This is a genomic window from Methanohalophilus levihalophilus, from assembly GCF_017874375.1.
Taxonomy (GTDB): Archaea; Halobacteriota; Methanosarcinia; order Methanosarcinales; family Methanosarcinaceae; genus Methanohalophilus; species Methanohalophilus levihalophilus.
Genome location: NZ_JAGGLK010000002.1, coordinates 515,485 through 690,823, shown reverse-complemented (window position 1 = coordinate 690,823; position 175,339 = coordinate 515,485). Strand labels below are relative to the sequence as shown.

Annotated in this window: 169 protein-coding genes, 6 tRNA genes and 2 pseudogenes (1 of these 177 cut by a window edge); 53 read left to right on the top strand and 124 right to left on the bottom strand. The window is 42.9% G+C overall.

The genetic code is table 11. From position 1 onward, the window contains the following. From J2755_RS07280 to J2755_RS07270, 4 genes are all read right to left on the bottom strand, one after another. Nucleotides 1–1,769 (bottom strand): right-handed parallel beta-helix repeat-containing protein (locus tag J2755_RS07280; RefSeq protein ID WP_209681379.1); only part of this gene is annotated, 1,769 nt, incomplete at its 3' end. Nucleotides 1,770–2,021: 252 nt separating this feature from the next. Continuing rightward, nucleotides 2,022–2,153, bottom strand: coding sequence for a hypothetical protein (locus tag J2755_RS11465; protein ID WP_280954389.1), 132 nt, complete (start codon nucleotides 2,151–2,153; stop codon nucleotides 2,022–2,024). A gap of 83 nt (nucleotides 2,154–2,236) precedes the next feature. Then, nucleotides 2,237–2,545, bottom strand: coding sequence for a secondary thiamine-phosphate synthase enzyme YjbQ (locus J2755_RS07275; RefSeq protein ID WP_245312761.1), 309 nt, complete (start codon nucleotides 2,543–2,545; stop codon nucleotides 2,237–2,239). A 25-nt stretch (nucleotides 2,546–2,570) separates the two neighbouring features. Then, nucleotides 2,571–2,840 (bottom strand): ferritin family protein, encoded by a 270-nt coding sequence (locus J2755_RS07270; protein WP_209681369.1) that lies wholly within the window; start codon nucleotides 2,838–2,840, stop codon nucleotides 2,571–2,573. 111 nt (nucleotides 2,841–2,951) lie between these two features. Here J2755_RS07270 and J2755_RS07265 point away from each other — a divergent pair, with 111 nt between their 5' ends. Next, nucleotides 2,952–3,497, top strand: coding sequence for an ACT domain-containing protein (locus J2755_RS07265; protein WP_209681367.1), 546 nt, complete (start codon nucleotides 2,952–2,954; stop codon nucleotides 3,495–3,497). A gap of 145 nt (nucleotides 3,498–3,642) precedes the next feature. Here the strand turns inward: J2755_RS07265 and J2755_RS07260 are convergent, their stop codons facing one another. Continuing rightward, nucleotides 3,643–6,687: an FAD-binding and (Fe-S)-binding domain-containing protein gene (locus J2755_RS07260; RefSeq protein ID WP_209681365.1), complete on the bottom strand. Its 3,045-nt coding sequence runs from the start codon at nucleotides 6,685–6,687 to the stop codon at nucleotides 3,643–3,645. A 214-nt stretch (nucleotides 6,688–6,901) separates the two neighbouring features. Here J2755_RS07260 and J2755_RS07255 point away from each other — a divergent pair, with 214 nt between their 5' ends. The 5 genes from J2755_RS07255 (at nucleotide 6,902) to J2755_RS07235 (ending at nucleotide 12,002) form a co-directional block, all read left to right on the top strand. After that, complete coding sequence (locus tag J2755_RS07255) at nucleotides 6,902–8,107, top strand: ABC transporter substrate-binding protein (RefSeq protein WP_209681364.1); 1,206 nt, start codon at nucleotides 6,902–6,904, stop codon at nucleotides 8,105–8,107. Nucleotides 8,108–8,128: 21 nt separating this feature from the next. Next, nucleotides 8,129–9,205 (top strand): FecCD family ABC transporter permease, encoded by a 1,077-nt coding sequence (locus J2755_RS07250; RefSeq protein ID WP_209681362.1) that lies wholly within the window; start codon nucleotides 8,129–8,131, stop codon nucleotides 9,203–9,205. Then, nucleotides 9,205–9,957: an ABC transporter ATP-binding protein gene (locus tag J2755_RS07245; RefSeq protein ID WP_209681360.1), complete on the top strand. Its 753-nt coding sequence runs from the start codon at nucleotides 9,205–9,207 to the stop codon at nucleotides 9,955–9,957. Before J2755_RS07250 ends, J2755_RS07245 begins: the two co-directional genes overlap by 1 nt. Before the next feature lie 88 nt (nucleotides 9,958–10,045). Continuing rightward, nucleotides 10,046–11,389, top strand: a complete 1,344-nt coding sequence (gene purB, locus J2755_RS07240; protein ID WP_209681358.1) for an adenylosuccinate lyase — start codon at nucleotides 10,046–10,048, stop codon at nucleotides 11,387–11,389. 31 nt (nucleotides 11,390–11,420) lie between these two features. Beyond that, a complete protein-coding gene (locus J2755_RS07235; protein ID WP_209681356.1) occupies nucleotides 11,421–12,002 on the top strand; it encodes an FmdE family protein in 582 nt (193 codons plus the stop codon). A gap of 2 nt (nucleotides 12,003–12,004) precedes the next feature. Here the strand turns inward: J2755_RS07235 and J2755_RS07230 are convergent, their stop codons facing one another. The 3 genes from J2755_RS07230 to J2755_RS07220 all read right to left on the bottom strand — a co-directional run bounded on the left by J2755_RS07230 (nucleotide 12,005) and on the right by J2755_RS07220 (nucleotide 17,284). Beyond that, nucleotides 12,005–12,196 carry a hypothetical protein gene (locus J2755_RS07230; RefSeq protein WP_209681355.1) on the bottom strand — a complete coding sequence of 64 codons (192 nt, stop codon included), beginning with the start codon at nucleotides 12,194–12,196 and terminating at the stop codon, nucleotides 12,005–12,007. Nucleotides 12,197–12,265: 69 nt separating this feature from the next. Further along, entirely contained in the window at nucleotides 12,266–15,094 is a 2,829-nt protein-coding gene (gene uvrA, locus J2755_RS07225) for an excinuclease ABC subunit UvrA (protein ID WP_209681352.1), read from the bottom strand. A gap of 123 nt (nucleotides 15,095–15,217) precedes the next feature. Continuing rightward, nucleotides 15,218–17,284, bottom strand: coding sequence for a hypothetical protein (locus tag J2755_RS07220; RefSeq protein ID WP_209681350.1), 2,067 nt, complete (start codon nucleotides 17,282–17,284; stop codon nucleotides 15,218–15,220). Nucleotides 17,285–17,390: 106 nt separating this feature from the next. Here J2755_RS07220 and J2755_RS07215 point away from each other — a divergent pair, with 106 nt between their 5' ends. Further along, complete coding sequence (locus J2755_RS07215) at nucleotides 17,391–17,855, top strand: desulfoferrodoxin family protein (protein ID WP_209681348.1); 465 nt, start codon at nucleotides 17,391–17,393, stop codon at nucleotides 17,853–17,855. A gap of 29 nt (nucleotides 17,856–17,884) precedes the next feature. Here J2755_RS07215 and J2755_RS07210 read toward each other — a convergent pair whose 3' ends face one another. From J2755_RS07210 to J2755_RS07195, 4 genes are all read right to left on the bottom strand, one after another. Next, nucleotides 17,885–18,181: a carboxymuconolactone decarboxylase family protein gene (locus tag J2755_RS07210; RefSeq protein ID WP_209681346.1), complete on the bottom strand. Its 297-nt coding sequence runs from the start codon at nucleotides 18,179–18,181 to the stop codon at nucleotides 17,885–17,887. 114 nt (nucleotides 18,182–18,295) lie between these two features. Further along, entirely contained in the window at nucleotides 18,296–18,982 is a 687-nt protein-coding gene (locus J2755_RS07205; protein WP_209681344.1) for a hypothetical protein, read from the bottom strand. 105 nt (nucleotides 18,983–19,087) lie between these two features. Then, nucleotides 19,088–19,930 (bottom strand): TatD family hydrolase, encoded by an 843-nt coding sequence (locus J2755_RS07200; RefSeq protein WP_209681342.1) that lies wholly within the window; start codon nucleotides 19,928–19,930, stop codon nucleotides 19,088–19,090. A gap of 61 nt (nucleotides 19,931–19,991) precedes the next feature. After that, the gene (locus J2755_RS07195) at nucleotides 19,992–21,278 is read right to left on the bottom strand and encodes a DUF2254 family protein (RefSeq protein ID WP_209681340.1); all 1,287 of its coding nucleotides are present in this window, start codon (nucleotides 21,276–21,278) and stop codon (nucleotides 19,992–19,994) included. 236 nt (nucleotides 21,279–21,514) lie between these two features. On the opposite strand from J2755_RS07195, the gene J2755_RS07190 reads away from it, so the two are divergent. Further along, nucleotides 21,515–23,740 carry an NADP-dependent isocitrate dehydrogenase gene (locus J2755_RS07190; RefSeq protein WP_209681338.1) on the top strand — a complete coding sequence of 742 codons (2,226 nt, stop codon included), beginning with the start codon at nucleotides 21,515–21,517 and terminating at the stop codon, nucleotides 23,738–23,740. Nucleotides 23,741–23,921: 181 nt separating this feature from the next. On the opposite strand, the gene J2755_RS07185 is transcribed toward J2755_RS07190, so the two are convergent. Continuing rightward, nucleotides 23,922–25,238 (bottom strand): homocitrate synthase/isopropylmalate synthase family protein, encoded by a 1,317-nt coding sequence (locus tag J2755_RS07185; protein WP_209681337.1) that lies wholly within the window; start codon nucleotides 25,236–25,238, stop codon nucleotides 23,922–23,924. A 254-nt stretch (nucleotides 25,239–25,492) separates the two neighbouring features. Here J2755_RS07185 and J2755_RS07180 point away from each other — a divergent pair, with 254 nt between their 5' ends. After that, complete coding sequence (locus tag J2755_RS07180) at nucleotides 25,493–25,996, top strand: amino acid-binding protein (RefSeq protein ID WP_209681335.1); 504 nt, start codon at nucleotides 25,493–25,495, stop codon at nucleotides 25,994–25,996. Between the two features lies 1 nt (nucleotide 25,997). On the opposite strand, the gene J2755_RS07175 is transcribed toward J2755_RS07180, so the two are convergent. Genes J2755_RS07175 through J2755_RS07165 form a run of 3 tightly spaced genes read right to left on the bottom strand, consistent with a single transcriptional unit; the run spans nucleotide 25,998 to nucleotide 29,140 of the window. Beyond that, nucleotides 25,998–27,194: an NAD(P)/FAD-dependent oxidoreductase gene (locus J2755_RS07175; protein WP_209681333.1), complete on the bottom strand. Its 1,197-nt coding sequence runs from the start codon at nucleotides 27,192–27,194 to the stop codon at nucleotides 25,998–26,000. A gap of 9 nt (nucleotides 27,195–27,203) precedes the next feature. Beyond that, a complete protein-coding gene (aroA, locus tag J2755_RS07170) occupies nucleotides 27,204–28,487 on the bottom strand; it encodes a 3-phosphoshikimate 1-carboxyvinyltransferase (protein ID WP_209681331.1) in 1,284 nt (427 codons plus the stop codon). A 2-nt stretch (nucleotides 28,488–28,489) separates the two neighbouring features. Then, the gene (locus J2755_RS07165; RefSeq protein WP_209681329.1) at nucleotides 28,490–29,140 is read right to left on the bottom strand and encodes a thymidylate synthase; all 651 of its coding nucleotides are present in this window, start codon (nucleotides 29,138–29,140) and stop codon (nucleotides 28,490–28,492) included. 164 nt (nucleotides 29,141–29,304) lie between these two features. Between J2755_RS07165 and J2755_RS07160 the strand changes: the two genes are divergently transcribed. Further along, the gene (locus tag J2755_RS07160; protein ID WP_209681327.1) at nucleotides 29,305–29,736 is read left to right on the top strand and encodes a DUF488 domain-containing protein; all 432 of its coding nucleotides are present in this window, start codon (nucleotides 29,305–29,307) and stop codon (nucleotides 29,734–29,736) included. Nucleotide 29,737: 1 nt separating this feature from the next. Here the strand turns inward: J2755_RS07160 and htpX are convergent, their stop codons facing one another. From htpX to J2755_RS07145, 4 genes are all read right to left on the bottom strand, one after another. Then, nucleotides 29,738–30,586: a zinc metalloprotease HtpX gene (gene htpX / locus J2755_RS07155; RefSeq protein WP_209681325.1), complete on the bottom strand. Its 849-nt coding sequence runs from the start codon at nucleotides 30,584–30,586 to the stop codon at nucleotides 29,738–29,740. Nucleotides 30,587–30,680: 94 nt separating this feature from the next. Further along, on the bottom strand, nucleotides 30,681–30,812 hold the full coding sequence (locus tag J2755_RS11460; RefSeq protein WP_280954385.1) for a hypothetical protein: 132 nt from the start codon (nucleotides 30,810–30,812) through the stop codon (nucleotides 30,681–30,683). 71 nt (nucleotides 30,813–30,883) lie between these two features. Beyond that, a complete protein-coding gene (locus tag J2755_RS07150; RefSeq protein WP_209681323.1) occupies nucleotides 30,884–31,156 on the bottom strand; it encodes a hypothetical protein in 273 nt (90 codons plus the stop codon). Nucleotides 31,157–31,161: 5 nt separating this feature from the next. After that, nucleotides 31,162–32,652 carry a hypothetical protein gene (locus J2755_RS07145; protein WP_209681321.1) on the bottom strand — a complete coding sequence of 497 codons (1,491 nt, stop codon included), beginning with the start codon at nucleotides 32,650–32,652 and terminating at the stop codon, nucleotides 31,162–31,164. A 269-nt stretch (nucleotides 32,653–32,921) separates the two neighbouring features. On the opposite strand from J2755_RS07145, the gene J2755_RS07140 reads away from it, so the two are divergent. The 4 genes from J2755_RS07140 to J2755_RS07125 all read left to right on the top strand — a co-directional run bounded on the left by J2755_RS07140 (nucleotide 32,922) and on the right by J2755_RS07125 (nucleotide 37,017). Beyond that, nucleotides 32,922–33,725 carry a helix-turn-helix transcriptional regulator gene (locus J2755_RS07140; protein WP_209681319.1) on the top strand — a complete coding sequence of 268 codons (804 nt, stop codon included), beginning with the start codon at nucleotides 32,922–32,924 and terminating at the stop codon, nucleotides 33,723–33,725. Between the two features lie 84 nt (nucleotides 33,726–33,809). After that, nucleotides 33,810–34,310 carry an amino acid-binding protein gene (locus J2755_RS07135; RefSeq protein WP_209681317.1) on the top strand — a complete coding sequence of 167 codons (501 nt, stop codon included), beginning with the start codon at nucleotides 33,810–33,812 and terminating at the stop codon, nucleotides 34,308–34,310. A gap of 8 nt (nucleotides 34,311–34,318) precedes the next feature. Then, on the top strand, nucleotides 34,319–35,317 hold the full coding sequence (locus tag J2755_RS07130) for a homoserine dehydrogenase (protein WP_209681315.1): 999 nt from the start codon (nucleotides 34,319–34,321) through the stop codon (nucleotides 35,315–35,317). Between the two features lie 14 nt (nucleotides 35,318–35,331). Beyond that, a complete protein-coding gene (locus J2755_RS07125) occupies nucleotides 35,332–37,017 on the top strand; it encodes an ATP-dependent DNA ligase (RefSeq protein WP_209681474.1) in 1,686 nt (561 codons plus the stop codon). Between the two features lie 7 nt (nucleotides 37,018–37,024). On the opposite strand, the gene hmgA is transcribed toward J2755_RS07125, so the two are convergent. Continuing rightward, nucleotides 37,025–38,269 carry a hydroxymethylglutaryl-CoA reductase (NADPH) gene (gene hmgA, locus J2755_RS07120; protein WP_209681313.1) on the bottom strand — a complete coding sequence of 415 codons (1,245 nt, stop codon included), beginning with the start codon at nucleotides 38,267–38,269 and terminating at the stop codon, nucleotides 37,025–37,027. A gap of 268 nt (nucleotides 38,270–38,537) precedes the next feature. Here hmgA and J2755_RS07115 point away from each other — a divergent pair, with 268 nt between their 5' ends. Then, nucleotides 38,538–39,077 (top strand): hypothetical protein, encoded by a 540-nt coding sequence (locus J2755_RS07115; protein ID WP_209681311.1) that lies wholly within the window; start codon nucleotides 38,538–38,540, stop codon nucleotides 39,075–39,077. A gap of 113 nt (nucleotides 39,078–39,190) precedes the next feature. Then, complete coding sequence (locus J2755_RS07110; protein ID WP_209681309.1) at nucleotides 39,191–40,495, top strand: TrpB-like pyridoxal phosphate-dependent enzyme; 1,305 nt, start codon at nucleotides 39,191–39,193, stop codon at nucleotides 40,493–40,495. Between the two features lie 11 nt (nucleotides 40,496–40,506). On the opposite strand, the gene J2755_RS07105 is transcribed toward J2755_RS07110, so the two are convergent. Next, on the bottom strand, nucleotides 40,507–41,457 hold the full coding sequence (locus J2755_RS07105; protein WP_209681307.1) for a mechanosensitive ion channel family protein: 951 nt from the start codon (nucleotides 41,455–41,457) through the stop codon (nucleotides 40,507–40,509). A 183-nt stretch (nucleotides 41,458–41,640) separates the two neighbouring features. On the opposite strand from J2755_RS07105, the gene J2755_RS07100 reads away from it, so the two are divergent. The 8 genes from J2755_RS07100 (at nucleotide 41,641) to J2755_RS07065 (ending at nucleotide 51,047) form a co-directional block, all read left to right on the top strand. Then, nucleotides 41,641–43,833, top strand: a complete 2,193-nt coding sequence (locus J2755_RS07100; protein ID WP_209681305.1) for an ATP-dependent DNA helicase — start codon at nucleotides 41,641–41,643, stop codon at nucleotides 43,831–43,833. 24 nt (nucleotides 43,834–43,857) lie between these two features. After that, the gene (gene hisD / locus J2755_RS07095; protein WP_209681303.1) at nucleotides 43,858–45,138 is read left to right on the top strand and encodes a histidinol dehydrogenase; all 1,281 of its coding nucleotides are present in this window, start codon (nucleotides 43,858–43,860) and stop codon (nucleotides 45,136–45,138) included. A gap of 106 nt (nucleotides 45,139–45,244) precedes the next feature. Next, a complete protein-coding gene (locus J2755_RS07090) occupies nucleotides 45,245–45,643 on the top strand; it encodes a DUF1699 family protein (protein WP_209681301.1) in 399 nt (132 codons plus the stop codon). Between the two features lie 88 nt (nucleotides 45,644–45,731). Further along, nucleotides 45,732–46,487 carry a uroporphyrinogen-III C-methyltransferase gene (gene cobA / locus J2755_RS07085; protein WP_209681299.1) on the top strand — a complete coding sequence of 252 codons (756 nt, stop codon included), beginning with the start codon at nucleotides 45,732–45,734 and terminating at the stop codon, nucleotides 46,485–46,487. Nucleotides 46,488–46,497: 10 nt separating this feature from the next. Then, the gene (locus tag J2755_RS07080) at nucleotides 46,498–47,286 is read left to right on the top strand and encodes a uroporphyrinogen-III synthase (protein WP_209681297.1); all 789 of its coding nucleotides are present in this window, start codon (nucleotides 46,498–46,500) and stop codon (nucleotides 47,284–47,286) included. A gap of 22 nt (nucleotides 47,287–47,308) precedes the next feature. Then, on the top strand, nucleotides 47,309–48,502 hold the full coding sequence (gene ahbC / locus J2755_RS07075) for a 12,18-didecarboxysiroheme deacetylase (RefSeq protein ID WP_209681295.1): 1,194 nt from the start codon (nucleotides 47,309–47,311) through the stop codon (nucleotides 48,500–48,502). Nucleotides 48,503–48,981: 479 nt separating this feature from the next. Then, nucleotides 48,982–50,175, top strand: coding sequence for an S-layer protein domain-containing protein (locus tag J2755_RS07070; protein ID WP_245312759.1), 1,194 nt, complete (start codon nucleotides 48,982–48,984; stop codon nucleotides 50,173–50,175). A 14-nt stretch (nucleotides 50,176–50,189) separates the two neighbouring features. Then, the gene (locus tag J2755_RS07065) at nucleotides 50,190–51,047 is read left to right on the top strand and encodes a class I SAM-dependent methyltransferase (protein ID WP_209681291.1); all 858 of its coding nucleotides are present in this window, start codon (nucleotides 50,190–50,192) and stop codon (nucleotides 51,045–51,047) included. 26 nt (nucleotides 51,048–51,073) lie between these two features. Here J2755_RS07065 and J2755_RS07060 read toward each other — a convergent pair whose 3' ends face one another. The 4 genes from J2755_RS07060 to J2755_RS07045 are packed head-to-tail and all read right to left on the bottom strand — an operon-like array spanning nucleotide 51,074 to nucleotide 52,609. Next, nucleotides 51,074–51,298, bottom strand: coding sequence for a YgaP family membrane protein (locus tag J2755_RS07060; protein ID WP_209681288.1), 225 nt, complete (start codon nucleotides 51,296–51,298; stop codon nucleotides 51,074–51,076). A gap of 52 nt (nucleotides 51,299–51,350) precedes the next feature. Next, nucleotides 51,351–51,713 (bottom strand): carboxymuconolactone decarboxylase family protein, encoded by a 363-nt coding sequence (locus tag J2755_RS07055; protein WP_245312757.1) that lies wholly within the window; start codon nucleotides 51,711–51,713, stop codon nucleotides 51,351–51,353. Between the two features lie 15 nt (nucleotides 51,714–51,728). Further along, nucleotides 51,729–52,076, bottom strand: a complete 348-nt coding sequence (locus J2755_RS07050) for a desulfoferrodoxin family protein (protein ID WP_209681286.1) — start codon at nucleotides 52,074–52,076, stop codon at nucleotides 51,729–51,731. 17 nt (nucleotides 52,077–52,093) lie between these two features. Beyond that, nucleotides 52,094–52,609, bottom strand: coding sequence for a ferritin (locus tag J2755_RS07045; protein WP_209681285.1), 516 nt, complete (start codon nucleotides 52,607–52,609; stop codon nucleotides 52,094–52,096). 253 nt (nucleotides 52,610–52,862) lie between these two features. Between J2755_RS07045 and cca the strand changes: the two genes are divergently transcribed. Beyond that, nucleotides 52,863–54,200, top strand: a complete 1,338-nt coding sequence (cca, locus tag J2755_RS07040; protein ID WP_209681283.1) for a CCA tRNA nucleotidyltransferase — start codon at nucleotides 52,863–52,865, stop codon at nucleotides 54,198–54,200. A 3-nt stretch (nucleotides 54,201–54,203) separates the two neighbouring features. On the opposite strand, the gene J2755_RS07035 is transcribed toward cca, so the two are convergent. Genes J2755_RS07035 through iorA form a run of 3 tightly spaced genes read right to left on the bottom strand, consistent with a single transcriptional unit; the run spans nucleotide 54,204 to nucleotide 57,461 of the window. Then, nucleotides 54,204–55,049: a DNA-3-methyladenine glycosylase family protein gene (locus tag J2755_RS07035; RefSeq protein ID WP_209681281.1), complete on the bottom strand. Its 846-nt coding sequence runs from the start codon at nucleotides 55,047–55,049 to the stop codon at nucleotides 54,204–54,206. A 16-nt stretch (nucleotides 55,050–55,065) separates the two neighbouring features. Then, a complete protein-coding gene (locus tag J2755_RS07030; RefSeq protein WP_209681279.1) occupies nucleotides 55,066–55,659 on the bottom strand; it encodes an indolepyruvate oxidoreductase subunit beta in 594 nt (197 codons plus the stop codon). After that, a complete protein-coding gene (gene iorA / locus J2755_RS07025) occupies nucleotides 55,656–57,461 on the bottom strand; it encodes an indolepyruvate ferredoxin oxidoreductase subunit alpha (protein WP_209681277.1) in 1,806 nt (601 codons plus the stop codon). Before iorA ends, J2755_RS07030 begins: the two co-directional genes overlap by 4 nt. A gap of 153 nt (nucleotides 57,462–57,614) precedes the next feature. Here iorA and J2755_RS07020 point away from each other — a divergent pair, with 153 nt between their 5' ends. Together J2755_RS07020 and J2755_RS07015 are read left to right on the top strand one after the other, a co-directional pair. Then, entirely contained in the window at nucleotides 57,615–57,962 is a 348-nt protein-coding gene (locus J2755_RS07020) for a winged helix-turn-helix transcriptional regulator (protein ID WP_209681275.1), read from the top strand. 2 nt (nucleotides 57,963–57,964) lie between these two features. Continuing rightward, nucleotides 57,965–58,582, top strand: a complete 618-nt coding sequence (locus J2755_RS07015; RefSeq protein ID WP_209681273.1) for a 4Fe-4S binding protein — start codon at nucleotides 57,965–57,967, stop codon at nucleotides 58,580–58,582. Between the two features lie 82 nt (nucleotides 58,583–58,664). Here J2755_RS07015 and J2755_RS07010 read toward each other — a convergent pair whose 3' ends face one another. The 5 genes from J2755_RS07010 to J2755_RS06990 all read right to left on the bottom strand — a co-directional run bounded on the left by J2755_RS07010 (nucleotide 58,665) and on the right by J2755_RS06990 (nucleotide 66,131). Continuing rightward, nucleotides 58,665–59,912: a WD40 repeat domain-containing protein gene (locus tag J2755_RS07010; protein ID WP_209681271.1), complete on the bottom strand. Its 1,248-nt coding sequence runs from the start codon at nucleotides 59,910–59,912 to the stop codon at nucleotides 58,665–58,667. Nucleotides 59,913–60,090: 178 nt separating this feature from the next. Next, nucleotides 60,091–61,389 (bottom strand): WD40 repeat domain-containing protein, encoded by a 1,299-nt coding sequence (locus tag J2755_RS07005; RefSeq protein WP_209681269.1) that lies wholly within the window; start codon nucleotides 61,387–61,389, stop codon nucleotides 60,091–60,093. A gap of 141 nt (nucleotides 61,390–61,530) precedes the next feature. Next, the gene (locus J2755_RS07000; RefSeq protein WP_209681267.1) at nucleotides 61,531–63,564 is read right to left on the bottom strand and encodes a thioredoxin domain-containing protein; all 2,034 of its coding nucleotides are present in this window, start codon (nucleotides 63,562–63,564) and stop codon (nucleotides 61,531–61,533) included. Nucleotides 63,565–63,570: 6 nt separating this feature from the next. After that, nucleotides 63,571–64,425, bottom strand: coding sequence for a 2-oxoacid:ferredoxin oxidoreductase subunit beta (locus J2755_RS06995; protein WP_209681265.1), 855 nt, complete (start codon nucleotides 64,423–64,425; stop codon nucleotides 63,571–63,573). Nucleotides 64,426–64,427: 2 nt separating this feature from the next. Continuing rightward, on the bottom strand, nucleotides 64,428–66,131 hold the full coding sequence (locus J2755_RS06990) for a 2-oxoacid:acceptor oxidoreductase subunit alpha (protein ID WP_342591070.1): 1,704 nt from the start codon (nucleotides 66,129–66,131) through the stop codon (nucleotides 64,428–64,430). 159 nt (nucleotides 66,132–66,290) lie between these two features. Here J2755_RS06990 and J2755_RS06985 point away from each other — a divergent pair, with 159 nt between their 5' ends. Further along, nucleotides 66,291–66,692: a hypothetical protein gene (locus J2755_RS06985; protein ID WP_209681263.1), complete on the top strand. Its 402-nt coding sequence runs from the start codon at nucleotides 66,291–66,293 to the stop codon at nucleotides 66,690–66,692. Nucleotides 66,693–66,712: 20 nt separating this feature from the next. Here the strand turns inward: J2755_RS06985 and J2755_RS06980 are convergent. Then, nucleotides 66,713–66,784: transfer RNA gene (locus J2755_RS06980), tRNA-Arg, on the bottom strand. 142 nt (nucleotides 66,785–66,926) lie between these two features. Between J2755_RS06980 and J2755_RS06975 the strand changes: the two genes are divergently transcribed. Next, entirely contained in the window at nucleotides 66,927–68,507 is a 1,581-nt protein-coding gene (locus tag J2755_RS06975; RefSeq protein WP_209681261.1) for a PAS domain-containing sensor histidine kinase, read from the top strand. A 4-nt stretch (nucleotides 68,508–68,511) separates the two neighbouring features. Here J2755_RS06975 and J2755_RS06970 read toward each other — a convergent pair whose 3' ends face one another. The 18 genes from J2755_RS06970 to J2755_RS06885 form a co-directional block, all read right to left on the bottom strand. Continuing rightward, entirely contained in the window at nucleotides 68,512–68,712 is a 201-nt protein-coding gene (locus J2755_RS06970; RefSeq protein ID WP_209681259.1) for a helix-turn-helix transcriptional regulator, read from the bottom strand. 95 nt (nucleotides 68,713–68,807) lie between these two features. Then, a complete protein-coding gene (gene rpsJ, locus J2755_RS06965) occupies nucleotides 68,808–69,119 on the bottom strand; it encodes a 30S ribosomal protein S10 (RefSeq protein ID WP_209681257.1) in 312 nt (103 codons plus the stop codon). 33 nt (nucleotides 69,120–69,152) lie between these two features. Continuing rightward, nucleotides 69,153–70,418 carry a translation elongation factor EF-1 subunit alpha gene (gene tuf / locus J2755_RS06960; protein ID WP_209681255.1) on the bottom strand — a complete coding sequence of 422 codons (1,266 nt, stop codon included), beginning with the start codon at nucleotides 70,416–70,418 and terminating at the stop codon, nucleotides 69,153–69,155. 111 nt (nucleotides 70,419–70,529) lie between these two features. Then, nucleotides 70,530–72,722 (bottom strand): elongation factor EF-2, encoded by a 2,193-nt coding sequence (locus tag J2755_RS06955; RefSeq protein ID WP_209681253.1) that lies wholly within the window; start codon nucleotides 72,720–72,722, stop codon nucleotides 70,530–70,532. A gap of 33 nt (nucleotides 72,723–72,755) precedes the next feature. Continuing rightward, nucleotides 72,756–73,316, bottom strand: a complete 561-nt coding sequence (locus tag J2755_RS06950; protein ID WP_209681251.1) for a 30S ribosomal protein S7 — start codon at nucleotides 73,314–73,316, stop codon at nucleotides 72,756–72,758. A gap of 3 nt (nucleotides 73,317–73,319) precedes the next feature. After that, nucleotides 73,320–73,748: a 30S ribosomal protein S12 gene (locus J2755_RS06945; protein ID WP_209681249.1), complete on the bottom strand. Its 429-nt coding sequence runs from the start codon at nucleotides 73,746–73,748 to the stop codon at nucleotides 73,320–73,322. Nucleotides 73,749–73,795: 47 nt separating this feature from the next. Then, nucleotides 73,796–74,221, bottom strand: coding sequence for a NusA-like transcription termination signal-binding factor (locus tag J2755_RS06940; RefSeq protein ID WP_209681246.1), 426 nt, complete (start codon nucleotides 74,219–74,221; stop codon nucleotides 73,796–73,798). Between the two features lie 19 nt (nucleotides 74,222–74,240). Beyond that, the gene (locus tag J2755_RS06935) at nucleotides 74,241–74,531 is read right to left on the bottom strand and encodes a 50S ribosomal protein L30e (RefSeq protein WP_209681244.1); all 291 of its coding nucleotides are present in this window, start codon (nucleotides 74,529–74,531) and stop codon (nucleotides 74,241–74,243) included. A 67-nt stretch (nucleotides 74,532–74,598) separates the two neighbouring features. Then, on the bottom strand, nucleotides 74,599–75,726 hold the full coding sequence (gene rpoA2, locus J2755_RS06930; RefSeq protein ID WP_449288781.1) for a DNA-directed RNA polymerase subunit A'': 1,128 nt from the start codon (nucleotides 75,724–75,726) through the stop codon (nucleotides 74,599–74,601). A 29-nt stretch (nucleotides 75,727–75,755) separates the two neighbouring features. After that, a complete protein-coding gene (locus J2755_RS06925; protein ID WP_209681240.1) occupies nucleotides 75,756–78,401 on the bottom strand; it encodes a DNA-directed RNA polymerase subunit A' in 2,646 nt (881 codons plus the stop codon). Between the two features lie 12 nt (nucleotides 78,402–78,413). Then, the gene (gene rpoB, locus J2755_RS06920; protein WP_209681238.1) at nucleotides 78,414–80,228 is read right to left on the bottom strand and encodes a DNA-directed RNA polymerase subunit B; all 1,815 of its coding nucleotides are present in this window, start codon (nucleotides 80,226–80,228) and stop codon (nucleotides 78,414–78,416) included. Next, entirely contained in the window at nucleotides 80,221–81,813 is a 1,593-nt protein-coding gene (locus tag J2755_RS06915; protein ID WP_394357563.1) for a DNA-directed RNA polymerase subunit B'', read from the bottom strand. The genes rpoB and J2755_RS06915 overlap by 8 nt, the downstream gene beginning before the upstream one ends. Before the next feature lie 174 nt (nucleotides 81,814–81,987). Beyond that, nucleotides 81,988–82,224 (bottom strand): DNA-directed RNA polymerase subunit H, encoded by a 237-nt coding sequence (locus J2755_RS06910; protein ID WP_209681234.1) that lies wholly within the window; start codon nucleotides 82,222–82,224, stop codon nucleotides 81,988–81,990. 43 nt (nucleotides 82,225–82,267) lie between these two features. Beyond that, nucleotides 82,268–82,344: transfer RNA gene (locus tag J2755_RS06905), tRNA-Lys, on the bottom strand. A 225-nt stretch (nucleotides 82,345–82,569) separates the two neighbouring features. Continuing rightward, nucleotides 82,570–83,805 (bottom strand): adenosylhomocysteinase, encoded by a 1,236-nt coding sequence (locus J2755_RS06900; RefSeq protein WP_209681233.1) that lies wholly within the window; start codon nucleotides 83,803–83,805, stop codon nucleotides 82,570–82,572. 12 nt (nucleotides 83,806–83,817) lie between these two features. After that, entirely contained in the window at nucleotides 83,818–85,119 is a 1,302-nt protein-coding gene (locus J2755_RS06895) for an amidohydrolase family protein (RefSeq protein ID WP_209681232.1), read from the bottom strand. A gap of 5 nt (nucleotides 85,120–85,124) precedes the next feature. Then, entirely contained in the window at nucleotides 85,125–85,766 is a 642-nt protein-coding gene (locus tag J2755_RS06890; protein WP_342591064.1) for an HD domain-containing protein, read from the bottom strand. Beyond that, nucleotides 85,767–86,525 (bottom strand): 4-phosphopantoate--beta-alanine ligase, encoded by a 759-nt coding sequence (locus J2755_RS06885; RefSeq protein ID WP_209681231.1) that lies wholly within the window; start codon nucleotides 86,523–86,525, stop codon nucleotides 85,767–85,769. Between the two features lie 152 nt (nucleotides 86,526–86,677). On the opposite strand from J2755_RS06885, the gene J2755_RS06880 reads away from it, so the two are divergent. After that, the gene (locus J2755_RS06880; protein WP_245312754.1) at nucleotides 86,678–87,073 is read left to right on the top strand and encodes a DUF3795 domain-containing protein; all 396 of its coding nucleotides are present in this window, start codon (nucleotides 86,678–86,680) and stop codon (nucleotides 87,071–87,073) included. 20 nt (nucleotides 87,074–87,093) lie between these two features. Here J2755_RS06880 and J2755_RS06875 read toward each other — a convergent pair whose 3' ends face one another. From J2755_RS06875 to coaBC, 3 genes are all read right to left on the bottom strand, one after another. Next, nucleotides 87,094–88,062, bottom strand: coding sequence for a prohibitin family protein (locus J2755_RS06875; RefSeq protein ID WP_209681230.1), 969 nt, complete (start codon nucleotides 88,060–88,062; stop codon nucleotides 87,094–87,096). Between the two features lie 85 nt (nucleotides 88,063–88,147). Further along, entirely contained in the window at nucleotides 88,148–89,020 is an 873-nt protein-coding gene (locus J2755_RS06870; RefSeq protein ID WP_209681229.1) for a pantoate kinase, read from the bottom strand. 10 nt (nucleotides 89,021–89,030) lie between these two features. Continuing rightward, complete coding sequence (gene coaBC, locus J2755_RS06865) at nucleotides 89,031–90,239, bottom strand: bifunctional phosphopantothenoylcysteine decarboxylase/phosphopantothenate--cysteine ligase CoaBC (protein ID WP_209681228.1); 1,209 nt, start codon at nucleotides 90,237–90,239, stop codon at nucleotides 89,031–89,033. Nucleotides 90,240–90,311: 72 nt separating this feature from the next. On the opposite strand from coaBC, the gene J2755_RS11555 reads away from it, so the two are divergent. The 4 genes from J2755_RS11555 to J2755_RS06845 all read left to right on the top strand — a co-directional run bounded on the left by J2755_RS11555 (nucleotide 90,312) and on the right by J2755_RS06845 (nucleotide 93,439). Continuing rightward, nucleotides 90,312–91,313, top strand: coding sequence for a Vms1/Ankzf1 family peptidyl-tRNA hydrolase (locus J2755_RS11555; RefSeq protein ID WP_209681227.1), 1,002 nt, complete (start codon nucleotides 90,312–90,314; stop codon nucleotides 91,311–91,313). Nucleotides 91,314–91,318: 5 nt separating this feature from the next. After that, a complete protein-coding gene (locus J2755_RS06855) occupies nucleotides 91,319–91,882 on the top strand; it encodes a DUF7109 family protein (RefSeq protein WP_209681226.1) in 564 nt (187 codons plus the stop codon). A gap of 34 nt (nucleotides 91,883–91,916) precedes the next feature. Beyond that, nucleotides 91,917–92,708, top strand: coding sequence for a 23S rRNA (uridine(2552)-2'-O)-methyltransferase (locus tag J2755_RS06850; RefSeq protein WP_209681224.1), 792 nt, complete (start codon nucleotides 91,917–91,919; stop codon nucleotides 92,706–92,708). Nucleotides 92,709–92,800: 92 nt separating this feature from the next. Then, a complete protein-coding gene (locus J2755_RS06845) occupies nucleotides 92,801–93,439 on the top strand; it encodes a histidinol phosphate phosphatase domain-containing protein (protein ID WP_209681222.1) in 639 nt (212 codons plus the stop codon). A 51-nt stretch (nucleotides 93,440–93,490) separates the two neighbouring features. On the opposite strand, the gene J2755_RS06840 is transcribed toward J2755_RS06845, so the two are convergent. Genes J2755_RS06840 through J2755_RS06830 form a run of 3 tightly spaced genes read right to left on the bottom strand, consistent with a single transcriptional unit; the run spans nucleotide 93,491 to nucleotide 95,596 of the window. Further along, nucleotides 93,491–94,036: an XTP/dITP diphosphatase gene (locus J2755_RS06840; RefSeq protein WP_209681221.1), complete on the bottom strand. Its 546-nt coding sequence runs from the start codon at nucleotides 94,034–94,036 to the stop codon at nucleotides 93,491–93,493. Beyond that, the gene (locus J2755_RS06835; protein ID WP_245312752.1) at nucleotides 94,029–94,613 is read right to left on the bottom strand and encodes a Kae1-associated kinase Bud32; all 585 of its coding nucleotides are present in this window, start codon (nucleotides 94,611–94,613) and stop codon (nucleotides 94,029–94,031) included. The genes J2755_RS06840 and J2755_RS06835 overlap by 8 nt, the downstream gene beginning before the upstream one ends. After that, complete coding sequence (locus J2755_RS06830; RefSeq protein WP_209681220.1) at nucleotides 94,610–95,596, bottom strand: bifunctional N(6)-L-threonylcarbamoyladenine synthase/serine/threonine protein kinase; 987 nt, start codon at nucleotides 95,594–95,596, stop codon at nucleotides 94,610–94,612. The genes J2755_RS06835 and J2755_RS06830 overlap by 4 nt, the downstream gene beginning before the upstream one ends. 111 nt (nucleotides 95,597–95,707) lie before the next feature. Between J2755_RS06830 and J2755_RS06825 the strand changes: the two genes are divergently transcribed. Continuing rightward, the gene (locus tag J2755_RS06825) at nucleotides 95,708–96,343 is read left to right on the top strand and encodes a spondin domain-containing protein (protein ID WP_209681219.1); all 636 of its coding nucleotides are present in this window, start codon (nucleotides 95,708–95,710) and stop codon (nucleotides 96,341–96,343) included. A 143-nt stretch (nucleotides 96,344–96,486) separates the two neighbouring features. Here J2755_RS06825 and J2755_RS11550 read toward each other — a convergent pair whose 3' ends face one another. Together J2755_RS11550 and J2755_RS11545 are read right to left on the bottom strand one after the other, a co-directional pair. Further along, entirely contained in the window at nucleotides 96,487–98,745 is a 2,259-nt protein-coding gene (locus J2755_RS11550; protein WP_209681218.1) for a NosD domain-containing protein, read from the bottom strand. Between the two features lie 75 nt (nucleotides 98,746–98,820). Then, a pseudogene (locus tag J2755_RS11545) lies at nucleotides 98,821–99,312 on the bottom strand (right-handed parallel beta-helix repeat-containing protein); the annotation flags it as partial. A 490-nt stretch (nucleotides 99,313–99,802) separates the two neighbouring features. Here J2755_RS11545 and J2755_RS06805 point away from each other — a divergent pair. Beyond that, complete coding sequence (locus J2755_RS06805) at nucleotides 99,803–100,048, top strand: hypothetical protein (RefSeq protein ID WP_209681216.1); 246 nt, start codon at nucleotides 99,803–99,805, stop codon at nucleotides 100,046–100,048. 5 nt (nucleotides 100,049–100,053) lie between these two features. Here J2755_RS06805 and J2755_RS06800 read toward each other — a convergent pair whose 3' ends face one another. The 6 genes and pseudogenes from J2755_RS06800 to mtbC all read right to left on the bottom strand — a co-directional run bounded on the left by J2755_RS06800 (nucleotide 100,054) and on the right by mtbC (nucleotide 108,374). Next, nucleotides 100,054–101,163, bottom strand: coding sequence for a DNA topoisomerase IV subunit A (locus J2755_RS06800; RefSeq protein ID WP_394357559.1), 1,110 nt, complete (start codon nucleotides 101,161–101,163; stop codon nucleotides 100,054–100,056). Further along, the gene (locus J2755_RS06795; protein ID WP_209681215.1) at nucleotides 101,160–103,010 is read right to left on the bottom strand and encodes a DNA topoisomerase VI subunit B; all 1,851 of its coding nucleotides are present in this window, start codon (nucleotides 103,008–103,010) and stop codon (nucleotides 101,160–101,162) included. Before J2755_RS06795 ends, J2755_RS06800 begins: the two co-directional genes overlap by 4 nt. 93 nt (nucleotides 103,011–103,103) lie before the next feature. Continuing rightward, nucleotides 103,104–104,315, bottom strand: a complete 1,212-nt coding sequence (locus tag J2755_RS06790; RefSeq protein ID WP_245312749.1) for a peptidase U32 family protein — start codon at nucleotides 104,313–104,315, stop codon at nucleotides 103,104–103,106. Nucleotides 104,316–104,765: 450 nt separating this feature from the next. Continuing rightward, nucleotides 104,766–106,256, bottom strand: coding sequence for an APC family permease (locus J2755_RS06785; RefSeq protein WP_209681211.1), 1,491 nt, complete (start codon nucleotides 106,254–106,256; stop codon nucleotides 104,766–104,768). A gap of 91 nt (nucleotides 106,257–106,347) precedes the next feature. Continuing rightward, nucleotides 106,348–107,751: pseudogene (gene mtbB / locus J2755_RS06780) on the bottom strand ([dimethylamine--corrinoid protein] Co-methyltransferase). Between the two features lie 11 nt (nucleotides 107,752–107,762). Further along, on the bottom strand, nucleotides 107,763–108,374 hold the full coding sequence (mtbC, locus tag J2755_RS06775) for a dimethylamine corrinoid protein MtbC (RefSeq protein ID WP_209681209.1): 612 nt from the start codon (nucleotides 108,372–108,374) through the stop codon (nucleotides 107,763–107,765). A 266-nt stretch (nucleotides 108,375–108,640) separates the two neighbouring features. Here mtbC and J2755_RS06770 point away from each other — a divergent pair, with 266 nt between their 5' ends. The 3 genes from J2755_RS06770 to J2755_RS06760 are packed head-to-tail and all read left to right on the top strand — an operon-like array spanning nucleotide 108,641 to nucleotide 112,004. Further along, complete coding sequence (locus tag J2755_RS06770) at nucleotides 108,641–109,423, top strand: helix-turn-helix transcriptional regulator (RefSeq protein WP_209681208.1); 783 nt, start codon at nucleotides 108,641–108,643, stop codon at nucleotides 109,421–109,423. Between the two features lie 23 nt (nucleotides 109,424–109,446). Beyond that, on the top strand, nucleotides 109,447–111,603 hold the full coding sequence (locus J2755_RS06765) for a histidine kinase dimerization/phosphoacceptor domain -containing protein (protein ID WP_209681461.1): 2,157 nt from the start codon (nucleotides 109,447–109,449) through the stop codon (nucleotides 111,601–111,603). Nucleotides 111,604–111,620: 17 nt separating this feature from the next. Then, nucleotides 111,621–112,004: a response regulator gene (locus tag J2755_RS06760; protein ID WP_209681207.1), complete on the top strand. Its 384-nt coding sequence runs from the start codon at nucleotides 111,621–111,623 to the stop codon at nucleotides 112,002–112,004. 21 nt (nucleotides 112,005–112,025) lie between these two features. Here J2755_RS06760 and J2755_RS06755 read toward each other — a convergent pair whose 3' ends face one another. The 13 genes from J2755_RS06755 to J2755_RS06695 all read right to left on the bottom strand — a co-directional run bounded on the left by J2755_RS06755 (nucleotide 112,026) and on the right by J2755_RS06695 (nucleotide 122,714). Next, nucleotides 112,026–112,175 (bottom strand): 30S ribosomal protein S27ae, encoded by a 150-nt coding sequence (locus J2755_RS06755; protein WP_209681206.1) that lies wholly within the window; start codon nucleotides 112,173–112,175, stop codon nucleotides 112,026–112,028. Between the two features lie 11 nt (nucleotides 112,176–112,186). Further along, nucleotides 112,187–112,543, bottom strand: coding sequence for a 30S ribosomal protein S24e (locus tag J2755_RS06750; protein WP_209681196.1), 357 nt, complete (start codon nucleotides 112,541–112,543; stop codon nucleotides 112,187–112,189). After that, nucleotides 112,533–113,072, bottom strand: coding sequence for a GTP-dependent dephospho-CoA kinase family protein (locus J2755_RS06745; protein ID WP_394357562.1), 540 nt, complete (start codon nucleotides 113,070–113,072; stop codon nucleotides 112,533–112,535). Before J2755_RS06745 ends, J2755_RS06750 begins: the two co-directional genes overlap by 11 nt. A gap of 41 nt (nucleotides 113,073–113,113) precedes the next feature. Beyond that, the gene (gene spt4, locus J2755_RS06740; RefSeq protein ID WP_209681192.1) at nucleotides 113,114–113,299 is read right to left on the bottom strand and encodes a transcription elongation factor subunit Spt4; all 186 of its coding nucleotides are present in this window, start codon (nucleotides 113,297–113,299) and stop codon (nucleotides 113,114–113,116) included. 19 nt (nucleotides 113,300–113,318) lie between these two features. Further along, nucleotides 113,319–113,885, bottom strand: coding sequence for a DNA-directed RNA polymerase (locus J2755_RS06735; protein WP_209681190.1), 567 nt, complete (start codon nucleotides 113,883–113,885; stop codon nucleotides 113,319–113,321). A 72-nt stretch (nucleotides 113,886–113,957) separates the two neighbouring features. Beyond that, entirely contained in the window at nucleotides 113,958–114,326 is a 369-nt protein-coding gene (locus tag J2755_RS06730; protein ID WP_209681188.1) for a DNA-binding protein, read from the bottom strand. After that, nucleotides 114,323–115,552, bottom strand: a complete 1,230-nt coding sequence (locus J2755_RS06725) for a translation initiation factor IF-2 subunit gamma (protein ID WP_209681186.1) — start codon at nucleotides 115,550–115,552, stop codon at nucleotides 114,323–114,325. Before J2755_RS06725 ends, J2755_RS06730 begins: the two co-directional genes overlap by 4 nt. Before the next feature lie 141 nt (nucleotides 115,553–115,693). Then, nucleotides 115,694–116,788 carry a COG1361 S-layer family protein gene (locus tag J2755_RS06720; RefSeq protein WP_209681184.1) on the bottom strand — a complete coding sequence of 365 codons (1,095 nt, stop codon included), beginning with the start codon at nucleotides 116,786–116,788 and terminating at the stop codon, nucleotides 115,694–115,696. A 5-nt stretch (nucleotides 116,789–116,793) separates the two neighbouring features. Next, a complete protein-coding gene (locus J2755_RS06715; RefSeq protein ID WP_209681182.1) occupies nucleotides 116,794–117,882 on the bottom strand; it encodes a COG1361 S-layer family protein in 1,089 nt (362 codons plus the stop codon). 16 nt (nucleotides 117,883–117,898) lie between these two features. Further along, nucleotides 117,899–120,283, bottom strand: a complete 2,385-nt coding sequence (locus J2755_RS06710; protein WP_209681180.1) for an efflux RND transporter permease subunit — start codon at nucleotides 120,281–120,283, stop codon at nucleotides 117,899–117,901. A 19-nt stretch (nucleotides 120,284–120,302) separates the two neighbouring features. Then, on the bottom strand, nucleotides 120,303–120,791 hold the full coding sequence (locus J2755_RS06705) for a MarR family winged helix-turn-helix transcriptional regulator (protein ID WP_209681178.1): 489 nt from the start codon (nucleotides 120,789–120,791) through the stop codon (nucleotides 120,303–120,305). Between the two features lie 258 nt (nucleotides 120,792–121,049). After that, nucleotides 121,050–121,229, bottom strand: a complete 180-nt coding sequence (locus tag J2755_RS06700; protein WP_245312748.1) for a PLDc N-terminal domain-containing protein — start codon at nucleotides 121,227–121,229, stop codon at nucleotides 121,050–121,052. Between the two features lie 81 nt (nucleotides 121,230–121,310). Then, nucleotides 121,311–122,714 carry a PAS domain-containing sensor histidine kinase gene (locus J2755_RS06695; RefSeq protein ID WP_209681176.1) on the bottom strand — a complete coding sequence of 468 codons (1,404 nt, stop codon included), beginning with the start codon at nucleotides 122,712–122,714 and terminating at the stop codon, nucleotides 121,311–121,313. A 140-nt stretch (nucleotides 122,715–122,854) separates the two neighbouring features. On the opposite strand from J2755_RS06695, the gene J2755_RS06690 reads away from it, so the two are divergent. Next, nucleotides 122,855–123,439, top strand: a complete 585-nt coding sequence (locus J2755_RS06690; protein ID WP_209681174.1) for a hypothetical protein — start codon at nucleotides 122,855–122,857, stop codon at nucleotides 123,437–123,439. 45 nt (nucleotides 123,440–123,484) lie between these two features. Here the strand turns inward: J2755_RS06690 and J2755_RS06685 are convergent, their stop codons facing one another. From J2755_RS06685 to J2755_RS06665, 5 genes are all read right to left on the bottom strand, one after another. Continuing rightward, nucleotides 123,485–124,267, bottom strand: a complete 783-nt coding sequence (locus tag J2755_RS06685; RefSeq protein WP_209681172.1) for a class I SAM-dependent methyltransferase — start codon at nucleotides 124,265–124,267, stop codon at nucleotides 123,485–123,487. 175 nt (nucleotides 124,268–124,442) lie between these two features. Then, the gene (locus J2755_RS06680) at nucleotides 124,443–125,549 is read right to left on the bottom strand and encodes a COG1361 S-layer family protein (protein ID WP_209681170.1); all 1,107 of its coding nucleotides are present in this window, start codon (nucleotides 125,547–125,549) and stop codon (nucleotides 124,443–124,445) included. 23 nt (nucleotides 125,550–125,572) lie between these two features. Continuing rightward, nucleotides 125,573–126,637, bottom strand: coding sequence for a COG1361 S-layer family protein (locus J2755_RS06675; RefSeq protein ID WP_209681168.1), 1,065 nt, complete (start codon nucleotides 126,635–126,637; stop codon nucleotides 125,573–125,575). Next, nucleotides 126,630–128,966: an RND family transporter gene (locus J2755_RS06670; RefSeq protein ID WP_342591062.1), complete on the bottom strand. Its 2,337-nt coding sequence runs from the start codon at nucleotides 128,964–128,966 to the stop codon at nucleotides 126,630–126,632. Before J2755_RS06670 ends, J2755_RS06675 begins: the two co-directional genes overlap by 8 nt. A gap of 91 nt (nucleotides 128,967–129,057) precedes the next feature. Then, nucleotides 129,058–129,558: a GbsR/MarR family transcriptional regulator gene (locus J2755_RS06665; RefSeq protein WP_209681166.1), complete on the bottom strand. Its 501-nt coding sequence runs from the start codon at nucleotides 129,556–129,558 to the stop codon at nucleotides 129,058–129,060. Between the two features lie 148 nt (nucleotides 129,559–129,706). Between J2755_RS06665 and J2755_RS11595 the strand changes: the two genes are divergently transcribed. Further along, nucleotides 129,707–129,922 (top strand): zinc ribbon domain-containing protein, encoded by a 216-nt coding sequence (locus J2755_RS11595; RefSeq protein WP_209681164.1) that lies wholly within the window; start codon nucleotides 129,707–129,709, stop codon nucleotides 129,920–129,922. A gap of 29 nt (nucleotides 129,923–129,951) precedes the next feature. On the opposite strand, the gene J2755_RS06655 is transcribed toward J2755_RS11595, so the two are convergent. The 5 genes from J2755_RS06655 to J2755_RS06635 form a co-directional block, all read right to left on the bottom strand. After that, complete coding sequence (locus J2755_RS06655; protein WP_209681162.1) at nucleotides 129,952–130,587, bottom strand: iron-sulfur cluster assembly scaffold protein; 636 nt, start codon at nucleotides 130,585–130,587, stop codon at nucleotides 129,952–129,954. A 14-nt stretch (nucleotides 130,588–130,601) separates the two neighbouring features. After that, nucleotides 130,602–131,756: a cysteine desulfurase family protein gene (locus tag J2755_RS06650; RefSeq protein ID WP_209681454.1), complete on the bottom strand. Its 1,155-nt coding sequence runs from the start codon at nucleotides 131,754–131,756 to the stop codon at nucleotides 130,602–130,604. A gap of 25 nt (nucleotides 131,757–131,781) precedes the next feature. Further along, nucleotides 131,782–132,201, bottom strand: coding sequence for a DsrE/DsrF/DrsH-like family protein (locus tag J2755_RS06645; protein WP_209681160.1), 420 nt, complete (start codon nucleotides 132,199–132,201; stop codon nucleotides 131,782–131,784). Between the two features lie 5 nt (nucleotides 132,202–132,206). Continuing rightward, nucleotides 132,207–132,428, bottom strand: coding sequence for a sulfurtransferase TusA family protein (locus tag J2755_RS06640; protein WP_209681158.1), 222 nt, complete (start codon nucleotides 132,426–132,428; stop codon nucleotides 132,207–132,209). A gap of 123 nt (nucleotides 132,429–132,551) precedes the next feature. Continuing rightward, nucleotides 132,552–132,965 carry a hypothetical protein gene (locus J2755_RS06635; RefSeq protein ID WP_245312746.1) on the bottom strand — a complete coding sequence of 138 codons (414 nt, stop codon included), beginning with the start codon at nucleotides 132,963–132,965 and terminating at the stop codon, nucleotides 132,552–132,554. 82 nt (nucleotides 132,966–133,047) lie between these two features. On the opposite strand from J2755_RS06635, the gene J2755_RS06630 reads away from it, so the two are divergent. Beyond that, complete coding sequence (locus J2755_RS06630; protein ID WP_209681156.1) at nucleotides 133,048–133,338, top strand: hypothetical protein; 291 nt, start codon at nucleotides 133,048–133,050, stop codon at nucleotides 133,336–133,338. Nucleotides 133,339–133,356: 18 nt separating this feature from the next. On the opposite strand, the gene J2755_RS06625 is transcribed toward J2755_RS06630, so the two are convergent. Continuing rightward, entirely contained in the window at nucleotides 133,357–133,848 is a 492-nt protein-coding gene (locus J2755_RS06625; RefSeq protein WP_209681154.1) for a gamma carbonic anhydrase family protein, read from the bottom strand. Nucleotides 133,849–134,107: 259 nt separating this feature from the next. Here J2755_RS06625 and J2755_RS06620 point away from each other — a divergent pair, with 259 nt between their 5' ends. Then, entirely contained in the window at nucleotides 134,108–134,245 is a 138-nt protein-coding gene (locus J2755_RS06620; RefSeq protein ID WP_209681152.1) for a hypothetical protein, read from the top strand. Nucleotides 134,246–134,277: 32 nt separating this feature from the next. Here the strand turns inward: J2755_RS06620 and J2755_RS06615 are convergent, their stop codons facing one another. Continuing rightward, on the bottom strand, nucleotides 134,278–134,577 hold the full coding sequence (locus J2755_RS06615) for a carboxymuconolactone decarboxylase family protein (protein ID WP_209681150.1): 300 nt from the start codon (nucleotides 134,575–134,577) through the stop codon (nucleotides 134,278–134,280). A gap of 117 nt (nucleotides 134,578–134,694) precedes the next feature. Continuing rightward, nucleotides 134,695–135,816: a NosD domain-containing protein gene (locus tag J2755_RS06610; RefSeq protein ID WP_209681148.1), complete on the bottom strand. Its 1,122-nt coding sequence runs from the start codon at nucleotides 135,814–135,816 to the stop codon at nucleotides 134,695–134,697. 185 nt (nucleotides 135,817–136,001) lie between these two features. On the opposite strand from J2755_RS06610, the gene J2755_RS06605 reads away from it, so the two are divergent. Further along, nucleotides 136,002–136,634, top strand: a complete 633-nt coding sequence (locus J2755_RS06605) for a hypothetical protein (RefSeq protein ID WP_209681146.1) — start codon at nucleotides 136,002–136,004, stop codon at nucleotides 136,632–136,634. Nucleotides 136,635–136,647: 13 nt separating this feature from the next. On the opposite strand, the gene J2755_RS06600 is transcribed toward J2755_RS06605, so the two are convergent. Continuing rightward, nucleotides 136,648–136,848, bottom strand: coding sequence for a hypothetical protein (locus J2755_RS06600; RefSeq protein ID WP_209681144.1), 201 nt, complete (start codon nucleotides 136,846–136,848; stop codon nucleotides 136,648–136,650). Nucleotides 136,849–136,853: 5 nt separating this feature from the next. Further along, nucleotides 136,854–137,471 carry an NAD(P)H:quinone oxidoreductase gene (gene wrbA / locus J2755_RS06595; RefSeq protein WP_245312744.1) on the bottom strand — a complete coding sequence of 206 codons (618 nt, stop codon included), beginning with the start codon at nucleotides 137,469–137,471 and terminating at the stop codon, nucleotides 136,854–136,856. Between the two features lie 185 nt (nucleotides 137,472–137,656). On the opposite strand from wrbA, the gene J2755_RS06590 reads away from it, so the two are divergent. Then, entirely contained in the window at nucleotides 137,657–138,154 is a 498-nt protein-coding gene (locus J2755_RS06590) for an HD domain-containing protein (RefSeq protein ID WP_209681140.1), read from the top strand. A 2-nt stretch (nucleotides 138,155–138,156) separates the two neighbouring features. Next, nucleotides 138,157–138,639, top strand: a complete 483-nt coding sequence (locus tag J2755_RS06585) for a pyridoxamine 5'-phosphate oxidase family protein (RefSeq protein ID WP_209681138.1) — start codon at nucleotides 138,157–138,159, stop codon at nucleotides 138,637–138,639. A 170-nt stretch (nucleotides 138,640–138,809) separates the two neighbouring features. Here the strand turns inward: J2755_RS06585 and J2755_RS06580 are convergent, their stop codons facing one another. Beyond that, the gene (locus J2755_RS06580) at nucleotides 138,810–139,943 is read right to left on the bottom strand and encodes a hypothetical protein (protein ID WP_209681136.1); all 1,134 of its coding nucleotides are present in this window, start codon (nucleotides 139,941–139,943) and stop codon (nucleotides 138,810–138,812) included. Between the two features lie 268 nt (nucleotides 139,944–140,211). Then, nucleotides 140,212–142,455 (bottom strand): amino acid permease, encoded by a 2,244-nt coding sequence (locus J2755_RS06575; protein ID WP_209681134.1) that lies wholly within the window; start codon nucleotides 142,453–142,455, stop codon nucleotides 140,212–140,214. A gap of 794 nt (nucleotides 142,456–143,249) precedes the next feature. Between J2755_RS06575 and J2755_RS06570 the strand changes: the two genes are divergently transcribed. Continuing rightward, entirely contained in the window at nucleotides 143,250–144,032 is a 783-nt protein-coding gene (locus tag J2755_RS06570; protein WP_209681132.1) for a hypothetical protein, read from the top strand. Nucleotides 144,033–144,145: 113 nt separating this feature from the next. Here J2755_RS06570 and J2755_RS06565 read toward each other — a convergent pair whose 3' ends face one another. Both J2755_RS06565 and J2755_RS06560 read right to left on the bottom strand, forming a co-directional pair. Further along, nucleotides 144,146–145,108 carry a mechanosensitive ion channel family protein gene (locus tag J2755_RS06565; protein WP_209681130.1) on the bottom strand — a complete coding sequence of 321 codons (963 nt, stop codon included), beginning with the start codon at nucleotides 145,106–145,108 and terminating at the stop codon, nucleotides 144,146–144,148. 129 nt (nucleotides 145,109–145,237) lie between these two features. Beyond that, complete coding sequence (locus J2755_RS06560; protein ID WP_209681120.1) at nucleotides 145,238–147,835, bottom strand: S-layer protein domain-containing protein; 2,598 nt, start codon at nucleotides 147,833–147,835, stop codon at nucleotides 145,238–145,240. Between the two features lie 293 nt (nucleotides 147,836–148,128). Between J2755_RS06560 and J2755_RS06555 the strand changes: the two genes are divergently transcribed. Next, nucleotides 148,129–149,052: a mechanosensitive ion channel family protein gene (locus J2755_RS06555; protein WP_209681118.1), complete on the top strand. Its 924-nt coding sequence runs from the start codon at nucleotides 148,129–148,131 to the stop codon at nucleotides 149,050–149,052. Between the two features lie 377 nt (nucleotides 149,053–149,429). Here the strand turns inward: J2755_RS06555 and J2755_RS06550 are convergent, their stop codons facing one another. From J2755_RS06550 to J2755_RS06490, 13 genes are all read right to left on the bottom strand, one after another. Beyond that, nucleotides 149,430–150,209: an epoxyqueuosine reductase gene (locus J2755_RS06550; protein ID WP_209681116.1), complete on the bottom strand. Its 780-nt coding sequence runs from the start codon at nucleotides 150,207–150,209 to the stop codon at nucleotides 149,430–149,432. A 222-nt stretch (nucleotides 150,210–150,431) separates the two neighbouring features. Continuing rightward, nucleotides 150,432–151,694, bottom strand: a complete 1,263-nt coding sequence (locus J2755_RS06545; protein ID WP_209681114.1) for a FecR family protein — start codon at nucleotides 151,692–151,694, stop codon at nucleotides 150,432–150,434. A 109-nt stretch (nucleotides 151,695–151,803) separates the two neighbouring features. Continuing rightward, a tRNA-Leu gene (locus J2755_RS06540) sits at nucleotides 151,804–151,888 on the bottom strand. A 67-nt stretch (nucleotides 151,889–151,955) separates the two neighbouring features. Beyond that, entirely contained in the window at nucleotides 151,956–152,447 is a 492-nt protein-coding gene (locus J2755_RS06535) for a hypothetical protein (RefSeq protein ID WP_209681112.1), read from the bottom strand. A 9-nt stretch (nucleotides 152,448–152,456) separates the two neighbouring features. Continuing rightward, nucleotides 152,457–153,155 carry a DNA alkylation repair protein gene (locus J2755_RS06530; RefSeq protein WP_209681110.1) on the bottom strand — a complete coding sequence of 233 codons (699 nt, stop codon included), beginning with the start codon at nucleotides 153,153–153,155 and terminating at the stop codon, nucleotides 152,457–152,459. Nucleotides 153,156–153,202: 47 nt separating this feature from the next. Then, nucleotides 153,203–154,561, bottom strand: a complete 1,359-nt coding sequence (locus tag J2755_RS06525) for an MATE family efflux transporter (protein WP_209681108.1) — start codon at nucleotides 154,559–154,561, stop codon at nucleotides 153,203–153,205. Then, entirely contained in the window at nucleotides 154,558–154,989 is a 432-nt protein-coding gene (locus J2755_RS06520) for a MarR family winged helix-turn-helix transcriptional regulator (protein WP_209681106.1), read from the bottom strand. The genes J2755_RS06525 and J2755_RS06520 overlap by 4 nt, the downstream gene beginning before the upstream one ends. Before the next feature lie 152 nt (nucleotides 154,990–155,141). Further along, nucleotides 155,142–155,789 (bottom strand): hypothetical protein, encoded by a 648-nt coding sequence (locus J2755_RS06515; RefSeq protein ID WP_209681104.1) that lies wholly within the window; start codon nucleotides 155,787–155,789, stop codon nucleotides 155,142–155,144. A 164-nt stretch (nucleotides 155,790–155,953) separates the two neighbouring features. Beyond that, nucleotides 155,954–156,025, bottom strand: a tRNA-Gly gene (locus tag J2755_RS06510). A gap of 94 nt (nucleotides 156,026–156,119) precedes the next feature. Next, on the bottom strand, nucleotides 156,120–158,096 hold the full coding sequence (uvrB, locus tag J2755_RS06505; protein ID WP_209681102.1) for an excinuclease ABC subunit UvrB: 1,977 nt from the start codon (nucleotides 158,094–158,096) through the stop codon (nucleotides 156,120–156,122). A gap of 45 nt (nucleotides 158,097–158,141) precedes the next feature. Continuing rightward, nucleotides 158,142–158,432 carry a TIGR00304 family membrane protein gene (locus J2755_RS06500; protein WP_209681100.1) on the bottom strand — a complete coding sequence of 97 codons (291 nt, stop codon included), beginning with the start codon at nucleotides 158,430–158,432 and terminating at the stop codon, nucleotides 158,142–158,144. Beyond that, nucleotides 158,429–158,674 carry a TIGR00304 family membrane protein gene (locus tag J2755_RS06495; protein WP_209681098.1) on the bottom strand — a complete coding sequence of 82 codons (246 nt, stop codon included), beginning with the start codon at nucleotides 158,672–158,674 and terminating at the stop codon, nucleotides 158,429–158,431. Before J2755_RS06495 ends, J2755_RS06500 begins: the two co-directional genes overlap by 4 nt. 30 nt (nucleotides 158,675–158,704) lie before the next feature. Then, entirely contained in the window at nucleotides 158,705–159,385 is a 681-nt protein-coding gene (locus J2755_RS06490) for a hypothetical protein (RefSeq protein WP_209681096.1), read from the bottom strand. Between the two features lie 521 nt (nucleotides 159,386–159,906). On the opposite strand from J2755_RS06490, the gene J2755_RS06485 reads away from it, so the two are divergent. The 3 genes from J2755_RS06485 to J2755_RS06475 all read left to right on the top strand — a co-directional run bounded on the left by J2755_RS06485 (nucleotide 159,907) and on the right by J2755_RS06475 (nucleotide 162,319). Beyond that, nucleotides 159,907–161,133 (top strand): proteasome-activating nucleotidase, encoded by a 1,227-nt coding sequence (locus tag J2755_RS06485; protein WP_209681094.1) that lies wholly within the window; start codon nucleotides 159,907–159,909, stop codon nucleotides 161,131–161,133. Between the two features lie 68 nt (nucleotides 161,134–161,201). Continuing rightward, a tRNA-Glu gene (locus tag J2755_RS06480) sits at nucleotides 161,202–161,276 on the top strand. Between the two features lie 677 nt (nucleotides 161,277–161,953). Further along, a complete protein-coding gene (locus tag J2755_RS06475; RefSeq protein ID WP_209681092.1) occupies nucleotides 161,954–162,319 on the top strand; it encodes a dihydroneopterin aldolase family protein in 366 nt (121 codons plus the stop codon). Here the strand turns inward: J2755_RS06475 and hisC are convergent. The 8 genes from hisC to J2755_RS06435 form a co-directional block, all read right to left on the bottom strand. After that, a complete protein-coding gene (gene hisC / locus J2755_RS06470; protein ID WP_209681090.1) occupies nucleotides 162,311–163,393 on the bottom strand; it encodes a histidinol-phosphate transaminase in 1,083 nt (360 codons plus the stop codon). The genes J2755_RS06475 and hisC overlap by 9 nt on opposite strands. Beyond that, nucleotides 163,380–164,531 carry an acetylornithine transaminase gene (locus J2755_RS06465; RefSeq protein WP_209681088.1) on the bottom strand — a complete coding sequence of 384 codons (1,152 nt, stop codon included), beginning with the start codon at nucleotides 164,529–164,531 and terminating at the stop codon, nucleotides 163,380–163,382. The genes hisC and J2755_RS06465 overlap by 14 nt, the downstream gene beginning before the upstream one ends. A gap of 26 nt (nucleotides 164,532–164,557) precedes the next feature. Beyond that, a complete protein-coding gene (locus J2755_RS06460) occupies nucleotides 164,558–165,403 on the bottom strand; it encodes a polymer-forming cytoskeletal protein (RefSeq protein ID WP_209681086.1) in 846 nt (281 codons plus the stop codon). A gap of 125 nt (nucleotides 165,404–165,528) precedes the next feature. Then, nucleotides 165,529–165,999 (bottom strand): PUA domain-containing protein, encoded by a 471-nt coding sequence (locus J2755_RS06455; protein WP_209681084.1) that lies wholly within the window; start codon nucleotides 165,997–165,999, stop codon nucleotides 165,529–165,531. Between the two features lie 204 nt (nucleotides 166,000–166,203). Continuing rightward, entirely contained in the window at nucleotides 166,204–167,664 is a 1,461-nt protein-coding gene (locus tag J2755_RS06450; RefSeq protein WP_209681082.1) for an RtcB family protein, read from the bottom strand. Nucleotides 167,665–167,679: 15 nt separating this feature from the next. Further along, nucleotides 167,680–168,117, bottom strand: a complete 438-nt coding sequence (locus J2755_RS06445) for an archease (RefSeq protein WP_209681075.1) — start codon at nucleotides 168,115–168,117, stop codon at nucleotides 167,680–167,682. 29 nt (nucleotides 168,118–168,146) lie between these two features. Further along, the gene (gene pgsA, locus J2755_RS06440; protein ID WP_209681074.1) at nucleotides 168,147–168,755 is read right to left on the bottom strand and encodes an archaetidylinositol phosphate synthase; all 609 of its coding nucleotides are present in this window, start codon (nucleotides 168,753–168,755) and stop codon (nucleotides 168,147–168,149) included. Between the two features lie 45 nt (nucleotides 168,756–168,800). Then, complete coding sequence (locus tag J2755_RS06435; RefSeq protein ID WP_245312741.1) at nucleotides 168,801–169,379, bottom strand: aldolase; 579 nt, start codon at nucleotides 169,377–169,379, stop codon at nucleotides 168,801–168,803. A gap of 43 nt (nucleotides 169,380–169,422) precedes the next feature. Between J2755_RS06435 and J2755_RS06430 the strand changes: the two genes are divergently transcribed. Further along, nucleotides 169,423–169,496, top strand: a tRNA-Thr gene (locus J2755_RS06430). A 77-nt stretch (nucleotides 169,497–169,573) separates the two neighbouring features. Beyond that, on the top strand, nucleotides 169,574–170,782 hold the full coding sequence (locus tag J2755_RS06425; RefSeq protein ID WP_177188076.1) for a tyrosine-type recombinase/integrase: 1,209 nt from the start codon (nucleotides 169,574–169,576) through the stop codon (nucleotides 170,780–170,782). On the opposite strand, the gene J2755_RS06420 is transcribed toward J2755_RS06425, so the two are convergent. The 4 genes in view from J2755_RS06420 to J2755_RS06405 are tightly spaced (at most 9 nt apart) and all read right to left on the bottom strand, a layout consistent with a single transcriptional unit that may run on beyond the window. Further along, nucleotides 170,765–173,506, bottom strand: a complete 2,742-nt coding sequence (locus J2755_RS06420; RefSeq protein ID WP_209681073.1) for a hypothetical protein — start codon at nucleotides 173,504–173,506, stop codon at nucleotides 170,765–170,767. The two genes, J2755_RS06425 and J2755_RS06420, sit on opposite strands and share 18 nt — an antisense overlap. Nucleotides 173,507–173,514: 8 nt before the next feature. After that, nucleotides 173,515–174,429 (bottom strand): hypothetical protein, encoded by a 915-nt coding sequence (locus J2755_RS06415; protein ID WP_091937812.1) that lies wholly within the window; start codon nucleotides 174,427–174,429, stop codon nucleotides 173,515–173,517. A gap of 9 nt (nucleotides 174,430–174,438) precedes the next feature. Continuing rightward, the gene (locus tag J2755_RS06410; RefSeq protein WP_209681072.1) at nucleotides 174,439–175,338 is read right to left on the bottom strand and encodes a hypothetical protein; all 900 of its coding nucleotides are present in this window, start codon (nucleotides 175,336–175,338) and stop codon (nucleotides 174,439–174,441) included. Continuing rightward, nucleotides 175,338–175,339: a 2-nt sliver of a hypothetical protein gene (locus J2755_RS06405; RefSeq protein WP_209681071.1), read on the bottom strand. Its footprint extends 658 nt past the window's final position; a 2-nt sliver of its 660-nt coding sequence is all that appears in the window; its start codon lies off the right edge, out of view — the gene reads right to left on this strand; only part of the stop codon is in view: it crosses the right edge, with 2 bases visible at nucleotides 175,338–175,339. Before J2755_RS06405 ends, J2755_RS06410 begins: the two co-directional genes overlap by 1 nt.

Sequence of the window (175,339 nt, the reverse complement as noted above, 5' to 3'; positions counted from 1 at the left end):
TACACACCGGTAGTATGCGGGTAATTGATAACAATATCCTGGAGAGTTACATTGTCAGTTGAAGTCAGGGAAAATGCAGTGCCAGTGTTGTTGAACGTATTGCTGGTTGGGAAAGTGAAGTCGGAAAAACCACTGAGATAAAGGCCATTATTGTTGCCGGAAATTATATTGTTGGTCAGGGTAAGCTCGGAACCGGAAGTAGCACTCATATATAAACCGTAATCAGTGCCGTCAATAAAAGTGCTGTTGGAAATGAGTATAGGACCTTTACCCGAATCAAGCTGGAAAGCACGGGCACAGTTGGAAATATGAGAGTCAACAATTGTGGTATTTCCGCTTGATTCATCATTGTTTACAATATAAATTCCAGCACCGGCTGAATTGGAAACGGTAACATCCTCAAGGTAAACATCCTTTGTGAAGATATTGTTGTTATTGTGATCATCAAGGAAAATGCCTCTGGAACCGGGGTTCAGAATAGTAACATTGATTGCATTAAAACCGTCTGTATTAAAATCATTATCACTGTAAATACCATAACGGGGATCGGTAATAAGGCTGTCAGAGATCGTGAAATCAGTTACATGGCCGTAGAACTGGATGCCATCTACAGCAGGGTCTGTAATGGTGAGATCTTCAAATGTAATGTTGAAATTACTACCGCTAACTAAAATGGAATTGTCAGTACTGCCACTAATGCTGATATTCCCAAGTGTGAAATTAGTACATGTAGTGAGAGAAAAACCGCGGTAATGTGAATTATCTATAACAAAATCACGAATGGTAACGTTTTCAAGATTGGCCAGGTTGAAAACATAACCGCCATTATTACTGACTGTATTGCTGGTTGGGAAAGTGAAGTCGGAAAAACCATTGAGATAAAGGCCATTATTGTTGCCGGAAATTATATTGTTGGTCAGGGTAAGCTCGGAACCGGAAGTAGCACTCATATATAAACCGTAATCAGTGCCGTCAATAAAAGTGCTGTTGGAAATGAGTATAGGACCTTTACCCGAATCAAGCTGGAAAGCACGGGCACAGTTGGAAATATGAGAGTCAACAATTGTGGTATTTCCGCTTGATTCATCATTGTTTACAATATAAATTCCAGCACCGGCTGAATTGGAAACGGTAACATCCTCAAGGTAAACATCCTTTGTGAAGATATTGTTGTTATTGTGATCATCAAGGAAAATGCCTCTGGAACCGGGGTTCAGAATAGTAACATTGATTGCATTAAAACCGTCTGTATTAAAATCATTATCACTGTAAATACCATAACGGGGATCGGTAATAAGGCTGTCAGAGATCGTGAAATCAGTTACATGACCATAGAGCTGGATGCCATCCTCTGAAGGATTAGTGATCACAATATTATCAATCGTAAAGTCAGATACAGTTCCGGCAGTTAAAATTGCACTCCTGAAACCGACAATCGTACCATTTCCAATCGTAAATTCATTTTTTGAAGAAATAGTTACACCATTGCTGGAACTTGCGGATCCATCAAGTGTAGACCCTTGTAGATTCAGACGAAGATTATTTTGTGTTACAGAGATGGACTCGCTGTAAGAAGCAGTTTCAACAACTCGAATTGTATCACCACTAGTGGCATTGTTTAATGCCGACTGGATCGGAGTGGGGGATGCATTGAAAGCATTACCTTCTTCCCACCATCCGGTAGTGTTAACATTAATCGTGCTTGCAGCTGCAGTACCAACCAATAGCATAGCTAAAGCTAACGCTAAGAACAACAATCTAAACTTCATATTGCCACCTTACTTTACTGGAATCAGTTTTCAGAACATTTTGTTCGAACCACCGAGTTCTGAACTAAATACCTTTAAAATATTTAAACCTATATTAATCTAAGAATTTAAATAAAATAATAATGAGTTTGGATAAATTAATTAGACTAATCAAGTTGATCAAGTATGTTCAATTTCATACATTCAAAATAACTAATTACAAAAAAAGGAAGATAAAAGGTTGTAAACTTATGCAAACATATCTGCAACGTCTCACTCGCAGGTATCCAATAAATGTCGTTTCTTCCCAACCCTTTCATCGCCAGGATGGACAGGTTCAATGTGGGCAACTTTCTTTGTTTCCTTTTTCTCTACCTTTTCCTTTTTTTCTGTTTCTTCAACCATGGTCTGCCTCTCCGAACTAAATGTTAAATCAATTATCAAGTAAATAGAATCAATTCACTCCGATATAGGTGCCGGGATCACCACTACATCCACATTGCGCTTTCTTGGCCCATCAAGTTCAGCAAGAAAAGCAGTATGCTTCGAAGATGAGAATCTGCATTGTTGTCGATCCTATCATGATTATAACCAGCGTTAGAAGGAACGATTCGCTCCAGCATTCCAATAATATCGGACACCAGACCTGCTTCGTTCTCATTAATCAGGATAGAAGTTGTTGTATGTGCCGTACGAATTACGCACATTCCGTCACCAATTCCGGCACTTTCAACCTCAGATGAAACCATCTCAGTAATATCTATTAATTCGGTTTTCTTCGAAGTGTTAACCTGCAATCAGGAGCCTCCAGCTCAAAAAACCTTAGCGTCTGGCAAGAGAATAATCAGCCATAATATTCAGGAATTCCTCATCATATTCCATAAGAACAGACTGGAACATGGCAACATGGATTTTTTCTTCGCGTGCAATGTCGAGTAGTATCCTGCGGAGATCCTCACTATCTGCCAGGGCTGCCATTTGCTCATAAAGATTTACAGCATCAAGTTCTGCCAGCATTGCCAATCTGAGGACTTCTTTGTTGATGTCTTCCGGATCCATTTGCCCCAAGGATTCAGGTATTTCTGAAAGCATGTTTAAAACCCCATACAGGGTTAGAAATCATGATATAAATACTGAGTGGAAAACCACAAAAGAGATATAGCATCAACAGACCAGAATATATGGTGATTTTCATGCCACAATGTGAGAACTGTGGAGAAGATACGGAAAAACTACTCAATTCTGGAAAACGACAGGTATGCAGGAAGTGTTTCAGGGAACAAGAATACAAATTTGACCCCTCTTCTCTTAACTGCTGCCAGTGCACATAAAGCAGGGAACTTAATAATGAGTGAAGATACTGACAGCGAAATTGCCCTTATTTTGCTCAATGGGGATTTTGGGATTTGTAAAAACGAATCTGAAGCCAAAATTCCAAAATGGGCCCGGGACAAAACTTTTTTTTCCATTACAAAAACAGAGAACGAAGACCCTGCTGCTTCTGCGGAAGAGCTCATACCGGATGGAGTCAAGTCTGAAAAGGGATGGAAATGCCTGAAATTCCAGGGACCTCTGGATTTAACGGTACTAAGTCTGCTTTCAAAAATCAGCTCCACGCTGGAAAGTGTCGGGGTCAGCATTTTTACAGTTTCAACTCATAGCACAGATTATATTTTCATAAAAGAGAATAATTGCAAGAGAGCTATTGAAGAGCTGGAAGCTGAGGAAATCCTGATTCTTCGTGAATAAAGGTGCATTCAAATTAAAACTGTCACCGATTATTCATAATGCAAAATTCACAGCTAAAACGTCAATATTTCAAAAGAAAAGAAAGTGGTAAACTGCATCCCAAAATAAAGGGATGCAGTTTATGGGGTGGTGGGGGTAGTTGTGTTTAGTGTGTTTTGATATATTCAATCATTTTTGGCGTCAACAGTGGGACAATCTGCGGAAGCATGTTTGGCATCAGATTTTCCATTGACTTTGGCATGAGATCAGGCATCTGCTCCCTCAGGTCATCAGACATCTGAACACGCCTTCCAACCGCTTCAAGCATATCCGGCATGACTTTTGGCATCATTCCCGGCAGGAGCCTTGGCATCATGATAGGCATCATTGGCTTCATCATAATGTCCATTCCGGGCACGTATTTTACCATCTTCATCATGGGTTTTAGAGGAGCTGGCATTGCATCCATCATCTGTGGAAGCAACTCAACCATCAGATCAGTCATGTTCTCCGGCCTGAGCAGGTGTATCATCTGATCAAATGTGATCCACGCCGTTAGTGCATCGTTTGTTGTGTCAGGAATGTTGTACCCGAGACTACGTGCAACAGTTGCGGAAAGGTCTTGCACTTCCACTGGACTGCCACTACTTTCAGCAGCAATCCTGAGTTGTACCTGACAACATGGACATGCTGCAACCATCAGGTCAGCACCGGCCTCTTCAGCTTCCTTGAGCCGTATGTTACCAACAACATCTGCAACTTCAGGGTCAGCAACAAGCGTCAACACTGATCCACAACAGTGACCGTTTTCCCTGTTGTGTTCCATCTCACGGAATTCAACTCCGGGAACTGATTTGATAAGGTCCCTGGGCGGTTCGTAAATGCCACCTGCACGTCCCATGTGACATGCGTCATGAATGGTAACTACCCTGTCAAGTGGTTTGACGAATTTGTCAGAAAGAACATCGAGTTTGTCCTGAAGTACCTGTGAATAGTGCTTTGCCTCGAAGTCATATTCGATGCCAAGCTTCTCTGCCCACTGGCGATAGAAAGTATCCCATACCAGCCAGCATGCAGGACAGGAAGTCACTACAGTCTTGACACCTTTCTTCCTCATGTTTTCGATATTCATTCTCATTATTTTCTCGAAAACATCCCACTTACCGGCTGCAAGCATAGGAATTCCACAACATGATTCTTCCTTCCCAAGGTATGTTATATCTATTCCTGCATCCGTCAACAGACGCACTGAAGCCTCAGCAATATCTTTCTCAACAAAAGAAGCAGTACAGCCTGCAAAGTAGGCATATTCGGCCTTATCCTTGATCTTGGGTTTAAGATCCTCCGGCATCCACTCTTCCCTGTTCTTCAGGTACTCTCCCCAGATGTTCCTCTCCTTGAGAAGGCTTGAAGCCATTATTTCAAATGGCGGGATAGTCATCTTACCCTGATTCACTACCAGTTCATTCCTCATGGTCATCCAGGAATCATTGATTGGAAGATCAAGCTGGCATCTGACATCACAGAGCTCACAGGTGGTACATGCGAGGAAAGTATCAACCTGCTCCTGAACCATCTTGTCCCTGCCGGCAAGGTATTCCTTGATAAAGAACCATTTGCCTCTCGGGGACTGGGATTCCCAGCCACGACCATAATATTGGTCACACTGGTTTACACAATAACCACACTGGGCACATGTGTAAGCATGAGAAATAACATCTGCAGGGATATTCTTTTCCGATCTGAATTTGGTATCACCTACTCCAGACATATTGCCTACAATGCGCATCATAGGTTCAAATGTCCTGGACATTGAAATCGCAGCATTAAACGAACCCCGTCCGGTCAGGGTTTCAGGGTTCATTATGTCTTTTGGATCATACTTTTTCTTAAGCTCCATGAGCTTCCTGAAATGATCACCGTAGACTTTAGGAGCATCTTTTGCAAAATACAAACCAGTAGCATACATTCTTCCTCCATTTGCTTCTGCAATACGAAGGATGCTGATGGCCAGCGGGAAGGCCATGTTGAACTTAAAGGATTTCTCTGAATGCGGTATGAAACATAGAAGTATTACTTCATCTCCCTTTGCAACCATCCCTTCCATGAGAACAGGCAATGAAACGGTTTTGTTTATTTCAGAAATTACCTTACCCAGCTTATCTGCCGGAATGACAACTTCTGCAGGAATAAACGATGGGCCAAGCCTCTTGACCTTCATTGACCTGAACCATTCACCGGTTTCATGCTCACCAACTTCCTCGGGAAGGATTGATCCGCCGGCTTTGACAATCGCATCTTCAAGACCATCGACCTTCCTTGATGCCGGGTAGAAGAAATTACAAACATAGGCATCTGGAAGTTCCGGCTTATCTTCGGAAACCGGTTCGCCATGATGCAATCTTGCAGGAGCCTTGTTTTTAAGATCCGAAAATTCAGGATTGATAAATGTAATAGACCAGAGTGGTATTTTTCGCTCACCTACAAGTCTGATGGCTTCCTGCATGGAAGAAGCATCCGGGAAACTTGCAGATACAGCGACTGTGTTTTCATGATTTCTAATTTTGAGTTTTACCTGGGTGATGATACCAAGACTACCGTAGTTAGCAACAATATCGGACAACTCATCGCCCGTAAATTCCTTGATTTCACCATTTGGAAATACAACTCTTGCACTCAGGATTGTGTCCTGTGACCAGCCATACTCATAACTTCCATAACCAACACCGTTCTGCGCAACCCAGCCACCAACTGTAGCTGCAGGAGCACTGGAAGGCATTGAGCAAACCGAAAAACCACGTTTGTTTAATCTCTGCTCAAGAAGCTCCCAGACGATTCCGGCTCCAACAGTTGCTTCCATTGCTTCATTATCTACATCATAGATTCTGTCAAGGAGACCAACATCTGCAATGATACCTCCCTTTGTTGGGATTACACCGCCGTAACCGGAAGTTGCGCCTGCTCTTGGGACTACGGGAATCGAATATTTCGATGCAAATTCGAGCAGTTTTACTACATCATCTTCATCTTTTAGTTTTACAATCGCAGCAGGCTCTGCCTTTCCAAGGAATTTTCGTACCATTGAAGGAAGAGCGCCTACATCATGATTGTAGAAATGACGTTCCCTCTTCGACATATTTACACGATCTGCAAACATAGCCGAAAGCTCATTTTTCTGGCTTTCAGATAATTCGAAAACACTTTGTGACATGGATTAGCTCTCCTGGTAAACTAGCTGTTTATTTTGAATATGGCACAAATGGTATTTAATGGTTTTGGGATAATTGTGCAAAACCTCTTCAAATCGTCTCCCCCTCAGTAATACCCAACAAATATTTATAGAATTTAGTGTTACAGATAGTAAAATTCATAACATTTAATTACACCAAATCACATTCATTTACTATATGAAACCGAGGAATCTTATGAAAAAATTTCCATCAACAATTATGCTTGTAACCGTTTTTGTAATTGTTTTAACTACTTGCGGGTGCCTTTCAAGTGACGAACAAACAGAACACCTGACCCAGACAGAAGAAGCAGAATCAAGAACCATAACCGACGCTTACGGAAGACATGTAGAAGTCCCTGAAAAAATAAACTACACTATTTGCATTGGATCAGGAAGTCTTCGGTATCTTTGTTACCTCGGAGAGCAGGATACTGTTGTCGGAGTGGAAGATATAGAACAAAGACCAGAAGAGATTGAAAATCCATTGCGGCCGTACAGGATAGCAAATCCCCAATTTGGAAACAAAGAGGATTATCCCTACATAGGAGTATTCAGAGGAGACTATGATGCCGAATCAATCCTCATGCTTGATCCTGCACCCGAAGTTATTTTCCTCACATATTCCAACGCCGAGGGAGCTGACAAGCTTTCAAATGACGTAGGAGGAATACCTGTAATCGGTTTGAATTACGGGGATACAGGAGAAGGCTTTGATGATATGAAATTTGCTCTCACGACAATGGGGGACGTGATGAACAACAAGGAAAGGGCAGAAGAAGTTATCGCGTTCTTTGAAGATGAAATTGAAGATATAAACAGCAGGATTGAAGGTGAAGAGACGGTTAACCTCTATGTAGCCGGAGTTGCATACAGGGGTTCACATGGGATACTGTCAACTCAACCCGATTACCCTCCTTTTGAATACATAAACGGAAACAATGTAGCTGCCAGCACTTCACTTACCGGGGACTGGGAAGGTTACCAGATCGGTGATGACGCTCTTTTCCAGTGGGATACTGAACCGGGAATCGAATACATTTTCGTGGACCTTTCAACCTTTGATTTTTCAGAAAACGGAAACTCCCATACCAATGAGAAATACGGGGTTGATGCATTTGGGCCTGAAGGAGTCTATACAAATCTTGAAGCTGCAAAATCTGGCAATCTCTACGGCGTAATGCCATACAACTGGTACACAACCAACCATGGCAATGTTCTGGCAGATGCATGGTATGTCGGCAAGCAGGTCTATCCAGACAAATTTGAAGACATTGACCCTGAAAACAAAGCCAATGAGATATACAGCTTCCTTTATTCCGGGTGCCCTGTAAACGAAGGAATCTATGATACAATGGCAGAAAATTTCGGGCATAATTTCGGCAAGATTGAACTCCAATGAAAATAAAATGAGGAAGAAGCTATGGAATATTGCAACACGTCCTGCAACCATGAAGAAAATACCCTTCATTCCGATTACCATAGGTATATCGGAAAGAAAATAGCTTTCATCGGGATCTCAATCAGTATTCTAATAGCACTCTTCTTCTATTCCCTGTCAGTCGGGAATGCTGATCTCACCATCACGGAAATTATTAATTCAATATTGGGTTTTGAAACTGAAAATATACATACACCGCAGGTAATCTGGGAATTGCGAATCCCCAGGGCTATAGCTGCCATCGTAGCCGGGATTGCACTCTCGGTTTCAGGTGTTGTACTCCAGTCAATCCTGAGGAATCCCCTCGGCTCTCCTTATACACTTGGAATTTCACATGCTGCAGCGTTTGGTGCTACCCTTGCAATTCTGGCATCCGGCAGGGGATGGATGGGATGGCTCTTTGAACTTCCTTATACCGTCACGATATTTGCATTCATATTTTCCCTCATATCCACGCTGACAATTCTTGCCATTGCAAAGTACAGGAATGCAACACCTGAAGTACTCATACTTACCGGAGTCGCACTCAGTTCCCTTCTCACAGCAGCCACCATGCTTCTCCAGTATTTCGCTGATGATACCGAATTGCCGGAAATTGTGTTCTGGACTTTTGGGGATCTTGGGAGAGCATACTGGGAATGCATCTTTATAATGGCAATTATCACGATACTTTCAACCGCATATTTTGTCTACAACCGGTGGAACTATATGGCAATCGATGCAGGGGATGAAACTGCAAAAGGACTGGGAGTTAACGTTGAAAGAATACGCCTATTCGGGATGCTGGTCGCCTCCCTTGCAACAGCGGCAGCAGTCTCTTTCCTCGGAATAATAGGATTCATCGGTCTTGTTTGTCCGCACATTGCCCGCAGGTTTGTGGGGGATGACCAGAGATACCTCATCCCCGCCGCCTGTGTAGTGGGAGCTTTACTCTTACTGGCATCGGATATCGTCTCAAGGATGGTGATAGCTCCGTATGTGCTGCCCGTAGGTATTATTACTGCATTTATGGGAGCGCCCCTTTTCCTCTATCTTCTTGTAAGGGGGTACAGGAATTAATGCTCAAAATAAAAGAGTTAAGGTTTGATTACAGGAAGCGTGAAGTCCTGAGGGAAATCGAATTCGATTTGAAACCCGGGGAAGTCCTGACAATTCTCGGACCAAACGGCGTCGGGAAAACAACACTTCTTCGTTGTATTAATATGATACTCGCTCCAAAATCAGGCACAATAATGGTAGAGGGAGAAAATGTAATAGATCTTCCACGGACAGAAGTGGCTAAACGTCTGGGTTATGTTCCCCAGCATACAACTCCCGGCAGGTTCACCGCTTTTGACGCAATTCTTCTCGGAAGAAAACCCCATATCCAATGGGGATTGAAAGAAAAAGACATCCTGATTGCTAAACGTGTTATCGAAGAAATGGGACTGGAAAAACTGGCACTACGTTATATTGATGAGATGAGCGGTGGGGAATTGCAGAAAGTGAGTCTTGCTCGTGCCCTTGTTCAGGAGCCCCGGATCTTATTGCTGGATGAACCCACAAGCAACCTTGACCTGAAAAACCAGCTTTCCATTCTCAAAACCGTAGTTGAGGTTGCAAAAAAGGAAAATGTTTCAGCCGTCACCACAATGCACGACATCAACCTTGCCCTGCGTTTTTCTGACAGGTATGTCCTCATAAAAGATGGGGAAGTATTTGCTCACGGGAAGGAAGAGGTAATAACACCTGAAAATATCGAAGCGGTTTATGGTGTAAGGGTAACAATCGGAGAAATTGCCGGATGCAAAATAGTTGTACCGTTAGAATAAACGATTACAAAGCTTTTTTATTGGTTGAAATGGTCATAAAAGCTTCAAGAACTACCAACTAAATACTACCATAACCAGGAGATTTACAATGGCAATCCACCCCATAGAATTCCGCTACGGCACCGAGGAAATGAAGCATGTCTGGAGTGAAGACAACAGGCTCAAATGCGTTCTCAAAGCAGAAGCAGCCCTTGCAAAAGCTGAAGCTGATGTTGGGCTTATCCCGCAAGATGCAGCCAAATTGATTGAGGAAGGAATCTCAAAAGTTGAAAACAGCCGTGTTAAGGAAATTGAGGATGAAATTCACCACGATATGATGGCTGTTGTCCTTGCAGTATCCGAGAAATGTGATGAGGAAGCTGCTAAGTGGGTTCACTTCGGAGCTACATCCAACGATATGCTTGATACTGCAACCGGTTTACAGCTAAAGGACGCCATTGAAGTTCTGGAACCTAAGATGAAGGACTTGCTCGCCGTACTTGTCAGGCAGGCTGAAGAGCACAAGGAAACAGTCTGTGCAGGAAGGACACACGGTCAGATTGGCGTCCCGACAACCTACGGACTTCGCTTTGCAATCTGGGCATCCGAAGTCGGAAGGCATATCGAGAGATTGGAGCAACTCAAACCACGTGTAACAGTGGGCCAGATGACAGGTGCAGTGGGAACCCAGGCAGCATTCGGACCAAAGGGAATGGAAATCCAGAAGAAAGCCATGGAATACCTTGGACTTGGAAGTGTCGATGTATCCAACCAGATCATCCAGAGGGACAGGCACGCTGAATTCATTATGTGGATGGCAAACGTGGTTACCACGCTGGATAAAATCGGTGTTGAACTGCGCTCCCTCCAGAGAAGTGAGCTTGCAGAGGTTGAGGAAAGTTTCGGAAAGAAACAGGTCGGATCTTCCACCATGCCTCACAAACGTAATCCAATTAAGTCCGAACAAATCTGCGGCCTCGCAAGGATTGTACGCTCAATGGTTGAACCCGAATTGCTAAATAATACCCTCTGGGATGAGCGCGATCTTACCAATTCATCCTGCGAACGTGTGGTGTTCCCGGAAAGCTGTGTACTTACCGACCACATCATCAAGCTTGGAATTCGCGTATTGGACAACCTGAGATTCTATCCTGAAAACATCAAGCGTAACCTTGAGCTTCTCAAAGGACTCAACATGGGTGAAGCTGTCATGATTGAACTTGCAAAAAGAGGAGTCGGCAGGCAGGATGCACATGAAATAGTAAGAAGTGCTGCAATGCAGGCACACGAAGAAGGGAAACATCTCAAGGAAACACTACTTGAAAATGAAGCTGTGAAGGATGTATTGACAGAAAGCGAAATCGAAGCTCTCGTTGATCCTTACAAATACATTGGCACAGCCGTTGAACAGGTTGAAGCCGTCAACGCTAAACTGAGAAAATTGTACCTTTAAAATTACTTTCAAACAACAGAGTTGAGCACCAATGGAAATTGAAGACGCAGTGAAATTCCACGGCCATATGTGCCCGGGACTTGCAATCGGATTCAGGGTTGCAAAAATTGCAGAGGAAAACTTTGGAACACGATCCAAAGATGAAGAACTTGTTGCAATAGTGGAAAACAAGTCATGTTCTGTGGATGCCATACAGGTGATCAACAGTTGCACTTTCGGAAAAGGAAATCTCGTTTTCAGGGATTACGGGAAACATGTGTACACGTTCTTCAAACGTGGTGACGAAAAGGCACTCCGCATTTCACGAAAACAGGACGTTTTCGAAAGAGGAGGAGGGAATGATCTATTCCAGAAAGTCCGTGCCGGAACTGCCACACCTGAAGAAAAAGCAGAATTCCAGAGAGAGCGAGAAGAGAAAATAAAAATGATCCTTGAAGCTCCTGCAGACGAGCTCTTCAAAATTGAAGAAATTGAAGCTGAGCCACCACAAAAGGCGGTAATTTTCCAGACCCTAACCTGCAGTGAATGTGGCGAAGGCATGATGGAAAGCCGTGCGCGTGTTGCACACGGGAAATATTTCTGCCTGCCTTGCTTTGAGAAATACGACGTCTGAAATCAGGATTGGCTACTCTGCCTTTCCATTTCTTTTTCTTCCCTGATTATTTTACATAGGGTTTTCTTGTATTCCACCTGGGTCTTGAATCTGGCAACATCGGGAGTAGGTTCCTTTCGTCCCTGCTTGTCCATGATATCACCAAGATATTCAAGATCATTCTTGATATTCTTGCAATGAAGTTTTCTTACCATACAATCCACCCAAATAATGGTTTACAATGTAGTTTTTGGAAGGCGTCCACGATAAAGCTTGCGGAAAGATTATTCATGCAACAATCTGTGCAAGAATTCACCGGTGTAGGAACTCTCAACTTTTGCCACTGTCTCAGGAGTGCCTTCGGCAATGATAAGCCCACCACGTTCCCCACCCTCCGGACCCAGATCAATTATCCAGTCTGAAACCTTGATGACATCAAGATTGTGTTCGATAACTATGACGGTGTTCCCGGCGTCAACCAACCGCTGTAGAACCTCAAGTAGTTTATTTACGTCTGCAAAATGCAGTCCTGTAGTAGGTTCATCAAGAATATACACTGTTTTGCCGGTGGATTTTTTGCTGAGTTCAGTGGCAAGTTTAACCCTCTGAGCTTCACCACCTGAAAGGGTTGTGGATGACTGTCCAAGTTTGATGTAACCAAGACCGACATCAAACAATGTCTGCAATTTCCTGCTTATCTTGGGTACGTTTTCAAAGAACTCAAGAGCTTCCTCTACAGTCATGTCAAGTACTTCAGCTATGTTCTTATCCTTGAAAGTGACTTCAAGAGTCTCCCTGTTGTAACGTTTCCCGTGGCAAACTTCACAGGGAACATAAACATCAGGAAGGAAATGCATTTCAATTGTAATTGTCCCGTCACCACTACAGGTTTCACACCTCCCTCCTTTTACATTAAAACTGAACCTTCCGGGTTTGTACCCCCTTGTTTTAGCGAGTTTTGTCTGGGCGAAAAGTTCCCTGATGGGAGTGAACAAATTAGTATAAGTTGCAGGATTGGAACGTGGTGTCCTGCCGATAGGAGACTGGTCGATGGTAATTACCTTATCAACTGATTCGAGTCCTTCAATGGAATGGTATTTCCCGGGACGCTCTCGTGCACGGTTGAGTTTCTGTGCAAGCACTTTGTTCAGGGTTTCATTGATGAGAGTACTCTTGCCTGACCCCGATACCCCGGTTACACACACCATGACACCAATTGGGAAATCCACATCAATTGACTTCAGATTGTTCTCTGCAGCTCCGATAAGACGCATGAATCCCTGTGGAGAACGCCTCATTTCAGGAATTGCAATTTCAACCTTCCGACTGAGATACTGCCCGGTCTCGGAATGAGGATCCGCCATGATATCAAGGGGCGGACCTTCGGCAACAATCTCGCCTCCGTGAATACCGGCACCCGGACCCATGTCCACTACGTGATCCGCATTCATAATGGTTTCTTCATCGTGCTCTACCACGAGAACCGTGTTGCCGATATCCCTCAAATGCTTGAGGGTGTTGATGAGCCGTAAATTGTCACGCTGGTGCAATCCGATGCTGGGTTCGTCAAGAATGTACAGCACACCCATGAGACTTGATCCAATCTGGGTTGCCAGCCTGATACGCTGGGCCTCGCCACCGGAAAGAGTAGCTGCAGACCGGTTCATGGAAAGGTAATCAAGCCCCACATCCACCAAAAAACCCAGACGGGCTTTGATTTCCTTGAGGATCAATCTTGCAATTGTGTATTCCCTGTGCCCGAGATTCTTTTCCAGTTTTTCGAAGAAACGCAGTGCTTCCTCAATGGACATCCGGGTGACTTCAATAATGTTATTATCAGCTATGAGAACCGCAAGACTTGCTGGCTTTAGCCTGTCACCGCCACAGGCAGGACATGGATTTGTGCTAATGTATTTGCGCATCTTGTCTTTGGTGCTCTCGGATTCTGTTTTTTCATAGATGCGTGAAAGATTATGAATAACTCCCTTGAAATGCCCGGTGTGTTTCCAGACACCGCCATTCTTTCCCACGTGGATCAGTGGGATTTTGGCAGAAGTTCCGTGGAGTATCATGTGCTGGTATTCGGGTTTAAGATCCTCGAAAGGATCATCCATTGAAAAACCGAAGTAGTTTGCCATGGATACAAGGGATTGCATGTAATAGCCATCCTGCCTGTCGCCCCAGGGTTCAATAGCACCTTCCCGTAAGCTAAGAGTTGGATCGGGAACAATTAAGTCAGGATCAAATTCCATTGAGGTTCCGAGACCATGGCATTCCTCACATGCGCCCTGTGGGCTGTTGAATGAGAACATGGCAGGTTCGAGTTCCTCAAACCCCGTTCCACAATCCGGGCAGGCGAGTTTTTCGCTGAAAATCAGTTCCTCACCATCAACAACATCCGCAACAACAAGCCCGTCGCTTTTGGCAAGTGCCTGCTCCACAGATTCAGAAAGGCGTTCTGCAATATCCGGTTTGATCTGGACCCTGTCCACAACAATCTCAATGTTGTGCTTTTTATAGCGCTCAAGTTCCACTTCCTGAGCATCCTCAATTCGCATTATTTCCCCGTCAAGCCGGACTCGTGTGAAGCCCTCTGCTTGCAAATCTAGGAGTAGTTTGCGGTATTCTCCTTTCCTCTCCCTGACAAGAGGGGAAAGAATATTCAGCTTTGTCCCTTCAGGAATTTTCAGGATGCTGTCGACAATCTGGTCAACGCTTTGCGGCTCGATAATCCTGCCACAATCCGGACAGTGCCGTACACCAATACGAGCAAAGAGCAACCTGAGATAATCATAAATTTCAGTAACAGTCCCCACAGTGGACCGGGGGTTCTTGCTTGTAGTCTTCTGCTCGATGGAAATGGCAGGAGACAAGCCCTCGATGTACTCAACATCAGGTTTTTCCATCAACCCGAGAAACTGCCGGGCATAGGCTGAGAGGGATTCAACGTACCTTCTCTGGCCTTCCGCATAGATGGTATCAAAAGCAAGGGAAGATTTCCCCGAGCCGCTCAGACCCGTGATTACAATGAGCTTGTCACGTGGCAGCACTACATCAAGGTTCTTGAGATTGTGCTCTTTGGCTCCTTTGACAACGATATTTTTGAGGGACATGGTTTACTGGAAAAGTTTGTTTTCAGGATAAGTGGAGTATGGGTTATTTGAGTAAGAGGATTAAAGGTTTGCTGTTGGGGCAAACATCCAATTTTTTATAAAAAAAGATCGTCACTACATGAATTATGACAACAATTGTTGTAAATGTACCACATATGGAAGCAGAGCACGTATTCCACCAGTTATTTTGGACGAAGTCTCAATTGTCGATTTTACAGTATCAATCCATTTCTTAGCAGAGTCCAAATCTAAGTTTTTGGAAGGCTTCTCAATAATTTCGTCCTTAAAAGCATTTTCCTGATCCAGAAAACTAATGAGACTTGTAATTGCAGGTGGAACTGCTGGATCAAGAATTATGTTTGTTGTTGAGTTGTTTTCTAACGTGATATTAATAGTACCAGAACTAGAGATCGAACCTTCCTTGAATCCCCTCAATTTCTGATTCTCATCATTTAAACGTTTAATTGAATCTCTTAAACGTTTAATATTTTCATCACGTTCTTCAATTCCTAAATTAGACTCAATGATTCTTTCAACTAGATCGTTAATTGATGGATCCGTGAGCATTTGATATGCAACCGAATCAGGTCCTTCGGAACTCTCATATTCTAAAGATTTCTTCAATTCTTCCAAAAGAGGAGACTGCATAAATATTTGCTTTAAAACTTCAGCATTTGTTAAATCTAGACCTAGCTTTTCACTTACCAACTCAGAGTACTCGTCAACTGTCAAATGTATTTGCTTTTTTCGAGTAGAGTATCGCAAAAGAGCCAATGCAACTTCTTCTTTATCTTCATCAGTAAAATCTATAGTGGAATAAGCCAAGAAATAATTCAATAGTGTCCGTGGATGAATAGCATATCCAAATTCATCCTGATCCTGAAATCGCATTGAATTTACTGCTAGCAACAAATTATCATAAGTAAGAAACCATGGACCTAATTTGTTACTCTGAATGGTTTGCTTTAGACTGCCTACGATTGAAATGCATGTCGAATCATGAGCGATCTTATCTTCACCCCTTCGACGTAAAACATAGTTTTTGTCCTTTTTAGATCTTTCTTCAAACTTTATTTGATCAATGACATTAATTGCCATTCGCGCCGTCTCAATAATTTGCCCATCCAAATTCTTTTCAAAATACTCATCAAGAGGCGTTATCGCATACTTCGATTCCAGTATTTGCCCCCAATTTTCTAGATAGACAATGTACGAGGACCATGGAATATTCAACTTTAAACGATCTGAAATAAATTGATTGTCTGCTGGTGATGATGATTTATTGGTCAAACCTCTCATTTCTGACTTTGAAGCAGAAATGAGGCCAATGAACTCATTTTTTGTTAAAGACGAATAATATAAAGGTATTTGCGACTTGTTGCAATGATTCACAAGTGTCGAAGAGAGAGGGTGCAGAGGATCAGAACGACACATTAAAGATACAATAAAATTTGTGTCAATTAATAGTGATTCTACCTCATCACCAAAATTAATAATTGGCATTTCCTGCTCTCTGGTAACTAAATCGATATCAATCATCCCAGAATAACAAGTGAATATGAAATCAAGAAGTTCTTTGTTGGAGGTTGAAAAAAATTCTAAAATCAGTTCAGGCAACTTTCTTTGTGTCAAGTCATCAAAGTAACAACGTTCTAGCTCATTTTTTATAATTGATTCAATGTCAGCAAATGGTAATGACTCCGTTTGAGTAGAAAGGGGTTTAGAAATTGAAAATCTTATCAGCGATTTTAGGAGGATTGAATTAAACACATCTTTTATTTCGCTGTGAATAAAGCTATCATATTGAGGATAATGATCAATCAAAAATTTATTAAATGATGCCCAGACCGGATTTGAAAGCTCTTCAAAATTAGGAATATCTGGCTTAGATATTAGTTTATACCTAAATTCCGTGTCATGTTCAACAATATTTTCATTCTCAAGATCTTCTAAAATTGTAACGATATTGGTATCCTCTAGGCTACATTTGCAAATGTGATGAATCTGTTTTGATAACTCATCCAAATTAAAAGATGCAGATGGTGAAAATTTTGTTAATGCAGCCATTACCAGAGATTTGTGTATGCCACGTCTTCTTTCAAGCAGTTCACCTTTGGTTATCACGGATAATCGCACGAGAAGCTCTGCGTCTAATGTATCTATTTCATTGACAAAATGATCTTCATCCACGATTATTCACCATTAATAACAAAAGAATAACTGTATAATAAAGTATGGGATGGCTTATAAAAGAATTGAAAGATTTATTTTCGACTAAAAAACAATAGGTCATTATATGTATCCTAAGACAAAACACAACAAAGGTGACATAATGGAATCCGGGGACATTATTCAAACCGAAGACAGAAATAAAGGTGACAGCCAGTCCGTGGCAAGGCACCTCCCGACCATCGAAGTACTCCGGAATCATGGTGGCTCCGGGAAAGATTACATCCGCGTTGTTGTAGGAAAAAATGCTAAACATCCAAATGAATCGGAACATCATATCAAATGGATTGAACTCTATGCCCACACGAAAATGCTGAATGTTGTAAAAATCGGCAGGGTAAATTTTACCCCGGGTACCGAGCCAGATGCAATATTCAGGCTTGTTTATTTTGGCAAATACCGGGAATTCTGTGCTGTTTCATACTGCAACGTGCATGGATTGTGGCAAAGCTGCATAGAAATACGCGAGGAACTCAGGCTCACTGCCGGCTGTCGTAGGGAAAAGTGTTTGCAGGAAGGCTTCGGAGTTTAAAAGAATAAGAAAACTGCAATGTGCAGTTTTCAGTCGTTGTTATTTTTCAGGATATCGTTATATTTTTCTGTCCAGTGCAACTGTGAACCGCCGGCAATGAACATTGCAACTCCAATGGCCTCTGCGATTTCATCTTCTGTTGCACCTTTATCCTTTGCCCTCTGTGCGTGGATTTCCATACATTTTTCACACCTCATAAGAACGGCAGAAGAAACCGCAATCAGTTCCTTGGTTTTTACATCAAGCGCACTATCCTTGAAAAGGGAAGCACGCATCTGGCCGAATGCCTCTACAGTTTCCGGAAGCTTTTCGATAAGGGAATTCATAGACTCGTCTCCATAGATACTAGCAAGACTTAATTGATAAAAAGCTACGCTTCAAAAGCTGATCATATAATCCATAAAAGAGAAATAAGCCCATGGAAACCATGAGCTCAAAAATCAGGCAAATATGCTGTAAATCAGCATACCGATGTCAATGATAAATTCCTTGAGAATTGTTCCGGTGGTCAGACCTTCGTATGATATGTTGCCTTCCGCATCAATGGTTAATTCCATGGTAGGTGTGATGCCTTCATCCTTCCAGACATCATAATTACCATCTTCGTCAAAGTCAACCCAGTTACCGCCTTCAACAATCAAACCGGTTTCTGTGATAGCTGCATATTCCTGTTCACTGCCATCGGGCATTGTAGCATAAACATGCATTACCTCATCACCAAGAAGGCTGTGTACGAATCCCGGAAGAACTCCAAGATTCTGGTTGTAGGTTCTCACTGCTTCCAGAAGCAGGTCACGCTCCTCGCCACCCATGGTTTCTTCCGGCAGAGGCTCACCGTCTTTCCAGTAATCACATGCAAGAATCTCGTCATAGATCACATCCCCGTTAGCATCTTTCTCGGTCATGGACTGGATATAGACATATCCGTTACTGGAACCTGATGGCACATGTACACCGATTTCGTTTTCAACCGCATAGTTCACAGCAAGAGTACAGCCTATTAGCTGGTAACCGGTTTCCGGATCTGCGCAATCATCACCACAGGCAAAGTACTTGGCTGCCTGCACTCCCGAAATTGACCCAAGCGCAACTATAAGCAAAACTAAAAGAATTGTTCGTGTCCCCATAATTGTCACCCGGGATTCCCTAAATTGATTCCCAATTAAAATATCAATTTCATTACATTTTATCCTATTGCCAACAACACACAAGCATAATTTGGGTAACAAGTTTCAGAGATTTATCTCCACCTCATAAACCTCTTCTACGTTCTCCTTGTGTATTTTCCAGAAAACTTCCTCTCCGAATTCCTCAACAAGCTTTAGCGTCCGTCGGGGAATTGTTTTCGGACCAAGAACCGCACCCGGCCTATCAGGATCGTCAATGTAGTCAGTTTCCATCATGAAACGACTGCCCTGGGAAAGTGCCTCTTCAATCGCACCTTTACCGGCAAGTACTCCGGGAAAAAGACCTATTTTCTCACAAACATCTACAAGAGGAGGAGCATAGTGTTTCACAACTTTTCCAAGAGGAATTCCTGTTTTTTTTGCAATGGAAGCAATATCAAGAAGTTCAGGCTCGCCCACACTTTCCGTGTGCAACTGGATTGCACAGCCTAAGTCCTTAGCCAGATCAAATCCATGAGACATTATCTCATTGGAAGCTTTCCAGATTTCATCTGAAACGGGATAATGGGGACGGCCGCTCTTAAGTCCCACAGCCAGACCTTCTTCCACATATTTTGCAGCAATATCAAGACCTGCCTTCATCATGGAAGAAGCTTCATCCAGACTCATGCGTTCAGTCAGTTTAGTAATTTCAGCAGGATGTGGTCCCAAAACAGGATATGCACCTACTCCAATCTCGTTAATCTGCTTCACAATATCCACGGTTTCATCAAAAACAAGCCTATAGTCATCTGGTTTGGAAACATTCACACCCAGAGTCCAGCTTGGCTTGGAAACCACTATCATATGGGTTCCGCCTGCGTTCTGGAATTCACGAACTGCCTTTAGCCCCTTTGCTCTTGGATCAATGTGGATGTGCTCATCGGTAATTGGAAATTGTGAGTTCATGACAAAGAGTATGCCAGTTATTATGTAAATTTGTACCTAATGCAGTGTTCCAAATCAAAAATCATGAACAACATGAATCTACAATTGGTTCTAATAAATTCATTTCCTCATTCAAACCTGCGTCTCTACTCTTTTTAATTAGATCACGACACATTCGTTCAGCCATTTTGGATGATTTAACAAAATCTTCTTGATTTCCATCATGAGATTTGTTAAGTTCCTTAAGGTTAGAACAGGTTGTAGAGAGTAATAATATAGATTGATATAAAGTCGCAATCAATTTGGCATCAATTCCAAGCTTCCCAAAGTCCTTAATTCTTGCTATAGAAATAGTTACTTGATCAATTAATGAATGATCTAGTGAAATTTCAATAAGTTGCTTTATTGACTCTAGTGTTAATCGGCCTGCTTCATCATCGTTTTTAGATATAGCCACGTTCAGAAATTTTTCAATGTATTGACGAGTCTTGAAAATTATTATGCTTCTATCAGCATCACTTAGATTTTTGTCTTTCATCAATCTATCAACTTGATCTAAAACAGAATCTAATCCCATGGATAAAGTTTCATAATCATAGTTCATCAAAGATTTAGTTATTATTGAATCAATTGACTGAAACGGAATTTTCTTTTCCGTGAAATCTTCTTTTGTTGTTCGATCTGACAATATGAGAATAATTGTAGAAGGTTTCATCATTTCAATTGTGTTCCACATGTATGGAATAAGAGATAACAAGGCAATAATACTTAGAGAAAATGAAAAATTATAATGAGTTTCCATAGATGATGCATATATGTGTTGAAGCTTTATTCCAGCTCCATCATCTTGAATTTGCTTTAAAACCCAAGTCTGGTAAATAATTGTGCCAACATAGAGGCATAATATGATCCAAAAATCAGGGTTTTGTTTAAAGATATCTATGATTTTTGGAGAGTAAGATGACGATACCTGCTGAATAGCAATTAAAGTTAAAGATATTACAATAGCAATTATTGCTGCTTCACTTTGTATTAAAGCACTAAGCATATAGCGAGCTGTGTTATCATCAGTAACGTGAAAACCAAACACGTCAAGGATCAAAATTGATATTATGTAGATTGAGGAAATGAACAAGAGATAAAACACTATTCTTTTAAGGCATATATTAGCCCACTTAGGAGGCAAAGTTACCGACCAAATCACCATAATTAAAAAAATGGTAGCTAAAATAATTATGAGGAACGGTGTTGCAAAAATAGTGTATGCTAATATTAAAAATATAATTTCAACTATTACAAGACCTATAAATTCAGCTTTATTTCTATTTATTGGATAAAAGCTAGGCCAAAACGTATTTTGAGGTTGCACCGAAAAATAGATGCTATGGAGATAATTATACTTTTTGTCATTGACAAGAAAATTGCCCATGGATTTTAAATTTCTGCAGATTAGTTTGATTTTTACAACTAAAGTATAGCTTATATATATGATTGGGGCATTACAGGGGCCAACTGCTACTATATAAACTTAACAAATTCAAAAAGTGATTAATATAAGTAAAACCCCGGCAGCTATTAATGGCGATGGGATAGGTCCTGATTAACATGTCACAGAAATCGACAATCATTTATACAAAAACCGATGAAGCCCCGGCTTTGGCAACCAGTTCGCTTCTGCCTATTATACAGGCTTATGTGAAAAACGCCGGAATCACTATGGAAACAAGGGATATCTCCCTGGCGGGAAGAATCATTGCCCAGTTTCCCGAAAAACTGACAGAGGACCAGAAGATTTCCGATGCCCTTTCCGAATTGGGAGAGATGGTCTTAACTCCGCAGGCTAACATTATCAAACTACCCAATATCAGTGCTTCAATTCCCCAGATCAAAGCGACAGTCGCAGAACTCCAGGCAAAGGGATACGATATGCCCGATTATCCCGAAGATCCTTCTAATGATGAAGAAAAAGCGATCAAAGCGAAATTCGATATTGTCAAGGGCAGCGCTGTTAACCCGGTACTCAGAGAAGGGAATTCTGACCGCAGAGCTCCTAAAGCTGTAAAGAATTATGCGAAAAAACATCCCCATTCCATGGGAGAATGGAAATCCGATTCCAAATCCCATGTAGCCAGCATGACCGGCGGAGATTTTTACGGCAGTGAGAAATCTGTTGAAATTGAAGAGGCTACCAATTACAGAATTCTCTTTACAGATGACGCTGGTAATAAAACACTATTAAAAGACAAAACCCCTCTTCTGACCGGAGAGATCATTGATGCATCTGTTATGAACAAAAAAGCGCTTCAGGCATTTCTGGCTGAACAGATCGAAGATGCTAACGCTCAAGATGTCTTATTCTCCGTTCATTTGAAAGCGACGATGATGAAGGTTTCCGACCCTATTATCTTCGGTCATGTGGTTAAGGTCTTCTTTAAGGATATATTTAATAAATATGGTGATCTGCTTTCAGAATTGGGTGTAGATCCCAACCAAGGGCTGGGAGATCTCTATACAAAAATCCAGAATCTGCCTGAAGACAAACAGGCTGAAATCAAAGCAGATATAGAAGCTGTGTATGCTAAAAGACCGGCATTGGCTATGGTAAACTCCGATAAGGGAATTACCAATCTTCATGTTCCCAGCGATGTTATCATCGACGCTTCCATGCCTGCAGCAATCCGCTCATCAGGCGGCATGTGGGGACCGGACGGGAAACTGAAAGACATGAAAGCCGTTATTCCGGACCGCTCTTATTCGGGAGTGTATCAGGAAACCATTGAGTTCTGTCAGAAACATGGTGCCTTTGATCCATCAAAAATGGGAAGCGTTTCAAATGTAGGCCTTATGGCACAGCAAGCCGAAGAATACGGTTCACACGACAAGACTTTTGAGATGACCGGCACAGGAAAAGTTCAGGTTATCGATGACAACGATAATGTCCTCCTTGAACAGCCGGTAGAGGGAGGAGACATCTTCCGCATGTGTCAGGTGAAAGACGCACCCGTTCAGGACTGGATCAAGCTGGCCGTTAAACGAGCCAGAGCGACAGGCAATCCTGCAGTCTTCTGGCTCGATGAGAAAAGAGCTCACGATTCACAGCTCATTAAAAAAGTGAATAAATACTTGAAAGATTATGATACTGATGGCCTGGAACTATTGATCAAAGCTCCTGTTGAAGCGACCAGGTTTTCATTGGAGAGAATTAAAGAGGGCAAAGATACAATCTCTGTGACTGGAAATGTTTTGAGAGATTATCTGACAGACCTCTTTCCAATTTTAGAGCTGGGAACCAGTGCGAAAATGCTATCAATCGTTCCCCTAATGAATGGCGGTGGACTTTTCGAGACAGGTGCCGGCGGTTCGGCACCCAAACATGTACAGCAATTTGAATCGGAAGGTCACCTGCGTTGGGACTCTCTGGGAGAATTCCTGGCCTTAGCTGCTTCTCTGGAGCATCTGGGCAACAGTTATGATAATCCTAAAGCTCTGGTTTTAGCAGAAACATTGGATAAAGCGACAGAGCTGGTTCTGGAAAACGGAAAATCACCTTCCCGAAAAGTGAATGAGATTGATAACAGAGGATCTCATTTTTATCTGGCAATGTATTGGGCTCAGGCTCTGGCCGATCAGAAGAAAAATGGCGAATTAAAAGCGATCTTTGAACCTGTAGCTAAATCTCTGATGGAAAATGAAGAGAAGATCGCCAATGAGTTGTTAGAAGTCCAGGGCAAAGCCATGGATATCAAAGGATACTACGCTCCAGATGAGGAGTTGAAATCCCAGGCCATGAGACCTAGTACGACTTTGAATGGGATTATCGATTCTATTTAATTCTATTGTGGAAACAAAAGTAAAGCCCCGGTTTCGGCCGGGGCTTTTTAGTGTCTAAACCGAGAAGGAAAGTATTAACATACGACCTCAGCGGCAGTGTTAAACTCAGCGAATAAAAGATGCTATTGCACTCAAAATTTAAAAAAAATATATTATAAGGCGATAATCGCCTTATAACTCTTCACTTTCCAAGTGGTTTTCGGGGAATTGCTTCACCTGAGTAAGTCGGTTCCCTGCTCATATTCTTTTGTATGACAGGCTCAAACAGGAAGTATTTTTCCACATAGCCCTGAATTTCCTCATCTGAGATACAGGAGACACGTTTCTCTTTGTTGTAGAGCTTCTGTATGTCTTTTTGGATAGATTTCAGGCGAGGATCTGTTTTTTCAACGGATATCTGGACACCAATGAGTTCCTTAAGTGTTTCCTGAACCTTATACCTGATAACTTCAATTCCAGAGGAATCGCCAACAAGGAAAATCCTTTTTCCACCAACTATTTCAGGAGGATATGGTTCATAGGTAAATGGATTTTTGATAGCACCAGCAGCATGAATGCCCGATTCATGAGCAAACACGTTTGATCCTACCACGGATTTATTACGAGGTATACGAATTCCAATTTCTTTTTGCATGAAATTGGCAAAATCAGAGATGGCTTCAATATTGTACTTGTCAAACCCTTCAACCCTGCGACAGAGGAAGAGAAGCAGTTTTTCCATCTCGGCATTCCCGGCACGCTCTCCTATGCCCAAAAATGTAACGTTGGACCAGTTGGCACCGTGCCAGTAGCCGGCAAGGGAATTGGGTACAGCTAACCCGAAATCGTCGTGACAATGGGTTTCAATGTTCTTCACACCAATGTTATCCTTCAGGTATTTTACCATCGATGGGAAACCATAGGGTTCGTCAACACCGTCAAATGGAACACCATAACCAATGGTATCACAAATGCGAATCGTGCATTCTGGATCGATTTCCATTATTTTCTCGATCAGGGGATAAACAAAACCGTAATTGTCGGCACGGGTCATATCCTCAACATGTGCACGCGTCCGTAAGCCATGATCAACAGCATACTGGAGAGCATTAAGGTATTTCTCTTCTGCAGCCTCTCTGTTGGGAAGACCCATTTTTTCCAGTATGTGAACATCAGAAACGGACATTAGAATACCGGTTTCGTTTAAACCGTCCATGTTGAGAACCAGATCAATGTCTTCGGTTTTCGCACGTGCCCAACCTGTTACCTCAGGGAATTCATAACCTCTGTCAAGCATGAGATTGATAGCTTTTTGATCTCTTTCGTTATATACGAAAGCCTCAAGCTTTTCGATACCTATCTCATGCAGGTAATCATAAATAGTTAGTTTATGCCCGCTTTTTAACACAATTCCGGGCATCTGCGCACCATCACGGATGGTACTGTCACTGATAGAAACTTCCTGGCCATGTGGAAGTTTTATCATGGGCAGATCATCATAATCCTTGTATACCTTCACAAAAATACCTCCTTTCTCTGCAGATGCTTTTTAATTCTTTTGAGGGGGTTGTTGAATTAAAATCGTTAGATTAGATAGTGCAATAATCTTATCAAAAAGCATCTTTTAATCGTTATGTCTTTCATAAAAAGGCCTTAATCCATAAATGTGTTTCTTTTTGATCTGAAATAAGCTTATATGAAAGAACACGGCAAACGCTTTCTTCTATTTTTTAACCTTAACTTCTATATACAGGAAAATGTAAGTTGAATGATATGTGGCAAATTCTACTTCAAAAGTTCGAAAAACATCCTGCCCAGCAAAAAGTGTTGAGAATACTTTTTGAAAGAGGATTTCAGGTAAACAATGATGGAAAAGTAGTTTCAGGCAGTATTGAAATCGCTCACACACAACTTGCAAGGGAAGCAGGTGTTGACAGACGTGTTGTCGATGCCACAACAGACACCATCCTTGCTGATGAATTGCTCAAAAACATCTTCCAGAATGTTCGTTCAATCCCCTTCCTGAGAGACGTAGCACCACAACTTGGTCTTGGCGTTCTTATTATCACCCCTGACGATGCAGCAAATGTGGGGATTCTTGCCGACGTCTCGAGAGTTGTCTCTGAAAACGGACTCAGTATTCGTCAGGCAGTCTCTGATGACCCTTATTTCACCGATGAAGCTCGTCTTACAATCATCACCGACTCAAAAATACCTGGGGGAGTAGTTGACAAAATTCTGGAAATTAATAGTGTAAAAGGCGTGAGCATCTACTGACTCAAAATGCTGATTTTACAAAACCTTTGAGTAAACCTGCCACATGCCTGGAATTTAATGGATTAAGGAATTTTTTCAGCAGGATTGAAGGGTGATCCATATCACCATATTCTTCTATGAGGTCAAGAAGTTGAGGCTTATTCAGTGAATTAAGCAGTTCATCCCACTGGGAATCGGAAAGCTTTGCTGCAAAATTATGGGCTTTCATGCCCATTTTCAATTCTTTCTCCAATAAGCTTCTCCACTCCCTGTCATATGCAGAAAGCCGGGAAGATGAATTATCCCCCTCCAATGCAGCCCCGGCAGCCACTTTACCGGCTATTTTCGCACATACTGCTCCGGGATAAATACCTCCCCCGGAAGTTGGTTTTACCTGTCCTGCAGCATCACCGCATACAATAACACCATCTGAAACTGTGGTAGAGGGTAAACCAAGTGGTATTGAACCAATCACGAAATCCATGGAACCAATTGCAATCCTTCCGTATTTGTTTTCGAGAACTGAGAGGAATTTATCAAAATAATTCCTAACAGATTCATCTTGATTTTCAATCGCCATACCCACCCTGCATACGCCTTCTGAAACCGGGACAACCCATGCGAAGAAACCCGGAGCCACTGAACCAGGGAATAACTCAACAAAGTCCGTTTTCTGTGGTTTTATTTTCATTTCAAACTGAATTCCAGGGAGAAGCCTGTCAGAAGATGGAATACCTGCTAATCGAGATATTTGGGATCTGGGGCCATCTGCAGCAATTACAACCTTTGCTTTGAATTCTGCAATGTCGCTTCCCTGAGTTACAAAAAGTGTATTTATTCCATTTTCCAAAACCAAATTGTGAACATGGGATTTCAGGAAAATATCCACTCCCAGATTTGCAGCCATTTCCGCAAGCTTCCTGTCGAATATTTTTCTCAAAACAACATAGGCACGTGTATCCCTGCCATCAATCGATACACAGGTGCCATTCGGCGCATGAACAAAGGAACCACGAACACTATTGACTACAAAAGAGGGATCCGGGGAAATATCGCATTCCCGTAGAGCTTTCACACTTAAGAGCCCGGTACAACCAACCGGAGAACCTATGGAGGAATGCTCTTCGAATAATGCAACTTTTGCACCATGTATGGCCGCGTATCTGGCAGCAATAGAACCGACAGGTCCACCACCAATCACAGCCACATCATAAATCATAGATATACCTTATTCCTGACTCACCAATACATTAGCACCAATTGAGCGCATATCATCAAAGAAATTTGGATAGGAGATGAATATGGATTCAGCAGTATCAATTGTCGTATCCCCTGCAACTAAACCGGCTACAGTCAGAGCCATAACTATCCTGTGATCGTCCCAGCCATGCACATCTGCACCTTTGAGCTCTCCACCCTTTATGATGAGCCTATCCTGCTCCTCAGTAATTTTAATACCCATTTTTGTTAGCTCGACAGCCATTGCATGCAAACGATCGGTTTCCTTGAATCGGACATGCTCTGCGTTCTCAATGATGGTTTCACCTTCCGCAACTGCCGCAAGGACAGCAATTGTTGGTACCAGATCCGGTGTTGAAGCAGCATCCACACGGATGCCTTTCAATTCACCGCCCCTTACTGAAACAAGTCCATTCTCTTTGTCCCAGTCAACCTTTGCACCCATTTCCTGCAAAATTTCAATAATTCTGGAATCACCCTGTTTGGATGGGAATAAGTTCTTTACAGTCACACTGGAATCCGTAACTGCAGCTGCAGCCAGCAAGTAGGAAGCAGAAGAAAAATCAGCAGGAACAAGATAATTCTCAAGATTATAGTGCTGTTTTGCAGGCATTATGAATTTCACATTATGCTGATCATCTTCAAAGATTTCAGCTCCTGCCTTTTCAAGAACCTCAAGGGTCATATCCACATATGGGCGTGATTTGAGTTCACCTTTAATCGAAAGAGTAGTACTCTTGTTTGTAAGCGGACAGGCAATCAGAAGTGCGGATATAAACTGGGAACTGATAGAACCATCTATTTTTACAATCGCGCCGTTTATCCCCCCACGAACAACAAGCGGAGCACATCCATTATTGCGTGTGGAATATACATCGACACTGAGTTCTTTTAGGACATCAAGTAAAGGGCCATTCGGCCTGGTTCGCAGGGAACTGTCTCCTGTAAGGATAGTTACGCCATCTGCAAGGGCAGATATTGCAGTCATGAAACGCAACGTTGTGCCGGAATTGCGCACATCAATCACATCATCCGGAACCTTTGGAGAACCGTTGACACCTTCTATCAAAAGGGAATCTTTTTCACGGGTTATTTTCGCACCAATCATTTCACATGCATGAAGGGTAGCTTCGGTATCTGCCGATAACAGGGGACGTTCAACAACACATTTTTTTGAAAGGGAGCCTATTGCTATTGCTCTATGAGTATAACTTTTTGAAGGTGGGGCAAAGACCTCACCATAAACTTCCGAAACGTCAACTGACACTTTCATAATCAGATCTCCGTCACTATTTTTTCAATTTTGTCCCAATCATGTTCATATACATGGGCAGATACGCTGATAGTCGTAATCGTTCCTGGTTCGTAGCCGCTCTCATCAGCAACATATTTCAGTAATCGTGAAAGCCCATAAAGATTGGCAGGGTAGGCTCCTGCAAAATCATGGCTTCGGAAAAGAGTTGTGAGATGGACTTTCCCGTCTCTTACCTTGAAATCATCAAGGATCATACAAGGAACTTCATCAACCTCTGTATCAACATAAGGAATCCAGGTAACGGCAGTGGCCCTGCGGGTACTCTGGCTTGATTTAAGTTTTCTTATTGCATAGTCAATTTGATCTACCTGATTATCCCAATTGCGTAATCGCTGACCATAAGTATACTCAAAATCCTGGGAATTCTCACCTGTTATCAGCTGTTTGGCATATTCATCAAGTCTTTCCTTGTTCCACGCAATATCAGCAGGAATTTCATCTTTATAGGGATCCTTGATGGTTACCATCAGGTTCATAAATTCCTTTATTTTGCTCCCTCTTTCATCGGTGATTACCTTACCGTGATTCCAGATGATATTCAATCCTCTGTACCAGGCATCGGTAATTGTATTCGCACGGACAATTCGCCCAATAGGTGTTTCCTGCCCCATGGAGATTCCTCAATTTTTAAAGAGAATTACCGGTTCTAAGTATTAAGATATTTCCTAAAAAACGATTGGTGGATATAATGCAAATCGTCATTCGAAAATTAGGAAACTAAATATAGAGAGAGTTGGATAAAATCAGTATAAATTTCTGAAGGATTACGGATAGCATGATTTGCCATACGATTGGATATGGAAACCGGAGTTTTGAGGATTTTTTCAAATTGCTTTGCAAACATGAAATATCACATGTTATTGACGTACGCAGCTACCCTCATTCAGAAAGAGAAGAATTCAATGCTGAATATCTTATGGCAGAACTCCCAAAAAGGGAATTAAAGTACACTTCCTGCCCTCATCTAGGCGGCATTCGCAAAATTCCGTACCATAAATATATGGAATCAAAGGATTTTGAAAAAGCGATTTCTTTGCTGTATTCAATGATCGAAAAAGAAAATCAAGAGAATGCAGGAATTGCCTTAATGTGTGCTGAGAAAAACCCGAGGAATTGCCATCGGCATTTTATAGCACAAGAACTGGAAAAAAGAGGAGTCCGGATGATTCATATTACTGAACCGGGCCAGACATCACTCGAATTTTAACTTACATTTGGTTTAGCCTGTTGATACGTTCCTCGGTAGATGGATGTGTCCTGAAAAGGTTCATCAGAGCACTTCCCTTGAGAGGATTGACAATGAACATATGTGCAGTACTCTCAGAGGCTTTCACATCGGAGGGGCGTTCCCGGTAATTGGCCGAACCGGATTCCAGTTTTGAAAGAGCGTTTGCAAGAGCCCATGGTTTATGAGAAATACGGGCACCTTCAGCATCGGCTGCAAATTCACGGGATCTGGATATTGCAAGCCGGATTATGGTTGCTGCAAGTGGTGCAATTATGGCCAGTGCGATGAAACCGACAATGTTGTTGTCACCGTCTCGGCCACCTATTCCTCCGAAAATTGCTGCCCAGCGAGCCCATATTGCTACCATGGTAATGACACCTGCAATTGTTGCTGCAACTGCGCTTATCAGAGTATCACGGTTTTTTACATGAGCCAGTTCATGGGCAAGCACGCCTTCAAGCTCATCCTCTGTAAGAATGTTTAAAATCCCTGTTGTAACTGCTACTGCCGCATGTTCAGGGTTCCTGCCTGTTGCAAATGCGTTGGGCATTGATGTCTGGACAATATAGACCCTAGGCATTGGAAGTCCTGCAACATGTGCAAGGTTGCGAACAACGCGATAGATTTGAGGAGCTTCAGCTTCAGTAACCTCTTTCGCGTGGTACATCTTAAGGACAATCTTATCACTATACCAGTAGGTACCAAAATTCATCAGGAGAGCAAAAGCAAAAGCTATTACCATCCCGCCGGTACCCCAGTAAGAACCAATGATCACCAGCAGACCTGTAAGTGCTGCCAGCAATACGGTGGTTTTTAGCATATTTTGCATGATTTACCTCATAGTATCAACGATACATGAAATACTAAATTAATTCATGAAATAAGGTTTTGTAATTCTACATAAGTGTTTTGCCCATTTATACTTAGCGTACACCAATGAGACCCACAAAAAGAAGAGCCAGCATGAACAATACGACGATTGCAAAAATAATCATCATTGTCCCTGTTTTGTGCTGAGCATCGCTATTATCCAGAAAATCCCTGAAGCTGGTCATACCATTTCACCAAACTAGAGTTTTTCTGCAAGATATTTATATTTATCCGGTGAAGAAAAAAGGAGGAGGACTTAAAAGTCCTCCACAGTTACATCCGTCCCATTTTCCAGATCCTCCAACATTGCCTCAAGCTCTGCAAGATCCTGTTCAAGTGAATCAACTTCTTCATCCGTTAATGCTACTCCTTCTTCAGCAAGCACTTCATCCGCGTAATCGGATGCGGAGCTTTCAGAAGACACATCTTCAGTTGATTCGCCGGTAGTTCCTTCGTCCCCTCCAATACAGCCGGAAACAAAAATCATGCAGACCAGTAACCCAAGTAAAATATAGCGATTCCGTGCCAAATTACTCACTCCATATCCTCTGTTTCGTTTCCGTCTGAGTCATCTTCATCCCCTTCATCTTCGTCGTCTTCATCGTCCTCGCCATCTTCATCATCTTCAAACAGATCGTCATCCTCGGTTTCATTTTCCATTTCATCCTCGTACTCAGACTCATCTTCCTCTTCGTCATCTTCATCAATGTCGTCGTCATCTGAGGAATTTGCCCACTTAAGGCTCTGGGATGAAACATCGTCTCCCTCAACGTCATAAGTTCCTTCACCTGAGAGAAGGACGCTTCCACTGCCCTCACCCTCAATGGAGATGTCAAATCCATGGACAACAACTGTCAGTCTTGATCCTGATATGGAAGCGTCTCCGGTGAAGTTATGGTATACCTGTGCAGGAGTACCCTGTCCACGTGATTCTCCACCATTGAAAAGATCGTATGCTCCATCCACTTCAATTGTTGCATCACCTGCAAGGTCTTTAATCACAAGAGTTGCATTCGTGGCAGAAATCTCGATATCCATGTTTCCGGATAGTACTGCAGTTCCATTTCCTTCAGCATTCACATTTCCGGAGCCACCAAGTTTAGCATATCCGGGACGGTGATCTTTGATTTCGTCAAGAAGATCCCGAAGAACCATGTTGGCTTCTTTTATGCTGTTTATGGCAAGTTGTACATATGCCGCAGCTTCGGTTGTATCGCTCTGGTAATTGTCTCTGGCAAGATCGAGATATTCACTTGCATCTGCGACAAGAGAATTGTATTCTTCAAGCAACTCCTCAGCTTCAGAAGTGTCTACACCGCTTTCGTTGAGTCTTGTGATTTCAGCACTCAGACGTTCTGATGTCCGATCAGCTTTCACAATGTACTGTTCAAGGCCCTGTACAAGATGGACAGCCCTTGATAAATTGATATCCTTATGCGCTTCCCTCCATGTTTCACGCACGGATTTTGCAATGTCAGCAAGATCTTTTCTATCCTCTGCCTCGTCGAGATCCTCTTTTGCTTCTTCAAGGTCTGCGATATATCCTTCCAGAAGAGAAATCTGATCTTCATCACCATCATTGTCTTCAAGAACCGTTTTTGTTTCGTTCAGGTTGCTAATCATGTAATCAATGGTTGTGTTCAGATAATCCTTAGAAATATTGAAAAGATCCTCTTCTGTCGCACTTCCATTATTGAACATTGTCTTTGCCCTGTTCAGTTCATTCCTTGCTATCTGGTAATCATTTTTGATCTGTTTTGAATACTGGATGCGATCCCTGTCCTGAACCATGGAGCCGTTCATCAAGGCAAGTCCCGATGCGTTCTCAGCACGGATTTGATTAGCATTAACCTGCCTGTTTTCCGCCTGGGCAGGAGCAGGTTTTAATTTCTTATCATTCCCATTGTGGCAATTTGAGCAATCTTCCGAAGAATCCGGATACGCAAATGCTACAGATGGGACCACCGCAGTCAGCACTATAAATGCTGACAAAAATGCGAATAATTTTGTTGTTTTTGAGTTCATTTGTCAAACCTCCCTTATAGATAGAGAATCAATATTAACTACCCAGAGTAAGAAGGGTTTGGATATAAGTATTCTTTTTAATGGATATATTTGTTACAATTTTTGAAGCTTTAATTAGCAATTATTGGACTATTGAAGCTTTATAATCGACTTAATAGTCATATAGACATTCAATTACCCATTTGTTTAATAAAAATCTTTATTTACCGCTTCGAATCCTTCATGAAAAAATGATATATGCTTTGGATATCATTTAAAATGCGGTAATAATGGTTTCCTTAAAAGTCGTTGTAATATCCCTGTTGATGCTAACCGCACTTACGCCAACCATGGCAAGTAGTACAGCGACAGTACATGGAGCTGTATATGAATGGTATAGTTTTGAATTGCTTGACGATGCAATTATTGAGATAAACTCAACACCTCCTCAGACTATTGTCGCAAAATATGGCATTTATTCATTGGACCTCGACAATGGGACTTACAAAATTTCTGCGTACTATTATGAAGGGGAAAATCTGGAGTCATCAACCGAGGAAATAATTACAATAGATGGTGACGGGGACTATGTTGTTGACCTTCTGCTCCAACCTGTTTATGAAAATCCGTTTGAAGAAACAGATAATGAAAACCTAACTGCTTCAATTGAAGAAGAAACCGGATTTTTGGCAGAGGAAACTGAAAATTCCAACTACTTGTATGCGATTCTGATTCTTATCCTGTTATCTGCATTTGTTGCATACGGCGTTTACAGAAAGAAAAAAGAAGCAGATACAAAGCAAGCCAGCGTTGGAAAAGAAACAGTTATTCCAAATGCATTTCCCGAAGCTGAATTTATGGAGACTGCTCCCAACGACTCAAAATCCCCAAACGAGGAAAAGGACTTGCCTGAAGACCTCAAGAAAATAATTGATATTATCAAGTCCAATGGCGGAAGAATTACGCAGAAAGAACTTCGCCAGAAAGTTGATTATTCTGAAGCAAAAGTCAGTCTTATGATTGCAGATCTTGAGAATCGTGGACTTGTACAAAAGTTCAAAAAGGGAAGAGGAAACATCATTGTCCTCTCCTGAAGGCAAATACCAAAACGTATAACTGCTTTTGTGCCTTAGTGATACGAAATCCATTATTTTTTATGAAATCGCACGAGGGAAGGTATGAGAGTTTCAATGGACATTGAGCTAAAGGATACGCCCGGACAACTCCTTAATGCTCTTCAACCTATATCAGAGTTAAAAGGTAATCTGAAATCTATAGTGCATCACCACGAAAAACACACACCCAGGGGAACCATACCCGTTCAACTTGTTTTTGAAGCAGAGCCCAGCAACCTTGAGAAAATTATTAAGAGACTTGAGGAAAACGGAATCGGCGTCATTCGTGTTGATGAAGAACGAATGATGGAACACGGCGCCGTTTTGCTAATTGGGCACATTGTCCACACCGACATACAGGACACAATCGAGAGCATTGATGAAACAGGATATGCAGAAGTTGTGGATATTTCCCTTTCAATGCCACATATAGATACAACCTCATCCGCATCCCTCAAAATCGATGCATTGGGAAGGCAAGAACTGTACAATGCAATAGAACTTCTGAAAAACATAGCCAGCAAGAAAGATTTGCTGGTTATCGAACCTATACAACTTACCTGAGGACCCACATGAAAATAATACGAGCATCAATCATCGGATTTGGTTCGGTTGGAAGGGGAGTTGCTAAAACCCTGTTGCTAAAAAAAGAAGAAATCAGGAAAGCAGGGTTTGAAATAAAGGTTATCGGAATTGCCGACTCCAGAAGCGGTATTGTCGACACTGATGGACTGGATCTTGAAGAAATCCTGAAGCGGAAAGCAGATACAGGAAGGGTTTCCGAAGAGAACCTGTCAGGAATTGATATTATTGAGAATGTTGACCATGAGCTTGTGATTGAAACTACACCTTCTGACATCGACACCGGTGGTGTCGGGCTGGAAAACATGCGCATGGCTTTCAGTAAGGGCAGGGATGTCGTAACATCAAATAAGGGGCCTCTTGCCCTCAAATTCTGTGAACTTACCGATTACGCAAAGGAAAATGGCTCTAAATTCCGTTATGAAGCAACTGTAGGGGGGGCCATGCCTATACTAAATCTTGTTCGTGAAACCCTTGCAGGAAATGAAATCAAGAGTATCCAGGGAATTCTCAACGGAACCTGCAATTACATCCTGAGCCGGATGATGGAAGAAAAGGCTCCTTATGAACAAATGCTCGCCGAGGCACAGGAACTGGGAATTGCGGAAACTGATCCAACTTATGATGTTGAGGGAATTGATGCAGCATCCAAACTTGTAATCATTGCTAACAGCGTCTTTGGTATGGACGTAAATTATCACGACGTTGATGTCACAGGGATTACGAAGATTACTCCGGAAGCACTTATGCTCGCCCATGACGAAGGATATGCAGTGAGACTCATCGGGGAAGTGAAAGAAGGAACCCTGAAAACATCACCGAGACTCGTGCCACTGGACCACCCCCTGGCAGTCGGAGGAACACGAAACGTAGCATACATACAAACTGATCTGTCAGGAGACGTTACTGTAAGCGGGCTTGGAGCAGGTTCTATTGAGACTGCAAGTGCAATCCTGAGTGACATCATATCACTCTACAGGGAACGATAAACCGGGGTGATTTTCTGACTCTTTTCCGCTACTTTGCAGAAATGTGCGAAAAAATAGAGAGTATCCCCGGATCTCTTGAAATGACAGATGTTGTTTCCGGAATGCTGCAGGAAATAGAGGAAGATGAACTCCCTGTTGTTACTAATTTTGTAATGGGAGCTGTTTTTCCCCCATGGAGCACAAAGCTGCTTGGAATAGGAAGTCGTACGCTTTATACCGCGCTTGCGAAATCCGCAGGAACTTCGGAAAAGGAAATTGAGGACATAATCAGGAAGACCGGGGATATCGGGGAAACTGCTGTTGAAGCCCTGAAACAGGACTCTTCAACCCAGCTTACTTTTGATTCCTATATTGAGGAGGAAAAAGAACTCACGATTCTCGAAGTGTACGAAAGATTGAACCATATGGCAAATTCCTCCGGGAAAAATTCACAGGCTACAAAAGTCAAGAATCTGCAATACCTGTTTAATGCGACAAGTGCTGTTGAGGCAAGGTATCTCTCAAGACTCGTCGTTGAAGAAATGCGAATAGGAGTGGGAGAAGGAATTGTAAGGGACGCAATTTCCAGGGCTTTTGATGTGCCTGTAGATATGGTTGAACGTGCCTTTATGTTAACCAATGATCTTGGTATTGTTGCCATGGCTGCCAAGCATGGAGGGAAAGAGGAAGTTGCGAAACTTGATCTCCAGCTAAACAGGCCGATAAAAATGATGCTGGCACAGATAACCCCCAGCGTTGAAAGTGCCATAAATGATCTGGGAAAGATTGCAGTTGAATGGAAATTTGACGGAGCAAGGGTCCAAATCCACAAAAACGGAGACAAAATAAGAATATTTTCCCGCAGGCTTGAAGATGTTACGTCTTCATTGCCGGACATTGTAGCAGCTGTGAAAGATCAGGTAAAATCTGAAACTGTTATTCTCGACGGAGAAGCTGTTGCAGTTGATGAAAATGGCCGGCCCCGCGCATTCCAGGACATACTGAAGCGTTTCAGGCGGAAGTATGACGTGGAAATAGCGGTCAAATCAATCCCTCTGACTCTCAACCTTTTTGATATCCTTTACCTTAATGGGGAAAGCCTGCTGGATATGTCCCTCCGGGACAGAAGAGAATTGCTAACCGGGTGCGTTGACAATGACTACCGCATCCATGTCGACAGCCAGGTAATTACTGATGATGAAACTGAAATCCAGCGTATTTACGAGGAAGCCCTGAATGCGGGTCATGAGGGCATCATGCTGAAAAACCCGGATGCTCCATATTCACCGGGCAAACGGGGAAAGAACTGGCTCAAGAAAAAACCGATTATGGAAACCCTTGATCTGGTTGTAATCGGTGCCGAATGGGGTTACGGAAGACGTGCAAACCTCATAGGATCATATGCATTGGCTGCTTTTGAACCGGAAAGCGGGAAATTTTTACCAATTGGAAAAGTTGCAACCGGCTTTACCGATGAGAAACTTGCCGAGCTTACCGATATGTTTAAAGATCTTATTGTAATGGAATCCGGAACACAGATAGAGGTCCGTCCCGAAATCGTTTTTGAAATTGCATTTGAGGAAATCCAGAAAAGTTCCAATTATGAATCCGGTTATGCGCTTCGGTTCCCCAGACTTGTGGGAGTCAGGGAAGATAAATCCCCTGAGGAAGCAGAAACTCTTGAACGTATTTCCCAGATTTACAAATCACAATGGGAATGAAATGGGATTAGCGCCCAAGTTCTGCATGGGCACGTGCAAGATGGCCTGCCGCCTGTGCTCCAACTAAGGAGATTTCACCGGCAAGAACGGCGGAAGCAATTATTTCAGCCAGTTTTTTTGAATTGTAACCCGGAGACTCGCCTGCACCGGCAACATCCAGTATTCTGAGACATTCATTCTGAGTGGCAATTTTTGTCCCTCCGCCTACGGTTCCAAGCTGGAGAGAAGGCAAAGTCACCGAGCAATAGAGTGAACCGTATTTTGTGACCTCCATAGTTGTGATTGTGTTGCTTCCTTCCACAACATGCGCAGGATCCTGGCCACATGCAAGGAACATGGCAGCAATTGTGTTTGCCGCGTGGGCGTTGAATCCGAGGGAAATGGCCCTTGCAGATCCGAGAAGATTCTTACGATAATTGACTTCTGCCATTGCTTCAGGCGTTGTTTTCAGTTTGTTCTGGACAATCTCAGGAGAAAGTTCAACTTCTGCCACAACTGTCTTACCCCTACCGAGAATACTGTTTATTGCAGCAGGTTTCTTGTCTGTGCACATGTTTCCTGAAAGAGAAATGGGATAGACACCAAATTCATCACCAATAAGATCCACTATTGCCTGGGTTGCAATGGTTACCATATTCATCCCCATGGCATCCTTCGTATCAAAACAAAAACGCAGGTAAACGTTATTTCCCGTAACATAGGGCTCAACAGCGGTCAATTCACCAAAACGGGTAGTTTCAGATGCCTTTTCCTTAAGCCTCATAAAAACTTCGGGAAGGTTAATCCAGTCCACAAATTCCCTTGATCGCCTCACCCCATCCATACAGTAAACAGGAGCTCTTGTCATCTGATCTTTAAATATCCTCACGGTACTGCCACCTGATGCAGTTATCGCAGAACAACCCCTGTTAACGCTTGCTACAAGTGCTCCTTCGGTTGTGGCAAGAGGAAGGTAAAAGCTTCCTTCTGCATATTCCCCGTTGACTTTTATTGGACCTGCAACCCCAACAGGAATCTGGATGGCCCCAATCATATTTTCGACGTTGCGTTTGGAAGCGTCTTCCGAGTCGATTGTGAATTGCCCCAGTGAATTAAGATCCGTTGCAGTCATCTCTTCCAGTGCAGACCTTCTTATTTTGATAGCAGTTTGGATATCGGTTTGTTTCTCGACTTTGTAAAAGGAAATTTCACCTCTTACCAGACTATCCAGAAGCTTTTGCTCATCTGGAGAAAAAGAGAATTTGTCAGCCATTTTAATCACACCGATCTTTTAGAGATTATAAGAGTAATTTTAGTTAATGCTTATTTGAAGATACAAATAGTTCTCGCCTAATAAAAATTAACTGGAAATCATGTCTTATAATGAGTATTACTATCAAAAACAATGCGGAAAGAGTTAAATAAGAACAATCTCAAAGTTGGATCTATATATGTTGGTGGTGCAGCATAAAAAGAATAGTTGCAATAAAACGGAAGTGGTTCTTTCGTCAGTTATTGTGAACAAGATAGCGGTGGTGTAAATGATGGTCAACACAAATGTTCCCTTAAATGAGTATGGAGCCAATTCCTCCAGAAATTTTAACGAATGGAGAAAACAGTGGCTTGTGAACCAGGCCAAAGAAAGACACATTCAGAGCGTACAAGAAATGGAAACCAAGAAAAATAATGGGTTCTGGGACTGGTATGTGGAGAAAAACAAAGAGCTCCAGAAAAAATATAACCATCTTTACTCAGACATCACCGCAAAAGAGCTAAGGGAACATGAGAAAGGATGGCAGGGGATAGACCAGCTTAAAAGCGATATTGATTCAATTCGCCAGCAATTTATACGACATGACCGCGAAACAATAATGACAATTGCTGAAAGCCTGGAAAAAATTGGGATGAAAAAAGAAGCCGAAGAATTTGTGTCTTCAAAACCAATGAATTCTGATACCATCAAAAAGCTCGACCGTTTATTTGACGCTTTACACAGAAACAACTTCAACGATTTGCAGATACAGGAATTCTACCAGACGCTTTCCCCTGAAGAAAAAATCAGTTTGGGTTGTCGCCTCTGATATTTATTTCCCGCTTTTGCACCCCTTTTACATTTCAAAAAATGGCGCAAACTATTTATTACTCATCGCCATACACCAAAGTACTTAAATGTGCATTTAGGATGTGACTTATTTTGGATCGTGTTAAATTTATTCTTGATGAAAATGAAATGCCGGACAAATGGTATAACATATTGGCAGATCTGCCAACACCACTTGCTCCGCCACTGAATCCGGCAACCGAGGAACCCATCAGTCCTGCAGACCTTGAACCTCTTTTCCCAAAGGAACTCATAAAACAGGAAGTTTCAACCGAAAGGTACATTGACATTCCTAAAGAAATTCAAGAAATTTACAAGATCTGGAGACCTGCTCCCCTCTACCGTGCAAAGAGGCTTGAACAGGCACTGGACACTCCAGCACGCATCTACTACAAATACGAAGGAGTTAGCCCTGCAGGAAGCCATAAACCAAACACTTCCATCCCTCAGGCATACTACAATATGAAAGAAGGAACTGAAAGGATTACCACTGAAACCGGTGCCGGACAGTGGGGAAGTGCACTTTCTTTTGCATGTAACTATTTCGACATTGAATGTAAGGTTTACATGGTAAGATCAAGCTATTACCAGAAGCCTTACAGGAAATCCCTGATTAACCTCTGGGGAGCAAACGTTATCCCATCCCCAAGCACTGAGACTGAATTTGGTAAGAAAGTACTTGAGGAATTCCCTGATACTACCGGAAGCCTTGGAATCGCTATTGGTGAAGCTGTAGAAGATGCAGCCACTCATGACAATACCAAATATGCACTCGGAAGCGTTCTTAATCACGTGATGCTTCACCAGACAATCATTGGTCTTGAAGCACAGAAGCAAATGGAGATGGCTGAGGACTATCCTGACATCGTCATCGGATGTTGTGGCGGAGGAAGTAACCTTGCCGGAGTCAGTTTCCCATACATAAAAGATAAGATCGAAGGTAAACACGACCCCAGAATTATTGCTGTTGAACCATCTGCATGCCCAACCCTGAATGAGGGTAAATTTGAGTACGACTATGGTGACACTGGAAAAATGACTCCACTCCTGAAAATGTACACTCTCGGGTATGACTTCATCCCACCAGCCATTCATGCAGGCGGTCTGAGGTACCACGGATGCGCTCCAACTGTCAGTGAACTTGTCGCAGAAAAACTGATGGAAGCAACTTCATATCACCAGCAGGAAGTATTTGAAGCAGGTGTTACATTCGCAAGAACAGAAGGATTCGCACCAGCACCTGAATCCACACATGCAATCAAGTGTGCCATTGATGAAGCCCGTAAGTGCAAGGAAACCGGAGAAGAGAAAACAATCCTGTTCAACCTCAGCGGACACGGCCACTTTGATATGGCATCCTATGACAAATACTTCAGCGGCGAACTTACAAACGAGTAAATGAAAAGGCTTTAAGAAGCCTTTTCTTCACTTCTTTTTTCTTCTTTTTCGAGATCAGTCTTGTAGACGATAGTCCTGTAAGGGAATGGGATCTCGATACCTTCAGCATCAAAACGCTTCTTTATTGATTCCCTTATATCACAACCTGTTGTGTAGGCAAATGAGCGATCTTCCACCCAGAAAAGCAAACGAAGGTTCACTGCAAAATCACCAAGTTCGGTTAAACGGACTGTAACCTCTTCTCCTTCCTGAATGGAATCATCGTGCCTGCGTATCTGGGGGTAAGTCATCACATTATAGTGCTTCTTTGTCACCTCGATCATTATCTTGCGGGCAAGATCAATATCAGAATCATAGCTTATCCCGATGTCAACCGGCCAGGCAACTGTCGGATCTTCAATAGACCAATTGATTATTGCCTCATCGCTTATGATGTGATTGGGTAATATAAGCCGCCTGTTGTCCCATGTTTTTACAACAGTGTGACGCAGGGTGATATCTGTGATCTTTCCATATTCGTCCCGGATGTTCACCCTGTCGCCCACCCTAAACGGACGGAATAAAGCAAGGGAAAGCCCGGAAATAATGTTCGCAAGGGTTGTCTGGGCAGCGAGACCTACCACGATACCTGCAAACCCGGCACCTGCGAATAATGCAAGTGAAAGGTTTTGGAGCGTGGGAATTCTAGCTACAATTACAATGATGCCTAAAAGATAGACGAAAGCAACCGTTATGTGACGGAAAATCCTGTAAATTGTTTCGTCAACATTGAGTTTCAGGCTTATCGCCTTAAACTGGTTTTTAAGCAATCGATCTACGATTTTAGAAACTACTAGCGTGGTTACCAGAACTACAAATATGAAAGCAAAATCTCCAAGCTGAACATAATCAGCAATATTTCCTGAGATTAGATCAGTAAAACCGTTATTGGTTGTGTTTTCTGCCAATTTTGTGATCCTCATTTTGTATATATGGAGTCAGCTATAAAAATGTTGACAATTATTCGCTATGCTTCCCCCTCATTAACAGCTTTCAAAATCTGGCTAGAATTTGTTTGAAACCTTCTAGTATAAATTAAATGATCAATATTAGTTTGTTCAAAGAGGTAAGAACTGAAAATAATCTGCAACTTATTGTGAGCTAAAATGAAGATAGAAGAACTGGACATCGATGAAGGAGCCATCGAGCTTTACAGGGAAATGGGAATCCAGGAACTTTATCCCCCACAGGCAGAGGCAGTGGACGCTGGCTTGCTTAATGGAAAAAACATTGTTGCTGCAATTCCAACCGCCTCCGGAAAAACATTGCTAGCTGAGCTTGCAATGCTAAAAGCCATTAAAAAGGAAGGAAAAGCACTTTATATTGTACCTCTTCGGGCCCTGGCATCCGAAAAATACGAACAGTTCCTGAAAATGTCACCATTGGGTGTTAAAACCGGCATTTCAACCGGTGACTTTGAGTCAAGAGACGAAAGACTTGGTTCAAATGACATAATTGTTGCAACTTCTGAGAAAGTGGATTCTCTTCTGCGAAACGGAGTCCGGTGGCTGGAAGATATTACCTGCATCGTTGTGGATGAAGTTCATTTGCTGGATTCAGCACACCGCGGACCTACACTTGAAGTTGTTATCACCAAATTACGAAAACTCAACTCTGAAGCACAGATTATTGCCCTTTCTGCTACTGTTGGAAACGCTCACGAAATTGCAAAATGGCTTTCGGCAAACCTTATTCTCAGCGAATGGAGACCCACAAAATTGAATGAGGGTGTTTTCTGGGGTGATGCCATCTATTTCCCCGGTGGCCAAAAAGAGATAGAACGACTACACAGTGATGATGCTGTTACTCTTGTTCTTGATACAATTAAGGAAGGCGGCCAATCCCTCGTTTTTGAAAGCAGCCGCAGGAACTGCTCGTCTTTTGCAAAGAAAGCCAGCTTCGAGGTTGCAAAACAACTGGACAAGAGGCAAAGAGAAGAGCTGAAAGCGATTGCTCTTAATGTCAGGGAAACCGGTGAAACCGAAAATGCAGAACTCCTTGCAAAGTGTATAGAAGGGGGAGTTGCTTTCCACCATGCAGGGCTAAATTCAGCCCACAGGAAAATTGTTGAGGATGCATTCAGGGCAAACCGGATCCTGATGATTGCAAGCACACCCACCCTTGCAGCTGGCCTGAACCTGCCTGCAAGACGTGTAATTATCAGAAGCTACAAGCGTTATGACACCAACATGGGAATGCAACCGATTCCGGTGCTTGAGTATAAACAGATGGCAGGCCGTGCAGGAAGACCACATCTTGATCCCTATGGGGAGTCAATACTGATTGCCAAAAGTTTCGATGAAATGGAATCTGTTTTTGAAAATTTCATTTATGCCAGTCCCGAAGACATTTGGTCTAAGCTTGGTACGGAAAATGCACTACGAACCCATGTACTCTCAACCCTTGCAAGTGGCTTTGCTAACAGTTTCAGCGGACTTCTTGAATTCCTCAGCTCAACTTTTTTTGCTTACCAACAAAGGGAATTCGGTCTTGAAAGCGTGGTAATGGAATGTCTGGATTTCCTTGAAGCAAAAGATATGCTTATCGAGCGGGAAAATCACATAGTTGCAAACCAGCTTGGGAAGCTTGTGTCAATGCTCTATATCGATCCTCTTTCCGCAGCGAGAATTATTGATGGCATGAAAAAAGCAGACAACCTAACAGACATCGGTTTATTGCAACTTGTCTGCAGTGCTCCGGACATGCGACTTCTCTATATGCGCAGCCGGGATTACGAAATGATTAACGATTATGTGATATCACACCACGAGAGTTTTATCGAAGTGCCAGATCCTTTCAAGGCAACAGAATACGAATGGTTCCTTTCAGAAGTAAAGACTGCGATGATGCTCCAGAAGTGGGTAGAAGAGATGAGTCTGGATGATATTACAAAACGATTCCAGATTGGGGAAGGTGATGTACACGCAATCACAGAACTTGCAGAGTGGCTTATGCATTCCACTTCAAGGCTCTCCCATCATCTCGAAATTGGATCAAATGCTCCGGATATAATGGAAAAACGTATCCATTATGGTGCCGGTGCAGAGCTTATGGAGCTTGTGAAGGTATCCGGAGTGGGAAGAGTCCGGGCAAGGAAATTATTCAAAAATGGTTTCAAGACAACTGAACAGCTAAGAGCAGCAGATCCCAGAGCCCTTGAAAAACTCGTGGGAACAAAAACTGCCCGGAATATCCTTAAAGCCCTTGGGGTCAATATTGAAACCGACAGTAACGATTATTTAGATAATGTGACATCAAACAACCAGGGCAAACAAAAAACATTCGGAGACTTTAACTGACATCATTAACGGTGGAACAATAACATGCTTTTCAAACACATCAATGATCTGACCGCGGAAGAGAAGGAAGAACTTCTGACCCGAACTTCTGACCTTATGGCAGTACAGGAAACTGTTTCTTCAATACTTGATGAAATAAAGTCAGATGGTGATGCTGCCCTTCGGAAATTCACAAAACAGTTTGATAAAGCTGAAATTGAAGAAATCGAGGTTAGTGAAGATGAGATCAAACAGGCAATTGAAGCAGTAGACACTGATTTCATAGATCACCTTCGCAAGGCTGCTGCTAATATCAGAAAGTTCCACGAAGCCCAGATGCCGGAAAAGCAATGGATGATGGAAGTTGCTCCCGGAGTCATGGCAGGCCAGAAAGTTATTCCACTTAATGCAGTAGGAGCCTATGTTCCCGGAGGCAGGGCATCTTATCCGTCCACCGCACTCATGACAGTGATTCCCGCAAAGGTGGCGGGAGTTCGGAATGTGTCTGTTTGCACACCCCCGGGACCGGATGGGAAAGTTCAGCCGATAACCCTTGCAGCTGCGAGCATCGCCGGTGCAGATCACATCTATAAAATCGGCGGGGTACAGGCTATCGGAGCCCTTGCATATGGAACTAGGAGCGTAAAATCCGTTGACAAAATTGTAGGCCCTGGGAATGTTTACGTCACAGTTGCCAAGATGCTTGTGAGAAACAATGCGGAAATTGATTTCCCTGCCGGACCAAGTGAAGTTTTGATTATTGCCGATGAAACTGCAGAAGCTGCGTTTATAGCTGCAGACATGATTGCACAGGCAGAACACGATCCAAATGCAATATCGGTTCTTATTACAACATCCTCTTCTCTGGCTGAAGATGTTCGAGAGGAAGTAGAAAAGCAAGTTGAAATTACTCAGCGTTCCGAAATTGCAAAGGAATCACTCAAAAACGCTGCTATTCTTATTGCTGACTCGATGGCCGACTGTATTACATTCTCAAATGATTTCGGGCCTGAACACCTTGAAATTGTAACATCTGATGACGATGCAGTGCTGGAAAAAATAACTAGTGCAGGTTCAATATTTGTTGGCAGGTTTTCACCAGTTTCAACTGGAGATTATGCATCCGGAACAAACCATGTTCTTCCAACCTCCGGATACACAAGGATATATTCAGGACTTAACGTTCAGCACTTCCTAAAGTATTCTACTATACAGAAACTCAGCGAAGAAGGACTTCATGGATTAAAAGATACAATTGTTACAATTGCTGAAGAAGAAGGACTGTCTGCCCACGCAGAAGCAGTAAAAATACGTTTTAAAAAATAATTTTTTAAAAAATACCAGAAGGCACAAATCGGTAATTATTTAAAAGGTGTCTTCTATAATTATTTATTAAGTTGTGGGTACTATTTGCAACTTAAGAGGGAGTACTATGAAAATACGAGTCGTTAGCAAACGCGCTGAAATCGAAGATCTCGATCCGGGGGAGAAAGTAATACATCTTGCTTTCAGACCATCAAACAAAGATATCTTCGGTCTGGTAAAACGATGTAAAGACGTAGAAGTCATCCAGATTCCTGCATCATATCGCAAAACAGTTTCAAAATCCATTGAAATGTTTCTTGAAATGCAGGGAGTACAGCTAATTGAAGGCGATGTTTGGGGGCATCGAAAAGACATTAATGAATACTACACAATCTCACCTTCGGTTACTGAGAAAATTAAGGATCTCAGAATTTCCGGAATGAATAATGAAGAGATTGCAAAGAAACTTTCAAAGGAAGGTAAACTCAATAAGGAAATGCTACTCTATATTCTTGGCAGGGAATAACCTGCCTTCTTTTTTCTTTTATTTGGCCGCATATAACCTTTTAAACTATCAGTTCATTACATTCTCCAGCAACCTTCAGAGGATTATTATGAGCAATAGTTATGGAAAGGTTTATCTTGTTGGATCAGGACCTGGTGACCCCGAATTACTTACCCTGAAAGCCCGGAGACTCATCGATAATGCAAAGGTAATAGTCTATGATCAACTTCCCGGCAAAGCTATCCTTGACAGCATGCCGGAGACAGCTGAAAAGATTGATGCCGGAAAATTTGCAGGCGACCATCGATTGACCCAAACAGCAATTAACGAGTTGCTGGTTGCAAAAGCCAAAGAAGGGCATGATGTGGTGAGACTAAAAGGTGGCGACCCATACCTTTTCGGACGTGGAGGGGAAGAAGCCGAAGTCCTCGTAAAAGAAGGTATTGAATTTGAGATCATACCCGGAATCTCTGCAGCTGTTGCAGTACCTGCTTATGCAGGAATTCCTGTTACACACAGGGAACACGCATCAATGGTTACATTCCTGACTGGCCATGAAGATCCTACAAAGGAAGAGACCGGTCTTGACTGGAAATATCTTGCAAGCTCTCCCGGAACATTGGTGATTTTCATGGGAGTCAAAATGCTTCGCAGGAATATGGAAGAATTACTCAAAAACGGAAAAGAAGCGGCTACGCCAGTAGCTCTTATTGAGAGGGGGACACGCCCTGATCAAAGAGTAACAGTGGGAACAATTGCCGATATTGCTGACATTGCGGAAAAAGTAGGAGTTAAAGCACCTGCAATAACTGTAGTCGGTGATGTAGTCAACGTGCACCAAATACTGGGAACACAGAAAGTATGAGTCTGTGAATATGGAAACTGAAAATCCAACAATTGCTATAATGCGACCTGAGGAATATCTGCCTGCTTCAAAGGACTTGGCAGAATCCTTTGGCTTTAGTGTAATCGAAGCCCCTATGATAAAACTGGAAGCTATCCGGGACGAGATATTCGATACTGTAATAGACCACATTTTGTCCGGCAAATCTGATTATGCGATTTTTACGAGTGCAAACGGAATTGAGCACACACTCAACAAATCTGGTGTTGATAGGGAGAAGCTGATTGAAGCCCTTAACAAGACCAATGTGGTTGCCATCGGGCCTACCACCAAAAAACGACTTACAGACATTGGCATCGAAGTTATGGGAATGCCTGGAGTCTATAGCTCAGAGGGACTCGTGGAATACCTGTGCCCGCACATCAAAGGAAAAACTGTGGATATAGCACGAAGTGCATATGGATCTGGTCTCTTGATATCAGGACTTAAGAAATGTGAGGCTATGGTCTATGAAACCCAGGTTTACACACTTGTACGTCCTGAAGGAGAAAAACAGAAAAACCTGATGGAAAAAATCCTTGAAGGGAAAATCTCTGTCTTTGCATTTACCAGTTCTATGATGGTACGAAACTTCTTTGAACTTGCAAAGTCCATGGATAAACTCGGGACAGTAAAAGAAATCCTGAATAATTCCGTTGTCTCCGCAATTGGCGGACCTACTGCAGCAACCCTCGGAGAATACGGAATCAAAACAGATATCCAACCTGGAAAGTATACCTTTGAGGAGATGCTATCCACAATAAAAAAGGAATATTTCTAATACCAAATCTGGAGCTTTGCTGATGATCGGCGTATCAAAACTCTATTGTGCAACTGTTGAACCATCCGATGCCCTGAGGTATGGCAGGGAATCTAAAAAGTTACCCTCACACCTGTTGCAATTTTCAAAGGACAAAAAACCTGTAGTTGTCTGGAATGTAACACGAAGATGCAATCTGAAATGTGTGCACTGCTACGCGCAAGCAGATGACCGGGATTTCCCTGATGAACTCACAACCGAGGAAGGAAAAAAACTCATTGACGACCTTGCTGAGTTCGGAAGTCCTGTGATCCTTTTTTCAGGCGGTGAACCACTTGTCAGGAAAGACTTACCTGAGCTGGCAGAGTATGCGGTTTCAAAAGGCATGCGAGCTGTAATCTCAACCAACGGTACGCTGATTAGCCCAAAAATGGCAAAAAAACTCAAGGAAATCGGACTTTCCTATGTAGGCATCTCAATTGATGGTACAGAAGAAACTAACGATGAATTCCGTGGTGTTGTAGGTGCTTTCAGGAAAGCTCTGGAAGGCGTGCACAACTGTATGGAAGCCGGAATTAAGGTCGGTCTTAGATTTACCGTTAACAAAAGCAATTTTAAGGAAATTCCTGCAATCTTCGACCTGCTGGAAGAAGAAAAAATACCCAGAATCTGCTTCTATCATCTGGTATATGCAGGCAGGGGGACAGAACTTGTCAAGGAAGACCTTACACATGAAGAAAGCCGTGAAACTCTGGATCTCATAATGAGAAGAACACGCCAGCTTCATGAGAAGGAAATGATGGCGGAAGTGCTTACCGTAGATAATCACTGTGATGGCCCTTACATTTACATGAAGTTGCTGGAAGAAAACCCGGAAAGAGCGGCGGATGTGTTTGAGCTTTTGAAGATGAATGGCGGTAATTCCACTGGAATCGGAATAGGATGTGTTTCATGGGATGGCAAGGTTCATCCGGATCAGTTCTGGAGACATTACACAATCGGTAATGTGAGAGAGCGCAAATTCAGTGAAATCTGGACTGACTTAAGCGATGAATTGCTTGCAGGACTAAAAGATCGGAAACCTCTTCTAAAAGAGCATGCTGATAGATGTGGAAAATGCAAATGGCTCGATACCTGTAACGGAAACTTCAGGGTAAGAGCAGAAGCAGTTTATGGCAACGTCTGGGCCAACGATCCGGCATGCTATCTGACAGATGAGGAAATATTTGAAGATTGATCTTCCTTAGTTTTGTGCATTGAATTTTTCAAAAGATAACACTTAATCGCAGATCAGAATAGTATTTCTGAACATCAATTCAAAATACAGAAGATTTTGTTTTTTCGGAAACTTCTTTTACCCCTGTATTAGCTGGGGCTGCAAAATTTAAGAGCACGAATGGAGCCCAACTGTACAGGGATCGAACCATATTTGATTACGATACCTTGTATTGTAAAAGGCAACTGCATTGTTTTTCAAACTTTTTTAGCTAACTCCTGCCAGTTGCGAGGAGGATTTTGTATAAATTAACAAGGTTAACAAAGTTACTACTGAAACTATAAATAATATGTGTTTAGTATTACGTTTTAATTAATTAGTAACATTAATATTGAATATATTTATTTTTAGTAACACTAATTGATGGAATATCTGAAAAGGAGGTATGGCCTATTCAAAAAACCATATTCAGAAAACTAAGCATAGTATTGATTGTATTCATGTCACTTGCACTTGTCAGCGGTATTTGTTCCGCTGATTCGGTAGAAGTGCGCGGGAATATTCTTGACAGTGGTAACAATGCGTCTGCCATCGTGTGGGATGGTCTCAATTGGAGTGTTCTTTATTTTTCATTAAATGATGCGGGATCAAATACAGAAATATTATACTACCTGAATATTGATACGGAAAATCCTGCCATTGGAGCGGCACCGGACAACAACATCATTGATGAAAAAGAACTCATTTACAGCACTCACTCCTATAGCAAAAAATTTAAACTTAGTGCCAAAACCGATGCTACTGCTGTTAATACCTATTCCGTAATTCCGTGGTTCGGGAAGAAATACATTGTTGTTGACGACGACGCAGGTAAAATGGCAACCCTCATAACCGAACAGGGAGGCGATGCGGAAAAAGATCTTAAAGAAGGCGAATCATGGAATCTTGGTCAGGGATACAGCCTGAAATTAGATCAACTGGATGTAGATGCAGGCAAGGTTTTTGTTATCCTTTACAAAGATGAGGAAGAACTGGAATCAGTTGTACTTGATATGGAAGGCAATGACGATGACCGTGCTTTCATTGCAAAAGATGATTTTGCTGGATCCGAAGACGTGGTTTATTTTGTCACATATCTTGATAATACTTTCAGAAGCACTTCCGACTCATTTGCCATTTTCAAATATACCTGGTTGATAGATAAGGATAATATCAAAATCATTGAGAAAGGAGATGAATTTGGACTTTTTGAATGCAGGGAAGTGTCGGAAAGCTGGATCAATATGTCCAATAGTAAAAGAATCACTCTGGAAATAAATGATAAAACATATTTTACAGATGACTGGTACTTTAAAACATCCAAGGCCGGAAAGGGATCCAACGGCGGATATTTGTTCTATCCTGCAATGAATATAGTTTTTGAAACAGAAGAGGCTGATGTCGTTGTTTCATCTGAAAACGATGTAAATGTCGCTAATGAAACGGCTTCACAGGGAGATACGACCCTTACGGAAGAATCTTCTGCCCCTTTGCCCTCTGCAACATCATCCGAAGAGGATAACGTACAAACCCTGGTTACTGAAGAAACTGCAGCAGAAAAACAAAACCTTGCAAGCATCCCCGGTTTTTTGAGCCTTACAGCTACATCCGGTCTGTTAATAACATTCTTTATCCTGAAACGCAGGACTGACTGACAGGATGTGTTATTATGAAAACGAGTTCAATCGATTGGAATGAAGTCTGGAAAGAGATGATTCAGGCAAACCGCAAAGATGACAATAAAAACCGTGGTGACTGTGCAAATTTGTGGGACAGCAGGGAAAATGCGGAGCGTTTCTGGAAAAGATCCTGCGAAAATCGGGAAAGAGTGGAAAAAACACTGGATGAACTTCCCCTTACTCCGGATTGCAGGGTACTGGATATAGGTGCGGGACCCGGCAGTCTTGCAATTCCACTTTCAGAAAGAGTCTCACATGTAACGGCTGTTGAACCAAGCAGGGGAATGCTGGAAATCCTGCAGGAAAATATAGAGCGCTACGGCGTGGAAAACATCGATTGTGTTAACAAGCGCTGGGAAGATCTGGATGTTGGAAAGGATCTGAAAGTACCCTATGATATTGTTATTGCTTCCTTTTCATTAGGCATGCCCGACATAAAAGAAGCAATCGGGAAAATGCAGGATGCTTCTTCAAAGTATGTATATCTCTATTGGTTTGCAGGTGAAACCCCCTGGGATGACCATTCTTACAAATTGTGGCCTCTCCTTTATGGGGAAAATTACACACCCTCTCCAAGATGTGATGTCCTTTACAATGTACTCTACAGCATGGGAATCTATCCGGACATGCATGTTTTTCCCCTCGGTTATAATAATTCCTTTTCCTCCATGGATGAGGCTTTTGATTTTTTCATGTCCCGATATACCATTGAAACGGACCAGCAGGAGAAAATAATCAGGGACTATCTGGAAGAAACACTTGAAATGCAGGATAACCGCATTGTGGAAAATGGCCATAGTACAAGGGTAAAACTCTGGTGGGAAAAGAGGAGAACTTTTGAAATATAAGCATTGAAGAGATAAGCGTGAAACACTTATTTCTTCGCAGTATTTATTCCCAAAAAGTAGTACGGTGTGCAGTGACGGGTTATTCCTGAAAAAATGCTTCCAAATGCTATAATCGCTGCAATCCAGTTCCACGGCGATGTTTCTATTAAATCCATAGCAAGAGCTATGAGCAAAGCCGGGCCGATTATTGCTCTCAGGAACAGATCGTATCCGCCCACATTTTCTGCCAGAAGAACCTCATCGAGTTTCATGTCAACCTAAAAGTTAATCTGCCCTTGAAAATAGCAGGGCAGAATTTTTGATTTATTCGATTCCAATCTTTTCCATTTGCTTAAGCACAACGCTGCTAAAATCTGTGAAATTCTGGATTCCACCAGTCCATGCTGCAATCATCATTGCATCAAGGATTTCAGTCCGGCTTGCGTCAAATTTCCTGAGACGCTCCAGAATCTTGACAGCACTTTCAGAGTTGTTGTTGGCACAGGCAACTGTGAAAACAAGGAGGTGTTTTTCCTTAAGTGACAGACCACCTTCCCTTTCAGCCCATACAGATTTGTAAAAGCCAGCGACTGCTTCCCCGAAGTCATCGTCCATGCTCTTTGCGTACCTTATGGCACGTGGCATGAAACCTTTGACCTGTTTTACCTCATCTGCAATTGAATCCATGTATCCACCTGTCAGTTAAAGCTCAACCACATTCTGCCAGAGGCCGTGGATATTACAGTAGGAAAGAGCAAAGAATCCCTTGAAGCCAGCAACATCAACCTTGAAACGCGCAAGTGGAGCAGTGTAGGAAGGACCAAATTCAGCACGACCAATATCTACAACCTGACCATCATCCTTTACACCATATAGTTCAAGCCATGCGATGTGGTGTTCAACAGTGTTAGGGTGAGCAACTTCCTTGCCTACAGTAACAGTAACAAGGTCTTCAACTTCAGATCCATGGGATTTCCCGATATCTATTACCGGTACGTGTTTCTCTTTACCTTCGGAAAGCTTCCCTTTCAATAATTCTCCAATTTCCATATCCAAAACTCCTTAATTTATTGTCCTTCTGTTGCCGGCGGAACGAATACTCTTGTACCCAGTTCCTTATCGATCATGAAAAGACCGTTACCATCTTCACCTGCCAGTTTTAACTTGCCTATTATCTCATTATCGTTACTTTCCTCTTCTATTTGTTCAGTAATGAACCACTGGAGGAAAATACTTGTAGCATAGTCCTTCTCTTCATTTGCAAGAGTTACAAGATCGTTGATCGATTTTGTGACAAACTGCTCATGTGCCAGTGTTTTCTCAAACATGTCAAGCGGAGTGCCAAATTCTACCGGAGGCTGCTCGATAGCCTGAAGTTCAATCCTTGCACCCTGATCTTTCAGATAGTTATAAATTCTCATTGCATGGGTCATTTCTTCCTGATATTGTACCATAAACCAGTTTGCAAACCCATCAAGGCCTGTATATGTGCTGTGAGCTGACATTGCCATGTAGAGATATGCCGAATATATCTCCTTATTTATCTGGCCATTTAATGCTTCAGTCATTTTCTCGCTTAACATAATTTCCTCCTGTAGGAATATCATATCGTGCGGATAACAGAAAGCCATTGCTATCATGTTATTCCGTTAACACACTCCATAAACCCAAAATAGTTGTGTGGAGATTAGTATAAATTACTATCGTTGTGTTGATAAAAACTGCTATATTACTGCAGTTCTTGAACCAAATCTCAAAAACAGTTCTGGGAAAGACAGGAACATTTACATTACAAATTAACCTATAAGTAACTCAGCGATTAAGACAATGATATGCATGGATGCGATTGAAAAGCGAGTTCTTGAAAGAATTAAACCTTCTGATGAAGAAAAAATCAGGCTTGAAAACACAGCCTCTTATTTGATGAAAAGAGCAAAGGAACTTGCGATTGAAAATGACATTTCCGGGGCAGAGCTTCAACTGGTTGGTTCTGCAGCAAGAGGAACCTGGATTTCCGGCACCCATGATCTGGATATTTTCATTTCTTTTGAACCTTCACTTCCACGAAAAAAACTTGAAGAATATGGGCTTTTGATAGGTCGACAAATGGCAAAGGAAGCTGAAAGCTGGGAAGAAGGTTACGCTGAACACCCTTATACCAAACTCAAATATTCCGGGTTTGATGTGGACATTGTTCCATGCTACAGGGTAGAAAGCGCAGAGAATATCATCTCAGCTGTCGACAGGACACCATTTCATAATCTCTTTATAAAGGAACATATAGGCGGACTTGAAAACGACGTGCTTCTCCTGAAACAGTTCATGAAGGCCGGCGGAGTGTATGGCTCCGAACTCAAAACCGGCGGGTTTTCAGGATATCTGACCGAACTGCTGGTTATCCATTATGGATCATTTGAGGATGTGCTGCAGGCTGCAGCTTCATGGAAACCAGGTGAGACAATTGAAATGGTGAAACCAAAACATGGTTTTGAAGACTCGATGGTAGTGATTGATCCAACTGATCCTAATCGCAATGTTGCAGCAGCACTTACAACGGATAGGTTTACACAATTTATCTCCCTTTCAAGGGATTATCTTAAGAGTCCTGTAGAAAATTTCTTCCAAAAAACAGAACCAATTCCCATGTCTGATGATGAGATCATCAATTCATTCGAGAGAAGAAATACAGGATTTGTTTCTATTTGCTTCAAAACGCCGGACATCGTGGAAGATATCCTCTACCCGCAACTCTTCAAAATGCAGAAATCCGTGGAACTGCTTTTAGAGCAACACGACTTCCGTGTAATCAAAACCAATGTGTGGGCCGATGAAAAATCAGTACTGATCGCAGAGCTTGAAAATATAAACCTGTCTAATGTCCGAAAGCATTTTGGACCCCCTGTGTGGGTGCAAGACCATTCTGAGAAATTCAAGGAAAAACACGTCAATAACTCCAATACATTTTCATTCTACATTGAAGACGGAAAATATGTTGCAGAACTGCCTCGAAGATTCTCCAATGCAAAAGATTTACTGGAATCTGAACTTCACAACTGCGCCCTTGGAAAACATATCAAAAAGAGTATTCAAGAAGGATACGTAATTCTTTCAGGAAAAGAAATTCTCCAGATAGAGGAGGAGGGTTATCGCTCCCAACTACGGGAGTTCCTGTAAGCTTTAGAGACTGGTACCAAGTGCACCTTCAAGGCGTCGCTGGTAGAAAAGATACTGTTGTGCATAACCACAGTATTTTCCAAAATAAGAAATACCCCATTCTGCCATTTTTGTTTTTGTGTAAGGTCCTCCAAAGCTGTCTGAGTAATATTGTTTGACTATTTTTTCGACATGAGTGTCAACAGGAAATGCTTCCATTTTGTCGTATGAAAACAGGAGGATACAATCGGCTACTTTATCCCCGATTCCTTCTATGGTCATGAGATATTGTTTTGCTTCCCTGTAATCCATCTCAAAAGGAGCATGCAGATCAAATTCCCCATCTGCTACCCGCTGTGCTGCCTGCACAAGCCTTCTGGCACGAAAACCCATCCTGCATTCGCATAAATCATCGCTACAGCAACCTGCCAATGCTTCTGGTTCCGGGAAAGAAAAAAAACCATTCCCAAGATCTTCACCAAGCAAACGTGACATTGTCCCGATGGTTTTCTTGATGCGCGGAATATTGGAAGCCGTAGCCAGCATGTAAGAAATCAGGCATTCCCATGGTTCCTGTAAAATGAGACGCAAGCCACTGTATTTGGAAATGGCTTCATGGATGTAGGCATCTTTATCCATATCGGAAAAAATGGAAGGAAGATCGTCGTCAAGCCTGAAATATCGGTAAAGATAATCTTCGGGAAGACGAGAATCCAGAATCAGGGATTCAGTTTCCCTGTCCTGGAAAGCATGAACAATTTCGCCTTTGACGACACCATGCCACCAGTCGCCTTCCTGATTCCAGCGAAATACCTGCCCACAATCAAGCGTATAATCAAGATCAAAGTCAGAGGCAGGTATGTTGTACATAAATTACCTTCAGAGTTTATTCTTCTGTAGCTTCCCTTCCCAGCCTGAAAGCTTTAAGGTTAACATCGATAGTTTTGGGAGGAACCATACTTCTTATGCTTTCCAGAATTGTCTCTTCTGAAAATGGAAGATAGCGGGAAATTGCACCCAGCATAACCACATTTAACGCTTTAATGCTGCCTGCCTGTATTGCAAGAGATGTACCATCAAAAGCAATTACATTGTATTTTTTCTCAAGTTCGGCCACGATAGACTGGACATCGCAATAGCCACATACTCCTGAAGCTACTGTCACCGGGTAAATTGCACAGGTGTTCATCACGACGATGCCACCTTCTGCAACATCCGCGATGTAACGCAATGTTTCAGCAGGTTCAAGGGAAAGCATCCCGTGAGCTTTGCCACAGGGGATAAGAGAGCCCAGTTCACATCCAATGCGAACGTGGTTTATGACAGACCCACCACGCTGTGCCATTCCGTGTGTTTCTGCAGCCCTTACACTGATACCTTCTTTCACTGCAGATTTCCCAATGATATCGGACACAAGAACTGCACCCTGCCCACCAACTCCGGAAATTACAAGGTCAAAAGCAGAATTTGTCTGGCTCATTTTTGGACCTCCACAATTGCATTGACCGGACATATGTCGACACACAGCCCACATCCAGTACACATGGCATTGATCTTCGCTTTCTTAGCATCCAGATCGAATTCAATTGCAGGGCAGCCGAAACTAAGGCATTTGCGACAACCAATGCAGGTATCCTCGATAATAGTATAACGTGTAAAGCGAGCTCCACCTCTTCTGGCGGAAATCACACATTCGCGTTTTGGAATGACTACGGAAACACCTTCATAGTCTTTTGCCCTTTGCAAAACGTCCTCTACAGCTGCCATATCATAGGCATCAACCGTTTCCACGAATTCAGCGCCCAATCCATGACAGAGTAGTTCGAAATCAATTTCTACAGTTGGATCACCTGTAGCGGTTTTACCCATACCCGGATTTTCCTGATGTCCTGTCATGGCAGTGGTTCGGTTATCCAGAATCAGGACTGTAATATTTGATTTATTATAAACGGAATTCAAAAGACCGTTCATTCCTGTATGGAAGAAAGTAGAATCACCGATGGTACAGCATATTGGACGGGTTTCTCCCGCATCATAGATTCCGGAAGCTACTGTGATACTTGCACCCATACAAAGGGTTGTGTCAACAGTCCCGTGCTGGATACCAAGTGTGTAGCAACCGATATCGCTGGGGAATATGGCATCCTTGCCGAAGACTTTCTTCATGGCGTGGAATACACCCCTGTGGGAACATCCCGGACACATTGCAGGAGGCCTTATAGGCAACTCAAGGTTGGTTGGAACCGGACATTCCAGTTCAGCATCTATTCCAAAGGCATCTGCAATTGCTTTCTCACAAACATGAACGTTAAGCTCGCCGAGCCTTGCCACCAATCCATCTGCTTTGCCAAGGATCTTTGCAGGAAGATCATTGTCCCTTGCAATCACCTTGCACATATCTTCCACAATTGGTTCGAGTTCCTCGATTACAAGCACTTTTTCTGTCTTTGACAGGATTTCCCTGACCATTGTCTCTGGAATTGGATAGGTTCCAATTTTAAGCAGGGATGCTTCGACACCGAGCTTCTCAAGGGCTTCTTCTGCATAGGCACTAGAAACACCTGAAGCAATTACTCCGATTTTTGCTCCTTCTTTAAGGCATAATTCATTCCATTGAGAGTCTTCCAGTTCTTTCTGGATTTCAGACTGGATTGCCAGCAGATGAGGATGACGTACACGAGCGTTTTTCGGAACCATGACCCAGCGGTCAGGATTTTTCTCAAAGTATATCTCCCTGTTCTTTTCCTGAATTTCACCAAGTTCAATATCTGATTTCCCGTGGGAAATACGGGTGGTTGAACGGAAGATTACGGGGATTTCGAATTTTTCAGATAATTCGAATGCATAGGGGATCATGTCCTTTGCCTGCTGCGGGGTTGCAGGATCAAGGCATGGCATCATGGAGAAAACTGAATAGCGTCTTGTATCCTGTTCATTTTGTGAAGAGTGGCATGATGGGTCATCAGCCACTATGATAACCATTCCGCCCTTGACACCCATGTATGCAAGGGTCATGAGTGGGTCAGCAGCAACGTTTAACCCTACGTGTTTCATGGTAACAACAGACCGTGCTCCTGACATGGAAGCACCGGCACCAATTTCAAGGGCTACTTTTTCATTGACGGACCATTCTACGTAAAAATCCCTTTCCTTCATTGATGAGAGGGTCCCAATAATTTCAGAAGAAGGAGTTCCCGGATACCCGGATACAACGTCCACAGCGCCTTCCACAATTCCACGGGCTATGGCAACGTTTCCTAGCATGTATTCGCTTTTGCTCATGTTCATCGCCTGCTAGTTTCATACGAGCCATTATTGATAAATATATCTCGAAACAGCAAGTACTGCCACTTTTGTACAAAAATGAACAGTACTCGAGAATGTATATATAGACTGTCAGATAATTGCAGTACTGCAACAAGATGGAGGTATTATATGGTTGATTTTGCCTGCAAAGAGTTCCGGATTGATGAAGTGATAAAATGTGCTCTGGCACTTACCCGTGCAGATATGAAAATAATGGACCACTTTATAAGAAAGCCTGAGGAATGGCATACCACTGACTCAATCGCAAAAGAAACCAGTCTTGATCTTTCCACTGTCCAGCGCTCTGTGAAAAAACTGCACGAGAAAGGAGTGCTGACAAAATCCCAGAATAATCTGGACAAAGGAGGATATACCTACATCTACATGCTGAAAGACAAAAACGAGATTAAGAAAATCATTATGGAAATTGTCTATAAGTGGGCCAAGAAAGTAGAAAACGAACTGGAAAACTGGTAAAAATGCTTAAAATTACTCCTTATCTCTGGATTATCGTACTGATTGCAGCCATCGGAGGGCTCTGGTATCCCATACTCGGATACATGATGCTGGTCGTAATGGTTACACTGCTTACAACAAGTGTTTTCCGTGGAAGATGGTTCTGTGGAAACCTCTGCCCCAGAGGAAGTCTTTACGATTTCGTGCTCGGCAAATTTTCGAGAAAACAGAACATACCAAAAATCCTCTCAAGTCTCTGGATAAGGGTTCCTGCAATCGTCTTCATGATGAGCCTCATGGTCAACAGGCTTTCCATCGCCCTCACAACACAGAATACCTTTGAGAAGGTCGGAACAATCTTCGCATCAATGTGCCTTACAACGACGATTGTTGCAACACTTATGGGAGGCTATTTCAGCTCAAGAACATGGTGTACAGTTTGTCCCATGGGTACCATGCAACGAATCATCGGCGGTAAGAAACATCAGCTCAAAATGGTACATGATGCCTGCGTAAATTGCAAGAAATGTGAGAAGATCTGCCCAATGCAGCTTTCTGTCAGGGAAATAGGGAACAATCCGGATTGCATCAAGTGCAACCGGTGCGTGGAAGCGTGCCCGAAGGATGCTCTGTATTTCTGAAAACCGAGTTGTACTAATTTGGGGTAATACATGCATCATTACCCCCTTTTCTACATTTTGAGTTGGTTTTCAAACTGTTAGATTAATGTTTAAACCGTTTTCCTACTAACAAAATAATTACGAACGACAATCCAAGCAGAATAAACAAAATATTTTGAGGAATCATCTCAGGCAGATCTTTCAAGCTTGTATGGTGTTCATTTTCTTTTATATCCTGAAAATCATAGATGAAAATAGAACCTTTTAAAAATGGTACTTCACTGTAAAATGCAGATGTTCCAAAAGCTTCTCTCCAAGCTTCTCCACCTATCCCATATTTTGAATCCTCCTCTAAATCTACACCAACTGCCACATAGTTGTTGTCATCAGAAAAATCGATGCTATTGTAACCTTCAAGTTGATCGCGATCCCAAATATCCAGCAGCTTTTTTTGCGAAGAGATGTTCCATGCCATCAGCCTCATCCCAACACCAACTAAATATTTCCCATCTCCTGAAAGAGCGATGTCCTCCGGATGTCCAAAATTGATTATCCGATGCAACTCTTCACCGGAAGTGGAATCCCAGACAATTGCTTCGTCATAGTGGCGACTGCGGGCTGCAAGCACACTTCCATCTGCAGAAAATTCGAGATCAGCAACAGATTGCTCTTCGATTATTTTTTCTGAATTTCCACTTTCAAGATCAAAAAAGACTATCCTATCGGGATTTTTGTGATTCAGAAAACTTACAACAAGTTGTTCTCCATCCGGACTAAAAGCAAGGGAAATAGCTCCAAAATTATTACTTGAAATAGTGTTGGCAACTTTCCCGGTTTCTACATCCCACAGATAGATTGTGGAGGTTTCCGATTCTTGATCCATCTCATATAACGCAGCATAAGTTTCCCCATCCGGAGAAAAAGCAACCTCCCATGCATATGATTCTGGCAAATCATGGGTTCGAACAACATTCCTACTTTCCACATCATATAGCGTTAAATGTGTTCCTAGAAGTTCATCTTCAAGAGAATTAAAACGAGAAGAACAAGATAGCAAGTATTTACCATCTGGAGAAAATACTACTTCCTTAACCCCATATGGTTCAGTCCCAAGCAATTCCATTAACCTGTCTTGCTCAAGTAACTCTGGAGTAAAGGATAGCGGCTTTCCTTCAATTGTATCCCAGAGCATCACATGGCCCTCAGTAAATTCAGCCCCATATCCTGCTGCAATATGTCTACCGTCAGAAGAATAGTCAATGGTTTTGAGACTGCCCCCATAATTGTATGAAATTTGGATTGGCTCCAGTTTATCTGAAGCTTCTCCTAACAAAACTCCTGATAGAACCAAACAAGTGAGTAGAGTAGTAAAAAGAAATTTGCGAAAGTCAGACATTGTAATATCTACCTACATCTAAAGTTAATACTTTGAAAAGTACACCTGCATTGTATATATACTTCAGGTGATTAAGAGAGCGAAACATAATTCCTAATTGCTACTTTGTGGGCAAAACAGCTTTCACAAAGCCTCATTTCTTTTTCAGTTTTCTAGCAACAATGATAACCAGAGCAAGAGCAAAAATAGCATATTTGCCAAAATCAAAAAACTCATAAATCGATTTAAGCTGCGACTCCCTTACAATGCCTAAAAATTTGTTGAAATGCCCTCTTTGACTTATCTCTTGAAAATCGTAAACAAATACCATGCCATCTCCATGTGAAAATCGGCTTTTTAGTTGCCGAGAATCAGCACCACTTTGGATGGCTCTTGAATAAAGAGAGTTGTTTATTTTGTAGTCCGAATCATCAGCCACCCTTGCTCCAACTGCAATGTAAGAATCATCTGAAGAGAAATCAACGCATTTTGAATTGCGGATGTCAGAATCGATAAACGAATCCATTAATAGTTGTTTCGAAGTTACATTCCAAACCATCACTTTTCGGTTGTCAACACCGACCAAGAAATCTCCTTTTGTGGATAAGGAAATACCATCTGGGGGAGAAGAAAAGCCCTTGAAACGATACAATTCTTCACCAGATGAAGTATTCCAAGCAATTGCTTCATCATAGCGATCGCTTCCTCCAACAAAAAAGGACCCATCATCAGAAAACTGCAAGTCTGAAACTGATTGATGCTTGATTGTTTTTTCTATTTCCCCGTTGTTTAAATCAAAAAAAACTATCCTATCTGAGTCAATGTTATTTATGAAACTAACAACAAGGAAATTCCCATCGGGAGTAAATGCAATTGAATATGGTTCATAATTATTACTTATGAAGTTTTGAGAAACTTCACCTGTTTTTGTATCCCACAACGCTATAGTAGAATGATCATTTCCATTCCCATTATCCATTTTAAAAGGACTTGCATAAGTATTACTGTCAGGAGAAAAAGCGACATCCCACACCTTTGTACTGTCCATATCATGGGCTCGTACAACTTCCCAGTTGTCAACATCATATACTACCAAACGTGAACCGATAAATTCGTTATTTAGATAGTCATATTCTGACGAACTCACAAGTAGATACTTTCCGTTTGGAGAGAATTCAATATCTGTAATATCATACGGTTCTTTTGAAAGAAGCTGCATCATCCTATCTTTTTCATATAATCCGACAGGATCAAAAATATCTTCTCCCTCAACAATATCCCAAACCCTGACATAGCCTCCTGCAAGACCTACTGCAATATATCTATCATCAGGAGAATGATCTATTGCATTTACTGTTCTTTCATAGTTGTATGAAACTAGAACGGGTTGAGGTGCATCTGAAGCCTGCCCTAGAAGAACTCCTGATGAAGCTAAACAAGTAAGAATAACCATAAGGAAGATTTTGCTAAAGAGCTACATTGTAACGTCTGCCGGATAATAACTTCAATACTTTGAAAAGTACATTGTCATCGCATATAAACTACAAAGTACGCCTGGATCGAAACAATGTTTCTAAAAAATATGATTTCTTCGTCACTCACCCAACAACCGCTCCAGCTCAGCTGGGTCAGTCACCGGCGGGCTGCAGCTTCCCTCATGGCAAACATAGGCTGTGGCCTTTCCTTCAATTTTTTGCATGTCCTTTGTGTATGGTGCAATTTCTTCAAGAATGGACGATGAAGCCTGATCCTTTAGCATGTACACGGCAACAGGACGAAAGCCTGATTGGACTGTATCCAGAAGCTTCTGTGCGTCTTCTTCACCCTTCTCCCCCACAATCACAACATGTTTCCCGTAAATCCCCATACCGAATCCCGTAATCATAAAGGAATATGAAGGAGGAGATCGCAGGATCATATCTGAAAAGCTCAGGAGGGTATCTTCTGCATATTTCCTGAATCTGCTGTTCCCGGTTATATGGAACAACCTGAAAAGGTTGTAGACACACATGGAATTTCCGCTGGGATAAGCCCCGTCAAACACTTTCTTGGTCCTCTGAGGTAGCTCATGGGAGGCTGATGAAGTGAAGAAGAATCCTCCCTCTTCTTCATCCCAGAAACGATTGATAGCTTCTTCCATCAAGTCAACAGCGGTTTTGAGATAGGTAACATCAAGAGTCGATTCATACAGTTCAGTCATTCCCCATGCAAAGAATGCATAATCGTCAAGGAACCCTTCCACACTTTTACCACTTTCATGGAAGTTGTGAGTCAATCCCTTCTCACCAAACATGTTTTCCCGGACAAAGTCAGCAGCTCTTTTTGCCTCCTTCAGGTAATCATCGTTTTCGCAAACCCGGGCTGCTATTGAAAGGGCTGCTATCATCATGCCATTCCAGTCAGCGAGAACTTTGTCGTCAAGGCCGGGATGATCCCGCAACCCCCTTTTTTCAAAAAGCTTTTGTCTCATCCCAGCAAGCTGTTCAATGGTTTCAGCGGATGACTCAATGTTGCCGTTTTGGCCAGTAATTTTTCTCAGAGCATTTGACTGAGGGCCCTGACTTCCGGGCACCGGAACAAGTTTGAAATGCCTGAAGAAAAGTGAAGTATCGGCTTTTCCAAGAATTTCTTCTATTTCTTCTACTGACCACAAATAGAAGATACCTTCCTCCCCATTGACATCGGCATCTTCGGCGCAATAAAATGCACCTTCCGGGTGTTGCAGGGATGACATGGAATAAGCCAGAACTTCTTCAGCGACAGCTTTGTATTCAGCAGTTTCAGTCGCCTGATACGCTTGCAGGTAGGAAATGGTCAGCATTGCCTGATCATAGAGCATTTTCTCAAAATGCGGGATATCCCATTCACTGTCGGTGGAATAGCGGTGGAAACCACCCCCCAGATGGTCGAATATCCCCCCATCTGCCATAGAGGAAAGGGTTTTCTCAACCAGCTCAAGGGCGCGATCCGAATCCATTATTTCATAGTATTGGAGCAGGAATAACAGCAGGGAGGGGGATGGGAATTTGGGGGCCGGGCCAAAGCCGCCGTTTCTCCAGTCAAAGGTTCCCAGAAGCATCGAGTATGTTTGATCAAATAGAGCAGGAGTAAGTGCACCTTTTACTTTAGGACGATTGTCGGGAAGAGTTGACATTGCCTGCTCCTCAATCTCATCTCTCTGATTTTCCCATAGCTCGGTAACTTTATTTAGTAAATCGATTACACCCAGTTGTCCAAACCTGTTTTCTTTCGGGAGATAAGTAGCTGCGTAGAATGGCTTCCGCTCAGGAGTCATGATTATCGTAAGAGGCCAGCCGCCCCTTCCGGTCATTGCCTGACATGCATCCATGTAAAAATCATCAACATCTGGCCTTTCTTCCCTATCCACCTTTATTGAAATAAAATGGGAATTCAGCAGAGCTGCAACTTTCTTATCCTCAAAGGATTCCTCGGCCATCACATGACACCAATGACAGGAGGAATATCCTATTGAAAGGAAAACAGGAATATCCAGACTCAGGGCTTTCTCAAACGCCTCATCAGACCACGGATACCAGTCTACAGGATTGTTAGCATGCTGCCGGAGATAAGGGCTGCTTTCCCCGGCAAGCCTGTTTTGAGTGGCCATAAATCCTCACATGAAGCTCTTCATGACATCAATGAGTTCTTCAGGATCATATTTCTGCTTCACAAGTGGGCCCTTTTCAAGCACTGGCTGTTTGGATTCAAAGCTTGTCGAATCATGTTTGTAGAACACACCTGTAGGAATACGTTCTCCCCATTCCAGTGTTTTCTCGAAGGCTTTGATACGATCGGTGGGATCATAGCCCTCATCTTCCAGCTTATAGACCCTTTCCTTGTACCAGCTGTATGTATTGAGTTTATTGAAGCTAATACAGGGTTGCAGGATGTCCACCAGAGAAAAACCGGGATGTTCAACTGCTTCCGCAATCAATGAAGACAGGTGTTCGATGTCACCGGCAAAACCACGGGAAACGAAGGTACAACCAAGAGAAATAGCCACAGCCAGAGGATTGAAAGGTGTATTGATAACTCCATGTGTCTGTATTTTGGTTTTCATTCCCGGTTCACTCGTCGGAGAAGCCTGCCCCTTTGTAAGGCCGTAGATCTGGTTATCATGAGCAATAAGAGTAATATCAGGATTCCGGCGAAGGGCATGGATGAAGTGATTTCCACCTTCACCGTAGGAATCACCGTCCCCCCCTACTGCAATAACCGTAAGTTCAGGATTTGCCAGTTTGGCCCCTGTTGCCGGAGGAAGAGTGCGCCCATGTAAGCCATTGAAAGTGTTACACTTCAGGTAGTGCGGAAGCTTGCCTGATTGTCCGATTCCAGAAACCATCAAGACTTCATGCGGTTCCTTGTCAAGACTCACAAGTGCTTTTTTGACTGCTGCAAGTATGCTGAAATTGCCACATCCGGGACACCACTCAGTGTCACCTGCTTTGTAATCGTCAAGAGTTACCATCCTCAGACCACCTCCTTCTCTTCAAGTTCCCTTATTATCGACTTTGGAGTAAACGGCAGACCATCGTAGCGCAGTATCTTGTCACTAACTTCAAAACCGAGTTCCGTGCGCAGGAGCTGAGCGAATTGTCCTGTGGCGTTATTTTCCACACATACAGTATGGTTTAGTCCATCCATCAGAAGTCCGATATCACCCTCGTGGAGCGGATAAATATCACTGAAATGAACAAGATTTATGGAAACTTCATCCTCATTGAGAATATCCACCGCCTCGGCAAGTGGGCCGAATGTGGAACCCCAGCCAATCAGGGAAATGTCCGCATTCTCCAGACCATGGATGATCGGTAGCTGCATATCTTCCTTCAGGCCATCAAGTTTTCTCAGCCTTTTTTCATTCATGCGTATTCTGTTTTCAATAGTCTGGTCAATGTGGCCTTCTTCATTATGTTCGTCACTATCAGCCACCACAAGCACACCTGCCTGACCCGGCAGTGCCCTTGGGGAAATTCCGGAATCGGTAATCTCATAACGGCGATAGTCCCCCATCTTCTTTAATTCCCTGTCAGATAGCAAATGCCTTTCAATTGTTACATGAGAAAGATCAAAATTCTCGTATGTAAACAATGCATCCGCAAGATACTGATCACTCATGAGAATGACAGGTATCTGATACTTGTCCGCAATATTGAATGCCCGCATTGTCTGGTAAAAAGCATCCCTTGGAGTTCTGGGAGCAAGAATACATCTCGGTATCTCTCCCTGTGCTGCATGAAGAGCAAATTGAAGGTCAGCCTGCTCGGTCATTGTGGGAAGACCTGTTGCCGGCCCAGGGCGCTGGGATAGGAAAACTACTACAGGGGTTTCTGTCATTCCTGCAAGCCCAAGGGCTTCGGTCATGAGACAGAATCCCCCGCCTGAAGTCGTAGTCATTGCCCTTACACCTGCAAAGGAAGCACCTATTGCCATGTTTAGGGCTGCAACTTCGTCCTCTGCCTGCTCTACTATGGCATTGAAACGATCAGCATATTTTGCCACAAAAGTCATGACACCCGTTGAAGGTGTCATTGGATAAGAAGAAACCAATTGCACTCCTGCTGCCAGTGCACCAAACCCAACTGCATCATTTCCATCGATCAGTATCCTTCCATCAACAGGATTGGGGGTTAAATCAAATTTGCAAACCCCTTTAAACTTCCCATCCTGCACATAATCATAGCCAGCCTTTGCAGCAGCAATGTTTTTCTCAATTATTTCCTCGCCCTTCTTCTCGAAAATCTCTGAGAGTAGAGTATTGAGGCATGAAAGATCATAGCAAAGAATACCGAAAACCGCACCTACTGCGACAGTATTGGAAAATAGCTTATTCCCGCTGACTTCCTTTGCTATGTCAACAAATGGGATAGAAATAACATTTTCCGGAGTCGTATCATTTACTGCAGCCTCATCAGCAACAACAAATCCATCCTGCACCTCTTCAAGATGCTGCGTAATGGATGCTTCATCAAGCGCAACTAAAATATCCAGTTCTTCTTTTATGGCTTGAACAGGATGATCACTTACACGAATCTGGAAAAAGTTGTGTCCACCTCTCACGCGGGAAAGGTAAAACTGACTCCCAAAAACATGGAAACCATCTCTTAAGAAGGTTTTTGAAAGAACCGTACCTATTGTCTGGATGCCCTGACCTGCGGCACCACCTATCTTTATGCTTATATCAACTATGGTAAACCCCCCGGCATATCACATAAACTACAACTGTAAAAGTTATGTCCTTTTCGGCAAAGACATTAAGAAACCCTTATCTAGATTAAGCCATCTTTTATCTCAATTATAATAGAAGCATCCATAAATTCAAGAGGATACAAGATGGAAGAGATTGACCTTTACCTTGAAAAAATTAACAATAACGTCTTGAAATCAACTGACATCGACCTTATCGTGAAAATGATGCAGGAAGATACCAAGAAGGGGCGCATAAAATCCGAGAAGGATGACCTGCAATGGTTTGACCTCTACAAATTTGGTCTTGATGAACTGGAATTAAGTCTCAGAGGCGGATCAAAAATGCGCGTCGGTGACTGGAGACAGAACCTTGATTACAGCAAGGCACGCTTTTTTGTGGATGATATGGAAGAAAAAGGTCTCATTAACAATGTTTCCTGGCACACTCAGGGAGTTGTTATTTTTGACATACCAAACCCTGAAGTCTACAGGATACATCTCTGCCACAAAATAAGAGAACACCTTTGTAAATTATATTGTATTTAATATAAACAAATCAATTTTAGCGGGCCTGCCGGGAATCGAACCCGGGTTCTAAGCTCCGGAGGCTTAAGTGATATCCTCTACACTACAGGCCCATCAGCTTCTGTTTTATAGTTAATGTCCGGATATAAACTTATCCTACACAGGACATATATACTTAAACTTCCATAAAATGATTGTAATTGTATTTTTGTTGCTCACAATCATACACCTATTGTTATACGAGGGGATAAAAACGTGTCTGCATCTGAATATCATAATATTAATGAGAATACGGCTTCTTTGAGTTGTGCGGGAATTGATGAAGAACGAATTAAGAGCCTCGAAAGCAAAATTGATAATCTGGAAACGTTTATCCAGCAGCATGTTAACACACTAAATGACGTTGTTTTTTCAGTTGACGGAACCGGCGTGTTTACATACATAAACCCTGCAATTGAGAGGATAACCGGCTACAAGCCTGAAGAAGTAATTGGTACGAATTTTGCCCGTTATGTCCACCCGGATGATTTGGAAGGCCTTCTTCAGGACATGAGCAGAACTATTGCCGGAGTATACAATCCGTATATGTTTCGCATTATTGACAAGACGGGGAACATTAAATATGTCCATACCTCATCAAAACCAATATTTGAAAATGATCAGGTGGTAGGACTTAACGGTGTAATGGTTGATATTGGTAAATTGAAAAAAGTTGAGAAACAACTCCAGGTTGAAAAGGAAAGAGCAAACAGGTATCTGGACATCGCCGGGGTAATTATTTTCGTTCTTGACACTGATTTTAATATTCGCCTTGTAAATCAGAAAGCATGCGAAACACTTGGGTACACCAGAAAATGGCTTCTCGGAAGCAACTGGTTCGATCTTATGAAGTTCCCTGAAGATCTCGAACAATCCAAAATTATTTTCCGGGATATATTAGACAGTAAATACAAATTTGCAAGCTCTGAAAATAGGATCTTGAATTTTAATCGCAAGGAATTGCTCATTGAGTGGAAATATTCGGCATATATTGATCAGGAAGAGAATATTTCCGGGATAATGCTTGCGGGAGAGGACATTACAAAAAAGAGGGAGTTTGAAAACAATCTCATAAAGGCAAAAATCCTTGCAGAAGAAGCGAACCGTACAAAGGATCAATTTATTACAACCATGAGTCATGAGTTGCGAACTCCGTTAAATTCTGTAATTGGTTTTTCTGAAGTACTGAAGACTGAGCGACCCGGCAAAATTAATGATAAACAGAGACGTTACCTTGACAATGTTTTGAAAAGCGGCCAGCATCTTCTTGAGCTAATAGACTCAATTCTGGAAATGTCTTATATTGAGAGCGGCAACACAGATTTCACATTAAGTTGTTTTGATTACAGGAAAGTACTAAATGCCCAAATAAATTCATTCAATATAATTGCAAGAAGCAAAAACATTGACATAAAGAATACTATGGATATCGCAATTGGAGAAATATGCGCTGACAAAACAAAAGTAGAAGAAATACTCTACAATTTGATAGACAACGCAATAAAGTTCACAGAACCCGGCCACTCTGTGTATATCAACTCAGTAAAGGAAAAAGACAATCTTATGATATCAATCAGTGATACAGGAATCGGGATTGATAATACTTATATGAAAGAGATTTTTGAGCCATTCTGGCAGCTTGATTCATCCCTGAATAGAAAGTATCAGGGAACCGGCCTGGGGCTTAGTCTCGTGAAAAGTTTCGTTGAAATGCATGGAGGAAAAATAGAAGTGGAAAGCGAGCCGGGTGTCGGGACGACTTTCACCGTATCCCTCCCCTGCACTAAAAAAGGATAAGAAATTACTCATCTGAAGGTCCGTAATAGCATCTTTTGGGAGAGCAGACAAGTCCCCTGTTTTTCAGAGCTTTAATGGCTTGACTGACAACTTTACTATCAAGACCTGTTTCTTTTGCCACATCACCTGGCCTCATGGGTTTTTCGGATTCTTTCAATGCTTTATAGACAAGTTTCTCATTTTCATCCTGAGGTTCAGTTACCATAAAATCACCACTGTAATAATAAATGAATTTCTAGATATAGTTAACTAATCGAAATAAAGAAAATAAAAAAGGAATCAGAGGACTTTGCCCCTGAATTAAGCCTGAAGTACGATTTCAATGTTGATGTCTTTGGGAACCTGAATGCGCATTAACTGACGCAATGCGCGTTCGTCGGCTGCAATGTCAATCAGCCTTTTGTGGACACGCATCTCCCAGTGATCCCAAGTCGCAGTACCGTCACCGCTAGGACTCTTGCGGGTAGGTACTACCATTTTTTTGGTAGGCAGAGGCACCGGACCGGAAATACTAACACCGGTACGTTCTGCAATAGCTTTAACTTGCTCGCAGACACCATCCAGATCTACCGGACTGATACCTGACAATCTTATTCTTGCTTTCTGTGCCATGATAATCCCCAACCTGAAAAAAGGTTGAGAGTGTTATTTCTGTTTAACACTCATGCACATGCCAGCAGCAATGGTCATACCCATATCACGGATAGCGAACCTTCCGAGCTGTGGGATTTCTTTTACAGGCTCGATAACCATTGGCCTTGTTGGCTTGATGGTAACGATTGCTGCATCACCAGCTTTGATGAATGTTGGGTTCTCTTCCTTAACCTGACCGGATTTTGGATCAAGTTTCTTGTCGATAGACATGAGAGTACATGCTGTCTGGGTTGTGTGACAGTGGAATACAGGTGTGTAACCCACGGTGATTGCTGATGGGTGCTGAAGCACTACAATCTGACCGACGAATTCGTCTGCAACACTTGGTGGGTTTGCAGTTGGACCACAGACGTCACCACGTCTTACATCACCCTTACCGATACCCCTGACGTTCCATCCAATGTTGTCACCAGGTACAGCCTGTGGGACTTCTTCGTGGTGCATTTCAATGGATTTTACCTCACCGGTTGCGCCACTTGGGTTAAAGATAACATTGTCACCTTTCTTCATAACACCGGTTTCGACACGTCCTACTGGGACGGTACCAATACCGGAAATGGAGTATGCATCCTGAACTGGGATACGGAGTGGAAGAGTGTCTGGCTTTTCAGGTTCTACAAGTGCGTTGAGGGACTCAAGGATTGAAGGACCTGTGTACCATGGTGTGTTTGCGCTCTTCTCGGAGATGTTGTCACCTTCGAATGCAGAAGTTGGAATGAATGGAATCTCGGAAGCCTTGAAACCGACCATACCGAGAAGTTGGGATACTTCTTCCTTGACAGCGTTGTATCTGTCTTCGCTGTAGTCTGCTGCATCCATCTTGTTAACTGCAATGATCAACTGATTGATACCGAGGGTCCTGGAAAGGAAAACGTGTTCCTTGGTCTGGGCCATTACTCCATCAGGTGCTGCAACTACGAGAATTGCTGCATCTGCCTGGGAAGCACCGGTAATCATGTTCTTGACGAAGTCACGGTGACCTGGACAGTCTACGATAGTGAAGTAGTACTTGTCGGTGTCGAATCTCTTGTGTGCGATATCGATGGTGATACCCCTCTCACGTTCTTCCTTGAGGGAGTCCATTACCCATGCGAATGCAAAGGATTCTTTACCTTTCTCTTTTGCTTCTGCCTTGTATTTCTCAATGAGGTGAGCTGGTACTGCGCCAGTCTCGAACATGAGTCTTCCTACAAGTGTGGACTTTCCGTGGTCAATGTGACCGATAACTGCTAAGTTCATGTGTGGTTTCTCAGCCATTTAAACTTCTCCTGTTAAATTTGATTTGGATTTTGGTGGTTTAATAGTCCTTTACACGTTTAAACCTTTCCGCAGGTAACCCAACTTTTAATGTGAGAAAGAGGACCTCTCTCACATACTCAGATAGTCGGATGCCTGTGGAAGTTCTGCTTTCAGGCCCTTCCTTTCCCTGATTCCCTTCACAATGTCTGCGATCATGTTGGTTGGGAGGGTTTCAAAGCCTGCAAACTCTGTACTCCACATTGCCCGTCCTTCAGTAGCAGAGCGAATATCGCCTGCAAATCCGAAGAGCTCGGACACCGGAGCCTTTGATTCAATAATTGTGGTATCTCCTTCAGAGGTCATGTTGATAATAATTCCGCGGCGACCCTGGATTTCTTTTGTAGCTCCACCCATCTGCATCTGTGGTACCTGGACGAAAACTTTCTGGTATGGTTCCAGCATAGTGTCTTCAGCCATAAGCATTGCAGCCTGAATTGCCTGCCTTGATGCAGGAATTACCTGTGCAGGACCACGGTGGACAGCATCCTCGTGGAGTTTTGCATCCATGAGTTTGACTTTTACACCCATACATGGTTCTCTTGAAAGAGGACCTGCCTTCATAACTTCCTCGAAACCTTCCAAAATCAATTCCATGGTTTCGTTGAGGTGCTGGATACCTTTGGTCATGTCGAAGTAAGCATTGCTTTCAAAGATATCAACAATGTTCTTTGCTTCTTCCTTGTCCATGCCTGCCTCAATGAGTTTCTCCCTTCTTTCAAGTTCAGGAAGTCTCATGGAAATTTCGCCTTCACGAATGAGATCGACTACTGCCTGCTCAAGAGGTTCAACAACAACGTAGAACCTGTTGTGACGGTTAGGTGATTTACCTTCAACCGGACCTGCTGTAGTACGGATGGTTTCACGGTAAACTACAATAGGTGGTGTGGTAGTAATTTCTACACCTTTGTCACGCTCAATCCTGTGAGCAATAACCTCAAGGTGCAATTCACCCATGCCTGCCATAAGGTGTTCACCGGTTTCCTCATTCAGAGTAACTTTAAGTGTTGGGTCCTCCTTTGCAACCTGCCTGAGTACTTCAACAAGTTTTGGAAGGTCCTTCATGTGTTTTGCTTCGATAGCAACTGTAACTACAGGTTCACTTGCATGTTTGATACTCTCGAATGGATCCATGCCTTCAAGTGTTGTAACTGTTGAACCTACAATTGCATCTTTAAGACCGGTAACTGCTGCAATATTTCCTGCAGGAATCCTCTCCACTTCAAGTCTCTCTGGACCCATGAAGATACCGACCTGCTGAATCCTGTTCTTGCCAGCTGCACCTGAAACATAAACTTCCAGACCACGTGAGAGTGAACCACCGAAAAGTCTTCCTGTGGCAACTTCACCGGCATGAGGATCGGTGGAAATGTTAGTAACCATGAAAGCGAGATCGCCATCATCGTCTGCATTCTTCATAGCAGTTCCTATTTTGGAGTCCATGTCGCCATGCCAGATAACCCTGACACGATCTTCCTGTGCTTCAATTGGACTTGGAAGGTGCCTGATAACCATATCGTTGACAGCTTCATGAAGCTGGCATTTTTCTGCCAGGGCTTTCATATCTTCAGCACGGCAGTAATCATAAACTTCGCCAAATGAAACACCTGTCTTCTGCATCATTGGAACACTGATAGCCCAGTTGTAAAGTGCGGAACCAAAAGCAACAGTACCATTGGCTGCATCAACACGCCAGCCGGCATTGTAGCGCTCTTCGTTCATTCCCTTAATGAGCTTGTTTACGTGATCAATGAGTTTGCCCAGACGAATCTGCATTTCCTGAGCATCTACCTGAAGTTCGTTGATAAGCCTGTCAACCTTGTTAATGAAAAGAACAGGTTTTACATGTTCCTTAAGTGCCTGCCTGAGAACTGTTTCAGTCTGTGGCATTGTGCCTTCTACAGCATCAATAACTACAACTGCACCGTCTACAGCACGCATGGCACGAGTTACGTCACCACCAAAGTCAACGTGACCAGGTGTGTCAATCAGGTTAATGAGATATTCCTCGCCATCATACTCGTGGACCATCGAAACGTTTGCCGAGTCAATTGTGATGCCCCTTTCCTGTTCCTCTTCATCAGAGTCCATGAAAAGCTGGCGACCAGCAAGTTCCTTGGAAATCATTCCTGCACCAGCAAGAAGGTTATCGGAAAGTGTGGTTTTACCGTGATCAATATGTGCAACAATTCCGATGTTTCTGATCATTTCCGGGCTGTTCATCAGCGCTGTGACGCGCTCAACCATTTTCTTCCTTCGTCCCATATCTAAAACCTACGTAATTAATATGATAATGGATTAACGTGCAGCCTTTGCTACCCTTTCCTTTGCATCCTTACGGTTAATTGAGAAGCATTTTGCATCCCTGTTGGAAGCTGCAATGAGTTCTGCTGCAAGGCAACTGGCGACAGAGCGCTTGGATTTGAATGCTGCCTGCTTGCTACCAACACAAATGTACCTTAGAGCATTGTCAACCCTTCTCTGGGGAGCGGTATCTACTGCTTTGGGAACGGAAATACCACCGTACTTAAGTCTTACAACTTCTTCACGTGGACCGGCATTGGCAATTGCTTCAACCAGTACCTGTACAGGGTTTTTGTCAGTCTTGGAATTAATAATATCAAAAGCTTCGTCAACAATGCTGATTGTACGCTGTTTTTTACCGGTGTTTTGTTCACCGCGCATCATGTTATTAATAAGACGCTCAACAATAGAAATTTCAGATTTGTTGAACTGCTGCCTTGCGTGTTTTCCACAAGTATTAGGAACAATTACTGGCTCGAGACTCACGTAGCGCCTGATTCCAGCATCAGCAACCTCTACCTCGGACATATCCCATTTGTCAAATAACTTATACATAGATTATCTCCTTGGCTTCTCTTTCCTTCCGATTACCATTTCCCTCAGGCTTACACTGTTAACGGCAATAACTTTGAAACGGACACCTGGGATATCACCCATAGCACCACCCATACGGCCACCAATCCTTTCCACGGTTACTTCATCGTGTTCATCAATGAAATTGATTGCACCGTCGCCTGGACAGAATGCAGTTGCCTGCCTTCCGTTTTTGATAAGCTGAATTCTTACACATTTCCTGATAGCGGAGTTTGGCTGTTTAGCCTCAACACCTACTTTCTCAAGAACAATACCGCGACCCTGTGGAGCACCTCCAAGTGGATCAGATTTTACATTCAATCCTAAGGTACGCCTGCTGTAGCGTGAATCTCTCCACCTTGCATTTTGGCGGACAGATTTGAGTCTATGAGCTGCATATTTCCCGTTTGGCATTTAATAACCTCCAAATAACTTATAAATCAAGATGACCTCGAATTTTATCACTGCAATATCACATCGTCAATATTATGGTGTCGATTTACAATCCTTTTTATCATATCAATATTTCGACCGTTTTTCCCGATAGCAAGACCTTTCTCGGAAGCCGACACTTCGACCAGAGCCTGTCTTTTCCCGTTTGATGACCTTATGCTCACTGCCTTCACAGACACAGTCCCAAAGGCATTTTTGACAAAGGTCACTGGATCCTCGGAATACTCTATCAGGTCAATATGCCTGTCAACCGCTTTTTTGAAGCGGTTTATGTGATCGCCGTGTCTGCCTATTGCAGCACCCATGTCACCATTTTTGACCACATATACAAGCCTGCCTTCATCAACAAGACAATCCTTGATAGACGCTCCGGTCATACTTTCAAACAGGGCTATATATCTTATAGCATCCGTTGAAAGCTTGATATCGCTCAAAAATACAACACCCTCTATTTTAAATTAATGCCAGTATGTCCGACTCACCTGCATCAATAACTGCAAGTGCGGAAATGGTAAATGGTTTACCACATGCCGTTCGTCCAAGTTCCACGCTGGTTCCCGGATAAACGTATACAGGCACATTTATATCTTCGAGTTTCTCCTTCAAGTCTAATGGGCAGTTGTCTGCAACTACCACCATCTTAGCTTCACCTTTTGCTACTGCATCAATGGTACTGTTAGCCCCGATCTTAACATCGCCGGTTCTTATAACACTCAACAGTGCTTTATCAACATTGATATCCATATTCCATCACTCGTTCATCTTTAAGAGCTTGTAATAAGCAATTCGCTATATTTATGTTCTGGTTGTATTAGTTTTCAAGAGGATTGCGGGCAACCAGATGTACATCACCCGTACCCAATTTGATCGGCTGCCCAACAATGATGTTTTCAGTTACACCATTTAAGGCATCTACTTCACCGCGGAGACCTGCATCAAGCAGGTGATTTACTGTCACTTCAAATGCTGCACGGGCAAAGACACTGGCTTTCTCTCCGGAAATACCGTGACGACCAATCTGTTTGACCTCGCCGTCACAGGTCATGATATCCGCAACAAGCATTATGTGCCTGATATCAACGGAAAGACCCTGTTCACGCAATGTGTCCATTGCTTCCTTAATGATTGCATTCCGGGCAGCTTCAATACCAAAGACATCGTGAATTTCACCGATGTTATTGGTAGTTGTTCGTGTCTTATCAACACCATCTATCTGAAGAACTGCAGCCAGTTCTGAACCTTCAGTATAGAGAGTATACTCATCACCATTCTTACGGATAACAACCCTTTTGATACCCTCAATACCTTTGAGGGTGATTGTCTTAATTTTCTTCGCAAGCTGAAGTAATTCCCTGTAAGAAGGAGATTCCGGAGTAACAATTATTTGATTTGTGACTGTTTTGGAGGGTGCAACATTGACCTTTAACTTTTCCTGCAACTTCTCAACAATTGATTCTTCATCGATCGCACGTTTGTTCATGGATCTTTCATTTAAATCAATTACAAGCTGCATGTTGGCCAGATCAGTTGTAACATCCGCCAAATGATCAATATGAGTGGCTTCAATTTCCCATCCGGTCTTTGTAGCCATGTCCCTGTCATCTGAAATATCATTTTCCAGATAAACAGTCATCATTGGTGTACTGGGGTTCTTCCTTGCATCCACAATTTCAATAAGCCTCGGAAGACCCAGGGTAACGTTAATTTCTGCGACACCCGCATAGTGGAAAGTACGCATTGTCATCTGTGTACCCGGTTCACCTATGGACTGTGCTGAGACAACTCCCACGGCTTCACAGGGTTCTACACATGATCTTTCATACTCTTCCAATACCCTTTCAATAATCTCTTCCATTTCTTTTTTGGTGACACCTACACTTACGGAGTCTTCCAAAAGGATCTGCTTCAGGTTATTGGATATGGGAAGGTCCTTTATCATACCTTCAATTGTCGCTTCGCTTATTGTCATTATTCCACCCCCTTACCTGTAACAGAACGAACAATCTTGTGAATCGTCTCGGGATTGTTGTAGTCACTCTTGGTGGAATCAATACCGTCCTCTCCATACTTGAACTGGACAATAACTCCACGGGTTTCCCTTACAGAACCATCATACTGGACTTCCAGATCCTGCAAAGCATTAACAAGCCTGCGTTGAAGATAACCTGACTGGGAAGTACGAACCGCAGTATCCACAAGACCTTCCCTACCACCAATTGAGTGGAAGAAATATTCTGTTGGGTTCAAACCACTCTTGTAGCTGGCTTTAACGAAACCGTGAGCATCTGCACCCAAGTCACCTTTGTCAAAGTGTGGAAGTGTACGACCTGCATAACCTCTGCGTATACGTTCACCACGTACCGCTTGCTGTCCTACACAGGCAGCCATCTGAGTAAGGTTCAACATTGAACCCCTAGCCCCGGATTTTGCCATAATCACAGCGGAATTTTCAAGACCAAGGTGATTTCCTGCAATTGTACCGGTATGGTCTCTGGCCTTACCGAGAGTCTGCATGATCTTCAATTCAATTGTCTCATCAAGGGTACGACCGGGCAATGGATCAAGTTCCTTGTTCTCGTATGCACGGATAAGATCTGCAACATCCTGCTCAGCTTTTTCAATTTCTTCGTCAATATTCATCCTTGCTTCACGTGGAATATCCTCGTCACTTATACCGAAACTAAGTCCGGTTTTCATGACTCCGCGAATTGCAAGTCTTGTTGAATCATCAACAAATTTAGCACCGGCAGCTGAGCCGTATTTCTTGGTAATCCTGTCAAGAACTGCACCCTTGAAAGCACCTATTGCTTTTTCATCGATTGTTCCCTTGATAAGTTCTCCATCGCGGATTACCACATACGCATCATACTCACACTCAATCTTCTTGCATGTATCACACTTGTAGCACACATTAGCCTGGAATTCCAAATCTAAATCATCCGGTAAAATCTGGCTGAAAATCTGTTTACCATTCCAGAAAGGTTCACCGTTTTCATCGTGGCCTGCCGGTTCAGGAAGGTTGTGAATTTCAGCTTTACGCAGAAGTTCCAGTGCTTCGTTTTTAGTGATGTGGTTCTCGTTACGTGTCAGCAGGAACATGCCTGAAATGTGGTCGTGAATTCCACCAATAATTGGTCCGCCGAAACGAGGGGAGAGAATATTTTCCTGTACCTGCATGAGGATGCTTGCTTCGGCACGTGACTCTTCGGTCTGCAGAACGTGCATGTTCATCTCGTCACCGTCAAAGTCAGCGTTGTATGGTGGACATACAGCCGGATTGAGTTTGAAAGTCTTGTCAGGGAGTACTTTGACCTTGTGAGCCATAATACTCATCTTGTGAAGGGAAGGCTGCCTGTTAAAGAGTACGATATCGCCATCCTGCATCTGCCTCTCAACAGTCCATCCAGGCTCGAGTTTTTCAGCCAATTCCTCTTTGTTAATTTCAGTGACTTTGATTCGTCTTCCATCGTCACGGATTACGTAATTTGCACCAGGGTGCTCTTCGCCGCCTCTCATGACATATGCACGCAGAAGTTCAAGATTTCTGGAAATTACCCTTACAGGAATAGTCATCTGCCTTGCAATTGCAAGCGGGACACCAACTTCATTGATGCTGAGGTTTGGATCCGGAGATACAACCGTACGTGCAGAGAAGTTGACACGTTTACCGGAAAGACTGCCCCTGAAACGACCTTCCTTACCTTTGAGACGCTGAGTAAGCGTCTTAAGTGGCCTTCCAGACCTGTGTCTTGCCGGAGGTACGCCTGAAACCTCATTGTCAAAGAAAGTAGTAACATGATACTGGAGCAATTCCCACAAGTCTTCGATAATCAACTGTGGAGCTCCCGCATCCCTGTTTTCCTGGAAACGCTGGTTAATCCTGATAATATCCACAAGCTTGTGAGTAAGATCATCTTCACTGCGCTGCCCTGATTCAAGAGTAATTGAAGGACGTACAGTTACAGGTGGTACCGGCAATACTGTCAGCACCATCCATTCAGGACGTGCGGTTGCCGGATTCATGCCCATTACTTTGATATCTTCATCAGGAATGTGTTCAAAGCGATCCCTAATCTCGGTAGCAGTCAATTTGTGACCATCTTCGATGTAATCGCTTGGTTTTTCAAACTTGATTTCGGATTGTTCATGACCACAATAAGGACATGTCTTGTTTTTACGAGCTTCCTTGAACACTTCGCTGATAACACCATCGGGTAGGTGAGTCATTTCTTCAAGTTTGGCAAATTGCTTAAGGAAAGCCTGTTTCTTTTTATCTTCAAGAAGAAGTCTGCTACAGTTGCTGCAAACCGAACGCAGAACTTTCCTGATAGTTTTATTGAACCCAACGTGGACAACCGGTGCCACAAGTTCAATGTGTCCGAAGTGACCCGGACATTCTCCTGCCCTTCCGCCACAGGTCTTACATCTAAGACCCGGATCAATCACACCAAGGCGGAGATCCATAAGACCCATGTCAATGGGGTACCCGTCATCATCATAGGTATCTGCAGCAATAATCGAAGTAACACTCATCTTACGGATTTCCCTCGGGGAAATAAGACCGAACTGAATCGAACCGATTCTTTTTGGAATAGAAGGTATTGAATTATCCATTTCGCTACCACCTCACACTGCATCTTCCAGCTGGAGTCTGGGAGCTACTCCCAGAGATTTGATTTCATCAAGCAACAATTTGAACGCATAACTCATTTCCACCGGGTGGATATCAGTTTCCGCGCCACAGTTGGAACAATACCGTATGTTCCTGCGCCTGTCAAATGTTGCAATCATTCCACAATTGGAACAAACAAGTTCCACGACTTTGTCAGATTCGTCAAGAAGCCTTTCCTTAAGAGTCATGGCAGCCCCATGGCCAATCAGCACATCTCGTTCCATTTCACCGAAACGAAGACCTCCCTCACGGGCACGACCTTCAGTTGGCTGACGGGTAAGAACCTGCACAGGACCTCTGGAACGGGCGTGTATCTTGGAAGCAACCATGTGATGGAGTTTCTGGTAAAGGATTACACCGACAAAAACGTCAGCCTGGATTTTCTTACCTGTAACACCGTCAAAGAACACTTCCTTGCCTGTATGAGAGAATCCGTGTTTTGCAAGACCTGCACGAAGGTCATCTTCCGGCTCTCCTGAAAAGGCAGTTGCTTTAATGCGGCGACCCTCAATTGAACCGACTTTACCACCAATCATTTCCAACACATGAGCTACAGTCATACGTGAAGGGATTGCGTGAGGATTAATTACAAGATCAGGAACCAATCCACTTTCAGTGAATGGCATGTCTTCAAAAGGAACTATCAAACCGATAACACCTTTCTGACCATGTCTTGATGCAAACTTGTCACCAATTTCAGGAATCCTCTGGTCACGTACTTTCACTTTGGCAAGACGCGTACCATTAATGGATTCAGTAAGAATTACAGTATCGACAACACCTTTTTCGTTGGAGCGCATGGTGATTGCACTTTCACGCCTCTGCTCAACGGTGATACCAAAATCAGTCTGCTCTTCAAGGAAACGTGGCGGACTGGTTTTACCGATAAGCACATCGTTTGGACCAACCTTGGTTTCAGGGTTGACAAGACCATCAACGTCAAGGTTTGCGTAAGCTTCAGCGCTCCTTGCACCACGGAATTCAGAGTCAGGAATTTCGAATTTATCTTCCTGTCCACCGGGGTAACGCCTTTCCTCACCTTCAAAGGTCCTGAGGAAATGGCTTCTTCCCAATCCTCTCTGGATTGAACCTTTGTTGAAAACCAGTGCGTCTTCAATATTGTAACCTTCGTAGGACATTACAGCCACGACAAAGTTTTGTCCTGCCGGCCTGTCATCGAAGTGAATAGACTCACAGGTGTGAGTTCTTGTGAGTGCACGCTGTGGGTAATGCAATACATGTGCACGCGTGTCCGGCCTCAGTTTGAGGTTAGATGTGGATACACCAATACACTGCTTAATCATAGCTGCACCCATAGTAATCCTCGGAGATGCATTGTGCTCAGGATAAGGAACCATTCCTGCACAAATTCCAAGAATCAGGGAAGGATCAATTTCAAGATGAGTGTGTTTTGGAGTAATGTCGTCTTCGTATAAAGCGACAAAAGCATTTTCCTCTTCTTCGGCATCGATGAACTCGATACAACCCTGTTTGAGAAGATCATCAAAAGATAGTTCTCCTGCCAGAAGCTGTTCAACCTGTTCGGAAGTAGCAAGAGGTTTGCCATCCTCCACAACAATCAGTGGCCTTCGGGCACGACCCATATCTGAGCTGATAATTACTTCGTGAATATCCTCATGAAGGGCAACATTGACCTGCGAAGAAATTACACCAGCTCTCCTTTGTTTCCTGATATCGTCAACCAGTTCAAAAGGATTATTGTGAGTACCAATTAATTCGCCATTAAGGAAAACTTTGGCTTCAGTCATTCAAATCCGCCTCCAAATTGATTGTTTTTTCAGAATCAAGATTTGCCTCCGGGAAATCACTGTAATTTACAATTTGATCGTCCCCTCCGGCAACATCTCCTTCTTCTTCGTAATCTGCTGCTTCCTCAGCCATTTTAATAACCTGTTCAGGAATGTGCAATTCCGCCGGCTGAACACCAAGTCCGTATATGATATTGCGAATTTGTTCACCTTCTTCAGTACCTGTGGACAGTTCAACCATCTGGGCGAAGTTTTTCACAAGACCACAGTTTGGCCCTTCAGGAGTTTCTGAAGGACACAATCTTCCCCATTGTGTTGGGTGCAAATCACGAGCTTCGAAGTGAGGCTGTGCCCTTGAAAGCGGGGAAATCACCCTTCTCAGGTGAGAAAGGGAAGAAATGTAATCAGTCCTGTCAAGAAGCTGGGAGACACCACTGCGGCCGCCTACCCAATTTCCGGTCGCAAGAGGATGCTGGAGTCTGTCTGTCAGGACATCTGCCCTTACAAGAGTTGCAACATTCAGGTCCCTGTTACGCATATTTGCGCGCTCTAGCTGGTATTTTATATCACGTGCAAGACGGTTGAAAGCTACCCTGAAAAGGTCTTCCATTAAGTCACCAGTGAGTTTGAGACGTTTGTTTGAGTAATGGTCTTTGTCATCAGGGTTACGACGACCAAGAGCAAGTTCAAAGCAGGATTCTGCCATCCTTCCAAGGAAGTGTGCCTTTGCAATCCTGTCTTCGGGATCATTCCCGAGATGTGGCAGAAGATAGCGGTCGATTACGTAGTTTGCACGCTTAATCTGATAATCACGTGCCTGGCCTGCAGCAACCCTTCCTCCGATTCTCTCGATTGCTTCCTCGGTTGTTTCAACTTCAGCTTCTTCGAGATTCTCGAACATGAATTTCATGATTTCACTGTCTGTTGAAACCGTCTTAACAACGTCCTCATCAGTCTCAATACCCAAAGAACGCATGAGTGTCACAAAATTGATACGGCCGGAAATAGATGGGAATGAAACTTCCAAGATGGACTTCCTGCCCCTTTCAACAACTACAAGGGCCCTGTAACCGCGTCTTTGGGAGAAAACCTTGGCAACCTCAATCGGATCGCCGTACCTTTCACCAAGCTCTGTTAGAATCTTGTTCGGAGCCAGATCCTCAAGGGTCATTACAACCCTTTCAGTACCATTAACAATGAAATATCCCCCGGGATCAAGTGGGTCTTCACCATGCTCCACCATTTCCCGGTCTGCAATGCCAACAAGATTGCATATCTGTGACTTGATCATGACAGGAAGTTGCCCGATTTTAGCTTCCCTTGGCTCGGATTCTTCCTCACCTTTCACAACACTCATTTCAAGGAAAATGGGTGCTGAATAAGAGAGGTTCCTGAGCCTTGCCTCATTGGGATAAAGGTTTTCAATTGCACCGTCTGCCTCCTTTACAACCGGTCTTTCAACCCTGATATTCCCTAATTTTACATAAACATCTTCAATATCGGTCTCGATGATCCCCTGCTCATCGACTACCTTCCGGAGACCATGATTAAGGAATTTATTGTATGAATCGATATGATGCTGCACGATTTTATCCTTGGTGAAATAAGCCTCTGAAAGAACACTTGTATCCAATGCGATGGTAGCACCCTCTTTAAAGTTGATAAGATATAGATAAGTCTGAATGAAGTATATTCAAAAAATCAAAACGTGAAGACCCAAAATAAAAAGTGGTTTTTAACAAATTGCAAGCTCCCTGCTTTAATCAATCACGTACCTGTAGTACATGGCTTCGCCTGCAGTCTCACTCTTGCGGGTGATTTTAACAACATCACCAACCTCCGCACCGATTTCCTTTACAACGGGATCAGCAGCCTTTATCTTTGGCAGGTCCTCTCTTCCAATACTGTAGTGTTTAAGAACAGATTTTAACTCATCCTCATCAGCTATTTCATGATGAGGTATTAATTCGTGATCAAGCAGGCTGAATGTACTCAAACCGTCTCCTCCTTAGAAATCTCCGGGTCACCCATGACAATTCTGGCGGGCTCGTAGGGATTTGAACCCTAGGCCGTCTGGTTAAAAGCCAGACGCTCTGCCTGACTAAGCTACGAGCCCACACTGATTTTATGCCACTGCAATGATGCCTCAATGCAGCGGCACTACAAAGATATTATCGTATTTAAGTGTTGTTATGACACGGGTTTGACTAATCATAGATTTGAAAAAGTTATCCAGAATTGGAACCGGAAATCTGCAAAAGATAATAAAGTCAGTAGATTCTTTACCGAAAATATATATACTGTTATTTCGACCAATTTACAAAGTGAAGGAAAAGCGGAATCATGTTCCGCAATCCCATCCACACATGTATTCAGTCTGTTTTGTTGAAAGTTTATCAATTTCTATTCCGAGAGCCTGCAACTTTAATTCTGCTACCCTTTTATCCAGATCAAACGGTACAGGATGTACCCCCGGAGCAAGTTCATTTTCTGCAATGAATCTCACGCATTGTGCCTGATCTGCAAAACTCATGTCCATTACTTCAGCAGGGTGACCATCACCGGCCGCAAGGTTAACAAGCCTTCCGTCAGCTAACACGTAAATGCGCCTTCCTTTAACATTGTATTCCTTGATATTGTGTCTTGCATCCCTGACAGAAGAAGACATGGAAATCAGATCTTCAAGGTTGATTTCCACATTAAAATGACCTGAGTTTGCAAGGATTGCCCCGTCTTTCATAACCTCAAAGTGATCCCTGTTCAGAATGTCGGTGTTTCCGGTGGTAGTAACAAAGATGTCCCCGATTTTAGAGGCTTCTTTCATTGTCATGACCTTAAAGCCATCCATCCTTGCCTCGAGGGCACGTATTGGATCGACTTCAGTAACAATAACATCTGCACCCAGACCGGCAGCACGCATTGCAGCACCTCTGCCACACCAGCCATATCCACCGATTACGACATTCTTACCGGCCACAAGAAGGTTGGTAGTACGCATAATGCCATCCCATGAAGACTGCCCCGTTCCATAGCGGTTATCAAAAAGGAATTTAGTCATTGCATCATTTACCGCAATAACAGGCATTTTAAGAGCACCGTCTTTTTCCATTGCTTTGAGCCTGTGTATACCGGTTGTTGTTTCTTCACAGCCACCAAGTATATTCGGGAGAAGATCAGTGCGTTCTGTGTGAAGTTTAAAGATGAGATCTGCACCATCGTCAATTGTGATGTCCGGAGTGATATCCAGTACGGAATCAATTGCCTCATAATATTCTTCATTTGAGCAACTGTGCTTGGCGAAACACCGGATATTGGATTTTTTATCCAGGGCAGATGCAACATCATCCTGGGTACTCAGTGGATTGCACCCGGAAATAGCAACTTCGGCACCTCCCGCAGCAAGAGTCTCTACCAGAACTGCGGTTTTAGCTTCAACATGAAGTGCCATCGCAACACGGTGACCCTTAAGTGGCTTCTCTTTTTCAAACTCTTCCCGGATTATCGCCAGAACAGGCATATGGTTTCTTGCCCATTCTATTTTCAGTTCACCAGATTCAACTAATTCCTTATCGGTCATAAAATTCCTCACTTAGTTATCGCAATTTTCGCAAACCAGTCTCTTAGAGATGGCAGTTGCATTCTTCAAAACTTCATTTTCATCCATGGGTAAAACTACACCATCTTTCATAAGTAGCTGCCCATTCACAATGGTTGTTACCACATCGCTTCCCCGTGCAGAATATACCAGATGTGAGGCAACATCGTATAAGGGGGTAAGATGAGGTTGATTCATATCTACAATTATCAAATCAGCAAAATTGCCTTCCTTTAACATTCCTGCCTGTATGCCAAGAGCCTGTGCGCCATTAACTGTTGCCATTTCCAGAACTGTTCGTGCATCAACAACGGTTGGATCCATTGAATTTACCTTGTGCAGGAGTGCTGCCATTTTCATTTCTTCAAACATATCGAGGTTATTGTTGGAAGCACAGCCATCAGTACCAAGGGAAACATTGACACCCCTATCCAACAACTCAGGAACTGGGGCAATACCAGAAGCCAGTTTCATATTGCTCACAGGATTATGGGATACGTTCACACACCTGTCCCTGAGAATATCCATGTCGCCTCCGGAAAGCCAGATACAATGAGCTGCAAGAACATCTCCATCAAGGAATCCTGCTTCATCCAACATATTTACTGAGCACATTCCGAATTGCGTTTTCATCTGGTTAAGTTCAGCTTCGGTTTCAAGCACATGGATATGGACCTTCACATTATCCTTGCGTGCCTGTTCCCTTACACGAATCAAAAAATCTCGTGAGCAGGTATGAGGTGCGTGCGGTCCGTACATGGCAGTTATCCTGCCATCTGCAGCACCATTAAATTCACATACAAAACGCTTACCTTCCTTAAGTTCATGTTCTGCTTTTTCCTTATCTCCAAGATCAATCATACCGTAGGAAAGGGCAGCCCTGATTCCACATTCCTCAACAGCCTTTGCAACATTATCCATGTGGATGTACATATCCGCAAAACAGGTTGTTCCGCTTTTGATCATCTCTAAACAGGCAAGCTTTGTGCCAATGTAGAGATCTTCTGGAGTTAACTTTGCCTCAACCGGCCAGATGTGATCTTCCAGCCATGAAGACAGAGGTAAATCATCAGCATAACCACGAAGAAGAGCCATTCCAGCATGAGTATGTGTGTTAACCAAACCAGGCATTACAACCATACCTTTAGCGTCAATCACATTCTCCGCAGAACCTTCGTAGGAATCACCCACGTATACTATTTTGTTGCCATCAATCGCAACTTCACCATTTCCCAGATCCCCTTTTGAGGGATCCATTGTCAGGACATAACCATTCTTAATCAGGATATCAGCCATGAAAATCACTCTACACTCCGCTCTTTCCTCAGTTGCTCAAGGAATGTTTCCATAATAATCAGCCTTTCTTTTGCAATCTCTTTTGAGGTATTGGTATTCAACCTTTCCATTATTTTGAATGGTTTCCTTTTCATATAATCCTCAAAACCATCAAAAGGATCTTCCATGTACGCATTCATGGAAGTTTCCTTAACCGCACCTATAGTGTGCCTGAGCCCCCTCAAGGCACCCATTGAAACCAGTGACCTGAAGATTCCCACCGCACCAAGGGCATCCAGTCTGTCCGCATCCTGCAGGATACGGCCTTCGAGGGATTCAGGCGTAAGCCCCCTGCTGAAGCGATGAGTACGAATACATGAAACCACGTGCTCGATTGTTTCTGAATCAACGCCCGTATCATGAAGGAAGTCACCTGCAATTTCCGCGCTGTAAACTGCATGATCGCCGCCTTCCAGATGCTCCCTTACAACACCAACGTCATGCAAAAGGGCTGCAAGCTGGACAATACGAGGGTTTCCGCCTTCCGTGTTCGCAATTTTGAGGCAAAGAGCTTCCACACGCTCAACATGTGACATGTCGTGGCTGCTTGGTTCATCCTTCAGCACTTCGGCCACAAATGAGCGGGTTTTCTCAATCAATTCTTCCACTTAAAGCACCTCATCCGCCATATGCCGGAGATTTTCGTTTATTGCAGCCAGTGATTTCTTAAGAGTTGCCTTGTTGTCATAGGATTCAACCAGCTTTTCCAGTTGCTCCCGATCCCAATCCTGCATTTCAAGTGCAGCATTCGCAATCCCATCAAGTGCCCGGACAACGTTATCCACAATACTAACAGTCGCTGTACGGGAAGTGCGGGACAACGGATTCAGATCGATGGTTATCACTTTCTTGCCCATATTCACAAGGGTTTCACACCTGTCCCCATCCTCAAGCGGAACAACCACAACATCCGCACTGAAAATACCATCACTGTCAACGGTTCCACGGCCATGAGAAAGAGGCAACTTCTCATCCCCTTTTTCTCCAAGAACCTCGGTAGCTCCATTGTCTTTCAGGTGGTTGATAATCCGGTTTATCCTTTCATCTGTTCTGTGGAAAAGGTTTACTTCAAGGGGTGCACCGACAATTCCGGAAAGGCGTATCATCTGTTCCGGAATCAGGGCTGCCGTATTTCCGTTTACTGAAATAATCGGTTTTTCTGCCAGAATCAGCATTGCAGCAGCTACCGTCTCTGATTTTTCTGCAAAGGCATTGGTTTTTTCCCCGAGAAGATAATCAAAGCACTCCCCCCTTCCCTGGGCTATAAGTCCCTGCATGCTGGTAATTCCAAGATTCACGCCCTCAACTATACGCTCTCTTGTCAAGAGGGAAAAGTAGCGGGGATGGTTTTCCGGGATTTCTGTCAAGAATTAGCACCTCGATAATACAAAATTGATTCTCCAGAAAATGCTGGAAAACATGGATACCTGCAGGAAAGATTTGAATGTATTTGTATGTTTCTTAAAACAAATAAACATTATCAGGACACTTTTAACAACTAAAAGGAAAAAGACATATTATGAAATTATCCCTGATTGCGCCCTGTGGCATGGATTGCGGTATTTGTTATGCTCATTTGAGAGAGAAGAACAGTTGTCCTGGATGCAGGCTTTTTAATGCAGATGAGCCAATCAGCATTGCCAGTTGCAAGATCAGGAACTGCGAATTGGTTAAGGCAGGCAAAGTGAAATACTGCTTCGAGTGCAGCAATTACCCCTGCAAAAGACTGAAAGCTCTGGATAAGAGGTATCGAACCAAGTACAATATGAGCGAGATAGAGAATCTTGAATTCATTAAGGAAAATGGAATCAGGAAGTTTGTGCGGAACGAAAAAGCAAGATGGACCTGTCCCGAATGTGGCGGTACCATTTGTGTGCATAAGGGAAGCTGTTCCAGTTGTGGAAAAAAGAAATAAAAAATGAGAGGTTAATCCCCTCATTTGGAAGTATCAAGTATCAGACCCTGATCTGTCGGGACAATCATAGTCTGGATTTCTTTTCCTTCAAGCATCTGGACGTACTTGTAACTTATCAGATCCGGATTCTTGGAGAGTTCCTGATTAAGTATCCTCAAAGCCTCAGCTTCACCTGTTGCACGGATGATAGTTGAATTTGCAACACCATTTGCTTCGATTATTTTCCTCTCGGCTTCAAGCTGTTCTTTCTGCTTCACGAAAACCATTCTCTGGGCATCCTGGTCTGCCTGAAGTTTCTGCTCGATGGCCTCCGCCACCCTCTCAGGCAACTTGACATTTCTTAGAAGAACCTCTTCTATAATTATGCCGTCTTCCTTAAGGGCAGCCTCCATGCTATCCCTCATCTGTGTCGCAACCATTTCACGCTGCTCCCCATAAACTTCCAGAGCAGTCCTGCTGGAAACAACTCCACGGATTTCGGACTTTATTGTCGGCCTTATGATTTTTTCCGCATAGTTTGTACCCAACCGCTGGTGTATAGAACTGGCCTCGTCTGCCATAAGCCTGTATCTTACAGTGATATCCATACCAAGAGTCAAACCTTCACTTGTAAGAGCGGTAATCTGATCATCACCCACAATCTCTCCCTCAGTTGTCCGGGCACTCATTGTATAAACTTCACTTCGGACAGAATACTTGGTTACGGTCACCCAGGGAGGCACAATATGCAATCCTTCACCAAGTTCGTCTTCCTGCACACCACCAAACTGGCTGAATTTGACACCGACTTCTCCAGCCCCTATTGATACAAATATTGAGCCAAATAATACTGAAACCACAATCAAAGCTGCAAATACTATTGCAAGAATGCGGAAAATTTGCCCTGCCACAGGCGGAATCCCTTTCAGCTTTATCTCAGACATATCAAATTTCGGGCGATCATCACCCAGATTGATTGAATCCATATCGATTTCATCATCAATTACCATTGTTTAACCTCTACAAATTATTTAATCTCAAAAGCTCTGCTGCGGACTATGAATATGATGTAATATAGTCCTTTGTAAGAATGATTCAATGAGTTCCGGAAACTTTGCTACTGGATACAGCACCAAATTCGGAAAGAGAATCAAGAACTGCATCTCTGCAATGCTCATCGGAAATTGCGAAAACAGAGTCTCCAAGCATTGCCTGAGATGCCAGTCCACCAACAGATTGAACTGCTTCAATCGCGTCTTTGGCTTTGGTGCTTAAAAGGTCTATTTCTAAAGAAAAATCATACGAAGCTTCCATGAATCTCTCGATATCAGGATAGTCCATCAGTTTTTTCATGGCTTTATTTCCAGCCTTGTTAATGCACTTCACAGTTGCAGGATTGCTGAGAACTGCCTTTGTGGAAATATTTCCGAGGACAACATAATGAACTTCAAAAGAAGAGCATGGAATTCGGTCAAGTTTCCCGGTTGTTGTAAGGGGTCCGGGTGCCTTTCGTATCACTGCACCACCATAAGCCTGAGCTTCCACATCCCCCAGCCCTCCGCCTTCAAGGACTTCAGCAACATGTACTTTCTCCACAATGTCATTCTGGGAAAGACCCAGTGAAAAAAGTTCATTTAGGCCATATCCAGTGCTTAATGCACCGGCAGCTGATGCACCAAATCCGCTACCAATCGGGATTTCCGAATTCGACGAAACCCTGACAGGAGCATCAATAAGAGATTTCACGAGATGCGAAGTTACCGGAGCATTCACTAACGAGCCATTCAGAAAAACTTCTGAGTCTTCTGCTTCCGGCAATGAAGTCACAGTGGATGTCAGGCCTTTATCCAGCACAAGACCGCACCCAATAGTACCTTTCAAGCATGGATTATCATCTTCATGAATAACAAAAAAACCGGTTATGTGCCCCGGCGCAAAAGCTGTTGCAGTAGTAACTTTGGATTTCATCCTACCGCCTTTATTTTATCAAATCAGCGATTTTCCCGATTATTGTAGTTGCAAGTTCACGCTTAGAACCGCTGTAGCACGAAGTAGAATTGGATTCAACAAGGAAAATGGAATTGTCATCCGTACCCATTCCCTTTTCCGCTACATCGTTTGCAACAACAAGATCGAGTCCATAGCTCTCCAGCATAAATGATGCAATGGCTATCAATTCCTCAGAAGTTACACCTGTTTCGGCCTTAAACCCTACAGCCAGCATATCAGGATACTCGGATTTCACTGCAGCCAATATTTTTGATGTGGAACGCAGTTTCAGGTTTAATTCATCACCTGATTTGATCTTGGAACTTGAAGGACTTTCAAGTGTATAGTCGGAAATTGCAGCGGCACTTATGAATACATCATACCCTTTCCGGAGTTCATCCATACAGGCATCCAGCATTTCAGCTACACTTTCCACATAAACCTCATTAATACCTTCAGCGCCCAGAAAACCCCGGTGTACAATAGTTACATCAGCACCCTTGCGATACGCTTCTCTTGCAAGTTCCATTCCTGTTTTCCCGGATGCACGATTGGTAAGAATACGAATTGGATCTATGGTTTCGGCAGTCGCACCCGACGTGATCAGAACACGCTTGCCTTTGAGGGTATCTCCTCCAAGAGTCCGCTCAACTGCCAGCACAATGTCATCGTTTGAAGCAATTTTGGCAACTCCTTCTTCGATGAGAGGGCCTACAATGCCGATGTTGTACTTTTTCAGCTTATCAAGATTATCAGTAACTGCCGGATGATCATACATTGACTGGTGCATTGCAGGAACTACTAGCACAGGTCTGTTACTTCCGATTGCAGTAGTCGCAAAAGTGGTTACAGGAGTGTCATCAATTCCGTATGCAATCTTGCCGATAGTATTGGCTGTCGCAGGTGCAATAAGCAGAAGATCGGCGTTGCCCTCAAGTCCGCAAAAACTGACGTGTTCAACTCTACCGGTAATATCCGTGACTACGGGATTACCTGTTGCATAGTGAAGAGCATCGGGATGAAGTATCCGGGTTGCAGCCTCACTCATCACAGCATAAACATCTGCACCGTTGCGAATCAACTCCCGGGCAAGCTCCACAATACGAACTGCTGCAATGCTTCCGGTAACTCCGATTACAATTGTTTTCCCGGAAAGGCTCTTTCCATTGTTTCCTTTAATCCAGTGAGTAGAATGCATAGACGCTCCAGATGGATATATAAAAGATGCATATTATAAAAGGATAGGTCGGTGGGAACCAGGAGATAAGCAGTGGTACAAAAGAATTTCATGAGCCAGGTTGGCGGAATGATTGACCGTTACTCCGGAAAAGATGAGCTTAATCAGGAAATCGAGACTCTGCAATCAAGAGTTCTGGAAATGGAAATCGATCTCCGCCGTCTTGAAAAATGTGAGCGCAAACTCAAAGTCGCTGTCAGTGACCGACAGGTTGCAGAAGAAAAACTAAAAGCTGCCCGGAAGAAAATTGAGACCTTTGAGCACGAATTTGAAAAGCATCAGGAATCAGAGGATGAAAGTATTCCCATGGCCCGCACGGAAACTGTAAGTTCCAATCGGATGCGGGATATTTTCGGGGAACTGGCTACTCTCAAAGGAGAGAAAGAACAGTTTATCACGTTACTTGTTCCTCCGGAAATGGACCTGAAATCCTTTTCGCAATACAGGGATATTGAATTGCTCATTGATCCTGAGACTCTCAACACAATTTCAAAGACTAAAACTGAAACCGGATTGGTTCTGTTCTATGATCGTCCCGGAATTATCAGGGAGATATTCCTGCCACCTGTCCCTGTTAAGGCACCTGAATTTGCTATCGCGGATCAGTTTGACACTGAAAAAGCGGTATTTGATAAAGAAAACTTACGAATGCTCATACTTGCAGCACATGCGGGCGAAAGTTTACTCCTGCTGGCATCAGAAGATGAAGAAGAGGAAAGCCGGCTCATCAGGAGCAGCGTGAAAGCCAAGCACGGCAAGGGTGGCTTCAGCCAGAGACGTTTTGAAAGACTCAGGGATGAAGACATTGTGCATCATGCTGAAAAGGTGAGACAATCCCTGATTGAAATTCTGGGACAGGCAGAAAATCCTGATTACATGATTCTTTGCGGTGACCTGCTTCTGGCCGAAGAAATCGTTAAAGGAATCGATTTACCGGTAATCCCGATTTCCAGAAAAATCGATGCGAAAATTGATCCAAAGGATTCCGGTAAACTCATCAAGGAGCTTCTTGCCTATCGCAGGTACAGGTTGTGAAAAGCATGATCAGTGAAGAGGAAATCGTTGGCATTTTAGATGCTCTTGGAGCTGTAACCTTTGAGGAAATTAAAGAGATTGTCCACGAAATAGAGTTCCTGAACGAAGACGAAAAAACAATTGAAGAAGAACTTGAAAAGCTCTGCAATAAAGCAAAATCCAAACACTGGATTGAAGTGGTGAGCTACGAGGAAATTGAAGACATGTCTCCAGAAGCAATGGAAAATCCTGAGGAGGAGTTTTTCATATCGGGACCTGATGCTTTCCCGGAGTATCCAAAAAAGCTCAGTGAAGCACTGGACATCCTGAAGCTCCACAAGAGGGAACTTGATCGGGAAAAGCTTATTCACAGATTTGCACGACGCCTGAAAATGCAAATTACCCGGCTTTCAAACAAAATAAAAGAATCTCCTGCTGATGGAGAGACTCTGGAGAAGCTGGACAGGCAGTACAGCGATTTACTAAATCTCTATTATGATTACGATTCCTGGATACCGGAAGCTTTTGCAGAACTTGAGGAAGATGTGCTTAAATTGGGTTCGAAGCTGGAAAGCCTTAAAAATGCATAAGCATTTATAGTGTCACCTAAAAGGATGACGCATTATGGCAAGGGACAGAAGGGATCATTATTACTGGAAAGCCAAGGATGAAGGCTACAGATCCAGAGCAGCATTCAAGCTGCTTCAGATTAACGAAAAATTCCATGTTATTAATGAAAAAAGCAATGTGGTAGATCTGGGAGCAGCCCCGGGCGGATGGCTTGAGGTCGTAAGGGATCTTACCAACAAGACTGTTGTAGGTGTTGACCTTCGTCCAATTAAGCCCATCAATGGTGTCACAACCATTAAAGGCGATATTACAGCTGATACCACAATTGCAAAAATTGTAGAGGTAGTTGGCGAAAATGGCGTTGATACTGTAATATGTGATGCAGCTCCAAACCTCTCAGGAAACTGGAGCCTTGATCATGCAAGATCCATTGATCTCGCTACTTCCGCCTTGGAATGTGCTAAAAAAATACTCAAACCAAACGGACATTTTGTTGTCAAGGTATTCCATGGGGATATGTTCAAGGATTACCTTGAAGAGGTTAAACAAAATTTCAGCTATGTAAGATCATATTCACCAAAAGCATCACGTTCCGAGAGTGCGGAAATGTATGTAATTGGAAAGAAATACCTCACTGCCCCACTTCGCAAAGGTGACGAGTTTGATGTTGAAATTAAGAAACTCGGATCCAGTGGAGATGGTGCGGTTCTGGTGGATACTTTTGTTGTTTTTGTCAAAAACGTGGAACTGGGGGATAAAGTCCGCATCAAAATAAAGGATGTCAAACCCAACTTCGCTTTTGCAGATGTCATTGAAGAGCTCGATGAACTGCCGGAAGAAAAATGATTCCTGAATCTGAATGAGCAAGATTTGACACTGCCACAAGCCTAATATCCTACAAATCATAAAAGCATCCAGTAACATCCGGAATGATTCTCATGATAGATCTTCACACACATACAATTTTCAGTGACGGAGAACTTATTCCCAGCGAACTCATTCGCAGGGCTATTGTGCAAGGCTACGAAGCAATCGGCCTTACTGACCATGTGGACTATACCAACGTTGAGCATGTACTGAAAAGTGTGCAGAAAGCGAAATACATTGAAAAATCCTATGATATAAAGGTTCTTCCGGGAGTCGAAATTACTCATGTGCCTCCTGAGGAAATAGCACCTCTTGCTAAAATGGCAAAGGAGCTTGGTGCTGAGATTGTTGTGGTACATGGAGAAAGTCCAGTTGAACCTGTAGCTCCGGGAACAAACGCTGCTGCCACAAAATGTCCCGATGTGGACATTCTGGCACACCCCGGTTTCATAACCGAGGAAGAAGCCAGAGATGCAGTGAAAAATAATGTTTTCCTGGAAATAACAGCCCGTAGCGGCCACAATCGTACCAACGGCCACGTTGCAAGAATCGGGAAACTTGTTGGCGCAACCATGGTAGTTGATACTGATGCTCACAGTCCATACGATCTTATAACTGATGAAATTGCTTTGAAGGTCGTAATGGGAGCGGGACTGGAAGAAAAAGAAGCACGTCAAGTGCTTGAAAATTCCAGAAAATTAATCAAATAAAGGCAATTTCCTGCCTTTTTATTCTGTTTTATTATTCCTATTTATTGCATTTCAGTCAAGCCATTCGAGGAACTTATCCAGAGCACGGCGCCTGTGGGAGATCTTGTTTTTCTCTTCATCTCCAATTTCACCGAAAGTCTGTCCTTCATACTCAAATATCGGATCATATCCGAATCCGCCCGTGCCTCTTTCTTCATAGGCAATTTCCCCTTCAACTACCCCTGTAAAGGTAACCGGCTCTTTCCCTGGTTCACAGTACCCAATTACTGACTTAAACTGAGCCCTTCTATCGGTTTCATCTTCCATTAGTTTGAGGACGCGTGGATTCCCAAGATTGTTTTCAACAAAAGCAGAATAAGGACCGGGAAATCCATTCAAAACAGTAATGAAAATACCGGAATCGTCAACCATTACTGGCATTTTGAGTTTTTCCGCAACCAATTTCGCCCCATATGCTGCAATTGGTTCCAGATCATCTTCCTGCAACTCGGGATATCCGTCTTTGTTCTGGATTGCTTCAATTCCACGCTCTTCAAGCATAGCTTTTACTTCCCTGAATTTGCCTGCATTTCCGGTTACAAATACTATTTTACGCATATCTACCCCGCTTTTCAATTTCTGTGACTCTTGTCAGGATTTCATCCGCACTTTCAAGTTGCTTTCGATACCCTTTGCGAAATGCCTCAATTAGCACTTCATGATCTTTGTGTGAACTTTCAAGGGTCTGGAAAAGAACATGAACATCCACACCTTTATCCTCAATGTTACTACTCACAAAAGAAAGACCGAAATCTATCAGGTAAATGCGCTCACCGTTCCAGATCATGTTTGAAGTCGTAAGATCACCGTGGATAATGTTACCGCCGTGGAGTAGTCCAATAACCTCACCGATCTTTTCACACATTTCCGGTGACATCACTTCCTTTATGGGCTGACCCTCAATGTATTCCATTTCAATGGTAAAACCGTAAACATCATAGAGAATGGGAGTTGGAACTCCTGATCTCCGGGCTTCGGAAATCAGTCTGGCTTCCGCACGTGTACGTTCCTTTCGAATTTTCTCATCGAGCATTTCCACACGATAACGTTTTGGAATTCTCTGCTTGATTACACGACCATCCTGAATCCGCACTACGGCTTCCGCTCCCTTAGGTAGTAAAATGCTCTCACTCAAAGCCAGGTCACCTCCACGGAATCCGGCCTGAAATCAGGATCGACATGTGAATTTGCAACTTCAATTGTAGTTCCTGATTTATACATGAGTAATCCAAGGTATGCAATCATGGAACCATTGTCTCCCATGAAACGTTTTTCCGGAACATAGAAAGAAGCACCCCTGTCCTCGCACATGATGTTCAACATCTCCCGCAGACGGCTGTTAGCACCAACGCCGCCTCCAAGCAAGACCTCGTTTTTACCGGTGTGTGCGAGAGCGCGTTCTGTAACTTCCACCAGCATTGCAAATGCGTTTTCCTGAAATGAGTAGCATACATCTTCAATTGATGAGTGCACAAGTGCATCAGTTGCAGCCGTTGATAAACCTGAAAATGAGAAGTCCATACCCTTTACAACATAGGGCAGAGGAACATAAGATGCTGCTGCCGTAGCAAATTCTTCAACCTTCGGACCTCCAGGATGGGACAGACCTGCATTGCGGGCAAATTTGTCAAGAGCGTTGCCGATTCCAATGTCAAGTGTTTCCCCGAAGATGCGATACTTGCCGTTACGATATGACAGAACCTGTGAATTCCCTCCGCTGACATACAGAACAACCGGATCTTCAGCAGGAGTTTTCCATCTTCCCACTTCCACATGAGCAAGGCAATGATTAACACCAACAAGAGATTTGTCAAGGGATAACGACAGCGCTCTTGCAGCGGTTCCCACGGTTCTCAGGCAGGCTCCAAGCCCGGGACCCCGAGAAAAGGCTATCGCATCGAGATCTTCAGAAGAAATACCTTTTTCGGCAATGTTCTCGAACAGCTTTCGAATCACCTGCCCCGCATATTGTGCATGGTGTTGAGCAGCTTCCCGTGGATGAATACCACCTGTTGGTGGCCTGTATGTATGAGTTACCTCATCAATAACGTCATTTTCGTCAACAACTGCAGCACTTAAGTTCCATGCAGTTCCTTCAATCCCGAGAACAAATGTCAATATCAAATCTCCTTTGCAGTAATGAGGGGGTGGATGATATTAAATTTACTGTAAAAATAAAATGAGAAACATTTATGTAGCAATCTAACACCATTAATTATGGGGTATAATATGAAAAAATTAAACCTACTATTAGTTTTAGCAGTGGTAACACTGGTGGTAACCGCCTTTTCCGGATGCGTTGAAACCGAACCGGAAGTTGAAGAGCCAGCAGAACCTATGACAGTTCAGGTTACAATTGAGAATGTGCACGATGCACAACCAATCTCACCAGGACTTGTTGTGGTCCACACTACTGAAGGAATCCTCGACTTCGAAGGAGAAATGGCACCAGAAGCCCTTGAGCCTCTGGCAGAATACGGCAGCAATACCCAACTTGCAGAGTACCTTGAAGGAATGGATGGAGTCGAAGAAGTCGTCACATTTGATGCACCAATCCTTCCGGGAGAATTCACAACTGTCGAAATTGCACCCGGTGAAGAATCACTGGTAAGCGTAATCGGAATGGCAGTGGGAACCAATGACGGATATGCACTGGTTGACAGTGTTGCCGCATCCGGCATGCACAATGCAGTAATCTATGATGCAGGTACCGAAGAAAACGAAGGTCTCATGTGTGGATTCGACTGTGGACAGCCGGACCCTGCAAGAGGCGAAGAAAATATTGAAAATGGAAATCCAACAGAGGAAGTAGTTGCAGTTCATCCCGACTTGATGGATGATTTGATGCACGTTACTTTTGAGTGATTCCTTTTCTTTCCTTTTTTCTTTTTTGATACTCCTCTGAACTGAAAGTCTTGTATTACGCAATATGTTGTCCAAAATATAGTTGGATTGTGGCTTGCTTGAACATCAATTTTGCTTTTCCATGACAAAATTAATTGGATAATTTAGTGTTTTCTCTTTTTCATAGCAAACAATGAGATAAGCACAATTGCCGAAAGCAAGAGGCTAAATCCGGGAGTTGCTTTCGAGTCAGGTAATGGATCATCTGCGGAACTGAGATCTTCCACAGGTTTCTCACTAAATACGGATGAAGGAAGCGCATCCTCCCCAACAGTAACTCTACTCATTGAAATCGATATTGCAAATGGTGAAAATCCCGGAGTCTTCGCTTCAAAGTAAATATATTTGTCATTCTCATCTATTTGAATGGTGGAAAGTTCATTCCACTGCCCATCATTGTAACGATAAAGTGCAATGGCTGATGCCTCAATGCCGTTTTCCAGTAGCCATTCCTTGCTAACCCTGAAACCGATAACTGCATCTTTGATCTTGTCGTCACCAAAGGCTGCATTGCCAACCCAGATGTTCAGATTCTGGTATACATTGCCCGGAACTGGTGAATCCACAAGTGCGGAAGTATTTTTGAGAACCTCAATAATTGTACTGATCTGCCCCGTATTTGAAACACCCCTGAACTGAACATAGGAGATGTTGCACATTTCTTCCTTAAATTCATAGAGAGAAACACCGTCAGCAACTACAATTGATAATTGAGCATCTTTCGCCAGAATATTCTCAAAGGATTCACCAGTGTTACCGCCCCCTCCTCCGCCACTACCGCCGGACTTTGCACTGCTTGAAGCTGGCGAATCTGAAGAACTAACAGGTTGTACTAGAGGCAAATAGTCGATGTTAGTTCCAGAAAGAGTATAGTTTAAGTCACAAATGCCGTCACCATTCGCATCCGTAGTATTGACCTGACTAAAACCCGTACCATCAGGTTTAAGCCAGTAATTGCCTCCGAGGTGAGATCCTCCTGCGATGTTCGTGCCTGCGGTCTTTGTGATATTCCATTGATTCCCGATATTGGTTCCTTCAAAAGCGGTGTTGTTTGTATTGTTAAAAAAGTTGTTATAGATGAGATTGTTGCTAGAAGATAGCAGGCCAATACCGTATTGAGTATTGTTTTCTGCCGTGTTGCCGGTCAGCGTGTTGTTGTTGCAGAAACTCCACAGAAGGATTCCGTTTTCTTTATTGTAGTTCGCCGTGTTGTTGGCCAATATGTTGCTATTGCTGGAATCCTCCAGCCAGATGCCGTCATATTTATTGTAGCTCGCTATGTTTTCGGTTAGCTTGTTGTAAATGGAATCTTCCAGCCAGATACCGTCATATTTATTGTAGTTCGCTGTATTGTCGGTCAGCTCACTGTCACTGGACTTATACAGACGAATGCCGTAGCTATTATTGTTTGCCGTGCTGCCATCCATCGTGTTGTCGGTGGAAGAAACCAAATAGATGCCGATGAAATTATCTTCTGCCATGTTGCCACCCAGCGTGTTGTAACTTGACTCGTACAGAAGGATGCCTGAAGCCCATGAACCTGAAGCCCCGCTGACATTGAAACCGCTTATGGTAACATCATCTACATTTGAGACATTGAACACATGATCATTTACATCTGCAGCAATGACATGAGTGACGGATGCTCCACCAGTTGATGTAAGATTTACCGTCTTGTTTACAACGACATTTTCAGTGTATGTACCTGGATACACGAGAATAGTAACCCCCGCAGAAGCATTGTTAATTGCGCCTTGGATGGTTGTGTAATTGTTGGACCCCGGAGCATCAGTTACATTCAGGAGGAGCACTGGTCCCTTTGTCAGAGGCAGCTGGTCGGTATTATTTACATCAAGATAATAGGCTGAATCACAGAAACCGTCAACATTCACATCCGTATCGTTAATCTGGCTAAAACCGGTACCATCGGGTTTAAGCCAGTAATTGCCTCCCAGATATGCCCCACCCGCTATGTTCTTACCTACAGTCTTTGCGAGGTTCCATTGGTTACCGGTATTTGTTCCTGAAAAAATGAAGTTGTTAGAGTTGTTGAAAATGTTGTTATAGAGGAGATTGTTTCTAGAAGAAAGCAGCCCTATGCCGTAACCATTATCTTCTGCCGTGTTGCCAATAAATGTATTGTTGGTGGAATCGTTCAGAGAGATGCCGTCGTCTTCATTGTAGTTCACAGTGTTGCTGGTAAATGTATTTTTGTAGGATCCATCCAGCCATATGCCATTGTATCCATTGTAATTCACCGTGTTACCTTTCAGATCATTGTAGCTGGATCTGGACAGACGAATGCCATCTTTTTCATTGTAGTTCACAGTGTTGTTGTACAACGTGTGGTTATCGTTGTACACCTTGTAGGGGTTGATGCTGTAGGCACCCCACAGATAGATGCCGACATCATTGTAATTCACCGTGTTATTTTTCAGGGTGTTGTTGCTGATAAAATCCACCAGAAGGATGCCGAAACCATCGTTATTGTTCACCGTGTTTCCATCCAGCGCATTGTGACTGGAAAGACGCAGAAAAATGCCGTATCCATTATTATTGTTTGCCGTGTTGTCGATTAGATTGTTGTCGCGGCTGGAGTCCAGATAGATGCCAAGAATGTTGTTTGATGCTGTGTTGTTGGTCAGTGTGTTATTGCTGGAAAAATAGAGCTAGATGCCGTAACCATTGTTTGATGCTGTGTTATTGGCCAGCTTGCTGCCGATTGAAGAATCCAGATGAATGCCTGCTTTGTGATAGTCAGTAGCTCCGCTAACATTAAAACCACAGATTGTTACCTCATCAGCATAAACAGTGAAAACATCATCTTCTGTAGACGATGCAACTACATGTGTGACTGAAGCTCCACTTGTTGAAGTAAGGTTTACCGTCTTATTTACAACGACATTTTCAGTGTATGTACCCGGATACACAAGGATTGTGTCCCCTGTAGCAGCAGCGTTGATTGCAGCCTGAATTGTTGTGTGATCCGCTCCACCAGAATCGTCCACATTAATGGTCTCCGTTGCTGCAGAAGAACCTGTAAGTAGAAGCAAAATAACTACTATTCCAAGAATTCGGGTAACAATTGGAGAAGAAGCAGATCTTTTCCCTTTTTCCCCTTTAAATAATTTAATAAAATGTATGAGTTTGATAGTACCACCTACCACACAAATTTTGTGTTTTGATCCTAACACAATAAATCATTTTTTGTACGGATAGAAATAATGAATTATACTATAAAAAATATGTTATCTTATCTTTTTAATATGAAATCTGTGAATAATCCATCCCACACAATCCAATGTAGAAATAATTGTCATGAATCCATTTTCAGTAATTGCTACATAGCAAAACAAACATAAAACAATGCACCCCCGGAAAACAATTAATACCTAGAAAACCAACAAAGAGGTGAGAACAATGCCAGAGGAAAACAAGAACTTACAGAAACCCGAGCAAAGGAAGGAATTCAACATCGTAGGGGAGAACGGGCTTCTGAAATCACGGGAACTGCCTCATTTTGAGGGCATCCACTATGAACCTCACAAAACATCCGGACTCCAGTCTGCATCTGACATGTGGATTGACAAGGAGCGGATGTATGAAGGATTGCAGGTAAAAGAACCAATTGCAGATTTGGTTAAAAAAGCAAAAATCCTGAAGTGATCTTCTCAGATCACTCCCATGTCCGAAAGCCTGTCGGGCAGGTATGTCTTGGTTACAAAATCAAGACCCTTACCAGCAAAGGCCTGCTGTTCTGCCTTTTTCTTTATTTCAAGCTGGAGTTTAATCTGATCCTTCCAGTAATCAGTATCAAAACGGGGATCTGTCAACTCACTTCTCAGCGCATCCACATCCTTATCCGTGAGTTTATCGGTGGAAAGTTCGTATTCCACAATATCCGAAGGTTGCACTCCTATGAACTTTGCAGCAGGAGTTGCCATGAATTCGGAAAGGTGGGCCGTTTTTATCGCACCGTATGCAACAGATGCGTAAATACGATAGGACCAGGGATCACCATCAGTAAACACTACAACAGGAATGCCCAGTTCCTCATTCATCCTCTTGATGAGCCTTCGGGTTGAGCGGGCGGGCTGCCCCTTGAGGTGAACAAGAATAGCATTGTATTCCTCGTCAAAACCGTTCTCGATTAAACGGGCATACATACCACCAGTCTCGATTGCGATTATAAACTTTGCGTCATGGTCGATGAAATCAATGTTTTCCACGTTAAAGGGAATCTGGTATCCGCTTTCCCCTACATCTTCCTGACAGTGGATGATACGGTTTCCACGTTTGGTTTCTTCCTGAATTCTTATAGGACCAAACATCGTTGCGCCATCTTCCTCAGGACGCATGTGGAAATATTCTCTCTGCAAACTTGTTATTACTTCAAGATCCTCGATGAGACGGTCACTTTCAGGCTGTTCCTTGAACTTGCCAATACCCCAGTTTTCGGAGATGTAATACAGCTCCCTCAAAGTCGATCCGCGGTTGCTTGCAAGGTGATTTTTCACAAGGAAATCAACAACATGTGAAGTCTTCAATAGCTGGAAGGCGCCTTTGACAGTCTTGGCACTTCTCTCGCTTTCCCTGTCACCGTAAACCCAGACATCACTCTCTTCACTATACTCAAGATTGTTTTTAGTACGCGTTGGCATGTTTACTGAAGGCACATGCCCGTCTACAAACTGGGAGTAAAGCCTTCCGGCAAGCCCCATAAGTCTGTCTTCAGCAAGCCTGTCATGTTCTTTTCGGTGTTCATTTTTGTCTGCCATCATACAACCCCCATGATTGCTTTTGCACCTGTAACTATGTCTTCCTCAACTCCTTCAACAATTGAATCAGGAATGCGGAAATCACTGCTTGTTGAATAAGTAATAACTCTCGTATCGCCCACAGGAAGTGACATTTTCCAGATATGATCATTATCTGAACCCATACTCACAATCTTTGCTTCTGGTGAAGCAGTTACCTGTTCCGGCAGAATTTCATGCAACCTGAAATCGAGTTTTTTACTGGTATAATTGGTAACTTTAAGTGAAACATCCATCCCACCATTACCATTCTGACTTGCCTGCCGATGAACCAAAAGATTACCCATAACACGGGCAACTACAGGATTAATATCGGGAACTTCCTTGTCAAGGGTTTCTGCGAGTTTCTCTGCCATTTTCGGAAGGACTTTTGTGATGATAACTTCCTTCTCACGCCTTTTTTTCAGGTTTCCCTGTCTTTTGAGGAATTTGTTGAGTTTCCTTCCCACTTCCTTGAGAGCAAGTTCCACTTCATTCTGGATTTCCGGAATATCTGCAATTGCATCCTTGGACTCAGAAGTAAACGGAACATTAGTAGAAGCAACATGTACGAGAAGGACAACCGGAGCTACTGGCAAACCGCCACCTGGCTGGTTAAGACCATATTGTTTCCATTTGATGGACTCAACTGCATGGGTGGTGACACAACCTCCCTGCTGATACAGGAGAGGAACTTTGTTTGCAAAACGCATTATGCCGACACGTTCTTCCTTTGGAAGGTCGCCACCGTAAGCAAGACCGACTTCTACAACGAACGGATTTCCTGAGAATACCGAAGGAGTTCTGGTAGCAGTTGCAATGAAATCAACCTTATACTCTTTGTTAAGACCCTTGTACACAAGATCTTCACTAATCGGAGACAGGCAATCCGTTGGGGGAGACATGATCTTAACTTTCTGGAAAGCATCGAGCAATTTCCGGGCCTCTTCACGCCCCAATTCGGAGGGTGGAGTGTCGGGATCAAGTCCGGATGCAAGACAAATTTCCTCGGCGGTCTGCAATCCTATTTTAGAGAAAGAATAGCGTAAAAATGGAGCCAGCTTTTGCCTGTCGGTATACCTGAGCATTTTCATGAGCGTACCCAGTTCAATGCCATGAGGATGGGGGAGAATATCCTTTGCAGGTTCAGGTATGCGATCTGTTACCCTTTCAAAAGTTGTTTTAACACCATCAGGATCAATAAGAGTGATGCGGGCATGGGGATTGACAATCGCAGTAGCCTTCAGGTACTCCTCTACAGACTGACGTCTGCCTTTCACATAAGCAGCTTCCATTTCAAGTTCAACACGTGTTCCGTGTGGCCTGTCCCATTCTATTATATCATCATGCAGGATTTCAGGTTCGTTTGTTTTTGTGTTGACCATTAGTTCATAGTAGTGAGCAGGCGAAGTGGGACTAATTTTGGAAATGATTTTAGTAGGATGACCTGATGTCAACTGGGAATATAGGACAGCGGCAGATATACCGATACCCTGCTGTCCACGGCTTTGCTTAAGAGCATGGAAACGTGAACCGTAGAGCAATCTTGCAAACACATTTGGGATTTGTTCCCTGACAATTCCCGGTCCATTGTCTTCAATCACAATGGAAACACCGCTCTTTCCGGAACGTCTTACCTCCAGCATAATATCCGGCAAGATGCTGGCTTCCTCACACGCATCAAGTGAGTTGTCAACGGCTTCCTTTACCGTTGTAATAAGACTTCGTGGGGCAGAGTCAAAACCCAGAATCTGCCTGTTCTTCTCAAAAAATTCTGCGACACTAATCGCTTGCTGTTTTTTTGCAAGTTCTTCTGCAATTGGCACTGGCATATGACTAATCCCCTCAAAGACCAGATCTGTTATTCAAAATCAGGATAAACCACTGCTTGCAACCTATTTATAGATTTATAAGATGACGCAGATTCACTGGCCCACCATCTTTGACACCCTGTCGTTCTCACGAACTTTGCCCTCGACGGCCAATCCCACTTCTGCACCCTTTTCTGCAGTCTGCACAGATGAACCATCCAGGATCAGTGATTTTACTTCCTGCTCAAGGTAAGTGGAATGCCCCTCAATGACAATTTTGTCTCCAATTGAAATAGAGGACTCATAAAGATTCAGGGCAGCCGCACTATTTTTGCTATAATAATTTGTTATTACTCCAACTGCCTGTTTCATGGTTTTTGAAGCATTCATATCCTTGTCAAGCATAAATCCGTCTTTCGAAGGATTTCCAAAATAGAACCCCGTGGAAAAACCACGATGATAAACTGATTCAAGCTCTTCTTTCCACGTTCTTGCTTTTTCATTTGTAAACGTACCTTCTTTCACAGATGACAAAGCCATAGAATAGCATCTGGAAACCGTGGAAGTGTATCGGGGATCACGCAGCCGGCCTTCCAGCTTGAAAGCATCGACACCGGAATCGACCAGTTTCGGAACATGTTCAATCATGCAGAGATCCTTGGCACTGAGCAGGTAATTTCCGCCTACTTCAACGGTTGAACCATCATCTGAAACCAGATCCCATTCCCACCTGCAGGGCTGTGTGCAATCTCCGCAATTCCCGGAACCTCCTAGAAGATATGCCGAAAGATAACACCTTCCGGAAATAGCCTGGCACATCGCCCCGTGTACGAAAACTTCCAGTTCAACATCTGTATGCTCCCGAATATCCCGGATCTGCTCAAGCGATAATTCCCTTGAAAGAACAACACGATCCGCACCCAGAGACCTGTAAACCTCGGCCGTTTTCCAGTTTGACACATTTGCCTGGGTAGAAATATGAATTCGCAGCCCCCTATCAGAGGCCTCACTTATTGCAGCCGGATCCCAGCAAATTACAGAATCAACGCCAGAAGCTTCAGCACAATCCATCACCTCCCGAAGAAGAGCCATGTCCTTCGGGTAAATCACTGAGTTGACCGCTAAATATCCTCTTAAACCTGCATCGTGGATAGAATTAACAAAACCAGATAGGTTCGCCATTGTGATATCGCGGGCACGAGATCTCAGGCTGAGCCTGTCGATGGAAAAATAAACTGCATCAACATGATCCTTACATGCATTCAGGGCAGAGAGATTTTTTACACCTGCTACAAGATCAGGATAATGCCTTAGCTCAGGACTCATGCTGCAAGACATATGAGTTTATATATAAATCACTATTGTCGTTTTTAGGGGGTTCTTCGTATGGAGCTGAATCTTGTAAACAAAGATATCAGAATGAAGGCAAATACAATATCCTTCATATTTAGAAGATAAACATCTCCACCGGTATACAAAACGTAGACAATGAAAAATACTCCAACTGATAGAAGGAGCAATCCTATAATCAGATCTTCTATTTCTATCATTTTTTCACTCTGAGGGGGGATTGAGCTAGAAGGACAAAGATCCAATCATACTTAAACTTTTAGAATATAAATTTAATGTCATTAAAATTATACTTATAAAAAATCAGTATAAATTAATAAAAATTCAAGGGAAAAAAGAAAAGTTGGAGTGAAAGGTAGGAGCCCCAGGAGTTCTTTTCGGGGCTTCCTAATCCTTTCGTAGGTTGGTTTTGGACGTTCGATTTTTTCACTGTGCGCTGGCTGCTGCCTCAGCATCATAACTTTCATGCTGGGAGTAGAACCAGAGTGGGATGTACAGGGCAAGCACGACAACACCGACAGCAGTAGTCATGAAACTACCTTCAACGATGTTGAGATACATTACACCAATCAGACAGAATGGGATGTTGAACAGACCGAATAGGAGAGCTACATTCTTCCATCCACCTGGTGCTTTGAATGGCCTGTCAAGACCTGCAAGGTGTGGGTTCATCTTTGCTTTTACGTATGCGAAAAGGCTGATACCGTTTGCACAAACGTATCCGATTGCTGATGCTGCGAGGATAGCTGCAGGGGCACCACCCATTGCAATGAGACCAAGGTTGAAAAGACCAATAAAGACCATTGCAAGTACAGGAGTACCATGAGCATTGACATTTGCGAAAATCTTTGGAAGGTTTCCTTCTGTTGCCATTGAGTGCATTGCCCTTGCGGAACCAAGGTATGCAGTCTGGATGATCAATGTCATAGCAGCAATGAGCATTACAACAGCAATTGTTGAACCAATGTCACCGAGAGCTGCCTGTGCAACAGGAAGCATTGGGTCAATTGGTGCGGCAGCAATACCATCGATACCGAGTACACCGGTAACTGTGGTCTGCACAATAACGTATGCGAAGAGACAAATTGCACCACAGGAGAAGAGTGCTTTTGGTACGTCGCTACCTGGGTTCTTGTATTCAGGACCATAGATAGCAGCAGTTTCCCATGCGCATGCGCTCCATTGTGCCATTGCGAAGATACCGAGCAATATCAGAATATGATGTGTATTCCATACCCAGGTGTCTGGCAACCAGTTGTTTGTAATGTTAGCAGCTACGAAGTCACCTGTTGCATATGGTGCAAGAGTAATTATTATCAAAGGCAATAGTGAGAAGGCTGCAAGAATGTAACCAACTGTTGCACCACTTGAAAGACCACGGTAGTTGACAAGAATCATACCGCCGAAAATCACGACACCTGCTATAAGTGATAGCTGGTATTCAGTGAAACTGGCAGCAACTGACGGGAACAGGCTGTGCAGGTAGAAACCTACAAGGATTGCGAAGATAGCAAGGACAGGGTTCCATGCGAACCAGTAGCTCCATGCGCTAAATCCACCGATTAGTTTACCTTTATCATATTTTCCTACATGATCACGCGTTTTGAAAACGTTTTGTGCAAATCCCGGAAGACCTGATGCATTCGGGAAAGTTGTTGCGAGCTCACCATAAGCCAGGTTCTGCATGAATCCCTGGAATACGGAAAGACCCCATACAATAATTGCAGCTGACCACAACCAGCTTGCAAAATATCCAATTGATGGCATAATCAACAGAGGTACACCAACAGCGATTGCAAGACCTTGTTTCCAGTCAATGGTACGTTCAAGACCACTGCCTTCACCGGTTTCACAAACCACTTTGGCACACTGCTCTGCATGATGCCAGTCTATACCTTCTGGTTTCTCATCGCTCATAATTAACACCACGCTCCATATTTTATAGATATAATAAATATAAAATGAAGTAAATCAGGACCCATAGACCCTGATCACTCCATCAGAGACATTATTCAGTAGTTTCCCTGAATTTCTGGCAGCTGTTGATTTCGATGTCAAGAACTTTCTCGATGTTCATCTTGGCAGCGATACCCTTTGCACAGCCTGGGACAGAGGTAATAATACCAATGTCGAGTTCTTCACGAACTTCCCTCATGACGTGCTCGTTGGCAAGGTCTGCTTTGTCAACACCGATCTTCTTGGCAACATAGTCTTTTGCATCGGCAAGTTCCATGCTGCTGTCGAACTGCATCCTGGCAACAAGGTCACCAGCTGCGCGCATACCGGTAAGACCGGATGCCATGATGTGTGCAATCGGCATACCTACAGGGTCGCCGACTCCGATCTATATACCGTCAACGCCGGCAATCTCGACCATTGCCTTGCTTGCACGGGTTACTGCATCGATTGGTGGAGTCTCAAACATTGGGATACCACCGACACCCATACCCATGTCAACATGACATGGAATGTTGGCTGTCTCAACACAGGCTTTGGTGAAAGTTACCGCACGTGCAAGGTTCCAGGCAGCGGATTTGCTTGTGTTGGTGTTACATACTGGACCGAACACGTTTGCACCAGCTTCTTCTGCGAGTGGGACCTGCTCATGTGGCCAGAGACCTGCAAGGATCTTTCCTTCGTATTCGAGTTCTCCGTGCATACCAAGGGTACATTCACCAGCCATACCGGCTTCAATGTAGATACCAGGGAATTCTTCCCTGAGTGCCTTGATTGCGTAGAGGGATGCGTAGAAGTCACCATCACCAGCTGCGCCGATTGTGTCAAAGTTGACACCGTCACAACCAACAGCCTGGAGACGCTGCATTACCCATGTGATGTCACGGGTTGCGTGGTCGCCTGCTTTCTCGATGGATTCACGGGCTTCTGCTATTTTGAATGCTTTCATGAGGTCGCCTGGGTTGGTGAATGGACCGTCTGGAGTATAATAAAGACCAAGGTTTGGCATAGCACCATAGAGCAGAGGAATTACCATGTTCATCTGGCAAACTTCCATTGTCTGCTGTTCCTGTGCAATAACAGGTTTGACGGGTTTGTAACTGTAGTCAATGTGACCAAGTTCCATTGTGTCTGCACCAAAAGCTCTCTCGTGCATCTGACAGCCGACAAGACGGCTGGATGGGATACCAACACCACTGTTACCCTGGTCACCATCAATCCTGATGGAACCAATGTCGTGGGTCATTGGAACTTCCATTCCGGGTTCAACACCTACAATCCTGTTAGGGTTGATAATGATGGACAGCATCTTGTCCATTTCGTCATCGGTAAGTGCTGCAACGTCTCCGAGATCTGCTGCGTCAGCGCTACCTTCCTGGATGTCAGCGAGGATGTCTTCCTTTGTCATGAAGATCTTTTCACCGTCACCCATCCTGAGCATGTATTCTGTTGCCATTTCAAATCACCTCAGAGAAGTTCCTTTGCTTTGTTGACAGCATCGCTTGCGTTTTCTGCATAGCAGTCAGCACCTATTTTCTTTGCCCATGCATTGGTTGCTGGAGCGCCACCGACCATGACCTTGACCTTGTCGCGCAGACCTGCTTCCTTAAGAGCCTCGATAACTTCTTTCTGGCCCTGAAGGGTGGTGGTCATAAGTGCGGAAATACCGACCATGTTAGCGTTAACTTCCTTTGCCTTGTCAATGAAATTCTTGACAGGAGCATCACGGCCAATGTCATGAACTTCAAACCCGGCGGTCTGAAGCATAGTGGATACAATAGATTTACCTATGTCGTGTACGTCGCCTTCGACGGTACCATTTACAATTACACCGAGTTTTGCACTGCCTGCTCCCTCTCCCATTTCATCCTGAAGTTCATCTACACCAGCCTGCATGGCTTCTGCAGCCATCATGACGTGTGGAAGGAATAATTTACCCCTCTCAAAAAGTGTACCAACCTCGTTCATACCAGCAGCCAGACCTTTCTCAATTATGTCTGGTGCACTTAACGTACCACGTGCTTTTGCAACAGCTGCTAAAACAGCGTCTTTCTTGCAACTGACGATTGCATCAGTCAATTCTTTGTATAATTCTTCGTTTGCCGTAGTTACAACCTCCTTTCCAATTTACGACTGGAAGCGGATCTTCGAAAAGATCACTAAAAACGAGAGGTGGTAATTCATATATAGCACAAATCGTATTGCATATACTAAGGACGTGGGAAATGACTAATTGCTTTGGTAAATTCCAAAGGGATTGGTTATTATTGTTTGATTAAAAAATTGAATTTACAGAGGGAAAGGAAAATAAACAAAGCTCTCAGACTTATAGGAACCGTGATTTGATGAGGTCATCCCTGAGTGATACAATATGGCTTTCTGAAAAAAGGAAACGCCTGTTGTTACTGTTGATGGAAGGTCCACGCGACATGGATCAGATCAAAAAATCCCTTAATGTTACTTCCAAGGCAATGATGCCACAAATCAAGATATTAATGGATAATGATCTTGTACTGGAAGAAGACAGAGTATTTTCACTTTCAGAAGTTGGCAAAATCATAGTCGATAACATGAACCCACTTCTGAGTACCCTTGAAGTAATTGAAGAAAATCCGGAATACTGGGCCACAAGAGATCTCTCCCCGATACCATCCAGACTTACACAAAAACTGGGAGAACTCGGCGATTGTATGGTAATTGAGCCAGATATCAATCATTTGTTTGACCTACCCGAAGAATTCACCGAGAACTTGGGAAAAGCAGCCAAAGTCAGGACGATGCTATCCTATTTCCATCCCCTGTATCCAAAATTATATTCCGAGATTTCACAGAAAGGTATTGAGCTGGATCTTATTTTCACGGAAATGGTCTATGAACGGATGATAGAGGAATGCTATGAAGAAATAAATACCATGGCAAACTCAAAAAACACTAAACTTTACATTCTAAAAAATGACATCGCCACAACCATTGCAGTGACAGATATGTTCGTATACATCTGTTTATTCAACAAAAATGGAATATACGATCACAAGAAAATAATGAGTTTTGATGACAGTGCCATTAAGTGGGGAGAGCGTTTTTTTGACAGCTACAAAGAAAAGGCTGAACAAATAAATAAGTTGTAAAGAGATCGGATCAGAGGAACATGATGGAATGGAAACACGTTTCACTTAAGTCCAAACTCATGCTTTTTATACTTGTAGGAGTGGCACTTGTACTTATTTCATCCACTGCTATTATCATATCTACAGTAACAACGCAGGAAGAGCAGCTGGCATATGAACAATCTATTGAGAAAGCACGAAGCTACGCCAATCAATTTGACATTGATATGCGATCCAACCAGGCAATCGGCCAGACCATTGCATCAACCTTAAGCGAGTACGAATCGAATGATCGTGATGAAGTTAACAACATGCTTTACCAGCTCTTAGAAGATAATCCCAATCTGATAGGTACGTATGTCTGTTATGAACCAGATGCATTTGACGAAAACGATCATCTCTATGCAAATACATACGGGCACGATGATACAGGACGGTTTATCCCTTACTGGAACCGCCTCCGGGGTTCAAACACCACACTTGATCCCTTGCTTAATTATGACACCCTTGATTATTACCAGGTGCCAAAAAACACCAAAAATACGGTTCTTACAGAGCCATATTACTATGAAGGTGTTTTTATCGTAAGTTTTGCGTCGCCAATAATAAAGAATGATGAATTCATAGGAATCGGCGGTGTGGACGTTGGCCTCAATTATATTGATGAAATCGTTAATCAGGTGAAAACATTTGAAACCGGTTATGCCTTCATGACGGGAAACACGGGTATCCTAATTTCCCATCCCACAAACAAGGAATGGGTAGGCTCAAAGACTCTCTATGACTTCAATGTACCCGAAATTGATCTGATGGCGGAAGAAATCCGCAAAGGTAATAGTGGATACATAAGGACTATAGATCCGATTACCAACAAAAAAAGTGTAATGTTCTACGAACCTGTCAAAACATCCAATTATTCGTTCATACTTGTGGTTCCAGAAGAAGAAATGCTTGCAGGAGTAACCGATCTTCGTCACAGGCTAATGATTATCAGTTCAATATCCACTCTTTTCATGGGTGCTGTTGCAGCCCTGATAGCCCGTTCAATAAGCCGGCCGATTAATGAAATCGTCAGGGATTTCAAATACATCTCCGATGAAGCCGTCGGAGGAAAACTTGACATTCGTGCAGATACTGAAGTTGATGTGGATTTTAAGAAAATACCGGAAGGTCTTAATGATATTCTGGAAGCTCTTGAAAATGCAAAGCAGCTTCGGGAAGAAATGGAAAATGTTGTCAACAGTAGTCCTGTCATCGTTTTCAAATGGAGAGCTGAAAAAAACTGGCCTGTAGAATTTGTCTCGAAAAATATTTCACAATTTGGCTATTCCCAGAATGATTTTGAAGATGGGACTATTACCTATGGAGATATGGTCGTACCGGAAGACCTTGAAATTGTTGAATCCAATCTTGCCGAAGCAATCAAAAATGGTGAAACCGAATTCACATGCGAATACAGGATAATTACTAAGAGTGGGGAGATCAGGTGGGTAGACGAAAGAACATTCATCGGAAGATATGCCGAAGGCAATGTCAAAGATTTACAGGGCATCATTGTGAATATTGATGAACGTAAGCGTGCGGAAGAAGCCCTTCTCAAAATTGAAGACATCCGCAAAAAGGAAATCCATCATCGTATCAAGAACAATCTACAGGTGATTTCCACACTTCTGTTCCTTGAATCCGAAAAATTCAAGGACATGGATGTGCTGGATGCATTCAAAAACAGCCGGGACAGGGTACGAACAATGGCACTTGTCCATGAGAAACTGTACCAGTCTGAAGATATGGAAAGTATAGATTTCGCAGACTACAGCAAGAATCTTATTAACTATTTATCCCAATCATATGTTCTCAGAAAAAGTGATGTAAATATAGAACTTGAAGTTGAAGATGTATTCCTGGGCGTTGATACTGCAGTACCTCTTGGAATAATAATTAATGAACTTGTTTCAAATGCCCTGAAATATGCATTCGAGGACAAAGGACAAATTACAATTGAACTAAAGAAATTCAACTCTGAATACAAGCTGATAGTATCAGACAATGGTATCGGATTGCCTGAGAATCTGGATGTGGAAAATACGGATTCACTGGGACTTCAGCTGGTTTACACGCTTGTAGAACAAATTGATGGAAAGATAGATCTTGATACGACTAGCGGAACAAAGTTTACAATAACTTTCACAGAAGACAAATAAACCGGGTGAATCAAATCATGACAGGAGAGAAAATCCTAGTAGTTGAAGATGAGAAAATTGTGGCATTGGGTATTAAACGCATGCTCAAGAATATGGGATACATTGTTCCCAGTATTGCATCATCCGGAGAAGAGGCCATCAAGAAAGCCGAGATCACGTTCCCTGATCTGATACTGATGGATATTATGTTAAAGGGAGACATTGACGGCATTACTGCTGCTCAAACAATTTCCGACAGGATGAAAATCCCGGTGGTTTATCTCACAGCTTATTCCGATGACAAAATAATACAGAGAGCAAAGGAAACCTGTCCATATGGATATATCACAAAACCATTTGAGGAAAGTGATTTACGCGCCACTATAGAGCTCGCACTGGACACACATAAAAATGAAAAATAAAAAGAAAAAAGATTGGGAAAATTATTTCTTAAATTCGGTGTAACCGCATTTCCCACATGAAAGCCTGTCCTTGTGATCTGCCAGGAAAACACCTTCTCCACAGCGTGGGCAGAACTGGTTGACTCTTTCAATGCTGTCTCCGCTTACCTTATAATAGTCTTTTACAGCCATTTTAAAACACCTTATTCTTCGCTTGCTTCCTCAGCAGCCTCTTCGGCAGCGTCTTCTTCTTCCTCAGGAGTTTCTTCTTCAGGCTCTTCTTCCGGAAGTTCATTCCTTTTTAGGACATATTCCTTTTCGATCTCTTTCATGCGATCTTCGGATTCATAAATCTTAGCATAGCCGATAACTTCTTCTTTACCGAACAGGTTGTCAAGGCTCTGCACAATAACAAGCTGTGGAGAACAGTTTAACATTGCAGCCATTTTGAGTTTGACGTCTTTTCTGGAAGGTGTAGGACCTTCAAAAGTTACGTTAAAGTTCACCTCACGCCTGTTGAAAAGTGAATTATTCTTGTCTTCAGTGATATTAATATCCATAAAGTTTCCTCCGAATAGAATCCAATTGTTGATTATCTTCTTGTTCGTTGATGATTTGATCCATTAACTCTTTCATTTCGAGTTTTTTAGAGGATGTGATTCTCACCAGCATCATACCTTTATCTGGTTGTCCGTATAAAACAACGGAACCATCCGGCGCCATGATTACTGCTGGCAATGCTGCAAGATCCTCTTCACCCTTCACGAATATACGAAAACGCTGGTCCGACGATACGGCGTCGGCAAGGGCATCCAGCAAGTCTTCGGTGATGGTACCTGACGGATTATTGACTTCAAGTTCCTTGAAACCGTCATGTTTTGTACCTTTAATTACCTTTTCAGATGCAGGTCCGCGGTGTGTCCTGTCATCAACTATCAGGATATCCGGTACAATACCAGATTTGAGCAAGTGGAATGTAGTAACATCACCCACAGATATAAGTTTTGTGGGATTTCCAAGATCTTTCAAAATGCTATTAACTGCTACTTCCCCGGGTCCTTCATAAAGAGTTCCAAACTGCTTCCGCATAATTGGACGAAGTGATTCCGGGAGAGTTAAACAGGACAAGTTTATCGCACCTTTAATGCATACTTGTCAGCAACGTCCACACCAATTTTTTTACCAATTTCAGACTTTTCCGGATCTACGATAATGACAAGCCCGCTCCAGTCTGAACTGAGGTTACTGGTACCACATAGGGGACATGTCTGTCCTGAAACAATGCGATGGCATTCCCTGCAAACCTGATCTGCCATTGTTTATTCACTCCTGAATTTATTCTGCCTGCTCGGATTTTGGACGGCGCTCTTCCTCGAGCCATTCCATCTTACCGAGTGCATGCTGCCTCATTGTTAAACCTATCTTGGTATCGCGAGGCTCGCGTTCGTTAATACTTACAGCAACAATACGGCTTCTTACACGATCACCCTCTGCAAGTGACCTTCCACCGGTTTTGCTGAGAAGCCTGCCGTTTTTCCCATCATATGACATGAAATCATCAGTAATCTGGCTTACATGCAATAGCCCATCCATGGAACCAATACTCACAAAGGCACCGAACTCGACGGTTTCCACAACTTCGCCTTCGATAACTTCCTGAAGCACCGGAACAAAAACAATTGCTTCAAAAGTGACGTCGTAATAAACAGCCCCGTCACCTACAAGGATGTGCCCTTCACCTACTTCATCAATATCAGTGACTGCCACAACTGAGCCGATATTCTTGTCTACCCTGCCCTCCAGTTTAGCTTTCAGGGCATCTTTTACGCTAACCCTGACATCATCTCCCAGAAGATTAGGAGCAACACGGACAGTATCAACAAGTTTCATCCTTTTATACATGACTACATCTCCACAATGATCTCAGACTACCACAGATAACGCTCTCTTATATATCATTTTGGTATTGCACGTCTACCAGGATTGTTCAAGCCTGTTTTTCTGCCGCAACCGAATAATCGGTATTTTGTGCTCTTCCAATCTCTTTTGTAAACCAATGTCATTTGTAAGAACCGGCAATTCCAATTCAGATGCCATATCCACAATAACATCGTCGGCAATACCCGACTTTTCCATTATGTCACAACGCTGGCAAAGAGAAAGAGCAACTTTAGATGCAGCTTTTTGCTCTCCGCGATAGCGCTTGATTAACACTTTGAGCTCATCAACAACTGCCGAAGGTACAATGAATTCATTGTAACCCATTCGCTGGAGCTCCGTGAAAATATCGACCCCGAATTGCACCGGGATCATCAATCCATTGGTGTCAATGATTACTTTCAATTCTCAATTACTCCGACGCCTATTAGTCTCCAGCGAGAGCCAACACGGCGGCTAATTGCAACAGTAGAACCAATTTCAGCACATACCGGACGTTTCAGTTTAATCTCCGCAACTTCCCCTCTTGCACTTGTTACAACTCCCACGGTCGTTGCAGTGCCCACATTGAGCATAAGAGGTTCACTTGTCTTGATTTTCACGATTTCTTCATCATCATCGGAAATACCAACAACACGCTCAAGCAGGTGAAGCTGAAGAGTGAATATATCAAAAGTCGGTGGCAATGTGCCCGGAGCACCTGCAACCTGTCCGGTTAATGAATCGCTCTTTGTAAGGTTTGGATCGAGACTGGTACCTACTGCAAGAAGACCACCGGGAGTTGCTTCCTCCACTGTTTCATCTCCTGCGACAATACGTTCTATTTTTGTATAAATAGGATCCCAGCGAACAGCATTCTCACTTTCCACTTTCATACCTGGTCGGATTTCCAGTTCGTCACCCTCACGCAGGATACCTTCTGTAAGTGTTCCGCCAAGTACACCACCGGCAATTTTCTTAATGGAAGTTCCGGGCTTGTTTATGTCAAAAGATCTGGCAATGAGCAATTTTGCGTCTTTGTCAAGCTTGTGTGAAGGAGCCGGGATGTACTCTTCCATTGCTTTTATCAGGACATCTATATTGATATTCTGCTGGGCAGAAACCGGAATTATAGGAGCGTTTTCAGCGACCGTTCCTTTAACAAACTCCTTGATTTGGTGATAATTCTCAATGATCTTTTCCTTTGAAACAAGATCGATCTTGTTCTGCACAATAATAAGATTCTCAATTCCGATGATATCCAGAGCCATCAAGTGTTCCTTGGTCTGAGGTTGCGGACAATCCTCATTTGCAGCAATGACGAGAATTGCTCCATCCATAATAGCCGCTCCTGAAAGCATCGTAGCCATCAAAGTCTCGTGGCCGGGAGCATCTACAAATGAAATAGTCCTTACTTCTTCTGTTTTTGTACCACATTCATCACACTTCTTTGCTACGGTATAACACTGGGGTTCAGCGCAAGATGGACATTTCCTGAAAGTAGTATCTGCATATCCGAGGCGGATGGATATACCTCGTTTCAACTCTTCACTGTGCTTATCTGTCCAGACGCCGGACAATGCACTTACCAGAGTGGTTTTTCCGTGGTCGACATGACCTACCATGCCGATATTAACACAAGGTTGACTCAATTTTCGATTTCCTCCCTTCAGCGGGCTAGATAAAAATGGGATATATAACTCTAATGCATCACTGGATATTATTAATAACGTAAATACCTTCCTGTTAAAACCCGAATTAGAAAAAGTAAAAAAGAGGAGTTGGGAAGAGTGTTACTCTTCACCTTTTTTTCCTGAACCAAATCGTCTGTATGCAAAGTATGACACTACTGCAAGAGCGGCTATAAGGCCAATTGCAGCAATAGTGGCTGTGGAGGGGAAGCCTGAACTTTCCGGTTCGACAACTTCAGTTCGAATCTTGACACTGTCAGAGATCCTGCTATGCCCATCCTGATCTTCATACTTGACTTCACTGTTTATAGCATATGGTTTTGAGACAGCGGTTTCATCAACCTTAAGTTTGAAGATGGCAACTGCACTTTCCCCGGGCTCAAGAGATCCGAGATAGGCCTGATCATCAGTAGTACTGAAAGGATCAGCAGCACTTATCCTGACGGTTGCATCTTCGGCGACAACTTCACCAACATTGGCATAGGTAGCATAGAGCATACCTTCAACGCCTGCAACCAGCTCACCACTTACATTTACAATCTCAAATTCAGCTGCTTCTTTAACATATACAGGGAATGTAATATTCTGTGCCCCCACATCGTACCACATACCTACGTCCATATTTGTAATTCCCAGATCTGTTTCATTATCCCCGGAAACTTCAATGTTTTTCTGATAGCCGTAATACAAGTCCAGACGCAACGGGTATTCACCAGCAGGAGCATTTTCGGAGATTTCAATACTAAACTGCACAGGAGAACTGGTTTCATCTCCTGAGACAAGGGTTCCTGCTTCCTGAGGACCGGATTTTACATCAATAGCAGGATCAAGGGAGGTGAGTATGGCAACTATCCCGATTGCCGTTGTTCTCTGGGATTCATACGTCATCTCAGCCTGCTGAAGTTTGTGTTCAAGGCTGTCAAGATCATCACCATCTGTTTCAGAGCGGAATCCGGTAATCACCCCTTTGTTCATCAAATTGATGCTGAGTTCTACGGAGTCACCACGATCATATTCATCGTCTCCTACAATGGTAGCACTAATATCCGGACCACCATATACAGTATAGTAATTTTCATCAAACCTGAAATGCTCGGGAAGAGCATTATTTTCTGCTACAAACTCCGCTTGTGCCGGAATTGCCAGCAGCATAGCAGCAAGCACGAGCAAGCATGCGTATTTAAGTCCAATTTGCATAACGATTACTCCTCTTTTTCACCAATTTTTCGTCTTTTACGTATTGTATCAATAATCATGTATAGAGCTACAAGGAAGGTTCCAGCCAGCGATGCACGACCTATATCCACACCCCCATCAGGAGATGTCAAAGGAACCTCAATCTTCAGGTTTTCTGAGAACGCAACATCCCCATCCTCGTCAATGTACCTGAGTTCGCTATCCAAACCATAGTTCTTTGCAATTGCTGTGGATGAAGCATCAATTATAAAGGAAGCAGTTTCAGTTTCCCCTGGCTCCATGTCACTCAGGGAAACCGTAGGCCTGGAAGTGGCAAGAGGCGTCATAACTACGATTCGTGCAATAACATCATTTGCAGCCAGTTCACCATCATTTCTGTAAGTGATATTAATCGTAGATGACTGTCCTGCAACCAGCTCACCTTCAATTTCCTGAACACTGAAGAGGGGAGCTTCTTTGATAGTTATCGGAATTGGAAGAGTGGCATTTGTTTCTTTATAATATACAGTGTGATCCACATCCGGCAGCCCAAGCTGTACAGCACTTCCACCTGTCATCTGAACATCGTCCTGAAACTCATAACTCACGGGGAGCATTAAGACGTAGTCACCTGCCGGAGCATCGTCAGAAATACTAATAGTATAGGTAAGCGGCTGCGATGGAAGCTCACCGGGAACCAGTTTCTCAAGAGTTTGGCCACTGGTCAGGGGATCCACATCAATCATTTCAATCGGAGAAACAAGTGTTGCCTTTATACCATATGCAATTGTTCTTGCAGTTTCATATTCCAGTTCTGCCAGCGCAAGCTGTTGTTCACTCTGACTTCCTTCTACACTGGTTTTTGACTCAAAGCCATAGAGAATTCCGCGGTTGGAAAGAACAATGCTTATCCGGGAAGTTTCCCCCCTTTCAAATTCATTATCACCAAGAACCGAAGCATAAATATCCGGAACACCATAGCCTTCGTAGTAGTTGGTTGTATAACCATAGGAAGGCTGGATAAATTCCTTGGAACTTACAGGTACAACTGTAGCAAACAATGTGGAAGAAATTACCACAAAAATCATGAATGCACAGAAAAAATATCGTGCCATAGACTTTCCAATAAAATTAATCACTGGGAATCAACCCCTGCTTTTTGTTGAGTTTTCTGTTTAATAGTGAATCAAGTATGCCTGTAGATTCTGCTCTTCGTTTTTCCCGGAACGTGTCAAGAAGAACGATCACAGGTGGAAAAATAACGAAGGTTGCAAAGAGGGCCAGTCCCACATCTATAACTGTAATTATTCCGAAATCACTTGTAATTGAGAATGGGGATGCTATCAATGCACTAAAGCCAAAGAGAGTCGTCAGGCCGGAAGTGACAATTGCTTTTCCGATTTTGACACTTGCCTCAGACATTGCCTCCTCGGGACTCAAGCCTTTTTCCCTTTCCTCGAAATACCTCTCCATCATTAGAATTGCATATTCAGAACCAACACCGAGAATAAGTGCTCCCAGCGTAGCAGTCATGGGATTGTATTCCATACCGGAGTAATACATTATTCCGCCAGTCCATCCAATTACCATAAACATGGTTGCAACCGGCACAAATGCCTTGAGCCAGTCACGATAGATTACAAGCAGACCTCCGAAAACGAGAGTGATTCCAAGATATGACATGAAAACTCTGCCTGAAGTCAATGCATCCAGCACTTCTACGAAAACGACTGAACCACCCGTAATGGTAACAGTGACTCCCGGTGGCGCAGCCCTCCAGCTGATGTCTTCACGAACTACGTTTGTGAGGGATTCGATGCCCTTTAGCCCTAAATCTCCCATGGCATCTCCGATGTTCAGGTTGAGTAGCATGAGATTATTGCCATGGATGTAAGTGTCAAGTGTTTCTTGGGGAACCATGGTATACAGACGATCAATTTCCGCTTCATCTGTCGGAAGTTCTCCGTTATTCATGGATTTTAATACGGTGACAATGCTGTCCGAAGCATAAATATTGTCGCGGGATTCCACTTCTTGCGTACTGAAATCATCAACCCATTGCAAAACCACCGGATCTGTCACATCATCTGTTTTTACAATAATGTTAAGCTGGTCATCACCACCGGTAACATCACCAAGGTGTCCCAGATCGATAAGTGCAGGCATATCCTGTGGAACAAACGTTTCCGTATCAGAATTGATAGGAACCATTGGATCTACATAAAGACCATTAAGACAAAGCAAAAAGGCAACCGCAAGTATTGGAACAGGATGCTTTAAAACAAACCCTGTAGTAGAACGCAATCCTTTTTCAAGCATATCCGGTTCTTTAACCTTCTTTTTTGAAAGCTTGTGTTGCGATCTGAAACGGCGAACCTTTAGTCTGTGACTCAATGTATCTATTTTCTTTTTGTGATGTTCGAAATTCTTGCCAAAGGAATCAAAGATATAAAGCACCGTCACCCCCACAAAAAGCGAAGCTAAGAAGCACATCACAATACCTATGAGCAATAGTTTGGCAAAATCCTGAATCATAGGGACACTTGAAGTCAGAAGCGAAAAGAATCCAAGAGAAGTGATAATCAATGCAATGAGAACTGCCGGACCCGTGTGCTTAATGGTGTCAATAACAGCTTCAGCAGGAGTTTCACCTCTTTCCAGTTCCTCTTCAATCCTGTTGTGGAACTGGATTGCATAGTCTATCCCCAGACCAATTAGTACCGGAAAAGCAGCCATGGAAACCATTGTCATTGGGATTTCCAGATACCCCATTGCTCCAAACGTGTAAATAATACCCAGAAGAACAATACCAAGTGGCATAAGCCTCCAGCGAACATGCTGGAAAACCAGATAGAGCACAATAACCATCAAAAAGGCTGAAAGCATGAGTAAGAGTCCCATACTTGTCATCATTTCATCATTCATTGCAACATTGAAAGCAGGCTCTCCGGTCACAATTACTTCATACCCCGGCGGGAATTGAACCAATCCTACAGAGGTTTCAACTTCCCGCAGAACTTCCTGCTTCTGTATTTCGCTTGAATCACCAGCCGTCTCTATATAGAGCAGAGCATGAGTCCCATCAGGCATTAGGGATTCAGGAACGTTGTTTGTAATAGAAGTAAATTCGGATTCACTTTCAGGAATAGCCCATCTGCCATTCATTTCCAGATTAAGATCCTTTGTAACTGAGGCCGGACTAAAGGTACCCACTACACCGGGAACCCGGGAAGATGTGCTTTCAAGCCTGTCGAGAGCCTGGAAAACTTCAATATTCCGAACATCTTCTCCCTCAACCATCACAACGATGGCTTCTGTGCTAAAGAGGCTCAAATAAAGATGGTCAAAATCCTGATAAAGCGTAGAAGTCTTTTCAACAAAAGTGTCTGTGCCTGATTTCATTTCAATTAGCTGGGCACCCTGTGCCGCGGTAATTACCAATAAAAATGCAATTATCAGAACAGGGAAACGATTGTCTTCGATAAAAACGCCAAGTTTTTCAAAGAATCCTTTCATTTCAACTTCTCACAATGGATTATTTATTTCCCTTCTTCTGCTCTTCCAAAAGTCGGGTTTCAATCCTTCTTTCAAGCTCAACAACTTTACTCAGGCTGGAAAAAAGTTCCTCATATTCCGACTCACTAAGAAGAGATTCAATTCGCTCTGAAATCAAATCCATGAATTCATCAAAAACTTCCAGATGCTGCCGTCCACCCGGAGCCAGAGAAATGAAGCATTGCCTCCTGTCATCAGGATCAGGTTTCCGAAGAACTAACCCTTCCTTTTCAAGAGAATCAATTAGACTGGTTACACTACTCTTGTTTAACTCAAGGTATTGGGAAAGGGAAGACGGAGTTACTTCCCCTTCTATATCCAGTATTCGAAGGGTCAGGTTTCGACTTTTGTTTTGATGCGGGTTTTCACAGGGACAGCCTTCCATGGAATTCATAAGAATAGATCCGAGTTTATTAGAGAGAAAATGGTTTTCAAGATGCAACAAAAGTAGTTCTCTTTTATTTTTCATAATAACACCAGTCTAGTTTGAATTCCAAATTATTAGATTTCCTAATTATTTGAAAAATGAACTACTTGATGTTATATAAAACTGCGCTTATTTGATGAAGCTGATTTGAAACTCACATTACAAAAATTGGAAATGAACTGGAGGAGAAATCTATTAGAATCCCTCCTCCTGAGGAGTTCCTTAAATATAGGAAGTCATATAAAAATGTAATTATGCTGTTCGAGACAAAACTATAAAAAAAGAAAACTGGAAAGAAGGTTACTTCCTTCCTATGAAATAGTAGGCTATAGCGCCTAGCACACCGAATAACAAAGCTACAAGAATCCATACTATTTTCATCAAAGTGCTCAGCCCTTTGTTCTGGGTAAGCACATCATAGATTACCCACAACACCGATGCCAGAACTATTAATCCCCAGATTGTTGTTAACAAAGACATAGTTATATCTCCTACAATTATAAAATAGTGAGAAAAGTATTTAAGAATTGCTTTGCCTGATTTCAAAAATTATCCCGAACATCACTTGTCCGGCCCCTCAGGAAGACAGAAACCAAATATAGTATATTCCCCGAACTTGCTGTCAATGTAAACTTTTCCGCCATGCATTTCGACAAATTTTTTCACCAGGGAGAGACCCAATCCGGTTCCCCCATATCGACGGGAAGCAGACGATTCCACCTGACTGAATGTCTTGAATAACTTCTTCTGATCCTCTGGTTTTATGCCGATGCCATGATCCTCAATTTCAAATTTGATAAACCCCGAATCCAGTTTTTCAACCCTCACCTTTAAAACATCTTCCACATGGGAAAACTTAATTGCATTTCCAAGAAGGTTGTAGAGAATTTGCTTAATTTTCTCTTCATCAGCTACCATTACATCAACATTTTCATCCACAGAAACATCAATTGAAAGTCCTTTTTTGAAAGCGAGTGGATCAATAATTTCCACTATATCATGGAGTGTTTGCCTGACATTAAACGTATCATAGTGAATTTCGTGTTTCCCCGATTCCGCCTTTGAGATGTCAAGAATGTTGTTAATTATATTAAGAAGATGCAAACCGCTATCATGAACGTTAGTAAGGTATTTCTCCTGCTTTTCGTTTAACTCACCAACTTTCTTTGTCAGGAGAAAATCTGAAAATCCAATGATTGCATTGAGGGGGGTGCGCAGTTCATGACTCATGTTTGCAAGGAATTCACTCTTGCTGCGGCTGGAAGCTTCGGCAATTACCTTTGCTTTTAGAAGCTCGTTTTCAAGATTTTTCCTTTCAGACAAATCGATTTCCATGGAAAAAAACTCAAGTGAGCCTTCCGGATCGGTAAGTGCAACATGACTTGAGTAAACGGATATTTTCCCCCCATCCTTTTTGAGAAAACTTATCTCAGAGCCTTCAATTGGAACAAAAACAGTACTTGAAGAACGGATAATTCTGTCGAAGTTTTCGCGATATTCAGGAAGAATAATAAGTTCGGTCAGTTTTGAGCCAATGGCGTCTTCTATCGAATAGCCGAACATTTTCTCGCTTGCACGATTCCAGTAATTTATAGTGCCTTCCGAATCAAAACCCTGAACTGCGACATCCGGAACCGCATCTATCAAATGCATAAAGCGCTCTTCATTAAACTGAATCTGTGTGTCTTGCTGTTTTATTGTTTTCTCAAGATCAACCTGGTTTCGCAACGACATGTAAAACAAATTTGCAGCAAGGATGACCAGCATGAAAGAAACAGCCTTTATCAGCGGCAGATCATCCGGAGAAAGCCCGTTTACTAATAAGTCTTCAAGCCATACAGAAAAATACAACCAGAAAGGAACCATTAAAAGCAGAAAAAAGATTACTGTAGCAGTTAATACTGAATAAGGACGGGAGAAAAAACCTTTCAATCTAAGGGGATCATCGATGTTTTTTTCGGGCATGGTTTGCTCCGCTACCCCCATAAACCCTCTAATCATCTACAGGAAACATTTATACCTATGGATTATATAATATAAATAGCTGTTCACGTTGTTAACTGGCGGTGTTCCTAAAAACAGTCTCAAAAACAGAGGGACCGACGATGAAGATAGACACAAAAACGCTTCCAAAATACATCAATATCGTCATTCTACTTACATTAATCAATGCTTTGTTATCACGATTTGCAGTCATGAAATCCCCTATCGAACTTGGTCCGGGGGTTTCTGCTCTTTATTTTGCCATTTCTTTTATGATAGTATTCACTTTGTGGTATGGATTATGGGGCGGAATTGCCGCATATACGGGATGCGTCATTGGCGCTGGATTTTTGGGAGGATTACCACCGGAAGTCAACATAATATGGTCTGTTGCAGACTTCTGGCAGGTACTGATTCCATTAGCTGCTTTTAAGATCCTGAACGGAGATATCCGCCTTCTCACAAGAAGAGATATGTTGATTTTTCTGGTGTTTGGTTTGTTCCTGAATAATCTTCTGGGGGCAGTTTGGGGATCATCTATGCTCTTTGCAAGCAATATTGTGACATGGGAACAGTGGTTCAATACATTCCAGGGCTGGTTTGTAGGCAACCTTGTCGTAACGATAATCATTACACCATTGCTCCTTCGATACGTAACACCATATATCCAGAATACCCAGACTTATGTAGAAGGATACTGGAATTGAAGGATAAAAATACTGTATGTAACTGGATCTTATGCCTTTACTATTTCATTTCTGTGCCAGTATGTTAATACGACGGAAGGTCTCAAAGCACCTTTTGTCTTCTTGTCTGGTTTCCTCTATCATCCTGTTAATTACAAATTCACGGAATTCCATTTGCTTTTCTTTGGGAAGAAAAGAAATAAAAGGAACAAGACTGGGCTGATCAATCCATTTGATCATAGCTTCTGAATCCGGGAAAAAACGGTCAGCGTTTTCACCCCATACTTTTACATTACACAATCCGCTGGATTTAGCAAGTGCTGAATACTCATCCACAGATGGCATATACCAAGGCCATTCGAAGGTTGAAAAATGTTCGGCATAACTCCCCAACGCCATAGCTTCACGTATTACTTTAAAAAAGCTTGAACAGTTTCCTTCAGCTGCAAAATTGAAACGAATCTGGCCACCGTCATAGAGAGAATGACTAACATTACGAAGCAGACTATGATGATCCTTTACCCAATGAAGAGCGGCATTTGAAAAAACAACATCAAATTCCTCGACAAAGTTGAGAGCGTTGATGTCCATCAACAGAAAATGAAGGTTGTCTCTTTCTTTTGGAATGGCTACGTCAATCATACTCCGAGAAGCATCAATGCCGATGACTTCTCCATTTGGAAGAAAATCGGATATCCTTACCGAAAGTGTTCCGTCACCGCAACCGAGATCGAGGACTCTCTCATTTCCCTTAAGATTAAGTTCTGCTATCAGCCTGGAACCCCATTCCTTTTGGTGGGTTGATGCCTGTTCGTACTTTTTTCCGTCAAATTCGTATACCACTTTCATCCGACCAGAGAGGAAGACTTTCTATAAAATTATCTTAACTGTATATTATACATTATCCAATAAAATGATACCGAGATGCAACCGGATCTTGATCAGAACAAAAATAGATCCAGTTATCGAAAAACAAGAGAAAGGGAGCAAAAAGCTCCCTGAAAAAAGAGAGGTAGCAGGCAACTCATTCTTCCGATTCAGAATTAGTACCGGAGCGCTTCCTGTAAAGGACAAAACCTCCGACTGCTAAAAGAATAACTGCCAGCCCGCCAAGCATTGTACTACTGTTGCCCCCTGATGAAGCCCCTGGAAGTACCTCTGTCTGGATTTTCACGGCATCCGAAATCCTGTCATGACCGTCTGAGTCCTCATATTTGATCTCACTGTTTATGGCATAGCTTTTGAAGACTGCATTTTCATCGACTTTCAAACGGAAAGCTGCAACTGAAGATTCACCTGGCTTCAAGTCTCCGAGATAAGCCTGATCATCGGTAGTACTAAATGGCTCTGCAGGACTCATACGCACGATAGCATCCTTTGCCGTTAACTCTCCGACGTTGGAATAAGTAACATAAAGCATGTTTTCCTCATTGGCATACAGAATCCCTGTCACGTTTGTAACAGCAAACTTGGCTTCTTCTTCGACATACACCGGCACGGTTACGTTCTGGGCTCCAACATCATACCACAAACCTACCTGCATGTTGGTAATACCAAGATCCGTTTCGTTATCCCCATCAACCTGCACATTTCTCTGGAAGCCGTAATAAAGATTCAAAAGCAGAGGGTACTCACCTGCTTCGGCATTCTTGGAGATCTCAATCACAAACTGGACAGGAGAATCTGTTTGCTCACCTGCCATAAGAGTGCCCGCTTCCTGAGGACCGGATTTTACCCTGATATTCGGGTCAGAGGACGTCATTATCGCAACAATGCCTATTGCGGTAGTACGTTGTGATTCATAGGACATCTCTGCCTGCTGGAGTTTTTGCTCCAGAGTATCCAGATCATCGTCATCGGTTTCCGATCTGAAACCTGTTAGGACCCCTTTATTCATCAAATTTACATTCAGTGTAACAGTGTCACCGCGGGCAAATTCATTATCCCCTACAAGGGTGGCCACTACGTCGGGGCCACCATAAACAGTATAGTAATTTTCATCAAAACTGAAATGTTCCGGCAAACCTGCATTTACAGATTCTTCCTGCGCACTGGCAGCTACTGTAAGCAGTAATGCCAAAACCATTATTGCGAAGGAGCATTGTTTTGCATAGTTTCTTATCGTTCGCATAATCTACCTCTCTATTAATTTAATCAATTTTTCCTGACATACCTGAAAGACATGAAGCCCACTATCAGGAAAACACCTGCAAGCAACAAATCAAATGTCGGAATCACAGACTCTGATTTGTGAAGTGGTATTTGCACCATCAAAGCATCCGAAAGGCTGGTCTCACCGTCTTCGTCAATGTACTTGACTTCACTGGAAATTGCATAATCCTTGGGAACTGCATTGTTTTCAGCAGTTACCTCAAAGGAAACTGTTCTTTTTTCTCCTGGGTACAACGTACCGAGGGAGATTTCGTTCCTTGATGACGAAAGGGGCTTCATTGCCACAAGACGGGCAATTGCGTCATTTGCAGGCATCTCACCCATGTTGGTATAGGTAATGTTAACTGTAGAAGTCGAGCCCGCCATTAATTCCCCTTCCACTTCTGTGACCTCAAGTTTTGGATCAGGTTTGACAAGGATTGGAATCTGCAGCGTTTTGTTGGCATTCTTGTAGTATGTCGTGTGATCCATTGAAGGAAGACCCAGAATCACAGTACTTCCACCCGTCATCTCCACTTCACTCTGATACTGATAAGTCACAGGCAGAAGTAGCAGATATTCACCTGCAGGAGCATGTTCGGAAACTTCAAGTTTAAACACAAGCGGATAGTCGGGAAGTACACCGGGCATCAGTTCATCAAGAGTCTGAAGACTGGAGTCAGGATCAACATCGATATAATCGGAAGTTGATATCAATTCCGCTTTGAGGCCTATTGCAGTAGTCCTGTAGGCTTCGTATTCAAGTTCCTTCAGGGACAACGCGTGTTCCGTTTCATCAGCGTCTATACTTGTATCATACTCAACACCGTGAAGAACGCCCCTGTTGGACAGGACAACGTTTAGCAAATATTCCTCACCACGTCCAATTTCAACATCACCAACCACTGATGCATAAATATCCGGTTCTCCATAGGTTTCGTAGTAATTAGTGGAGAATTCGGAGACCGGAGGAATAAATTCCTTGGATTGAACTGCCGGCGCCATACATAAGAGTAAAACTATCCCGATTACAAGGATAGAAGGATAATTTTTCAGGAAATCATTCATAAGACATTACCTCCTGCCCGGAAAGAACTGACTTTCCATTCCTTTCTTCACGCCAGCTATCAAGATATACTATGAGTGGCGGGAAAACTACAAAGGTAGCAAACAAGGCCAGTGCAACATCAATAACAGTTACAAGACCAAAGTTACTGTTTAAGCCAAACGGCGATGCAATCAAAGCGGAGAAACCAAAAAGCGTTGTAAGACCTGAAGCAATAATAGCCTTCCCGATTTTACCGCTTGCAGTCACCATTGCATCATGGGGCGAGAAACCTTTCTCTTTTTCCTCGTAGTAACGTTCCATCATCAAGACTGCATATTCAGATCCCACACCCAGAATTAAAGCGCCAAGAGTGGCTGTCATAGGTGTATAAGGAACGTCGGTGAAATACATTACTCCACCAGCCCATCCTATTACGACAAACATTGTTGCAACCGGCACAAATGCCTTGAGCCAGTCACGGTAAATCACAAGCAATCCTCCAAGAACCATAAACAGACCGGTGAGTGTCATCATGATACGCCCTGAAGTAAGAGCATCAATCAAAGTCGTCATGACCACAAGATCTCCGGTAACAGTTACGGAAACACCTGGAGGTGGCTGCATCCAGCGAACATCATCTTCCAGAATGCCAACAAGTTCACCTATACCTTCGATTCCAAGCTCGGTCCAGGCATTACCAGTATCCAGTTGCATAAGAAGGAAACTGTCATCATGCATGAACCACCGGGATTGTGATTCCGGAATTACTGAATAAAGTGCTTCAATTTCAGAATCCTCGGAGGGTAATACCCCGCCGTTATATGACTTCAGCAGAGTATGCATCCCTTCCGAGCCGTATATGTTGGCACGGTGCTCAGTCTCATGTTCACCAAATTCTTCCATCCATTGAATCACCGCCGGATCAGAGACATCTTCCACCTTGATAATAAGATCAATATGAGTGGTGCCACCTTCCATTACACTACCCATGTGAGTCCATTCAAGCAAGGCCTTCATGTCGGAGGGAACAAAGGTTTTTGTGTCAGCTTCTATTGGGATCATTGTATCCGTATAAATTCCGGATACACAGAGCAACCCTGCAAGAAACAGTATTGGAACAGGATGTTTGAGAGTGAATTTTGTGGAATTGCGCAGGAGGGTTTCGAATTTGTCAGGACCACTGGATTTCTTTGTTTTCTTTTCCCTTTTGGGAATCAGTGATGAAATTTTGCTGATGAACCTGTTTTTGCTGGCACCATCAAGACCATAGAGAGTGGTAACTCCGACAAAAAGAGATGCAATAAAGCACATTGCAACCCCGATAAGAAGAAGTTTTCCGAAATCCTGGATCATGGGAACCGTGGAAGTAAAGAGGGAAACAAAACCCATTGAAGTAATGAGCAAAGCAATAAGGACCGCAGGACCTGTGTGTTTGACCGTCTGGACCACTGCTTCTGATTCACATTCACCACATTCCAATTCCTCCTCAATACGATTATGGAACTGGATGGCATAGTCTATCCCAAGGCCAATCAGGATTGGGAAAGCAGCCATCGACACCATTGTCATTGGAATATCCAGGAAGCCCATCGCCCCAAAAGTGTAGATCACACCGATCATCACGATGCCAAGCGGGAGCAATCTCCACCTCACATGACGGAAGACAATGTAAAGAACAACAAACATCAGTATTATTGAGATCATTAGCAGGTACGATATGCTGCTATTCATCTCATCTTCCATTTCGATGTTGAAGTCAGCATCACCCGTCACAATTACGTTGTAACCTGCCGGAAATTCCGCAAAAACTACGGACTCTTCTACAATACGAAGTATTTCCCTGAGATCATCGTAGCTCACATCTCCCCCAACTTCAATGAACACAAAGGTGTGCGTATTATCAGGAACCACTGATTTTGGCGCGTAAATATCAAGCAATTGCTCAATTTCATTCTCATTTGAAGGAAGTTCATACTTATTATTCACGTCAAAATTCGTTTGCCGGATAACAGATGCCAGCCCGGTGGTCTCCACCACCCCATCAACCGGACGCACAAGTTGTTCAAACCTGTCAATTGCATGAACAAGTTCGGGGTTACTTACCTCACCATCCTCAATCATTACAACGATTGACTGGGTGTAGAACATATCAAGGTAAAGGTGATCATAATCCTGATACATCTTCGAATCCTTATCAACAAAAGTACTGGTATCCGAAGCCATCTTTATCATTGTGGCTCCTTCAAAGGCAATGAAGATCAAAAGGATGGAAAGTATTAGGAGAGGAAGAGGATTGTCTTCAATAAATACCCCTATTTTCTCAAAGATTTGTTTTAAGCCCGTATCCACACACCTTCACGAATCTAAATCTTGAATTTTTAATAATTCTTAAAACTTCTTATGATATAAATATTTTTTGACTCTTGAGAAGGCACAAGAATTAGTTACTGCCCACATGCCGTTCTTGAATTTCCGTCACTTTCTCGGTTACAAAATCAAGCAGCATTTTAACTCCATCTAACTCGTGGCAATAGTTCTCCAGAATCTTAAGCTTTTCAAGATCATAATCCGATGAAGCTTGAGTTTTGCATTCCGCAATCAGGCGAGGAAGATGTTTTTGTGCAAGACTTGATTCAAGTTCAAATCCTTTCCGAAACGATTCTTCAATAAGCTCAAGATAGTTTTTTGTCATGTAGAAGTACGCCTTACGGGAACCCGATATCTTTTTTCTTTTTATACCCCAATAAGTTTCCAGCTGACCCATTTTAAGGCTTATTGAAGCAAGGCTGTAGCCGGTCAGATCGGCCAGCTCTTCCATACTCAATTCACCGGGTTCAAAATACAAAACAGACATAATCTTCGCAGAAAGATTGTCAAGACCGTAGACCTTGAATATTTCCTCCCCATACTCAATTATTTCCTGATTTAGCTTTTCTTCCAAAGTAAACCCCTACTTTTAATGATTCTTAAAAGTTGTAGGATCTAATACATATAGTTTGTCAGTGGGGAAATGAAAAACATCAAAAAGAATAAAATGAGAACCACAATTTCCTGAAGGTGACTTATGCAGGAACAAATATGCCAGAGCTGTGCGGATACGCCTGAAAGAAGAAACGGATTTTGGAACTAACGGGAATGAGAACATTAACAAGATGTACTGCCACTTCTGTTTTCAGGGTGAAACTTTTACCGATGATGGCATAACCCGGAAGAAAAAATCACAAAGAACATCGAAATTGCAAAAAATATGGCATGCCGGAAGGAGAAGCGAGGAAAATTGCAAACGGTGTAATCCCGACACTTAAAAGATGGAAAAATGATGCTTTTTACAGCATCATTCAGTAAATACAACTTCCACTCTTTTTACGTCCCAGAGTGATTCCAGCTTTTCTATGACATCTTCTTTGATGGCCGGAGCAAACTGGTGATCTGATGGCAGATCCACCACAACCCTGACAATACCGTCTTCGATGGAGGTTTTCAGGATCAAATCCGTGCGAATAACATCAAGTCCGGTAAGCGGATTCATGACGTGTTTGAGACGGGTCTTAACAACATCATCTGTTGTAGGTTCTCTTTCAGTGATAAGACCATGTTTCTCTTCGTAATCACGTATAGCTGCGCGGAGACCTTCAACAGCCAGAACCGAGCAGTGGGCTTTTACCGGAGGCAAGCCACCGAGTTCCTCAGCTGCCTCTTTCCAGCCAATTGTTTTAGCTTCATCGATTGTCTTGCCCTTAGCCATTTCCGTGATTACGGAACCTGTAGCGATATTGGAAGCACAACCGTATGACTCGAATTTTATGTCCTCGATTACCTTTGTATCATCATCAATCTTGAGATAAACCGCAACCATGTCACCACAGGCAGGGCTGCCTTCCATTGATTTGCCGTCCGGATTTTCGATTTTACCCACGTTACGTGGATGCCTGAAATGCTCAAGCACTTTTTCAGTATAAGGGAATTGCATAACTTACCACCTGATTAGTCATTATTTCTGAGAGGGCTGATAACCCTCAATTGCTCAACAACTTCGCTGATTGCCTCAACAATTGCATCCGCATCTTCCATTGTGTTGTACCTGCCAAAAGTGAAGCGTACGGAACCGTGTGCTCTTTCATGATCTCCACCTATTCCACGAATTACATGACTGGCTTCAAGAGATTTGCTGAAACATGCAGACCCTGTGCTAACTGCAAATCCACGCATATCAAGGTGAAGCGTGATAGACTCGCCTTCGACATAGTGGAAGGTGACATTCGCGTTCTGGGGAAGCCTGTCCTCGCGACTACCGTTAAGAGTTACATCAGGAATCTGCTCAAATGCACCATCAATAACCCTGTCACGCATTTCTGCGAGTTTTTTGGTTTCCTCAGGAGTAACCAGTTCCACGGCCTTTGCGAGACCAACTGCTGCAGGGATGTTCTCAACACCTGCCCTCCGGTTGGATTCCTGGAACCCACCGTCCATCCATTTATTAAGGGGAGTTCCTTCACTAACATACAATGCGCCAATCCCCCTTGGACCATGGATAGTGTGCCCTGAGATTGTTACAAGATCCGCAGGGATTTTCGAAACATCTAGAGGGACGCGGGTGAAACTGTGTGTTGCATCAGTGTGCAGGAGAGTGTCTTTCTCCTTACAGACAGATGCGATATTCTCAATATCCTGCAGAGTTCCGATTTCCTGATTGGCCTGCTGTATGGAAACAAGGATTGTATCATCACGGATGATATTTGCAAGCGATTCAACATCCACTTTACCTTCTCCATCCACATCAAGATAATCAACTTCAAATCCCTGTTTTTCAAGAGCTTTTGCAGTATTCAAAACCGGAAAATCCTCAATCTTTGAAACTATTATATGATTTCCTTTCTTCTTAAGTGCAGAAGCCACACCTTTCAGCGCCATGTTGCTAGATTCAGTGCTTCCGGAGGTGAACACGAGCTCTTCCGGAGATGCCCCCAATTTTGAAGCGATTGTCCCGCGGGATGCTTCCAACCCTTCCTTGGCGTCAATTCCCATGGAATAGCCGAATTCGGAAGTTGCCACAGCATAAACATCAAAATAATATGGTTTCATGGCCTCGAGTACCCTTTCATCAAGGCGGGTACATGCCGAATTATCAAGATAAATCATTTCTTCAAACACACAATTCCTCCAGTCAGATAAACAGGCTTATGTCTGCGTCCTTTGCTTCGTAAACATAAGTACCTACAGCACCACATTCATCGATCCAGTCTTCACGAAGATCTTCACGTTTGATTCCCATTATTTCCATGGTCATGTCGCAGGCGATTATTTTCCCGCCCAGTTCCTTATAATCATCCATTAATTTTTCAAGGGAAGCAACGTTGGCTTTCTTCATTCTGTTTTTTACCATCCATTTGCCTAAACCGAGGAAATGCATTTTTGAGAGAGGTCCTTTTTCAAGCCCGCCTTTCTTGAGCCTTTCCAATCCCCAGAAAGTAAAGTACATAGAGACTTCCATACCCATGGCAAGTGCACCGTTTCCTATAATCAGTGCACTGTAGAGCTTGTCCATGTCACCGCTCTGGACAACTAGAACGGCCTTTCCAGTCATAGTGATCACCTTTTAATCCTGATCTTCCATTCAGTGTCCTTATCTTCAATGCCCAGCACTTCAAGGCCCATTGACTCACAAGCCATGGGAATTTCCTTCTTTGAAGCTGCGTGGGTACCGACAATAATGACTTCATCACCCTCTGCGGCCTTGCGAAGAGCTTTCCTGCACTCCACGAGCGGAACAGGACAAGTCTGTCCCCTTACATCGATTTCTATTTCGGCCATTATTACTCCTCAATTACACGAATATAGTATACTAATGATACTAAGGATAAAAAAGGTTTCGCTTTGCATAGCAAAACCTCATTAACAATTAAACTTCCAGACATTAAAGACCTTTTATTCACATCAATAGTTACCCGTTAATTTTGCAAGTGCCCTGTGTATACCGTGTATGCTGAAATCATTGCCCAGATACATCATTGGGCATTTCCCCGTTATACAGTTGATTCCTCCCTCAGCACAAATTTCACGAACTCCCGGAGTGTCAGTATTCCAGTGAACCCAGAAATGTTCAAACCCTTTCTCACGCAGGGACATAATCAGATCTGCCGGATCGACTGCCGTAACCCCGACAATGATATTTTCAACATCATCCGGGATTTCAGAAATATCCGTAGATCCAGATGACACTTCTATGACACTTACTTTCTTACCCCTTTTATCAAGCTCATTTACAGCCCATTTCATCGCTGGTTTACTGCCATCGGTGAGAACTGCAAAAGAATTTGCCTTCAAAAAATCTTCCTGTTTATCAGCCATGCAAGATCCCCATGCGTATACATTAGAAGATACAATAAAATAGAATCTAATCCAACTTAATTGTATCTTAGAGGAAAAAAGGATGGAAGAAAAAAGTTATCCTGAAGGGCACTGGATGGGAATTGGAATAGCCATTGGGGTCGGTCCTGGAATAGCAATTGGAGTAGCCTTAAACAACATTGCAATAGGGCCTGCAATTGGAGTTGCTCTGGGCGTTGGAATCGGTGCAGCCCTTGAAGCAAAATATAACCCAAACCCGCGTCCCCTTACTCCAGAAGAGAAAAAAAGAAGGAAAACGCTGCTATTATTACTCACAGGCGCCTTTGTGCTTGGTTTGCTTGTATTCTTAGCTATATTTATCGCTTCACTCTAATCGAAAAGACGATTCGCCTTATTTTTTGTATTCCCCCATCAATTCAACATAACTGTCTGAATTTTCCTTTATCATCTTAACCTCTTCATCCGTAAGCTCCCTTTGTAGTTTTCCCGGAACCCCTATTATCAGACTTTTTGGAGGAAATTTTTTGCCTGGAGGTACAAGGGCATGAGCCCCGACTATTGAATCGCCTCCGATTTCAGATCCGTCAAGAATCGTAGAATTAATACCAATCAGCACATTGCTTTTGATTTTGCACCCGTGAAGAACAGCACTGTGGCCAACAGTAACATAATCTCCGACATCAGTTGCACCATGAACGACCACATTATCCTGAATACTGGTCCTGCTTCCAATGTGGATTTTATCAGCATCTCCCCGGAGTACAGCATTAAACCAGACACTTGAATACTCCCCGATTTTCACATCCCCGATAATTTCTGCAGAGTCAGCAACGAAAGCCGTCTTATGGATTACAGGTTTTTTGGATTTGAATTCTGTTATCATCCCGATTCACCTCGATTATCAGATATTGATTGTTCTCTCATTAAAAGGCCAGTATCGACTTAAAATTTGGCAAAAATGACGCTTCTCCAAAATAAAATGGCAACCGGAATTGATAATCCCTTCGACGTAGATATTTCTAAACTATTTCGTGAATCAATTATTTGCCCTGATTCAGAGAGCATATTTTTTAGAAACTCATAAATAGGGTCTTAACGGAGTCTACTGCTGCATTAGAAAAATGCGACGAAGGTATTTTATTATGGCAATGTCGAAAAAGGATTTAGACAGGAAGAAAGGCGCAAAGAGAGAAAAACAGGCAAAACTGGAAGAAATGGCAGCCAGTGGCAACAAGGATGCTAAGAAAAAGCTGGCGAAATTGAAAAAGAAGGGAAAATAATTCCCTGCCTCTTTTTGATAACTTAATTTTGTTTATAGTACATCTTTCAGGGCATTAGCTGCGGTGTAAACACTCCCGACACCGGCAATATATTGAGTGATGCGCAGGGCTTCCATGACTTCTTCTTTTGTTGCACCTTCATTCATAGCTCCAATTGCAAGGTTTTGCACACCATTTACCGCACCTGCTGCAGCATCAAGGGACATTGCAATGAGAAGTTTGTATTTCATCGGAATGCTGCCTTCAGAAAGAGCTGTCTGGCTGGTGTTTTCCAGAAGATCAAAAAATTCAGGATCTGCATTTTTTATTACTTCAAGTGGGTTTTCAGACATTTTATGGACTCCTTTAGGAATTAATAGATTAAATTGACTGAACCCCTATTAGAATACTTCTTTAATTCCAAATATCCAAAGATAGATTCATACACAGGCAACTTTTCAGACGTATAATTACTTCAATTCCCGCCTCAAGAAAAGTACCATTGCAATTCCTAAAATCCCGGCTGTCAGGAGTGGAGGTGCAGTCGGAATATCATAGGTTTCAGGAGGTGCATAACCAAAGTAATGCCCCGGATCCGTATCCGATACGTCAACTCCCTGTGGAGATGTGCCAACCGTAATTGCATGGTTTTCATTGTGCCCATATTTGGCCTGTTCACTGCTTGAGAATCCAATCGATGAACCGGGCTCCAGCACCGGAATTGTACCTATGAAACCAATGCTTTCATCGTTCACCGTAATGTTGGTCAGATTGATGTTACCGCTATTAGTGACACTGTAATTCCAGTAAAGTCTGTAGTAATATCTCACATAGGGACCAAGTGGTGTATCAGCATCTTTTCCATTCATCAGTAGCTCAATATCAATAGAAGGATCGATATTCAGCGAAAGATGATCTGTATTGTTTAACCCGATAACAAAATCCAAATCACAAAACCCATCCTTATCCGCATCATTGCAGGTCTGGCTGAAGCCGGAACCATCCGGTTTCGCCCAATAGTTTCCACCAACATATGGGCCTTCAATGATGTTTGGACCGCCTGACTTTGTTGTATTCCAGATATTGGAAACGTTTGTATCACTTAACAGAACGTTGTTTGTGTTGTTGAAATAATTATTGTAAATTGTATTATTTCCGGATTGGTTCAAATGAATACCAATACTATTTCCTGTAACTTTGTTGGAAACAATAGTTGTGTTTGTAACATTGTTCAGCAATACTCCCGAATTATCCAGGCCACTGGCAGAAGTTACATCGAAACCTCTGATTGACACATTATCCGCTGTTATATTAAAAACAGGTTCATTTGCATCCGATGCCGAAACAACTGTATCATCCGGATTCCCGGAGAAAGAAGACAAAGTCAGTTCCTTATTGACAATCACATTTTCTATATATGTACCCGGATGAACAATAATAATATCACTTGCATTAGCTGCATTTATTGCAGCCTGTATAGTAGTATGGTCTTTACTGCCACTACTATCAACTTCGATCATAGTAGCAAATGCACTACCTGACATCAGTACAAATAGAGCAAAAGCTACTATGAACTGCGGTTTAAGCCCCACTTACATACCACCGAAACTTCCAATACACCTAGCATTTAGACTATAGTAACAAAATAAATGTATTTAATAGAATATATACTTTTCGAGAATATATTTGTACTGAAATATATTTATTTATTCTAAAAAATCCTTCTTAATATAAGTTAGTAGAATTGTTTAGTAATAGGATTATATGGAGCAAAACAATGAAGCGCGTAATTGTACAGGAGTTATACCAGCATTTCTATGTTGACAAAGCTTTTGAAAGAAGAGATTTATTTGAAACACTCAAGAATAGATTCAGCATCAATAATGCACTTTATCCAGGAAGCTTTGCCCACATAACACCATCTTTCTTCTTTCCCGAAGTGGTGTACGTAGATAGTGATGACAGGGCCAGGAAATTCTTCGATCAGAAAGATGAAGTTGCTAAATTGATTTCAAAAAACAGAAACTATAATTCTGAACCAAGTTTTGATTTCATACCTCAGGACTACTCCAAACCCCTCGACCTAAAAGAAGAAAGTTTTGATTTGCTTATTTCACAATATGCAGGTTTTATCTCACAGAATTGCAAAAAATACCTGAAAATTGAAGGTCTTTTACTTGCAAATAACAGCCACGGAGATGCTGGAATAGCATCCATAGATGATGATTATGAATTAATTGCCGCTGTTTATGTTAAAAATGGTAAATATCATATTACTGAGAAAAATCTGGAGTCATATTTCATTCCCAAAAAGGAGACAGAGATTACAAAGGAATACCTCAGAAAACTGGGAAAAGGCATTGGATATACAAAAACAGCCAATTCATACCTTTTCAGGAGGATTGGATAAAAAAACTCAGAAATTATTTCTTTGCATAAACAAAATACGCTCCTTTGGGATGAACATCAGGATATATTTCATCGTGGTCTACGTGAACCTTGTAACCTTTTGCCTCGTATTCCCTTTTCAATGCATCCGCCTCATCGGAACTGGCTCCCAGAAGATCGGAAACAATCTTGTAGATTTCGCCGTCATATTCACAGGTTGTTTCGCTAATGCACATTGTGATCATTCCCCAACAAGTTTCTTTGTGATTTCCGCCACATGCTTTCCCTGGAAACGTGCAATTTCAAGTTCGTTTTCAGTCGGACGCCTTGTATCCGGACCATTACCTGCAACCGTTGAAGCTCCATAAGGACTCCCACCAGAGATTTCGTCAAGGGTTGAGTGACGGGTTTCGGAATTTGGCAACCCGACAATAATCATCCCGTGATGCAGCAAGGTAGCATGGAAACTTAAGATTGCGGCTTCCTGCCCTCCATGCTGAGTGGCAGTGGATGTAAAAACACTTCCAACCTTTCCAATAAGGGCGCCTTGAGACCATATCTTCCCGGTACTGTCAAGGAAGGCTCGCATCTGGGCGGCCATCATTCCAAAACGTGCAGCAGTTCCGAAAATAATGGCGTCCGCTTCCACCAGTGTTTCAGGAGTTGCAACCGGCAAATGCTCAAACCGTTTTTTGGAATCTGTTGCCCTCATTTTCTCCAGAATTTCCGGACTCAGGGTTTCAGCTACCTGATAGAGTCCGACTTCTGCCCCCTCCACTTCCCGGGCACCTTCGGCAACTGCTTCCGCCATTTCGTATACATGCCCGAATGTACTGTAAAATACAATATTTATCTTCAAAGCCTCACCTATCTGGAAGTTGCACATGGAAATACACAAACCCAGTTTGTAATTGGATTGAAATGATAATTAGTTTTTGATGTACACGGAGTTATTCAAAGAAGACCTCAAAGACAGACTATGAAATTCATGGAAGAGTAATCCATTCATAATTTGAAGTCATTTTATACGATTAAGGAATCAGCATGCAAGCACATTCAATAGAAAAAATGATCCAGTATTTTGGAGCCGATGTCAGGAGAATTAACCATGCTCTGAAAGTTTATGCTTTTGCAAGCTGTATCGCACGAAAAGAGAACCTAAACACTGAAAAAATAACGATTGTGGAAATAGCAGCCATATTGCATGACATCGGAATTGTGGAAGCAGAAAAGAAGTACAATTCCACTGCCGGGAAATATCAGGAGATGGAAGGACCATTGGTAGCACGGGAGTTACTTTCGGATACCGGGATAAGTGCAGAAATGCTTGAAAGAATATGCTATTTAATCGGAAATCATCACTCATATCAGAATATAGATGATTTGGATCTGCAGGTGCTCATTGAAGCTGATTTTTTAGTTAACATTTTTGAAGATGGGATGCCGGAAAACTCAATAAGAAGTGTACGGGATAAATATTTCAAAACCAAGACCGGAATTGGAATGATTGAAAGTATGTACCTGCAAAAATCGGGAACTTGACAATGGATTTTTCAAATTTTAACGTCAGGAGGCAAGATCGTTTACTTGCCGAACAAGCCGCCAGAAAGTTGCTGGCACACGCGGAATACGGCGTCCTTTCCATGAAATCAGAGAAACAAGGAGCATATGGAGTCCCGATAAACTATGCGTGGGATGGCAAAAAAGCGATTTATCTCCATTGTGCACCCGAAGGGCAAAAAATAGATTGCATCAAACTTTGTGATGATGTGTCATTTTGCATAGTGGGAAAAACAAAAGTAATCCCGGATAAATTCACAACAGAGTACGAGAGTATTGTTCTTGAATGCAAGGCATCCCTTGGTCTGCAATCTGACGAGCGAATGAAAGCCCTGGAACTTTTGCTGGAAAAATACTCTCCTGAAGATAAAGAAACGGGAATGGAGTATGTGAACAAGTCATTTCACAGGACAGAAATAATGAAACTGGATATTGTGAAATGGTCAGGGAAATGTAAAAGTTTGTGAAATTATGATAAACAGGAAGCAAATCATGCTTCCTGTTCAGGCCATTTCCATGAAACTCTTCTTGAATACTGAGACAAACCTGACATTGTACCAAGGCTGCGTATTTAGTTCGTTTGAGATCTGACTACAAGTCTACTCTTTAAGTAAATTTACACATAGAACTCATCTCTTCAGGTAGTCACAACCCCAAGGATCCCTGCAAGTTCAAGGCCTTCACTGCCGATTGAAGCAAGCTGCCCGTAAATATCGGATTTGGCAACGAACTTTTCAGTTCTCGTACCATCAACCATTTCTATTTTGATAGTAACTTCTTCTTTTTTATATCCACGATCAGTGCATTCCTTGATGATCTCACCGTATTTGCTGGCTATGATCTTTATACATTCAAATATCCTATTGTCTGCCATAGCGTCCCTGTTGTCAAGCAAAATCATGGCAAGACGCTTTGAAGCTACAGATTTTGAGAATAATTCCCCGAGTTTTTTTGCTATTATATCGACATAATCCATGTTTATAGATTCCATCAGGGCACTGTCGCCTGTTATATCATAGTCACCATAGTGAATTATGTAGCTATTCTCATCACCAGATATTGTGAATCTGTGTTCGGAATCCTTGTCTTCAATGACAGCTTTCAGGTTTACGCCATCATATTCGATAGAAGTGACATAAAAGTCAGAAACATCCATCTCCTTCAATTTAGATTCTTTGTGAATTATCCCACCAGTGGACCATATAGGCAATTTGAGTTCCTGCAGGTCCTCAACTTTTATCGTATTTTCAGTGAAAGTCAGTTCGAATTCATACTGCATATTTGCAATAGAGCTAACCTGCTGCCCAACAAGTCTTTTATCTTTTACAAAAGCAGAATATGAATTATCAGCACCATATACACCATTTATAAAAAGTGGATTCAGAATTGAGAGCATTCTTGATTCAAGATGTTTCACCTCATTCTGCGTCCGTTTACTTCTCTCTTCAATGTCATCAAATAGTCTGTTATTCTCTCTTGAAGAAGCATAGGAACATGTGTTAATGATTTCATCCCTGATCTCAAGAATCGGTTTTGAATCAACTCCTAGTGTAATTTTTTCCAAGAAATCAGATGTGTCCTTTTGGAATTGATCAATTTTCTGGATCATATGCTCCAATATCACAATTTGTTCTTTATTATCTTCTTTAATTTTTGTTGCAGAGTTTTCAAGCGGAATCACTTCTTTCGAAATTTTCAGGAATTTCTGCAAATCCTGAATAAAATCCACTTGTACCGACAGCTCGGTAGAATCCTGATGCGTATATTTCATATTATACCCCACAAAAATCAGTAGAACCCCATATGCACCATGCAATTACAGTATATAAATGTTATTATAATGAACTGTAACAATATTTAAATAATGTATATAAGACGGTTCGTGGATACGGAGTAGAACTAACCCATTAGATCTTCTGAATTGAATTTCGGGGAGTGAAAAAATCATTTCCCATTGAAATTTGTTATACTTTTGTTGATGGAAATGTAATAATATTTATGCTTGAATACTTGAAAATCAACTGACCATAATGATCTCATTATGCCAGAGCGCTTTCTTCTCCCGAATCAAGAGTAAAGAGACATGATGAACCTGTCAGCTCCACCATTCTGCGCATGAACTCAAAGTCAGGCTCTGCAGTTATATTATAAATATTCAGAGCTGCCTGAGGTATTTCATGCATTATAGCTTCAATACTTCCCTCCAAAGCATATGTGTTCACATTCGGAAGCCGCGCAAGCTCGGCCAGTGTCATGATATATTCTTCTGCCTTCTTTTTCTGGGAATCATCAGCAACCGTAGTTATGAGATTCATTGAAGCCTGCCATTTTCTTTTAAGTTTGTATCCAACCAGAACTGCAAGGTCCATATTCCCGAGATTCATGCTTATTTCCCAATCGGGACTTTTGTCATCTATCCAGAGATTTATGGATTTATGCCTTCCAAGACCTGATTTTGGATGTGGTGCATATATTACAACACCTATGCCATTCTGTGATGCCTTTTGTATGAGAATGCGAGTATCTTCTTCCCGCTGTTTTGATGAGGGAAGGGTCAGAAATATGATATTCGGACGGAAGAACGAACCGGCCAGAGCTTCCATACCTGCAACAAGATTATCTTCAAAAGAGGGAACATCTATTATTGTCCATGATGAAAATACACCTTCATCCTGGAATGAACGTGTGATGTCCGGCAACCTCGCATGCAATTCTTTTTTTTCTACTTTGCCGGTAAGACCCAAGAGTTTAATGAATCCCTTTGGATAAGAGATATCCCTTATCAGATTGAACATTCCTCGCAGGTCCTGCGGATCTTCTACAGGCACTAATATGTTTGCTCTCCACGCCCTTTCCCGTGAAACAGTAAGCTCATTGACCTTCTTTGCAGCCCATTCGGCAAGCGCTACAAAAAGTCCGCTTCGAACATCCCCAAAAGGAGCTTTGAGATGTTGGCGCAAAAGAAAGCTATGGATAGATACAACAACTACAACTGCAACAAGGCTGAATGTAGAATTGATTGTAAACATGACAAAAAGGCAACCTGTTGCACCAAGGAAAGATACAGCCCGGGGTATCCTGAAAAGAGGCCTGAAGCTTACCAGGTTCAAACTCTGTTCCATGAAAACTACGACATTGATCATTGCATATGTGAGTAAAAAGAACATTGTGATAAGAGGAGCAATCGCATTTAGATCGCGCAGCATCAATGCAACAAGTACTATCATTCCTGTAAATATGATAGAATTTCGAGGTTCCCCTGATTGAGTTCTTGTTGAGAACCAGATGCTTTTAGGAAGGATACGATGATCTCCCAGAGCCTGTAATATCCTTGGTGCTCCAACGATGGAGGAAAGTGCAGAAGAAAACGTTGCACCAAGCAAACCTGCTACGACTATAGGAGTCCATGCTGCTCTATCCAGCAGTATGTTGTAATTGCTTACAAGTTCTTCCGGAGTTGCCATCCGAATAAGCAAGTAAGCCAGTGCCATGTAAATAATGGTGCTCAGTACAATTGCTGACATTGTACCAATTGGGATGCTTTTTCGCGGATTTTTCAATTCCCCGGACATATTTGCTCCTGCCATTATGCCTGTAGCTGCAGGGAAAAATACTGCAAAAAGTGCCCAAAATCCAATTCCTGTGAACATGGTTTCAGGAGATCCGGAAAATGTTCCCCACCATGTTATTGGTTGCTGCGCAGGAACCGTGAAAAATGCCCAGAATACAGATATAAGGGATCCAGCAATTATAGCCATAATTATGTACTGAATCCTGAATGCAAGGCTGGCACTTATGTAAGCAATGATGAAAAGAGCGGCAAAAGTGCACAGATCTATCAGAATTGCCGGGTGATCAGGAAATAGCCACTGCCAGCCTGTACGAAAACCAAATATGTACATTGCAACTGCAAGAGCCTGTGCCAGATAGAGTGGAATACCTATGCTGCCCCCTACTTCAAGTCCGAGTGATTGGGATATTATCGAGAAGGCACCGCCTGCACCTATACGAATATTTGTTGTTATTGAGGAAAGTGATAATCCGGTTAGAAGTGTTATGCTACATGAAATCAAAATGATAAGCCAGGCACCCAGAAGACCTGCATTTCCCACTACCCACCCTTCTCTCAAGTACATTATAACTCCCAAAATTGTGAGTAGTGTTGGAGTGAAAACCCCATCAAAAGTACCGAAAAGCTTGCCTTTGTCTACCTTGTGCTCGTCAACCTGCTCCTGCAACACATTATCCTGAGTAGCATTCGAATAGTTATTGTCCTCGCCCATTATTTCCCCCGTACAAATGTTACATGGACATGTTGCCAAACTAGGCCCGTTGAGGAGCAAAATATGTCATGGCCTAAATCAGTAATAAAATAAAGACCGATGTGAAGCATGGTGATCACCCCATGAGATTCAGCTATCATCCCGGCAAAATCCTCCGCATGGGAATTTGTATCTTCCAGAAGACAGAGAGCCTGATTCTTTGCGCTTAACAAGATTAGTACTAACCTTGAGAGCATCAGGGGAATGTCAGCAAGAGCTAATAAGTCACTTAGCTCGCATGCTCTATCGTTGAACCACACTAAATAACCCCTTTAATTTATGTATTCAGGCAATTTTGAGAAGTAAAAATATCACGGATTTAATTCCCCATTGAACAAAGGAGTAGTTACTATTTAAAAATATCATCCCCCTTTTAACATATGGATCATGAAGTCTAAGCTCGATACAAATTGCAGGAGATAGTGACTTGCCTGATTTTTCAGCTTTGAACCGAAGACCAGAAAGATTTCTTATTATTTCTACTCATTAAAAGTCATCTTTACAGGCATTTCGTCCATTATCACAGCATGGATACATAGCTCATAAAACCCTTTTTACATTGCTCTAATTCAAATTGGGATCTTTGATGAAACAAGCTAGTTAATACTCTAAAAATTGAGATCTTTTACTAAAAGTGTTTTTCGGATATAAGCCTCAGGAAAGCGGTGAGTTAATCTATTCTAATTTTCGTGATTACATAGTTTTATATCTTCAAGATTTCTTTTGTTAGATGGGGAATAATTTGGAGGTATATTATGGAAAAAACACTTGCTGAGACAAATCAAGACGTAGATGAGCTTGTAGAAAAAACAGGCGAAGAAGCAAAGATGACAAATGAAAAGCTTAAGGAAAAGCTTCGTTCCTTCGCTGCAGATGTGAAGTCTATAGATATCAAGAGTGATATCAAAAAACTCGAGATGAAGGCAGATCAAATGGTCGACAAAACCGGTAGTTCTGCAAAATCACTTGCTTCCGAAATAAAGCAGGAATTTGCCATGATAGCTGAAAGGGTAGCTTTGCAGAAGCATATGGATAATGTGAGCAAAGATCTCGATGAGCTGGCAGAAAAGATGGGAAATGAAGCCGATAAGCTTGGAAATGAGATTAAGCAAAATGTGAAATCAATTGGGAGTTCTGTAAAATCCATAGACATTAAGGACGAAATCGGAGATGTCGTTGCCAAGGTAGATAAGCTTGTAGATTCTACAGGGGAATCTGCAAAAAAGCTGAGTAATGAGATCAAGGATGATCTGGTTTTGATTAAGAGTAAGATAGATCTGAGCAATCGATTTTTGAAGCTTGCTGCTGATGTCGATGAACTAGCAGATAAAACCGGAGAAGAAGCATCGAAGCTGGGAATAAAAATAGAAGAAGAGATGAGAGCTCTATCTGATTCGATCAAATCAATTGACATAAAAGAAGAGATAGAAGAGATCATTGCCAAGGTTGAAGAACTCATAGATGCTACTGGCGAGGGTGCAAAAAAACTTGCAGGCGAGATCAATGAAGATATTGACAATCTCATAAAAAAGATCTGAAATCTGTTAAATGGCAATGAAGCAACTCTCCGGCTGATTTGAAACAGCAGCTTTCCATCATTTACTGGAATGGAAAGATCGAGTACAGGAAGAAGATTACATGATTTTCAAAATCAAGGCTTGTCTAGTGTAATCCGGGAAGATTCCAGTATATCAATGCTGGTAGCAGTACCTACATTGATATCTTCCTCCTGCTCGAATGCTTTCAGAAGTTGCTGAGTCAACTTATTCCTTATTTTTCTTCGTTGACGGGGATCCACTACGTACCTAAGACGCATGTCTATCCAGTTGTCCCTGATCTTCATGTACAATTTTGTCTCAACGTCATAAGTGGTAATAAAATATTTTTCACCCATGCTTAAAAGCTCTTCTTTTGAAGATTCCTCAAAACCGTGCAGTGTTTCTTTTGCAACCAATAATGCAATCTCTTCCGCCTTCTTCCAGTTGCTTCCATATATAAGCATTATTTGCACTTCGTCCCAGATGAAGGAAAAATCCTTCGTGTAATTCTTGACCTTGCCGCTTAAAACAAAACTGTTTGGCAGTTGAACAATTCTTCCAGTATACTGATCACCATCAACCCATTCCTCTATCTCCATAATAGAGGTGCTGAAGCTTCTTATGTCAAGAACATCACCAATAACGTCGTCAACTTCGATCCTGTCACCAGCCCTGAAAGGACGGGATACAAAAATAATCATCCCACCTGCCATGCTTTTCAACAGATCCTGAAGAGCTATGACAATCCCTGCACTCAGTATACCGTATGCCACAATTAGGCCTGTGGTTTCCCTGAACCAGACTGCAATCAGAGAAGCAATAGCAAGAAAAGTAATAATTATAGAGACAGCTTTGCGGAAAGTATACCGCTCTTTTGTATCACGTACTCTTACTATAACAATATCTTCAATAATTGCTTTTATTGCATAGAATACGAGAATAATAACTACAGAATGAAACAATTTTGTCAGTAATAATTCATAACCCTGCGAATAGTTTGTAAAGTAATTGAGATAGGCAATAAATATCGCTATTAATGACAATGCAATTAGATTCAAGCCCCTTAATAACCCCATGAATTAATTTATGATCTGCAATCATATTAGCTTTTTCTACGTACAAAAAAAATTAAAGGAAAAACATATGGAAAGGGATTCCTGCCTTACAGGCAGGAATTCAATTCTCTTAATATCCTCTCAAAATTTTTAATTTTTCTTTCTGTGCCTTTTTATAAGAAATACTGTAGAAACCAGAACAATTAGTGAGACGAAAATTCCTACAGATGGTACCGCACGGGTCACAGTAAAGGTGTCCGACTCTGTTCCAATCTGAACCAAATATTCACCTGCTCCTGATTCAGTACGAGTGAATTCAACAGTCCTTTTCTCACCCACATCAAGAATGATATCCTTTGAGTCAACAACTTCATTATTGACAGTCAGTTGCACATTGATACTGCCCACACTGTCGCCTGTGTTTGTGACATCTATCCTGATAGTAACATTCTCCCCTGTGTTTACCTCAGAAGGTATAATAACGAGGTTGCTGTATTCGAATTCTGGTTCAAGAGCCAATACTTCAAGGTTTAATTCGGCACCCAAAAATCCATCTGGTTGTGATTTTATCCTGTGGATACCAGAATCCATTACTGTGAAGGAAAGTGTGCCACCCGTTGAAGTAGAGCCTATTGAGACGTCGTCAAAGAATATCTGTACATCTGCAACCGGATCTGCACCGATAGCTTTTATCGTGGAAATCGTTATCGTATCTCCTTGATACACAACTCCGGGAGAGACTTCGATTAATATCTTTCGAGTAACGTCGTCTGGAGAAATTACCTCAACTTCTTTATCCGCAGATACAAACCCTTCCTTCTCTGCGCTGACACTAAAGGTTCCCAGCTTTGTTGGTTTATATGAAACTACACCTTCATCAGAAGTCAGGCCTACCTCGCCACCATCAAATTCAACAAGCGCTTCGCTGACCGATGCACCACGGAAGGTTACCTTAATATCAGCAGTATCACCTTGAACAAGTACAGAAGGCATTTCAATTGAAAGTGCCCTAGAAGGTTGTGTAGTAAATGTCACAAATGGGTAATATCTGACAACACTTGAATCTGCAACTTTAAAGGAGATATCACCCATGATTGGTATTGACTTGTCTCTTGAAAGTGTAACAGATTTGTCATTCTCCATTTCAATTTTTGTTGAGTCAATACTTGTTACTTCCATCTTGCCGTACCTGTCTCCATCATCTACTTTGACGAAGTTTTCAGATATCTGGAACATTCCCTCCACAAATACAGCATTACTTTCCGTGCCTCTGAATATATCTGCAAAGTGAACTACTATAACAGGCACATCCTCTGCTGACCCCAGATCTTTTTCATATACATAATAAGAATTTGAAGGTATGACACCGCCCTCAACCTGTTTGCCATTCTTCATGAGTGAGATCAGTACTTTGTCTCCATTCAGGTCTACCTCAGATACCCTTAGTTCATACCCTTCTTCAAGCACAAGGGATGAACCTGGAATAATAGTGCTCTTCTTGTCGTTATCTATCAAAACCTTTGAGAGTTGTCCCTCTGAGAGCATGCTTACGCCATTTGTAAACGCGTTATTGGGGTAGCCTGCAAAGTATTTCTCCGCCATGAAACCTACTACATGGAACTTTCCCCATTGGTTATATTCAAAGTTTACTTCCTCAGCTACTGTCGAATAAACAAGATTGCCTTCTTCGATAGTTCTGCTATCTAGACTCAGTATCCCAAGTGATTCAGTCCCTATCCCCTCATCAATATTGTAATAGAAACCTTCAAAATTGAGTGGTGTCCATGTCAGCGTTTCTGCTTCAGCAACAGTACCTCTAAGCTCATAAGTTCCCGGTTCTGAAAGATCCAGAAGAGGAGCAAATCTTAGTGTATTGTCATCAGCCACTACAAGCTTAAGCTTACCCATGATTGTTATTATCCTGCCTTTGCTCAAAGAGATGGCATCATCGTTTTCCATGGAGATTTCATCTTCGCTGACAGTTTTGATCTCCAGCCTTCCAAAATTGTCACCAGTATCGATTTCCTCATATTGTTCTGAGATCTGGAAAATACCTTCAACAAAAACGGCATTTGTTTCCATTCCTCTGAATATGTCATCGAAATGGACGGCTATAATAGGAACGTTCTCTGCAGATCCCAAGTCCTTTTCATATACATAGTCATCATTTGAAGTTATTACACCGCTATCAACCTGTGTTGCGTCCTTCATGAGAGAAACAAATACTTTGTTACCTTCGAGGTCTACATCAACTATGTTGAGTTTGTATCCTTCTTCAAGGACCAATGAAGAGCCGGAGAAAAGCGATGTTGCATCACTATTGTCTATAAGCACTTTTGTAAGCTGCCCTTTTTCCATCAAACTTGCATCATCGTCAGCAAAAGCGGAATCACTTGTATAGCCTGCAAAGTACCGCTCTGCCATGAAACCGATTACCTGATATGAACCCCATTCATCGCGCTCAAACTCAATATTTATTGGTTTTGTCGAATAAACAAGATCCCTTGTATCAATTGACCTGTCCGTTTTGCTGTCCAGTTTAATAGTTAGTGTTTCAGAACCTATACCTGAATCAAGGTCATAATAGAATCCTGAATAGCTTTGAGCTGCCCATGTGTACTCAAGCGACATGTTTGCATCTGCATCCCATATCCTGTTTCCTGTAGTTTCCTGAGCAGATGCTACAGTACAAACAAAACCTAACAGTATTAAAACTACCAGTGTTTTTTTATGTATACTAGTTTTCACTATTTTACCCCCATTACCCGCCCAAAACACGTGTTTTTAAGGCCTAAATTGCAAGTTTTTAATTCCATACTATTTAGAACTTTCTTTATAAAAATACTGATCCGCAATATTTTTTGTAACTATCCCAGATATGCTCACGTTGAAGGCTATTTTAGTAATATATTTAAACAGACATTTGTGATAGTTAGGAACCTATTTTCGACTGATTATATATACCGATACTACAATAACAATTTTTGTTGCAACAAATTAATATCTTGTGTTGCAAAAATCATTAGTGGGGTACATAAAATATGGTAGAAACTAGTTTAATGGATAGTCTATATGCCGCCGGCATGAGTACCTTGTCTTTTATTCCTACAGTAATTGCGGTAATCATATTCGTATTACTTGGATGGATATTAGGAAGAGGGCTTGGGAAGTATGGTTCCAAGATTCTTGACCGCATTGGTCTGGATAACCTGATAGATAAAACAGCAGTTGGAAACTTAATACACAAATCTGGAACAACTACGGTAAAGTTTTTTGAATCCGTGATTAAATGGTTTGTATACATTGTTTTTGGCGCTATAATTATCGATTATTTGCAAATTCAGATTGTAGCAGATTTCATTACATTGATAATCCAGTATATTCCGTTGATTGTGTCAGCGGTTGTAGTTTTGCTCATCGGCCTGTTAGTTGTTGATTTTGTTGCAAACACAACATCAAAGATTCTTTCAGCCACCGGCGTTGATGAGAAGATTGCCGACAGTTTTGTGGGCGGACCTTTAAAGGCAACAAAAACATCTTCATCCGGCATAATTGCAGGATTGATCAAATTGTTTGGCTATCTGTTTTTCATCGCAGTTGCAGCAAGTATCCTTCAGTTGGATCTAATAACAGATTTCCTTATATCAATAACAATATACATTCCACGCCTTTTCGTGGGTGTTGTAATACTGATAATAGGATTATTGTCAGTTGATTTCCTGATGGATTATGTTCAGTTAAGCATTAAGGAAATGAAAGTCGAAGGCGCTGAAATGATTGCTCCTTTGCTCAGAGGATTTTTGTTTTTGGTGGTTGTCCTTATTGCATTGGACACCATGCTGGTAAATACCGGGATCCTCTACACCTTCCTCAGACCACTGGGGTGGGGTATTGCAGTTGTTGTTGCATTTAAATGGGGTGTAAAAGATGCCATTGTTTCCTATGCAAAAGAGAGAGGTAAATAATCCCTCTCTTTAATTTTCAAGCGAGTCCTCTTTTTTATTAGTTATGACCTTTAAATTTAGATGATTTTACTTTTCTCCAATAAGTTAAGATCTGCGAAAACCTCGGAGGGCATGTATTGATCACTGTAATATGCCGAATGCCAGCACATGATATCATGGTAAAAACGTTAGAATATGCCAGAATTTGTAGAATACTCTTATAGCAAAAAGCTGAAATCAAAATTTGATAAAAATAGTGTGAAGATACAGTGAAAACCAAAATCAATACCTCAATAATTTCAAAGCTAAACTCAAGAGAATGAGAAAATAATAAATATTCAAAAATTATAGGAAGGATTTTTGCAAAAAAAGAAAATGAAAGAAGGATGAGGTTCTCTTCAATCAAGGCCTCTCTTGCTAGGAATTATGCTTTCCTCAACTGGTTTTCCGTATGGACATACCAGATTGCAGATTGTACATTCCATAAATCCCCTTTCTGTTATGCGACGTATGTGTTTCTCATTTTGAGGTGAAACGTCTTTGTCAAATTCATGGGAAACTACGCATTTATCGTAAATGACTTTCTTTCCGGGTTCTACTCCCTGAGATGGGCCGGGAATGATTGCTTGATAGGGACAACTTTTTACACATAATGACTGCTCCTGACAAAGGGGTTGTTCTGCACACAAATCCCGTGCAAAGGGTTCATCGGGTTCAAGTTCTGCATCTGTCAATACTGTTACCCATCTGGCCCTTGGGCCGTATTCAGGTGTTATAACCTGAGTATTGTGTCCTATAAATCCCAATCCTGCAAGATACGCGGCAACCTTTTCATGGACTGCATGGGATGGAACCGCTTTGTATCCCTTTTCATTTAACCAGGAAATTAAACGCCATGCACGGGTTTCGGTTACTTCGTAGTACAGGTTGTAATAGTCAGCTTCCCCTCCAGAAAAATCCCCGGTACTTACAGATGAGATAGCTGCATTTAAGCCTTCATCCCAGAGAACTAAACCCATTACAAATGCAGATTTGGCTTCTGGCATGACTTCAGATGGCCTGACCATTCCCCTGTCATTCGGAAAATCAACTGTTTCCAGTTTTTCGATATCGGAAACACCAAAAAGCTGGAAACCTTCCTCAAAAGCACGTTCCTGAATCTCTTCTTTTAAGCTCATTTTCTCCTCCATTATCCTATCACAGGTATTTTCTTGCAGGAAACAAAACTTCAATTCACTAGAAAGTCTGTACTCAACATATATAACCCAAATCAAGTGGAAATTTCCAATTGCAAAAGATAGTCTCAGGAAGTTAAATTAAAAATATTGTTGAGTTCATCATATGATGCTGTTTATCTATAAGAGTTACATCGAAGCAATTATCCACATTTGTATACGATCTTATTTTTTCATCAGGAATGCCAATGCAACCATTACAAAACAGAGGAGTGCAGTAAAACCGCTCATTGAAGTACTTCTATCATCGCTTACATCGGAAGAGTAAGGCCCAATTTCCATTCCAAAATTATTCTCTGGATACTCGCCTTCAAAGCTTTCCATCAGATTTTCCCATTCTTCACCTTCAATTGTCAAAACAGTTCCAGCATAGCCTTCCTGAACAGTGATTTGCTCACTTTCATAGAGATCAATAATCTCATTCGATGTTGTCACCTCAACAATCCCGTCATAAACATAAATCCTGTCAACAGATATTTCTGGATCGTGGAAAACCATATACTCCGTACCTTTAACTCCGGTTACAGCTGTGGGAGTAGTTATAAAAAGATATGAACCAGCCAATTTTTCAATTCGAGCCCATACTCCACCGAAAAAGAGTTTGATAACCCTTATGTTACTATCAGGCTCTCCCTCATAAACTTGAGTCGATATTCTGACGAATGATCTTTCTTCCATCCTGATACGGGATCTGCCATCATCAAACTTCAAAGTAACCTTCGCCCCTCTTAATGTTTTTATTTGATCGCCCTCATGTACCCCGTTTTTTTCATTGATCTTCTCCCACTTATCAGACCACGGATGCAACACTTCCACCCGACCTTCAATTGATTCTACAATTCCAACAACCTCTGTAATACTGACTGCCGGAGCCGAGATGTAGGTTTCATCAACATATACCTTTGAATGCTGTTCAAGAACAGATGCTATCCCGTAATTCGAATGATCAACTATCGAGATGACAAAATTATGGTACTTGAACACAATCAGCTGGAACTTGATGTCATTAATTTCAGCATCATAAGCTATCCTGTCAAACTGCATTCCGCTTTCCGAAGCCTTTACGTCAGTGCCATAAAAACCAGACTCTACACCTTCTATCAGTTCAGCCTGACGTAACTGGAAATAGCTGTTTGCCTGTGCCTCTGAGAAAAGATTTGCCATGGCTATCTCATACCCATACCCTGATTCCTCACCGTAGGAAAAAACAACTTCTTCCCCAATTACCTCTCCATTTGCATCCTGCAACCCATAGCTTGTTTCCGAACCAAGCTCAAATCCATACAGGCTTTCCGGTGAATCCGCAGCATTGCATGCAGGTATAATAGATATGCAGATAAAGAATATCAGGAGAAATGAGCAGATTTTTGATAATAAAAATTGTTTACAGGGAAAAATAAAATTCTGATATTTTCTGATCGAAAGCATAATTGATTTTTGTTTCTAAAGGTAAAAGATAGTTGCGATTCGAATTCCAGAGATGCATTTGAATAAACCAGAAACTAAACAATCCTATCAACATACATTGCAAAACTAGTGCGGGAGGTGGGATTCGAACCCACGGACTTCTACAAGACAGGGTCCTAAGCCCTGCGCCTTTGGCCAGGCTGGGCAACCCCCGCAAAAGATAGCTAACAGATAGCGCACTGGCATATTAATGTTACGAAAAACAGAATGTTGATAGATGTTTCAGTTTTGATCTTTTGGATGGACAAAACTTCCCATCATGTTTTCTATCTGTTTTTTGAGGTTTTCAGGATTCGCGCTCACCAACACAACTTCCCTGAAATGACCGTTATTTTTCCTGATTCTAACACCCCTGTCATGCGAGCTTGCAAAAACAAGGGTTCTGCCGTGTAGCCTCAAACCCCAGCCCATGTAAACGGCCAACCCGGGTTCAAGTTCAACTGATTCAATTTCAGAGAACGGAATTCGATATTTCAGGGGAGGGTAATTCACAAGAATCCCTCCTGAACTGACCGAGTAATTTAGTTTCAGGATGCCCTGCATTGCAACAAGGTAAACGACAATAACAGAAGCCAGAATATAGATTTCTTCATTGTCGCCACCAAAACCAAAAAGCGACAGGTAAGACATCAAAGCCATCCCAAGCAACACTAAAAGCACTCCGTACAGGAATATTTTCATTTGAAAACTAAGCGGTGCTTTTTCAGTATACATTATAAAACCTCACTTTACAGCCTTCTGCTCCAGCCTTTGAATTACCTTTTCACTTTTCAATTCCCTCAACGCATCAGAAGCAATCCATTTTGCACTTTTGGACTCTATCTCAGCCACTTTTTCAGCACATTCAACTGCTCGTTTATTCAAGGCGAGATTGCGCTTCCCAATCTGGCGAAGTGCCCAGTTCACAGCCTTTTTCACCATGTTTCGCTCATCTGTAGCTTCTCTTTCAATAATCGGGAAGAACTCAGCAAAATAATCGTCTTCTGCCTTTTTGTTGCTCACGGCAAGCCGTGCCATCAGCACAAAGCCAGCCCGTTTCACGTACTCTTCATCCCGACTGCTCCATTCCAGAGCTTTCTGTTTTGCAAAAGGAGTTTTCTCAAACAAATTCATGCAGCACTGATCACAGATTTCCCAGTAATCAAAATCCTCTACCCACCGGTCGACCTGTTCCTCTGTAACTTCCCCGACTTCTTCAATCATACTGGCGAGAATTCGTGTTTCACGAGTATCTTTTTCCCACAGGGAAAGTGCAAGGTAGTGATCCCTGCCGATGGACTTTGCCAGTGCCCTTAGATCAGGAATTGAAACACCATAGGCATGATCAGGAGTTATGCCGAATTTCTGCATTCCTTCAACTGCTTCCGGCCTTGAATGTGATTCCAGGTATTCAATTACCTTTTCCACAGAGGAAAATCCCATAGATAAAAATAGGCAGCTGTGATTAAAAAGCTACTCCAGCCTCAAACTTAATCGATTGCCTGACCATCTGGAATGCTTTTCAGTAGCCGGAATTCCTTCACGAGCATGAAAAGCACGAAGAAAAGCATAATGTACTGGCCTATTGGATGTGCCATCCAGACCCCTGTCAATCCGAAGTACATTGGCAAAACTACCAGCAGAGGCAGGATAAAGAAGAAAATCTTGCCGAAATGGATGAACAGGGATGGCCTGACTTTGTTAATAGACTGGAAATAAACACCTGCCGAGATTACAATACTTTCTGCCATGAGTCCGAACATAAATATCCTCATTCCTTCAACTGCAGTTGCCAGCAGTTCAGGGTCGTTCCGGTTGAAAAGCTGAATTATAGTCTCCGGGAAAGTGGAAACAATCAAGAATCCAATGATACTCACAGCCAGACAGGAGCCCATTGCCATCCTTATAGCAGTGAAGACACGGTTGTACAGCTTTGCCCCGTAGTTGAACCCGATTATTGGCTGTACTCCTGCGGATATCCCTTCGAATATCATATAGAATATCGAGAACGAATACTCGATAACCCCATAGGAAGACACAGCTATTTCCGAACCGTATTTCAGGAGCATGAAGTTGTAGCTCAAAATCAATACCGCAAGCGACATCTGCATGACAAATGAAGGAAAACCAGTCCTCAGGATTCCTGAAATGATTTCAAAATCAGGGCTTATGTCAGATAGATGCAATCTCAGCCTTGCATGGCTGCTGAAGAAGTATGCTATAAAGACAATTGCAGATACAGCAAATGCAATCACCGTTGCAAGGGCAGCACCCTGCATCCCAAATCCCCATCGCATGACGAAGAAGTAGTCAAGTACGATGTTTATCACGGCACTTATTGCTGCCATTTTCATTGCAAACATGGGCCTGCCATCATTTCGCACCAGGGGATCAAAGCCCATTCCCAACATGAAAAAGACGCTACCGATGAACATTATTTTCAGGTAATCATTCGCATGGTTGAACACGGTGCCTTTTGCACCCACAAGGGAAAGCAGGGGTTCCGTGAAGAACGCTCCAATTATTGCAAAAACTGCTCCGAGAACAAGCATTATCGGAATCAGGTCGGATGCAATCCTGTGAGCCCGAACCCTGTCACCTTTGCCAAGTTCAATGGCTACAAGGGTAGCACATCCAATACCAGCCATCAGTGCTATAGACATCATAACGACAAGCAATGGATATGTCAGGGTTACTGAAGCAAGACCAAGGGTTCCCACGCCGTTACCGATGAACAGACCATCGATGATTATCTGGATACCACCGATGATGAAACCCACAACTGCAGGAAGTGCGAATTTCCGGAAGAGCTTCCCCACACTTTCAACTGCCAATTCCCTGTCACTCATTTTGTGGGTTCCTCGTTGATGCTGGAAGATATTTTCAACCAGAGCTGCTTGAAAGTGGCAAATTCGTTTTCATCAAGAATTTCCTGAATCCTGCCGAAAAACATCTGATCGGCAGAAAGGCCAAGTTCAATTATCCTGATACCTTCCCCGGAAAGGCTCAGTCTGCATACCCGTTTGTCCTCATCAGAGCGTTTTTCATCCACATAGCCCATGGAAACAAGTTTGCGAACCATATTGCTTGCAGATGGTTTGGTTACGCCCATAGACGCTGCCAGCTCAGACAGCGTGGATGTTCCAAGTGATCTCAACTCCAGAAGATAGGAAAAAGAAGCAAAGCTAACTTCTGAATACGCATCAAGATCCGTGTTTTGGGACAGGACCTTTTGGTAGTATTTGTCAACTTTTTCAAACGATAGCTCTTCTGGCACGATGGTTAGTTAGCCTAACTAATATTTAATGGTGGTGCTTTCCGATTAGGAGATCTAAAAAATGTATATCCATGGATAATTAGAATAGAAGTTCAACGATTCTTTTTGTTTTTCAAACACTAATAGAGGTCAATTCGGACTACAAAATACTTTTAAAGAAAATATCTATAAGCGAATACAAAAAGCAAGTATAGGAGTAGAGCAGCCATTAGATAATATCTATGTTTCTTGTCGCTTTTCAACCAATCATCAAGCTTAGAATTCCATTTTACTTCGGTCATTTTTAAGATTTGTGATTTTTTAATAGAACCCCACCTACCGTCCAGCGTTAGGTAAAAGATGAAATCTTCATTTTCAGAGTAGATCTCTCGGACGTGAATTATCGGCGATTCTTCATCAATAGTGTCAATTGCCACTGCTTTTGAGATACCATAAGACATTGCAGCACCTATCAACATGCTAAATGCTGAAATATATCCAATGAAAACGACCACTAGCCCAAAAACATAGCTATAGATCATATATTTCTCACCATTTTCTTCTGAAATCTGTATGGTTTGAATTTGTTCTGGGATAATAGAGGTATCATTACTTACTGATAGTGCAAAAAATAAAATTCCCAAGAATATCAACAATAGTCCGACTGAGCTATTGTTAAATATCCTTTCAAGACTATGTTGGGATTGAGGATTATATGCATATCGATAGTATCCAATATTGTAGAAATATTTGGCTATGTATCCGACTATCGCTAAAACGAATACTAGAAAACTTATTTGAGGCAAGAACTCAAAAAGCATACTATGTCATTGCACACTAATTTTGATAAAAGTATCTATTAGTCTGCGTAAAATAATTTCTTAAAAGATGGCTATGGCTCTAAAACATACCTTCAAATTATTCTTCCGTTTAGCTTTGCTTTTGTATATACAACAAGTGAAGGAATTATAGAAAAAGAAAAGAATGCGCCGACCGGGATTTGAACCCGGGTTTAAGGCTTGGAAGGCCTCAGTCATAGCCACTAGACCATCAGCGCACGTGTATCCCCTTCATAGCCTTTTTTTAGATATAACCCTTTCGGCAGGGAGCCTTCTCATGCGGTATTGCAACCAGTGCAATGCAGAGAGGGATCAATCTTCCTTCAAGGCACGGATCTTATCCCTGATAGCGGCAGCTTTCTCGAATTCGAGGTTCCGGGCAGCTTCATGCATTTCGGATTCCAGATCAATAATCATGTCCTGAAGCTCAACAGAAGAGAGATCTTCAGCAATGGAAAACTCCGCTGCCCCTTCAACTGCTTCTTCTTCCGATTCCACAAGTTCACGCTGGATGGCTTTGGTAATACTCTGTGGTGTGATACCATGCACCTCGTTGTAATCAAGCTGGAGATTACGCCTGCGATCCATTTCTGCCATTGCCCTTTGCATGGAACCTGTTATTTTATCCGCATAAAGGATAGCATAACCGTCTACATTTCGTGAAGCACGGCCGATTGTCTGTATCAGGGACCGCTCAGATCTCAGGAAACCTTCCTTGTCCGCATCCAGAACCGCAACAAGACCGACTTCCGGAATGTCCAGACCCTCCCTGAGCAGGTTAATTCCCACAAGCACATCGAATTCCCCTTTTCGCAGGGAGCGCACAATCTCCGCCCTCTCAAGGGTATCAATATCCGAGTGCATGTAGCGAACCTTGATTCCCAGCTCAAGGAGATAATCAGTCAAATCCTCAGCCATCTTTTTGGTGAGAGTGGTAACAAGCGTCCTGTATCCATTTTCAGTAACCTTTCCTACCTCATGCATCAGGTCATCAATCTGGTTTTCCACAGGCCTGACCTGCACAACAGGGTCAACAAGGCCAGTCGGCCGGATAATCTGCTCCACAACCTGAGTGCTCAATTCCAACTCATAATCTGCCGGAGTTGCTGAAACATAGACTGCCTGGTTCAAGCGCTGCTCGAACTCCCTGTAGTTGAGAGGCCGGTTGTCAAAAGCTGAAGGAAGTCTGAACCCGTAATCAATAAGCGATTTTTTCCGGGCCCTGTCACCGTTGTGCATTCCCCCAATCTGCGGGATGGTAACATGGGATTCATCGATGAAAGTTATGAAATCGTCAGGAAAGAAATCCAGCAGGGAAGAGGGCGCTTCTCCCGGCATCCTGCCATCAAAGTGGCGCGAATAATTCTCGATTCCACTGCAATATCCCAATTCCTGGATCATTTCGATATCGAATTTGGTTCGCTGGAAAATTCTCTGAGCTTCAAGAAGCTGGCCTGCGGCTTCAAGTTCCGCAACCCGGGATTCCATCTCCTTTTCAATTGACAGCAATGCCTTTTCCATGTGCTCCAGCGGCATCACAAAATGTTTGGCAGGGTAAATCATCACACTTACATCGGGATCAACTTCAGCAATCACTTTACCGGTAAGGGGTTCAAAAAAGCTGAGCCTGTCGATTTCATCCCCGAACAATTCAATCCTGATAGCCCGGTTATCCTGTGCCGGGAAAATCTCCACGGTGTCACCACGTGAGCGGAAGGTACCCTGTGTGAATTCAATTTCATTCCTGTCGTACTGGATGTCCACGAGTTTTCCAAACAATTCCTTCCTGCCGATTTCCTCACCCTGTTTGAGGAGAATTGACATGTTTCGCCATCCCTCCGGAGAACCCAGGTTGTAAATACAGGAAACACTGGCAACAACGATGACATCCCTGCGTTCAAGAAGTGAACGTGTTGTGGACAGCCTGAGCCTGTCAATCTCATCGTTTACATGCGAATCTTTTTCGATATATGTGTCAGTTGTCGGGAGATAGGCTTCCGGCTGGTAATAGTCATAGTAGCTGACAAAGTATTCCACAGCGTTGTTAGGAAAGAAGTCACGGAATTCAGAAAACAACTGAGCTGCAAGTGTTTTATTGTGTGCTATGACGAGGGTTGGTCGCTGCACTTCCTGGATAACATTGGCCATTGTGAAAGTTTTCCCCGATCCTGTGACACCCAGCAATGTCTGGTGCCTTTGTCCTTCAAGGATACCGGAGCTAAGCTTTTCTATTGCCTGCGGCTGGGAGCCTTTCGGGGCAAACTCTGACACAAGTTCAAACGATGGCATTGCATTTCACAATGTGTTTTGAAACTGTAAATATGTAATCCTGTGTCAGCGGAAAAGGACAAGCAGAATTATATACATGAGAACAAGGGCAATCGCGAGTTTCATCAAAGTTCTGGCCTTGTTTTTATCTGAACCGAACAATATCGGAATCGGACCAATCATTATCACACCACCTCCGGAAACGTGCCACTTTTCCTCATCCGTATTTTCAAAGTCAGAGTACCCAACATGATTTTGTTTTTCATCACTGTTTTGTGAAATGCCTGATTTTACCAGCAAAAACAAACCATAAGCAAGCAGGACAATTCCCGCAAGAATCAGAACATCACCAATCAATGGCCACGCCTCCGCAGGAACATGTAGAGAATAAAGATACCAGCTCCGATAAACATCATTGTGTTTGTGATTTCAGGGGAAGAGCCAAAAGCAACGGGAAAAGGACCTATTAGGATAACCCCGCCAAACTGTGAATTACTCCCACTGTTTTCAAATGCTTTTACAACAAGGCCTATGAAAAGGAGAAAAACACCCAGGGAGATTAGTGAAATTCCTTTGGAAGCATCTGAACCTGAGGACATAGATCCAACTAGGAAAAACAGAAATTTAAATCATACCCTGTGGAGGTATGAATGGGGTTGCCTGTCAGCGTGTGTTTCTGAGATTTCATCACCGACAAAGAGGTATTCCCTGCGGTTGCGGTTTCCTCGCCTGTCGACAAGGTTTTTGTGGAACATTCTGGACAGGTAAGTTGAAACAGTGCTGAGTTTGATGGGACCGTAAACAGTCTCGTAGTGCTGTTGTATATCCTGTGAAGTGGCCCACATTCTTGGGAATTCGTATTTCAAAAACAGTTCAAGTCGCTCACTTATTGTTAGCGGAGCACCAGTGGCTTCAGGCCTGGCGGAGCGGCCGGACCTTTCCACCGCAGTCTGCTTCCCAATTTGTTCCTGTGTGGTGGTTGGTGGTACGGAAAGAGGAATTTGCTGGGGCGCATACTGTGGTGGAAATTGAGGCCAGTACATTGGATAATATTGCTGTGGAGGTACCTGATAGTACATTTGTGGTGCAGGTTGTGGAGAAACCTGCGGTTGGTTCTGTTGAATATTTGGTTGAATAGGCTGTGATGAAGATTCGGCTGATGGAGGTTGAGTGTCGCCAAACATCTCAATGAATTGGATCAGTTTCTGTTCCCAGTCACTCCCTTCCAACCTGACAGTGGCAATTTCCCTGTCATCGTCATCGAACACTTCTAGCCGAATCTTCATCTTTAAGCCTCTTGATGAATCCATCCATCCCCTCAGACGTATGAATCCGCAATACCACTCATCCCCTCAGACGATGGCTTGCAAGTTTAGTGTGAAGCTGTTTTTACAGTTCACATTATGAGCATAATGTGACACTGCATATAACAGTAATTGGTAATTATATATAAGCATTTCGAGTAGATAACTGTAGAACACTGTTTTTACAGAGTATTACAGATCTACATCTACTAATACTACGAAATAATGCTTATTAAACGTAACCTATGGAACATAGAAACAAACTGATTATAACAAAATCAATTATTACTTGTTTAATCTCCATTGGAAATGAAGGGGTTAGTTTTTAGCAGTATTAAACTGTAATTTTGCACTTAAATTGAGAAATAAGCATAATTATTGCTTTAATACAAGGACAAAATAGTACTGAAAAACACAGCAAACCTATTTCGAAAAACAGTGTTTTTACAGATGTGTTTGGGGCCATTAGAGGCAAAAGAAGACATCTCAGGTGGGTTTATATTGGATGATACCTATAGGAATCCCACATGACAGATGCGGATGCAGGAACACCCACAGAGATCAAAAGTCCGGATAATACCGTCGTATTTAATGAAAAAACTGATTCCGAAAGTCTTGCCAGGGAAATCGAGGAGCTGAAGCTTAAAAATGAAAGTATGAGAGCAAAACTGCTCGAGTCAAACATGCTTGCAAACAGCTACCTTGAGGAAATATCCAAACTCAAAGAGCAACTGGATCGGGTAACATCTCCGCCACTGTTCATAGCAACTGTGATGGAAATGGAAGGCGATATGGCGATGCTGCGCCAGCACGGCAATAATCAGGAAGTTATGACTGACATTCCTCCTGAACTTGCACACCAGCTTGAAATCGGTTCCAGAGTTTCAATTAATGCGGCTTTTGCAATTGTGGACATCCTCAGCAAAGCCACCGACATGCGGGCACAGGTCATGGAAGTGATCAATTCCCCGGGAATTAATTACGACATGATCGGTGGACTTGAAGACGTTGTCAAGGAAGTTATCGAGGCCGTGGAGCTTCCACTCACTGAACCAGAGCTTTTCGAGAAAATCGGAATCGAACCCCCAAGCGGCGTCCTGATGTACGGCGAACCCGGCACAGGAAAAACACTAATTGCAAAGGCAGTTGCTTCCAGTGCACATGCCACATTCATACGCATGTCCGGTTCGGATCTTGTCCAAAAGTTCATCGGAGAAGGCGCAAGGCTTGTGAAGGACGTATTCCAGCTCGCAAGGGACAAATCACCTTCAATCCTATTCATTGATGAAATCGATGCCGTGGGCGGAATGAGAACCCATGACGGTACAACCGGTTCTGCCGAAGTCAACAGGACAATGCTCCAGTTGTTGTCCGAAATGGACGGTTTCGATCCCAGCGGTAATGTGAAAATCATCGCTGCAACCAACCGTATTGATTTGCTCGATCCGGCACTGCTTCGCCCGGGTAGGTTTGACAGGGTTATCGAAGTCCCCGTTCCTGATGAGAAGGCAAGGCTGGAAATCCTGAGGATTCACACTAAGCCATTGAATCTGGCAGAGGATGTGAACCTTGATAAACTCGCAAAGATGAGCAACGGCCTCAGTGGCGCAGACCTCAAGATCATCGTGAAGGAAGCAGGCATGTTCGTACTCCGCCGCAGGGAGGAGGAAGTTACCATGAAAGACATGCTCGAAGCCTTCGAGAAGGTAACCACAGAGGAAGAGCCACCAATGCCCGGCGGGATGTTTGTATAACCCGCCCCCTTCGTTTTTTCGAACAAAAAATTAATATAGATTAACCCGTATTAGGGGTTACAACGTGTGCTCCGATAGTGTAGCACGGCCAATCATACAGGACTCTCACTCCTGTGACTGGGGTTCGAATCCCCATCGGAGCATTTTCCCTTATTTTTTGGATATTGCCAATGCAAAGAGAAGTATAGCTGTAGCTTTTTCAAAATACTCCAAACATGGACAAGTTCCAGACAAAAATTGACAAGCAGACATCAAGAACTTCAAATCATTTTGAGAGAAAACCAGAAACCGAATAAAAATAGTAGATTTGGCGAAGTGATGCATCGAGAGGACGGTCTACTTCGTTATGATGCTCACACGTCATAGTTTATGAGAGGATGATGTGAGGTTCACTTCGCCACTACCACTACATTACAAGAATATGACTAAACTTGAATTTATACTCCCACGGTAAAGGGTTACTAACCAAAAGTTCTTAAGAAAATTACAAAGAGCATGTGCCTCATTTCGGAGTACATGGCCTAATTGACAATTCCAACCCCCATAAACTAGTGAAAATTGTAAACCTACAGACACCCAAAACATCCTGAGAACCACTCAAAAGATTTATGTCTGAAAAGTGCATATAGGCGCCCGTCTGAGACACAAAAACGATAGCGGAGTGCCGATGTTACTTCCATTGTTGGGGACGAGCACAAAAGTATATCAATCCAGAAAGAGCATCTCAGGGGGAGGTGCCGGGATTCACTCCGCTATAACTATTGCAACCTTAAAGGCACAATCTCTTTATACTCATCACCACAATCCACCTCTAGATACTATGTCAGAAAAAATCACGGATGCAGAAAATGCGGCCTTTGAAGCTGGGATAAAACTGGGAGCTCTTTATCACCAATTCACAGGTTCACCAATCAGCCTTCACACGGCAGAAAGCCTTGAAAATGCAATTGCTGAAAGCATCTCAGTCCAGCCATTTGTCGAAAGCATCACAGTCAAAATAGACAGGGACATAGTAAGATCTAAACTCAATAATGAATTCGGTTATTGTGAGCTGGAAGGGCGGATGATCACAGTGAAACTGATTGTAGCTTATAAAAACGTCCGGCTCTTTGCATCCATGGAATATGAGCGTGAACTTGATTATCCGCTCATGAAAATAGAAAAGGTGGAAAGCTCTTCAGAATGAAGAGAATCCATTAACAACTTTTTTGTTTTGCTCAGCGGTCCCGATTGTTACACGAATCAGGGATTCACCCGCATCCCTGAAGGAAGTGCAATCCCTTACAATAATACCCTGTCTGAGCAGGTGTTCACATACATCCTTCGCCTTCACAGGAGACACGTCCACAAGCACAAAGTTTGCCTGTGAGTCGTAAACTGTGAACGGAATATAGTCCATCAGATATTTTCGACCTTCCCGAACCATTTCCTGACTTCTTTTGAGATGTTCCTCATCAGACAATGCTGCAGAACCGGCCACAAGTGCCACACTGCTCACATTGAATGGCGTTCCTGCTTTCATGTACTCAACCTTCAACCAGGCGGGCATGATACCATAACCAATACGAAGCCCCGCAAGCCCGAATGCCTTTGAAAGAGTGCGCCCGATAATAAGATTGTCATACTCATTCACAAGGGACACAAAAGTCCTGTCTGCAAATTCGACATAAGCTTCATCCACAAAAACGAGACAAGAAACGTTCTCCACAAGACTCCGAAGTTCTGTTTCGGACATAGAGTTCCCAGAAGGGTTGTTGGGAGAACATATAAACATCATTTTGGTTGCATCAGTTACAGCGTCCTTCAGTGAATCAACATCTATGCTGAAATCATCATTTCGCCTGACAAAAACAGGCGTCCCGCCGTTTGCTCTTGCAGATAGCTCGTAATAGGAGAAAGTGGGAGTTGAAATAACAACTTCCGAGCCCGGAGATATCAGAAGTCTCATCAATCCGTCAAGCAACCCATCCATACCCGGGCCAGAACCTACGATCATGTCTTCAGGCATACCGACGTACTTGGAAATAGCAGAAACCAGCTCCCCGGCATCAGCAGAAGGGTAAATATTGATATCCTGAGCATGCCCGACCATTGCCTCCAAGGCTTTTGGAGAAGGCCCAAGCACGTTTTCATTGGAACCCAGTTTTATGATTTTATCCGCTGACAGACAGTACTTTTTCGCAATTTCTTCAATGGATTTGCCGGGAACATAAGGTGCTATAGAACGAATTTCAGGCTTTATCAGATCAGACCTTGCCAAGAATATCGACCACCGTATCAATCTGTTCTTTTGAAATCGTAAGTGGAGGAGCAAGCCTCAAAACCGTGTCTGAAGTGCAGTTTAGCAATAAACCCATCTCACGGGCAGCATTTACAAAGTCAGCACACGGGCGGCCCGTCTCAACACCTATCATCAATCCCTTGCCACGTACTTCAAGGAAATCATCGCGACCCAGATCTGAAAGTTGCTTCCGGAAGTATTCGCCCATCTCACGGGATCTCTCAATGAGGTTCTCATCTTCCATGACCTTGATTGAAGCAAGAGCAGCAGCACATACCAGAGGACCTCCACCGAAAGTAGAAGCATGCTGGCTCTTTGTGAAAGTAAGCCCTTCACGTGCAGCAATTCCTCCCATGGGAAGGCCACCAGCCATTGCCTTTGCCATTGTCATGATATCCGGCTGCACGCCTGAATGCTCTTTACAGAACCATTTTCCAGTACGTCCGAATCCGGTCTGTACCTCATCAAAGATAAGAAGAGTACCAGTCTCATCACATACCTTGCGAACCTCCTGAAGGAATCCTTCGGAAGGTACATTGATCCCGCCTTCACCCTGTATTGGTTCAACGATTACAGCAGCAGTCCCCGGACCGATGGAATTTGCCACATCCTCAGCATCACCAAAGTCCGCAAAAGTAGCCTTGACAGGCATTGGTTTGAAGGGTTCCTTGTAAGCCTCCTTGTAGGTGACTGACAGCGGATTCATTGTCCTGCCGTGGAAAGAACCTTTGAGTGCCACAAATTCATGTTTTCCTGTAACCATACGTGCCAGTTTCATAGCAGCTTCAACCGCTTCAGCCCCTGAATTACAGAAGAAAACACGATCCATCCCCGTAAGAGACACAAGCTTCTCCGCCAGGTTTGCCTGCATTTCGGTATAATAAAGATTTGAAACATGGATCAGCTTTGCTGCCTGATCCTGAATTGCTTTCACAACCGCGGGATGACAGTGACCTACATTGTTCACCGCAATTCCTGCGACACAATCGATATACTCCTTCCCGTCAACGTCCCATACAACAGCACCTTCACCCCGTTCAAGAGCAATCGGCTGGTGAGTATATGTCTGCATGACACACTCGGAATCTTTTGCTGAAATTGAACTATAGCTAGCCATCTGAAAACACCTTTCAAAAAGAGAATTTATTCAGGAGAACCGGAAACATCCAGCCTCATGAGTTCATTATCATTAATAATATCTTCTTCTTCACGGATAAATGAGATTCCTGCACTTGCCCTCATCACACCGTCCACTCGTGCGGATTCGTGAATATTAATCAGTGCAGCATTAATTTGCCCCAGTACATGGGTTCCCTCGTGAATTATAACTTTGCCCCGGGACACGATATTTCCGTGTATGGCATTGTTTTCCCCGAGTTCGACAGTTCCTGCAGCCCTTATGCTTCCGTAAAGAGTGGTTTCGTCACCCATTTTAAGGGATTCTGCGCGGATGTTTCCCACAAGGCGGCAGTCGCTGCCTATTTTTGCAGTTCCGGGAACCCGGATGGAATCTGCGGAAATACGTGACCCGTTGGGAATAATCATGATATTAACACCCAGATCTTCGCCATCGTCAGAAAAGAGTTCATCGAGGGCTTTTTCGACTTCCTCACCTTTTCCCAGACGGAGTAATTCGGCAATATAGAGGAAAATATATGCAACTACAGGTACCGGATTGCGAACTACAATCCACCCCCTGGCTTCAAAGCCTTCTTCAATATTTACATCGTTTCCGACATCAAGATCACCTTTGACAACCAGTTTACCTCCAATGTTGACAAATTCACCGATATAGGCATTCTCGTCAGTCCTGACACTTCCGTTAATGCGGGACCAGATGTCAATCCTGACATCGGATGTTGTTGCGATGTCACCTGATACGTTTACCCGTTCTCCTAAAATGGCGGAATTTGCAATCAACCCGTAACCCAGATCAGAATGGTTGCCGACAACGACATCACCATCAACAACAATAGTATGTTCTTCCATCTTTGTCCCGTCAGGGATCACAAGGGTGTTCAGGGGCTGTTCATCTTCGATGATCTCACACTCCGAAGGAGATTTCCTATTACGGCAATGGGTGGTTATCGTATATATAATTAGATTTCAAATGATTATTTCTCAATACCCACTCTTACGTCTACAGCCGCTCCTGAATCCATAACTATGATTTCGGGAACTGCCAACAACAACTGACCTGCAGCGAGCAACTTATCCTGTTCGTCAACAACAAGAACTTCCTCACCGGATCTTAGCTCCGGATCAAGTTCCAGAACATGTTTTGCAAAAGCAGTTTTACCCTTTGAAACAAAAGGAACCGCATCTTCACATATAACAACACGCTGCCTTGGAAAAGGAAGGAAAGAATGAAGCATGGATGCAGCTTCGATACTCAATGTCAGTACACCGTCTTTTGCGCGTACTGTAGCAATTCTGGATTTGCCTGAAAGTACCTGACGCACACGTTTTGTCCTTGAAAGCATGAAACTTACGTCATCCGGGAAAAGCACGTTTCCGGAACCTTTACCAAACTGGTAATCGGCCATAACACGCACCTGACTTAAGAGATTAGCATCTGCAACCATAATTAGAACCGAAGATGTGAGAATGGTATTTATATCGCTCGGGTCAGCGTAATTTTATAGTTCTTACTCCATCAAACCCTTTAAATATTATAATAACCAACTGTAATTAGAGGAAGCGGGTACAAGCTTGTTAGCATTGCAGATCTGACTGTAACCAAGCAAACCATTCATCCCCTCAACAATATCCGTTTCCTCCAATTCTCGTTAACCTTTTACAACACCAAGAGGCACGAGCTTTGCCACTTTTCTTGCAATTCCCACCCTGTGAACTACATCAACGACTTCACTGCTGGACTTGTAAACCTCTGGTGCTTCTTCCGCGATAACCGAAGGATGAGCAGCTTTTACAAGGATTCCGCGATCCTCAAGACGCACCCGGATGTCTTCACCGGAAAAACTCTTTTTCGCATGGGATCTGCTCATTACTCTTCCTGCACCATGACAGGCACTTCCGAATGAGATGTGCATTCCTGCTTCATTACCACACAAAACATAAGACGGAGTCCCCATGCTTCCGGGTATCAGAACAGGTTGCCCAACATTCCTGTAGGCTTTTGCAACTTCCTTATGACCTGCAGGGAAGGCACGTGTTGCACCTTTGCGGTGAACGTACACTTTTTTCTTTTCCCCATCAATCTCATGTTCCTCAAGCTTTGCAACGTTATGAGCTACATCGTACACAAGATCAAGGCCAAGTTCATCCTGATCCATGCCGAACACTTTTTCAAAAATACCGCGTGACTGGTGCATTATAACCTGCCGGTTGGTCCAGGCATAATTGGCCGCTGCAGCCATCGCTCCAAAGTAATCCTGAGCTTCCTTTGATTGTGCAGGAGCACATGCAAGCTGCCTGTCAGGAAGATCGATGCCGTATTTTTTTGCTGCACTCGTCAGTGTCTTGATATGATCCGTACATACCTGATGGCCAGCTCCACGGGAACCACAGTGTACCATGAAAGTAACCTTTCCCTTTTCCAATCCGAAGGCTTTGGCAGCCTCTTCATCATATATCTCATCAACGCATTGCAATTCAAGGAAGTGATTACCACTACCAAGAGTGCCCAATTGTGGGCGCCCTCTTTTGTGTGCCTTTTTGCTGATTTGATCCGGAAGTGCACCTTCAATACGGCCATTGCCCTCACAGTGTTCTATATCGGCTTTCACGCCGTACCCATGCTCCACAGCCCATTGTGAACCTGCAACGAATATTTCATCAAGTTCACTCTCGGAAGCCCGTATCTTGCTTTTGGAACCAAGGCCGGAAGGAACCGCATCAAATAATCCGTCTAACAACTGATTGAGATGAGGCAAAGTATCCTCTCTCTGTAAATTGGAACGTATGAGGCGAACTCCACAATTGATATCAAATCCCACGCCTCCCGGACTTATCACACCTTCATCCTCATCAAAAGCCGCAACTCCCCCGATGGGAAAACCATAGCCTACATGGGCATCCGGCATGGCCATGGAATACTTCTGGATACCCGGAAGCATGGCAACATTGGCCACTTGCTCAAGTGCCTCATTCTCAAGATTCCCAAGAAGAGTCTCTGAAAGGAAAATCCTGCCCGGAACCCGCATACCTTCCTTGTAATCTTGCGGGACTTCCCAGATATCCTCATCAATTTTTCGTAGTTTGCCTGCTGAACCTGCATCTTGTTCCATAATATAAAACCCCCTTCATGTATCAACTGTAACCTGCACCATTGTATCATCTCCGGCTTCCTGCACAAGGAGATTATTATAAGTAACTGCCTTCACTTCGGTCTCAAAGGCATGTTTATCCAGATCTATGAATTCTCCGCATGCTGTTGCAGATAATGAATATACACCGTCCTGATGATTTATACCAATAACAGCAAATTTACTGAATACTATGAATTCAACCTCAAAATGATAAAGCAATTCTGAGAGCCACTCCACAAGCAACATTTCCAGATCATCGGCTTCCACCTCGATGGGTATGGAAGTCCTGCACGGAATATCTGAAGTGTCAATCATGACATTGAACATGGCTTCCGCTGCATTCTCAAAAGCTTCTTCGAGGTTAGCCCCATAAGCACGAAAACGTGCATCTGCGGTATGCTCCATATAGTCATATTTTTTTTCGGCAGACATGTTATCCCCATGAAGTCAAACTGAGGAATTTACAGTTTATTCCACACACTGTAGATTCTCTGGAAAGCAGTAATATGTGATGTGAAAGCAAGAACCACTACACACCAGCCAAGAATTGTGTAGCCGGCAAGTGGCTGTGCATAAATAACGTAAGCAATCGCAGCGATCATTATTAGTACAAGCCTGTCAGCCCTTCCCATAAGCCCGCCATAAAAACGGCCAATTCCGAGCGCTTGTGCCTGTGTACCCAGATAACTTGTAAGCAAAACACCCACAAGAGCTATGACACCGATTTCCCAGTCAACATGCCCTCCGAAGAAAATTCCGCCTATTATGAACATATCAGCATACCTGTCGATGACATGATCAAGGAAATCTCCTTTTCTGCTTGCAATGCCCTGATACCGGGCCATACTACCGTCCAGCGCATCAAAAAAGGAGTTTAAAGATACAAAAATAACGGCCACAAGAGCATAAATTGCAACTTCCAGTGAATAGTAAAAAGCGATTCCTGCCAGCGCTGAGAAAATGAGGGAAATAATAGACACATAATTGGGAGTTAATCCTGCGGATATTGCTCTTTTTGCAATGGATTCCACATAGGTGGCAGTTATCGGACGGAGTTTTTCAAGAGTCATATGTGTCTTTTCCTTTACACATCCGGTGTAGATAGCTTTTACCCGTTATTTGCGTGCCAGATCATAAAGATACTTTATTTTGCAGGAGTGTTCTATCTGGGTGGTATAGATGTAGGCTTCGTCAAGATTCTTTCCAACGGAGATTGTGCCGTGGCTATATACAATTGCGCCGTGATGCCTTGAAAGAGCCGCAGAGGCTGCGTCTGCCAGTTCTTCACTTCCAATTTTTCCTTTGATAATTGGCACATCCCCAAGGAAGAGCATACCTTCACTGTCAATAGGCGAGATGTTGCCGCCTTCCTGAAGCAAAGAGAGAGTAACAGAATATGGACAGTGCGCATGCACTATTGCACCGGCATCTGTATTGCGATAGATCTGGCGATGAACTGCAGTTTCGGAAGAAGCAATTTTATCCAGCAGGGAATTGCGGTCTATGGGCACTTCCACAACCGTTTCTTCAGTTATTTCATCAAGACAACAGCCGGTACGGGTTATTACCAGATTATCGCCTTTTCGAACACTGATATTTCCAAAATTCGATTCAACTAACCCATGATTTACAAGCTTGCTTCCAATACGCGCCATTTCACGCCACATGAGTACCAGATATGCACACGCAAGCATAAAATTTATTTGCTATAATCTGTATGTAAAGGTAGTTCAATGCGCCTCGGTGGCTCAGCCTGGCAGAGCGAGTGATTTGTAATCACTAGGTCGCGTGTTCAAATCACGCCCGGGGCTTCATTTTCTCAGTTTGAAGCCTATACTTTCACCCAGCTTGGATTTCAAATATAAATCAAGAAATGAAGGTATATGGCATGGGATTATATGATTTCAGTAAAAGAATAGCTAGTGCTGAGCAACGCGTCCTTGATGCGGATTATTCTCAAAAAAATAAAGACACTATTTTTTCTTTTGTTCACGTATTGTACGCTGAAGGTCTATCTGAAGCGAGGATACTCAAATATCTCAGTAATTTAAACATACTAGCTAGCTGGTTTGACAAAGACTTCGATGAAGTCACCAAATCTGATATGTATAGAGTAGTGGCTGAGATTGAGAGATCTGACCGAAAGGCATGGACAAAACAAGGGTACAAGGTAACAATCAAGCGTTTTTTCAGATGGTTGCATAATAGTGAGACAGATCCAGAGATAACCAGATGGATCAAGACAAACATAAAGCAGTGTGACCAGATATTGCCAGAAGAATTGCTCACAGAAGATGAAGTGAAGCAAATGATTGACGTATGTGATCATCCGCGCAACAGAGCTATGGTTGCCATGTGGTATGATGCCGGCGGGAGAGTCGGGGAGATGGGAGAAGCGAAGATTAAACACTTTGTTCCAGACGTATATGGTGCAGTTCTGATGGTAAAAGGAAAGACTGGTATGCGCAGAATTCGACTTGTATTCAGTGCCCCTTATGTATCAAAGTGGCTTGATACGCATCCGGAAAGGGATAATCCAGATGCACCTCTTTGGGTCAATTATGGGAAGTACAAAGGCAGGGCAATGAAATATGGCGGCATCCGAATGGTCATAAAAAGAGCTGCAAATAAAGCCGGAATAAAAAAGCGTGTATATAACCATCTTTTCAGGCACTCAAGGATTACAGAATATGCCACATTTATGACACAGGCACAGCTGGAAAAAAACATGGGATGGGTACATGGAACGCGGCAGTCCGGCACATATATTCATCTTGCGGGTGCTCAGGTTGACAGCACCATACTTGAACATTATGGACTAAAGGAAAAGCAGGACAAGCCCTCGGAGCTTACCCCTAAGAATTGTCCACGTTGCAAGACCACAAATGGCCCAACAGCAGATTTCTGCAGCAATTGTGGAATGGCTCTTAATGCAGTTGCAGCAACGAATGTTGATGACATGCAACAATTGGGTATGCAACTGCTTCTTGAAATAGGAGCAAAAGAACCAAAGGATGTCCAAGAATTGCAAGGATACCTGGGGAAATTGAAGGAAGCGTTGAATGATAGTGATTCCACTTCAATAAGTGACAAGTGAATCAACATGAGCCACGGACTTGCATAGCGGTGCCTTCCAGAACTGTAAGTCCTGGTTCTCTGGTATGCCTGATGTAGCATCTACTGCATCCGGTGTTCCATATCCTCGCAGAGATAGATTCGTAGTTTTCCCTGGCACTTGTAATATCAGGTGGCGCTTGTCGTAATAGGCATCCTTGACGAATATCTGGTAAAAACCTGTTTCCGGATTTACCACTCCCATTGTATCCCTCCCGAACACATAGGTGCTCTCTAGTATCACTTTTATTGCGTTCATTATAGGGTTACTTTCTTGATCAATGGCATAGCCGGACATGACCACACCTACCGATGATTCTGACCAAGATGTAGCCAACTTCAGATGTCGTAGATAAATATACATTGTCTCCTGTATCTCTATCCTGTGGAATGTGGGTGTGTGCATCCCGTCAGAGGTAAACATTATTTTCAGCTTATAGTATTTGCCTGCATATCCTGCACTATTCATGGGCGTATAACCTGCACTGTAGGATGTGGTACTTGTACCATCCGGTCCAATCCATCCGGAATTCGGTGTTCCGCTCTGGTCATCGCTGATGTAGATTTGTGCTCTTATATCGCAGCCTACCGCTTCTGTGATTGACATATAGAATATATCCAGCGACTTGTTATGCTCTCTCCACAGGTACCAGGGCATCTCTATCAGTCCTGTTGTCGGATATCGGGTTATTTTGATATTGCTGACCGTGATTCCTTCGGAGTAGTCTGTCGGTGTCGTGTAATTTGCCTTACACCTGAGCCTGAAATGGAACTTGGTCGAGTTCATAGTGACCACCTGACCGGTGCCTGAAGTAGTACCGCTCTTTGACCATACCACCGTCCCGTCTGCGTCCAGCAGCTCCAGTATGAAGTAGCTCGAGTTGATATTCACATCATAATCAAACTCCACCGACAGAAAACCTGATTCTTGCCATATGAAGCCATGATTCGGATAGTTACTATCTATCACCGTGTATGTAGTGTCTGCCAACAGATCTATTTTCAGCTCTTTATTGCCTGCATCAACGGTGCCATTGCACGACAGGAACCCGTCATCCTCATCTATTTCTGTTGAATAGTCCGGTTCGATTTCCTCTTCCTCTAGTTCAAAGGTACTGTTATTGAACACCACTCCGCTCGTGATGCAGCCATATACAAAATCTGTAGCATCAAACACTTCTTTGTTAATCCTGTATGTGCTCAGGCCAATCTCACCGGTCTTGTTGTCCACATCTGCGGTGTGCTCCAATGATATCTCTATGTCTGTCGTTAGAGCCGAGTGCAGCATCTCGTTTTTAGACAAATAAAAGAATTGACTGTCCGGTTGATTGGCCTGTGAACTCTCTATTACCAGTGGATGAAAATCAACCGGGACCAGCACTGTTGCGGGGTTCGTGTCCGGGAAACTGAGCAATCTGTGCTTTATCCACATGTCGAAATAATACCAGATAAAGTCAAATGAAGGCGTGTACTTTCCGTCACCGGTTAACCATACTTTCGTTCTCCAGTATTTGCCAGCAGCCGCTCCTGTCCATATTTTCCCGTTGTTGTCTGTATAATAGGTGCTCGATGTCCCGTCCGGGCCTACAAATCCTGACGTGGATGCCAGACTGTCACCTACATCGATCTGAGCCTTCACTTGTGTATCAGCTGTGCCCAGTGTATAGCCAAGATCTATTATCCTCAAGGCTTTCATGAATTCCTTGTACTTGTAACCCGTCTGCTCAATGTAGCCTGAAGTCTTGTACCTGTCCAGCACCACGTTGCCTATGTACATGTGGTTGTCCCAAGGATCCACAGGCGAAGTCCAGACCGAAGGAGAATTCGGAGCAATGCACCTGACCCGGAATACACAGTAATCGTCTACAAAGGTAACCACCTGGCCAGTGCCAGAAGCTGTCCCTGTCTTGCTCCACTTCACAGTACCTTCACTGTCCACAAGCTCTGCAATGAAGTACGAGGAATTCAGCACCACTTCATAGTCAAAGGTTATCTGGATAAAGCCTGATGCGATTATCTCAAACCCTTTGTTCATGTAGGTCTCATCCACCTTGTTGTAATCACTTTCGTCGGCCAGGTCCAGTTTCATGCTCATTGTAGAATTGTCCAGAGTAAACATACCCGGCAGGAATCCATCATCTGTATCTACGTGGGCCGAGTTCTCCGGATAGATGGCGATCTGTTCTGTCTGGAGCGTGAACATATCGCCATCATAGTCCACGTTTAACGTAGTGACTCCTTCTGTGAACATTAGATCATTCTCTGTTTCCTCTTCCAGCAGCATAGCCGGTGAAAATTCCCTTACACCAACCAGTCCTGTATTTGAATCCGGCTGGCTTGCATCTGATGATTCCAATGCAAGGGAACCACCTAACCCTTCATTCCAGCTCTCAAGCGTGAACTCATCAGCCGTTGTCCCTCCCGTCACTGATACTGCCGATACACTCCTGATCCCGGTGTCACCTGCATTGAGAGCAATTTCTATGTGACTGCCTGATGTCTTATAGGCTTCTACTGAAGTGCTAACGTCTGCTGTTTGTGAATTGCCAAACTGGTCTACATAAGTAATAGTCACATCCAGAGGCGCATCGCCTATTGTGGCCTGTGGCACTATGAAACACCTGAATCCGCCTGATGATATTGAATCTCCCACAGTGAATCCTGTGCCCACAACATAAGTTCCGAACACGACAGCATCAAATGCCATGCTTCACCTCATGCCACATATTTCATAGCGAACGCCAGCACATTTGAATGGTCCGGAGATGTGAGCATCTTACACAGAAACTTCGTCGTTGCTCCATCTATGGCTATCACGTCCCCGTCCACCAGTCCTGCATCTATTGACAGCCTGAAAAACAGCTCCGACTGATATATCGGTGTCTTGTTGTTCGCTGTATTGTGTATCACAGGCTTCATGAAATAGACTTTCCCGTTCCCGTTGCTTTTCCGAGCGTATGGCGTGTCATAGTAGAACTGTATGCCATCATTTTCATCCCTGTCCTGGAATGAGAATGGCCTGGTCATCCTGTAATTTTCCAATCCAGAGTGTTCCCCAGTGCCTGCCCACCATGCGTTCCTGGTAGTATAACAATAGAAATTTGTCAGGCCATCAGAATATTCTTTGGTGCCCATGTGCTCCATTACACAGATGAAACTTGACTGCCTGTCGTTGCTTGAAGGTTCTGGTTTGCCCATTACCACAAACCCTGTAGAATCCACCCACAGCCAATAATTTATCTGAAGGGTTGCCATGTCGGTGTACATATCATAAGACCAGTCTCTCCCCTCAAATCCAATAAATGTCTGGAATTTCGTGTCTCCCCAGGTATGGTTTATAGAGTCCCAAGTTGATGTAAACGTAACTCTTAATCCCTGTGCACCAGTATCATTTCCCTGATACCTTATGGCTTCGCTTGTCTTGTAGTTATGAACTTCCAGCGTCATCCAGATGTCTGCTGAATCGCCTGTGTATTTTAAGCACCTTCTCGCCAACGTAGCTTCTGTGCTCCGATCAGTTGTATCCCAGGTCGCATCTCCTTCTACCCAGTTCACGGAAGATGCAATCAATGCATCAGCGATCTCATCCACGATGTCAGGTAATACTTTTGCTCCACTTGTAAATCCCATCTTTTCACCTCACTCTACATACTTTATTGCATAGTTCACCCTGCCTGTGTTGTCTGGTGAGTCCATGCCTATACACAGGAACTTCGTTGTAGCTCCATCTATCGCTACTACATCTCCATCCACAAGGCCGCCACCTTCTGAGAACATAAAGAACAGTTCGCTCTGACCTATGGGCATTGTCTCTGCCTGGTCGTTGAATATCAGGGGCTTTGCATAGTAGACCTTCCCGTTACCATCGCTCTTGAACGCATGATAATCAGCGTGCCAGAACTGGATGCCTTCGGTGCTCCAGGAATTTGTATAGGTGAATGGCCTACACATGTTATGACATCTTCCAAGAGAGTTCCCGGCAGTGTTCCTCCAGCCTTCGTAATTCAACTTCGTGTAGTTGTAGAAATTCGTCAAGCCATCACTGTATTCTTTACTGGCAATCCTTTCTACCACAGTAATTGCTGAAACCTGCAAGTTATCAGTTGAGTTCGCTTCCGGTCTTGCCATCAATACAAATCCTGTAGAATCCACCCAACAATAATATGTTAGCTGAGTCGAGAAACAGTTAGTCACTGGCGTTGTGCTGCTTCTTCCAAAGAACGGAATATAGGTATGATAGTCCATGTTCGGGTATGTGTGGTTGACCGAATCCCACGTTGAATGGAATGCAATCCTCAATCCTTTTGCCTGGTATGATGTACTATATACCCAATATGATTGGTCATGGCATTCCAGGGTCAGATATATGTCATCTGTGGAGTGGTACAGGCACCTTCTTGCGTTATTTGCACCTACCGTCCTGTCTGTGGTGTCCCATGTTGTGTCTCCATCCGTCCAGCCTTCTGCTATTAGCTTGTCAGCTATCTCATCTATCAAGTCTGCAAGCACCTTTGCTCCACTGTAAAAAGTTCCTGCCATT

Bases quoted from the DNA above. Each gene is read 5' to 3' on its own strand.
- J2755_RS11465 (WP_280954389.1), bottom strand. From the start codon at position 2,153: ATGGTTGAAGAAACAGAAAAAAAGGAAAAGGTAGAGAAAAAGGAAACA.
- J2755_RS07270 (WP_209681369.1), bottom strand. From the start codon at position 2,840: ATGCTTTCAGAAATACCTGAATCCTTGGGGCAAATGGATCCGGAAGAC.
- J2755_RS07260 (WP_209681365.1), bottom strand. From the start codon at position 6,687: ATGTCACAAAGTGTTTTCGAATTATCTGAAAGCCAGAAAAATGAGCTT.
- J2755_RS07255 (WP_209681364.1), top strand. From the start codon at position 6,902: ATGAAAAAATTTCCATCAACAATTATGCTTGTAACCGTTTTTGTAATT.
- J2755_RS07250 (WP_209681362.1), top strand. From the start codon at position 8,129: ATGGAATATTGCAACACGTCCTGCAACCATGAAGAAAATACCCTTCAT.
- J2755_RS07245 (WP_209681360.1), top strand. From the start codon at position 9,205: ATGCTCAAAATAAAAGAGTTAAGGTTTGATTACAGGAAGCGTGAAGTC.
- purB (WP_209681358.1), top strand. From the start codon at position 10,046: ATGGCAATCCACCCCATAGAATTCCGCTACGGCACCGAGGAAATGAAG.
- J2755_RS07235 (WP_209681356.1), top strand. From the start codon at position 11,421: ATGGAAATTGAAGACGCAGTGAAATTCCACGGCCATATGTGCCCGGGA.
- J2755_RS07230 (WP_209681355.1), bottom strand. From the start codon at position 12,196: ATGGTAAGAAAACTTCATTGCAAGAATATCAAGAATGATCTTGAATAT.
- uvrA (WP_209681352.1), bottom strand. From the start codon at position 15,094: ATGTCCCTCAAAAATATCGTTGTCAAAGGAGCCAAAGAGCACAATCTC.
- J2755_RS07215 (WP_209681348.1), top strand. From the start codon at position 17,391: ATGTATCCTAAGACAAAACACAACAAAGGTGACATAATGGAATCCGGG.
- J2755_RS07210 (WP_209681346.1), bottom strand. From the start codon at position 18,181: ATGAATTCCCTTATCGAAAAGCTTCCGGAAACTGTAGAGGCATTCGGC.
- J2755_RS07205 (WP_209681344.1), bottom strand. From the start codon at position 18,982: ATGGGGACACGAACAATTCTTTTAGTTTTGCTTATAGTTGCGCTTGGG.
- J2755_RS07200 (WP_209681342.1), bottom strand. From the start codon at position 19,930: ATGAACTCACAATTTCCAATTACCGATGAGCACATCCACATTGATCCA.
- J2755_RS07190 (WP_209681338.1), top strand. From the start codon at position 21,515: ATGTCACAGAAATCGACAATCATTTATACAAAAACCGATGAAGCCCCG.
- J2755_RS07180 (WP_209681335.1), top strand. From the start codon at position 25,493: ATGTGGCAAATTCTACTTCAAAAGTTCGAAAAACATCCTGCCCAGCAA.
- J2755_RS07175 (WP_209681333.1), bottom strand. From the start codon at position 27,194: ATGATTTATGATGTGGCTGTGATTGGTGGTGGACCTGTCGGTTCTATT.
- aroA (WP_209681331.1), bottom strand. From the start codon at position 28,487: ATGAAAGTGTCAGTTGACGTTTCGGAAGTTTATGGTGAGGTCTTTGCC.
- J2755_RS07165 (WP_209681329.1), bottom strand. From the start codon at position 29,140: ATGGGGCAGGAAACACCTATTGGGCGAATTGTCCGTGCGAATACAATT.
- J2755_RS07160 (WP_209681327.1), top strand. From the start codon at position 29,305: ATGATTTGCCATACGATTGGATATGGAAACCGGAGTTTTGAGGATTTT.
- htpX (WP_209681325.1), bottom strand. From the start codon at position 30,586: ATGCAAAATATGCTAAAAACCACCGTATTGCTGGCAGCACTTACAGGT.
- J2755_RS11460 (WP_280954385.1), bottom strand. From the start codon at position 30,812: ATGACCAGCTTCAGGGATTTTCTGGATAATAGCGATGCTCAGCACAAA.
- J2755_RS07145 (WP_209681321.1), bottom strand. From the start codon at position 32,652: ATGAACTCAAAAACAACAAAATTATTCGCATTTTTGTCAGCATTTATA.
- J2755_RS07140 (WP_209681319.1), top strand. From the start codon at position 32,922: ATGGTTTCCTTAAAAGTCGTTGTAATATCCCTGTTGATGCTAACCGCA.
- J2755_RS07135 (WP_209681317.1), top strand. From the start codon at position 33,810: ATGAGAGTTTCAATGGACATTGAGCTAAAGGATACGCCCGGACAACTC.
- J2755_RS07130 (WP_209681315.1), top strand. From the start codon at position 34,319: ATGAAAATAATACGAGCATCAATCATCGGATTTGGTTCGGTTGGAAGG.
- hmgA (WP_209681313.1), bottom strand. From the start codon at position 38,269: ATGGCTGACAAATTCTCTTTTTCTCCAGATGAGCAAAAGCTTCTGGAT.
- J2755_RS07115 (WP_209681311.1), top strand. From the start codon at position 38,538: ATGATGGTCAACACAAATGTTCCCTTAAATGAGTATGGAGCCAATTCC.
- J2755_RS07105 (WP_209681307.1), bottom strand. From the start codon at position 41,457: ATGAGGATCACAAAATTGGCAGAAAACACAACCAATAACGGTTTTACT.
- J2755_RS07100 (WP_209681305.1), top strand. From the start codon at position 41,641: ATGAAGATAGAAGAACTGGACATCGATGAAGGAGCCATCGAGCTTTAC.
- hisD (WP_209681303.1), top strand. From the start codon at position 43,858: ATGCTTTTCAAACACATCAATGATCTGACCGCGGAAGAGAAGGAAGAA.
- J2755_RS07090 (WP_209681301.1), top strand. From the start codon at position 45,245: ATGAAAATACGAGTCGTTAGCAAACGCGCTGAAATCGAAGATCTCGAT.
- cobA (WP_209681299.1), top strand. From the start codon at position 45,732: ATGAGCAATAGTTATGGAAAGGTTTATCTTGTTGGATCAGGACCTGGT.
- J2755_RS07080 (WP_209681297.1), top strand. From the start codon at position 46,498: ATGGAAACTGAAAATCCAACAATTGCTATAATGCGACCTGAGGAATAT.
- ahbC (WP_209681295.1), top strand. From the start codon at position 47,309: ATGATCGGCGTATCAAAACTCTATTGTGCAACTGTTGAACCATCCGAT.
- J2755_RS07070 (WP_245312759.1), top strand. From the start codon at position 48,982: ATGTCACTTGCACTTGTCAGCGGTATTTGTTCCGCTGATTCGGTAGAA.
- J2755_RS07065 (WP_209681291.1), top strand. From the start codon at position 50,190: ATGAAAACGAGTTCAATCGATTGGAATGAAGTCTGGAAAGAGATGATT.
- J2755_RS07060 (WP_209681288.1), bottom strand. From the start codon at position 51,298: ATGAAACTCGATGAGGTTCTTCTGGCAGAAAATGTGGGCGGATACGAT.
- J2755_RS07055 (WP_245312757.1), bottom strand. From the start codon at position 51,713: ATGGATTCAATTGCAGATGAGGTAAAACAGGTCAAAGGTTTCATGCCA.
- J2755_RS07050 (WP_209681286.1), bottom strand. From the start codon at position 52,076: ATGGAAATTGGAGAATTATTGAAAGGGAAGCTTTCCGAAGGTAAAGAG.
- J2755_RS07045 (WP_209681285.1), bottom strand. From the start codon at position 52,609: ATGTTAAGCGAGAAAATGACTGAAGCATTAAATGGCCAGATAAATAAG.
- cca (WP_209681283.1), top strand. From the start codon at position 52,863: ATGGATGCGATTGAAAAGCGAGTTCTTGAAAGAATTAAACCTTCTGAT.
- J2755_RS07035 (WP_209681281.1), bottom strand. From the start codon at position 55,049: ATGTACAACATACCTGCCTCTGACTTTGATCTTGATTATACGCTTGAT.
- J2755_RS07030 (WP_209681279.1), bottom strand. From the start codon at position 55,659: ATGAGCCAGACAAATTCTGCTTTTGACCTTGTAATTTCCGGAGTTGGT.
- iorA (WP_209681277.1), bottom strand. From the start codon at position 57,461: ATGAGCAAAAGCGAATACATGCTAGGAAACGTTGCCATAGCCCGTGGA.
- J2755_RS07020 (WP_209681275.1), top strand. From the start codon at position 57,615: ATGGTTGATTTTGCCTGCAAAGAGTTCCGGATTGATGAAGTGATAAAA.
- J2755_RS07015 (WP_209681273.1), top strand. From the start codon at position 57,965: ATGCTTAAAATTACTCCTTATCTCTGGATTATCGTACTGATTGCAGCC.
- J2755_RS07005 (WP_209681269.1), bottom strand. From the start codon at position 61,389: ATGGTTATTCTTACTTGTTTAGCTTCATCAGGAGTTCTTCTAGGGCAG.
- J2755_RS07000 (WP_209681267.1), bottom strand. From the start codon at position 63,564: ATGGCCACTCAAAACAGGCTTGCCGGGGAAAGCAGCCCTTATCTCCGG.
- J2755_RS06995 (WP_209681265.1), bottom strand. From the start codon at position 64,425: ATGGTAACTCTTGACGATTACAAAGCAGGTGACACTGAGTGGTGTCCC.
- J2755_RS06985 (WP_209681263.1), top strand. From the start codon at position 66,291: ATGGAAGAGATTGACCTTTACCTTGAAAAAATTAACAATAACGTCTTG.
- J2755_RS06970 (WP_209681259.1), bottom strand. From the start codon at position 68,712: ATGGTAACTGAACCTCAGGATGAAAATGAGAAACTTGTCTATAAAGCA.
- rpsJ (WP_209681257.1), bottom strand. From the start codon at position 69,119: ATGGCACAGAAAGCAAGAATAAGATTGTCAGGTATCAGTCCGGTAGAT.
- tuf (WP_209681255.1), bottom strand. From the start codon at position 70,418: ATGGCTGAGAAACCACACATGAACTTAGCAGTTATCGGTCACATTGAC.
- J2755_RS06955 (WP_209681253.1), bottom strand. From the start codon at position 72,722: ATGGGACGAAGGAAGAAAATGGTTGAGCGCGTCACAGCGCTGATGAAC.
- J2755_RS06950 (WP_209681251.1), bottom strand. From the start codon at position 73,316: ATGTATAAGTTATTTGACAAATGGGATATGTCCGAGGTAGAGGTTGCT.
- J2755_RS06945 (WP_209681249.1), bottom strand. From the start codon at position 73,748: ATGCCAAACGGGAAATATGCAGCTCATAGACTCAAATCTGTCCGCCAA.
- J2755_RS06935 (WP_209681244.1), bottom strand. From the start codon at position 74,531: ATGGATATCAATGTTGATAAAGCACTGTTGAGTGTTATAAGAACCGGC.
- rpoA2 (WP_449288781.1), bottom strand. From the start codon at position 75,726: ATGATAAAGGACCTTCCCATATCCAATAACCTGAAGCAGATCCTTTTG.
- J2755_RS06925 (WP_209681240.1), bottom strand. From the start codon at position 78,401: ATGGATAATTCAATACCTTCTATTCCAAAAAGAATCGGTTCGATTCAG.
- rpoB (WP_209681238.1), bottom strand. From the start codon at position 80,228: ATGACTGAAGCCAAAGTTTTCCTTAATGGCGAATTAATTGGTACTCAC.
- J2755_RS06900 (WP_209681233.1), bottom strand. From the start codon at position 83,805: ATGACCGATAAGGAATTAGTTGAATCTGGTGAACTGAAAATAGAATGG.
- J2755_RS06895 (WP_209681232.1), bottom strand. From the start codon at position 85,119: ATGGCTGATATCCTGATTAAGAATGGTTATGTCCTGACAATGGATCCC.
- J2755_RS06880 (WP_245312754.1), top strand. From the start codon at position 86,678: ATGAAATTATCCCTGATTGCGCCCTGTGGCATGGATTGCGGTATTTGT.
- J2755_RS06875 (WP_209681230.1), bottom strand. From the start codon at position 88,062: ATGGTAATTGATGATGAAATCGATATGGATTCAATCAATCTGGGTGAT.
- J2755_RS06870 (WP_209681229.1), bottom strand. From the start codon at position 89,020: ATGAAATCCAAAGTTACTACTGCAACAGCTTTTGCGCCGGGGCACATA.
- coaBC (WP_209681228.1), bottom strand. From the start codon at position 90,239: ATGCATTCTACTCACTGGATTAAAGGAAACAATGGAAAGAGCCTTTCC.
- J2755_RS06855 (WP_209681226.1), top strand. From the start codon at position 91,319: ATGATCAGTGAAGAGGAAATCGTTGGCATTTTAGATGCTCTTGGAGCT.
- J2755_RS06850 (WP_209681224.1), top strand. From the start codon at position 91,917: ATGGCAAGGGACAGAAGGGATCATTATTACTGGAAAGCCAAGGATGAA.
- J2755_RS06845 (WP_209681222.1), top strand. From the start codon at position 92,801: ATGATAGATCTTCACACACATACAATTTTCAGTGACGGAGAACTTATT.
- J2755_RS06840 (WP_209681221.1), bottom strand. From the start codon at position 94,036: ATGCGTAAAATAGTATTTGTAACCGGAAATGCAGGCAAATTCAGGGAA.
- J2755_RS06825 (WP_209681219.1), top strand. From the start codon at position 95,708: ATGAAAAAATTAAACCTACTATTAGTTTTAGCAGTGGTAACACTGGTG.
- J2755_RS06805 (WP_209681216.1), top strand. From the start codon at position 99,803: ATGCCAGAGGAAAACAAGAACTTACAGAAACCCGAGCAAAGGAAGGAA.
- J2755_RS06800 (WP_394357559.1), bottom strand. From the start codon at position 101,163: ATGATGGCAGACAAAAATGAACACCGAAAAGAACATGACAGGCTTGCT.
- J2755_RS06795 (WP_209681215.1), bottom strand. From the start codon at position 103,010: ATGCCAGTGCCAATTGCAGAAGAACTTGCAAAAAAACAGCAAGCGATT.
- J2755_RS06790 (WP_245312749.1), bottom strand. From the start codon at position 104,315: ATGAGTCCTGAGCTAAGGCATTATCCTGATCTTGTAGCAGGTGTAAAA.
- J2755_RS06785 (WP_209681211.1), bottom strand. From the start codon at position 106,256: ATGAGCGATGAGAAACCAGAAGGTATAGACTGGCATCATGCAGAGCAG.
- J2755_RS06770 (WP_209681208.1), top strand. From the start codon at position 108,641: ATGAGGTCATCCCTGAGTGATACAATATGGCTTTCTGAAAAAAGGAAA.
- J2755_RS06765 (WP_209681461.1), top strand. From the start codon at position 109,447: ATGGAATGGAAACACGTTTCACTTAAGTCCAAACTCATGCTTTTTATA.
- J2755_RS06760 (WP_209681207.1), top strand. From the start codon at position 111,621: ATGACAGGAGAGAAAATCCTAGTAGTTGAAGATGAGAAAATTGTGGCA.
- J2755_RS06755 (WP_209681206.1), bottom strand. From the start codon at position 112,175: ATGGCTGTAAAAGACTATTATAAGGTAAGCGGAGACAGCATTGAAAGA.
- J2755_RS06750 (WP_209681196.1), bottom strand. From the start codon at position 112,543: ATGGATATTAATATCACTGAAGACAAGAATAATTCACTTTTCAACAGG.
- J2755_RS06745 (WP_394357562.1), bottom strand. From the start codon at position 113,072: ATGCGGAAGCAGTTTGGAACTCTTTATGAAGGACCCGGGGAAGTAGCA.
- spt4 (WP_209681192.1), bottom strand. From the start codon at position 113,299: ATGGCAGATCAGGTTTGCAGGGAATGCCATCGCATTGTTTCAGGACAG.
- J2755_RS06735 (WP_209681190.1), bottom strand. From the start codon at position 113,885: ATGTATAAAAGGATGAAACTTGTTGATACTGTCCGTGTTGCTCCTAAT.
- J2755_RS06720 (WP_209681184.1), bottom strand. From the start codon at position 116,788: ATGCAAATTGGACTTAAATACGCATGCTTGCTCGTGCTTGCTGCTATG.
- J2755_RS06715 (WP_209681182.1), bottom strand. From the start codon at position 117,882: ATGGCACGATATTTTTTCTGTGCATTCATGATTTTTGTGGTAATTTCT.
- J2755_RS06710 (WP_209681180.1), bottom strand. From the start codon at position 120,283: ATGAAAGGATTCTTTGAAAAACTTGGCGTTTTTATCGAAGACAATCGT.
- J2755_RS06705 (WP_209681178.1), bottom strand. From the start codon at position 120,791: ATGAAAAATAAAAGAGAACTACTTTTGTTGCATCTTGAAAACCATTTT.
- J2755_RS06700 (WP_245312748.1), bottom strand. From the start codon at position 121,229: ATGTCTTTGTTAACAACAATCTGGGGATTAATAGTTCTGGCATCGGTG.
- J2755_RS06695 (WP_209681176.1), bottom strand. From the start codon at position 122,714: ATGCCCGAAAAAAACATCGATGATCCCCTTAGATTGAAAGGTTTTTTC.
- J2755_RS06690 (WP_209681174.1), top strand. From the start codon at position 122,855: ATGAAGATAGACACAAAAACGCTTCCAAAATACATCAATATCGTCATT.
- J2755_RS06685 (WP_209681172.1), bottom strand. From the start codon at position 124,267: ATGAAAGTGGTATACGAATTTGACGGAAAAAAGTACGAACAGGCATCA.
- J2755_RS06680 (WP_209681170.1), bottom strand. From the start codon at position 125,549: ATGCGAACGATAAGAAACTATGCAAAACAATGCTCCTTCGCAATAATG.
- J2755_RS06675 (WP_209681168.1), bottom strand. From the start codon at position 126,637: ATGAATGATTTCCTGAAAAATTATCCTTCTATCCTTGTAATCGGGATA.
- J2755_RS06655 (WP_209681162.1), bottom strand. From the start codon at position 130,587: ATGCAATTCCCTTATACTGAAAAAGTGCTTGAGCATTTCAGGCATCCA.
- J2755_RS06650 (WP_209681454.1), bottom strand. From the start codon at position 131,756: ATGATTTATCTTGATAATTCGGCATGTACCCGCCTTGATGAAAGGGTA.
- J2755_RS06645 (WP_209681160.1), bottom strand. From the start codon at position 132,201: ATGACTGGAAAGGCCGTTCTAGTTGTCCAGAGCGGTGACATGGACAAG.
- J2755_RS06640 (WP_209681158.1), bottom strand. From the start codon at position 132,428: ATGGCCGAAATAGAAATCGATGTAAGGGGACAGACTTGTCCTGTTCCG.
- J2755_RS06635 (WP_245312746.1), bottom strand. From the start codon at position 132,965: ATGGCTGATAAACAGGAAGATTTTTTGAAGGCAAATTCTTTTGCAGTT.
- J2755_RS06630 (WP_209681156.1), top strand. From the start codon at position 133,048: ATGGAAGAAAAAAGTTATCCTGAAGGGCACTGGATGGGAATTGGAATA.
- J2755_RS06625 (WP_209681154.1), bottom strand. From the start codon at position 133,848: ATGATAACAGAATTCAAATCCAAAAAACCTGTAATCCATAAGACGGCT.
- J2755_RS06620 (WP_209681152.1), top strand. From the start codon at position 134,108: ATGGCAATGTCGAAAAAGGATTTAGACAGGAAGAAAGGCGCAAAGAGA.
- J2755_RS06615 (WP_209681150.1), bottom strand. From the start codon at position 134,577: ATGTCTGAAAACCCACTTGAAGTAATAAAAAATGCAGATCCTGAATTT.
- J2755_RS06605 (WP_209681146.1), top strand. From the start codon at position 136,002: ATGAAGCGCGTAATTGTACAGGAGTTATACCAGCATTTCTATGTTGAC.
- J2755_RS06600 (WP_209681144.1), bottom strand. From the start codon at position 136,848: ATGTGCATTAGCGAAACAACCTGTGAATATGACGGCGAAATCTACAAG.
- J2755_RS06590 (WP_209681140.1), top strand. From the start codon at position 137,657: ATGCAAGCACATTCAATAGAAAAAATGATCCAGTATTTTGGAGCCGAT.
- J2755_RS06585 (WP_209681138.1), top strand. From the start codon at position 138,157: ATGGATTTTTCAAATTTTAACGTCAGGAGGCAAGATCGTTTACTTGCC.
- J2755_RS06580 (WP_209681136.1), bottom strand. From the start codon at position 139,943: ATGAAATATACGCATCAGGATTCTACCGAGCTGTCGGTACAAGTGGAT.
- J2755_RS06575 (WP_209681134.1), bottom strand. From the start codon at position 142,455: ATGGGCGAGGACAATAACTATTCGAATGCTACTCAGGATAATGTGTTG.
- J2755_RS06570 (WP_209681132.1), top strand. From the start codon at position 143,250: ATGGAAAAAACACTTGCTGAGACAAATCAAGACGTAGATGAGCTTGTA.
- J2755_RS06565 (WP_209681130.1), bottom strand. From the start codon at position 145,108: ATGGGGTTATTAAGGGGCTTGAATCTAATTGCATTGTCATTAATAGCG.
- J2755_RS06555 (WP_209681118.1), top strand. From the start codon at position 148,129: ATGGTAGAAACTAGTTTAATGGATAGTCTATATGCCGCCGGCATGAGT.
- J2755_RS06550 (WP_209681116.1), bottom strand. From the start codon at position 150,209: ATGAGCTTAAAAGAAGAGATTCAGGAACGTGCTTTTGAGGAAGGTTTC.
- J2755_RS06545 (WP_209681114.1), bottom strand. From the start codon at position 151,694: ATGCTTTCGATCAGAAAATATCAGAATTTTATTTTTCCCTGTAAACAA.
- J2755_RS06535 (WP_209681112.1), bottom strand. From the start codon at position 152,447: ATGTATACTGAAAAAGCACCGCTTAGTTTTCAAATGAAAATATTCCTG.
- J2755_RS06530 (WP_209681110.1), bottom strand. From the start codon at position 153,155: ATGGGATTTTCCTCTGTGGAAAAGGTAATTGAATACCTGGAATCACAT.
- J2755_RS06525 (WP_209681108.1), bottom strand. From the start codon at position 154,561: ATGAGTGACAGGGAATTGGCAGTTGAAAGTGTGGGGAAGCTCTTCCGG.
- J2755_RS06515 (WP_209681104.1), bottom strand. From the start codon at position 155,789: ATGCTTTTTGAGTTCTTGCCTCAAATAAGTTTTCTAGTATTCGTTTTA.
- uvrB (WP_209681102.1), bottom strand. From the start codon at position 158,096: ATGCCATCGTTTGAACTTGTGTCAGAGTTTGCCCCGAAAGGCTCCCAG.
- J2755_RS06495 (WP_209681098.1), bottom strand. From the start codon at position 158,674: ATGTCCTCAGGTTCAGATGCTTCCAAAGGAATTTCACTAATCTCCCTG.
- J2755_RS06490 (WP_209681096.1), bottom strand. From the start codon at position 159,385: ATGGATTCATCAAGAGGCTTAAAGATGAAGATTCGGCTAGAAGTGTTC.
- J2755_RS06485 (WP_209681094.1), top strand. From the start codon at position 159,907: ATGACAGATGCGGATGCAGGAACACCCACAGAGATCAAAAGTCCGGAT.
- J2755_RS06475 (WP_209681092.1), top strand. From the start codon at position 161,954: ATGTCAGAAAAAATCACGGATGCAGAAAATGCGGCCTTTGAAGCTGGG.
- J2755_RS06465 (WP_209681088.1), bottom strand. From the start codon at position 164,531: ATGGCTAGCTATAGTTCAATTTCAGCAAAAGATTCCGAGTGTGTCATG.
- J2755_RS06460 (WP_209681086.1), bottom strand. From the start codon at position 165,403: ATGGAAGAACATACTATTGTTGTTGATGGTGATGTCGTTGTCGGCAAC.
- J2755_RS06455 (WP_209681084.1), bottom strand. From the start codon at position 165,999: ATGGTTGCAGATGCTAATCTCTTAAGTCAGGTGCGTGTTATGGCCGAT.
- J2755_RS06450 (WP_209681082.1), bottom strand. From the start codon at position 167,664: ATGGAACAAGATGCAGGTTCAGCAGGCAAACTACGAAAAATTGATGAG.
- J2755_RS06445 (WP_209681075.1), bottom strand. From the start codon at position 168,117: ATGTCTGCCGAAAAAAAATATGACTATATGGAGCATACCGCAGATGCA.
- pgsA (WP_209681074.1), bottom strand. From the start codon at position 168,755: ATGACTCTTGAAAAACTCCGTCCGATAACTGCCACCTATGTGGAATCC.
- J2755_RS06435 (WP_245312741.1), bottom strand. From the start codon at position 169,379: ATGCTTGCGTGTGCATATCTGGTACTCATGTGGCGTGAAATGGCGCGT.
- J2755_RS06425 (WP_177188076.1), top strand. From the start codon at position 169,574: ATGGGATTATATGATTTCAGTAAAAGAATAGCTAGTGCTGAGCAACGC.
- J2755_RS06420 (WP_209681073.1), bottom strand. From the start codon at position 173,506: ATGGCATTTGATGCTGTCGTGTTCGGAACTTATGTTGTGGGCACAGGA.
- J2755_RS06415 (WP_091937812.1), bottom strand. From the start codon at position 174,429: ATGGGATTTACAAGTGGAGCAAAAGTATTACCTGACATCGTGGATGAG.
- J2755_RS06410 (WP_209681072.1), bottom strand. From the start codon at position 175,338: ATGGCAGGAACTTTTTACAGTGGAGCAAAGGTGCTTGCAGACTTGATA.